This is a genomic window from Serratia sp. CY33802 (genome assembly GCF_052169095.1).
GTDB lineage: Bacteria > Pseudomonadota > Gammaproteobacteria > Enterobacterales > Enterobacteriaceae > Serratia > Serratia bockelmannii.
The window spans coordinates 969,087-1,199,772 of the sequence record NZ_JBJNLL010000001.1 but is presented as its reverse complement, the minus strand read 5'-3'; the positions used below and the strand labels follow the sequence as shown (position 1 = coordinate 1,199,772).

Below are 230,686 nucleotides of genomic sequence, written 5' to 3'. Positions count from 1 at the left end.
TGGCGAGATGCACGCTGACCGCCGGCTGAGAGAAATTGAGCCGCTGCGCCGCGCGCGTAACGTTGTGCTCCGCCAGCAGCGCGTCGAGCGTCACCAGCAGATTGAGATCCAGCCGCCTTAAATTATTCATGGTTATACCTGGGATAACGGTAATTCATTTCTAATATACCTTGTGACGCCCTAACCTGCAGCTCTCACACCAAGGAGAGTTGCTATGAATGTGCTGATTGTTTACGCCCACCCGGAGCCGCAGTCGCTGACCGGCTCACTGAAAAACTTCGCCGTTGAGCGCCTGACGCAGGCCGGTCATCAGGTACAGGTGTCCGATCTGTACGCCATGAAGTGGAAAGCGGCACTTGACGCCAACGACAGCCTGGAAGGTGCATCAGGGCCCCGTTTCGATCCTTCGTTGGATTCCCAGCGCGCGTTTGCCAACGGCGTGCAGAGCGCCGATATCGAACGGGAGCAGCAAAAATTGCGCTGGGCGGACGCGGTGCTGCTACAGTTTCCGCTGTGGTGGTTCTCGATGCCGGCGATTCTGAAAGGCTGGTTCGAGCGTGTCTATGCCTATGGTTTTGCCTATGGCGTCGGTGAGCATTCCGATACGCATTGGGGCGACCGTTACGGCGAGGGTATGTTGGCGGGCAAACGGGCGATGCTGATCGTCAGCGCCGGCGGGTGGGAATCCCATTACGCCCCGCGCGGTGTCAACGGGCCGATCGACGATATCCTGTTTCCGATCCAGCACGGCATACTGCATTACCCGGGATTCGAGGTGTTACCGCCGTTTGTCACCTATCGTGCCGGAAAGACCGACGAGACGCGCTTCGCCGCCCTGTGTGAACAGCTCGGACAGCGGCTCGATAATCTGTGGCACACTGAGCCGATTCCGTTTCGGCGGCAGAACGCCGGTGACTACCTGATCCCGCAGCTGACGCTGAAAGCACATCTCGCGCCGGGGCAAGACGGTTTTAGCATTCACCTGAAATAGCGCGAACCGCTCCTCTTATCGCGGCGCTGACGCAGCGCCGCCCCCGAGGAGGAGTTTGGCGCCCAATCCCATCATGACCAAGCCCGTAAATCTCTGCTGCCACACCAACAACCTAGGATTGCGGGCGAGCCATTGCCCCACGGTGCCGGAGGCCATAGCGACAGAGCCCAGCGAAAGGATCCCGGCCAGCTTCTGAATGGAACCTAAAACGAGCAATTGCAACCAAACCGGCCCGGTTTCAGGGTTAACAAACTGCGGGAGGAAAGCAAACATGAACAGCAGCGACTTAGGGTTGGTCAGGCTGTTAATTGCCCCTTCTTTCACCGCCTGCCACCCGGTCATCATCCGGGGTTTCAGCACGGCATCGGAACGCTGCCGGCTTACCTTCAGCATTTTTATCCCCAGCCAGACCAGATAGGCGGCCCCAACCCAACGCAATACGTCCAACGCCAGCGGATAACTATGCAGCAGCGTGGCGAGGCCGAGCACCAGCATGGAAACCTGCACCATACCGGCGACAAAAACCATGCCGAAAACATTGAGCAGCGCGATGCGACGGCCTTGGCCGATACCCCGGGCCAGCGTGAGCATCATGTCCGGTCCGGGAGAGAGTTCCAGAAGGGTGAGTGCAACAAGAAAAGCAATAAACGTTTCGGCTAAAGGCATGGGGGTTATCACCGGCGAGTCAAAGGATACGGCAATCATATTCCTCCCCGGACATTCGCAACAGCACTATCAGGCGCATCCGGGGAGTGTCGTTAACTCAGGGCGGCGAGAAATGCCTGATAGCCTTGCGCGCTGCTATCCAATTCGTGGGATTGCAGCGGTTCCACCGTCCCGTCCGAAGCGGCTTCCTTGCCGTAAAAGGCAAAGAACGAGGCATAATCAGCCCGCACGTAATCGGCGGTCACTTCAAACGGCCGGAAGATCTCCTCCAGCGAGTAGCGATAACGCCCTTCACGCGCGTAATCTTCTGCGCGCACGCCCGCCGTGACCGCCAGCGCCAGTTTCTTGTTCTGCATCTTATAGCCGCTGCGGGAACCGTAGGCCCAGCCGTAAGTGAGCACGTCGTCCAGCCATTTTTTCAGCAGCGGCGGGCTGCTGAACCAGTAAATCGGGAACTGCAGCACGATGTTGTCATGCGCTTCAATCAACTGCTGTTCTTTGGCGACGTCGATCTGCCAGTCCGGATAGGCCTGATGCAATTCGTGCACGGTATACCGCTCCGGATAGCGACGCAGTTCCTCCAGCCAACGTTTGTTAACCACCGAGTTCGCCATATCGGGATGGGCCACGATCACCAAGGTTTTCATACTGATTTCTCCAGTCAGGTGTTTCGACGCATCTTAGGGTATGCTGACAGAATGTAAAATACGCACACTCACGATACATACTTACCTTGGAGAAAGTATAAAATGACCGCCGAATCTCACTGCAGCCCAACGGGCATCAGTCTCGAAGACACCGGCTATGGCTACACCCTGTCGGTGATCAACGGCAAATATAAAATGATAATTCTCTACTGGCTGGCGCTGTATAAGCCGGTATTGCGGTTCAACGAACTGCAGCGCTGCATCGGCACCATTTCGTATAAAACGCTCAGTTCGACGCTGAAAGAGCTGGAAAAAGATCGGCTAGTGGTGAGAAAGGAGTATCCGCAGATCCCGCCCAAGGTGGAGTACAGCCTGTCCGAGCGCGGGCGTTCGCTGATCCCGGTGATCGACATGATGTGCGACTGGGGAGAGCGGCACCGGCCGGAACAGCCGGCGCCGTGAGGGGTTAGTTGTCCGCCGCCGCTGAGGTTGCCGGAGCGGGATCGTCGTGCTCAACCAACGCGTCCGCCGGCCGGCACTGGCGCAGCGTACGTACGCTGAAAGCCACCAGCACGCCGAGCACGGCGGCGAATGCACCAAACGACAGCACGCTCATCAACGGGGTGAACACCCTGCCCAGTACGCCGAGCCCCAGCGCACCGATCGAGTCGCCGGTCACGTCCTGCGCGGTGCCCAGGCTGTTCACCCGCCCAAGCAAATGATCCGGCGTGTTGCTCTGGATCAGCATGAACTGCAGAAGTGAGGCGATAGCGTTGGCGTAGCCGTAGCACACCAGCGCCAGCAGCGCCGGCGCCAGGTGGCTGAACAGCCCCAGTGACGCGATGGCGGTGAACGCGACGATAGCGGCGACCAGGATCAGCACGCCAGGGCGAGCGTATCGCCCCACCCAGCCGCTGGTCAGCGCGCCCAGCATCGCACCGAGCGGCACCGCGGAGTACATCAGGCCGATAGAGGACGCGCCAACGTGGTAAGCGTCCTGCGCCAGCGCCGGGAACAGCACCCTGACGGCGCCGACGATGCTCATCAGCATCCCCAGCAGCACCACCGAGCCGACCACCTTATTGCGCCAGACAAACTGGAAGCCGCTGGCGAGCGCACGCAGCGGGTGTTCCGGCTCCTGCTGCTGCGGCAGCAGCGTCGGCAAGCGCACCAGCGGGACCAAGGTGCCCAGCGTCCCTGCCGCCGCGACGGCGAAGGCGAGACCGACACCCCCGAACACGATGATAATCCCGCCCAGCGCCGGTGCGAGGATCGCGCCGATGCGCACCGTCACCATGCTCAAGGCCCCCGCCGCCGCCAGGTTTTCACGCCCGACCAGCAGCGGGATCACCGCCATCAGCGCCGTCATACCCAGCGCGCCGAAGAAGCCGTCCCAGGCCGCCAGCAGGTAGAGCGCCCACAGCGACGGTGCCGGGGCGAAGGCGTTCAGGCTCAGGGCGACAAAGCCCAGCCCGCAGGTGCCGCGCGCAAACAGGATAAGCTTGCGGCGATCGTAGCGATCGGCCAGCACCCCGCCCAGCATCAGGCCGATAAACATGCCCACCCCGTCCAGCGCCACCGCCACGCCCACCTGCAAGGTGGAGCCAGTCATCGCCTGGATCTGAATCGGCACCCCTACCGCCAACATGCCGAGGGAAAACACCGACAGCATGCGGGCGCAGAAAATCGCGCGAAAATGCGCATTGCTTCTCAGCAAACTGAAATCAAGAAAAAAAGAAGGTCTGGCCATAGTGTCCTGCATAATGTTTTTGTACGGGCCGGGACGCACGTCCCCCGGCCCGGTTGCGTTATACCAACCCGTATTGCCGCGTCAGCAGCTCGTGCAATAGCGGGCCGAGCGTCTCCAGCGAAGCCGGCGACAGAATGTCCGCGTGTTCGCAGCGCTGGTGATGGCAGATCAGCCCATCCAGATACGGCGCCCACACGGCGTCGATATCCATCTCCGGCGGCAGCGTCTGGTCGGCGACAAACAGCGTTGCCGTGCCGTGGAAACGCTGGCTGCGCGCCTGGGACAGAATGCGCACCGCATCGCGGTAGTTGGCGACGATGCTGTCGAACATCGCCGCCTTCTCCGCCATCAGCGCCGGATCGCCATGATCTTCCGCCATAAACTCGGCCTGCTCCTGCGCCACCTCTTTCTGCGCGTCCTCCTCGCTGGGGCCGGTCCAATCCTGGCCTTCCGGCGGATAGGTATCCAGCATGCCGAGGAACGCCACCTCTTCACCCTGCTGCTGCAGGCGCGCGGCCATCGAGTGTGCCAGCGTGCCGCCGAGCGAATAGCCCAGCAGGTAATAAGGTCCCTGCGGCTGCAGGCGGCGCAGATTGGCCAGATGACGATCGACCATCTGCTCAATGTCCTCGCAGGTGGCGATAGCGCCATCCGGCCTTGGCGACTGTAGGCCGATGATCGGGTAGTTCCCCGGCAGATAACGGCTCAGCCCCGAGTACTGCCAGGCGAAACCGGAAGCCGGATGCAGGCAGAACAGCGCGGGGCCTTGACCCGCCCGCAGCTGCAGGCACTCGCCGACGCCACGGCTCTCGGCCGAGTTGGCGGCCTGCGCGTCATCGAGCAGGTGCGCCATCTTCTCTAGGCTACGGGCAAACATGATCTGCCCGACGCTCAGTGGCCGAGGGACGCGCCGACGCAGCTCCGCCGCCAGACGCATCGCCAGCAGCGAATGGCCGCCCAGCGCGAAGAAGTCGTCGTCGGCATACACCGTCTCACGCCCCAGCAGTTCCCCGAACAGCGCTGCCAGCAGGCGCTCGCTGTCGCTCTCCGGCGTGCGGCCGCTCTGGTGGCTCAGCTGCGGCCGTGGCAATGCCTTGCGATCCAGTTTGCCGCTGGCACTGAGCGGGAAGCTGTCGGTCATGACATAGCTGACCGGCATCATGTGCGCCGGCAAACGTTGCTCCAGCGCCTGATGCAGCGCGCCGGTATCCAGCGTCACGCCCGGTTGGGCGATCAGCCAGGCAACCAGCTGGCGCATATCGGCCCCGCCCAGCCCCGTCGCGCCCTCGCCCAGTTCGATGGCGTGCACCGCCGCTTGCGCTACCCCCGGCTGTGCCAGCAGCGCCTGCTCGATTTCGCCCAGCTCGATACGCTGGCCACGGATCTTCAGCTGATCGTCGCTGCGCCCCAAATACTCGACGCTGCCGTCTTCCAGCCAGCGGGCGATATCGCCGGTGCGATACATGCGCGCGCCGTTGCCGGCGGGATCGGCGACAAACCGCTGCGCCGTCAATCCCGGCCGATGCAGATAACCATCGGCCAGCTGAATGCCGCGCAGGTAGAGATCGCCGGCGCAGCCGACGGGTACCGGCCGCAGCATGGCGTCGAGAATGCTCAGTTGGGTGTTCCAGACCGGTTTGCCGATCGGCACGCCGGCGCCGTTCACCGCCGCCAATGCCGCGCCGGACGCCGGTTGATAGGTGACATCGACCGCCGCCTCCGTCGGGCCATACAGGTTGTGCAGCGGTGCGGTAACCAACGCCTGATAGCGGGAAGCCAGTTCACACGACAGCGCTTCGCCGCTGCAGAACACGCGTTTCAGGCTGGCGGCGGCGCGCTGTGGCGCCCGCTCGTTCAAGGCCTCCACCCAGATAGCCAACATGGATGGAACGAAATGCAGCGTGGTCACCCCATAGTCGTCAATCAACGTCGTCAGCGCCTGCGGATCGCGGTGCGCCTCCGGCGGCGCCATCACCAGGCGCGCGCCGACCATCAGCGGCCAGAAGAACTCCCAGACGGAAACGTCGAAGCTGCACGGCGTTTTCTGCAAGACCACGTCCTGCGCATCGAGCGCATACTCGTGCTGCATCCAGAACAGGCGGTTGACGATCGCCCGGTGGTTCACCACCACGCCTTTCGGCCGCCCGGTAGAGCCGGAGGTATACAGCACGTAGGCGGGATAATCGCCGTTCCCCGCCGGTGGGCGCGGCGCCGGTTCGCGCCCGCTGTCGTCCAGCACATCGAACCGCAGCGTCGGCGCCAGTGCGGCAAAGCGGGCGTCCAACGCGCTTTCGGTGATAATCAACCGTGGCTTGGCGTCCTCCACCATGTAGGCCAACCGCTCGTCCGGGTAGCCGGTGTCCAGCGGCAACCAGGCGGCGCCGGTTTGCACAATCGCCGTCAGCGCCAGGCTGAGGCGCACGGAGCGTGGTAACGCCACCGCGACGATATCGCCCGGCTGAATGCCGGCCGCCGTCAACCGTTCGGCCAACAGCGCGGCCTGGCGCTGCATGTCACGGTAGCTGAGGCTGTGCCCGGCATCCTGCAGCGCGATGCGTTCCGGCGTGCGCCGCGCTTGATCGGCGATCGCCTGATGCAAGGTGGTGTTCGCCACCGCCTGCCCGGTGCAGTTGACCGCCGCGATCAGCGTCTGTTCCTGCGGCGTTTGCAATTGCCAGCGTGGCAGCGGCAGATCCGGCTGGGCAATCCACTGTTGCAGCAGCGCCATCAGCCGCGCGGCGAAGCGCTCAGGCTGCGGCACCGAGGCACGGTACTCCATCAGCAGGCGCAGACGGTCTCCCGGCAGCACCAGCAGCGTCAGCGGATAGTGGGTATAGCCTTTGTTGTGGATAGCGTCGCAGCGCAAGGAACCTGCGCCGCCCAGCAGGGCGTCGTTGTCCGGGTAGTTCTCTACCACCAACAGCGTATCGAACAGCGTGCCCGCCCCGGCCAGGTGCTGGATCTCCCCCAACCCCAAATCGTCGTGCTCCAGCAGTTCAATCTGCCGGTGCTGCAGTTCGGTCAGCTGTTCCGTCAACGAACGGTCATGCTGCAGACGAACCCGCACCGGCAGCGTGTTGCTGAACAGGCCTACGTGTTCCTCGACCCCTTCTATCTGGCCAAAGCGGCCGGAAACCGGCGAGCCGAACACCACGTCCTGATGGCCGCAACAGCTGGCCAGCTGCAGCGCCCAAATGCCCTGCATCACGGTATTTAGCGTCAACCCGCGTTCGCGGCACAGGGTCAGCAAGCGCCTTTCCTCGGCCGGCGGCAGCGTCATTTCCAGCTCATGCACGCGATCGTCCTGCGTTTCACCGAACAGCAACGTCGGACGCACATCTTGCAGCGTCTCGCGCCAGATGCGGCGTGAGGCTTCGGCATCCCGCGCGGCCAGGCGGCGCACGATATCGGCGTAGTTCGAACGCAGCGGCGGCAGCGCCTGCTCGCCTTCACGCAAGGCCAGCATCAGATCGTTGAGCACCACCGGCGTCGACCAGCCGTCGACAATCAGGTGGTGCGCGTTAAGGAACAGCGTGTAGCGTTCGCTATCGCCGTGTTTGACCCGCAGCGCATGCAGCATTGCGCCCGGCTGGTTGAACAGATCGCGCTGCAGTTCCTGCTGCTCCAATTGATTCAGCGCCAGCGCTTCTTGTTCGGCGGACAGCGGCGGCAGCCTGTGGCTGTCCAGCGGCCAATGGCTTTCCTGCGGTATCAGCTGCAGCGGCTCACCCTCGCGGTTGAATCGGGCGGCCAGCTGCGGATGGCGGCGGATCACCACATCCAGCGCCTGCTGAAGGCGATGCGCGTCCAGTTCGCCGCAAAGGCTCAGGCGCGTCAGCGAGTTATAGCTGCCGCCCTGCTGCGCGGTCTGCGCATGGAACAGCAGGCCGTGTTGCAACGGCAACAGCGGCAGCGCCGCGGCTAACGGCCCGCACTCCCGCTCCCAGGCGCGCACCGCCTCATCGTCGGCGCCCGGCTGGGCGATCTCGGCCGCTACCAACGTCGCCGCCGCGCGATCGGGATGCCGTTCGGCAAATTCGCACAGTGCACGTACTGCTTGCTCGATGCCGCTGTGCAGCTGCGTAATGTCGCTCTCGCTGAAAATCCCCTCCAGCCAGCTCCAGTTGATCGCCAGGCACGCGCCGTCGCGCCGCTCTTCGACAAAGATATTCACCTCCAGGCCATACGACAGCGCCTGCTGCGCATCCTGCGCCACGGCGAAGGCGTCGCGGAAGCGGGTTTGGCTGCGTTGCGGCGCCCAGTTCCCCTCGTCCTGGCTGAAGCGCCCGAGGTAGTTGAACAAGATCTCCGGCGCATTGCGCTGCGCCAGCGCCGCCAGTTCGTCACGCCGCGGATGCAGATAACGCAGCTGGCCGTAACCGACGCCGCGATCGGCCACCGCACGCGTCGCCCGTTTCACCGCACGCACGGCCTCATTGTGTTCGGCGTCATGCAGTTCGATGCACAGCGGATACTCCGCCGTCAGCCAGCCGACGGTGCGGGCCAGATCGAGGCCGTCGTCCAGTTCGGCGCGGCCGTGCGACTCCAGAGAGAAACGCAGCGAAGCGGCCTGGAAACGGCGGCGGCAGGCCTGAGCCAGCGCGCACAGCATGATCTCTTCAACCTGCGCGCGGTATCCCTGCGGCAAGGTGCCGAGCAGCGCGGCGGTCAGCCGGCTGTCGATCAGCGTGCGCCGTTCGCTCACCGAGGCGAGGCGATCGGTCTGCGGATCCAGCGCGCGCCGCCCCAAACGCGGCACCTCGTCCGCCAGCATCTGCCGCCAGAACGGCAGCTCGGCTTCGCGGCGTTCGACGTCGGCCCGTAAACGCGCGGACCACTCATAGAGCGAAGTTTCTTCCGGCGGCAGCGTGATCGGCTGCCCCTGCATGGCGCCGTCGGCCACTTGACGCAGTTCGTCGAGCAGGATGCGCCAGGAAACGCCGTCGACCACCAAGTGGTGGATCGCCAGCACCAGCCCCAGGCTCTGCTCGTCGCGCTGCAACAGGATGGCTTGCATCATGGCGCCGGCCGCCGGATCGAGAAGGTCAAGTGCGGCATCAAATGCCTGTTCTGCCGCTGATTCCAGCTCACCGGACACGGTATTAACCTGCATCAGTTCACCGGCGGCGGCAGTTTCAACCACCAACTGACCGTCGCGGATCCGCGCGCCCAACGCCGGGTGTGCCGTGCGCAGTTGTTCCAACGCATCACGCAGCTGTTGCGGCTGCAGCTCGGCAGGTACGCGCAGGAAAACGCCGTGCGCGAAGCGGCGATGCATATCGCCCGTCTCGGCAAACCAGTGCAGGATCGGCAGCCCGTCGATCGGGCCTTGCTGCACGCTGCGTGCAGCCTGAGAGTCTACGACCAGCGGCTGCATCGCCTGCGCCATGCGTGCGGGGGTGTGCAGCGCGAAGATCTCGCGCGGCCGCAGCAGATAGCCTTTACGCCGCAGGGCGGTGCCCAACCCCATCGCCGAGATGCTGTCGCCGCCAAGCGCGAAGAAATCGTCGTCGGCGCCGACGCGCTCCATCCCCAGCAGCTGCGCCATGGCGCCGCAAATCAGCCTTTCCTGTTCGGTGGCCGGCTCGCGAATGCTTTGCGCCAGCGTTTCCTGCGGTTTGGGCAGCGCCTGACGGTCAATCTTGCCGTTGACGTTAAGCGGCAGCTCCGGCATCACCACCAGGATCGCCGGCACCATATAATCCGGCAGACGCTGCGCCAATTGCCCCAGCAGCTCGCTTTGCAACGTTGGCGAAGCGCGACGCGCGTCATCCTGCACCGAGCAGTAACCGATCAAACGATAGGTGGCGCCGATCGGCTCGGCGATCACCACCGCCCGCCCCACGTCCGGCAAGGCGGCCAAGGCGCTTTCCACCTCACCCAGCTCGACGCGGAAGCCGCGCACCTTGATTTGGTGATCGGTACGGCCAATGAATACCAGCTGACCCTCCGCGCTCCAGCGCATCAGATCGCCGCTGCGGTACATCACCTCGCCTTCGGCGAACGGGTTGGCGACAAAGCGCGCCGCCGTCAGATCCGGGCGCCGCAGGTAACCGCGCGCGATGCCTTTGCCGGAAATGTACAGCTCGCCCGCCGCGCCGATCGGCACCGGCTGCAGCCGGCTGTCGAGCAGCCAGACGGCGGTATTGGCGAGGGGGCGACCGATCACCGGCTGATCGGCGGCCGTGACCGGCGCGCCCAGGGTATCGACGGTGTATTCGGACGGGCCGTAATAGTTGTGGATCTCCACCTCCGGATGCTGCTGCATCAGGTTCCACAGCGTCGGCGTCGCCGCCTCACCGCCGATCATCACGAACGCCGGCAGCGGGAACTGCCCCTTCAGCAGGCCGCAGTCCACCAGTTGCGAGAAGAATGACGGCGTGATGTCCAGCAGATCGATCGGCGTCTGTTGGGTTTGTTCCAGCAGCGCCCAGGGGTCGCGGCGCAGCTCCTCGTCGAAGATAACCAGTTCGCTGCCCATCATCATGCAGAACAGCGGTTCCCAGGAGGAGTCGAAAGAAAACGAGGCGGTATGGCCGGCACGCAAGCGGCGCGCGTGGCGAGCCTGGAATTTTTCGATCGCCGGGCCGAACAGAGAGGCCTGGTGCGACAGGAACAGGTTCAGCAGCCCGCGATGCGTGGACATGACGCCCTTGGGTTTGCCGGTCGAGCCGGAGGTGTAAATCATGTAGGCGAGATGCGCCTCGCTCAGCGGCATGCGCCGCTCGTCGTCCGTTATCGGCGTGGCCTCGGCAGCCGCGCAGCGCGCCAGGCACGCTGCGTCGTCCAGGCACAATACTTGTGGCAGGTCCGGCATGTTGGTCAGCGTGGCGCGGTGGGTCAGCAACATTACCGGCCGCGCGTCGTCGCACATCAGCGCCAAACGTTCACGCGGATAGTCCAGATCGAGCGGCATATAGGCCGCGCCGCTGGCCAAAACGCCGAACAGCGCGACCAGCGTGTCCACCGAGCGCGGAATGCCGATGGCCACCACGTCTTCGGCGCCGATGCCGCTGTCGATCAGCACGCGCCCCAGCTGCATCACCCGTTCGGAGAGCTGCCGGTAGCTGAGGCGCTCGTCGCCGCAGGCCACCGCCAATGCCTCGGGCTGGTGCTCAACCTGGCGCTGGAATGCATCCATGATTGACACCATGCCCGTTGGCGGCGTCAGATCGGCGCCGCGCCCCCAGGCCGCGAGTTGCCTTAGCTCCCCTTCGCCGATCAGCGCCAGTTGAGCGTTCGGCTGGTGCGGCTGTCGCGCCAACTGCTGCAGCCAATGGCCGATGCGCTCCGCGTGATGATGCAAGGTACGCGGCGAGTATTTGGCCGGGTTGGCCACCAAAGACAGCGTCAGCACGCCGTTGCGAAAGCCGATCTCAAACTCCAAGTCATCGACCGGCCCCATCGCCAGCGTATGGGTAACGGCCGCTTGGCCGTCGAACGACAAGGCGCTGTGGTAGACCTTGACGTTGATCACCGGCCCGTACAGTTCCTGATGGCCACCGACCAGGCCGAGATCGCGCTTGATCTGCTCCGCCTCATAGCGTTGATGGCGGCGCGCCTGTTTGATCTGCGCTACGGTCGCCTGGCAGACGTCCGCCAGCGACAGCTCCGGCGTCACGTTCAGCAGCAGCGGCAGCACGTTGACCACCGGGCCGACCGCCGCCAGCGCCTGCGACCCCATCCGCCGCATGAAAGGAAAACCGACTGAGAAGCGGGTTTCGCCGCTCATGCGCGCCAGATACATCGCCAGCGCCGCCGTGACGATGTCGGCCGGTTGCAGCGCCTGCAACGCGTCGTCGCGCAGCGCTTCGTCAAACAGTGACTCCGGCAGCACCAGCACCTGTTTGAGCGGCCGGGCGCCCGGTTCAACCTCCCGGCTTTCCGTCGATAATGACAGCGGCGACGGCAGTTCGCGCAGATGCTGGCGCCAAAATTCGGCCGCCCGCTCACGTGCGGGCGACGTTTGCCATTGCTGAAACTCTTCCACTACCTTGCCGAACGGGGTAAACGGCGAGGACACCGGCGACAGCCCGTGGCGCAGCGCGCGATAGATATCGGCGATCCGGCGGGTGATGGCTTCGAAACTGAAGCCGTCCAGGGTCAGATGATGAAAGCGCTGGTACCAAAACCAACGATCGGCGCTGACGCGGACTATCGCATGGCGATAAAGCGACCGTTCGCCGTCCGCAGGCAAATCCTGCGCCAGATCGTCGTTCATCAGCGCCAGCGCCGCCTGTTCGGCGTCCGGCTGCGCGCTGAAATCGAACCACTCCGGCGCCTGTACGCGCGCAGGGTCGGCTATCAACGGGAGACGCTGCACCGGCTGGCCGTCCTGCGCCTCAAAGAACCGCGCCTGAACCGTATCCGCTTCGGCCAGCCCCTGACGGATCGCGCGCTCCAGCGCCGAACGATCGATTGCGCCGTGCAATTCGGTGTAGTGCGCCACGGCGAAGCTGTTGCGCCGCAGCGCGATTTGGTCGGCGATCCAGATCCCCGGTTGCGCCGCAACCAGCGGATAATCCCGATACTCGACCTGAGTATCCGGTAAAGAAAGCGTTTCTGACATGGTGTCTGTCCTTTCCCTCAAACGGAATGTATCGATGTGGCTGTGCGGCGATTAACGCGGCGCATCCGCCGCTTTCAGCGCCGCCGGCCGCATGTCCTGCCAGTGCGTTTCGATGTAGTCGATGCATTCGCCGCGCGACGCCGGCCCCATCAGCACGCGCCACCCCTGCGGCGTATCGGCAAACTGCGGCCACAGCGAGTACTGCTGTTGCGTGTTGATCAGCACGGAGAAACGGAGATTTTCGTCATCGAACGGGTTTTGTTGTTCCTGAGTCATTTGCCTTACCTGTCTGTCAAAATGTGGGATTACTTCATTGCGGAAAGCAGTTGGCGCACGCCGTCCACCAGGCCACCGCGCCAGCAGAGCGCATCGTGCCCGCCGGAAAACACGCGGTATTCGGCGCGGTGCCCTGCCGCTGCCAGAGCCTGATGCATCTGGCGATTAACGAATTCGATGTCCGCCTCCCGATCGCCGGCTTGCTGAATCACGGTGAGCTTGGGCGCCGCCGGGTTGCGTTGCCGAACCTGGCGTATCAGCCAGCCTTCTTCCAGCTCGTGGCGTTTTTCGAACTGGGTAACGAATTGCACCGTAGGCCACCAGAAGGAGCCGGACTGGCTCAGCACGTGGCCGAAGCGCTCTGGCCAGTGCAAACCGGCATATAACGCCGCCAGCCCGCCGTAGCTCTGGCCGGCGACGACGGTGCGCGCCCCTGCCTCGCTGAACGGTTCGCGCCGCTGCGCCTGCGGCAACAGTTCGTCGATCACCGCCTGCCAGAATGCGGCGTTGCAAGGCAGCTCGTTTTCCCGGTGTTCGCCATCGATCGCATCGATCAGCAGCCAACATGCAGGCGGCAGGTGCCCTTGTGCGGTTTCGTGCTCGATCACCGGCAACAGCGCGTGCTTTTCGATCCAGTTTTGGCCATCGAGCAGCAGCACCAGCGGGCGATTCGCTTTCATCGCCGCGTCGCCGCTGGCATACAGCCAAACTCGCCGCTGGTTATCCAGCCGTTCGCTCTGCCACTGGAAAAGCTGCAGCCGCGCCTCCTCCAGTGGCCGATCGACGGCCTGCCAGGCGCTTTGATCGTCGGCATCCGGCCCTTGCGCCAGGGATACGGGCCGCGGGCGATGAGACGGTCCCAACGAGAGACGATTCAGCGGATCGGCAATCGCCAACGGGAACAGCGATACCCACCAGGCACGCTGCTGGCGGTCGCGCAACGTTTCGTCGTCGCTGAATGCGGGGGGAAGATCCCGGTCGGTAATGGGGATCAGGCTGTAGCTACCGCGCCAGCGGCGATCGACTACGGCCGAGCCGTACCAAACGTCGGTGCCGGGGAGCCGGGTCAGGCCGCTGGGGGACGTGCTGTGGTGATCGGTAATGCCGTTGATATCGGCGTAAACGCGGCATATCGGCGAGTGCCGTTCATCGCCGGCGGGATCGCGCCATAGCCAGGTCATTTTGACGTGACTGTCATCGTGCGGTTCGACGACAGGCGTGCCCTGAGCGGCAACCTTCTGCCACCACGCGGATTGCCCTGCCGCCTCTTCACGCAGCCACTGCGCCGCCAATCCCTCACGACCGTTTTCTGGCCTCTTTTCCGGCAAAAACTCCATAGCGCCCCTTACATAACATGAGTGTCTTTTACAAAACCTGACAATCGTATTGATACTCATTATCATTTTCAATACTATTTGTCGGATTTTTACCGTCGTGCAAACACGACGTCTCCACGTCGACGGGACAAGACCGCTTGTCGGCATTTCGGGGTTTATCAGGGTGGCATGACACACAAAAGCAGGTATTCAGGAGAGATAATGAAGACTAAAAACAAAGGGATAGAAAACGCGAACGCGGAGGCGATGTCCGCCAAGCGTCTGTTGCTGGGATCGGCGCTGGCCTTATTGCCCTTGGCGCCACACGCGTCCGCCGCAGCGGACGAAACGATTTTGGTGACCGCCGACGCGCAAAACAGCGTGACCGCGCCAGTCAAAGGGATCGTCGCCAAAGAGAGCGCCGCTGGCACCAAGACCGCCACCGCTCTGCGTAAGACGCCGCAGGCCATCTCGGTGGTCACGCGCGAGCAGATGAACGACCAGGAGCCGGCGTCGGTCGCCGACGCATTGAACTACACCAGCGGGGTGATCACCACCTACCGCGGCAACTCCAACCGCAATGACGAAGTGATCAGCCGCGGCTTCCGTTATGCGCCCAAGCTGCTCGACGGCCTGCACTTTGGCCTCTCGAGCCAAAATGGCGGCGCCGGGCAGATCGATCCCTGGCTGTTGGAGCGCGTGGAGATGGTGCACGGCCCGGCCGGCGTGCTGTACGGCCAGGTCAGCCCCGGCGGCGTGGTGGTGATGACCAGTAAACGCCCCACCGCCCAGAGCATTCACGAAGTCAAATTCAGCACCGGCAACCGCCATCTGGCGGAAACGGCGTTTGATTTTGGCGGCAAACTTAACGACGACAACACCCTGTTCTACCGCCTGAACGGTATCGCCCGAACCGAACATGAGTTTGTCAAAGACAGCAAGCAGCAACGGGTGGCCATCGCCCCGGCCTTCACCTGGCTGCCGAACGAAGACACCAGCTTTACGCTGTTGACCAGCTACCAGAACGATCCGAAAGCCGGATCGCGCAACTTCCTGCCGCGCGCCGGCACGCTGTTCCCGACCAGCGCGGGCTATGTACCCTATGACTTCAACATCAGCGAGCCCAGCTTCAACAAGTCGCGGCGCGAACAGGCGTCGATCGGCTACAGCCTCGAGCATAACTTCAGCGATGCGCTGTCGTTTACCCAGAACCTGCGCTTCACCCACCGTGATGAAGACTATAAATATCTGGTTTACAACATAAACTCGACGGTCAACGACCACACCGTCACCCGCATGGCGCAGCATGAAACGCAGATGACCAACGAGTTTGGCGTGGATAACCAGCTGAAGGGGTTGTTCGACACCGGCGAGGTGAAGCACACGGTGCTGGGCGGGTTGGATTACCGCTACAGCCATATCGATTCGAAGATGTATCGCGATCGCGGTAACGATTACCCGATCGACTGGGCCAACCCGGTTCGCCCCAGCATCGATGGCAGCACGTTGGCGCTGGCTTCCAGCGATTTGAAGACGCTGAATCAGGTCGGGGTGTATCTGCAGGACCAGTTGGAGTGGAATAACTGGAACCTGCTGCTGTCCGGCCGTCAGGACTGGTCGCAGGTCAACACCCGCGATCGCACCAGCGGCGGCAAAGAGCAGACCTATAACGATGCCCAGTTCACCGGCCGCGCGGGCCTGCTCTACGCCTTCGACAACGGCATTTCACCGTATGTCAGCTACAGTACCTCGTTCGATCCTAACCTGTACCCAAGTGCCGCGGGCGCCGATCCGCTCAAGCCGACCACCGGCAAACAAACCGAGGTGGGCGTGAAGTACCAGATCCCGGGCGGCAACACCCTGCTGACCCTCTCCTGGTTCGACATCACCCAACGCAATGTGGCGTCTTACAACCGTCTCACCTCCGCCTACGAGCAGATCGGTGAGGTGAAATCCAAAGGGATTGAGGCGGAAGTGCACGCTCAGCCTACGCCGGAGATCACGCTGACCGCCGCTTATACCTACACCGACGTAGTGACCAAAGACTCCAACTCGGCGGATGAAATTGGCCACAGCCCGGCGGGCATCCCGCGCCACGCGGCCTCCGCCTGGGGCAGCTACAGCGTCCTGAGCGGTGCGCTGAACGGCCTGACCGTCGGCAGCGGCGTGCGTTACATCGGCGATGCGCCGGCCGACGCCACCGGCCAGTACGACGTGCCGCACTACACGCTGTACGATGCCATGGTGAAATATGACCTCGGCCAGGCTTCGTCGGCGCTGCGCGGTGCGGCGCTCCAGCTCAACGTGCAGAACCTGACGGACAAGAAATACGTCTCATCCTGCAGCGGCGAGTACGCCTGCTTCTACGGCAGCGGCCGCAGCATCATCGCTTCGGTCAACTACCGCTGGTAACAAAAAGGGGTGGCCAACATCGTAATGTTTGTCAGTTAGCGTTTTTCTGAAGGTATTGATGACGTTTTCGGGCGATAAATGAAAATGAGCAAGGGGCCGTAAGATGCTGCCCCTTGCAACCCACGCCTTTGTCCAATCCCCATGCCGCACGCGGGTTAACTCGTGCGGCATGGTCATCAGGCGTTACGCCCCGCCATCACGCCGCCATCGATATCCCAGATAGCGCCGGTCACCCAGCCAGTCTTGTCAGAAAGCAGGAAAGTGATGGTTTCCGCGATGTCGACCGGTGAACCCACGCGTCCGATCGGATGAAAGCTGTCGAAGCTGTTCATCACATCCTTCACGTCGTCTTTCGGAATGAAGCCCTCATAAATCGGCGTGTGAACGACAGCTGGAGAAACCGCATTCACACGGATCCCTTTTTCACCCAGTTCAATAGCCAGGTTTTTGGTCAGCGCGTGCAGACCGGCTTTGGCCATTGAGTAGGCTGAAGACGGTGTGGCACCGATGGCCTGTCGTGCCCACATAGAGCCAATATTGACGATAGCGCCTTTGATATCGGCCTCGACCATATTGCGCACTACGTCGCGGGTGATAAAAAACGTGGCGCGGTTAATGCTCATGTACATGTCATAGTCTGACGCTTCATGTTCTGTAAACGGTTTCGGGAAGAACACGCCAGCCGCATTGACCAGCAGGCTGATATCTTTGTGTTCGGCGTTAATGATGTTCACTACATGCTGCAGACCTTCTTTTTTCATAAGGTCTGCAACGATGACGGAAACCTGGCCGTCTGCAGCCAGTGCCTGACGGGCCTGCTCGGCTTTGTCCTGACGATGGCCAACAAGCACCACGCTGCCGCCGCTTTTCAGGACCCGCTTCGCCGTTTCGAAGCCCATACCGCTTGTACCGCCGACCACTAACAGTTTTTTGCCAGCAAAAGATGTATTCATCGCTAACCTCTTTACATTCATCTGGTTGTCATTAATAAGAAGCCTGGCTTCTCATCGTGTGAAACCAGATTGCCACCCTGAAAACCGATTGACGACTGAGAAGAAATTGCGACACAGGAAAGAAAATCTTTCTCGCCGGCGTATACTGAGGAAAAGAATGAATCAGGATGATCACAATGCGATCGTTAAACCGACTTAAATGGCTGCACGCTTTTGAAGCCACCGCCAGGCATGGCAGTTTTACCGGCGCGGCACAGGAGCTGGGTGTCACACCCGCCGCCGTAGGTCAGTTGGTCCGTTCGCTGGAAGACTGGGTCGGACACCCGCTTCTTCACCGCACCCGTTCCGGCAAGGAGCGACTGACGCTGGTAGACGAAGCGCAGGAGGCCCTACAAGATATCACTCAGGGGCTCGATAAACTGGAAATCGGTTTAAGTAAGCTTCGTGGTCGCCGGTCACGCTCGGTGGTCGTGGTGACGGCATCCCAGGTACTGATGATGAACTGGCTGATGGACCGCCTGAACCGGTTTGCGGAAACGCATGAGAATATCGATCTGCGGCTTAACGTCACGGAAAAGCTGATGGACGTGTCGTATGGCGAGGCAGATATCGGCATTCGCTGTGGACAGGGAGAGTGGCCCGGCGTGAGTAAAACCTGGCTAATGGATGAGGAAGCCGTGCTGGTCTGCAGTCCACGCCTGGCTCCCCCCGAGAAAATGGCCTGCAGTGAATGGCTCGCCACGCAAAAACTCATTCACGATGACACGCCGCATCCTGGTGCGGATTTTCCATCATGGGGTGATGTACTGAGAGCGGTCGGTGCGCCCGAAACGCGGGAAAGCGGGCTGCATATCAATTCTACTTCAGCAGTGATCCTGTCGGCGCTGAGCGGCAGGGGCGTGGCCATCGTTCGAAACGCTCTGGTAAAGCAGCTTATCGAGACCGGGCAGTTGGTTCATCTCCATCCCGACCATCGCTGGCCACTTAGATGGTCCTACTATCTGGTCACCCCGCAGCAACATGTCATGCGTGATGAAGTGAAAATTTTCCACGACTGGCTTCTTCAGGACGTCGTCTCAGACCGTTCATAAACGATCATCGCAGCTATTGCGCTACCTCGGCATTCGCCCTGGGGCGTCGTGCCCTTTCCCGCCGCCTTTACTCCTGCTTCAATTCCCGCAAGTGCTTGTACACCGTGGCGCGCCCCATCGACAGCACGTTGGCGATGTAGTCCGCGGCGCTTTTGGCCTTGAACGCGCCCTGATGGTAGAGATCGCTGACCAGTCGCCGTTTTTGTTCGCGGCTCAGCGCGCCGAGCGCGGCGTTTTCGCGCCGCAGCCAATCGTGCAGGAAGGTGTTGATCTTCTCCTGCCAGTCGTCTTTGAACAGCTCTTGTGGCTGAGGTTGCAATCGCGTGACCGACAGGAACATGTCCAGCGCGTTGCGGGCGTCCTCGAACATCGCGGTGCTCAGGTTGATGCACAGCAGATAGCTGGGCTTGCCCTGTTCGTCGCGTGCGGCAATGCTCACCGAACGCATCTTTTTGCCGTCCCAGTTCAGCTTCTCATAGGGGCCGGTCACGCCGGCGCCGCCATCGAGCTCGAAGTCTTCCAGCCCGGCGTCGTCGCCCGGTTTGCGCTTCGACAGGTTGTTCGCCAGATAGGCAATCTTGTTGGTGGCCAGATCGTGGATCACCACTTCCGCATTCGGGAAAAACAGCGCCGCGATGCCGTCAGCGACCGAGCGCAAAAGTTCGAGTTGAGAAGAAGAGTTCGGCACGCTGGGGGTCTCCGTATGGCCCGGTTTGGTTTGCTGTTCAGCCGCTTAGCATACCGCAGTTGCCGCCGCTTGCCGAGTGGAGCGGCGGCAAGCGGCGTATCCTTCGCCGGTTATTCCGCCTCGGCGCCACGCCGATAAAACACGTAGCTCTCGTGCGCCACGCTGTCGCGGACCCGATAGCGCCAGATCAGCCCGAGCGTGGTAAACCACAGCGGCATGCTGCACAGCGCGATCAGCGTATCGCTATCGAACACCATCAGTACCAGCGTAAAGGCGAAAAATGCCAGCGTCAGCCAGGCCATCGCGACCCCGCCTGGCATTTTGAAATTGGAATCGGCGTGCAGATCCGGTCGCTTCTGGCGATACACCAGGTAGGCGACCAAAATCATGCCCCAGCTGTAAACCACCAGGATCGCCGCCACGGTAGAGACGATGGTGAACAGCGTCATGACGTTCGGCACCAGTATCAGCAGCAAGGTGCCGGCCACCATGCAGAAGCAGGAAAACAGCAGGCTGCGGATCGGAATGGCCGTGGTGCGAGACAGAATGCGGAATTGACCGTGGGCGTGCTTTTCCATCGACAGGCTGTACAGCATGCGGGTGCTGGAATACACCCCGCTGTTGGCCGAGGACATCGCCGAAGTCAGCACCACGAAGTTGATCACCGCGGCGGCAGCCGGCAGCCCCGCCCGATCGAACAGCATCACGAACGGGCTGCTGTCCGGCGAGATGTGGCTCCACGAGGTGACGGCGATAATGGTCAGCATCGAGCACACGTAGAAGACGATGATGCGCGCCGGGATCGCGTTGATCGCCTTCGGCAACACCTTCTGCGGGTTTTTGGTCTCCGCCGACATCGTGCCCAACAGCTCGATGCCGGTACAGGAGAAAATGGCGATCTGGAACCCGGCGAAAAAGCCGAAGATGCCGTGCGGCATGAAAATGGCGGGATCGGTGACGTTATGCAGCGAAGCGGTCACGCCGTCCGGCGAGGTCCATCCGCTGAACACCATCCAGGCGCCGGTGGCGATCAACGCGACGATCGCCACCACCTTGATCATCGCAAACCAGAATTCGGCTTCGCCGAACATCTTGACCGACAGCATGTTGAACAGACACAGAAACCCCAGCGTCAGCAGCGCCGGCAGCCAGGGCGAGACGTTAGGCAGCCAATACTGCACGTAGCCGCCGCACACCACCACGTCGGCAATGCAGGTCACGACCCAGCTCAGCCAGTAGGACCAGCCGAGAAAAAAGCTGGCGCGCGGCCCCAGGTATTCGGAGACGAAATCGGCGAACGAACGGTAATCGAGCCGCGTGAGCAGCAACTCCCCCATCGCCCTCATGACCATGAACATGAAAAAGCCGACGATGGCGTAAGTCAGTACGATGGAGGTGCCCGACAGCGCGAGGGTTTTCCCGGCGCCCATAAACAGCCCGGTGCCGATGGCGCCGCCGATCGAAATCAGTTGAATGTGGCGCGCGCTCAGCCCGCGCTGCAAGGTTTGGGCACAGTTTGGCCCCTCGGCTGAACCTGGGTTCAGCCGATCACAGTGATTTTTTGTCATGGTGTTACCTGTCCGTCATTAAGGCGATTAAGCAACCGATATGCGGCTGCAGCAGGAGTGAAACGCCCGTGGGCGTTCTAACCGGCAAAAAAGTGAGACCGAACGCTGCCCGCCCTGTTGTGACAGGGAGGTAATAATAATGGGTACCGAGAAAATGCTCTCGTGAGCCGTCGTATCGCCCACGTTTGGCGAACATAGCCTGAGCGTGGTGGGTAAACACTACAATATCAAATGGTTATACTTTCCCTTGTGCAACAAAAAAACGACGCCGGAGTCGTTTTAACATTAATTTAACTCTGGCGAGGGGAAATGCCATTGTCAACATGGCAGTTAAATAAAATGAAACTTTTTGATCACATTCAAGCTTCTGAAAAATAGATAAAAAGGGTTTTTATGCGCTTTATATGCATAAAATATGCATGAGCTCGCTCATCGTCGACAAAAAGTAATTAACTATTCATTTGCCGCCCTGCAGGCGGCGAAAAACCGTCCGCTGGCCCGATGAGAGGGGGGCTAACAACCGGCATAATTAGTGGTAAATTTAGCGTCGCAAAGTGTTATGCGCTTGCTAATCCACGGTTAAACGAAATAAATACCTCTAAAATATAAAGGTTGGTTATGGAAAAGCTATCCTACGCTTCAGACAGCAGCACCACCGCTTGGGCTACATATCTGCAACAAATCGATCGCGTCGCCCCTTACCTCGGCGACCTCTCACGCTGGGTTGATACGCTGCGTCACCCTAAACGCGCTTTGATTGTTGATATCCCGCTGCAGATGGACGATGGCACCATCCGTCACTTCGAAGGTTTCCGCGTACAGCACAACCTGTCGCGCGGGCCGGGTAAAGGCGGTATCCGCTTCCACCCTGACGTCGATCTGAACGAAGTGATGGCCCTGTCCGCCTGGATGACCATCAAGTGTGCCGCAGTCAACCTGCCGTACGGCGGCGCCAAGGGCGGCATCCGCGTCGATCCGTTCAAACTGTCTGAAGGTGAACTGGAGCGACTGACCCGCCGCTACACCAGCGAAATCGGCTTCATCATCGGGCCACAGAAAGACATCCCTGCGCCGGACGTCGGCACCAACGCCAAAGTGATGGCCTGGATGATGGATACCTACTCCATGAACCACGGCACCACCATCACCGGCGTAGTGACAGGCAAGCCAATCCACCTCGGCGGTTCCCTGGGCCGTGAGAAAGCGACCGGCCGCGGCGTGTTCGTCACCGGCAGCGAAGTGGCCAAGCGTCTGGGCGTGCAGATCGAAGGCGCCAAAGTGGCGGTACAAGGCTTCGGTAACGTGGGCAGCGAAGCGGCCCGTCTGTTCGTCGGCGTCGGCGCTCGCGTCGTCACCATCCAGGACCACTCCGCTACCCTGTTCAACGCCAACGGTATCGATCTGGTCGCGCTGACCGAATACCAGGCCAAGCACAAGCAGATCGCCGGCTTCCCGGGTGCCAGCGAGATCGAGAGCGAAGCGTTCTGGTCGGTTGACATGGACATCCTGATCCCTGCGGCGCTGGAAGGCCAGATCACCCGCCAGCGCGCCGAAATCCTCAGCGCCAAGCTGGTGCTGGAAGGGGCTAACGGCCCAACCTTCCCAGAAGCGGACGACATTCTGCGCTCCCGTAACATCACCGTAGTTCCGGACGTTATCTGTAACGCCGGCGGCGTAACGGTCAGTTACTTCGAGTGGGTGCAGGATATGGCGAGCTACTTCTGGAGCGAGTCCGAGATCAACGAGCGTATGGACAAGATCATGACCGACGCGATGGTCCACGTCTGGAACAAGGCCGCAGAGAAAGAGTGCAGCCTGCGCACCGCGGCTTACATCGTGGCCTGTGAGCGCATCCTGACCGCACGTAAAGAGCGCGGCATCTACCCAGGTTGATGCCGGCTTATTTGGCCTGCGAGCGGGCCATTGTTTCAGGGGGCGAAAGCCCCCTTTTTCGTTTCACCTATTTTTGAAACAAGGCCACGATTTCTGGCGAATACAGGTCGGGATATTTTTCTGCCGACCCGAGTATATTCTGACGAACCGTTTTACCTTTTACGCTTGGATCTGCTGCCACATACTCTGCCGGGAAAGCCAGCGCATCTTTATCGGCACCCGCAGCCAACAACGCCTTGACGCAGTCAGGATTATTGCTGGTCAGGCTTTCCAGCAGTGGTGTGCCAACAGGCCAGGCCTGTTGCTGGGGCGGTTGAGCATCGATAGAGGTTCCGGGTTTATGCAACAAGGCGATACGCTGTGCCGCTTGCGGGTCCGGCTGGCCGTCCTGGGAAGAGTCCCGCGTGCAAACAAAGTGCAAAGGCGTTGATCCTACCTTGCTGACGCCATAAGGGTCTGTTCCGGCGGCTACCAGCAGTTTGATGACCTCCAGATTAGCCGCCCCTTCCCCCATTATCGGTGAGAATCCTTGCGGGGTAACCTGCTTGGCATCCGCACCAAATTGCAGCAACAGTTTCACCAGCGCGGGCGCGGCTTCTTGGCTTTGGGCGGCGGCAATAAGTGGTGTATTAGTCCCCCCTTGTGCAATGACATTGGTATTGGCACCTGCTTTTAGCAAGCTCTGTAAAATGTGAAGGTCATCATCGGATAATTCAGACTTGTCGGTATTTCCCAACGCTGACAACAATACGGTTTCTCCATTGTCACTGATGGCTTGATTCACATTCACCGACATATCAAGAAAACGATCGAGCAGCGCCGGCTGTTTGTAATAGGCGGCATACCATAACGTTTGAATAGTAGGGTGAGCGCCATTTTTTATCAGTTCATTAATGGTGTCCATATCGCTACTGCTCTTAGAGTAAGCATACGTCATTACCGACTCATCCAGTTTTTGGGTGAGTTCCTCTTGTTCCCCAGCGTGTGCTGCAACCGAGCTCCCCAGCAGGCTCAGCGCCAGTGCGCAGGCTGTAGCACAGCGATTTAAAATAGGCATTTTTTGTTCCTTCAAAATAATAAAAAAATTAAACAAGTGCTTTCCATTATTACGCAATGGTAATGATCACAGAGTTCTGATGTATTCGTATGAAGCGTGCTAACAGATTTCCTTTCCATTTTAGTGGGGAACCGTTTTTCTATCATAGGAAACAAACGAAAATCAAATTCATTACTGATCAGACCGCCAGGATAATTACGGCCTTTATTCTTACCACGAAAGTCAACTCAATTTTTACGCTTTTTTATCGTGTATTCCACAGCACTTTGCGGTTCGCGTTCCCAGGGGGGCTGGGCTATACCTTAGGCATTCCCCCTCCTGCAGGAGTTGTGATCATGAGCAAGAAAAAGATCCTGATGCTGGTCGGCGACTACGCCGAAGATTACGAAACCATGGTGCCGTTTCAGGCATTGCAAATGCTTGGCCATTGGGTGGACGCCGTGTGCCCCGGCAAAGCCGTCGGCGACTACATTCAGACCGCAATCCACGACTTCGACGGCGCGCAGACCTACAGCGAGAAGCCCGGCCACCGTTTCACCCTGAACGCCGACTTCGCCGCCGCCAAAGAAGAGCACTACGATGCGCTCTTGATCCCCGGCGGTCGGGCGCCCGAATACCTGCGTCTGAACCCCGAGGTGATCGCGCTGGTGCAGGCGTTTGACGCCGCGAAAAAACCGATCGCCGCCGTTTGCCACGGCCCGCAGCTGCTGGCAGCGGCCGGGGTGTTGAAGGGCCGCACCTGCAGCGCCTACCCGGCTTGCGCCCCGGAGGTGCGACTCGGCGGCGGCCATTATGCGGAGATCGGCATCGATCAGGCCCACGTCGACGGCAATCTGGTCACCGCCCCGGCCTGGCCGGCGCATCCGCAGTGGCTGGCGAAATTCGCCGAGGTATTGGAGCAGTAAACGCGCAACCTCGTACCGCTCTTGCGGCACGAGGTTATTGTCACTCGTCATGCGGGTATCAGTGCCCCCGCCCTAAATCGCTTGACCTTGCCAACGTTGGAAGCCGGATAACGCAGGATGAGCTGCTGCTACGCAGTAAATTCCACAGTCGACGTCGGTAGAAAAGGTCAAATGATGAAAGCCAAAACTCTCCTCTCGACGGCAGCGGCGGTAAGCATCGCTTTCGCCGTTGCCGGATGCAACGACAGCGCACCGTCCGCCACCGCACTGCCGCCACCCGCCGTACCGGTGGCCGAGGTGCTGGTGCGTCCGGTCACCCCTTTTATCGAATTCAGCGGTTCCCTGACCGCCGTCCAGCGCGTTGAGCTGCGGCCGCGGGTCGCCGGGTACATACAGGCCGTGAACGTCCCTGAAGGGCGCGTCATTGAAAAAGGCCATCCGCTCTTTCGTATCGATCCGCGGCCCTTCCAGGCGGCGCTGGACGCCGCAGCGGCGCGGCTGCAAGAGGCTGAAGCCACCGCTATGCTCGCCCAGGCCGACTTTGCGCGCGCCCGAACGCTGTTCAACCAAAAAGTCATCGCCCGCGAGCGTTTTGATGCCGCCACTGCCGCGATGAATGTGAGTAAAGCGCAGGTCAACGCGGCAAAGGCGGCGTTGACGGCGGCGCAACTGGACATGACCTTTACGCGCGTCACCGCGCCAATCACCGGGCGAGTCGGGCGGACGCTCATCACCGAAGGCAACTATGTCGCCAGCGGCGTCACGGCGCTCACCACCATCGTTTCCGTCACCCCACTCCACATCTACTTTGACGTCGATGAACGCACCTATTTGCAATCGCTGGCCGCCTGGCGCGACAAGACGGCAACGCATGAGATCAAGGTCATGACGGCGTTGATCGGCGACAAAACATACTCACGTCCCGGCCGCGTCGACTTTATCGCCAATGCTGCTGAACGGACGACCGGCACGGTACGCCTGCGCGCGGTGATCGATAACCCCGATGGACGGCTGTCCCCGGGGCTGTTCGCCAAGATCAAGCTGGAAACCGGCGCGCCACAGGCCAAGGTGTTGATCGCCGATCTGTCGATTGGCACCGATCAAAGCCGTCGTTATGTCCTGGTCGTCGATAAAAACAACCAGACCGAATACCGCCCGGTAGAACTTGGCCCGGTTGTTGATGGAATGCGCGTGATAGAGCGAGGGCTGCAACCGGGAGAACGCATCGTGGTGAAAGGGCTGGTGCGCCCCGGCATGGCGGTCACACCCCGCCCTTCGATGATTGACGGCACGCCTGCAACACAACCGAACACGATGGGAGATGCGACATGACGTTTCCCCGCTTCTTCATCAAACGCCCGATCTTCGCCATTGTTCTTTCCATCTTGACGTTGATCGCCGGCATCGTGGCGCTGTTCCAATTGCCGCTGAGCGAATATCCGGCGGTCACGCCGCCCACCGTCCAAGTGACCGCCTCTTACCCCGGCGCCAATCCCAATGTGATCGCGGAAACGGTGGCCGCGCCGCTGGAGCAAGCCATCACCGGCGTCGAAGGTATGCTTTATATGTCTTCACAGGCGGCGACCGACGGCCGAATGACGTTGACCGTCACGTTTGCGCAAGGAACGAATGCCGACATGGCGCAGATCCAGGTGCAAAACCGGGTGGCGCGCGCGTTACCCCGGTTGCCTGCAGAGGTGCAGCATCAGGGCGTGGTGACGCAGAAAACCTCACCGGACATCCTGATGGTGGTGCATCTTCTGTCGCCCGACCAACGCTACGATCCGCTGTATATCTCGAATTACGCTTACCTGCAGGTTCGTGATGAGCTGTCCCGTATTCCGGGCGTCAGCGATGTCCAGGTTTGGGGAGCCGGCGAATACAGCATGCGGCTCTGGCTGGATCCGGATCTGATCGCCGCACGCGGGCTAACCGCCGGTGATGTGATCGCTGCGGTGCGCGAGCAAAACGTGCAGGTGGCGGCCGGTTCCGTCGGTCAGGCGCCCGATTCCAATGCCGCATTTCAGGTTACGGTCAATACCCTGGGGCGGCTGGCCGATGAGAAACAGTTTGGCGATATCATCATCCGCACCGGCAGCGACGGCCAGGTGACCCGCTTGCGCGACGTCGCCCGTATAGACATGGGCGCCGATGCGTATGCGCTGCGCAGCCTGCTCGACGGCGAGCCGGCCGTCGCGCTGCAAATCATTCAGAGCCCGGGCGCCAACGCGCTGGACGTCGCTCAGGCGGTCAGAGCGACCGTCAAACGCCTGGAAGGCGACTTCCCAGCCGGGCTCAGCTCACGAATCGCCTATGATCCCACGGTTTTCGTGCGGGCATCGCTCGAGTCGGTGGTGACGACCCTGTTGGAAGCGATCCTGCTGGTGGTGATCGTGGTGGTGGTGTTCCTGCGTAGCTGGCGAGCCTCACTCATTCCGCTGCTCGCGGTGCCGGTCTCGCTGGTCGGCACGTTCGCCATCATGCATTTGATGGGCTTCTCTCTCAATACGCTGTCTCTGTTCGGTTTGGTATTGTCTATCGGCATCGTCGTCGATGACGCGATCGTGGTGGTGGAAAACGTCGAACGGCACATCGAAAACGGTAAAACGCCGCAGCAAGCCGCACGGCTCGCCATGGATGAAGTCACCGGGCCGATCGTCGCCATCACCTCGGTGTTGGCCGCTGTGTTCATCCCAACGGCGTTCCTGAGCGGTTTACAAGGGGAATTTTACCGGCAGTTCGCACTGACTATCGCCATTTCTTCCCTGCTGTCGGCGCTCAATTCCCTGACGCTCAGCCCGGCGCTGGCCGGCTTGCTGCTGCGGCCGCACCCGGCGGAACATCGCGCTCCCGGCCGCATTCAGCGTATCTTGCAAGCCGCCGTCCGGCCTTTCCAACGCGCGCCGGACGCGTATGCCAATGCCGTACGTAAAACGGTGCGCGTCAGCGGCGTGGCGCTGGCCATTTACGGCGGGCTGCTCGTTCTGACGTTTTTCGGCTTCCAGGCCGTACCGCCGGGCTTCGTGCCCATGCAGGATAAGTACTATCTCGTCGGCATCGCCCAACTGCCCAACTCGGCCTCGCTGGATCGCACCGATGCGGTCGTTAAACAGATGTCGAAGATCGCGCTGGCGGAACCCGGCGTGGAAAGCGTCGTGGCCTTTCCGGGGCTGTCTATCAACGGCTTCGTCAATGTGCCGAACGCCGCCGTGATGTTCGTTATGCTCGATCCGTTTAAAGAGCGCGCCACGCCCGATCTGGCCGCGTCAGCCATAGCGGGTCGGCTGCAGGCGAAGTTCGCCGACATTCCCGATGGTTTCCTCGGCGTATTTCCGCCACCGCCCGTCCCCGGTCTCGGCGCCACCGGCGGATTCAAGATGCAGGTGGAAGATCGCGGCGGCGTGGGGCTTGAGTCTCTGGTTGAGCACACGCGGCTCCTGATGGTGAAAGCCACCGAATCGGGACAGGTCGCCGGTCTGATGACCAGCCTGGACATCAATGCGCCGCAACTTGATGTGGTTATCGACCGTACGCAGGCGAAAAGTCAGGGTGTCAGCCTGGCGGATGTGTTCGAGTCGCTTCAAATTTACCTCGGCTCGCTTTACATCAACGACTTCAACCGATTTGGCCGCACTTACAAGGTGACCGCCCAGGCCGATGCCGACCATCGCATGCAGGCGGAAGCCATCGGCCGACTGCAGGTGCGCAACGCGGCCGGTGACATGCTGCCGCTGTCTTCCTTTGTTACCGTGACGCCCGGCTCCGGCCCGGATCGCATCATCCGTTACAACGGCTACCCATCGGCTGATATCTCGGGCGGCGCGGCGATAGGTGTCAGTTCCGGTCAAGCGGTGGCCTTGATGGAGCAACTGGCAAAAGAGACGCTGCCGGAAGGCATGACCGTCGAATGGACCGATCTCACCTATCAGCAAAAGCTCGCGGGCAACGCGGCGCTGTTCATTTTCCCACTGTGCGTACTGCTCGCTTATCTCATTCTGGCCACGCAATACAACAGCTGGCTGCTGCCTCTGGCCGTACTGCTGATCGTGCCGATGTGTCTGTTGAGCGCCATGATTGGCGTCTGGCTGTTGGGGGGCGACAACAACGTTTTCGTGCAAATAGGCCTCATTGTGCTGGTCGGTTTGGCCGCTAAAAACGCCATCCTGATCGTCGAGTTTGCCCGCGGTCTGGAGGATGAAGGTGCTAACACGCTCGAGGCTGTGATTAAGGCTTGCCGGCTGCGGTTAAGACCGATCGTGATGACTTCGATCGCGTTTATTGCCGGCGTCATTCCGTTGATCTTCGCCAGCGGCGCGGGTGCGGAAATGCGCCATGCCATGGGGGTTGCGGTATTCGCCGGCATGCTGGGCGTGACCTTGTTCGGCCTGTTCCTGACACCGGTGTTTTATGTGGTGATTCGCGGCCTGACGGCGCGATTCGAGCAATACCGTACCAAAGGCAAAGCCAGCGTAAGGAGCGAGTCTGATGAGAAATCTTCGTAGAACCTTTTTATTGCCGCTGAGTGCGATCGCCTTGTTAGCCGGGTGTGCAGCGGTCGGTCCAGATTACTCGCCGCCCGCCCCCCGGGCTCTCTCCGGCTTCGGCCCATCGCCGGTGGGACTCGGCGCCGGCGATGTCGAGATCGCATGGTGGCGCATCTTCGACGATCCGGCGCTCACCGAATTGATTCGGCGCGCGTTGGCGGCGAACCATGATGTCGGCATCGCCGTCGCCCGGTTAGACGAAGCCAAGGCCCTGTTGCGTGAACAACGGCAGGATTTCCTGCCGCGCGGCGACGTCGCGTTGAGTTATGAGACGCGTCGACGGGGGGAGGCAGAAAAAATGGCCGCCCAGCCGCGCCATGCGGAAACCTACCGCGGCGCGCTTGACGCCGCATGGGAAATCGACCTCTTTGGGCGCGTTCGGCGCTCGGTTGAACTCGCTCAGGCGCAAGCAGGGAGCCGTGAAGCAGTGCTGCGGGGCGTTCAGGCGGGCGTCGCCGCCGAAGTGGCCGCCACCTGGTTCGAACTGCGCGGTTTTGAGGCCGAACTTAAGGTGGTCGCCGACATCAACCAAAGCCAGCGTGAAAGCCTGGCGCAGGTTGAAAGACAAATGCGCGCCGGCGTCGCCAGCGAAGTTGACCGATTGCGCGCCGAGGCGCTCTTGCTCAGCGTCGAGGCGACGACGCCGGAACTGGAACGCCGCCGATCCGCCGCCGTCAACGTATTGGCGACGCTGCTTGGCGAAACGCCCCAAACATTCCGTCCTCCGGCCACCGAACGGGGGAGTCAGCTGCCTGCGCTGCGGACTATCGCCGTGGGTACGCCCGGCGCCCTGCTTGCCCGACGCGCCGACATTGCGACGGCGGAGCGGGAGCTGGCCGCGGCCACCGCCCGGATTGGCGTTGAAACAGCAGATCTCTACCCGCATGTTGAGGCACGAGGCTCGATCGGGCTGGTCGCCGGCAATCTCGATGCGATAAATGGCGCCGGCGTGCTGTCTGGCTTCATCGCGCCAATCATTCGTTGGTCATTTCTTGATATCGGCCGCGTGCGCGCCAGGATCGCCGCCAGCGAGGCGCAGGCGCGACAGGCGTTATTGATTTATGACCAGACGGTGCTGCGTGCGCTGCGTGAAACGGATGATGCCTTCAAAGCCTACGCCGAAGCGGCCGACCTGCTTGCTCTGCGGTTGCTCGAAGCGGCGGCGAACCGCGAAGCGGCAAGGCTCTCACGGCTGCGCTTTGCGGCGGGACAGGGCATTTACCTGGAGGTGCTCGAAGCCGAACGGGCCGACTTCAGCAGTCGGCGGGCTGTGGCGCTCGCACACACCCGGCAGCGGCTTGCCGTGGTGAGCATCTATAAAGCGCTCGGCGGTGGCTGGGAAGTGTGCGCAACGGCGATGAGCGACTGCCGCGGCGCAGGCAATTCGGCCATAGCGAAAAAAGTTGGCGGTAAACCTTGACCTTCCCGCGATGGGAAGCTCTAGCCTTTTGATATCCGTTACTCTTTTAAGGGCACGTAACATGAACTCATCCCATACCCACTTACCTGAGCCTTCGTCCGCGCGTCTGAGCCTGCCGGTTGAAGGCATGACGTGCGCCTCATGCGTCGGGCGCGTCGAGCGTGCCTTGACCGCGATTCAAGGCGTACAGGCGGCAACGGTTAATCTCGCGACCGAACGCGCCGACATCACGTTCAACGGTCAGGCCAATCCGCAGGCAGCCGTTCGCGCTATTGAAGGCGCCGGCTATACGGTGCGAGAGGAAACCGCCGAACTGGCGATCGAAAACATGACCTGCGCCTCCTGTGTCGGCCGGGTGGAGAAAGCGTTGGCCCAGGTTGCCGGCGTGATCGAGGCCAATGTCAACCTGGCGACCGAACGCGCGCGGGTGCGCTACCTGGCCGGCACCGTATCCGCAGGCGATCTGGAAGCCGCCGTCACCCGTGCCGGTTATACGTCTCGTCGCTTGACGGCGGATAGCGCCAGCGCGGGCGACCAGGCCGCCGAACAGCGCGAAAACGAGGCGCGCGCGTTGCGGCGCGCCCTGTTCGGTGCCGCCCTGTTTACCCTGCCGGTATTCCTGTTGGAAATGGGCTCGCACCTCATTCCCGCCATACATGAGTGGGTCATGCAGGTGTTGGGCGCGCAGACGAGCTGGTACATCCAGTTTGTCCTCACCACCTTGGTTTTATTTGGCCCCGGCCTGCGCTTCTTCCGCAAAGGCGTTCCGGCGCTGCTGCGCGGCGCCCCCGATATGAATTCGCTGGTTGCGGTCGGCACGGCGGCGGCTTACGGCTATTCGCTGGTCGCCACCTTCGCCCCCGAGGTGTTGCCGCAGGGCACCGCCAACGTTTATTTCGAAGCCGCCGCCGTCATCATCACTCTGATCCTGCTCGGACGCGTGCTGGAGGCGCGCGCCAAGGGGCGTACCTCGCAGGCCATCAAACGGCTCGTCGGCCTTCAACCCAAGGTCGCGCGCGTCCAGCGGCATGGCGAAACGGTCGAAATCCCACTCGAGCAGGTGGTTGCCGGCGATGTGGTGTTCGTCCGGCCGGGGGAGAAAATCGCGGTGGATGGCGAGGTCATCGAAGGCGCGTCTTATGTCGATGAAAGCATGATCAGCGGTGAACCGGTGCCGGTCGAGAAAATCGTGGGGGCCGACGTGGTCGGCGGCACCATCAACAAAACCGGCGCGTTCAGTTTCCGGGCGACAAAAGTCGGCGCGAATACCGTCCTGGCGCAAATCATCCGACTGGTGGAAGAAGCGCAGGGGTCCAAGCTGCCGATTCAGGCGCTGGTCGATAAGGTCACCATGTGGTTCGTTCCTGCGGTGATGGCCGCTGCGGCGCTGACGTTCCTGATCTGGCTGGTCCTCGGCCCCACCCCGGCGCTGACGTTCGCACTGGTCAATGCGGTCGCGGTGCTGATCATCGCCTGCCCTTGCGCCATGGGCCTGGCGACGCCAACCTCGATCATGGTCGGCACCGGGCGCGCCGCCGAACTGGGCGTATTGTTCCGCAAAGGTGAGGCTCTGCAGGCGCTGCGCGATGTCAGCGTTATCGCTCTCGATAAAACCGGCACGCTGACCAAAGGCCGCCCGGAGCTGACCGACCTCGAACCCGCAGAGGGCTTCGACTATGACGAGGTGTTGGCCCTGGTTGCCGCGGTCGAGACGCGATCCGAACACCCCATCGCGGAAGCGATCGTCGCGGCGGCAAAACAGCGTGATCTCACGCTCGCCATCGTCGACAGTTTTGATGCCGTACCGGGTTTCGGCGTCTCGGCCAGCCTCGGCGGCCGGGCGGTTTCCGTCGGTGCGGATCGCTTCATGACACGGCTCGGGCTTGATGTGACAAGTTTTCAGTCCGTCGCCGAACGCCTCGGCGCCCAAGGTAAAAGCCCGCTTTATGCCGCCATCGACGGCCGTTTGGCTGCGGTGATCGCCGTTGCCGATCCGATTAAGGAAACAACGCCGGAAGCCATCGCGGCATTGCATGCGCTCGGGCTCAAGGTTGCGATGATCACCGGCGACAACGCCGCAACGGCGGCGGCGATCGCCCGGCAACTGGGGATTGATGAAATCGCGGCCGAAGTGCTCCCCGAGGGCAAGGTGACAGCGTTGAAATCCTTCCGCAGTCGCGGCGCGAAAGTCGCCTTCGTCGGCGACGGCATCAACGATGCGCCGGCGCTGGCGGAAGCGGACGTTGGGTTGGCTATCGGCACAGGCACCGATGTGGCGATAGAAGCGGCCGACGTGGTGTTGATGTCGGGCGATCTGCGCGGCGTAGCGAACGCCATTGCGCTCAGCCAGGCGACGATCCGCAACATTCAGCAGAACCTGTTTTGGGCCTTCGCCTACAACGCCATACTGATCCCGGTGGCGGCGGGCCTGCTCTATCCGTTGAACGGCACGTTGCTTTCACCGATCTTCGCCGCCGCCGCGATGGCACTTTCCAGCGTGTTCGTCCTTGGCAATGCGCTGCGGCTAAAACGTTTCCACGCGCCGATGGCCGTCGAGAGCCGCGCAGCAGCGGTGGCAGAAACAGCTCCCCCCACCGGGATATCGGCATCATCGTAGCAGGAGGACAGGATGAATATCGGACAAGCCGCCAAATTATCCGGCGTTTCGGCGAAGATGATTCGCTATTACGAGCAAATAGGCCTGATCCCGAGAGAGGCTCGCTCCGATGCGGGATATCGCCACTACGGTATGCCTGAGGTGCATAGCCTGCGCTTTATCCGGCGCTCACGCGACCTGGGTTTTTCCGTTGAGCAGATATCTGCATTGCTGCTGCTGTGGCACGACCGCGAACGTGCCAGCGCTGATGTTAAAGCCGTCGCGCTGTCACATATCGCGGTGCTGAAAACCAAGATTGTTGAACTGCAGGCGATGGCGCAAACGCTGGAACGCCTTGCCGGCCATTGCCGCGGCAATGCGCGCCCCGACTGCCCTATTCTGGCCGATTTGGCGGAGCCGGAAGCCGCCGCCATACCGCGCCAAACGCCGCGTTTCGGGCTGATGCGCGAGCCGAAACCAAGGCGGCTGCGTGAATCGCCGTAAAAAGAGTTTGACCCTGCCATGCTGGCAAGCTTTACCGTTATCAAACACCGTAATCGACGAGGAGAGTAAAATGATTCGTTTTCATATTCCCGCCATGACCTGCGGCGGCTGCGCTAAATCCGTCACCCAGACGCTGCTGAGCGTTGACCCGCAGGCGCGCATTCAAACCGAGCCGGCCAAACGGGAAGTGCTCATCGAGAGTCTGTTACACAGCGATACCTTCATCGCCGCGCTGGACGAAGCCGGTTTTCCTCCGGCCGAGGCGGATTAAGCGCCGCATCAGGCTTAGCGCAATTGCTCGATCAGGAAATGGATGTCGTACAGCCAGCGTTTGGCGCGTGCGGAGCGTACCAGCATCGACACGCACAGCGGCCGGGGGTGTTCTTTGCAGGCGGAGGGGGAAAACCAGCGCCCGGTGTTGGCCGGCGGCTGGAAATACAGCTCGTGGTTGTAATTGCTGCTGTCGACGCCGAAGGTATCGAAGTAGCGGCGCATCAGCGTGTTGGAGTCGCTGAACGACAGACTGAGCGCGGTGTTGATCTCGGTTTCCGGGGTGATGACCACGCCCTTCTTCTGCCGCCCAGGCGCGTTGAATGCGGCGATAAGCGCGATGACCTGTTGCTGAATGTCTTCTGCCATGACGACCTCAAGCCGGTATGAATAAAGATGAATGCGGTTCTCTGTCTGACTCTGCTCACTGCAGCGAGTTCGGGATGCCGGCCGGGTTTTCTGTTTCTTTACACTTTCCATAAAAAACCGCGCGCAGCCACACTTCTGGCGCGTGCGGTCGATGGTTAGCGGCTTAGCGTCGTCTTGTCGGCGATGACGCCGTCCCCCTGCCGCTCGGCGGCAATGCCGCCGCCCAACACTTTATACAGGGTGGCCTGATTGTCGTACGCGGTCTGCTGCGCGGCGATCAGCGACTGCTGCGCCGTGTACAGCGTGCGCTGCGCGTCCAGCAGCGTCAGGTAGCTGTCCACGCCCTGGCGGTAACGCAACTCGGCCAGGCGATAATATTGCTGCGCCGCCGCCACATAGCCGGTTTGCGCCGCCAGCTGTTCCTGCAGAGTCGCTTTACGCGCCAACGCGTCGGCGGTTTCCTGAAATGCCGTCTGCACCGCTTTCTCATAGGTGGCGACATACAGATCTCTCTGCGCTTTGCTGTAGTTCAGTTGCGACGTGTTATAGCCACCGCTGAAGATCGGCAGGCTGATGCTCGGGGCGAACGACCAGACGCCCGCGCCGTGGCTGAACAGCGACGAGAGTTCACCGCTGCCCACGCCGCCGCTGGCGGTCAGGCTGATCGACGGGAAAAACGCCGCCCGCGCCGAGCCGATGTTGGCGTTGGCGGATTTCAGGTTATGCTCAGCCTGCAGCACGTCCGGCCGCGTCAGCAGCACCTGCGAAGACACCCCAGCCGGCAGATTGCGCATGATTTCGCCGAGCCCATCGATACCGCTCGGCAGCAGATTTTCCGGCACGCTTTGCCCCACCGCCAAATCCAGCGCGTTTTTCGCCTGCGCGGCGCTGGTCGCATAGCTGGCGGCGTCCGATCGCGCCTGTTGATAAACGGTCTCCGCCGACGCCACGTCAACCAGCGACGCAATGCCGTGCTGCTGGTTCTTACGCGTCACGTCCAGCGAACGTTTGGCGCTTTCCATCGTCTGCTGCGCCACCGCCAGATTGCTGCGCTCGGCCGCCACCGCCACCCAGTCGGTGACGATATCGGCGATCAGCGTCAGGCGAGTACTTTTCGCCGCCTCCGAATTGGCCAGATAGGTTTCGAACGCCGCGCGCGACAGGCTGGCGTTTTTGCCGAACAGATCCAGCTCGAACGCGCTGACGCCGGCCTGCGCTTCATAACTCTGACTGATGGCGGTGGCATTGCCGCTACCGGTCAGCGAACGCCCGCGGCTGCCGTCGGCGGTGGCGTTGATCGTCGGGAACAGCGCCGAGCGCTGCTCACCGTACAGGGCGCGCGCCGAGGCGATATTGGCGATCGCCTCGCGCAGATCGCGGCTGCTGTCCAGCCCCAGCGCCACCACCTGCCGCAGCCTGGCGTCCTGCACATAGTCGCGCCAGGCGACGTCCGGGTAGCTCAACGCCTGCTTGCCGGCGGCCTCGCCCTGCGGCAGGTTGGCGGGCACCGGCGCCGCTGGGCGCTGGTAGTGTGGATCCAGCGACAGACACCCGCTCAGCAGCAGCGGTAAAGTTAACATCATGACTCGTTGCAACACGTTATTCTCCTGCCTGAGACGGCGAGTTGGTGGGCCGGCGGGTAAACATGCGGCGCACCAACACATAAAACAGCGGTACGAAAAAGATGGCCAATGCGGTGGCGGTGATCGTACCGCCGATAATGCCGGTACCGATGGCGATTCGGCTGTTGGCGCCGGCGCCGCTGGATACCGCCAGCGGCAGCACCCCGGCGGTGAACGCCAGCGAGGTCATCAGGATCGGCCGCAGGCGCATGCGTGCCGCGTGGACCGCCGCGCCAATCAGCGTTTCCCCCCGCTGGTGCATCTCCTCGGCGAACTCGACGATCAAAATGGCGTTCTTCGCCGACAGGCCGATGATGGTGAGCAGCGCCACTTGGAAGTAGATGTCGTTTTCCAGCCCGCGCAGCGTGATCGCCAGCAGCGAGCCCACCACACCCATCGGCACCACCAACATCACCGCGAATGGAATCGACCAGCTCTCATACAGCGCCGCCAGGCACAGGAACACCACGATGAGCGAAATGGCGTACAGCGACGACGCCTGGCCGCTGGTCAGCCGTTCCTGATAGGACAGCCCGCTCCAGGAATAGCTGCTGCCGGCGGAGTATTTCGCCGCCAGTTTCTCCATCTCGCTCATCGCCGTACCGGAGCTGACGCCGGCGGCGCCCTGCCCGGTGATCTCGAACGACGACAGCCCGTTATAGCGCGACAGGTTTTCCGGCCCGTAGATCCAGTGCGAAGACGCAAAGGCGGAGAACGGCGTCATGCTGCTGGCGCCCGACGCATTGGTGCCGCGCACAAACCAGCGGTCGAGGTCTTCCGGCTTGGCGCGATACTCTACGTCGCCCTGCATATAGACCTTTTTCACTCGGTTGCGGTCGATAAAGTCGTTGACGTAGGTGCTGCCGAACGCGCTGCTGAGTGTGCTGTTGACGTCGCCGGCGCTCAAGCCGAGCGCCTGCAGCTTGCCGTTGTCGATCTCCACCTGCAGCTGCGGGGTATCTGGCAAGGTGTTGGCGCGCACTGCCAGCAATGCCGGATTGTTGCCGGCGGCGGCGACGATCTGGTCGCGCATCGCCTGCAGCTCGGCGCGGGTGGTCGCCCCTTTGGCCTGCAGCTCGAAGGTGAAGCCGTCGGACTGACCGAAACCGTCGATCGCCGGTGGGCTCATGGAGAACACCTGGGCGTCGCGCAGCGAAGCGAAGTGCGCCATGGCGCGTTTGGCGATGGCGTCGGCGCTGTTCTCGCTGCCGCTGCGCTGGCTCCAGTCTTTGAGGCTGACGAACGCCATGCCGGCGTTTTGCCCGCTGCCGCTGAAACCGAAACCGTTGATGGTGAAAATGGTGCTGACGTTGGTCTTTTCCTGATCGAGGAAATAGGCGGTCACCGCCTCGCTCACCGCCGAGGTGCGCGCGTTGGTGGCGCCGGCCGGCAAGGTGTACTGCACCATCACCGAACCCTGATCCTCGTTGGGCAGAAAGCCGGTCGGCAAACGCAGATACATCACGGCCGCGGCGATCAGCAGCAGACCGTACAGCAGCAGATAGCGCGTTGGCCGGTGGATCACTGCGCCGACCTTGTCGGCGTACTTCTCCTGCAGCCGGTTATAACCGCGGTTGAATCTACCCAGCAGCCCTTTGTCGGTCTGTTCTTCATGCGTCGATTTCAGCAATGTGGCGCACAGCGCCGGCGCCAGCGTCAACGCCAGCACCACCGACAGCACCATCGAGGAGACGACGGTGATTGAAAACTGACGGTAGATCACCCCGGTGGAGCCGCCGAAGAATGCCATCGGCAGAAACACCGCCGACAGCACCAGCGCGATGCCGACCAGCGCGCCGGTGATCTCGCGCATCGATTTCTCCGTCGCCTCGCGTGGCGGCAACTTATCCTCACGCATCACGCGTTCGACGTTTTCCACCACCACGATGGCATCGTCCACCAACAGCCCGATCGCAAGCACCATGCCGAACAGCGTCAAGGTATTGATCGAATAGCCGAACGCCGCCAAGACGCCGAAGGTGCCCAGCAACACCACCGGTACGGTGATGGTCGGGATCAGCGTGGTGCGCAGGTTTTGCAGGAACACGAACATCACCACCACCACTAACACCACCGCTTCGAACAGCGTTTTCACCACCTCTTCGATCGAGATGTTGATGAAGTCGGTGCTGTCTTTCGGGTAGGCCACCTTGTAGCCCTGCGGCATCGCGCTTTGGTATTCCGCCACCTTGGCCTTAACCAGTTTGGCGGTGCTCAGGGCGTTGGCGCCCGCCGCCAGCTTGACCGCGATCCCCGCCGCCGGGTGGCCATTGAGGTGCGCGCTGGCGGAGTAGTCTTCGTTGCCCAGCTCAACCCGCGCCACGTCACCCAGCCGCACCAGCGCGCCGCTGCTGTCGCTTTTCAGGATGATATTGCGAAACTGTTCCGGCGTTTGCAGCCGCGACTGCGCCTTTACCGTGGCGGTCAGCTGCTGATCGGCGGCGGCCGGTAGATCGCCGATCTTGCCGGCAGACACCTGGGTGTTTTGTGCCTCGATCGCCGTCTGCACGTCGGAAGGCATCAGCGCATAGCTCGCCAGCTTGGTCGGATCCAGCCAGATACGCATCGCATATTCCGAGCCGAACACCTGCACGTCCCCCACGCCCTCGATGCGCGACAGCGGATCCTGCAGGTTGCTGACCAGATAGTCGGAGATATCGGCCATTGTCGCCTTGTCGCTTTCGTCATACAGCCCGACGATCAGCAGGAAGCTGCTCTGGGATTTCTTGACCGTCACGCCCTGCGCAGTGACCGCGCTCGGCAAACGGCTTTCCGCCTGCTGCACCTTGTTTTGCACCTGCACCTGAGCGATATCCGGATCGGTGCCCTGATCAAAGGTGACGTTGATGCTGACCGAGCCGCTGGAGCTGCTGGTCGAAGAGAAATACAGCAGGCCGTCCAGGCCGGTGAGCTGCTGCTCAATCACCTGCGTGACGCTGTTTTCCAGCGTTTCCGCGTCCGCGCCCGGGTAAGTGGCGGAGATGGAAATCTGCGGCGGTGAGACATCCGGGTACTGCGAGACGGGCAATGAATTGATCGACATCAGGCCGCACAGCATGATGATGATGGCAATCACCCAGGCGAATACCGGCCGCCGGATAAAGAACTGCGCCATATCACTGCTCCCCGCGTTGGGTTTTGTCGACTGAAACCTCAACCGGCTTCACCGCGGCGCCGATCGTGACCTTGCCGGTGCCTTCGACGATCAGGCGATCGCCTTCGTTCAGCCCGCTGCCGATCAGCCAGTTGCTGCCCACCACCCGTTCGGCGCTGACGGTGCGCTGCGCCACGTTGTTTTGCTCGTCCACCACCAACGCGGTGGCTTCCCCTTTGGCGTTGCGGGTGATGCCCTGCTGCGGCGCCAGAATGGCTTTGGGATCGACGCCGTTATCCACCGTGGCGTGGACGTACATGCCGGGCAGCAGCTCATGCTCGGGGTTGGGGAACACCGCACGCAGCGTGACCGAACCGGTGGCCTCATCCACCGCCACCTCGGTCAACTCCAGCTTGCCGGCGTGGGCATAAGGCGTGCCGTCCTCCAGCTTGATGGCGACCGGCGTGACCGCACCGCGCTGCAAAGCGGCCTGCTGACGGCGCAGTTTAAGCAACTGGGCGCTGGACTGGGTCAGATCGACATAGATCGGATCCAACGCGCGGATGGTGGCCAACGCATCGGTCTGGCTGGCGGTGACCAGCGCGCCCGGCGTCACCGATGAGATGCCGATGCGGCCGGCGATCGGTGCCCGCACCTGGGTATAGGCGAGGTTGATGCGCGCCGTCTCCAGCGCTGCCTGATACTGGGCCACCGACGCCACGGCCGCCAAATAGGCGGCTTTGGCATCGTCCGCATCCTGCTGAGAAACGCCGTTCTCTTTCACCAGCGCCGCATAGCGCTGTGATTTGAGCCGGGTGGATTGCACCGTGGCCTGGGCGTTTTTCAGCTGGGCGGCGGCCTGATCGTAGCTGGCCTGATAGCTGGCGGGGTCAATTTGGTACAATACCTGCCCGGCTTTCACCTCGGCCCCTTCGGTAAACAGCCGCTGCTTGATGATGCCGTCGACCTGCGGCCGCACGTCGGAAGTCATGGTGGCGTTGACCCGGCCGGTCAACTCGCTGCTCAGGGTCACTGACTGGCCGCGCAGCGTGACGACGCCGACCTCCTGCTCACCGCCTGCGCCCGTCGGCGCACCGGCGTTTTGCCCATCGCAGGCAGCCAGCAACAGCGACAGCCCAAGCACCAAAAGCGTTTTTCTCTGCATTGCAATACGATCCCATTGAGAATGACTATTCTCAATATATCGAATGCAGACATTCGCTTCTGAAAGGGTTGCGTAAGGATTCGGTAAAAGTCCGTCGGGCTGAGCCGGCCGGAGCGGCCGGTATCGGGATTATTTGTGCCGCAGCGGCACATCTTTCAAGAGCCAGGTCAGCGCAAAAGCCAGCGCCATCACCCCGGCGGCAATTTGATACACCGAATGGATCGCCCCGCCGAAGGCCTGCAGGTAATCCTGCTGCAGCGCCGCCGGCAAATGGTGCACCGCTTCTGCGCCGAGCGCGCGCGGCAGCTGCGCGCCTTCCGGCAACAGCGCCGCCAAACGGGTGTGCAACACCTGCGTGAAAATTGCCCCGAACACCGCCACGCCTATCGAACCGCCGATAGAGCGGAACAGCGTGGCGCTGGACGTCGCGACCCCGATATGTCGGGGCTCCACGCTGTTTTGCGCCGCCAAAATCATCACTTGCATCACCATGCCAAGCCCCAATCCCAGCAGGCAAAGGTACAGATACAGTTGTTGCACCGGCGTGTTATTGGTCAGGGTGCCGAGCAGCGTCATCGCCCCCAGCGCACACAGGGTACCGACGATCGGGAACAGGCGATATTTACCGCGTTTGCTGATGATCCGCCCGCTGATGATCGAGCTGACCATAAGGCCGCCCATCAACGGCAGCAGCTGCATCCCGGCCTGCGATGGCGTCGAGCCTTTTACCACCTGCAGATACAGCGGCAGGAAAGTTACGGAGCCGAACAGCGACATGCCGACGATAAAGCCGATCAGGCCGCACAGCACGAAGGTGCGGTTGCGAAACAGCCCGAGGGGAATGATCGGTTCACCGGCCAGACGTTCCTCATAGATAAAGCCGCCCAGCGACACCAGGCCAAAGGCCAGAATGCACCACAGCTGGCCGTCCGACCAGGCCATTACCGTGCCGCCCTGGCTGGTGAACAGGATGATACAGGTGAGCGCCATCGCCAGGTAACCGGCGCCGAGGAAGTCGATTTCATGTCGCACTCGATTAACCTGCGACTGAAATACCGCGCCAATCACCAGCAGGGCGAACAGGCCCAGCGGCAGATTGATGTAGAAAATCCAGCGCCAGGAAAAATGCTGCACCAGTAAGCCGCCGATCAACGGCCCCACCACCGTGGCCAGGCCGAATACCCCACCGAACAGCCCCTGATAACGGCCGCGTTCCGCCGGCGGGATCACGTCGCCGACCACCGCCAAAGTGACCACCAACAGCCCGCCGCCGCCCAACCCTTGCAGCGCGCGCATCATAATCAGCTGTGTCATGTTTTGCGCTAGCCCACACAGTACCGACCCAAGCAAAAACAGCAAAATAGCGATTTGCAGCACAATCTTGCGGCCGAAAAGATCGCCGAATTTGCCGTACAGCGGCACCACGATAGTGGAAGACAGCAGATAGGCTGTCACCACCCAGGACAGTTTCTCAAGACCACCAAACTCGCCGACGATGGTCGGCAGCGCGGTGGAGACAATGGTTTGATCCAGCGCCGCCAGTAGCATCACCAGCAGCAACGCGGAAAACAGCAACGGGAGCGAAGGCGCCTTGGCAGGCGCCCCGCCGTGATCGGGCCGGATTGTCGGGTTTTCAATCGTCATCGGAGTCAGTTCACTTGTAATTAATTAATCACATAATTAATATATGAGTCATCCTTTTTTCCGGTCAATGGATCTTATCGCGATGACAGCACGAAACGTTCAAACTCCCGCCAAGCCTCGCCGCCCCGGCCGGCCGAGCGGCGGTGCCAAAGGGGCGGACAAACGCGAGCATTTGCTTGATACCGCGCTGAACCTGTTTGCCCGCCAGGGGATCGTAGACACCTCATTGAATGCCATTGCGCGCGAAGCAAACGTCACCCCGGCCATGCTGCACTACTACTTTCATAACCGGGAACAGTTGCTGGACGTGCTGATCGAAGAGCGCTTTCTGCCAGTGCGCAAGATGGCCGGCGAGGTGTTCGACGCCAACGCGGACGATCCCGTCACCGCGTTCACCCAGCTAGCGCAACGTTTTATCGACATCGCGTTGGAACACCCTTGGTTCGCCCCGCTGTGGCTGCGGGAGGTCATGAGTGAAAGTGGCGTATTGAAACAGAGAATGGATGAACGATTCGGTAATGAACGCCATCAGATCGCGTTGCAAGCCATCGCACGCTGGCAGGCGCAGGGTAAACTCAATCCCGATCTCGAGCCTGCCCTGCTGTTCTTTACGCTGTTCGGCATCACGCTGCTGCCGCTGGCCACCGCACCCAAATGGCGGCGCGAACGGGATAAAGGCCAGCTAAACGCCGAGGATATCGCCCGCCACGCCATTGCCCTGCTGCGCTACGGCATCGGCCCGGCGCGTTAACTCACCGGCACTGGGGGTTTAACCAGTCTAAACACCGTTTTGGTGTGCCAATAGTAGTCGATCGCCGCCGCGATATTCGGCATCCAGCCGTCCGGCTCATAGGGCACGAAGCCGGAAAAGCCCAGCCGGCGGGCAGAGACCTGGAATCCCGCGGCGGAGAAAATGCGCGCATAGTCGTCCAGAGCGCGATCCTGCACCACGGTATGCGTCTGTTCAGCCACCCTTTCACGCCATTGCGGCCACAGCGGGTTGTCGGTGTGGCAACCGGTCACCGCATAATAAACGCCACCCGGCTTCAGCACCCGCAGCATATCGGCGGCATGCTGCGCGATATCTTCGATCAGGTAGATGACCTCATGGCTGAAGGCGATATCGAAGTGGTTCTCATAACCCGTCAACCGCGTGTCGGTTTGATAACCGATCGGCAGGTTTCCTTTCAGGCGGTTGGCGTGTTCGACGGATTGGCGGGCGATATCAACGCCGAGCCCTTCACGAAATGGCCGGATTTGGTGCAACAGACGCAGAAAACCGCCCTGATTGCAGCCGAAGTCCAGCACCTTGACGCCGGACAATTCGTGTTCCGGCACCAGGCTCAGCAGATGCCGCCAGATGGGCGCATGGCCTTCGGCCATGGCCTGTTCTGCGTGCGGATCGCGATACCAGGTGGGAATGCTCAAGGGTGAGTCGTTCATTATGGCCTCCTTATGTTTCCACTCAGCCAATCACACCCTATGGCGACAAACAACCGCGTGCGCATTTTTTGAACATTCACTGGTCTGGCTTGCCATGCACCGGCAATTGGCTGGTCACGCAGTGAATGCCGCCGCCGCCGGCGGCGATGGCGTCGATCTCCAGCTGCACCACCTTGCGCTGCGGATAGAGCGCCGACAGCAGTTCAAACGCCGCCTTGTCCGCCTGCAGGTCGCCAAACTCCGGGGCGATCACCGCGCCGTTGATGACGAAATAGTTGATGTAGCCCGCCGCGAAATCGGGGTTGCGGCGACTGAATCGGCTTTCGCGCGGTGCCCGCGGCGGCGAAAGCGTATGTACCTGCAGCGTGCGGCCGTCGGCGTCGGTCGCTGCTTTGAGGATCGCCAGATGCGCTTGGGTAACCGCATGATCATAAGAGGCCGGATCGGTATCCAGGTTGGCCACCACCACGCCAGGCCGCACGAAACGGGCATAAAAATCGACGTGGGCATCGGTGATGTCCCGGCCTTTAATGCCCGGCAGCCAGATAATTTTGCGCAGGCCGAGCATCGCCTTCAGCTCTTGCTCAACCCGGTCTCGGCTCCAGCCCGGGTTGCGGTTCGTATTCACCCAACTGCTCTCGGTCATGATGCCGGTGCCGTGCCCATCCACCTCGATGCCGCCGCCTTCGCCTACCAGCGCGCTGCAGCGCGGTTGAGCGACGCCGTATCGCCTGGCGACAAACCCTGCCAGACGCGCATCCCTGGCATGTTGCTGCTTATCTCCCCAGCCGTTGAAGTTGAAATCCACCGCGCCCAGTTCGCCGGCGTCATTGACGACGAAATTGGCGCCGATGTCGCGCATCCAGATATCATCCAGCTCAGTGACAACATAGCTGACGTTGTGACTGCCGCAGGTGGCCTCAGCCAATTGCCGTTCATTGCCGCGGCAAAAAACCGTCAACGGCTGAAAGTCGGCGATGGCGCGGGCGATGCGCCCCTGCGCTGCCTGCACGTCCGCGGTGAACCCGCCCCAAATCGCACGCTGCGCGCCGAAAGCGAGAAACGCCCGCTGTTGCGGTTCCCCTTCGTCGGGCATCCGCCAGGCCGGATTAAGCGCAGCTTTCGCGTGACCGCGTAACGGGATGCCCAATGATGCCGTCAAGCTCACACCGGCCACCGCCGAAAGCTGCTTGATAAAGGTGCGACGCGTTGACATAAATAGCCTCTTTAAATTGATTTAAATTCAAACTGTTAGCCGGTTTTTTTACGCTCCAGCGCTTGAATCCCATGCTAGTCTTCCCCTGCCACCGCGACAAACGATATATTTAGCGGATATCTGATTAGACAGGCTTATCGATAATGTTAAAACACTGGCCCCCCTTGAGCGCCCTGCGCGGTTTCGAAGCGGCGGCGCGCCTGGGCAGTTTTCATCAGGCTGCCGAAGAGCTGCACCTGACTCAGTCGGCGATCAGCCAGCAAATCCGCAGCCTCGAGGCGTTTCTGGAGCAACCGCTGTTCTTCCGCACCGGCCGCAGCGTGGCGCTGACCGACGCCGGCCACGATCTGTTCAGCACCGCACAGGTGATGCTGCAACAGCTGGCCGTCGGCATTCGCCGTTTGGATCAGTACCGCAAACCCAACCAACTGATCGTTAACACCACCCCGGCCTTTGCCCGCCACTGGCTGACGCCGCGGCTGGGCGATTTCAATCGGCAGCATCCGCAGATCGATCTGTGGCTGTTCACCAGCTTTGAACCGCCGGATATGGCGACGGACAGCATCGATCTGGCGATCCGTGACGATCTCAGCGCGCAGGCGGACTGCACCTTTAACGTTCTCTGTACCGACCGACTCTACCCCGCCTGCCACCCCAGCCTGCTGGCGTTGACGCCGGAGCAGCGCGTGACCTTGCACGGCGAACACGAGATGGATTGGAGCCACTGGGCGGTGGCGGGCGGCGCGCACGTCGGCCAGCGAGACAGCGGGCTGAACTTCTCCGATCCTGGTCTGCTGCTGGACGCCGCCTGCAACGGCCTCGGCATCGCGTTGGTCAGCCAACTGCTGGCGCAACACGCGCGCGACGCCGGGCTGCTGCAACCGTTAACCGAGCAACGCGTGCGCGGCGCCAACTGGGCGTGGCTGCTGCACCGCGACAGCGAACACAATCCGCTCGTCCGGCACTTCTGCCAATGGCTGCAGTCGGCGCTGCCCGCCGGCGCATAACGCGCCACGTCACGATTTGCTACTCTGGTCAGGCGGCCCCGCCTGCCCGCTGCTACTTTCAATAAAGCGTCGCAACAGCCCGAAGAAAACGCGCTAACCTGCTGTTTCAAAATAATTAGTTGAATTCACCTGATAACTGAACATCGCTAAAAGGATCTTCTATGTCTGCCGGTTTATTGAAAACGATAGCTCTGAGCGTGGCCCTTGCCTGCACCGTTCCCGCTGCCTTTGCCGCCGAACTGACCGCCGGCGCGGTCGCCGCCCCGGATCAGTATGGCGCCAAGGTCGCCGCGCACATTCTGCAGGCCGGCGGCAATGCGGTCGATGCGGCGGTCGCCACCGCCTTTACCCTGGCCGTTACCTACCCTGAAGCCGGCAATATCGGCGGCGGCGGCTTTATGACGCTGTACGTCGACGGCAAACCCTATTTCCTCGACTACCGCGAAGTGGCGCCCAAGGCCGCCGGCAAAACTATGTATCTGAACGAGAAAGGCGAAGTGATCGAGAATCTCAGCCTGGTGGGCAGCCGCGCCGCCGGCGTGCCGGGCACCGTGCTGGGATTGTGGGAAGCGCATAAACGCTTCGGCAAGTTGCCCTGGGCCGAGCTGCTGACGCCGGCGATCGGTTACGCCCGGCAAGGTTTCACCGTGGCGGATCAGCAGTATCAGTACCGTGAAGACGCCAACAAGCTGTTCGCCGGTAAAACCAACTTCGGCGACTATTTCGGCGCCATGAAGCCCGGCACGGTGTTCAAGCAGCCGGAGCTGGCCGCCACCCTTGAGCGCATCGCCAAATCGGGCGCCGACGATTTTTATCACGGCGAAACCGCTCGCCTGCTGGTGGCGCAAATGCAGCGCGACAACGGGCTGATCGGCGCGGCGGATTTGGCCGACTATCGGGTGAAATGGCGTGAACCGATGCGCATCAGCTGGCGCGGCAACACCGTGTATACCGCCCCGCTGCCCAGCTCCGGCGGCATCGCGCTGGCGCAGCTGCTGGGGATCAAAGAAGATCGCGCCGCCGACTTCAAGGGCGTGCCGCTGAACTCGGCGCGCTACATCCACCTGCTGGCGGAAATCGAAAAACGCGTGTTCGCCGATCGCGCCGACTACCTCGGCGATCCGGACTTCACCCAGGTGCCGGAAGCGCAGCTGATCGCCCCCGACTACCTGAAAAAACGCGCCGCCGAGATCAACCCGACGGCGATCTCGCCGACCGAAAAGGTGCGGCCGGGGCTGGAAACCCACCAAACCACCCACTTCTCGATCGTCGATGCCGCCGGCAACGCGGTCAGCAACACCTATACGCTCAACTGGGACTTCGGCAGCGGCGTGGTGGTCAAAGGCGCCGGCTTCCTGCTTAACGACGAGATGGACGACTTCAGCGCCAAACCCGGCGTCGCCAACGCCTTCGGCGTGGTGGGCAGCGACGCCAACGCCATCGAGCCGGGCAAGCGCATGCTCTCCTCGATGAGCCCGACCATCATCACCCGCGACGGCGACGTCACTCTGGTGATCGGCACCCCGGGCGGTTCACGCATCTTCACCTCGATCTTCCAGGTGATCAACAACCTCTACGATTACCACCTGCCGCTGGCGCAGGCGGTGGCCGCCCAGCGCGTGCACCATCAGCTGTTGCCGAAGGACACCGTCTACTATGACAGCTTTGCGCCGCTGACCGGCAAACCGGCAGACGAGCTGAAGGCCGTGGGTTACACCCTCGAAGACCAGGGCTGGAACATGGGGGATATTCAGGCTATCCGCATCGATGGCCGCACGCCGGAAACCGCATCAGATCCGCGCGGCCGCGGCGTCGGACTGGTGGTGAAAAAGTAACGCGCCGGCGGCCCGCTTCAGCCACGCCGGGCCGCCGTTCTCCCCGCACAGACTGACGTTGCTCCCTTTTTCACTCATCTATACTGAATCGACAGGCTCGCGTTTAACGGCGACGGCGCTTGCGTTCCATCTTGGACGATAAAAATAATATTTTCAGTAAATCAATCACCTGCATTTATCGTAAGCGATGTCGGAGGCAATCAACAATGGCGAAAAGACGAGCAGTACCCGGGGTGCATCCCTACGATGGGCCCGCCGGCGGTTGGGGCGCACTAAAAGCGACGGCCATCGCCGTGCGCACGCAGATGGACACCTTAGAAGCGCCGGTGACGCTGATGCGCACCAATCAACCCGACGGTTTTGATTGTCCGGGGTGCGCATGGCCGGATAAAGAACATCGATCTACCTTCCAGTTCTGTGAAAACGGCGCCAAAGCCGTGACCTGGGAAGCGACCAGCAAGCGCGTGACGCCCGAATTTCTGGCGCAGAACACCGTAACGTCGCTGCTGCAGAAAACCGATTACCAGTTGGAAGACTATGGCCGCCTGACAACCCCTCTGTGCTATGACGCCGGGACGGACACCTTGCGCCCGCTGGCCTGGGATGAGGCGTTTCAACGCATCGCCGCCGTTTTGCAAACGCTGCCGCCGGAGCAGGTGGAGTTTTATACCTCCGGCCGGGCGTCCAATGAGGCGGCCTATCTGTTCCAGCTGTTTGCGCGGGAGTTCGGCAGCAATAACTTCCCCGACTGTTCCAATATGTGCCATGAGCCGACCAGCGTTGGCCTGCCCCAGTCGATCGGCATCGGTAAAGGCACCGTGTCGCTGGACGACTTTGACAGCGCGGAGCTGATTATCTCCATCGGGCACAATCCGGGCACCAATCACCCGCGCATGATGGGCACGCTGCATGAACTGGCGCGTAAAAAGGTGCCGATTATCGTGTTTAACCCGCTGCGCGAGCGGGCGCTCGAGCGTTTCACCGATCCGCAAAACGTCATCGAAATGGCGACCTACAGTTCGACCCCTATCGCGTCCACCTACTATCAGGTCAAGGCCGGCGGCGACGCCGCAGCGCTCAAAGGCATCGCCAAAGCGCTGCTGCAGCTGGATGAAACACAAGGCAACGCCGTGGATCACGCCTTTATTGCCGAGCACACGCAAGGCTTTGCCGCTTTCGCCGCCGATCTGGCGGCCACCCATTGGGAGGCTATCGAAGCGGAGAGCGGCCTGGCGCGCCAGGACCTGGAACGGGTCGCCACCGCCTACGCAAAATCCAACGCCACCATCGTGACCTACGGCATGGGCATTACGCAGCACAATAAAGGGACGGCCAATGTGCGCCTGATCGCCGATCTGCTGCTGCTACGCGGCAACATCGGCAAACCGGGCGCCGGCATCTGCCCGCTGCGCGGCCACTCCAATGTGCAGGGCAACCGCACCGTCGGCATCACCGAAAAACCGTCGGCCGATTTTTTGGCAAAGCTGGAAACGGTGTTTGGCTTCACGCCGCCCAAAGCCCATGGTCACGATGCCGTGAAATGCATGCAGGCGATGATCGATGGTGCCTCGAAGGCGTTGATCTGCCTGGGCGGCAACTTCGCCGTAGCATTGCCGGACCCCGAGCAGAGCTTCCCGGCGATGAAAGCCCTGGAGTTAAGCGTGCATATCGGCACCAAACTCAACCGCAGCCATCTGTTGGTGGCAAAAGAAACCCTCATTCTGCCCTGCCTGGGCCGCACCGAACTGGACATGCAGGCCGGCGGGCGGCAATCGGTGACGGTGGAGGATTCGATGTCGATGGTGCATGCGTCATCCGGCAAATTAAAACCGGCGTCGGAACTGCTGCGTTCGGAACCCGCCATTGTGGCCGGCATGGCCAAAGCGGTGATGCCCGCCAGCAAGGTGCCCTGGGATGAACTGATCGAAGATTACGACGTGATCCGCGAGCTGATCGAAAAAACCATCCCCGGCTTCGACGATTACAACGTGCGCATTCGTCAACCCGGCGGTTTCCGCATGCCGCTGCCGCCGACCGAACGCCAGTGGCCGACGGCGACGGGCAAAGCGATGTTTTCCGTGTTCAGCGGGCTGCATGAGGACGAGATAACGACAGACAAAGACACGCTGCGGCTCATAACGCTGCGCAGCCACGATCAGTACAACACCACCATCTATGCCCTGGATGACCGTTACCGCGGGGTCTTCGGCCGGCGCGACGTGCTGTTCATGAATGACAGCGATCTGCAACGTTTGGGGCTGGAACATGGCGACGTGGTCGATCTGGAAACGGCGCTGCCCGGCAGCACCCAGCGCCTGGAAGGCATCACGGTGATCGCCTACAACATCTCAGCCGGTTCGGTCGGCGCCTACTACCCGGAGGCCAACGTGCTGGTGCCGCTGCATTACATCGATGAGGAGAGCGGCACGCCTTCGTATAAATCGGTGCCGATCCGCGTGAAGTTGAGATCCAAAGAGGTGCGCGCGGTTAAGATCGCTTAGTGGGAACGCTACGGCCCCCACTGGTATCTGAGTGGGGGCCATTTTTATCCGACTACGGGGCCGCGGCTTATTTGCCGTGGGCCAATTCGCCGTACACCACCTGGCCGCGGAAACCGCGCCGCACCTGCTGGAACAGCTCGCGGAACGCCGGGTAATCCTGCGCCTGGCACAGCGCTTCCTTGCCGCGAATGGCGTTCACCTGCAGGTGGTGATTGACGATCACCTGCTGCCCGTCGCGCCGCCACGCCACGCGATAGTCGCCCGCCGCATTGCGGAACTGTCTGTCTTGCGGAATGGCAATGATCGGCACGTTGGCCGGCAGCTGCAGACGGTAGGTTTCGTCGTAGCGCTGCGCGCTGCAGTAGAACGGCGTTTCGTTGTCCGGTGCCGCCGTGGTGGTATACAGCGTGCGGAACGATTTGCCACCGGGCGGATTAGGTAGCGTCATGCCGCCCACCACGCCGAAATCGACGTAGTCGTCCGCCTTGAAGCGGAAACGGTAACCGAACTGTTTTTTGAGATCCAGCGGATCGCTGTTCATCGCCACTTCGCCGCTGCCGTCGATACCGGAGGCGGACATGATCGACGCTTCGGCCTGCGCCCGGTTCTGCCGGTTGATCTGCGAGAAATAGCCCCGCAGGTCAATTTCTTCCACTTCGCTCAGCCGACGCTCGGTTTGTCCGTGCAGATTGCCCGCTTTGTCAAACACGAAATCGACGCTCAGCGCGCTCTTGACCGGCTGCTCATCGCTGCCCGGCGTGCGCGCCAGCTTGGCGTCGCGCGTCAGCAGCACCGGCGCCCCCAGATCGCCTTGCGGCAGTTGCCCGAACCGCGCCCAGGGATTGGTGGAGTCCAGGTACAGTTTGAACTCCGGCACATAGGTGATGGCGTGATTAAAGCGGCTGAGCAGCGGCACTTTAGGCAGTAACGGGCCTTCATCCATACCGATCAGCACCGGTGAGCTTTCAATACCCTTGGCAGCGAGCAGCGCCTCCAGGATCACCACGTGGTCCTTACAGTCGCCGTAGTGGTTGTCGAGAATGCTCTGCGCCGAATTCGGCTCCAGCCCACCGTTGCCAAGATACACCGCCACGTAGCGAATGTTTTGCGCCACCCAGCGATAGAGGGCCTCCGCCTGCTCGCGCCGATCGCTGATGCCGGCGGTGATGTTGTCTGCCAGTGCCTGGATGCCCGGCGTCACCTTCGCCGCCGCACCGGCCTTCAGCTGATAGGCCTTGGCCAACTGCGGCCACTCGCGGTAGGTGCTCGCCATGATGGTCGGGCTGAAGGTCCAGCTGTCCGCTGCCCAGTTTTGTGATTTCATCGGCGCGCTGCGCGAATAATGCCAGCGCCAGTGCGCTTGGCCGTTGCGGATCTGCGGCTTGTCCCCGCCTTCCACGCCACGCGTGAAGATATGCATCGGCAGCTTGGCCGGTGCCTGCAGGGTCACTTCGGCGTCGTCGAACTGATCGAAAACGCTGAACGTCTCCCACAGGCCGAAATAGTCGGGGAAATACGGGGTGTTTTGCGTGCGGCGCAGCTCATACACCACCCGCGAGCCCGGCGCCAGGTTGGAGAACACGATGACGCGCACTTTGCGGTCGGCATACAGCGGGGCCGTGGCGCTGGTGTAACTCTCCTGGGTATAGATGCGATCGGGCGCCACGTCGTGCCGCTGGCCGTCGGCAGTCAGCGTGTAGGCGGCGACCACCTCCAGCGTTTCCATTTTTTCGCTGTAGCTCAGGCGGATCTGGCTGAATTTTTCGACCGCCGCCTTGGTCTTCAGCAGCACTTCGTAGCTTTCCGTCTTCACGTTGGTGGCGTTGGCGTTGACGCGGTAATCCGCGCGATAGCGCACGAAGCTGAAATCGTTGTTGGCCGTGTCGTTCTGGCCCTGATCCGCCGCGACGGGCGGTGTAGCGGCCAACACGGTGGCCGGGTGCGTTGCCGTCAAACCGGCGAATAACAGCAGGGAAGGAATAGCGATTTTCATCTTCGGTCCTTGAAGGGCAATAAACGGCGACGCCGGGCTACGCGCCTGCCCCGGCGTCAAAACAGGCGGGCACACTAATATAATTGAGAATCATTTTCAATAAACGGACCTTCAACGCCCGGGCTAACCCTGTTCTATCAACATCACGGCGGTGGTCTCCGGCTCCAGCGCTTCGAAAACGTGCTCGCGATCGGCGGAGTAGCTGATGTAATCGCCGGCGCTCAGCTCCAGCGGCTGCTCCGCCGGCCCGAGGCGCGCTCGCCCGCTGCTGATGATCACATGCTCGACGGTGCCGGGGGGATGTGGCCGGGAAAGTTTCGCCTCTCCGGGTTGCACCCGCAGCCGGTAAATGTCGCGCTGCGCGCCCGGCGGGCAGGTGGCCAGCAGCGTGGCGGCGTAGTTGCCCTGCTCCGACAGCGCCGGCGTTCCCTCATGGGCGCGGATCACTTGCACCGGCCTGCTGGGTTGCGAAATCAGTCGGCTGACCGGCACGTCCAGCGCCATCGCCAACGCCCACAGCGTTTCCAGGCTGGGATTACCGCTGCCGGCTTCGAGCTGCGACAGCGTGGACTTGGCGATGCCCGCGCGCTTCGCCAGCTCGGTCACCGACAGGTTCAATCGCTCACGCTCGCGGCGGATCGCCGCCGACAAGAGGCCGATCGGCGTAATGTTCTGCATCAGGTTATTGCTCATCGTTCGCTATATCATCCGATTGTTCGACTTGACGAACGGCTGCATGCGTGTTCATCATAATGTCCAATTGTTCATTTTAATGATTAAGCGGCTTCACCACAAGTACGGTCAGGCAGCGAGGGCAACAACATGAAAACAAAGACGCGCGGCGCAGTGCAAATGATCCTCGCCATGACCATCTCAGGCACCGTCGGTTGGCCGGTACTCGTTTTAGGGCAGCCGCCCACAACGGTGGTGTTTTGGCGCTGCGCGTTCGGCGCGCTGGCCATGCTGGCGACCTGCGCCGCGCTTGGGCAGTTGAAACCCGGCGCAATCAACCGGCGGCAGCTGGCTGTCGCCATCCTCGGGGGTATCGCGCTGGTGCTCAACTGGACGCTATTGTTTGCTGCCTATCAGCATGCTTCGATCGCTGTCGCCACCGTGACCTACCATGTTCAGCCGTTTATGTTGGTGGCGCTGGGGGCGCTGCTGTTCGGCGAAAAACTAACGGCTAACCGGCTGGGCTGGCTTCTGCTGGCGTTCGCGGGGATGGTGTTGATCGTCGCCGGCCGGCAAAGCGGCGGCAGCGGCGATGACTACCTGCTCGGCGTGGTACTGGCGCTCGGTGCGGCCCTGATGTACGCCATTGCGGCGGCGATCGTCAAACGGCTGGCCGCGTTGCCGCCGCAGCTCATCGTGTTGATTCAACTGACCGTTGGCACGTTGGCACTGGCACCGTTCGCCGGCCTGGCCACGCCGCCTGCGGCCCCCATCGACTGGCTGCTGCTGGCAACCCTCGGCCTGGTGCATACCGGTTTGATGTCCACGTTGCTCTATGGCGCCATTCAGAAGATCCCCGCGGCCCTGGTCGGCGCCCTGTCGTTCATCTACCCGGCGGTGGCGATCGTGGTGGACTGGGCAGTGTTCGGGCACCGTCTCAGCCTGCTGCAGTTGCTGGGCACGTTGGCCATTCTCGGCGCGGCAGCGGGCATGAACTTCGGCTGGCGATGGACGCTCGCCGCGCACCGGGCCGGTAAAATCGGTTAATCCCGCCCGACGGGCAAGCTATGCACAATAAGGCATTCGCCTTGTGTCCGGCGCGGTGCTATTTATTTAAACCGTGTAGGGTAGAAGGAGTTTTCTATGTGGCATCACCGCCTGCAACGGCGCATCCGTTTCAGCTACTGGAACGAACTGTGCGTCACCAAAAAATAAGGGAAGGCGCAAGCCTTCCCTTTTGTCATTCACCGCTCAGATCAGAAACGGTCGGTTTTCACCACGTCGTCGAACGGCAGTTTGCCGATGCGCGGATAAGGCTGCCCCGCCGCCTTGCCGATGGCGACCATCAGCGCGATCTGATAGTGCGCCGGCTTATTGATAATCTCACCCACCGCGTCGAAATCAAATCCGTCCATCGGGCAAGAGTCGTAGCCCTGCGCCTTGGCCGCCAGCATCAGCGTCTGGGCGAAGATGCCGCTGCTGCGCATCACTTCGTCGCGCTGCACCTGCGGCTTACCGCGATAATACTGATCGACGGCCGGGATCATGAACTGCTGTACCGGCTCCGCCGCCTCGGCCCAGACGTTTTTAACCTGTGACTCCCAGCTCGACAGATCGCCGCACAGCACGACCAGCATCGATGCGTCGGTCACCTGCGCCTGCCCCCACGCCGCTTCGCGAATTTTCTCGCGCTGCGCGCGATCTTCGATCAGCAGCGGGCGCCAGTGCTGCAGGTTAAACGCGCTGGGTGCGCCCTGCAGCGCAATGTTCAACAGCGCTTTTTTCTCTTCGAGCGTCATCACGTACTGCGTATCGAACTGCTTGGTGGCGCGGCGTTGGCGGATCGCGTCTAACGTATTCATTTTACTGCCTCTGTCCATGTGAAAAGGTCTATTGTCGTCACCGCGGCGCGGCTGTCCAGCCCCAGGCGGCTATTTCTGCGCGGTTTCGGCGCGCAAACGGCTGACCTGCGCCGCCAAGTCCGGCCACGGCGCCTGACCGGCGTAATGTTGCCGCAGGTAGTTGAGCAGAATGGCGATCTGCGCGTCATTCAGGTTATGGCGAAAACCCGGCATATAGCCCAGCTCGGCGTTCGCCGGCCGCTGTATGCCGTCCAGCACCACACGAATGGCGTTGTCCGGCGCATCGGCGAACAGGTTGGTGTTCAGCGCCAGAGACGGTCGCACCCCCGCCATCTGCGCGCCTTTTTCCTGCGCATGGCATGCCATGCAGGCGCCGGAAAACAGCCGTGCCCCTTCCGAACTCAGAGGCTCCACCTGCCGTTCCGCCTGAGCGTTTAACGTGGCCGCCGTAGCGCCCGCCGCCGTTTCAGGATGATAGCTGCGCAGATAGACGGCGATCGCCTGCAGATCGGCCTGCGGCAAGCGCGACAGCCCTTCTTCGATCACCGGCGCCATCGGGCCGGCGGCGACGCCGTGGTTGGCCGAGTAGCCGGTGCGCATGAAATCGACCAGATCCTGCTGCGTCCAGGCGAGCGGCGCGGGTGAGCGGCCGGTCAACGCTGGCGCCGTCCAGCCTTCCGCCACGCCGCCGGCCAGGTGCTCGTCACCGGTTTTCTCGCCGAACAGTACGTTGCGCGGCGAATGGCAGGCGCTGCAGTGCCCCAGCCCTTCGACCAGGTACGCGCCGCGGTTCCAGTCGGCGCTTTGGGCCGCCTGTTCCGGCATCGCGCCCGGCGTCAGGAACAGCCGGTTCCAGGCAAAGATGCCCTGGCGAATATTGAACGGAAAGTGCAAATCGGTGGCCGGCGGCCGGTACTTGACCGGCGGCTGCGACATCAGGTAGGCGTACAGCGCCTGCAGATCCTCGTCGCGAGTGCGGGTAAAGGCGGTATAGGGAAACGCCGGATAGAGATAGCGGCCCTGGCGATCGACGCCGTGGCGCATGGCGCGTTCGAACGCCGCGTAACTCCAGCTTCCGATGCCGGTTTCCACGTCCGGCGTGATGTTGGTGGTGTAAATGGTGCCGAAGGGGATCTCCATCGCCAGCCCGCCGGTGTTGCGCTCGCCGCCCGCACGGGTGTGGCACACGGCGCAGTCGCCGAGGTCGGCCAGCGTTTTGCCGCGCGCGATCTGCGCCTCGCTGAAACGGTGGGTCGCATCGGCGGCGAGCGGCGCGATTTCCGGCTGCCAACTGGCGACCACGCCGGCCACCACAACGGCGATCACCGTGACGCCGCCCCACCCGACGATTTTTTTCATCTTACTCATCTTTGCTGTCCTTGTTCGTTACGGGGGATTAATGGCCGGCCTGGGCGCGCAGCGCGGCGAGCACCCGTGCCGGCGTAAACGGCACCTCGCGCAGACGCACGCCGAGCGCGTCAAACAGCGCGTTGCCGATCGCCGCCGCACTCGGTACCGAGGCGGACTCGCCGGCACCCATCGGCGCTTCGTCCGGGCGGTCAATCAGCTGGATATCGATCTGCGGCAATTCGTCGAAGCGCAGGATCGGATAGCCGCCCCAGTCCAATGACGTCACCCCCGTCTCGTTAAAGGTCACAAACTCTTTCAGTACCCGGCTGGCGGATTGGATAATGTTGCCGTGCACCTGATGGCGCACCCCGGCCGGGTTGATCATGCGCCCGCAGTCATGCGCCACGAAGATTTTATCGAGCGTGATCTGCCCGGAAAGGCGGTTGACGCTGAGATCGCACACCCAGGCCGCCCAGGCGGCGCCAAAGCCGGGGAATTTGCTGTGGAAGTAGCGGGCATAGGCAAAGCCGCGGCCGCTCACCACTTCGGCGCCGGCGGCGTGCGACCGGTACGCCGGGCCGTCTTGCCAGTTGGCTTGCCGCTTCAGGGCCTCAATCAAGGCCACCGCGCGCGGATCGCTCAGGTAACGCAGGCGAAACGCGATCGGGTCCTCGCCGGCGTGCCAGGCCAGTTCGTCGATCCAGGATTCATGGGCGAACACGTTGGGCAGCGCCGAAACGCCGCGCATCCACGACGCCCGCACGATCGGCGCGGCGTCCTGACAGATCACCCGCATGTGCGGATACGCGTATTGCGGAATGGCGGTGCGATCGCCCATCTGTTGCACATCGGCCCGGTTGGCCACCTTGCCGGTCAACACCAGCGGCAAGGTCACCGCATTGTTGGAGGGATAGCTGGTTTTCAATTCGTAGGCCGCCACCCGGTTTTGCGCGTCGAGGCCGCCGCGCACCCGGATCAGCTGGCCGGTGCCCTTCGGCTCCCAGCCGGATTCCTGTTCGCGCATCAGCTGCACCCGCACCGGGCGGCCGGTGGCCCGTGCCAACAGCGCCGCGTCCGCCGAGACGTCGTCGGCGCAGTTGCGGCCATAGCAGCCGGAGGCCTCCATGCGGATGATGTGCACCTGCTCAGGCGGCAATTCCAGCAGCGTGGCGATGTCTTTGCGCAGATCGTGCGGGTTTTGCGTGCCGGACCACACCTGCGCCCGCCCGTCTTTAACCTCCGCCACCGCGCAGGAAGGGCCGATCGAGGCGTGCTGATGGTAGGGCCAGACATAGTCGGCCTGCACTGCGGTATGCAGCGCCGCCAGCGCGGCGTCCGTGCCCGCATCGTCGCGCAGGACGCGGTCGGTTTTCGGGTTGGCTTCCAGCGCGGCGGGCAGCGCTTCCGGCGACAGATCCGGCAACCCGGCCCAGGGTTTCCATTTGGTTTTCAGCTGGCGCATGGCGGCGATCGCCTGCTCCTCGCGCTCGGCCACGATGCCGATGAAATCGTTGATCACTACCAGTTTCACGATGCCCGGCAGGTGCGCGATCGAATTTTCATCCACCGACAGCAGGCCGCCGCCCAGCGGGGCGCTGCTGTCGGCGCCTACGTAAGGCGGGCGCACCACCCGGCCATGCAGCATGCCGGGCAAGCGCAGGTCGTGCACGTAGGTCAGCCCACCGCTCACTTTGGCCGGAATGTCGACCCGGGCAACGGCGCGGCCGACGTAGCGATTCTGGTGTTCGCTGTTCAACTGAACGTTTTTATCCAGCATCACGTGCAGATTCTGCCCACTCGCCAGCTGCGCATAGCTCAGTGAGCGCCCCGGGTTTTTGGTCACAAATACCTGCCCCGCCGCCGCAGTCAGCTGTTCGGCCGGCAGTTCGAAGGCTTTGGCCGCCAACGCCGTCAGCATGTGCCGCACCTGCGCCGCCGCCTGTCGCAGCGGCACCGACGTGACCTGAATGGTGGCGCTGGCGATGGTCGGCCCCTGATCCGGCGTGCGCTGCGTATCGCCAAGGATCATCGTGACGTGCTCGAACGGCACGCAAATTTCTTCGGCGACGATCTGCGCCAGCGCGGTGCGAATGCCGGTACCCAGATCGACGTGACCATTGAAGGCCGTTACCCGGCCGTCGGCGGTGAGGCTGATAAAGCTGTCCACCCGATCCAGCGGCAGATCGGCAGGCGCTACAACCGCCTCGGCGGCGAAGGCGTTAAACGGCGCGGGCAGCAGGCTGCTGACCATCACCACCCCGCCGGCCTGCAACAACTGGCGGCGAGTCAGTTCGAGGCGGCTCATGCTTGCCTCCGTGCTGCCAACAGGTCGCGGGCGCGCTCGGCGGCGTGCAAGATCTCAAGGTGAGTGCCGCAGCGGCACAGGTTGTAGGCCAGCGCTTTCTTGATCGTTTGCTCGTCCGCCTCCGGCTCGCGTTCGAACAACGCGACCAGCGTCATGATCATGCCGTTGATGCAGTAACCGCACTGCGCCGCCTGCTCATCGACAAACCCCTGCTGCACTGGATGCAGCGCGTCCGGTGTGCCTAAGCCTTCCAGGGTAGTGACGGATTTGCTTCCTACGGCGGACAGCGGCATTGAACAAGAGCGCGCGGCGACGCCGTCGATCAGCACCGTGCAGGCGCCGCATTCCCCCAGGCCGCAGCCGTATTTGGGGCCATTCAATTGCAGATCGTTGCGTAAAACGTACAGCAGCGGCGTGTCGGGCGCGAGATTGCCGAGTGGAACCACCCGGCCATTAACATTGATTTCCATGGTGAAACTATCCCTTAAACAAACGGATTTAATCCGTAACATCACTGCGAAGAACAATTGAGCAGCGTGCTAATAATTATCATCAAAAGACATGATAATGTTAAGGGAATGTAGCCGCCATGGCTTTAACGAAAAGTGGGTATTTCCTATAAATTTCCTATAGATAAGCCCGGTTTTATGATTGCTGGCCGTGATTATTGTCGATCGTCAATTCGGCCTCGGCGCCGTCAACCAACAGCCGCACGCTGGCTTCGAACAGCGCGTCTGCCCCCTTATCCTGCAATGTTTCCCAGCCTTCGCACAGCAGCGGGTAACGCCGGCGATCGGCGTCATTCAGCGCATCGTCCGACTGCATTTGTTGCTCTTCCAGCACCCAGCCCACCACGAAACGTCCGACGGCGAACAGCAGATTAACGGCGCGTTCCGGCGTCAACCCCGCCCGACACAGCAGCGCCACCTTGGCCTCAATGATGGCGAATTGCGGTTCCTGCGGCCGGGTGCCGGCATGCAGACGCGCGCCGTCGCGGTAAGCCAGCAGCGCCCGACGGAAATGGCTCGCATTGGTAACGACCCAATCCTGCCAGGGCATGTCGGCGGGCACCTCTTCACGGTGATCCAACATGATGGTTTCCGCCATCGCCTTCAGCAGTTCGGCCTTGTTCTTGAAATGCCAATAGAGCGTGGGAGATTGCACCCCCAAATGTTGTGCCAGGCGACGGGTGCTCAGGGCATCGATGCCGATGTCATTCAACAACGCTAGCGCCCCGCGCAGGACGGTCTCTCGCGTTAAACGCGTCGCGGTATTTTTTTCGCTCATCTCTCTATCACTGATAGGGTTACTATGGAATACTCAATACTCTATCACTGTTAGAGTCGCAATTTTGAAAAAACCTATGCTGGTTATTTTGTTGACGGTATTGCTGGATGCGGTAGGCATCGGCCTGATCATGCCTATCCTGCCGGCGCTGTTGCGCTCACTGGGCGGCCTCGACGCCGGCAGCGTGCATTACGGCGCGCTGCTGGCGGCGTATGCGTTGATGCAATTCCTGTTTTCACCGATCCTCGGTGCACTGAGCGATCGTTTCGGCCGGCGTCCGGTGCTGTTGATTTCGCTCGCCGGCGCGGCGGCCGACTATCTGCTGATGGCGTTCGCGCCGACGCTGGCCTGGCTCTATCTGGGCCGGTTGCTGGCGGGCATCACCGGCGCCAACATGGCGGTCGCCACCGCTTACGTCACCGATATTACCCCCGCCGGCCAGCGCGCGCGGCGTTTTGGCCTGGTGGGCGCGGTGTTCGGCGTCGGTTTTATCGTCGGTCCGCTGCTCGGTGGATCGCTGGGCGAATGGCATCTGCATGCCCCCTTCCTGGCGGCGGCGGCGATGAATGCCCTCAACCTGATCATGGCGTTTTTCCTGCTGCCGGAATCGCGTAAACCCCGCGCCCGCGCCGCCGAGAAAATCCGCCTTAATCCATTTTCGTCATTGCGTCGGCTGCACGGCAAACCGGGCCTGCTGCCGCTGGCCGGTATTTACCTGATCATGGCGCTGGTTTCACAGGCGCCGGCCACGCTGTGGATTTTATACGGTCAGGATCGTTTCGGCTGGAGCATGATGGTGGCGGGCCTGTCGCTGGCCGGTTACGGCGCCTGCCACGCGCTGTCGCAGGCCTTCGCCATCGGCCCGCTGGTCGCACGGCTCGGCGAGCGCAAGGCACTGCTGATCGGCCTGGCGGCCGACGCGCTGGGTCTGGTGCTGTTATCGATCGCCACCCGCGGCTGGGCGCCCTTTGCGCTGCTGCCGTTCTTCGCCGCGGGCGGTATGGCGCTGCCGGCGCTGCAGGCGTTGATGGCGCACAAGGTGGACGACGATCATCAGGGCGAGCTGCAAGGGACGCTGGCCAGCATGGGCAGCCTGATCGGCGTCGCGGGACCGCTGGTCGCGACGGCGCTGTACGCCGCCACGCGCGATGTCTGGCCCGGCCTGGTCTGGGCGTTGGCCGCCGCCCTGTATCTGTTGGTTCCGCTGTTACTGGCGCGTTCGCGTGAGCGTGACGCGGCGTAGCGTCGAGCTCACCCTCTCCCGATTAAGCTCATTTATGGCTAAGCAAGGCATTATTCAGCATAAGCGGGCGCTTTACACGCCACTGCGCCGCTCATTATCATCGCCCTTATCCCGCCGCAGGAAAATTTAAATGCCGTTTCATGGCGTTACGCCCAGCGCGTCATCGCTACCGTTCACTTCGCCTATCGGAAGATCATGATGAGAAAACTCACAACGCCGCTGATCGCCGCCCTGCTGCTCGGCCTGTTTAGCCTGCCGGCCGGCGCGCAGGAGAAACCGCAGCAAATCACCATCGGTTACCAGAAAGCCAACATTTTTGCGCTGCTGAAATACCGCGGTACGCTGGAAAAAACCCTGGAGCCGCAGGGTATCAAGGTTCGCTGGATAGAATTCCCCGCCGGCCCACAGATGTTGGAAGGGTTGAACGTCGGCAGCATCGATCTGGCGGCGACCGGCGACGCTCCGCCGGCCTTCGCGCAAGCCGCCAAGGCCGATCTGGTTTATTTGGCGCATTCGCCGCCCAGCCCGAAAACCGAAGCCATCGTGGTGCCGCAGGATTCGGCGATCCGCTCCGTGGCCGATCTGAAAGGGAAACGCGTGGCGTTGAACAAAGGGTCTGACGTCAATTACCTGCTGGTGAGCGCGCTGGAACAGGCCGGCTTGAGCTACAAGGACATCACGCCGGTCTATCTGCCGCCGAGCGATGCCCGCGCCGCCTTCCAGCGCGGCAGCGTCGACGCCTGGGTGATTTGGGATCCCTACTACGCCGAGGTGGAAACCCATGCCAACGCCCGCCTGCTGAAAGACGCGGAAGGCCTCGTGCCGCACTACACCTTCTATCTCGCCAGCCGCCGCTTTGCCGAAACCTACCCGGACAGCGCCAAGCAGGTGATTCAACAGCTCGGCGTGCTGAGCGACTGGGCCAACGGCCATCCGCAGGAAGCGGCGGCGATCCTCGCTCAGAGCACCGGCCTGGATCAGGCCATTTGGGCCAGAGCCATCGCCCGCATGCCGTTCGGCAGCCAGCGCATGTCGCCGGAGGTGTTCAGGCAGCAACAGCAGTTGGCGGATAAATTCACCGCCATCGGGCTGCTGCCGGTTAAGGTGGACGTCAACGCCGCCCGCTGGTCCGAAGATAAACCCGAGACGCCATAGCCTTTGCCGCGCTTTGGCTTTAGAAAGCAGAAACCGGCATTTTGCCACCGGAATAAGCTGACCTATGCTAACCCTGTGTGATGAAACGCGTTTTCATGGCATGTCTTCCGGAACGTTTTGCTTTAATTTGTTCGTCGTGAACCCTGGGCCGCGCCTGACTGGTGCGGCTTTTCTTTTTGCCCGGCAGTGCCAGCGGCGGTGAATTTTGCTATGTTAACCCGCAGATAAGCTTCCCGTTTTCAGCCGCCGGACCGACTCATGTTTACCCATAAAGCAATCGCCGAGCTCAACGCCCTGGAGCTGATGGTTTATACCTACGTCAGCAAACACAAGAATCAAGTGATGTACATGACCATCCGCGAGCTGGCCGAGGCCGCCGGCGTCTCCACCACCACCGTGCTGCGGTTTTGCAAGAAAATGGGCTGTGACGGCTATTCGGAATTTCGCATCCGTTTCAAGCTGTATCTGGAACAAACCGATGCGCCACCGGTCGATTCTGGCATCGGCGAAATCCTCAGCTTTTTTAAAAGCGTCAGCAACGAAGAATTTAATCAGCTGATCGATCAGGCGGTGCAACATATCGCCGCCGCCGAGCGAATTATTTTCGTCGGCATCAGTACGTCGGGCGCATTGGGGAAATATGGCGCGCGTTTCTTTTCCAACGTCGGGAAATTCAGCACCCATATCGACGATCCTTATTATCCCGTCAACAGCGATATGTATAAAAACGCGGTGGCGATCATGCTGTCGGTCTCTGGCGAGACCGAAGAGATCCTGCGTTTGGCCAGCCAGTTCAGCCTGCACCACTGCAAGATCATCAGCATCACCAACAACGAAACCTCTTCGCTGGCGCGGCTGGCGGACTTCAACCTCTCCTACCACGTTCCGCAGCATTTGATCGGCGGGCATCACAATATTACCACGCAGATCCCCGTACTTTACATTATTGAAACCATCGGAAAACGGCTCGGGCATATTAATTCGGAAAAATAAAACAGGCTGTTTTTTTATTGTAACAAATCACTTTTCACGGTGATTTGTTATATCGTGACATTTCTTTCGGTCTTGCTACTCTGTTCTCAACGCAGCGTTATTACCCTTCATTAAATAAACCGATGAGACATTGACGATGAAACAGTTGCCGAAGGATTTTCTGTGGGGGGGCGCGGTCGCCGCGCACCAGGTTGAAGGCGGTTGGGATCGGGGCGGCAAAGGGCCAAGCATCGCCGACGTGCTGTCCGGCGGCTCACACGGCGTGGATCGCGTGATGACCGACGGCGTGCTTGACGGCTATCGTTACCCCAACCACGAAGCGGTGGACTTCTACGGCCGCTACAAGCAGGACGTGGCACTGTTCGCCGAGATGGGCTTCAAGTGTTTTCGCACCTCGATCGCCTGGACGCGCATTTTCCCGAACGGCGACGAAGCGACGCCGAACGAGGCCGGCCTGCAGTTTTACGACGACCTGTTCGACGAACTGCTGAAATACGGCATCCAGCCGGTGATCACCCTGTCCCACTTCGAAATGCCTTACCACTTGGTGAAAGCTTACGGCGGCTGGAAAAATCGCCGGGTGGTGGAGTTCTTCGTGCGCTTTAGCGAGGTGGTGATGCGTCGCTACCGCGAAAAAGTGAAGTACTGGATGACCTTCAACGAGATCAACAACCAGAGCAACTACCGCTACCCGCTGTTCGGCTACTGCTGTTCCGGCGTGGATTACACCCAGGAAGACAATCCGGAACAGGCGCTGTACCAGGTGTTGCACCACCAGTTCGTCGCCAGCGCGCAGGTGGTCAAACTCGGCCATCAGATCAACCCGGAATTCAAAATCGGCTGCATGCTGGCCTGCGTGCCGTTCTATCCTTATTCCTGTAAACCGGACGACGTGATGTACGCCGTGGAAGCGATGCACCAGCGCTATCTGTATACCGACGTGCAGATGCGCGGCTACTACCCAAGCTACCTGCTGCGCGATTGGGAACGCAAAGGGCTGAAGATCGAGATGCAGCCGCAGGACGCGCAGATCCTGCGCGAGGGCTGCACCGACTACATCGGTTTCAGCTACTACATGAGCAATGCGCTGCAGGCCAACGCGGTGGACGGCAGCGACGGCATGTTCGGCTTCCCGGGCAACGTGCCGAACCCGCACGTCAAGGCCTCCGACTGGGGCTGGCAGATCGATCCGGTCGGGCTGCGCTATTCGCTGAACGTGCTGTATGAACGTTACCAGAAGCCGCTGTTTATCGTGGAAAACGGCTTCGGCGCCTTCGACAAGGTGGAGGCGGACGGCCAGATCAACGATGACTATCGCATCGACTATCTGCGCGCCCATATCGAAGAGATGAAGAAAGCGGTGATTGAAGACGGTGTAGATCTGATCGGCTACACGCCGTGGGGCTGCATCGACTGCGTGTCGTTCACCACCGGTGAGTACAGCAAACGCTACGGCTTTATCTACGTCGACAAACACGACGACGGCACCGGCACGCTCGAACGTTCGCGCAAGAAAAGCTTCGACTGGTATCGCCAGGTGATCGCCAGCAACGGCGAACAGCTGTAACCGCACGACAGACAATCAGGGGCGATTTTCGCCCCTTTTTACTGTGCCTTACTCCGCCGCCTGCCCGGCGGCGAGGTACGTCGCCATTTCCGCCGACGGCACCATGCCGCCGCCGGTCGCCCACACCAGATGCGTCGCCTGCGCCAGGTGCTCGGCGCTGATGCCTTGCTCGCTGAGCGCCTTCGCATGGGCGGCAACGCGCCACGGTCCGGCCATGCCCGCCAACGCGGACGGCTCCAGTTGGATATGCTCGTACCGGTCCAACAACCCGAGCAGCGCAAACATCTCTTCATCGCTGAGAGTGTAAAACGCGTTCAGCAGACGTTCCATCGCCCGGCCGACAAAGCCGGAGGCGCGCCCCACCGCCAGCCCGTCCGCCGCCGTGCGGTTGTCGATGCCGAGATCTTGCACCGCAATGCCGTCATGCAACCCGCTGTAGACGCCGAGCAGCATGCAGGGCGAATGGGTCGGTTCGGCAAAAATGCAGTGAACGTGATCGCCGAACGCCAGCTTGAGGCCAAAGGCCACACCGCCCGGCCCGCCGCCAACGCCGCACGGCAGATACACGAACAGCGGATGCTGCGCGTCCACCACAATGCCCTGTTCGGCAAATTGCCGCTTCAGGCGACCGCCGGCCACCGCGTAGCCGAGGAACAGGGTTTGCGAGTTTTCATCATCGATAAAGAAGCAACTCGGATCGTCCGCCGCCTGTTTGCGCCCTTGTTCGACCGCCACGCCGTAATCGTCGGCGTACTCCACCACCGTCACGCCATTTTCGCGCAGCTTCTGTTTTTTCCACTCTCGCGCATCCGCCGACATGTGCACGCTGACGTCAAACCCCAACCGGGCGCTGATGATGCCGATGGATAATCCCAGATTGCCGGTCGATCCGACGGCGATGCGGTACTGGCTGAAGAATTGACGGAACTCGTCGGAAAACAGCCGGGCGTAGTCGTCGCCGATCTGCAGCAGCCCCGCCTCCAGCGCCAGCTTTTCCGCGTGCGTCAGCACCTCATAGATGCCGCCGCGCGCCTTGATTGAACCGGAAATCGGCAGATGGCTGTCCTTTTTCAACAGCAGACGTCCGCCCAACGTCTGCCCATAGCGCCGATCCAACGCGAGCTGCATGGCAGGGATCGCCACCAGCTCGGATTCGATGATCCCCTTTGTGGGTTGGGTTTCCGGGAAGGCCGCGGCGAGATAAGGCGCGAAGCGCGCCAGGCGCTGCTCCGCGTCGGCGACGTCGGCGGCGGTCAACCCGACGTGGGGCAAGCCTGCGGCCAGCGTTGTCGCGCGTGGATTGAACCAGGTGATCGGCTCTAGCGCGACCATGCGTTGCAACAGCGGATGCTGGGCGACCCACGATAGGATCTGTGATTTCTGCATAAGTGTCCCTGACTGAGGTTGGCGTTGCCGTCACCTTGCCGCGAACGCCGGCGGCTGACAAATGATAAATTCTGAGCTTGAGGTGCAATAGATTGATGCAAGTGCGACGTTAGCCGGCCGTAACGCCAAACAGCAGGCCGACGCCGGAAGAAACTGCCATCGCCAGTGCGCTCCAGATGAGGATGCGCGCCACGCCTGGCAAGATCGGCGCCCCGCCGGTTTTCGCGGCGATGCCGCCGAGAACGCCGAGGGAAATCAGCGCCGACGCCACCAGCGCCGGCCGCGTCCAGGCGACCGGTACCCACAGCGCCACCAGCAGCGGCAACAGCGCGCCGAGAGAGAAACTCAGGGCCGACGCCAACGCGGCCTGCAGCGGCCGGGCGCGGGTGGCAGAGGAAATGCCCAGCTCGTCGCGCGCGTGGGCCTCCAGCGCATCATGCGCCATCAGCTTTTCCGCCACCTGCCGGGCCAACGCCGGATCCAGACCGCGATGCACGTAGATTGACGTCAGTTCGCGAAACTCCCCCGGGTAGTCTTCAAGCAGTTCCGCCTGTTCCTCCGCCAGCGCGGCCTTTTCGGTATCCGCCTGAGATGAGACCGACACATACTCGCCGGTGGCCATCGACATTGCGCCGGCCACCCACCCGGCGACACCGGCGATCATCAGCGCGGAATGCGAGGCGCTGGCCGCCGCGACGCCCAGCAGCAGGCTGGCCGTTGAAACGATGCCGTCGTTGGCGCCGAGCACCGCCGCCCGCAGCCAGCCGATGCGTTCAATACTGTGCCGTTCTCGGTGCATCCGTTCTCTCCCTCAGTGAGCGTTGCACTACTCGCGCGCCGCCGCTTCCAACCCGGCGATGTCGATTTTGCCCATCAACAGCATCGCTTCCGTGACACGCCGCACGCGGGCGGCGTCGGGATCGTTCATCAACTCCGTCAGGCGCCGCGGCACGATCTGCCAGCACAGCCCCCAGCGATCGCGCAGCCAGCCGCACTGCTCCGCCTCGCCGCCCTCGCTCAGCGCGCCCCACAGCCTGTCGACCTCCGCCTGATCGTCACATTCCACCATCACGGAGAAGCTGTGATTGAACGGATCCAACGGCCCGGCTTCGATCGCCGCATAGCGCTGGTCGCCCAACGTGAAGGAAGCCAGCTTCACGCTGCCGGCCGGGCCGCTCGGCGTATCCGCCGGCAGCTCGGAAAACCAGTTCACGGACGAACCGGGGATCAACGCGACATAGCAATTCAGCGCCGCTTCCATGTCTTTTTCAAACCACAGATGTTGCGTAATTCTGGCCATCTGTGCCTCCTTTACGCATCGAGGATCGGCGCGAAACCGCCGAAGATCATGCGTTTGCCGTCGAACGGCATCTCGCCCAGCGCTTTCATGCGCGGGTCGTTCATCATTTTTTCGTTGGCGGCGTCGCGTACCGCCTTGGAGGGGTACTCTATCCAACTGAACACCACCACTTCGTCTTCCTGGGCTTTCACCGCGCCGCGAAAGTCGGTAAGTTTGCCGTCGGGCACGTCATCGCCCCAACATTCCACGATGCGCGTGGCACCAAACTCTTTGAACAGCGGCGCCGCTGCGGCCGCCAACCGGTGATAGGCCTCCTTATTGGCGGCCGGTACCGCCACCACAAACCCGTCTACGTATTTCATTCTGGCATCCTCTTGTCTGATTAAGGACAGTCGGTTCGGCGCAGGCGGAAATGCCCGCGCCCCCTACCAGTTTAGACGGCCGGGGCAGAGCGCGGATCGGAAGTTCAGCGGCCATGAGCAGCCGGCGGAGACGATTCCGGTGTGGCAACCCGGTTACGGCCGGCGTTTTTCGCTTTGTACACCGCCAGATCCGCCAGCTTCAGCAGATCCGCCAGGCTTTGGCCGGCGCCGCCCGGGCAGGTCACCATGCCGATGCTGACGGTGATCTGCAGCGGATGCCCGGCCGGCATGAGGATAGACTCCGTTTCGATGCGTTGCCGCAGGCGTTCGGCCAATTGCCATCCTTGCTGCGGCTGGCCGAGCGTCGAAACGATGGCGAACTCTTCGCCCCCCATGCGGCCGAACAGGTCACCGACGCTCAGATCGGCGGCGATCGCGCGGGTAAAGGCCATCAGTGCCTGATCGCCGCCGGCATGGCCAAAACGGTCATTAATCGATTTGAAATAGTCGATATCGAGCATCATGACGCACACCAGCTCGCCCTTTTGGTCTATCAACCGTTCGCCGCGCTGCATAAACGCATTGCGCGTCAGCACGTGCGTTAACGCATCGTGATTCGCCACGTGCTCCAGCGTGCGCAGCAGCGCATTACGCGCATAGTTCATGCTGGCCACGGCGATGGGCCCCAGCGCCAGCAGCGCGATGCCCAAACGCATCGATACCGCGTTTTGCAACACCTTCATGTCGAGCGTCGTGCTAAGCAACCCGAAATCGATCGCCAGATGGCACCACAGCACATAAATCAGCACCGCAATCATGGTGCAGAACAATGAGAAGGACATCGCCAGCCATAGCAGCACCGGCATGGGAAAGATCACCGCCCCGGGGCCGCCGATCAGCACGCTGCACACCGCCGCCAGCAACAGCAGCGCCAATACCGTGAGTTTTCGCCCCGCGCGCGGCCAGTGGCTGCGCTGGGTGAACAGGGCGCCGGCCGCCGCAAGGCGACGTCGCCAATCGGCGGGAAACGCCAGAATAAACGGCATCAGCGTGACGTAGTTGGTGAATTCGGACGAGAACCACAGCGCCAGCGAGGTCAGATACGGTCTGCCGAACAGCCACTGCGAAGTTGCGGCGCCCACCGCGCCGGTCGCGGCGGCGGCAGCCAGGCAGATACCGAACAGGTACATGCTGGACGTGCCGCGCTGCAACGTGCGCGCCGGCAGCGACAGCCGCATGAACAACAGATACCCCACCACGACGCCGGTCAGATTGGCGACGTTCAGCAGCAGCGTCTTTTGCAGCGAACTGCCGGTCAACAGATCCGCCGCCAGATAGCCCAGCACCGCCATGCCCCAGCCGGCCCGCGTAGCCCACTGTGGCCGCCGCACCAAAACGGCCAGCAGTACGGCGTTCACCGGCCAGAATATCGCCAGAAAGCTGCCGGGGCGACTCACGATGCCCAGCAGACACAGGGTGAACACCAGCAAAAAAATGATGAGCGCGGGCCAGATTTTCCGGGTATCGGACAACGAGGTGGTTTGCATCTTGGATCCAGAGACTTCCGCTAGCATAAAGTGACAGTCTGTTCGCGTCACAACCGTCGGCGATGAGGCGAAGATAAACGGCCGACCCGCCTATTATTGCCAGTTTTGCCTGCCCGGACACCTGTTTATTCATCAAGGGAAAATATATTTGTGTATCAATATATTGACAGGAATCCCCCTTCCGGCGAACAAACTGCCGTGCCCCTCCCGTCACTACGATCGTTATTGCCACCCAGCCGATTTTTTACCGGCAAAATGGCCGTCTTTTACCGTAAAGACAAAATTAAATCGCGCAGTGAAGGGATACAGGCATTCCCCACTATTCAAAACGGATAAATGATAATTATAATGATAATCGTTACTATTTATTATTTTTTACGGAATTATATGCGCCAGTCAGTTCTTCGCCACCCCAACAAAAACAAAAAAAATCACGTTTTTCGCTCGCTGCCCCTGTTCGCCGGCCTGTTCCCCGCCCTGGCGATCGCCGCCGCACCCGGCGCAAAAACGGAGGAATCCATTACGGTGACCGCCGCGGCCCAGCCTTCTGGCAGCTATAGCGCCGACACCGCCTCGACCGCCGGCAAGAGCGCAGCGCCGATCGACGAGGTGCCACAATCAGTCAGCGTCGTCACCTCTCAGGTCATTGACGACTTCCAGGTCAAAAGCGTCAATGACGCGATGAAGTTCGTCAGCGGCGTCACCCAGGGCAACACGCTCGGCGGCACGGAGGATGGCTTCGTCAAACGCGGGTTCGGGGTTAACTCCGACGGCTCGGTCTTCATCGACGGCGTGCGCAGCAACCAGGGGTTGAGCATGGACGCCACCACCGATCGCGTTGAGGTCCTGAAAGGTTCCGCTTCGCTGCTGTATGGCATCCTCAGCCCCGGCGGCGTCATCAATCTGATCAGCAAAAAACCGCAATATGACTGGAACACCCGCATCAGCGGCGCCACCAACAGTGTTGGCGGCGGCAGCGGCAGCGTCGATGTGACCGGCCCGCTGGGCGGCGGCTTCGCCTTTCGCCTGATCGCCGAACGCCAGCACGCAGATTACTGGCGCAATTTCGGCAGCGACGAACACACGCTGATCGCCCCCTCGCTCAGTTGGTTCGGCGACCAGGCTTCCTTTAACATCGCCTACAGCGAATACAAGTACGACATTCCTTACGATCGCGGCACCGCATTTATCGACGGCAAACCGGTCGATGTGCCCTATGACCGCCGCTTGGATGACTACGCTAACCATGCCTGGGGCAAGAACAAACGTCTGAACGCCCATTATGAGTACGCGCTGGATCCGATCTGGACGACCCGCTTCAACTACGCCTGGCTGCAACGCCGTTACGACAGCAACGAAGTGCGCGCCACCGCGGTCGACACCACGACCGGCATCGTCTCGCGCCGCGCCGACGCCAATCGCGGTTTCAATCATCAAACCCACTATTACTCCTGGGATCTGACCGGTTCGCCGCAGCTGTTCGGCATGCAGCACGACCTGCTGCTGGGCGTGGACTACGAGAAAAATCAGACCTACAAGGCCTATTCCTACCGCGGCAAGGTCTCGAAGACCTTCAACATGTACGATCCGGTGTATGGCGAAACGCCGGTCACCGACAGCACCACTTACAGTGACGCGTCAAGCAACCTGCGCGCCACGCTGTTCAGCCGTTCCCTGTACGCCAAGGACAGCATTCATCTCACCGATCAATGGATCGCGGTGCTGGGCGCGCGCTATCAGTCGTATTACCAGAACAACAGCAACGGTTTCCAGAAACCGAAAAATACGCTCAATGACAAAGACGACCAGTTTTTGCCGCAGGCAGGGTTGGTGTATAAGCTGACGCCGAGCCTGTCGCTATACGGCAATTACAGCCGTTCGTTCACGCCGTCCACCGCCATCGACGACAATGGCGACGTCGCCACGCCGGAAACCGGCACCACCTATGAGGTGGGCGGAAAATGGCAGATCACCCCGGCGTTCGACGCCACGCTGGCGCTCTATCGCATCGATGAAAGCAATATGTCGATCTTTATCAACGGCGTGACCCGCAGCATTCCCAAAGCGCGCTCCACCGGTGCGGAATTGGAGTTGAACGGCGAAGTGGCGCCCAACTGGGATCTCACCGCCAACTACAGCTACGACAAAACCGAGATCGTCGAAGACAACCTCAATCCGACCAACGTCGGCAATCGGCTGGTCAACGCCCCGACCAACATGGGCGGCCTGTACCTCAGCCACCGCATGACGCTGCCGGTGGTGCCCGGCGAGGTGCGCATTGGCGGCGGCGCGCGCTACGTCGGTCGCCGCGCCGGCGATCCGGAGAACAGTTTCACCATGCCGGCCTATACCGTGGCGGATGCCTTTGTCGCCTGGGACAGCAAGCTGCTGGGGAAACATACTCAGCTGAAACTGAATGTGAAAAACCTGTTCAACCGCGAATACTATGCTTCCAGCGCCGGTAATTTACGCGTGATTGAGGGTGAGCCGCGCAGCCTGAGCCTGCAGGCGACGGTCGATTTCTAACCTGTCACGCCTTGGGCGCCGTTTGGCGCCCGTTTTCTTTGCGGCGGCCCTCAAAACGCCTTGCGACACATCACATCGGCGAGAAAATCCAACAGCGCGCGGTTGAACACCGCCGGCCGCTGCAGCGGCGCGAAGTGGCTGACACCCGGCAGCATCACCAGACGGGCGCCAGGGATGCTGTCGCTCAGGTAGGCGGCATGCTCGACGCGGATAAACTCATCGTGCTCGCTATGAACGATCGTCACCGGCACGCGAATGGCTGCCAATTCCTGTACGCGGTAGTCTGGCTGGCTGCTCATCATCAGGCTCACGGCAGCGACGAACGCGTCGAACTCCTCCGGCGTCGACGACAAGGCGGCATAGTCCTGCGCATGACGCGCAAAACAGCGCTCCACGATGGGGTTGGACGCGGGCGGTTTAACGCCGCTGGCGTCCATATTGCAACCGAAGAAAAAAACGCCGTCCACCCGCTGCGGCGCCCGATGGGCAGCGATAAGCGCAACACAGGCGCCATCGCTCCAGCCCGCCAGCGCGGCGTGCGGGATCCGCAACGCGTCCATCACCGCCAACAGATCATCGGCCATGCGAGCGTAACGATACGGCCGGGCGTCGCGAGTGCTGCGCCCGTGCCCGCGGCTGTCGATGACCAGCACGCCGTACCCGGCGGCCAGCAGCGTCGGCAGCTGATACCCCCAGTTGCCGCTGTGGCCCAGGCCGCCGTGCAGCAGGATCACCGTCGGATCCGCGCCATAGGCCGCATACCAGATGCGCGCGCCGTCATGTTCGACATCACCCTGCTTGGTAAAGGGCGGCAACGGCGGCGCACCCTGCGCGGCAAAGTGGGTCAAATCGTCGTCGGTTTGCATCTTTCCCTCCTCGTTCGCCGCCGTTGTGCGCCGAAAAGTTATCATAGGAGTATAGATTGCACCGGTGAGCGGTGCCGTTCGCTTTCCCGACATATACTTAAGGGAGGAATCGCAATGGAGGACGGTGAGATGAAGAAGATAATTCTCGTGTTTTTGATGCTGATGCTGAGCGGTTGTATCGGCGGAGGCGGCGGCCCATCGAATGCGCCTTCGGCATCGCCGAATGAACCTTACACCTGCACCAAATCCAGCGCCAACAGCGACTGCTCGCAATCGGTGGAGCCGTCGATGTACTAGCCACGTTCGGCGGGCCGTCACTTAACGGCCCGCCGCCTCAGGGCTGGATTAGGAGGAATGTTCCTCTTCGTTGGCCTGATACCGCGTCGCCTGCTGTTTCATAAACACCACTTCTTGCGGGCTGGACAGGCTCACTTCCTGCGCGCGCAGCAGCTTGAGGATATTGAACAGCAGTTCGCTCTTGGTGGCGCCGACCATGCGCGGGCTCGGCACGTAGCCAGTCACGCTCAGGATAATACCGTCCGGCCCCAGCTGGCTAAAGCGCACATAAGGTGCCGGCGTCTCCAGAATGGTTTCGTACTCGTTATAGGCGCTGAGCAAGATATTGCGCACCTGCTCCGGATCGATCGAGGTCGGGAACGTCAGCGCGATGGTCACTACCCCTTGCGCGTTGCCCATGGTGGCGTTGCGCACGTTCTGCGAGATCAGCTGCGAGTTCGGTACGATCATGGTGGAACGGTCGCTGAGCTGGATTTCGGTGGCGCGCACGTTGATGCGCCGCACGTCGCCTTCCACGCCGCCGATGCCGATCATATCCCCGACCTTCACCGGGCGCTCGGTTAGCAGGATCAGGCCGGAAATAAAGTTCTTCACGATCTCCTGTAAACCGAAACCGATACCGACCGACAAGGCGCTGACGATCCACGCCAGGTTGCTCCACTGGATGCCGAGCGCCGCCAGGGTGATCAGAATCACCAGCACATAACCGATATTGCTGAACAGCGTCACCAGCGAGGCCCGGATGCCGACGTCCGAAATGGTTTTCGGCAGCAGCTCAGAGCCCAGCCAGCGCCGCACCGCGCGCAGAATGTAGATACCGATCGCCAGACAGATCACGGCGTTGAGCAGGTTGCCGGGCACGATGTTGAAACGCTGCAAGCCTTCGCCGGTCAGGATCGAGACGATTTTCTCCATCAGCGAGCCTGGCGTGGTGCTGCCGAACGAGCCGTTGAACAACGCGACGATCATCAACAGCAACAGCGAACATTTGGCCAGCGCGGTGGTGATGATCGCCACCTGTTCGAGATGGCGATCCTTGAAGCTGAGCGTTTTCTTCAGCATCTTGCCGCTGACGGTCTGCGGCGAAAACAGCGCGGCGCACAGGTCAGTGGCGAACAACACCATGAAGTAGAACGCCATCAGCACCAGCACCACCCAGATCAGCTGGTAGGTCAGGAAGCGGGCGAAGGCGATGTAACCCACAAGCAAGGAAAGCAGGATCACCACCGAACACACCAGGGTGACGATGTGCACCAGCCCGCCGACCAGCGTGCGTTTTTCCAGGTGCGCGCCCTGCTGCTCCAGACGGCGACGAATGCGCTGGCCGCGCAGCGGCGCCGCCAGCAGCACCATGCCGATCAGCCCCGCTACCAGGCCGTTGCCGAAGATGGTGGTGGCCAATGAGGCGCTGACGACGTTGTTGATCAGCTCAACGGTGCCGAACGCCAGCGCCAGACCGGCCAGCAGCGGCGAGAAGTAACGCAGCCCGGCGGCCACTTCATTGTCCAGCGAAGCCAAACGCCACGACGGACGATTCAGCGACAGCGCCGCACGCCCCAGCCCGGCGATCAGCGCGCAGAAAATCCCCAGACGGTTAAAGCCTTCGGCGAAGTCTTCCAGCATCACCGGCAGCGGCTGCACGCGGATAAAAACGTAATACAGCAAATTCAGCGCGATCGAGGTAGTGAACACCGTCACGGCCACGGTGATGATCGCCATAAAGCTGCGGCGCAGGCGCCCGTCCGGCAGGAAGCGAATGCTGACCCAGGCGAGGAAACGCTCGGACAAATAGCGCCCCCAGGACCAGACGATCACCGCCAGCGCCAGCAACGCCAGCGTGCCGTACCGCCATTCGTCCTGCCAACTGGCGTCCCAGGCCGCTTTCATCTCGGCGTTGAACTGGTCCAGCCGCTGCACGTCATCCGCTGACGGCTGCACCACCGGCGTCCAGAACTTGACGCCCAAAATGCTGCCGGTGTTCAGCGCCAGCTGGGTTTTAAACGCTACCCGGCGCAGATCGCTGATCTGCTGCCCAAGGTCGAAAGCGCTGGTCTTGATGGCCTGCGCGCGTTTTACCGCATCGTCCAGCTGCTTCTTGCTGCTGTTCAGCGCATTACGCTGCTGGGCGACAGCCGGGGTTTCCGGCAGCGCGCCGGCCGCCGGGGCCGGCCCCAACACGTCCAACTGCGCCTGCAGCTTTTCCTGCAGCGGCTGCAGATCGGCAGACAATTTATCCATGCTGGCGACCAGATCGTCGGTCGCCAGCCGCAGCTTGCTGAGCTGGGTGTCGGTGGTAGCCTTTGAAACCAGCTGCTTCATGCTGTCCAACTGCTTTTGCGCGGCTTTCAGCTGCGTAGCGGGATCGGGCGCGCTTTCGGCGGTGGGATCATCCTGGGGGGCGGCGACGGCGCCGAGCGGCGTCAGCTGCAAACCCAACAGCAATAACAACAACAGCAGGAACGAACGGGGCTTTAACATAAATTCAGTGCTCAGCATCATTATCTGATAGACAGACGAAAAGGCGGCGGATGAACCGTCGCTTAACCATAAACGCTAATTATAATAGCTGCTTAATGTCGGCCGAAATACAGTAATTATTCCCATTGTGTGCCACGCGCCCGTGCTCGCCTTAGCCTGCTGATTATTCAGGCGCTTTTACACTGGCGATACGGCATAAAGCGCTCTATACTCCAGCCACCGATTAACCTGCAACGAATAAAAGGAGACTTACTATGCTGACGTGTGAATTGGTTTTTCACTCACACTTCTTTGGTAATCGTCGCCGCTCAAGCATTACCGGTATCGTGCTGCGATAACCCAGCTTGAGCGAAGCTTACTAAAATCCAGGATCTTCCCTCCGGCTTACCGGGTTGTCGTCAGCGATGTTTGACGATAGGCATTGTCATGCCTGTAACTCTTGAGTAAGCAATGAGCACATTACTGTCTGCACAATCTGTCGGTTACGACAACGCGTTCGGCGTCCTGCTGAGCGAGATATCCTTCAGCCTGAAAAAAGGCGATCGCATCGGTTTGATCGGCGATAACGGCTGCGGCAAAAGCACCCTGCTGCAAATTCTCAGCGGCGACCTACCTGCGCACACCGGTTCAGTGACATTGTCACACCAATGTCTGATGGCGCGCATCGAGCAGCACCTGCCGCCGGAGCTGCACACCTGCACCCTGCTGGATGCGGTGCTGGCGCGGCTGCCTGTGGGCCAACACCTCAGTGAACGCTGGCGCTGTGAAGCGTTACTGGCCGAGCTGGGGTTTGAACCGGCGAGCTGGACGTTGACCGCCAGCACCCTCAGCGGCGGCCAGCATACGCGGCTGCTGTTGGCGCGCGCGTTGATCCGCCAACCCGATCTGCTGTTGCTCGACGAACCCAGCAACCACCTGGACCTGCCCACGCTGCTGTGGCTGGAACAGTTCTTGCGCAGCTGGGCCGGCAGCTTCGTGCTGGTGTCGCACGATCGCTACCTGCTCGATCAGGTGACTAACTGCACCTGGATCCTGCGCGACAAAACGCTGCAGTTCTTCCGTTTGCCCTGCTCTGCGGCGCGCACCGCGCTGGCGGAACAGGACGCCGCGGACGAACAGCGGCGCTACGCCGAGCAGAAAGAGATAGACCGGGTGGAAAAAAGCGCCAAACGCCTGGCGACCTGGGGCAAGGTCTACGACAACGAAGATCTGGCGCGCAAGGCCAAGCAAATGGAGAAGCGCGTCGATCGGTTGAAGGAAGAACAGACCACCCTGACCGCCGGCAGCCCGTGGCGGTTGCGGCTGCAGGGAGAAGCGCTGGATGCCGATCGCCTGCTGGCGCTGCCGCACTGGGCGGTGCGCCCGGCGCCGGATGCGCCGGTGCTGTTCAGCCTCGAACATCTGCGCGTGAAAAGCGGCGATCGCATCGCCATCGTCGGGCGCAACGGCTGCGGTAAATCGTCGCTGCTGCGCCTGTTGTGGCGTGAGTATCAGCAACAAACGCAGCGCCCGGCGCTGTTCCATCCGCGCGTGCGCATCGGCTATTACGATCAGAGCCTGCAACAGCTGCGCGATGAAGACACGTTGAGCGACGCGTTGGCGCAGTTTGCACCGCTGACCGAGGAACAGCGGAAAATGGCGCTGATCGGCGCCGGTTTTCCTTACCTGCGCCACCATCAGCAGATCCGTTCGCTGAGCGGTGGCGAGCGTTCGCGGCTGCTGTTCGTCGGTCTGACGCTGGCCAACCATTCGCTGCTGCTGCTGGACGAGCCCACCAACCACCTGGACATGGCGGGCAAAGAGGAGCTGGCGGAAACGCTGCGCCAGTTCCCCGGCGCCGTCATGCTGGTTACCCACGACAGGATGCTGATCGAACAGAGCTGCAACCGCTTTTGGCTGATCGACCAGCAAAAACTGGAGGAGTGGCACGATCTGGCGCCGGTGTATCAGCGCCTGGCGGGCGAAGCGCCGGTACTGCCGACGGCGGACAGGGCTAATGCTGATGGCCCGACGCCGGACGATCGATTGGAAGGCGAAGAAGCGCTGTTGACCGCTCTGTTTGCCCTCGAAAGCAAATTGGAGGCCGACCTGGCGCGCAAGCCGAAGCATCAGAAACCGGAGCTTCAGGCGCGCTGGCGCCGCGAGATTGCCGACATCACCGCCCGGTTGCATCTGGGCTAACCTTGACAGGCCGCCATCCGGCGGCCTGTTTTTTGATGGAGTGCGACATGGCATTTTCCCTTGAGCAAGCCTCACTCTCGCAGCGGCCACTGCTGGCGGCCATGCTGTCCGATTGCCTTCGCGAGTTGGGCGCCGATGGAGATTACCCCTATCTGCCGCTCTACTGGCGCGAGGTCGGCCGCTACCCTTATTTGATGTTGAGCGATCGGCAAACCGCCGGTTTCGCGTTGGTCAGGCGTCTGGATAGCGCCACCGTCGAAATGGCGGAGTTCTACATCAAACCCGAATGGCGACGCAACGGGCTGGGACAACGGGCCGCTCATTCCTTGTTCGCGCAGCATCCCGGCGGTTGGTCGCTGTCGGTCAGCCAGGATAATCCGCGCGGGCTGGCGTTTTGGCGCTCGATAATACCGGCCGAGGCCAAGACCGAACCGCTTTCAGCCCACGACGCCCTGATACTGCTACGTTTTTATTATCCGCCGCGTTGAACGACACATTACGTTCATTCTTTTATGGCAGAGTAAATCGATTCGTTCTTTGCTATCGAGCCTGCCATGACTTCACTTTCCCCACGGGACATCGAGGCGCGCTACCGCTTCGCGCGTGAGATCGCCCGCGCCGCCGCCGATCTCGCTTTCAGCTTTTATCAACGGCGGCAAAGCCTGGCGGTCGACTTTAAACAGGGGCTGCAGGACGTGGTCAGCGAAGCCGACCGCCGCGTCGAAGCGCTGATCCGCCGCATGATCAATCGCCGGTTTCCCCAGGATGGCTTTCTCGGCGAAAAGAGCGGCAGCAGCGGCGAGCACGCCGCCTGCGTTTGGGTCGTCGATCCTATCGATGGCACCGCCTGCTTCCTGAACGGATTGCATACCTGGTGTATCGCGATAGGCGTGGTGATCGACGGCGAGCCGACGATCGGTGTGGTCTACGATCCCAACCACCGCGAGATGTTCCGCGCCTGCCGCGGCGGCGGCGCCTTCCTCAACGGGGAACCGATAGGCGTGCATGCCGGGCGCAGCGTTGCGGATGGCGTGATGGGCGTCGGGATATCACCGCGCGCCTCGGCGGCGGAATTCAGCGGCTTTCTCTGTCGCCTGCTGCAGGCGGGAGGAATGTTTGTGCGCAGCGGCTCCGGCGCGTTGATGACCGCCCAGGTGGCCGCCGGACGGCTGCTGGGCTATTACGAACCGCACATGAATGCCTGGGACAGTCTGCCTGGACTGGTGCTGACGCGCGAAGCCGGCGGCGTGGCGAATGACTTTATGCACAACAACGGGCTGCGGCGCGGCAACCCGCTGCTGCTGGCCAACGCGGTGCTCTACCCGCAGTTGGCCGCGCTGATTCAAATGCCGGGCTTGATCGGCTCGACGTGCCCTATCGCGCGCGTGATGGCCGGATAAAGCGCGCGCAGCCGCCGCTCGACCCGATCGACCGCATCGTGCGCGGCGGCGATGGTTACCACCGGCGACACGCGGCAGTGGAAGTTGACGATGATGCCGCCGTCGGTCTTGCGCGCACGGATGTTGTGTACGTCTTGCACATTCTCCCCCTGCTCCAGCGCCGATTGCAGGATGCGGCGAATAGCGGCCAGCTCCACCGCATCGACATCCTCGCTGGTCAGCCAGTGCGGCGTCTGCGGCTCCAGGTGCGTCTCTATTTCAGTGTCTTCGCCGATCGCCTGGCGCAGGATCCCTTCTATTTCCGTGGCGATGTCATGCGCCTGCGCCACGCTGACGTGGGCCGGCACCGCCAAATCCATGCCGATCGCCATACGCGTCGGCAACTGCTGCAAGGTCACATTCTGCACCTGCGCGCCGTGGTTGGCGGCAATCGCCCGAATGCGCGTCGCCATGTCTTCGTCGCTGCGGGTCTGCGGCACCGCGATGACGGTGAATTCCGCCCTGGCGTACTGCTCCCGCAGCCGTTCGATGATTTCTCGCTTCAACGTATCGATGCGCTCCAGCGGCAAGGTGCGGCACACCGCCACCGTGATCTCGACAAACATTACGGCGCCGGCGTTGCGAATGCGCACGCTGTCGCAGGCCAGCACCGCCGGAAAGCTGTCCAGCGTGGCGCGAATCGCTTCGGTGGCTCCGGCGGGCGCAGTATCCATCAACGAGTCGAAGGAGCGTTTACCGAGCTTGATTGCGGCGACAAAGATAAAACCGGCGACGATCAGCGCGGCGATGGCGTCCGCACGGCCAAAGCCTAGCAGCACAAACACCATGCCCAGCAGCACCACGCCGGATGAAAGCATGTCGGAGAAGAAATGCAGCGCATCCGCCTCCAGCGCCGCGCTGTCGGTGGCTTTGGCGACGCGGTTGAGCGCCCGCACGCGGAAGAAATCGACGCAGATGGAGATCAGCAACACCGCGATCACCACCGGCGCCGCGACAATCTCATGCGGTTGCCCGAGCAGGCTGCTGCCCGCCTCATAGACAATCCAACCGGCGGCGCCCAGCAACAACAGCACTTCGAACAGCGCCGCCAGGTTTTCCACTTTGCCGTGGCCGAAGTGGTGATCGTCATCGGCGGGTTTATCGCTGATGCGCACCGCCAGCCAGGTGATGCTGGTGGCGATAAAATCGGTGAAAGAGTGGATCCCTTCGGATATCAGGCCAATACTGCCGGTAAAAATGCCGGCGACGAATTTGCCCGTGGCCAGCACCCCGCTGGCAATCATCGAGTTTCTGGCCACGGCCTGTTTTTCATTCTGCATGATGCTGCTCACATTCAGACGGTGATTTATTTTTTTACTTTAGCGGATAATTGCCAGACAAAGGCGATCAGCAGCATACTGCCAGAGAATGTCAGCATGAGGCTAGTAAGAAAATTGGATTTTCCGGTGGAATAAAAATAAATCTCATTAACGCCCACCGAGATCATTAAAATGGCGTAGAGCAATCCCAAAATAAGAATCGTCATTATTATCAACTCCCGTATCAGGCCGCGCGTTCAGCGCGCCACTAAATCCTCCCCATAATAAATAGCGGTTACGGGGAGGATGCATCTAGGCGGATCTTTAGCGTTCATCAATCATCCCATTTGGTGCTCATATAGGCCGCCAACAGGCCCAGCGAGCTGATCATTGCCAGGAATCCCATAAAAATAGTCATGTTTCCCATTATTTTGTCCTCAGGTTAAATGTTATCGATAAAAGCCCCTTGCGTTAAATATCGGGGTTGGTCGGTATCCATGGTTTTTTAACGTCCTCCTCTTTTTGGCAACATTCCCGCGCTTTCAAGCGCGGGACCCGTTTAAATTCCCAGGACGTGCTGGGCGATTTTGAAATAAATAATCAGGCCGGTGCCGTCGATAAAGGTGGCGATAAACGGCGCCGACACCACCGCTGGATCGATACCGAGCCGTTTCAGCAGCATCGGGATGATCGACGAAACAATGGCGCTCCATACGGTGATCGCCACCAGCGACAGGCTGACCACCAGCGTCACCTCCATGCCGACGCCCATGATCCAGGCGCGCACCCAGGCCGCCAGACCGATGGTGACGGCGATCAGCAGCGAGGTCGTGACCTCTTTGCGGATCACTGCGCCCAGATTGCGCAGGCTGACCTCGCCCAGCGCCATAGCACGCACCAGCGTCGAGGTGATCTGAGTGCCGCTGTTGCCGCCGGTGCCGATCAGCAACGGGATGAAGAACGCCAGCGCAATCGCCGCTTCGAGCTGATCTTCAAACGCTTTCAGCACGTTGCCGGTGTAAGCTTCGGCCACGAACAACATCAGCAGCCACACCGAGCGTTTGCGCCACAGCGCCCACGGGCTGGTCTCCAGATAAGGCTTGTCCAGCGGCAGGCTCGCGCCCTGACGCTGCGCGTCTTCGGTGTTTTCATCTTCGACCAGCCGAGCGATCTCGCGCTCGCCCAGCACGCCGACCAGCGTGTTGTTCGCCACGACCGGCACCACGTCCAAACCGCCTTTGCCCAGCAGATGCGCCACGTCATTGCGATCGTCGTCGGGTGAAACCTGGAAATAGCTGTAATCCATCATTACGCCGACCGCTTTATCCTCATCGTCGCACTGCAGCAGTTTTTTCACCGACAGCGTGCCGCGCAAATGATAGTCGTCCGCGGTAATAAAGACCCGGGTGGGAATTTCGTCCGTTTTTAGCTGCGAGAGTAAATATTCCCGGGCATGCGTGACCGTCATCGTCGCGGGAACGGTAATAAAATCGGCGTTCATATAACCGGCAACTGAAGTTTCATCGAGAGTTTCAGTCGCGCGCAGCGCCGGAGAAGAAGAGTATTGATGTGACTTGATCATTTTGTCAGTCCCTATTTCTGTTGTGAACTTCAACAGCGAATCGCATAGGGGCGTAACCACAGAGGGAGTGCAGACTGCCTATCTCCGCGTCCAGGTTTTAGCACTATACAACGTATCCGAATTGTTGCTCGGAAGTTACTTTGGGCTGAACCTTAATCCGATAAAGCCTGTCTTAACCTTGGGCATCTCTCGATGTCGTCAGATCAGTAACCTGTGTTTGTATAGGAGCCTCGCCAAACGAGATACTGCATATAAACTACCGGCGCAGTATAGGCGTTGTTTTATCCGGCGGGAAGAAAAGATTGCCCGTCGTTTATGGAGTATTTAGGATAATTTTATTAAATGTGAATCTATAAAAACGGCTGATATAAATCAGCCGTTTTTTTATTTCTCAGTGCGCGAGAATGTAGACGTTTTTATCGTATAGCGCGCCCTGACGGGTAAAGTCGATCCCCTTCACGTAAGGTTTGACCAGCGTGGCGTTGGCTTCGTAGTACACCGGCGCGACCGGCGTATCGACGGCCAGCACCGCCTCGGCCTGCTGGAAATACTGCTGCACCTGCTGCGGTGTCGGCGCCGCCGTCGCCTGATGCAGAATGCGGTCGTACTCCGGATTGCGGTATTTGGGGCTGTTTTCGCTGCTGTCGGAACGGAACACGTTCAGGAAAGTAGACGGATCGTTGTAATCCGCCAGCCATCGAGTAAAGGCCACGCCGTACTGCCCGCGGTTGATATTATCCAGCGTCACTTTACGCTCCTGGCTTTGCAAGGTGGCCTCTACCCCGAGGTTCTTTTTCCACATGGCGGCGGCGGCGATGACGATCTTCTTGATGGTGGCGTCGTTACTGTACAGCACGGTAAAGCGCAGCGGATGCTCGGCGTTGAAACCGGCCTGCGCCAGCAGTTGCTTCGCCTGGGCGTGCCGTTGTTCCGGCGTCCAGCCGGCCGCGGCGCCGGGCTGCAGGCGATAGCCGCCCGCCCCCGTTGGGGTAAAGGTCCAGGCCGGCTGCTGGCCATATCCCAGCACCTTGCCGGCGATGATCTCTTTATCCAGCGCCAGATTCAGCGCCTGACGCACCCGCACGTCGTTGAACGGCGCCTGGCGGTTGTTGAAGGCGAAATAGCTGGTGGAGAGCAGCGGATAGGTCACCAGCTGTTGCTCACCGAGCGTTTTTTTCAGCTGCTGATACAGCTCCGGCGGCGTGGTATACCCCAATTCCACCTCGCCGGCGCGAAAACGCGCCACTTCCGGGAATCCCTGTATCGGCAAGAACGTCACCTTGTTGAGCACGGTGTTGGCGTTGTCCCAATACTGCGGATTGCGTTCCACCACCACCTTTTCGTTCACCACCCACTGGCTGAGGCGGAACGCGCCGTTGCCGACAAAATGCGCCGGTTGAGTCCAGTTTTTGCCGTACTGCTCCACCACCTTGCGGTTAACCGGCAAGACCGGAAAATGCACCAGTTGTTTGAGCAGATAGGAGTTGGGCTCCGACAGCGTCACCTGCAGGGTGTGCGCATCCAGCGCCTTGACGCCCAGCTCGCTCGGTGGCTTGCTGCCGGCGTTGATCGCCGCCGCGTTCAGCACGTAGGCCGAAGCCAGATAGCTGCCGTACGGCGACGCGGTTTTCGGATCGGTGAGGCGCTGCCAACTGTAGACGAAATCGTCGGCGGTGACCGGATCGCCGTTCGACCACTTGGCCTGCGGCCGCAGATGGAAAGTCCAGACGTTGCCCTGGTGCTCCCACTTCTGTGCCAGCGCCGGGATCACTTCGCCGTCTTTTCCGACGCGCAGCAAGCCTTCGAACAGATCGTTGAAGATGTAGAACTCCACATTGCTCTCGGCCAGGTTTGGATCCAGCGTCGCCGGTTCATACCCGTTGGCGCGCACCAGTTCTTGCGCCGCCGCCAGTTTAGCGCCCGCCGGCACCTCGGCCGCCTGTGCGACCGTCGCGTTAAAAGCCAGGATGATTAAACCAACCAATTTCTTGCTATTGAATGAATATTTCACGTCGATATCCCTGATGAGTGTTTTATCGCGTTCAATATGCAATGAGGCAGTGGAATAAATTAAATCATTAATCGCTATGAGTCATAACCAAAAGCGGTGTTGAATTTCTTTCATTATCAAAGGAGTACTGGTGACGGAACGATAAAGAACACGAGGATAAACGCGGAGACCGGCATTGCCGCCGGGAACGCCGTGAATCGGCGGTGACATAAATTCAGGCAATCAATATAGATTATTCCAGCCGAAGCTTAACGTATCCTTAGGGCAATTCATTTTGTGAGCGATCGTCAAAAATAATTTAATACGAATCGTTTTCACTATCATTATTGATGTTCTTGGCTAAAATCGGCCTGCTTGCGCTTGCCAGGCGATATTCATTTTCTTCATTCGAACGCTAAAAAGGATAACTGCATGAAGCTGCGTATTTCATCTCTCGGCCCCGTCGCCCTGCTCGCCTCCTCGATGATGCTGGCCTTTGGCGCTCAGGCGGCCTCCGCCGACCAGGGCATCGTTATTTACAACGCCCAGCATGAAAATCTGGTGAAATCCTGGGTCGACGGGTTTACCAAAGACACCGGCATCAAAGTCACGCTGCGCAACGGCGGCGACAGCGAGCTGGGCAATCAGCTGGTGCAGGAAGGCAGCGCCTCGCCTGCCGACGTGTTCCTGACGGAAAACTCCCCGGCGATGGTGTTGGTGGATAACGCCAAGCTGTTCGCCCCGCTGGACGCCGCGACGTTGGCCCAGGTAGAGCCGCAATATCGCCCCAGCCACGGCCGCTGGACCGGCATCGCCGCCCGTTCTACCGTGTTCGTCTACAACCCGGCCAAACTGACCGACGCGCAGTTGCCGAAGTCGCTGCTGGATCTGGCCAAGCCGGAATGGAAAGGCCGCTGGGCCGCTTCGCCATCGGGCGCCGATTTCCAGGCGATCGTCAGCGCGCTGCTGGCGCTGAAAGGCGAGAAAGCCACGCTGGAGTGGCTGAAAGCGATGAAAACCAACTTTACCGCCTATAAAGGCAACAGCACGGTGATGAAAGCGGTCAATGCCGGCCAGATCGACAGCGGCGTGATCTATCATTACTACCCGTTCGTCGACGGCGCTAAAACCGGCGAGAACAGCAACAACATCAAGCTGTATTACTTCAAACATCAGGATCCGGGCGCATTCGTCAGCATCTCCGGCGGCGGCGTGCTGGCTTCCAGCAAGCATCAGCAGCAGGCGCAGGCCTTCATCAAGTGGATCACCGGCAAACAGGGCCAGGAGATCCTGCGCACCAACAATGCCTTCGAATACGCCGTCGGCGTCGGTGCGGCCTCCAACCCGAAACTGGTGCCGCTGAAAGATCTGGACGCACCGAAAGTAGACGCCGCGCAGCTGAACAGTAAAAAAGTGGTCGAACTGATGACCGAGGCCGGCCTGCTGTAAGGCCCGCCGGCAAACCGAGAGTTTTTGATCGTTATGTCAAACCTGAGTACCCACGCCGCGCAGACCGCGCGGCGTTATTCTGTTGTCCCCCTTCATCCGCGGCCAGGGGCGATCGTGATGGCCAGCGCTGTGTTACTGTCGCTGCTGGCGCTGTTGCCGCTGGGATTCGTTATCGGCGTGGCGTTTGAAACCGGCTGGCAAACGGTCAAAGCACTGGTTTTCCGCCCACGCGTGGCGGAACTGCTGTTGAATACTCTGCTGTTGGTGGTGTTAACGCTGCCGATCTGCGCCGTGCTGGGCGTGGCCCTGGCCTGGTTGACCGAACGCACCACGCTGCCGGGCCGCCGTCTCTGGGCGGTATTGGCCACCGCGCCGTTGGCGGTGCCGGCCTTTGTGCAAAGCTATGCCTGGATCAGCCTGGTGCCGTCGATGCACGGCCTGGGCGCCGGCGTTTTCATCTCGGTGCTCGCCTATTTCCCGTTCATTTACCTACCGGCCGCCGCGGTCTTGCGCCGTCTGGATCCCGGTATCGAAGACGTCGCTACCTCACTCGGCTCGCGGCCGCCGGCGGTGTTTTTCCGCGTGGTGCTGCCGCAGCTGAAGCTGGCGGTCTGGGGCGGTTCGTTGCTGATCGCGCTGCACCTGCTGGCGGAGTATGGCCTGTACGCCATGATCCGTTTCGATACCTTTACCACCGCGATCTTCGATCAGTTCCAGTCGACCTTCAACGGCCCGGCGGCCAACATGCTGGCCGGCGTGTTGGTGCTGTGCTGCCTGGGGTTACTGTTGCTTGAGGCGATAAGCCGCGGCCGCGCGCGCTATGCCCGCGTCGGTTCCGGCAGCGCCCGCAGCCAAACGCCGCGTCGCCTGTCAGCGCCGTTCGCCGCACTGGCGCTGCTGCTGCCGATCGCGCTGACCGCGTTGGCGCTGGGCGTGCCTTTCATCACCCTGGCCCGCTGGCTTTGGCTGGGTGGATTCGAGGTGTGGCGTAACGCCGAGCTGTGGCCCGCGCTGTGGCAAACGCTGTCGCTGTCCGCCGCTGGCGCATTGTTGATTACGCTGTGCGCCATTCCGATGGCCTGGCTGTCGGTACGCTATCCGGCCCGGCTGTATCGGGTGCTGGAAGGCTGCAACTACGTGACCAGCTCGCTGCCTGGTATCGTGGTGGCGCTGGCGCTGGTGACCATCACCATTCACAGCTTCCGGCCGATTTACCAGACCGAAATCACCCTGCTGCTGGCATATCTGCTGATGTTTATGCCGCGGGCGCTGATCAATCTGCGCGCCGGTATCGCACAGGCGCCGGTGGAATTGGAAAACGTGGCGCGCAGCCTCGGCAAATCGCCGGCGCAGGCGCTGTGGAGCACCACGCTGCGGCTGGCGGCGCCGGGCGCCGCTGCGGGCGCCGCGCTGGTGTTTCTGGCGATCGCCAATGAACTGACCGCCACGCTGCTGCTGGCGCCGAACGGCACCCGCACGCTGGCCACCGGATTTTGGGCGCTGACCAGCGAGATAGACTATGTCGCCGCCGCGCCTTATGCGCTGATTATGGTGGCGCTGTCGCTGCCGCTCACCTGGCTTCTTTACTCTCAATCTAAACGTACGGCGGGACTATGAGCACGCTCGAACTGCACGGTATCGGAAAATCTTACAATGCCATCAGGGTGCTGGAACACATCGACCTGCAGGTTGCCGCCGGCAGCCGCACGGCGATCGTCGGCCCTTCCGGCTCCGGCAAAACCACCCTGCTGCGCATCATCGCCGGCTTTGAAATCCCCGACGGCGGCCAGATCCTGCTGCAAGGGCAAGCCATGGGCAACGGCGGCGGCTGGGTGCCGGCGCATCTGCGCGGCATCGGCTTCGTCCCGCAGGATGGCGCACTGTTCCCGCACTTTACCGTTGCCGGCAACATCGGTTTTGGCCTTAAAGGAAGCAAACGCGAGAAACAGCACCGTATTGAGGCGCTGATGGAAATGGTAGCGCTGGATCGCCGCCTGGCCGCGCTGTGGCCGCACGAGTTGTCCGGCGGACAGCAGTAGCGGGTCGCGCTGGCGCGCGCTTTGTCGCAACAACCTCGGCTGATGTTGCTGGATGAGCCGTTCTCGGCGTTGGATACCGGCCTGCGCGCCGCCACCCGCAAAGCGGTGGCCGAACTGCTGACGGAGGCCAAAGTGGCGTCGATTCTGGTTACGCACGATCAGAGCGAGGCGCTGTCGTTCGCCGATCAGGTGGCGGTGATGCGCAACGGCCGGCTGGCGCAGGTGGGCGCGCCGCAAGATCTCTATCTGCGCCCGGTCGATGAACCGACCGCCAGTTTCCTTGGCGAAACGCTGGTGCTGACCGCCGAACTGGCGCAGGGCTGGGCAGACTGCGCATTGGGGCGCATCGCCGTCGACGATCGCCAACGCAGCGGCTCAGCGCGCATCATGCTGCGCCCGGAGCAGATTCAAATCGGTTTATCCGATCCGGCGCAGCGCGGCCAGGCGGTGATCACCGGCATCGATTTCGCCGGCTTCGTCTCCACCCTCAATCTGCAAATGGCGGCCACCGGCGCACAGCTCGAGATCAAAACCGTCAGCCGCGAAGGCCTGCGGCCCGGTGCACAGGTCAATCTCAACGTGATGGGCCAGGCGCATATTTTCGCCGGCTGACTCTCTTGTGGCCGGGCTGCCCCGGCCTCCTCAGCGGCAAACCTTGTCGCGGCGCGGCTTTTTCGGCGCAAGCAGATACTCCACCACGCTTTCGTCAACGCAGCTGTCGATGCCGTTCAGCGCCAGCGTATGTCCGTCGCGTTCGCGGGTGATCAGCGGGCTTTTAAAGGCGGCGGCCATCACCTGGGCGTTGCGGTACGGCGTGGTCGGATCGTAGCGCTGGGCGACGAACAGCAGCGGCGGCAGCGCGGCGGACGCCACCGGGGTGTGCGGCCGATCTTTGCCGCGGTACGGCCATAGATCGCACATTTCCAGCGGATACTCGTGTAGCGGCAGGTAGTGAGCGTACAAAGCGGCGGTATTGATCTCCTGCCGCTGCCTGCGCAACTGCTGCGGATCGGCCGTCGGGTTGGCGACGTCGGCGCAGGTGATGACGTTCAGGGCATCATCGGCATCCGGCGAATAGCTTTCGTCAATCAGATCGGAAACCTGCTGCCCGGCGATGCCGGCATCGAGTTGACGCAGCACGGTCGCCAGCTCATGCCAGCGCTCCGGCCACAGCAGCAGCGAACGCGTGACCGTCAGCACATCGTCGGCGGAGATTTCATAGCCCGCCGCAGTGACGAACGGTTGATCGTGCAGCTTGCGCAGTAAGGCATGATAGCGCTGCAGCGCCTGATTAGCGCCGCCGCCCAGCTGGCAGCTGTCGGTTTTGCCGCAGTAGGCGGCGAAGCGCAGGAAGCTTTGCTGGAAGCCCCGCTCCTGGTTCATGCGCTGGGTGAAGTCGTCCTCCGCCAGATCCACCACCCCGTCCAGCACCAGCGCGCGCGTCTTCTTCGGAAAACGTTCGGCATACAGCGCCGCCACCTTGGTGCCGTAAGAGTATGCCACCGCCGTCAGCCCCGGTTCGCCCAGCGCGTGGCGGATCGCGTTCAGATCGTTGACCGCCTCGTCGGTGCCGATGTGTTGCAACACGTCCGCGCCGGTCTGTTTGATGCAGGCGGCAATCAGGGTGCGCGTCTGATTCTCCGCGCCGGCAACGTCGTTATCGTCCGGCGTCGGGGTTTCGTCGCCTTCGGCCAGCTGACAAGAAATTTTCGGCGTCGACTGACCGACGCCGCGCGGATCGTAACCGATGATATCGTAGGATTTTCGCAGTCTGGCGACGTGGGCGTCGTTGCCCAGATAGGGGTTGATGCCCGGCAGGCCTGGGCCCCCGCTGATCATTACTACGCTGCCCTTTTTCGGCCCGGTAGCGGGCTGCAGGGTCAGTGCCAGACGCACGGTCTGTTCGCCCGCCTGCGCCGCATGGGCGGGCGGCGTGGCGTAGGCTAACGGCACCTCGAGGTAACCGCAGCGCAGCCCCGGCGGTGGCGCCTCATCGAACCAGCGCTGAAAACCGCTGTTGAGACAAGATTGCCAACGAATGCCGTTCTCGACCGCCATGCCGTGAGCCGCCGGCTTGGCCAGGGCGGGCAACGCGGCGGCGGTCGCGGCGAACAGCGCCAGAATACGCAGTACTGACATGGGGAGTCCTTTCAACTCAACGAATCGGTCAAAGGGTAAAGATACTCGGTTAAACCGCTAGCCAATAGAACATAAAAAAACGCGCGGGTGAAGCCGACGCCGTGCGTATGGAAAGACTTTTCTTTGCTCAGATTGATCTTATAACGCACAGAATGCTGCAAAAAATGCCATTCACCTGCTAGGCTTAGTGTTCGTTAACCCACAAGGAACAGGAGAGCAGCATGTTTGGTAAAGCGGAAGACAAAGCCAATGAAGCCGCAGGCGCGGTACAAGAAGCGTTCGGCAAAGCCGTTGATTCGCCGGAGCATCAGGTGCGCGGCGCGGCGCGCAAATACGCCTCCCAGGCCAGCTATGCCGCCCGTGACGCAGCGGACAGCGTAAGAACGCAGGTGGAAGCCAACCCGCTGGCCGGCGTAGCCGTTGCAGCAGCGGTCGGCATCGTTTTCGGCTTCCTGCTGGGACGCAAATAAGCGGCGAATGCGCCCTACGACAACAGGCCCGTTACGGGCCTTTTTTTTCGCCCTTTTCTGCACCGGCGCCGTTATGCGCGCAAACTTTCATCTATCACAGCCATCGCTTAAAAAAACCAACGCCTTCAACTACGATTAGTTTGTGACCAGAGCGAGGCTCTGCAATCCGGCGGATAACCCTATGAGGATTATCATCATTATCCATGCTGTTTAAGCCGCTCTCCTTCATGCGGCTAAGAAAGGTTAATTATGGCTCGCACCACCCCTATCGAACGTTACCGCAATATCGGCATCTCCGCGCATATCGATGCCGGCAAGACCACCACCACCGAGCGGATTCTGTTTTACACCGGGGTCAGCCACAAGCTGGGTGAAGTGCATGACGGCGCGGCGACCATGGACTGGATGGCGCAGGAACAGGAGCGCGGCATCACCATCACCTCGGCGGCCACCACCTGCTTCTGGAACGGCATGCAGCATAATTATCCGCAGCACCGCATCAATATCATCGACACCCCCGGGCACGTCGATTTCACCATTGAAGTGGAGCGTTCGATGCGCGTGCTGGACGGCGCCGTGATGGTCTATGACTCGGTGGGCGGCGTGCAGCCGCAGTCGGAAACCGTCTGGCGCCAGGCCAACAAGTACAAAGTGCCGCGGCTGGCGTTCGTCAACAAGATGGACCGCATCGGCGCGGATTTTTTCCGCGTGCGCAAAATGATGATCGAGCGCCTGAAAGCCAACCCGGTGCCGATCGTTATCCCTATCGGCGCCGAAGATCACTTCAGCGGCGTGGTGGATCTGGTGCGGATGAAAGCCATTCTGTGGGACGAGGCCTCGCAGGGCATGAACTTCAGCTTCGAAGAGATCCCGGCAGAGCTGCGCGACTCGGCGCAGGAGTGGCGTGAAAACATGATTGAGGCCGCCGCCGAAGCGTCGGAAGAACTGATGGAGAAATACCTCAACCAGGTGCCGCTGAGCGAAGAGGAGATCGTTCACGGGCTGCGGGTGCGCACCGTCGCCGGCGAAATCCAGCCGATGCTGTGCGGGTCGGCGTTCCGCAACAAAGGGGTGCAGCGCATGCTGGATGCGGTGATCGAGCTGATGCCCTCGCCGCTCGACGTGCCGCCGATGGAAGGCCACGGTGAACACGATGAAATCATCACTCGCAAAGCCGACGACAACGAAAAATTCTCGGCGCTGGCGTTCAAGCTGATGACCGATCCGTTCGTCGGCCAACTCACCTTCGTGCGCGTCTACTCCGGGGTGCTGGCCAAAGGCAGCAGCGTTTACAACCCAATCAAGGGCAAAAAGGAGCGTATCGGCCGCATCGTGCAGATGCACGCCAACGATCGTAAGGACATCGACGAACTACACGCCGGCGACATCGCCGCCTGCGTCGGCCTGAAGGACGTCACCACCGGCGATACGCTGTGCGACCCTGGCGCCATCATCACGCTGGAGCGCATGACCTTCCCCGAGCCGGTGATCGCCCAAGCGATCGAGCCGAAGACCAAGGGCGACCAGGAGAAAATGGGCATCGCGCTGCAGCGGCTCTCTTCGGAAGATCCGTCGTTCCGCGTGCGCACCGATGAAGAATCCGGCCAAACCATTATCTACGGCATGGGCGAGCTGCACCTGGAGATCATCGTCGATCGCATGCGCCGCGAGTTCGGTGTGGAGACCACCACCGGCAAACCGCAGGTGTCTTACCGCGAAACCATCCGCAAACGGGTGGCCGACGTGGAAGGCAAGTTCGTGCGCCAATCCGGCGGTAAAGGGCAATACGGCCACGTGGTGCTGACCGTCGAGCCGAACGAACCCGGCAAAGGCTTCGAGTTTTTCGATGAGATCAAGGGCGGCGTCATTCCGGGCGAGTTTATCCCGGCGGTGAAAAAAGGCGTGCTTGAGGCGCTGAATAACGGCGTGCTGGCCGGTTATCAGGTGGTGGACGTCAAGGTACACCTGACCTTCGGTTCTTACCATGATGTCGACTCGTCGGAACAGGCGTTCCGCATGGCGGCGATCTTCGGCTTCAAGGACGCCTGCCGCCTGGCGGACCCGGTGATCCTTGAGCCGATCATGTCGGTAGAAGTGGAAACGCCGGAGGATTATGCCGGCAACGTGATGGGCGACCTCTCCTCACGCCGCGGTCTGGTACAGGGTATGGAAGAGATCCCGGGCGGCGGCGGCAAGGAAATTCGCGCCAAGGTGCCGCTGTCCGAGATGTTCGGTTACTCGACCACCCTGCGTTCGATGTCGCAGGGCCGCGCCACCTACACCATGGAATTTAGCCACTACGCCGAAGCGCCGCGCAACGTGGCCGAAGAAATCATTCACCACAGCAAGCGTTAACCCTCGCGCCCGCCTTCGCGGCGGGCGTCACCTCGGCTTGTCCTCCAACGCCACCACCACCGGCTGCGGCTTGATACGCATGGCGTACACCACGCCGGCGATCAGGCAAACGATGCCGGCCAATGTCAGCAGCGGCGGCCAGGCCTGGCGCAGCAGAAAGGTATAGGCCAACCCCGCCAGAATTTCGAACACGATAAGCGGCCCCACCAACACCGTCGGCAGCCGCTGGCTGGCTTCGTTCCAGCACAGCGCCCCCAGCCAGGAGCAGAACACGCCAATAACCAGCATCAGGGGGATAAACACCTCAGGGCGCGGGCCGAACGGCAAGGCAAACGCCGGTTCGCTCAGCGCCAATTGGCCGCAGACCGCCAGATAGCCCAGCAGCGCCAGCGGCAGCGTCACCAGCCCCTGCGCCGTGGCCCAGGTGGCCGGCCGCTGCGTCGGGTTCTCCCGCAGCCAACGCGAATTGCGCAGCGGGAACCAGGTCCAGCAGGCCACCGCCAACGCGGCCAGCCCAAGGCCGCTGAGATAGCGCCAGCCGTCGATCGGCACCGCATTGCCGCGCAGTTCGGCGATGTTTACGCACGCTAACCCGCAGACGATCAGCAGCAGCGCCGGCGCCAGCTTGCTCCAGGCCAGCCGCCCGTCGTGCCTGCCGTAAAACAGATTGGCGCAGATGGCGATCACCACCGGCAAGGTGCCGATGATCATGGTCGATACCGGTGCGCCGGTACGCTGAATGGCGCTGGCCAGGCACAGGTAGTACAGTAGATTGCCGATGGCCGTCAGTTTGAGCGCTTCCAGCCAATCCTGGCGCCGCAGCTTGCGCAGGCGGCGGCGATCGAACCACGCCAGCGGCAAGGTGATCAGCCCGAAGGCCAGATAGCGCCCGGTGGACTGCAGCGCGGCGGGATAATCCGGCACCAGCAGCGGGCCGACGAAAATCAGTCCCCACATCAGCCCGGCGGCCAGGGCAAACACAACGCCAATGAACATAACGACTCCGACAAACGGCCGGCGCGGCCAACCCGCCCGACAAGACAGCGGCAGAGTAACGAAAACGCGGGGAGGAATTATTGTAGCAGGTTGCTGTTTTAGCCCAATTTCACCTGTTTCTGGAAACGCACTGGCGTGACGCCGTAACGGTTGGCGAAGGCGCGCGTCAGGTGAGCCTGATCGGTCAGCCCCGCCGCCGCCGCCACCTGTGCAGCGGGCATGCCGCGCTCCAGCATGCGTTTGGCCTGCGACAGCCGGATCGCCATCAGCATCTGCTGCGGCGAGACGTGGTATTCGGCCTTGAACTTGCGCAGGAAATGGTACGGGCTGAGCGATACCAGATCGGCCAGCTGGTTGAGGGTCACGGCCTCGGCGAAGTTATCGTGCAGGTAGCTTTTCACCACCTCGAAACGGTGCGCCGCCTCGGCTTTCTCTCGCCGCCCGGTGCGGATGTGCGGGTGCAACACCTCGACCGCCTCCAACAGCAGGCCGTCGAGCGTGAGCGGATCGTCGGTTTGCCACAGCGTGGCGAGAATGGCGGACAGGCGCTGCGCCGCCCGCGGATCGTGGCGCACCGCATCGGTAAACCACTGGCACCGATCGCCGGACAACTGCTCCAGCGCCTCGGGCGCCAGGTAGAGCATGCGATAACACCAGCCGCCCGGCGTTTCGGCTTCGCCGGTGTGCAGCTCGTCCGGGTTCATCAGCACCAGCGCGCCCGGCGCCGCCAGGTGCTGCGCCCCGCGATAGCGAAAACGCTCCGCCCCGGTGTCCACGGTGCCGATGGCGAAGGCGTCGTGGGTATGCGGCTCGAAGGCATAGCGTTCGATATGCGCCTGATAGAGTTCGACGCCGGGCAGATGCGACAAATGCCGGAACTGCGCGCAGTCCTTCTCGAACGGAAACTGTTGTGGAACCCCTTGCACCCGACCTCCTCATCCGTGCTGACAATCTGCTCAGCATAGCCAAAACATCGCCGGTTGAGTAGCCGCCCTGCTCCTTTCGTGCCCCTCGCCTGGACGATCGCCGCCATTCGGCGTAGGGTTAAGGTCCCTGTCCCTTTCAGACGGGCCGCATCGCGAAGCTCATCGGCCCCTGACACTCCGCAAACAAGAGGCAACAATGTATCCGGATACTCAACTGTATATCGATGGACAATGGCGCAGCGCACTGGCCGGAAAAACCCTGCCGGTCACCAATCCCGCTACCGACGAGATAATCGGTCAAGTGGCGCATGCCGCCACAGAGGATCTCGATCTGGCGCTGGCCGCCACCGAGCGCGGGTTTAACGTTTGGCGCGACACCGCCGCGCACCAGCGCGCCAACCTGATGCGCAAAGCCGCGGCGCTGCTGCGCGAACGCGCCAACGCCATCGCCGCCGTCATGACGCAGGAACAGGGCAAACCGGTGGCGCAGGCCAAAGTCGAAATTCTCAACGCCGCCGACGTTATCGACTGGTTCGCCGGCGAAGCCACCCGCACCTACGGGCAGATCATTCCTTCCCGCGCCCGCGATGTACAGCAGCAAACCCTCAAGCTGCCGGTCGGCCCGGTGGCCGCCTTCACGCCGTGGAACTTCCCGATCAACCAGATCGTGCGCAAGCTGTCCGCCGCGCTGGCGGCGGGCTGTTCCATCATCGTCAAAGGCCCGGAAGAAACGCCGGCCTCACCGGCTGAACTGATCAAAGCCTTCGCCGACGCCGGTATTCCGGCCGGGGTGATCGCGCTGGTGTATGGCACCCCGGCGGACATTTCGGAATACCTGATCCCCCATCCGACCATTCGCAAGATCTCCTTCACCGGCTCCACTCGCGTGGGCAAGCATTTGGCGGCGCTGGCCGGCCAGCATATGAAAAAGGCCACCATGGAGCTGGGCGGCCACGCGCCGGTGCTGATCTTCGACGATGCCGATCTCGACGCGGCGGCCAAAGAGCTGGCGCAGTCCAAGTTCCGCAACGCCGGCCAGGTCTGTATCGCCCCGACCCGCTTCCTGATCCAACAAGGCGTTTATGAGGCCTTCGTGGAGAAATTCACCGCCGCGGTGCGTGAGCTCAAGCTCGGCAACGGGCTGGAAGACGGCGTGACGATGGGCCCGATGGTGCTGGGCCGCAGCGTCGACAATATCGAGGCGCTGGTGCAGGATGCCGTCGCCCACGGGGCGAAGGCCAGCACCGGCGGCAAACGCGTGGCGGGCAAAGGCAACTTCTTCGAGCCGACGGTGCTACGCGACGTGCCGCTGAGCGCGCGCGCCATGTCGGAAGAGCCGTTTGGCCCGGTCGCCCTGCTGCGCCCGTTCGCTACCTATGACGAGGCGATCGCCGAAGCCAACCGCCTGCCGTACGGGCTGGCCGCCTACGCTTACAGCCGCAACATCGCCACCGTCAATGCGCTGGGGCGTGACGTGGAGAGCGGCATGCTGAGCATCAACCACATCGGTTTCGGCCTGCCGGAAACGCCGTTTGGTGGCGTGAAAGACTCCGGCCACGGCACCGAAGGCGGCAGCGAAGCGATCGAATCCTACCTGGAAACGCGCTTTGTCACCGTCGCCGGCCGATAATCGCCCGGCGGATGAATAGCCAGAAGCCCCGCAATGCGGGGCTTTTTTTTACTCACCGGCCAGTTCGAACAGCTGCCGCGCCGCCGGGGTCAGCCCCAGCATGTGAATACAGGCATGCACCATGCCCGGCAACCGTTCGCAGCGCACCGGCACGCCCGCCTCGCGTAGCCGCTGCGCATACTGCTCGGCCTCATCGCGCAGCGGATCGTATTCGCAGCTCAGGATGGTGGCCGGCGGTAACCCGCGCAGCGTGGCGGCATACAACGGTTCCGCGCCGGGATCGCGCCGCTGGCCCAGATACTGCTGCCAACAAAACCCCATCGCGTCGCGCGTCAGAAAGTGCCCCTCGGCAAACTCGTGATAGCTCATCGTCGTCATCTCGCGGCTGAGCGCCGGGTAGAGCAGCAGTTGACGTTCGATGTACGGGCCGCTGCGATCCCGCGCCAACAGTGCGACCGCCGCCGCCAGATTGCCCCCTGCGCTATCACCGCCCACTGCCAGGCGCTGCGCGTCAATCCCCAACTGCGGCGCCCGTTGTGCCACCCAGCAGAGCGCCTGATAGACATCTTCCAGCGGCTGTGGAAACGGGTATTCCGGCGCCAGACGATAGTCAACCGACAGGATCACCCGGCCGGTGGCGTTAGCCAACGCCTGACAGGGCCGATCGTACAACGCCAGTGAGCCGAGGCACCAGCCGCCGCCGTGGGCGAACAGCATCGCCGGCTGCGCGGTCGTGCCGTTTTCCCCCGCCGGTAGATAGGCGCGCAGTGCAATCCGGTGTCCATCGGCGGCGACCACCGTATGGTCCCTGACGCCGCCGCTCGGTTCCGCCTCGCCCTGCAGCTGGCGTAAACCGGTTTCCGTGGCCGCGCGCATTGCCGCCAGCGAAGCGGGCGGTGGCACGTCGGCCGATGCCGTCAAAAAGGCGGCGATGCGTTCATCAAGCGGCATACGGCTCTCCCGCCAGGAACGGCGTAATCAGTGCAATAAATTCCTCATGACACTCCTCGGTGATGAAATGGCCGCAGCCGGCGACGGTTTCGCCCCGCAGATCGTGCGCATTGCCCTGTAGCGTCGTCAGCGGCGCGTCGCCGGTGGCGTGCTCCGCTCCCACCGTCAACACCGGCATCGTCAAGGGCGTGGCGGCGCGCAGCCGGTTCTGCCGCACGGTCTCCGGGATCGCCCGGTAATAGTCGAATCCGGCGCGCAGGCCGCCCGGTGCCGAATAGGCGGCGATATACACCTCCGCCGCCACCCGATCGCGCCGATAGGACCAGCGGTTGAAGATATAGCCAAGATACTCCCGTTCGCGCCCCTGGGTCAGGGTCTCCGGCAAATCCGCCAGTTGATTGAACATGAAATGCCACAGGAAGATGTTCTCCTCCGGCGCAACGAAAATCGGCGGCGGCGGCGCCAGCCCGGGGATCACGGCCTCCGTCAGCACCAGACGCTCCACCGCCTGCGGGAAATCGCTCGCCATGGCGTAACCGATCCACATGCCGATGTCGTGGCCAACCAGTTGGTAACGTCCATGGCCCAGTTGCGCCATCATTGTGTGCAACACCGCGCCGATGCTGCCGGTGTCGTAGCCGCCAGCGGGCTTGTCAGAATCGCCGATGCCCGGCGGATCGACGGCGATCGCCTGAAAACCGGCCGCCGCCAGCGCTTGCATCACATGGCGCCAGGTGTACCAGGTTTGCGGCCAGCCGGGGATCAGCAGCACCGGCCGCCCTTCACCGGCCACCACGCAGTGAAGGCGCCGGCCGTTCACCTGGAGATAGACGTGTTCCGCCGCGAGATCCGCCAACGGGACCTCGTTCTGTAGATATTGCATGGGTGACTCCCTGAAAAGTTGGGCTCAGCGAATGCCGAGCAAGGCGTTGATCTGCTGCGGGCTGACCGGCGCACCGGCGAAGTCATCGAACACTTTGTCGGTGACGCGGATAATGCGATCGCGAATGAAGGCTGCGCCTTCGCGCGCGCCGTCCTGCGGGTCTTTCAGGCAACATTCCCACTCCAATGCCGCCCAGCCCGAATAGCCGTACTGCGTCAGGCGCGAAAAGATGCCGTTGAAATCAACCTGGCCGTCGCCCAGCGAGCGGAAGCGGCCGGCGCGATCGATCCAGGATTGATAGCCGCCGTAAATGCCCTGGCGACCGGTCGGATTGAACTCGGCGTCCTTGACGTGGAACATGCCGATAACGTCCTTATAGATATCGATAAACTCCAGATAGTTAAGCTGCTGCAGCACCATATGGCTCGGATCGAACAGCACCCGACAACGCGGGTGGTTACCGACGCGCTCAAGAAACCTCTCGAACGTCACGCCGTCGTGCAGATCCTCACTCGGGTGAATTTCATAACACAGGTTGATGCCCTGTTCTTCGCAGGCGTCGAGCACCGGCAGCCAGCGTTTGGCGAGTTCGTCGAACGCGGTGTCGATCAATCCTTCCGGGCGCTGTGGGAACGGGAACAGATAGGGCCAGGCCAGCGAACCGGAAAAGGTGCCCAGCTCGCTGAGCCCGAGCCGCGCCGACGCCTTCACCGCCAGCAGCATTTGCTGCCGCGCCCACTCGCCGCGCGCCTGCGGATTGCCCTGCAGCGCCGGCGGCGCGAAGCTGTCAAACAGCGTATCGTAAGCCGGGTGTACCGCCATCAGCTGGCCGAAGATATGGCTGGTCAATTCACTGACCACCAACCCCTGCTCCGCCAACATCCCGGTCAGATCGTCGCAGTATGTTTGGCTTTCCGCGGCGGTGGCCACGTCGAATAAACGCCGATCCCAGGCCGGGATCTGCAAGGCGGTAAAACCGGTTTGCGTCGCCCACTCGGCGATGGCCGGCAGGCTGTTGAACGGCACTGTCTCATCGCTGAACTGCGCGAGATGCAGGCTTGGACCTTTGAGGGTTTTCATCGTAAACTCCTATTAGTTGTCGATTGACAAACAATAGGAGCAAAGCGAGTTCACCGCAAGCGAAATTTATAAAGACATTGGTATTCCCGCCGATTTAAGCGATCCTATGTCGCTGAATGGCAGGTAAATTGGAGCAGAGAATGGCTGGCAGACCGCGTGAGTTCGACCGCGAACAGGCGCTCTTGAAGGCGCGAAACTTATTTTGGCGGCAAGGTTACGAAGGCACCTCGATGTCGGATCTGGTGGCGGAATTGGGCATTGCTTCCGCACGCATCTACAAGGCGTTCGGCTCCAAAGAGCAGCTGTTCCGCGAGGCAATCGCCAGTTACGAAACCGAGGAAGGCGGCTTCGCCGATCGCGCCTTCGCGCAGGAAAGCGGCATTCGCCCGGCGATCCAACGTATGCTGGAAGATGCCGTGCGCCTCTACAGCCGGCCAGATCTGCCGCAGGGCTGCATGGTGGTCTCCGCCGCCGCCAGTGTCAGTGCGGAAAACGATGGGCTCAAAACCTGGCTGGCAGAGCATCGGTTGCAGCGTACGCAGCAGATCGTCGAACGGCTGCGGCAGGCGGTGCAAACCGGCGAATTGCCGGCCGATACCGACGCCGACAGCCTGGGTGACTATTTCGCCGTCTTCCTGCACGGCCTGTCGATTCAGGCACGTGACGGCGTCACTGAAGAGCGGCTATTGGCAGCGGTAAAGGTGGCGCTGGCGGTCCTGGGCGCCGCTTAATCCTCCGGCAGATCGACAATCACCAGCGTGCCTTCGCTGCCCGGCAACACGCGATGCGGCACGCCGGCCGCGGCCTGATACAGCTGGCCGGCGCGCACCACCACCACTTCCCCCGCCACCTGCAGCCGCAGGTGGCCGCTGATCACCAGCAATCCTTCGCTGTAATCATGCACTTCATCCGCAATGCTGCGCGCGTCCATGCGCAGCACTTTGATATTGGCCGCACCGACGCGGCCCAGCACGGCAGAACGCCAGGCCTCGGGCAGTTCGTCCGCCTGCTGGTTTAAATCGAACAGCATCGTCATACCTTATCGCGACACAGGAACCCGCACTCTACTGCAAGCCGCCAGGTGCTGAAAGACGCGTTGGTTGTAGATTATTCCCCGACGTTCTGAGCCGCCGCCTCACGCCGCAGCCACTGCCGCAGATTTTCGCCTTCCTGCGACAGCTCGCTATCCAGTCGAGCGCACAGGTAATAATCGCGGCCGTCGTCGATCGGCAGATCGAACATTTTGATCAACTCACCGCTCTCAAGGTACTGGGCGATTAACGGTTCACGCATCAACGCGCACCCTAGCCCCGCCTGCACCGCCGCCAGTGTCAACAATCCGTCTTCAAACATCGGCCCGATGCTGCGCAGCGGGCGTTTAACGCCGGCCAGCTGAAACCATTGCATCCAGGTATTGCGCTCCTCGTCGTGCAGCAGCGGCAGCGTCGCCAGCTGATCCGGCGTATCCAGCAAACCGTGCAGTTTACTGAATGCCCGGCTGCACACCGGCACCATTTGGCCAGACATCAGCTTTTCGCTGCGATAGCCGGTCCACTGCCCAACCCCGAAGCGGATCGACAGATCGGCGGCGTCGCTCAGGTAATTGCGGTGGTTGGCGTAAACCACATTGATGTCGATATCCGGATTTTCGCGCAAAAAGCCACGCAGCCGCGGAATGAACCAGCCCATGCCGAACAGCGGGATCAGGCTGATGGTGACCTGCCGCGATGCGGACTGCTCGCGCACGTGTTCGGTCGCCTGGCGCAGCACGTTGAACGCCGAGCGAATCGAACGGTAATACTCCCGCCCCTCGCTGCGCAGCACCAGGTTACGCCCCTGCCGTTCGGTCAACGGCATCTGCAAAAATGCCTCCAGCGTTTTGAGTTGATGACTGACCGCCGAAGGCGAAATCATCAGCTCGTTAGCCGCCGCGCTGATGCCACCCAGGCGCGCGATGGCTTCGAACGCCCGCACGGCGCGCAGCGGCGGATCGTTCGGCAGCATCGGCAATGGCTCATCGTACTGTTCTGTTTTTTTCATATATTGACTGTTTTTGGGAGATCGACACTGAAGGGATGGGTTCAATATACATAAAAATCAACGTATTAAAATCACTCGTTTTTTGTATAAGAAAGTATTTTTCCGTATTTTACAATTTTTTTAAATTCTCTACTGTGAGCCTCCTGACTCATTATCTCCGGACTCTCCTTATGGATACGCTGGTACAGCAAACCGTCAACGGTTTGATGCTCGGCAGCATCTATGCGCTGATCGCGCTCGGTTACACCATGGTGTACGGCATCCTGCGCATCATCAATTTCGCGCACGGCGACGTGCTGATGGTCGGTGCCCTGAGCGCGTTGTCGGCGATCGGCGTGTTGCAACACCACTTTCCCGCGTTATCGCCGTACGCCACGCTGCTGCTGGCGGCCCTGTTCGCCATGGCGGTCTGCGCCATTACCTCGATGGCGATCGAGCGTTTCGCCTACCGCCGGTTGCGCACTGCGCCGCGCCTGGCTCCGCTGATCAGCGGCATCGGCGTCTCGCTGCTGCTGCAAACCCTGGCGATGCTGATCTGGTCACGTAATCCCCTGATGTTTCCGCAGCTGCTGCCAATGACCCCCATCGCCCTGACCGCAGGCAGCGGCGGGCATGCGCCGGCGGTGATCACCGGCACGGCGATCGTCACGCTGGCGGTGGCCGTGGCGGTCATGGCCGGCCTCTGGCTGCTGGTCGAACACAGCCGTTTCGGCCGCGCCATGCGCGCTACGGCGGAAAACCCGCAGGTCGCCGGCCTGATGGGCATCAGTCCTGACCGCATCATCGTTCTGACCTTTGCGCTCGGCGGCGCGCTGGCGGCGGTGGCCGGCATCATGATGGCCAGCAACTACGGCAACGCCGGTTTCTCGATGGGCTTTCTGCCGGGCATCAAGGCGTTTACCGCCGCCGTGCTCGGCGGCATCGGCAACCTGCGCGGCGCGATGCTCGGCGGATTGCTGCTGGGCCTGTTCGAATCGCTAGGCACCGGCTATCTCGGCGAGCTGACCGGCGGCGTGTTCGGCAGCAACTACCAGGACGTGTTCGCGTTTCTGGTGCTGATCGCCGTGCTGGTCTTCCGCCCCTCCGGGCTCTTGGGCGAACGCATCGCCACGCGCGCATAAGGACATCACCATGACCGTTTTGACTCCCCCCGTTCCTCTGGCCACGCCGCGTCGCGCCAGGCTGGGGCTGACGCTGTTCATTCTCACGCTGCTGCTGGCGCCCTGGGTGGCGGGCGCCGCCGGCGGCAACTACTGGGTGCGGGTCGTCGACTTCGCCCTGCTGTACCTGATGCTGGCGCTCGGGCTGAACATCGTGGTGGGCATGACCGGGTTGCTGGACATGGGTTTTATCGCCTTTTACGCCGTCGGCGCCTATTTGGCCGCGCTGCTGTCATCACCGCATCTGACGCAGCAATTCCCGCTGCTGCTGCAGTGGTTCCCCGACGGGCTGCACCTGTCGATGCTGTGGCTGATCCCGCTGGCGGCGCTGCTGGCGGCGGCGTGCGGCATCCTGCTTGGCGCGCCGACGCTGCGGCTGCGCGGCGACTATCTGGCGATCGTCACGCTCGGTTTCGGCGAGATCGTGCGCATTCTGATGCGTAACCTCGATCGCCCGGTCAACCTCACCAACGGCCCTAAAGGCATTTCCGGCATCGACCCGGTCAGCCTGTTCGGCCTGAAGTTTTCCGGCATGCATGAGTGGTTCGGCGTGCGTTTCTCCGGGCTGTATCTCTATTACTACCTGTTCGCCGCGCTGCTGCTGGCGATCCTGTTTATCAGCCTGCGGCTGCAAAACTCGCGCATTGGCCGCGCATGGACAGCGATCCGCGAAGACGAGGACGCCGCGCGGGCGATGGGCATCAATACCCGCAACTTCAAGCTGCTGGCCTTCGCCATCGGCGCCACCTTTGGCGGTGTGGCCGGCGCGTTGTTTGCCGCGTTTCAGGGCTTCGTGTCGCCGGAATCGTTCACTCTGCAGGAATCGATCGCCGTACTGGCGATGGTGGTGCTCGGCGGCATGGGGCACATCCCCGGCGTGATCCTGGGCGCGCTGCTGCTGGCCGCCCTGCCGGAGCTGCTGCGCAGCAGCATGGGGCCGCTGCAGCAGGCGCTGTTCGGCCAGGTGCTGATCGACCCGGAAATCATTCGCCAACTGTTTTACGGCCTGGCGCTGATCCTGGTGATGCTGTATCGCCCGGCGGGCCTGTGGCCGGCTCGCCATGCTGGGAGGACCGCCGCATGACGCCGCTGCTCGCTTTACACCATATCAGCAAACGCTTCGGCGGCCTGACGGCGGTGGATGACGTCAGCATGAGCATCCGCCAGGGGGAAATCCACGGCCTGATCGGGCCGAACGGCGCCGGTAAGACCACCTGCTTCAACCTGATCACCGGCCTGTATCGCGCCGACGCGGGCGAGTTCCGCCTGGCGGGCCAGCGCTATAAGCCCCAGGCGATCGACAAAGTGGCGCAGGCCGGCATTGCCCGCACCTTCCAAAACCTGCGGTTGTTCAATGAAATGAGCGTGCTGGAAAACGTGATGGTCGGCTGCCACGTGCGCACCCGCAACGGCCTGTGGGCGGCGATCGCCCGGCACCGTCGCGCCAGGGAGGAGGAACAGGCGGTGCGCGATAAATCTCATGCGCTGCTGGAGTACGTCGGCATCAGCCAATTCGCTCATTACCGCGCCGGCGATCTCGCCTACGGCCATCAGCGGCGGCTGGAGATTGCCCGCGCGCTGGCGACCGAGCCCCGGTTGCTGGCGCTGGACGAACCGGCGGCCGGCATGAACGCCGGAGAAAAAGTGGCGCTGCGCGAACTGCTGCTGCGCATCCGCGACAGCGGCAAAACGCTGCTGCTGATTGAACATGACGTCAAGCTGGTGATGGGCCTGTGCGATCGGCTGACGGTGCTGGATTACGGTAAAGCGATCGCCGAAGGCGAACCGGCGCAGGTGCGGCGCGAACCGGCGGTCATTCAGGCCTATCTGGGAGGTGGCGCGCATGTCTGAAGCCCTGCTGAGCGTTAAACGACTCAAAGTGTCTTATGGCGGCATTCATGCGGTCAAAGGCATCGATTTCACGGTGAACGCCGGCGAACAGGTGACGCTGATCGGCGCCAATGGCGCGGGAAAAACCTCGAGCCTGCGGGCGCTGACCGGCCTGCAGCCGTTTGAGGGCGACATCCTGTTCGACGGCCGTTCGATTCGCGGCATGCCGCCGCACCGCTTGCTGCAACAAGGGCTGGTGATGGTGCCGGAGGGACGCGGCATTTTCACCCGCCTGACGGTGCGAGAAAACCTGCAGCTGGGTGCCTATGCGCGGCGTGACGCATCGGCGGTGCGGCAAGATTTCGAACGCGTGTGCGCCACCTTCCCACGGCTGAGCGAGCGCCTGCATCAACCGGCCGGGTTGCTTTCCGGCGGTGAACAACAGATGGTGGCGATGGGCCGCGCGCTGCTCAGCCGCCCGCGGCTGCTGATATTGGACGAACCGTCGATGGGGCTGGCGCCGATTGTGGTGGAGGCCATTTTCTCGGTCATCAAGCAGTTAGCCCGTGACGGTGTCACGCTGCTGTTGGTCGAGCAGAACGCCCGCCTGGCGCTGGCGTCCACCGATCGCGCCTACGTATTGGACAGCGGCAGCCTGAGCCACAGCGGCCGCTCCGCCGACATGCTGGACGATGAAAAAATCAAACAGATCTATTTGGGTGAATAACCGTTGTTACCTTTAACCGCACCAGGAGTATGACATGCAGCAGAACATTCGCATCAAGCCGTTGGCGCTGGCCGCCATGACAATGATCCTGAGCCTCCCGGCGCTGGCGGACGACACCGTGCTGATCGGCCTGGCCGGGCCGCTGACCGGCCCTTCCGCGCGCATCGGCAAAGATCTCGAAAACGGCGCACGGCTGGCGATCGCCGACGCTAACGCACAGAAACCGACGCTGAACGGCAAACCGGTCACCTTCAAATTACTGTCCGAGGACGATCAGTCCGACCCGCGCACCGCCGTGGCCGTGGCGCAGCGCTTGGTCGACGAAGGCGTCGCCGGCGTGGTCGGCCACTGGAACACCGGCACCAGCATCCCGGCGGCGCGCATCTACCACGACGCCGGCATCGCTCAGGTGGCGCCGGTGGCGACCGGTCACGGCTACACGCAGCAAGGCTTTGACACCAGCTTCCGCGTGATGGGCCACGACGACGACGGCGGCAACTACGCCGGGCAATATGCGGTGAAAACGCTGAAAGCCAAGCGTATCGCGGTAATCGACGATCGCACCGCTTTCGGCCAGGGGCTGGCGGACGAGTTTATCAAATCGCTGCAGGCCCAGGGCGTGCAGCCGGTCACCCGCGAGTATGTAGATGACAAGACCGTCGATTTCAGCGCCGTGCTGACCACCGTGCGCAGTAAAAACGCCGATCTGATTTTCTTCGGCGGCGTGGATTCTCAAGCGGCGCCGTTGGCGCGCAAGCTGAAACAGCTGGGCATGAACGCGCAGCTGATGGGCGCCGGCGGCTTTGTCAGCCAAACCTTCCTGACGTTGGCGCAGCGGGAAGGCGAAGGCGTCGTCGCGCTGGAGCCGGGGCTGCCGCTGGAACAGATGCCGGGCGGCAAGGCGTTTGAACAAGCCTACCGCGATCGTTATCACACCCACATCGAACTGCATGCGCCCTTCGCCTACGATGCCACCCGGGTGCTGATCGCCGCCATCGAACAAGCCGGCTCGGCCAATCCGGCCGATTACCTGCCGAAACTGCGCGCCATACATTACCAGGGCGTGACCGGCGACATCGCCTTCGATGCGCAAGGCAACCTGCAACAGCCGAGCTTCACCCTGTACCGGGTGGTTGACGGCAAATGGCAGCCGCAAACCGTGTTGGGCGGCGCCAAGTCACAATAAATCAAGAGGAGCAAGGCGATGAGCTGTGCAAAAAACGAATTGGGCATTTTGGCCCGCAGAAAGATCGAGGCGGAGATCATCAAGCCGATCTACCAGATCCTGGTGCGTGAAATCGGCAAGACGCGTGCTCAGGCGGTGATCGGCGAAGCCATCGAGAATGCCGCCATCGAGGCGGGCAAACAGTTCGCCGCCCAGGAACCGAACGGCGCGGATCTGCGCAGCTTCGCCGCCTTGCAGTACCTGTGGGAAAAAGACGATGCGCTGCGCGTCGAGGTGATCAATCAGGACGCGCAGCACTTCGACTATAACGTCACCCGCTGCCGCTACGCCGAGATGTATCACGAGATGGGGCTGGGGGAGATCGGCCACCTGCTCTCCTGCGCCCGCGACAGCCAGTTCATCGTCGGCTATGCCCCAGAGGTTGACCTGCAGCGCAGCCAAACCATCATGTCCGGCGCTCCCTGCTGCGATTTTCGCTACACCGCCAAAACGTCGGGAGAAGAACAATGACGTATCGGGTCAACGGCGAGCGCCTGTGGCAAAGCCTGCACGCGATGGCGCAGTTCGGCGCCATCGCCGATAACGGCGTCACCCGGCTGGCGCTGAGTGAAGAAGATCGCCAAGCGCGCGAGCAGCTGCGCGCCTGGGCGCTGGAGGCAGGTTGTAACGTGCGCGTCGATCGGATGGGCAACATGTTCCTGCGCCGTGAAGGCGCGCGCCCCGAATTGCCGCCGGTCGTCACCGGTTCTCACGGCGACTCGCAGCCCCGCGGCGGCCGTTTCGACGGCATCTACGGCGTGCTGGCCGGATTGGAGGTTATTCGTACCCTTAACGATCGGCAGATCGTCACCGAACGCCCGATTGAAGTGATCAACTGGACTAACGAAGAAGGCGCACGCTTTGCGCCGGCGATGATCGCCTCCGGGGTGTTCGCCGGGGTATTCGACCTGGAATACGGCCTGACGCGCCGCGACGAGCACGGCGTCAGCCTTGGCGACGCACTGGAACGCATTGGTTACGCCGGCGAGCACCCGGTGGGCGGCACGCCGATCCACGCGGCCTTCGAACTGCACATCGAACAGGGGCCGATTCTGGAAGCGGAACATCTCGACATCGGCGTGGTGACCGCCGCACAAGGGCAGCGCTGGTATGAGCTGGAGGTCGTCGGCTTCAGCGCCCATGCCGGCACCACGCCAATGGATCGGCGCCGCGATGCCCTGCTGGGCTTTACGGCGCTGGTCACGGCGGTCAACCGCATCGGTTGGGATTTTGCGCCCGATGCGCGCGCCACGGTGGGCATGGCGCAAATTACCCCCAATTCACGCAACGTGGTGCCGGGACGCGTCTTTTTCAGCGTCGAATTCCGCCATCCGCAAGAGTCTACCCTGGAGCAGATGGAGCAGCGTCTGCTGACGGCGGTAAACCACGTCAACGGCGACGGTCTGACCGCCCGCGCCGACCGCATCTTCCAGTATCCCCCTATCGCTTTTGATCGGGGCTGCATCGACAGCGTACGCCACGCCGCGCAAGCATTGGGCTATCGCCATCGCGACATGATTTCCGGCGCCGGCCACGATGCCTGTTACCTTAACCGCGTCGCCCCGACCGCCATGATTTTCATTCCCTGCGTGGACGGCATCAGCCACAACGAGCGGGAAGATATCACCCCCGCCTGGGCAGCCGCAGGCGCCGACGTGTTGCTCAACGCCCTGCTGGCGCACACCTACGCCTGATCCTCGCCCCGGTTTCTCGCCGGGGCAAAAAAATATTCAACAAAACGGTTGAATATTAGCCCACCTGTTCTATATTCAACCATATGGTTGAATTATCTTCCTCACAGCTGGACGCCATTTTTCATGCGCTGGCCGACCCGACCCGCCGTTCGATGTTACGCGTGCTGGCCGGCGGTGAGCGCAGCATCGGCGAACTGGCCGCGCCGTTGCAGATGTCGTTCGCCGGCGCCTCCAAGCACGTGAAAGCACTGGAACATGCGGGCCTGGTGCAACGCACCGTGCAAGGAAGAAACCATATCTGCCGGCTCGAACCCGAGCCTATGGCGCAGGCCATGCACTGGCTGCAAACCTATGAACATTTCTGGACTGAACGGCTGGATGCGCTCGAACAGGCGCTGCTACAGCCCGAACAGCTTCCTCCCAAGGAGTGAACCATGAATGATTACGGCATGATTATCGAACCCGGCACGCTGCGCATCCAGCGCTTGCTGCCTGGGCCCATCGAGCGGGTGTGGGCTTACCTGACCGAATCCGACAAGCGCGCCACCTGGCTGGCGTCCGGCGCCATGAAGTTGGAAAACGGCGCGCCGCTGGAGCTGGAGTTTCGCAACTCCGATCTGGCCGGCGAGCACGAGCAACCGCCGGCCAAGTACAAACAGCACGGCGGCTGTGTCAGCAACCGCGGCCACATCACCTGCCTGTTCCCGCCGCGCCTGCTGAGCTTTACCTGGGCCGAACAGGATCAGGGGCGCCCTTCCGAAGTGACCTTCGAACTGACGGAGCAGGGAAACGCGGTGCTGCTGACGGTCACCCACCGGCGCTTGGCCAACCGCGACGAGATGCTCAGCGTCGCCGGCGGCTGGCACACTCATCTGGATATCCTGCTGGATCGCCTGCACGACCGGGCGCCGCAGCCGTTCTGGAGCACCCATGCCCGGCTGGAAGAAGAGTACCGCGCCCGCCTGTAATTACGTCTCGTCCCTGCGCCTGAACGCCAAATAACCGGCGATCAGCGTAAAACTGCCGACCAGCAACACCAGCAGGATAAAACCGTGGTGATTGCTGGCCAGCGGGATCCCCCCCACGTTCATGCCAAAGAAACCGGCGACGATATTGATCGGCAATGCCAGCACGGTGATCACCGTCAGCGTATAGAGCGTGCGGTTATTCTGCTCCATCAGCTTGGCGCTCAGCTCCTCCTGCAGCAGCCGAATGCGTTCGGTCAAACTGGCCAGATCGTTCAACACCACGGTGAACTCTTCGGTAAACTGCCGCAGATCCTGCACCACCTCACGGCTCAGCCAGCTCGGCGGCCGGTTCAACAGGCGAAACAGCGCGGCCGGCTCAGGCGCCAACAGGCGCTGAAAGCGCAATAGCATGCGGCGCATGCGCCCCAGCTCGGCGCGGTTGCGTTTAACGCGGCTCGTCAGCAGACGATCCTCGATGGCATCGACATACTGGTTGGCCTGCCGCACCACCTGCTCCAGCACGTCCTCCTGCTCTTCCAGCAGGTGCGCCAGCAGCTCGGTAGACGACGCCAGCTGCAGCGCCGTCAGGCGGCCGAGCAGCCGTTCAATCAGTCGCACCGGTTTGTGACGCACGGTGACCACCAGCCCACGGCAGCAATAGAGCCACAGCGTCGCCGTTTCCGGGTTACTGTCCTCGGGGTGGAAAATCACGTCGTTGAGTACGGCGAACAGATCGTCGCCCTGGCGCTCGATGCGCGTGGTGTGGGAGCCGTGGCGGATCTCGTGAAAGAAAAAATCGGAAATGGCGAAATGGTTTTTCAACCACTTCTCCGCCGCCGCGTGGTTGAGATTGAGGTGCAGCCAGACAAAACCGTCGCCGGGCGGCAACGCTTGGTAGGCCTGACAAACCTGCTGCGAGTTCAGGCGCGCCGGCGCCTCACCGGAGCGGAACACATGGCCGTAGATCAGCCCGGTCACCTCATCATCAAAATCCAGCTTGTGCATCTTTTCCGCTAACCGTTGCACCATAACGCCATATCCTGCCTGTTGCCGTTAACCCAAGACCTTCCCCGCTGTTATAACAATCTTTATTTATCGGCGTTAATGATTTTCGCCGTTCCCGATGATTAATATTTTCGTCATAAAAAGGCCACATTCATTCAGAATACTTTTCAGGCGACAGCTACCGCATTCAATCCTTTCAGGAAGGTCATTATGAGCGATAACAGCGCCGTTCAAACGGGTGTGCCGGCCGCATCCAGCCTGCCCAAGCTGCATCAAAAGAACAGTCGACTCACTGTTCTTTTTTTTGTTTTCTTATTAATTCTGGGGATCGCGTTTGCCGGAGTGAACTTATTTAACGACGTCAGCGATGCCGGCGCCGTCTATACCAGTTACATTCCGTTTTTATTATTGGGGCTGGCGCTGCTGATCGCGCTGGGCTTTGAATTCGTCAACGGCTTCCACGATACCGCCAATGCGGTCGCGACGGTGATTTACACCCACTCGCTGTCGCCGATGGTCGCCGTGGTGTGGTCCGGTTTCTTCAACTTTCTCGGCGTGTTGCTCTCCAGCGGCGTGGTGGCCTTCGGCATCATTTCACTGCTGCCGGTCGAGCTGATCCTGCAAGCCGGCACCGGCAACGGTTTCGCCATGGTGTACGCCCTGCTGTTCTCCGCCATCATCTGGAACCTCGGCACCTGGTGGCTCGGGCTGCCCGCCTCGTCGTCGCATACGCTCATCGGCTCGATTATCGGCGTCGGCGTGGCCAATGCCCTGATCCACGGCCGCACCGGCACCAGCGGCGTGGACTGGGGCCAGGCGATCAAGGTGGGCTATGCGCTGCTGCTGTCGCCGGTGATCGGCTTCGTGTTCGCCGGCCTGCTGCTGCTGGCGCTAAAGCTGTTCGTCAAGAACCGCCAGTTGTACAGCGCGCCTAAAGGCAATACCCCGCCGCCGCTGTGGATCCGCGGGCTGCTGATCCTCACCTGCACCGGCGTTTCCTTTGCCCACGGCTCCAACGACGGGCAGAAAGGCATGGGCCTTATCATGCTGATCCTGGTGGGCACCATGCCGATCGCCTACGCCCTGAACCGTTCGATGCCGCCGGAGCAGATCCCCCGGGTGGCGGCGCTGGCGGAGGTGACCAAAAACGAGCTGCTGCGCCAGTTCCCGGCCGGCGGCCAAACCCCGCCGCGTGAGGTGTTGACCGGCTATGTGCGCACCAGCGAACTGACGCCGGAAGTCGTACCGGCGCTGGCGCAGCTGGCCGGCGCGATCGGCGATCAAATCCGTCAGTACGGCTCGGTCGACAAGATCCCGGCGCAGGCGGTGTCGAACACCCGCAACGACATGTACCTGGCGTCCGAGACCATCAAGCACCTCAAAGCAGAGCGTCAGCTGCAGATCAATCCCGATGCGCAGCGCAACCTCGACGCGCTGAAGGGTGAACTCGATAATGCCACCCGCTTCATTCCCTTCTGGGTGAAAGTGGTGGTGGCGATTGCACTGGGGCTCGGCACCATGGTCGGCTGGCGCCGTATCGTGGTGACGGTGGGCGAAAAGATCGGTAAATCGCACCTGACCTACGCCCAGGGCGCCAGCGCCGAACTGGTGGCGATGACCACCATCGGCGCGGCCGACGCCTTCGGTTTGCCGGTTTCGACCACTCACGTACTCTCGTCCGGCATCGCCGGCACCATGGCCGCCAACCGCTCCGGCCTACAGATGGCCACCCTGCGTAATCTACTGATGGCCTGGGTGCTGACGCTGCCGGCCTCGGTGCTGCTGTCGGCGGTGCTGTACTGGATCTTCAACCATTTCTAACACCGGGCTGATACGGAGAAAATCTGATGACCATGCATGAATTCAACCGCGATGACGGTTTCAACCAGCGCCTGCTGCAAGAATTTTACGACAGCTACGATGAAGAGCTGGAAATGGAGCTGGACGACCTGCGCTTCGACGCGGCAGAAGTCGACAGCGACGCGAAAAAAGCCTGGCGCAAACAATACTTCCGCGAACTGCTGCGCCTGCAGGGCGAACTGGTGAAGCTGCAGGATTGGGTGATGCGCACCGGCCACCGGCTGGTGATCATCTTCGAAGGCCGCGACGCCGCCGGCAAGGGTGGCGTGATCAAACGCATCACCCAGCGCCTCAACCCGCGCACTTGCCGCGTGGCGGCGCTGCCGGCGCCAAACGATCGCGAACGCACCCAGTGGTATTTTCAGCGTTACATCGCGCATCTGCCCGCCGCCGGCGAAATAGTGCTGTTCGACCGCAGCTGGTATAACCGCGCCGGCGTGGAACGCGTGATGGGCTTTTGCAACGACGAAGAGTATGAGGAGTTTTTCCGCAGCGTGCCGGAATTCGAAAAAATGCTGACGCGCAGCGGCATCCAAATCGTCAAATATTGGTTTTCGATCACCGATGACGAGCAGGAGCTGCGGTTCCTCAGCCGCATTCACGATCCGCTCAAACAGTGGAAGCTCAGCCCGATGGATCTGGAAAGCCGCCGCCGCTCGGAAGACTACACCGAAGCCAAAGAGATCATGTTAGCGCGCACTAACATTGCCGAGGCACCCTGGTGGGTAGTTCAGGGCGTCGACAAGAAAAAGGCCCGCTTGAACTGCATCACTCACCTGCTGCAGCAGGTGTCTTATGAGGAGGCCGAAGGCAACGTCATCACGCTGCCGCAGCGCAAACGCAGCCCGGAATACCACCGTAGCCCGGTGCCGGACAACATGGTGGTGCCGGAAATCTACTGACCTTAGCGCAGAGAAGCGGTTGCCGCTTCTCTGTACGAGGACAACGCTTTGATTTCTCTCACGCTACTGTGCCAAACCCCATGTTAAAGTGGTTGTTTTCCATTTTGACAGGAGTCTTCCATGCGCCAACGCATCATTGTTTGCCCGCTGATTGAAAACGATAACGCCTTCCTGCTGTGCAAAATGGCGGCGCACAAGGGCGTGTTTCCCGGCCAGTGGGCGCTGTCCGGCGGCGGCGTCGAGCCGGGTGAACGAATAGAACAGGCGCTGCGGCGCGAAGTGCGCGAAGAGCTGGGCGCCGCGCTGATCCTCGACAACATCACGCCCTGGACCTTCCGCGACGACGTGCGTATGAAAACCTACGCCGACGGCCGCCAGGAGCAAATCTACATGATTTACCTGATTTTCGACTGCCATGCCGCCAACCGCGACGTAACGATCAACGACGAGTTCGACGACTACGCCTGGGTGCCGCGCGAGCGCCTGGGGGACTACGATTTGAACGAGGCTACCCGCTTCACGCTGCAGCAAAAGGGATTGTTGTAACAGTTTGAGCGATTATCGCCCTATTTCCTTCACATTTGCCGGGCAGACTCTTTTGATATTTTTTAATCACTTAGGGTCACTATTTCCGCCGTTATGCTTTTATCTCACGCTTTTCTCCGTCTGCCTGTCCGGCGCTTCGGCGCCGCCCTTCTGTTCAGCCTGCTGTTCGTTTTGGCGCCCGTGTATGCCGCTGCGCCACCGCTGGTGCTGAATGCCAAATCGGTGCTGGTCGTCAATCAACGCACCGGAAAGACCCTCTATCAGAAGCAGCCGAACCGCGTACTGCCGATCGCCTCACTCACCAAGCTGATGACCGCCATGGTCGCCCTGGACAGCAAACGTCCGATGGGCGGCAAGCTCAAAGTCACCGCCGCCGATCGCGATCTGCTGAAGAAAACCCATTCGCGGCTGACCATCGGCTCGGTGCTCAGCCGCCGCGACATGCTGCACATCGCCCTGATGTCTTCGGAGAACCGCGCCGCCGCGGCGCTGAGCCGCAGCTATCCCGGCGGGCGCAAGGCCTTCGTGGCGAAAATGAATCAGAAAGCGCGCGCCATCGGCATGAAACGCGCCCGCTTCTACGATCCGACCGGGCTAACGCCGCGCAACGTGGCGAGCGCCAACGATCTGCTGAAGATGGTCAATCACGCCTATCGCTATCAGTCGATCCGCCGCTTCAGCACCGACAAGCAGCAGATCGTACGCCCCGGCCGCGGCCAACTGGTCTACCGCAGCTCCAATGGCTTAATCAATAACCCGGCCTGGAAGATCCAGCTGCAGAAAACCGGCTTTACCGACGAGGCCGGTCACTGCCTGGTGATGCGCACCACCATCAAAGGCCAACCGGTGGTGATGATCCTGCTCGGCGCGCAGCCGCGCTACGGCCACTACCGTGACGCCATTCGCCTGAAGGCCTGGCTCGAGGGGTAACACCGTGGCGCTTTACCGTCCCACGCATATCCAAATCCGTTTTGGATCAATGGAATATCCTATCGCCAATCAGTATTAAGCCTCACGCCGCCCGCATGGTATTTGTCAGGCATATCTGATGATCAAAGGAGCGGGAAAATGGCTTATGCCTTGAGCATATTGGAAAAAAGTCCGATCGCCGACGGGGAAAGCGCCGCGCAGGCGTTGGCACGCACGCTGCATCTGGCGCAACAGGCGGAACGCTGGGGCTATCGGCGTTTCTGGCTGGCGGAACACCACAACACGCCGCAGCTCGCCTGCCCGTCGCCGGAAATACTGATCGGCTACCTGCTCGGCCAGACGTCGCGCATTCGCATCGGCTCTGGCGGCGTGATGCTGCAACACTACAGCGCCTACAAGGTAGCCGAAAACTTTAACCTGCTGGCGGCGCTGGCGCCGGGGCGCGTCGATCTCGGGGTAGGCAAAGCGCCCGGCGGGCTGCCGCTCGCCACCCAGGCGCTGCAGGCCGCCCATGACCGACAAAACAAACCGGCATTCCCGCAGCAGCTGTCGCAGCTGACCGCCTACCTGAACGACGACGCCGAACCGGGCCTGAGCGCCACACCGCTGCCGCCGCACGCCGCCCAGCGCTTTCTGCTCGGCGCCAGTAAAGAGAGCGCGACGCTGGCGGCCGAATCCGGCTGGGCCTTCGTGTTTGCCGCGCATCTGAACGGCAATCCGCAAGATATCCGCGAGGCGCTGGCGCACTACACCGCACTGAGCGGCGGCCGCAAGGCGCTGCTGGCGGTGGCGGCGATCGTGGCGCAGAGCCCGGAGCAGGCCGCGACGCTGGCGGCGGATATTCAGCAATACCGCGTGCACGTCGCCGGTGAGCAGAGCGTGACCGTCGGTAGCCTGGCGCAGGCAGAGAGTTTCGTGCAGCAGGCCGGCGCGACCGACTACCGCATCGAGCCGCGGGAAAGCCATATCCTGCTTGGTACCGCGCCGCAGGTACATCAGCAACTGGCGCAGCTGCAGCAGCGGTACGACGTGGACGAGTTCATCATCGACACGCCGATCGGCGAACCGAGCGCCCGGCTCACTTCGCTACAGCTGCTGGCGGAGGAGAGCCTGACGCCGGCCTAGTTGATCGCCGCGCTGGCCCGCATGGCGTCGGTCAGATCCTGCGCCAGCGGCGCCAACTGCGCCGGCGTGACGTTAGCCAGGCTGACGCGGAGCGCCGGGCCGCCCTTCAGGCGGAAAGGTTCACCGCCCTGCACCAACCACCCCCGCTGCGCCATCAGCTGCGCGGCGGCGGTTTCTGATCTCACCGGCAACCACAGATGCAGCCCTTCACCCGCCGCCAGCGCCGTGTGATTCAACGTATTGAGCCGCTGTACCAGTTCATCCCTTCTGGCCTGATACGCCTGTTGAGCCCGCTGCAGTTGCCCTTCCTGCAACGCCTGTCCCCACAGTCTGGCGGCGATCTGCTGCAAGATATGGCTGACCCAGCGTTCGCTGATGTACTGATCGGCGCGCATCGCCTGCAGCAACGTCGGGTCGCCGCAGGCCAGCGCGATACGCAGATCCGGGCTGAGAAACTTGCTCAGCGACAGCACGTACAGGCCGCGATCGCCGTCGAACGGCAGATGCAGCGGCTGCTGCGACAGCGGCCCCCAGAAATCGTCGACGATCGCCAGACACTGCGGGTTGTCGTGCAGAAAACGCCGCCACTGCTGCGCGCGTTGCGCAGAGAGCGAGGCGCCGGTCGGATTGTGGGCGCGCGGCGTCAGGATCACCGCAGCGGCCGCCCCGCTTTCCGGCAACCGACAGCCCTGTTCATCTACCGCCAGCGGCAGCGGCCGCAGGCGCAGGTGGCGCAACAGCGTCAATAGCGGCGGCCAGCAGGGATCTTCCACCCACACCGCCGCGCCCGGCTGCACATGGCAGCGCAGCGCCTTTTCCATCGCATCCAGCGCGCCGGAGAACACCGCCGGCTCCCCCAGCGCGACGCCCTGGCGGCCGAGCCACTCGCGACCCAGACCGGTCAATATCGGCAGATCACCGCTGATGTCATAGCCGTTTTGCTGCGGGAACACCTCCGCCGTGCCAAGCGCCAGCACCGGCAACAATGCGGCATCCAGGTTACCGCTGGCCAGATCGCACATCCCTGCAGGCACCTGACGCGGCACATAGGCCGCACTCACCGCCGCCAGCGGCGGCTCCAGCACCACCGTTCCGGCCCGCCCGCGCGTCGCCACCAGACCGGCGTCGCGCAATCGGGCGTAAGCGCTGGCGACGGTATTCGGATTGACCTCCAGCTCCGCCGCCAGTTGGCGTACCGGCGGCAACAGCTCACCTGGCCGCAGCGCGCCGTCTTTGATGCGTGCGGCGATCTGCTCGGCAATCTGGACAGCGCCGCCGCCTTTTGCATACAATGAATTCATACATAAATCCTTTTGTACTAGTTCAAAATAGATTACCCGTTTCCGCGGCCAAAAGTAAGGGGTTCCATGGATAAACATTACGTGCTCGACATTCAGTATGCAGGAAAAGCCTTTGCCCGCCTGCAGATGTTCACTCCCTGGGCAGCCGATCAGCTGGAACAGGCGTGCGCGCTGTTCCCGGCCGCTCAGGGTTATCAGGTGCAGCTCAGCCAGGTCAGCGAACGTCGCATCGTCTACCAGAGCGGTGCGCAAGGCATCACTGTGCTGGGCGAGTCGCTGGCGCTGACCCCTTTCACTCACGCTAGCGAGGTTGAACAATGAAAAAAGCCGTCGCCATTCGACACGTCAATTTTGAAAACCTGGGTATCCTCGGTTCTCTGCTCTCGCTGCGCGGCTATCAGATCGACTATTACGATGCCGGCCGCGATGATATTCGTGCTATCAATAATGAAGAGACCGATCTGTTGGTAGTGCTCGGCGGGCCGATCAGCGCCGCCCAACACTTTTCCGGTGAGCAGCGCTATGATTTTCTCGACCATGAATTAGCGCTGGTCAAACAGCGCCTGGCGCAGCGGCGACCGACCCTCGGGGTTTGTCTCGGCGCGCAGGTGATCGCCCAGGCACTGGGCGCCGACGTGATCTCGCTCGGCGTCAAAGAGATCGGCTTCGCCCCGCTGAGCACGCTCGCGGCGGAAGACGACTCGGTGCTGGCCCCGCTGGCCGATACGCCGGTGCTGCATTGGCACGGCGATATGTTCATGATCCCGGACGGTGCCCGCTGCCTGGCCGGCACGGCGATTTGCCCACATCAGGCTTTCGACTATCAGGGGTTCGCGCTCGGCCTGCAGTTCCATCTGGAGGCGGATCATCGCGATATCGAACGCTGGCTGATTGGCCATGCCTGCGAGCTGGAACTGGCCGGCGTTGCGCCACAGAGCCTGCGCGAACAGGCGGCGTGCCACGGCGCACAGCTGGAACAACGCGCGCGGCAGGTGTTCGCACGCTGGCTGGATAATAACGAACCAAGGATGTAACTCATGCAACAGTCTTCACCCTTGCGGTCACCGTCCATCGACGTGATCAGCATTCAATCTCAGGTGGTTTACGGCAGCGTCGGCAACGGCATCGCCTACCGCGCCCTGCTGAAAAAGGGGCTGGAAGCGCTGCAGGTGCCGAGCGTGCTGTTCGGCTGCCCGCCCTATTACGGCAAGCCGCACGGCGGCGTCATTTCCGGCGAGTGGTTCGGCGGCTTTCTCGACGATCTGATTGCCCGCGGCGTGATGAAGCGCACCCGGGCGGTGATTGTCGGCTACCTGGGCGATGTGATGCAGTGCCATATTCTGGCCAACTGGCTGCAGCGGGTGCGCTCGCTCAATCCTCAGATAAAAATCTATATCGATCCGGTGATGGGCGATTACGGTGAAGGGATCTACGTGGATGAGCGCATCGTCAACTGCTATCGATCGCCGTTCCTGCGGCTGGCCAACGGCCTGACGCCGAACGGCTTTGAACTGGAACAGCTGTGCGGCCGACAACTGAGCAGCCGGGAGCAGACGCAGCACGCCGCGCAGGCGCTGTTGAACGACACCACCGAATGGGTGCTGGTCACCAGCGCACCGGGCGTCACGCAGCACGAAGACGAGGTGGGATTGATGCTGGTCACCCGGCAGGAAACACAGTGCTTTACCCATCCGAAGGTTAAATCGGCGGTCAAAGGCACCGGCGATCTGTTCGCCGCATTGCTGGTCAGCCATCTGCTGCACGGCGCTGCGCTCGACGCGGCCGTGGTCGCCGCCGGGGGTGAAGTGTGCGACGTGCTGGCCGAAGCGGCACATTTCGGTTGGGAAGAAATCGGCAGCCTGCGGGCGTTAAAGCCGTAAGGCCGGTGGAGAGTCAGGGGCAGCGTGCCGCCCCTGATCACTATCAGCGTTTTTTCTTTTTGTTGAAATCCAGCTCGAAGGCGAACACGGCGCTCTGAATTTTGCGCTCCATCGCCAACCCCAGCTTGAGGAAACGGCATGACAGGCGCGAGAAGTGCACCACCTGATCGTTATCGTCGGTTTCCTGATCGTCGTTGACCACCACCAGCTCCATGTTGACCTTGAAGCTGCCGTAGCTGCCCAGATCCAACTCCGCTTTCTTGAACTGCAGGCCCGGCTGGAAGAAATCCGGTAGCGGCCCGTCGAAGCGCAAACCGACGCCGCCGGCAGACAGATCGTGGATCCGCAGCTCATAAGGCGTGCCGTCCGGGTATTCGCCGGTACAGAAGAATTGGCGCCAGTGTGGCGTGGTGATGCGGAACTGACGGCGGCGCTGGATGTAGACCAACTCCTGCGGCAGCCGGGTCGAGCAGGCCTGGACGCCTTGATGTTCGGTCAGTTCCGCCTGGCCGACGGAAAACTCGATTTTGGCGTCGTTGCTTTCAATCACGATGGTGCAGGCGCCGTCGATGGCATTTTCCGCTTCCTCACCGCTAAACACGATATTGTCCGGCCCGACGCTCAATAACAGACTTTGAAACCGGTGCTGCTGATTTTCTACGCGCAGCGGCGTGCGTTGTTTGCAAATTTCACGCAGAATCGCCAGAACTTCAAAACGCTCCCGTTTGATAAACAGTCCGTTATCGCTGTGCTCCACACGTCTCTCCTGACTTTTTTTCTAATGACGTATTACGTATTCCTTACGGTTATCATCTCTGGGAATATTCCTAAAGTCAAATTTGCCAACGCTGCCAGGCCTGCGGCAGCAGGCGTGCGAAACGTTTCGCCCACGCCTGCTGCCCGCGTTCATCGGCGATCAGATCCTGGCGGATTTCGATGCCGACATAAGGCAAACCGCGACGTTCCGCATGCACCGGCAACGTGTAGTCGGTGGCGTCGGTCATCGCATAGGGTTCGTTGATCCCCACCTGCAAATCCCCCTCTTCGCGCAGCAGTTCGGCCAGCAGCAGCGCAAATTCCGGGTAGCGGTTAAACAGCAGGCCCACCTGCCAGGGGCGCGATTCGCCCTTGAACACCGGCGTGAAGCTGTGCATGGCGATCACCGCCGTCGGCAGTTCGCGCAGTTGGCGTTGCCCCAGATGATCGTCGATGGCGTGGTGATACGGCAAAAATACCTCACGCTCGCGCGCCAGCGCGTGTTCGCCGTCGATGCCGATATTGCCGGGGATGGGCGTCAGTTCGGACAAAGGCGGGATCGAGCTGGCGATGCCGGGCGCCCGGTTGCAGTCGATCACCAGCCGTGAGTAACGCTGATGGATCAGCGTGGCGTCCAGTTGGCGGCTCAGATGGCGCGACACGCTCAGCGCGCCGATATCCCAGCCGATGTGGCGTTCAATCTCCCCCGGCGGCAAACCGAGGTCGCCAAGGGACTGCGGTATCGCCTTGCCGGCGTGATCGCACAGCAGCAAAAAAGGCGCTTTGCCGCGCGGGATTTCAACGGCAGCTGCGGGCGGTTCATCGGCGGACAATAACGGCGGGATAAACGAATGGGGCATGACGGGCTCCGGCGGTGGAAAGCAAAACGTTTATCGTAGCGCTATCCCGTCGCCGGCCCCAAGGTCGTGCTTAGATCAAAAAGGCATGAGTCAGACTGTAGTCATGCCGTCTCGGCTGGCTGTGGCTGGTGCACCGCGATATAACGCTGATAGCGCGACGGCTTGAGCCGCGTGGTATCCACCAGCACCAGTCCGTCGATACAGTTGTTGAACGCCGGATCGGTGCCGAAGTCGATGAACTGCACCCCACCCGGTTCGCACAGTTCGGTGTATTGCTTGTACAGCGTCGGGATCGAGCAGCCGATGTTGCTGAGCAGGCTCTTCAGCCGTACCAGATCTTCCTGGTAGTTGTCCCCGGCAAACTGCGCCAACACCTGCGGCAGCGACGCCGGATAAGGCCGGCGCGACTGCGCGAAGGCGTGATCCGGCGAGAAATAGAGCCGGTAGAAGGCGATCAGCAAATCGCGCGCCGCCAGCGGCATGCCGCCGGAGATCGACACCGGGCCGAACAGATAGCGATATTGCGGGTATTTCGACAGATAGGCGCCGATGCCCAGCCACAAATAGTCCAGCCCGCGCTTGCCCCAATAGGCCGGCTGAATGAAGCTGCGCCCCAGTTCGATGCCCTGCGCCAGGATCGGTTCCATATCGCGGTCATAGTGGAACAGGCTGTTGCTGTAGATGCTCTCCAGGCCCTTACGCGCGATTTGTTCGGCGGTGGGAATAAAACGATAGGCGCCGACGATCTCCAGCTCCTCCTCATCCCACAGCACCAGGTGGTAGTAATCGTCGTCGTAGCTGTCCAGATCGCGGCGGCGGCCGGATCCTTCCCCCACCGCGCGGAAGGCGATCTCGCGCAGGCGCCCCAGCTCGCGCAGGATTGGCGTACGCGCTTCGTCACGGCGGCGATAGAGGTAGATGGTTTTACCGTCCGGCGTTACCCCCAACCGTTCGCAGTTTGCCAACGCCTTTTTCAGCTCCAGACGCTCTTCCGGCAGTGCGATCGGCGATTCGCTGGCGAACAGCCCCGGTTTGCCCTGGCCCAGGCGATAGACGTGGCGGCGAAAGCGCTCCGCCAGATCCTTGGCGCTGGTGTGGCCGTCGTGCCAGCTGGCGAACGGCACACGGCCGCCGACGCGGATCTTGATGCGCCCGCCCCGCTGCTGGAACATTTCACGCACCAGCAGCAGCGTCGACAGCGGCCGATAAACCAGCGAGGTAAAGTAGAACAAGTTGCTGTTGCGCGCGCTGATGTGGATCGGCACGATCGGCGCGCGCGCCTTGGCGGCCAGGCGCAGAAAGCCGGTATGCCAGTGGCCATCGCGGATGCCTTTCGGGCTCATGCGCGACACTTCGCCAGCCGGGAACAGGATCAGCGCGCCCTGATTGTCCAGTTGCTGCTGCATCCCTTCAATCTGTTTGCGGCTGGTTTTATAAGCGACGTTATCCACCGGCACGAACAGGTTGCGCAGCGGTTCGATATAGGTCAGCAGCTGGCTGGCCACCACTTTCACATCCGGGCGCACCGCCGCGACGGCGCGCAGCAGCACCAGGCCGTCGAGCGAGCCGATCGGGTGATTGGCGACGAGCACCACCGGCCCCTGGCTCGGGATGTTTTCCAGATCGCCGTCCACCAGCTCGCAGCTGAGGTTGAAGTAGTCCACCACCTGCTCGATCAGATCGAGCCCTTTCAGGTGGGGATAGTCGGCAGCGAACTGTTTGAATTCTTTTTCGAAGAGAAGGGTTCTTAGCAGGCTGCGCTGCCAGGCAGGGGTATTGCGGTGTGGAAATGCATCTTGCAACAGAGAATCCAGGCTGAACATCGCGTTATCTCCTGACGTAGTCGCTGCAAACTTAAGCCAGAGCCGTGACTCTGACGTGTCAGTTACATGACAATAAAATGAATCCATCGACTATCAGGTATAGCAAAGTAATGACGAATTGGGAGCGAAAGACGCATTTTCGCCCCCACTTGCCCTCACATCGGCGCCAGCAGCGCTTCGATGCGGCGGTTCACCGCTTCGCGCAAGCGCAGCAGCGGCCCGGCCTGGTGCGGATAACGTTTGAAGGTAATGCGCATGCCCAGCTCGCGTTCGATCAGCGCCTCAACCGTTGCCCGGTCGGTCAGACTCTCCAGCAGCTGCAGCGCGCGCATGTCCTGCAGCCCCTGATGCAGCACCCGCAGGCGCAGCGACTCCAGCGGCTGCAGATCCTCGCCCGGATAGACCACGAACGGATCGCCGGAGGGAAACGCATGGCCGCTGTCGGTCACGGCGTAAGGGTTGATGCGCTCGCGCGAATGAGCGCTGTTATAGAAGTTGAATCCCCAATGCAGGAAGCCGGCGATGCGGTACAGATAGAGCTGCACGCCCAATATGCGGTTGCGCGCCGAAGGCTGGGCGAAGAACCGGTTGGCGACCTCGGTCTTCTGTACGCAGCAATAATAGGCCCACAGGCCAGGCACCCGGTGTTCGATAAAGGGTTCGATATGATCGGTGGCAGCGACCGGGATTTCCACCAGTCCTCGCTGATAGAAAGCGAAATCCGACAGCGCATCGAAGGTGCGAAAGCCATCCAGCAATGGGCGTAGCGCGGCGCTGGCGCGCTGGTAGGCCGCCAGGTTGTCCAGCGTCGGCTCATCGGAAACATGGAACCACACCTGCCGTTCCAGCCCCCGTTCGCGGAACCAGGCGGTCAACGCCGGCAGCAGCGCCTGCAGAAAACGCTGGTACGCTTCGCCCTGCGCATCGGTGTGCCAGCCGAAAAGCGGTCGCGCCTCGCCCTGCTCCTCCACCACGATCTTCGGCGCATGTGCCGCGCCCCATTGGGTAAACAGCGGCGCGATTTCGAAGTGCTCGATGCCCTCTTCCTGCGCCAACGCTATCCACTGCGCCAGGAGACTGAAATCGAAGTCATACCCCTGCGCCGAACGCGACACCCTCACCAACTGCACCGTGGTGCGTTCACCGCCGACGGCGGTATCCAGCGGCGGCGTAAACAGCGGCGTCAGCAGCATATTAACCCCGGCCTGAACCGCACAGCGCACAAAGTTGCGCACCGCGCGCCAGTAATCCGGGCTGAACACCGCCAGACGGTAGTAATCCGCCAGGCAGTCGGTGTGCAACCACTCGGTGTGCAACAGCGTTTGCGGCGGCAACGCCGCCGGCACCAGATGCAGCGTCAGCGTGGCCTCGGCCAGCGCCTCGCCGCTCTGGGCATCCCGCAGCCGCAGGGTCAACGGAAAGTCACCAGCCAGTTGCGCGTCGGCCGGCGGCGTCAAGGTCAGCCACAGGCTGCCATAATAGCGGCAGGCGGCAAAAAAACGCCGTTGCGGCAGCGGCATCAGCGGATCGGGAAATAAGCCCGGCTCGGTCGTCAGGTAATTCTCATCGGTCTCGCGATAACAGGGAAAACCGCTCGGTACCGATTGCACCTGGCGCACGCTGATATACGCCGCCAGCGGTCCGTCAAGTTGATAACTGAGCTCATGGCGAGTCTCGTTGCCCGGGGTTTGCAAACAGTACACCGCCTGCCAGGAAAGCACCTCGTTATTTAACCCGCTCAGCCGATTTTCTACGGCAACGGGCGGCATATTTTGGCAATGAAATACTTTCTCCAGGCAATGCGTAAATACCAGAGACAGGCGCATGATAATCGGGCCTCTTTATTTTGGATAAGTCAATATTGTGAAATTCAGGCTAACGTCTTTTATCGCCACAGACAATAGCCGGCAATAAAAAACGTTCCTGCACCTTCCTCTGACAGCCACAGCAAGATTTTTTTTGTTTATTTGCATCACAAAAATGAAAGAAGCAGAAGCTTGCACAATAAAAATGTTTTTAATCCCCATTATGGTGCAAGGGTTATCAGTTATTCCTATGCCTGCGAAGGCCGCTAAATGCCGCGCCACCGGGGAAAAAACCCGTCAAAAGGTTAACGAATTGTGAATAAACACACCTTTCACTTGGCCGTCAAAGCCTTTCGATTTTAACAACAATGAAACATCAACGCCCCATTTTTGGGCGTTTGGGGGTGTATTGACACATTGAAAGTTAAGGGATAGAAAGAATTTACGTTGCGAAAAACGCTATTCGTCGCTCACCGAGGGGAAAGCAATGTCACCGATAAAAAATACCGGCCGCCTGCTGGCGCACTCTATTCTTGCCAGCGCATTATTATTGCCCACACTGCTCCACGCCGCAGATAAAATAACATTGCGCTATGCCGTTTGGGACAGAAATCAATTATCATCCGAACAGGAGATTGCTAAGCGATTTGAGCAGGCCAACCCGGATATAAAAATAGAAATAGAATTAACCCCCTCGGCGCAATATTTCGTTAAATTAGATTCCGCAGCCGCCGGCGGCGTGGCGCCGGATATATTCTGGATCAATATGCCTTATTTTGTGCAGTACGCCAAAAACGGCATTATGGAGCCGCTGGCACCCTATATTAAAGACAGCGGCCTTAAGCTGGACGACGTGGTCGCCAGCTCGGTGAAAGCCTACCAGTACGACGGCCAGCAGATGGCCATCCCGCGCGACGTCGATTCCATCGCCGTGTGGTACAACAAAAAACTGTTCGATCAGGCCGGCGTCAGCTACCCCACCAGCGACTGGAACTGGGACGATCTGAAAAGCAAGGCTACCGCGCTGAAAAACGGGCTGAAAGGCACGGCCTTCCCGCTGGTGATGGATCTCAGCATCGACGGCCAGGACAGTTACATGAACCTGCTGTTCCAAAACGGCAATCACATCGTGCCGAAAGACGGCCAGCCCACCGACATCGCCAACGACAAATCCCTCTGGGTCTACCAGCAGCTGCAGGGCATGATGAAAGACGGCCTGATGCCAAGCGCCCAGCAGATGAGCGAAGTCAAAACCGAGAACATCTTCCAGTCCAACCGCGCGGCGATGGTCTATGCCGGTTCCTGGCTGGCGGCACCGTTCGCCAATAACCCGCTGATCAACGACCACATCGGCGTGGTGATGATGCCCAAAATTGAACGCCAGTCCGGCGTGGCGCACAGCCTGGCCTTCGCCATGTCGGCCAAAAGCGCCCATAAGCAGGCCGCCTGGAAATATATTGCCTTCATGAGCAGCGAAGCCTCACAGGCTGAGCTGGCCAAGGTGGTGATCCCGGCCAACAAGACGGCGGCCAAGGTCTGGGCGCAGCAGATTCAGAAAGTCGACGTTTCGCCTTATATCCAGACCCTTGAAGTGACCCAGGCTTACCCCACCGCCGGCACCAATACGCCGAAGTGGCAGAACATGTGGATCGCCAGCCTGAAGAAGATCTTTATGGGCGCGGACGCTAAGCAGGAAATGGACAAATCGGTCAAGAAGATCGCGCGCGTCATGGAGCAGTAATCGCCCCGCCGCGGCGCGCAGCCCCGAGCGCGCGCCGCGGTGGACCCACGCTGAACGTCATAGGTGAGGAATGGCAACATGTCGCTGGCAGAAACGGCTACGGTCACCCTGAAACCATCCCGGCGCACCGCCCGCCCCGCGCTCAATCGGCTCGAACGCGCCGAACGCTTCTGGGGCTGGGTGATGATCCTGCCGCTGTTGTTGGGGGTGACGGTGTTTTACCTGATCCCCTTTTTGCAAAACATTTTTTACAGCTTTACCGATCTGAACCAGTTCATGCGCTGGAGCAGCATCAGCGTCGATAACTATCTCAACCTGTTCGAAGACGACGACTTCTACACCGCCGCCGCCAACACCTTGTTCTACGTGGTGGTGTGCGTGCCGATCAGCCTGAGCCTGTCGCTGCTGCTGGCGATCGGCCTCAATCAGAACATCCGTGGCAAAGGCCTGCTGCGCACCCTGCTGTTCCTGCCGGCGGTCACCATGCCTGCGGCGGTGGCCATGGTGTGGCAATGGCTGTTCAACAAGGATTTCGGCCTGATCAACCAGGCGCTGGGCCTGCTGCACATTGCGCCGGTCGCCTGGCTGTCCGATCCGGACGTGGTGCGCATCAGCGTGTCCATCATCATCATCTGGTCGTCGCTGGCGCTGAAGATCATCATTTTGCTGGCCGGGCTGCAGAGCATTCCGCGCCAGCTATACGAGGCGGCGGATATCGACGGCATCGGCACCCTGCGCCGCTTCTTCTGTATCACGTTGCCGATGATGATGCCGACGCTGTTTTTCGTGTCGGTGATGAGCTTTATCGAGATCCTGCAAATCTTCGACGTGGTGTTCCTGATGTTCGACCGCGCGCTGGTGGAAAACGACGTGATGACCGTCACCAACCTGTTCTACAAGTACGCGTTTTACCTGCAGGAAAAAGGCTACGCTTCCGCCATCACCGTGGTGCTGTTCGCCGTCACGCTGGTGATCACCCTGATTCAAATGGCGATCGGCAAGCGCCTGAAAGTCAGCTGAGGAGCTGCACATGAACGCAAGCAAGAAAACGCTGGTGTACCTGTTTATGGGGCTGGCGGCGCTGGCCTCGGTGCTGCCCTTTATCTGGATGCTGGTGACCTCGCTGAAAACCCAGGCCGAGAGCATTCAGATCCCGCTGACGCTGCTGCCGGCGCACCCTAGCCTGCAGGCCTACGGTCGGGTGATGCACGAAATCCCGTTCGCCGGCTTTTACCTCAACTCGCTGCTGGCGACTTTCTTCACCGTCACCCTGCAGATGGCGATCGCTACCCTGGCCGCCTATGGCTTCTCGCGCCTGCATTTTCGCGGCCGCGACGCGGTGTTTCTGGTATGCGTGTCGATCCTGATGGTGCCCGGTCAGGCATTTCTGATCCCGCAATTCCTGGTGGTACAGAAGCTGGGGCTGGTCAACAGCATCACCGGGTTGGTGCTGCCGGGCATTTTCAGCGTTTACGCCACCTTCCTGCTGCGCCAGTTCTTCCTGGCGGTACCGAAGGAAATGGAAGAAGCGGCTTTGATCGACGGCTACAGCTACTTCGCCATCTTCTGGCGCATCATGCTGCCGCTGATCCGGCCAGGCATTATCGCCTGCGTCATCATCAATGGCCTGTGGAGCTGGAACAACCTGATGTGGCCGCTGATCGTCAATACCACCACCGAGAAGCTGACGCTGCCGGTTGGCCTCGCCTCGCTCTCCAGCCGCGCCGGGGTGGAATACCCGTTGCTGATGGCCGGGGCGCTGATGGCGGTGATCCCGATGTTGATGCTGTTCATTATTTTCCAACGCTATTTCATCCAGGGCATCGCCAGCGCCGGGGTGAAAGGCTAACGCGCAGACAAGGTAAACGACATGGCCGGAATTCAGTTAAACAGCGTTAAAAAAGTCTACCCCAACGGTTTCCACGCGCTGCACGGCGTCGATCTGGAAATTGAAGACGGGGAATTTATGGTGTTCGTCGGCCCGTCCGGCTGCGCTAAGTCTACCCTGCTGCGGATGATCGCCGGGCTGGAGAGCGTCAGCGAGGGGCAGATCCTGATCCACGATCGCTGCGTCAACGACAGCATGCCGAAGGATCGCGGCATCGCCATGGTGTTCCAGAACTATGCGCTGTACCCGCACATGACGGTGTACAAGAACATGGCGTTCGGCCTGATCGGCAAAGAGAGCAAGGCCGAGATCGACCGCCGGGTGCGCGACGCGGCGGAAAAACTGGAGATCACCAACCTGCTGCAGCGCAAGCCGGGCCAGCTTTCCGGCGGCCAGTGCCAGCGGGTGGCGGTCGGCCGAGCCATCGTGCGCAAGCCCAAGGTGTTCCTGTTCGATGAGCCGCTGTCCAACCTCGACGCCAAGCTGCGAGTGTCGATGCGCGTACAGCTGATCGAACTGCACAACCAGCTGAAGCAGGAAGGCGCCGCCGCCACCATGGTGTACGTCACCCACGATCAGGTCGAAGCGATGACCATGGGCGATCGCATTTGCGTGATGAATCGCGGCGCCATCATGCAGGTGGATAAACCGATCAATCTGTACCACCACCCCGCCAACCGTTTCGTCGCCGAGTTTATCGGCAGCCCGTCGATGAATTTGCACGATCTGGCGATCGTGCGCGACGGCCAAACGGTGCGGCTGCGTATCGGCCTGCAGCACCAGCTCGATCTGCCGCCGGCGCTGCAACGGCAGTTGGCCGACTACCCGCATGCGCGGGTGTGTCTCGGCATCCGGCCGGAGTCCCTGCGGCTGTGTGCGCCCGGCAGCGCCAACTGTTTCCCGGCGCAGATCGTCACCATCGAGCGCATGGGCAACGAAGAGTTGCTGCACTGCGAACTGGCTGACCTGCGCTTCGTGCTGCGCATGGCGTCGCTGCCGGACTGGGAGCCGCGCCTCGGCGAAAGCATTCATCTGGCATTCGATCTGACGCGCGCGCATTTGTTCGACGAGCTCAGCGGCCAAAACCTCAAATAACAACAGCGGAGTATCAGCAATGTCGTCAACACAACCCAACAACGTTGCCCAGCGCCCGGTGCGGGTGCTGGTCGTCGGCGCCGGTGCGCGCGGTGAAATCTACTCGCGCTATGCGCTGGCGCACCCCGATTTGATGCAGGTGGTGGCGGTGGCGGAACCGCGCGATGCCTACCGCGAGCCGTTCGTGGTGCAGCACGCCATCGCGCCGGAAAACGTCTTCACCGACTGGCGCCAGGCCGCCGACGCCGGCAAGCTGGCCGACGCGGTGCTGATCTGCACTCAGGATCAGATGCACCTAGAGCCGGCGCTGGCCTTCGCCCGTCAGGGCTACGCCATGCTGCTGGAAAAACCGCTGTCGCCGGACGCCGACGAGTGCCGGGCCATCGTCGCCGAGGTCGTGCGCCAAAAGCTGATCTTCTCAGTCGGCCACGTGCTGCGCTATACCCGCTATACCCAAAAGCTCAAACAGCTGCTGCGCGACGGCGCGATCGGCGACATCGTCAGCCTGCAACACTTAGAACCGGTTGGCTACTGGCATCAGGCGCACTCCTTCGTGCGCGGCAACTGGCGCAACGATCAACAGGCCGCGTTTATGCTGTTGCAGAAATCCTGCCACGACATCGACTGGATCCGCTACGTGATGGAACAGCCCTGCGAACAGGTCAGCTCCTTCGGCAACCTGCACCACTTCCGCCGGGAAAACCAACCGGCCGGCGCGGCGGACAACTGCCTGGATTGCGCAGTGGAGGCAGCCTGTCCCTATTCCGCCAAACGCATCTATCTGGGCGACGATCACAAGGCCACGCCCGGTTTTCTGCGGGTGCTGACGCCGGAACCCGACCAGACGACGCTGCGGGCGGCGCTGCGCGACGGGCCCTACGGCCGCTGCGTCTACCGCTGCGACAATAACGTGGTCGACCATCAGGTGGTCAACATGCAGTTCGCCGGCGGCCGCACTGCGTCGTTCACCATGACGGCCTTCACTCGCCACGAAGATCGCCACACCCGCATCTTCGGCAGCCGCGGCTGCCTGGAAGGCGACGGCCGCCATATCCGCATCACCTCGTTCCTCGACGACGGCGAAACGCATTACGACACCGACGCCGGCCAGGATCTGCACGCGATGGGCGGCCACGGCGGCGGCGACTACTACCTGATGCAGCACTTTATCGCGGCCATTCGCGCCAACGATCCGAGCCAGGTGCTGGCCGGCCCGGCCGAAGCGCTGGAGAGCCACCTGATGGTGTTCGCCGCCGAACGCGCACGCCGTGAAGCGGCGGTGATCGCCCTGAACGGAGCCTGAAGCATGGCCACGACAGAGATGCGTTACGGCTTCGACATCGGCGGCACCAAGATTGAAATGGCCGCTTACGATCGCCGGCTCAATCAGGTGCTGATCCAGCGGGTGCGCACCCCTACCAGAGATTACGGCGAATTCGTGGCCTGCATCGCCGGGCTGGTCGAGCAGGCGGATCGCGAACTGCATACGCGCGGCAGCATCGGCATCGGTTTACCGGGGATCACCGATCCCGTCAGCCGCCGCCAGCTGGCGGTCAACGTGCCCTGCCTGACCGGGCATTGCCTGGCGGATGATTTAACGCGGGCGCTGGCGCGGCCGATCGCCATCGAGAACGATTGCCGCTGTTTCGCGCTGTCGGAAGCCAGTACGCCGCAAACCGCACACCTGCCGCTGGTGTTCGGCGCCATCATCGGCACCGGCGCCGGCGGTGGCCTGGTGGTGAACCGGCAACTGCATAAGGGACGCAGCGGCGTGGCGGGTGAATGGGGCCATATGCCGATCTCGGCCCAGTTGGCGCAGCGTTACGATCTGCCGCTGTTCGGCTGCAACTGTGGGCTGACCGGCTGCTTTGAGCGCTACGTCTCCGGCAGCGGACTGCTGGCGCTGAGCCGCCATTTCGCCCATCCGGCCGCCGACGTGCCAGCGCTGGTCGCCAGCTATCGTGCCGGTGATGCGCTCGCGCATCGGCTGATGACGATTTACGTCGACATTCTGGCCAGCGCGCTGGCCGGCTTACAGCTGCTGCTGGATGTTGATGCCTTCGTGCTGGGCGGTGGCTTGTCCAACGTCGGCGAGCTTTACCGGCTGTTGCCGCCGGCGATGCGGCGCTGGCTGCTGCCGGGCGTGGAACCGGCGGCGGTGTTCCCGCCGGTGCACGGTGACAGCAGCGGAGTACGCGGCGCGGCGCTTTTACGCGCGCCGGCATAAAAAAACAGTGAAAGCCTGGCGGTTGTCGAGCGATCGTTGCGGCTTTCGGCCTCGACGGGCTGAATAATTAAATGCCGGGAATTGGCGACTGAAAAATAACGAATTTGCCGTTTTCACTTTGCGTTAACACCGCTTTCGGTTGGCATTAAACTGAAAGCAAAATTAAATATAACCATCTGATAGATATAGATATTTTAAAATTAATCGATTGCATTTCAGTGTTTCGTTTGCTGTAATTCGCCACGAACTACTGAAAGCGCTCCGGTCGGTATCGCTGCGGCTTATTAAGCCGCGGTCGGGCACGGCTACAGGTAAATCAGGAGTCTGCGTTAATGATCAATACCGCAAAACGCCGGGAATTAATTATCGACCAGCTGTGCCGCGAGGGCACGGTGCGCGTGGAGCAGCTCAGCCAGCAGTTTTCGGTGTCCAGCGTCACCATCCGCAGCGATCTGCGCCAGCTGGAAAAACACGGCTGCGCGGTGCGCGCCTACGGCGGCGCCATGTTGAACAAACAGTTCGCCTTCGACCGCCCATTGCAGGACAAGGGCCGCCTCAATCGCGACGTAAAACACGTCATCGCCTGCGCGGCCGCGGCGCTGATTGAAGACGGCGATGCCGTCATCCTCGACTCCGGCTCCACCACCAGCCAGATGGCGCCGCAGTTGGCGGGGAAAAAGGATCTGGTGGTGATGACCAACGCGCTCAACATCGCCTTCGAATTAGCCAGCAACGAGCAGATCGATCTGATGGTGGTCGGGGGCAGCGTGCGCCGCAAAGCCTGGTCGCTTTACGGCCCTGCCGCCGAACAGCAGCTGCGCCAATACCGGTTCGACAAGCTGTTTCTCGGCGTCGACGGTTTCGATCTCACGAGCGGCATCACCACGCCGGATCCGGGCGAAGCGCAGCTGAACCGCGTGATGTGCGAGGTGGCGCGTGAAGTGATCGCCATCGCCGACGCCAGCAAATTCGGCCGCACCAGTTTTTGCATGATCCGCGAAATCGGCCAGATCCACCGTCTGGTCACCGACAGCCGCATTCCGGCGCACTACCTGCAGGCGCTGCACCATTTAGGGATCGACGTGATTATCGCCGACCGTTAACCGAGGCTTTTTAAGGAGCTGTCATCATGAACGCGTATTTCTCTTACGAGGCGGATTGGCTGAAGCAGCGCAACGCCTGGCACACCGCCGCAGAAATTTGGCAACAGCCGGATCTGTGGGCAGCGCTGCACCGGCAGCTGCAGGATCAACAGGCGCAGTGGCAGCCGTTCCTGGCGCCGCTGCTGGCCAATCCGCGCCTGCAGATCGTCCTGTGCGGCGCCGGCAGTTCGGCATTTGCCGGCCGTGCCCTGGCGCCCTGGCTGCGCGAACGCACCGGCCGCGACGTGGTAGCCTACGGCACCACCGATATCGTCGCCAACCCGCTGCAGTATCTCGACCCTGATCGGCCGACGCTGCTGGTCTCTTTCGCCCGCTCGGGCAACAGCCCGGAAAGCGTGGCGACGGTGGAGCTGGCCGACCAGCTGCTGCCGGAAAGCTATCACCTAATGCTAGTGTGCAACCCGGACAGCCGGCTGGCGCAGTACGCGCATCGGCGTGACAACGTCTGTTCGCTGGTGATGCCGCAAGGTTCCAACGATCAGAGCTTCGCCATGACCTCCAGCTTCAGCTGCATGATGCTGAGCGCCGCGCTGCTGCTCGGCCCAACGTCGCTCGAGGCCGCCCAGGCACCGCTGAGTGCCATGGTGCAGCGCTGCCGAGAACTGCGTGAAACGCTGCAGGCGCAGGTGAAAGCGCTGGCCGCCAGCGGTTTCCGCCGCTACATCACCCTCGGCGGCAGCTGCTTTACCGGCCTCGCCGAAGAGGCCTCGCTCAAGATGCTGGAGCTGACCGCCGGCCGCATCGTTACACGCTACGACTCGCCGCTCGGCCTGCGCCACGGCCCGAAATTCATGGTCGACGGCCAGACGTTGGTGGTGCTGATGTTCTCCCACGACGACTACGCCCGCCAGTATGACCGCGATCTGTGGAACGAGCTGCAGCGCGACGGGCTGGCGATGCAGTTGGTCGGATTGACCGGCGAACGCCAATCCCTGTCCGACGCTCTGCTGAATATGCACGACGCGGCTGACGATATCTGGCTGCTGTTCCCGTATCTGCTGTTCACCCAGATGCTGGCCTTCGAGAGTTCGCTGGCGCTGGGGCTGACCCCGGACAACCCTTGCCCGACCGGCGAGGTCAACCGGGTGGTGAAAGGCGTGACGATTTACCGTTTTCCCTCCCCTGAGTTGTAAGGAGCTCCCATGTATCTGATAGCCAATCGAGAAATGCTGCTCAAGGCACAGCGCCAGGGTTACGCCGTTCCGGCGTTTAACGTCCACAATCTGGAAACCGTGCAGGTGGTGGCGGAGACCGCCGCCGAGCTGCGCTCACCGGTGATCATGGCCGGCACGCCCGGCACCTTCAGCTACGCCGGCACCGACTACCTGATCGGCATTTGCCAATCGGCCGCGCACCGCTACGATTTGCCGCTGGCGCTGCATCTGGATCATCACGAAGAGCTGGACGACATCGAGCACAAGGTGAAAAGCGGTATCCGCTCGGTGATGATCGACGGTTCCCATCTGCCGTTCGAGCAGAACATCGCCAAGGTGGCCGCCGCAGTGGCCCTGTGCCACCGCTATGGCGCCAGCGTGGAGGCGGAGCTGGGCCGCCTGGGCGGGCAGGAAGACGATCTGATCGTCGATACCGCGGACAGCTTCTATACCGACCCGATGGCGGCACGCGAGTTTGTCGCCGCCACCGGCATCGATTCGCTGGCGGTGGCGATCGGTTCCGCCCACGGCCTGTATCACGGCGAGCCGAAGCTGGACTTCGAGCGCCTGGCGCTGATCCGCGAACAGGTGGACGTGCCCCTGGTGCTGCACGGCGCCTCCGGCATTCCGGAAGCGATGGTCAAGCGCGCGATTTCGCTCGGCGTCTGCAAGGTCAACGTCGCTACCGAACTGAAAATCGCCTTCGCCGATGCGGTAAAAAGCTACTTTTCGCAGCACCCGGATGCTAACGATCCGCGCAAATACATCGTCCCCGGCAAGCTGGCGATGAAAGAAGTGGTAGCGGAAAAGATCCGCATCTGCGGCAGCAGCGGCATGCTGTAAGCCCGCTCTCGCCCCCGGTTCCTGCCGTTACACCACGGGGGCGAAAACATCCCGCCATTCCCCGCTTTCCTGAGAGAACGATCACAGCCTTTTACCCTGCCCGCACCGGAAACCATTAACCGGTCTTCACTATGATCCAAATCATGGTTTTGCTCACCCTACCTCCCTATTATCAAACCCATTGGATGAAGGCAGTAGGAATTTTGCCCATTCGTTTTTATTTCGCCACACGAAATAGCTTATTTAATGAAAACAAGCATGCTTGTTTTTAATTGGCGGCATTCTTTACTCTAAGAGGAACAGCGTATGAACCATTACTTAGCCGTATTAAGCGCATTGGTCATTCTGCCCTTCGCTCTGCAAGCAAAACCGCTTTCCGGAAGCCAGGTCGCCTCCGGCGTCGTGCGCTTCACCGGCGCCATTACTACGCCAACCTGCGCCATCACACATCAGGATGAACAGCTTATCTCCAACTGTTTCGGCAAAGTGACGGAATATCAGAACGGGTATATTTCTTCTTCGTTAAAAGAGATGCCAAAAGAATTAGTCTCTGCCGTCACCAGTGAAATGGTGAATAACAATCCCTATTTAAAGCGTGTGACCATCAGCTATAAGTAACCCCAATGTGTCAATGCTTGATGAAATAATAAACAAGAAACAACTTGTCTTGATAACTTATAAATTTATTTTATAAATTCGTCGAACAATGACTCCCTGGCTTCCCCTGAGCCGCCTATTTGGGTAACCCTGCGGTTGCCCATCAACATGTCCGAATTCCGCCATCGTCTCCCTCCGTTTCATGCGATAATCCCCACACTAAACCGAGGAGTGATCCAGATGCAGACTTTTTTGATTGATCGTACCGCTACGCCGGTAGGTGAACTGGTGCTGATTGCCGATGAACAGGGGCGCCTGCGGGCGATTGACTGGACCGATCACGAAGCGCGCCTCATGAAGCTGCTGAATACCCACTACCGCGCCGATCGCTTCACCCTGCGCGAACAGCGCGATCCCAGCGGGCTGACCGACGCCATGCAGCGCTATTTCGCCGGTGAACTGAGCATTATCGATCGGTTGCCGGTGATGACTGCCGGCACCGAGTTCCAACGCACCGTGTGGCAACATCTGCGCCAAATCCCCTGCGGCGAGATCCTGACCTACGGCCAACTGGCGCAACGCATCGGCCGTCCGACCGCCTCGCGCGCGGTCGGCATGGCCAACGGTTCAAATCCGATCAGCATCGTGGTGCCCTGCCACCGAGTGATCGGTTCGCAGGGCGCGCTGACCGGCTATGCCGGCGGCGTACAACGCAAGCAGTGGCTGCTGCAGCACGAAGGCTACCTGCCGAAAAATTTGCTGTAGCCACCTATCCAGCGCCATTGTTTGGCGCTGCTTAATAAAACACATTGCTCTACGCCGCGCGCGTGACCACTTGGGTACTATTAATAGCTTGTGTGAATAAAACGCATAAGTCACAAATAATACTCATAACTTCAGTCCCATACAGAATAATCGGCGGCATGTGTGCGCAAAATTCGCACACAATACCCCTATTCATGCTAATGCCACCCTTATCAGCTGCAGCAAAAGATGTTAAAATTGACTCATATCAATTATTGAATGAGCGTAATCTATGATCCCGGAAAAACGCGTGATTCGTCGTATCCAGTCTGGTGGTTGTGCGATCCATTGCCAGGACTGCAGCATCAGCCAGCTGTGCATTCCTTTCACCCTTAATGCTCACGAGCTGGACCAGCTCGACAACATTATCGAGAGGAAAAAGCCCATCCAGAAAGGCCAGACCCTGTTCAAGGCCGGCGACGAGCTGAAATCGCTGTACGCGATCCGTTCCGGGACCATCAAAAGCTACACCATCACCGAGCAAGGCGACGAGCAAATCACCGGTTTCCACCTGGCGGGTGACCTGGTGGGCTTCGATGCCATCGGCGGCCTGAAGCACCCGAGCTTCGCCCAGGCGCTGGAAACCTCGATGGTGTGCGAGATCCCGTTCGAGACCCTCGACGATCTGTCCGGCAAAATGCCGAACCTGCGTCAGCAGATCATGCGGCTGATGAGCGGCGAGATCAAAGGCGACCAGGACATGATCCTGCTGCTGTCGAAGAAAAATGCCGAAGAGCGCCTGGCGGCGTTCGTTTACAACCTGTCGCGTCGCTTCGCGGAACGTGGCTTCTCACCGCGCGAGTTCCGGTTGACCATGACCCGTGGCGACATCGGCAACTACCTCGGCCTGACGGTGGAAACCATCAGCCGCCTGCTGGGCCGCTTCCAGAAAAGCGAAATTCTCAGCGTGAAAGGCAAATACATCACCATCGAAAATGCCGACGCCCTGTCGGTGCTGGCCGGAACGCCACGTATCAACGTGACCGTCAACGCCTGATCCCCCTGCCGGATCAACATTTCCCCGAAATTGTTGATCCGGCACGCTTCTGTTGTTGTTCTGTTTTTCAATGTTGGGTTACTCTGTAAATTAACAGACTGTTGATTTCAGCTGTAAGGAGGCCCTATGGCGAAGTATCAGAATCTTCTGGTGGCTATTGACCCCAATCAGGACGATCAGCCGGCATTGCGCCGCGCCGTGTACCTGGTAAAACGGAACGGCGGGCGCATCAAAGCCTTCCTGCCCATTTACGACTTCTCTTACGAAATGACGACCCTGCTCTCCCCGGACGAAAGAACGGCGATGCGGCAAGGTGTGATCAGCCAACGCGCCGCCTGGATCAATGAACAGTGCCGCTTCTACCTCAACGACGGCGTGCCGATCGAAATCAAAGTGGTCTGGCATAACCGCCCCTTCGAAGCCATCATTCAGGAAGTGCTTTCTGGCCAACATGACCTGCTGCTGAAAATGGCGCACCAGCACGACCGGTTGGAGTCGGTGATCTTTACCCCCACCGACTGGCACCTGCTGCGCAAATGCCCTTGCCCGGTGTGGATGGTGAAAGACCAGCCCTGGCCGGAAGGCGGCAAAGCGCTGGTGGCGGTCAACCTGGCCAGCGAAGAACCCTATCACGACCCGCTCAATATCAAACTGGTGCAAGAAACCGTCGAACTGGCGCAAAACGTCAACCAGACCGAGGTTCACCTGGTCGGCGCCTATCCCGTCACGCCGATCAACATCGCCATCGAACTGCCCGACTTCGACCCGAGCGTCTACAACGACGCCATTCGCGGCCAGCACCTGATCGCCATGAAGGCGCTGCGGCAGAAATTCTGCATTAAGGAAGAGTTCACCCACGTAGAAAAAGGCCTGCCGGAAGAGGTGATCCCCGATCTGGCCGAACACCTGCAGGCCGGCGTGGTGGTGCTGGGCACCCTGGGCCGCACAGGCATTTCAGCCGCCTTTATCGGCAACACCGCGGAACATGTGATCGATCATCTGAAATGCGACCTGCTGGTGATTAAACCGGAAAACTTCAACTGCCCGATCGAAGCGGATGAAGACGACGAACACGACGACGAAGATTAAGCTTCGCGCATAAAAAACGGGCCGCTAAGCGGCCCGTTTTTCTTTGGTTGCCCAATTTTACTTCTGCAACGCCCGCAGAATCGCTTCCACGCTGTCTTTGGCGTCGCCAAACAGCATCTGAGTGTTCTCCTTGAAGAACAGCGGGTTTTGCACGCCGGCGTAGCCGGTGTTCATCGACCGTTTGAACGCGATCACGTTCTGCGCTTTCCACACTTCCAGTACCGGCATGCCAGCGATCGGGCTGCGCGGATCTTCCAGCGCCGCCGGGTTCACCGTGTCGTTGGCGCCGATCACCAGCACGGTGTCGGTATCCGGGAAATCTTCGTTGATTTCATCCATCTCCAGCACCACATCGTACGGCACCTTCGCCTCCGCCAGCAGCACGTTCATGTGGCCCGGCAAGCGCCCGGCGACCGGGTGAATACCGAAACGGACCTTCACGCCGCGCGCCCGCAGTTTCTCGGTGATTTCCGCCACCGGATATTGCGCCTGTGCCACCGCCATGCCGTAACCCGGGGTGATGATCACCGAGGTGGAGTTCTTCAACTGCTCGGCCACCTCTTCCGCCGTGGTTTCACGGTATTCGCCCATCTCTTCGGCATCGCCGGTGGATGAACCGTCACTGCCGAAACCGCCGGCGATCACGCTGATAAACGAACGGTTCATCGCCTTACACATGATGTAAGACAGGATCGCCCCCGAAGAGCCCACCAACGCGCCGGTGACGATCAGCAGATCGTTGCTCAGCATGAAGCCCGCTGCGGCCGCCGCCCACCCCGAGTAGGAGTTGAGCATCGACACCACCACCGGCATGTCGGCGCCGCCGATCGAGGCGACCAGATGCCAGCCGAACGCCAGCGCGATCGCCGTCATCAGCAGCAGCGTCACCACCTGCCAGCCCACGCTGTCGGTGCGCACGAACGCCACCAGCAGCAGGAACGAGATCACCAGCGCCGCCAGGTTCAGCTTGTGGCGATTCGGCAGCATCAACGGCTTGGAAGAAATGATGCCGCGCAGCTTGCCGAAGGCGACGATCGACCCGGTGAAGGTCACCGCACCGATAAAGATGCCGAGGAACACTTCGGTCAGATGGATATTCGCCATCACCGGCTCCATCGGCGCGCCGTGATCCAGGTAGCTGTTGAAACCGACCAGCACCGCGGCCAGGCCAACGAAGCTGTGCAGCACCGCCACCAGTTCCGGCATTTCGGTCATCTCGACCTTCTTCGCCAGATAGACGCCGATCGAACCGCCGATGATCATGGCGATGATGATCCAGCCGACGTTGCCGGAATCCGGCCCCAGAATGGTGGCGATCAGCGCGATCGCCATACCGGCGACGCCGAACAGGTTGCCCTGCTTCGACGTTTCATGACGCGACAGGCCCGCCAGGCTGAAAATAAACAAAATAGCGGCAACAATGTATGCAGCTGTAACCAATCCTCCAGACATTTGTTACCCCTTAGTTCTTGCGGAACATCTTCAGCATGCGCTGAGTGACGGTGAATCCACCAAAAATGTTGATGCTGGCGATCAGCACGGCGATAAAGGAGAGGAAACTCACCCAGCCGCCGTGGCCAATTTGCAGCAGCGCACCGACCACGATAATCCCTGATATCGCGTTGGTGACCGACATCAACGGAGTATGCAGCGCATGGCTGACGTTCCAGACCACGTAGTAACCGACCACGCAGGCCAGCGCGAACACGGTAAAGTGCGACAAGAACTCTTTCGGCGCCGCGTCCGCCAGCCAGCCGAACAGCAGGATCGCCAGGGCCATCAGGCCGTACTTCAGCCACGGCGAGGTCGGTTTGGCTTCGGGTTTGGCGACCGGTGCAGCGGCAGGTGCCGCTTTCGGCTGGGCGGAGACCTGGATTGGCGGCGCTGGCCAGGTGACTTCACCGCTGCGCACCACGGTAACGCCGCGGATCACCGTATCGTCGAAATCGATGTCGATCTCGCCGTTTTTCTCTTTCGATAGCAGCTTCAACAGGTTGACCAGGTTGGTGCCGTACAGCTGCGAAGATTGGGTCGGCAAGCGGCTCGGCAGGTCGGTATAGCCGATGATTTTCACGCCGTTGTCGGTCACGGTAATGGTGTCGGCCACGGTCAGTTCGCAGTTGCCGCCGGTTTGCGCCGCCAGATCGACGATCACGCTGCCCGGCTTCATCGACGCCACCATCTCTTTGGTGATGAGCTTCGGCGCCGGTTTGCCTGGGATCAGCGCGGTGGTGACGATGATATCAACCTCCGCCGCCTGTGCGGCAAACAGCGCCATCTCGGCCTTGATAAAGGCTTCGGACATCACTTTGGCGTAACCGTCGCCGCTGCCCGCTTCCTCTTCAAAATCCAGCTCGAGGAATTCCGCGCCCATGCTCTGCACCTGCTCTTTCACTTCCGGGCGGGTGTCGAAGGCGCGCACGATGGCGCCGAGGCTGCCCGCAGCGCCGATCGCCGCCAGGCCGGCCACGCCGGCGCCGATGATCATCACCTTAGCCGGCGGCACTTTGCCGGCGGCGGTGATCTGGCCGGTGAAGAAGCGGCCGAACTCATGCGCCGCTTCGACGATCGCGCGGTAGCCGGCGATGTTGGCCATCGAGCTCAGCGCATCCATCGACTGGGCGCGCGAGATGCGTGGCACCGAATCCATCGCCAGCGCGGTGACGTTGCGCGCCGCCAGCTTGGCCATCAGCTCGGGGTTTTGCGCCGGCCAGATAAAGCTGACCAGCGTGCTGCCTTCGCGCATCAAGGCGATCTCGTCGTCTTGCGGCGCGTTGACTTTCAGGATCAGATCCGACTGCCACACTTCGTTTTCGTCGACCAGCGCCGCACCGGCGGCTTCGTAGGCGACGTCGTCAAAACTGGCCAGTTTGCCCGCCCCGCGTTCAATCGCGACGGTAAAACCCAGCTTCAGCAGTTGTTCCACCGTTTTCGGCGTGGCTGCGACCCGGGCTTCATTGGCCAACCGCTCTCTTGGTACACCAATACGCATAATGTTCCCTTCTCACCTGTCTTGGATGATGTTTATTATTTTCCTGCCCATAGCACGACGCCACCGGCGAGCAAGGCGTTAACTTGCCCGCACTGATTTCAGACGCCAACTATAACCTACTGAAAATAAGGTCGATGATCCATAATTGCTTACGCATTCAGCTCTGTTTTTACATAAAAATGCCGCGCGTGATATGACAAATCGCAATTTACTGTGAAAAAATCCATACAGAACAGCGTATTCTGCGTGGCAAGAGGTTTACGCCCGGCGTAACGAATTATGGCCATGCGCGGCGGAAAAGCATAAAAGTTATCATTTTGTGAATAATTAACATTAATGACACCCAAGCCGTTATTATGGAAACTTATGACGGTGGCGCCATCCGTGCGACACGCGTCACCGTCACCGATTTGTCGCACGGGATAACATAAAATGCTGAGACAGTTTTCAGAATTACATGTAATAATCGACGGCTGAATTACACTTAAACAGTTCAGTACGTTATAAACGTTAATGCGCTAGGCGAAAGGATTTTTTATGAAGCTGAAGACCACGATCATCGCGTCAGCCTTGTTATCACTCACCGCGCTGTCTGCTCATGCGGCGCAAGAGTTAACTCCTGAGAAAGCAGCGGCGCTGAAGCCGTTTGATCGCATCACGATTACCGGCCGCTTCAATGCCATCAATGAAGCCGTCGACGCCGTATCCCGCCGTGCAGACAAACTGGGTGCCGATTCCTTCTATATCCAGGACAGCAACAACAGCAACAACGGCGGCAACTGGCGCGTCACCGCAGACCTTTATCATAAAGATGCGCCAGAAGTGAGCAAAACACCAAAATACCGCGTATTTAACGGCGTGAATGAACTGCCTAAAGAGGAAGCCTACCTGCTGGAGCCTTACGATACCGTGAGCGTCAGCGGTTTCTACCGCAGCCAGCCGGACATCAACGACGCCATCTCCAAAGAAGCGCAGAAAAAAGGCGCCGCCTCGTTCTTCATCGTGCGCCAGGTTGACGCCAACTCCGGCGGCAACCAGTTCGTCACCGCGTACATCTATAAGGCCGATGCGCCGAAACGCCGCGTGCAGAGCCCGGACGCTATCCCGGCTGATTCTGACGCCGGCCGCGCCGCACTGGCCGCCGGTGGTGCCGCAGCCGCGAAAGTCGAAATCCCTGGCGTCGCGTCTTCCGGTTCGCCAAGCCGCGAAGTGGGCCGTTTCTTCGAAACGCAGTCCTCTACCGGCCAGCGCTATACCGTCACGCTGCCTAACGGCACCAAGATCCAGGAAGTGAACAACGTGACCGCCGCGCAGATGGTGCCGTTCGATTCCGTCACCTTCACCGGCCACTTCAACAGCATGACCGACGTGTCCACCGAAGTGGCGAAACGCGCGGCCGAGAAAGGCGCCAAGTACTATCACGTCACTCGCCAATGGCAGAACAAGAGCGGCGGCAACCTGACCGTCAGCGCCGATCTGTTCAAATAAAACCCGCTTTTCGGTTTACCATCGGGCAGCCCTTGAGCTGCCCGTTTTTATTGCCGTTCTTTTCGCCACTCGTTGAATAGTTTTTTGTAAATTCCGCATATTCAATCATTGCATCTCTAATCATCCCTCCGTAGAATTTGCGCCAATTTTTAGGGCTATTGTCTATTCGCGCAGTGGTTGTTAACACATTGTTGCCGCCAAGCAGTTCCCTTCCAGTTGTTTATTCTGCGTTCAGGATCCGTCATTGGAAAAAAAACTCGGTCTTACCGCGCTAACCGCTTTGGTGCTCAGCTCGATGCTGGGCGCCGGCGTGTTCAGTCTGCCGCAAAACATGGCGCAGGTCGCCAGCCCCGCCGCGTTGCTGCTGGGTTGGGGGATCACCGGCGTCGGCATTCTGTTTTTGGCGTTCGCCATGCTGTTGCTTACGCGTCTGCGCCCGGATCTGGACGGCGGCATCTTCACCTACGCCAAAGAAGGATTCGGCGAGCTGATGGGCTTCTGCTCCGCCTGGGGTTACTGGCTGTGCGCCGTGATCGCCAACGTCTCGTATCTGGTGATCGTGTTTGCGGCGCTGAGTATTTTCACCGATCGCGGCGGCAACGTGATTCTCGGTGACGGCAATACCTGGCAGGCGCTGATCGCCGAGTCCGCCCTGCTGTGGATCGTGCACGCGTTGGTACTGCGCGGCGTGCAAACTGCCGCCAGCATTAACCTGGCGGCCACCCTCGCCAAGCTGCTGCCATTGGGGATGTTCGCCGTTTTGGCGGCGATCTCCTTCAAAATGGACGTGTTCACGCTGGATTTCAAAGGTATCGCCCTCGGCAAGCCGGTGTGGGAGCAGGTCAAGGACACCATGCTGATCACCCTGTGGGTGTTTATCGGCGTGGAAGGCGCCGTGGTGGTTTCTGCTCGCGCCCGCAATAAGAAAGACGTGGGCCGCGCCACCATGCTGGCAGTGCTGTCGGCGCTGGCGGTGTACCTGATGGTCACCTTGCTGTCGCTGGGCGTGGTGCCACGCAGCGAACTGGCCGACATGCGCAATCCGTCGATGGCGGTGCTGATGGTGGAACTGATTGGCCCGTGGGGAGACGTGATCATCGCCGCTGGACTTATCATCTCCGTGTGCGGCGCCTACCTCAGCTGGACCATCATGGCGGCGGAAGTGCCGCTGCTGGCCGCACAGCACGGCGCGTTTCCGCGCGTGTTCGGCAAGCAGAACCGCCATCACGCCCCAGCGTCTTCGCTGTGGCTGACCAACATCGCGGTGCAGCTGGCGCTGGTGCTGATCTGGCTGACCGGTAGCAACTACAACTCGCTGTTGACCATCGCGTCGGAAATGATCCTGGTGCCTTACTTCTTGGTCGGCGCATTTCTGTTTAAGGTGGCTTACCGCCGCCGCGACAAACGCCTGATCTTCGCCGCCACCGGCGCCTGCGTCTATGGTTTGTGGCTGCTGTACGCTTCCGGTCTGATGCACCTGCTGATGTCGGTGCTGCTGTATGCGCCGGGCCTGTTGGTGTTCATGTACGCCCGTCGCGGCCATCAGGATATCAATCTGCTGAATCGCCTGGAAAAAGGCAGTATCTTACTGCTGCTGGTGGCCACGCTGCCCGCCGGCTGGTTTATGCTGCACTAAAGTGCCCCGTCAATGCGGCTGCCCGTCAGCCGCATTTTGCTTCCTCTTTTCCCCTGCTACCACGCTTACCCTCCCTTTGCACAGTCAGCCATGCGCCACGCTTGCGATCTCAAATGCAATTAATTATCATTATCATTTATTGATTAATGGTAAGACGCGAGTGCCCCTGGCGAGAGGCGTCAGGCGGCGGATGAAGACAGGCTAAAATGGAAGGCATTTCATGGCTGAGAAACTGCTGCACGCATTACCTTTGTTTGCCGCCTGGGAGGCGCTGATCGCCGAGGGCAACACGGCGTTTAATCAGCGGCACGATCGCCAGGCGATGACCAGCTATCAACAGGCGCTGGAGGGGGCTCAGGCGATCATCGCCGAGAAGCCTTGGCTGAATGCGGACTATACCGCCAGATTTGAAGCGCTGAATATTTTCGAGTCTGCCCTTGCCGCGCTGATCGTCACGTTCAACAACATCACCCATCTGCGCCTGCGGCAGAAGCCTCTGCGCGGCGTCGAGCTGCATGTTCATCAGGCCCGAGTCGCTATCGAGCAACTCTTAGCCGATTCGTCGCTGTGCGAACAGATGCAGCAGATCGCTGAGCGGCACCTGCTGCGCTTCAGGATTGAAACCCTGCACTTACTGCGCGAGCACCGTCTGCCGGAAACCAGCATCTGCGCGCCCGCTACCCACCATTCCGCCACCGTGCATTAACAGTGACACATCAACCTGAGGGGTAATCTGCCCATGAATGAATTGAATGACGAGATGAAGAAGATGCTGGCTAAACAGCTGCCAGTGCAGGCAACCAGCAGCCCGAGCGGCGTGCCCGATATCGGCCCCAAGCGTTCTCTGCGCCTCTATGATGACCGTACACTGATTTACAACGAAAATACCGGTGGCCAAACGCTGCAAAACATCAAGGAAGGCTCGAAAATGGCCGTTGTGGTCATCGACCGCGAGGCACTGGACGGCTACCGCTTCGTTGGTACACCCGAACTGTTTCTGACGGGCAAACCGTTTGACGAGGCGCTGGCATTTGCAGAAAAAAACGGGATGAATCCGCCGAAATACGCGGTGTTAATACATATAGACAGTATTTACACCCTGCGTTCCGGTCCCAATGCCGGGACCCGACTTTAGACAGCACGCGTCACGCGGCGTGAGATTTCACGTTCATGGTTAGGCGATCGCAGCAGGTCAATTGCCTAACCATGAACGGGCGGCCGGGTTGATTCCCGGTCAGCTTTTAGGGGGAATGGTGACGGTCATACGCTCACCCACCAGGGCGATCGCAATGCCTTCCGCGCACTCTTTTTGAATGGCCGCCAGCTGTTGCGCCTCCAGCGCATAGGGCAGCTGAATATCAAATACCGTCAGGCCCTGCTGCTGCGCCAGGTCAATCAGGCGCACGATATTGGTTTCATCGCTAACCTGCGTTGACACCACCTGCAACGCCAGCTCTTTCAACTGCTCTTTGCGCGTTTGTGACGTGGTCACGCGCGATTTCAACACCATGCCGAAGATCGGCATCACACCATAAATAGCATCAACAAAGCGCCAGTGCTTCCTGCACGATGCGGACAGAAAATCCATGTAGTCAAAACAGATTTTCTCACTGCGCGCGATGGATGCAAGGTGATTGCTGTTCATCCCCTCATTCCTCTCATGGCCAGTGTTAACCCGTGGTCTTTCAAGCCGCCGCCGGACGGCAACCTGAAATGCATTGGGGATCTTACATCCAGAAATGGATAATCATGCGAAGCTTTAACGACTTTCCGCCGTATGATGGCATAATTCCCCTATTGTTTGCCAGTCTGTCCAGGAGCTTTAATCAATGGAACACCCCAACTCTGCCCCGGTGCTGATTACCGGCGGCGCGCGGCGCATAGGGCTGGCGCTCGCCAGAGCGTTTCTCCAGCGCGGCGTTCCGGTCATTATCGCCTATCGCAGCGAATATCCGGCGATGGCCGAGTTGCAGGCCTTGGGCGCCCGCTGCATTCAGGGCGACTTTGCCACACATGAAGGTATCTACCGTTTCGCCGACCAGGTGCGGCAAGTGGCGCCCAAGCTGCGCGCGATGATCCACAACGCCAGCGCCTGGCAGGCCGAGTCACCGGAGGTGCCGCCGGAACAGGTAATGGCAGCAATGCTGCAAATTCACGTTTACACGCCCTATTTGCTCAACCAGCTGCTCGAATCCTGTCTGACCGGCCAGGGCCAGGCTGGCGCCGACATTATCCATCTCACCGACTACGTGGTGGAAAAAGGCAGCGACAAGCATATCGCCTACGCCGCCAGCAAGGCTGCGCTGGACAATATGACTCGTTCGTTTGCCCGCAAGCTGGCGCCGGAGGTCAAGGTCAACGCCATCGCGCCGGCGCTGATCATCTTCAATCCGGGCGACGACGAAGCCTATCGCCAGCAGGCGCTGGCGAAATCGCTGATGAAGGTCGCGCCCGGCGAAAGTGAAGTGGTCAATCTGGTGAACTACCTGCTGGAAAGCCGCTACGTCACCGGCCGCACCCACGGCGTCGACGGCGGCCGGCCGCTGCGCTGACGCCAAGATCCGCATGGCGCAACGTCGCGGGCCGCGCTATGCTCAAATCCGCTTTTTATATTAAAACACGGGCATATGCATAAAATTGTTTTTGTGGAAGACGATCCTGAAGTCGGCAAACTGATCGCCGCCTATCTGGGCAAACATGACATCGAGGTGCTGATCGAACCGCGTGGCGACAGCGCGCAGGCGCGCATCGAGCGCGAGCAACCCGATTTGGTGCTGCTGGACATCATGCTGCCCGGCAAAGACGGCATGACGCTGTGCCGCGATCTGCGCCCTACCTTCCCCGGCCCGATCGTGCTGCTCACTTCGCTCGACAGCGACATGAACCATATCCTGTCGCTGGAGATGGGCGCCAACGACTATATCCTGAAAACCACGCCACCGGCGGTGTTGCTGGCGCGCCTGCGTTTGCACCTGCGCCAACACAGCCAACAGCCGAAAGAAGAGTCGGTTCAGTCGCTCACCCAGCATAACGCGCTGCATTTCGGGCTGCTGTGCATCGATCCGGTCAACCGTCAGGTTACGCTGGGCGAAGAAACCATCACCCTGTCCACCTCGGATTTCGATCTGCTGTGGGAGCTGGCGACCCACGCCGGGCAGATCATGGATCGCGAGGCGTTGTTGCAAAACCTGCGCGGCGTAAGCTACGACGGTATGGATCGCAGCATCGACGTGGCGATCTCCCGCCTGCGTCGTAAGCTGTACGACAATGCGCTGGAGCCTTTCCGTATCAAGACGGTGCGCAACAAGGGCTATCTGTTCGCCCCTAACGCCTGGGCTTCGGTGCAACAATGAGAAAACTTTTCGTCCAGTTCTTCCTGTTGCTATTCGTCTGTTTTCTGGTGATGGCGATGCTGGTCGGCCTGGTGTACAAGGTGACAGCCGAGCGCGCCGGCCGCCAGTCGATGGACGATCTGATGAAAAGCTCGCTGTACCTGATGCGCAGCGAGCTGCGCGAAATCCCGCTGAAGGACTGGAACAAGACTATCGCCACGCTGGATCTCAATCTGTCGTTCAAGCTGCATATCGAACCGCTCGGCAAACAGGAACTGAGCGAGGATCTGAAAAAGCGGCTGCGGCTGGGTGAAATCATCGCCCTCGACGATCAGTACACCTTTATGCAGCGCATTCCGCGCAGCCACTATGTATTGGTGGTCGGCCCCATTCCTTATCTGTTCTATCTGCACCAGATGCGCCTGCTGGATCTGGTGTTGCTGGTGTTTATCGGCATGTCGCTGGCGCTGCCGGTGTTTCTGTGGATGCGGCCGCACTGGCAAGACCTGCTCAAACTGGAAAACGCCGCCCAGCGGCTCGGCGCCGGGCATCTGGATGAACGCACCCACTTCGATCCCACTTCCAGCCTGAGCCGGCTCGGCGTGGCGTTCAACCAGATGGCCGACAACGTCAACACCCTGATCGCCAGCAAGAAACAGCTGATCGACGGCATCGCGCACGAGCTGCGCACGCCGCTGGTGCGCCTGCGCTATCGGCTCGAGATGAGCGATAACCTGTCCGAAGGCGAACAGCAGGCGCTGAACCGCGATATCGGCCAGTTGGAGTCGCTGATCGACGAGCTGCTGACCTATGCCCGCCTGGACCGGCCGCAGGTTGCGCTAAACATTGAACCCATCGATCTGCCAAAGTGGCTGGAGGACAAGATCGACGATATCCGTCTTATTCATCAGGAACGCGACATCCAGCTCGATATCCCGCACGTCGGCGACTTTGGCGGCGTCGATCTGCGCCTGATGGAACGCGTGCTCGATAACCTGGTCAATAACGCGCTGCGCTATTCCGAGCAGCGTCTGCGCGTGGGTCTGTGGTTCGACGGCGACCTCGCCTGTTTGCAGGTCGAAGATGACGGGCCGGGTATCCCGCCGGAAGAGCGCGAGCGGGTATTCGAGCCTTTCGTTCGCCTCGATCCCAGCCGCGATCGCGCCACCGGCGGCTGCGGACTGGGGCTGGCCATCGTCCATTCCATCGCCGTCGCCTACCAGGGACAGGTGTTCGTCGAGAGCAGTTCGCTCGGCGGCGCCAGTTTCCGTTTCTGTTGGCCGGTGAAGCCGACATTCAGTTTAAAAGCCGATCTGGCGTAATACCGCCGGACCCTTCTCATTGGAGTCGAATAATAATGACATCTGCACATTCCAACACGTCTGCTTACGATCACCTGCGCGCGCTTTTTAGCCGTCTGTCGCGTTTCGGCCACCTGTCCGCCATCGCCGGTTGGGACATGCAAACCATGATGCCGCCGGGCGGCAGCAAGGCGCGCTCCGAAGCACTGGCCGAGCTGAGCGTGCTGCAGCACCAGCTTTTAACAGCGGAAAGCACCGGCGCGCTGTTGGATCGCGCGCAGCAAGAGACGCTGGACGAGATCGACCGCGCCAACCTGCGCGAAATGCGCCGCCAGTATGAAGACGCGGTGCTGCTACCGGCGTCGCTGGTCGAAGCCAAATCGCTCGCCGGCGCGCGCTGCGAACACGCCTGGCGCGCCCAGCGCCCGGCCAACGACTGGGACGGCTTCGCCGAGAACCTGCGCGAAGTGGTCAAACTCAGCCGGGAAGAGGCGCAGATCCGTGCGCAGGCGGCCGGCACCAGCCGTTACGACGCCCTGCTCAATCTGTATGAACCGGGCATGCGCAGCAGCGATCTCGACCGCATCTTCGGCGATCTGAAAACCTGGCTGCCGGATCTGCTGCAGCGCGTGGTGGCCAAACAGGCTAATGAGCCCTGCCAGGCGCCACAAGGCCCGTTCAATGTGGACACCCAGCGTCAGCTGAGCCTGAGCGTCATGAAACTGCTCGGTTTCAATTTCGACAACGGCCGTGTCGACGTCAGCGCCCACCCGTTCTGCGGCGGCGTGCCGGAAGATGTACGCATCACCACGCGCTACAACGAGAAAGAGTTTTTGACCGCGCTGCTCGGTATCGTGCACGAAACCGGCCACGCCCGTTACGAACAGAACCTGCCGCGCGATCTGCTCGGCCAGCCGGTCGCCCTGGCCCGCTCTACCGCCATCCACGAATCGCAGAGCCTGCTGTTCGAAATGCAGCTGGCGCGCGGCAATGAATTCCTGAAAATCTTGCGTCCGCTGGTCACCGCGCAATTTGGCGAACAGCCGGCGCTGGAAGAAGCCAACTTCATTCGCCTCAACCAGCGCGTTAAACCGGGCCTGATCCGCGTCGACGCCGACGAGGTGAGCTATCCTGCCCACGTCATCCTGCGCTACGAAATTGAAAAAGCGTTGATCGAAGGCGAGGTCGAAGTGGAAGACATTCCGGCATTGTGGAATGAAAAGATGCACGCTTACCTCGGCCTCGACACCATCGGCAACTATCGCAACGGCTGCATGCAGGATATCCACTGGACAGACGGCGCGTTCGGCTACTTCCCGACTTACACCCTCGGCGCGATGTACGCCGCGCAGCTGTTCCACAGCGTGCGCCAGGCCCTGCCTTCGCTGAGCGAGGATATCGCCGCCGGCAATCTGCAGCCGCTGTTCCACTGGCTGCAGCACAACATCTGGCGCCACGGTAGCCGCTTCCCGACCGAGACGCTGATCGCCAACGCGACCGGCGAAGCGCTCAACCCACGCTACTTCCGTCAGCATTTGGAAAACCGCTACCTGTAATCTCTCCTGGCGCGGCCCTGCCGCGCCCTTTTTTCCTCTGGTTGACCTGACACTGTTCCATAGTGCACTTTCCTGCGGGTAACGCCTTGGCTACAGAGTGGCGGGTGGCCACCCACCATTAGTATGTTGTAACTAAAAAAGCAAAAATACCGAACCAACCGGCCTCTCATCCCAATGCATGGCGGGCGATCATCGCCGCCAGCTGCGGCCTCAACGCGGCGGGCAGGTCATGCCCCATGCCCGGCATAATCTGCAATCTGGCGTTGGCGACGGCCCGAGCGATCGCCACCCCGCCGGCCTTGCGCACCAGCCGATCGCGATCGCCGTGAATCACCAGCGTCGGCGCGGCGATGCGCCGGCTGTAACGCCGCAGATCGCCGCTGCCGAGCAACGCGGAAAGTTGCCGCTGCATGCCTGCCGGATCCACACCCCGCTTCAGCAACCGCGTCACCAGGGCATCCAGCTCCGCCTCCTCCGGTGGATAAGTCGCGGTGCCAAGCGCGCGCAGAAAGGCCTTCATCCCTTCCTGGCGCTGCTGCAGCGTCATATCGGCGGCAGGCCGGCGCACCAGCAACCACAGCAGCGAAGGCGCCGGCGGCGGCAACAGCGGCTGATTGGTGCTGGAAAACAAGATGCATAACGAGGCGACGCGCTGCGGGTATTCGGCGGCCAGCACCTGGGCGATCATCCCCCCCATCGAAGCGCCCAGTACGTGAGCCTGCGGAATGCGTAAATGATCGAGCAGATGCGCCGCGTCCGTTGCCATGTCCGCCAGGGTATAAGGCACCGGCGTTTGCCAGCCAAGCTGGGCGCGCAACATCAGCAGCCACAATGGCTGTGAGCGTTGTGCCTGCGTTTTTCCTGAAAGGCCGACGTCGCGGTTGTCATAACGGATCACCCGAAACCCCATGGACACCAGGGCGCGGCAGAAGTCGTCAGGCCACAACAGGAGCTGCGCGCCGATGCCCATGATGAGCAACAACGGCGGGTGCGTCTCATCGCCCCAGTCCTCATAGGCCAGCGGCACCTCGCCCTGTTCAGTCACGCCACAACGAATCGTTATCTCGTTAATTTTAAATCCCTTTTTCCTTGTCTGGCGGTCATTATAGCAGCAATCCCCCTCGCCACCGCCGCCCTGTACATTAGGTTACATGCCGAAACCAATCACTCACGGAAAGCCGGACGCCGTTTGCCTACTATCATCTCAACGGCCCCGCAGTGGGGTTGGTACCCAAAAGTCATGTTGAGGATTCTGCGATGAAAAAAGTATTAGCTCTGGTTGTTGCCGCTGCAATGGGTCTGTCTTCCGTGGCTTTCGCTGCCGAGGCTGCCACCACCGCACCTGCGGCTACCGCAACCACCGCCACCGCTGCGCCGACTAAAGCTCAGGTGAAACACCACGGCAAGAAAGCCCCGGTTCAGAAAGCTCAGGCGGCCAAAAAGCATCACAAAAAAGCCGGCAAGAAAGCCCCGGCGCAAAAAGCCCAGGCGGCTAAAAAGCACCACAAGAAAGCCAGCCACAAAAAAGCGTAATGTCGTGAGGGTCCCCTCACCGTTTCAGGCTTGACGTGTACGACACCCGGTTCACCGGGTGTTTTTTCATCGGGGGGTTCTCATTGATGCTGCGCCGCTACCTGTTCGAGATCGTTCTGACCGCCCTGATCCTTTGCGGACTGATCGCCGTCTTTTTTTACCTGTAGCCTGCCGCATCGCCGGCGGGAAATTATTGAAAAATCAATTATTGCCCATCCACATGGCTGCTAAATCAGTCTATAGTTAGCATTCAGTGTGTTTATGGATGATCCGTATTTGTCAGGCAAGAGATCTATGCGCATATCCGTTTTACTGTTGCTGTGTTCACTCCCGCTCATCGCTTCTCAGGCGGCACGCGCAGACGGCCCGTCCAAGGCCGAGCAAACGCGTCTGTTTTTCGGCAAAGATGAACGAATCAAGGTCACGGATACCGCCGCCAAGCCGTGGCAGGCCATCGGCCAGGTCGAAACCGCCAGCGGCAATCTGTGTACCGCCACGCTGATCTCCCCACACCTGGCGTTGACCGCCGGCCACTGCGTGCTGGCACCGCCGGGGCAATTGGATAAAGCCATCGCTCTGCGCTTCGTGGCGGGTGATAAGTCGTGGCAGTATCAAACCGACAATATCGAGACCCTGGTCGACAGCAAACTGGGCAAAAAGCTGAAGCCGGACGGTGATGGCTGGATCGTCCCGCCCGCCGCGGCCGCTTATGACTTTGCGCTGATCCGTCTGAAAGACAAAAAACCGCTGCCGATCGCACCCTTGCCGCTGTGGCAAGGCGACAGCAAGGCGCTGACTCAGGCCCTGAAACAGGCCAAACGGCTGATAACTCAAGCGGGCTACCCGGAGGATCATCTGGATGACCTCTACAGCCACCAAAACTGCAAGGTCACCGGCTGGGCCCAGCAAAGCGTACTGTCGCACCAGTGCGATACTCTGCCCGGCGACAGCGGTTCGCCGTTGCTGTTGAAAACCGCCGACGGCTGGCAACTGATCGCCATCCAAAGCTCGGCACCGGCGGCGAAAGATCGCTATCGCGCCGATAACCGTGCCCTGGCGGTGCCCGGTATCCGCGAAGCGCTGGACGCGCTGGCGGCAGGCAAATAATCCTCTCTCAACGGCGCATTATGCGCCGTTGCTGTTTCTCTGCTCTGCGAATTTCAACTTGCGCTGCGCCGGCCGCTTGCCGGCCGGTGCGGCTGAGCTTAGCTCGAAAGCTGCTCGATAGTTTGCAAAATGCGCTTATCGGAGATCGGGTAAGGCGTGCCCAACTGTTGCGCGAACAGGCTGACGCGCAGCTCTTCTATCATCCAGCGCACCGCTTTTACTTCTTCCTCCTGCTGTCGCTTCGGCGGCAGCTTGTTCAGCCACTGCTGCCACGCCTGCTGCACCTGCTCCACCCGCAACATCTGCGCGCGATCGCGGTGCGGATCAATAGCCAGTTTTTCCAACCGCCGCTCGATCGCCTGCAGGTAGCGCAGCGTATCCGGCAGGCGCTTCCATCCGTTGCCAGTCACGAAGCCGCGGTAAACCAGCCCGCCGAGCTGGGTCTTGATGTCCGACAGCGCCAGCGCCAACGACATGTCCACCCGGCCTTTCAGCCGTTTGTTGATGTTGAAGACCGCCGTCAGGATCTGTTCAACCTGCTTGGCCACCTCGACGACCGTGTCGTTCAGCTCGGCGCGGATCTGCTCCTGCAGCCGTGCAAAGTCTGCTTCTTGCCAGACCGGGCCGCCGTGTTCGGCGATCAGCTTGTCGATGCCGCACGATATGCAGTCGTCGATCAGCTCCAGCACCTTGCCGTACGGGTTGAAATAGAGCCCCAGCTTGGCTTTGTTCGGCAGTTTCTCATGCAGGTATTTGATCGGTGAAGGAATATTCAACAACAGCAGGCGACGCGTGCCCTGCCACATCGCCTGTTGCTGCTCGCTTTCGCTGTCGAACAGGCGGATCGCCACGCTGTCCTTTTCATCCACCAGCGCCGGGTATGCCTTCATCGAATAGCCGCCGCGCTTCTGCTCGTAAAACGCCGGCAATTGGCCAAAGCTCCAGACATGCAGATTGCTCTGCTCCAGTCCGTCATCGGCCACCGCCGACAGCGTCTCCTGCACCTTCTCTTTCAACTGCAGGCGCAAGGCGGCCAGATCTTTGCCTTCGCGCAGCGTCTGGTTTTTCTCGCCCACCACGCGGAAGGTCATCTTCAGATGATCGGGCACCTGATCCCACTGCCAGTCATCACGTGACACGGTCACGCCAGTCATGCGCCGCAGCTCGCGCTCCAGCGCGTCCAGCAGCGGCAATTCCAGCGCCGTTACGCGGCCAAGGAACGCCTCGGCGTAGTTCGGTGCCGGCACGAAGTTGCGACGCACCGGTTTCGGCAGCGACTTGATCAGCGCAATCACCAGTTCACGGCGGATGCCGGGGATCTGCCATTCGAAGCCCTGCTCTTCCACCTGGTTGAGGATCGGCAGCGGGATGTGCACCGTCACGCCGTCAGCATCGGTGCCTGGTTCAAACTGGTAGCTCAGCCGCAGCTTGAGGTTGCCCTGATGCCAGAAGTTCGGGTAATCCAGCGCGCTGATCTTGTTGGCGCCGTCTTTGATCAGCATCTCTTTTTCGAAGTTCAGCAGATCCGGCTGCTGCTTGGCCGCGCTCTTCCACCAGCTGTCGAAATGACGGCCGGACACCACGTCGTTGGGGATGCGGCGATCGTAGAAGCCGAACAGCATTTCGTCATCCACCAGAATGTCGCGGCGGCGCGATTTATGCTCCAGTTCTTCCACCTCGGCGCGCAGCTTTTGGTTTTCGCGGAAGAAGGCGTGGCGCGTCTGCCAGTCTCCCTCTACCAGCGCATGGCGGATAAACAGCTCACGGCACAGCAGCGGATCGATGGCGCCGTAGTTGACCTGGCGCGCCGCAACGATCGGCAGACCAAACAGCGTGACCTTTTCGCTGGCCATCACCGCCCCCTGCGACTTCGACCAGTGCGGTTCGCTGTAGCTGTGTTTCACCAAGTGCTGAGCCAGCGGCTCGATCCATTCCGGTTCGATGCGCGCGGCGATGCGTCCCCACAGGCGGCTGGTTTCCACCAGTTCGGCCACCATGGTCCACTTCGGTGGCTTCTTGAACAGGCCGGAGCCGGGGAAGATCGAGAAGCGGGCGTTGCGCGCGCCGGTAAATTCCTGCTTGTCCGTATCCTTCTGGCCGATGTGCGACAGCAGGCCGGTCAGCAGCGCGGTGTGGACGCTGCGATAATCGGAAGGCGTGCTGTTGATCGGCAGCCCCAGTTCTTTCACCACCTGGCGCAGTTGGGTATAGATATCCTGCCACTCGCGCACCCGCAGGTAGTTAAGAAAATCGTTGCGGCACAGCCGGCGGAACTGACTGGAAGAGTTCGCCTTTTGCTGCTCCTGCAGATAGTCCCACAGGTTGACGAACGCCAGGAAGTCCGAGTCTTTGTCGGCAAAACGGCGGTGTTTTTCATCCGAGGCCTGCTGCTTATCCATTGGGCGCTCGCGCGGATCCTGAATCGACAGCGCGGCGGTAATGATCATCACCTCGCGCACGCTGCCGCTCTTCTGCGCTTCCAGCACCATGCGCGCCAGACGCGGGTCGATCGGCAACTGCGCCAGCTGCCGGCCCTGCGGCGTCAGCTGATAGTGGCCGTTATCGGCAGTGGTGATCGCCCCCAGCTCTTCCAGCAGACGCACGCCATCCTGAATGTTGCGCTTGTCCGGCGCCTCGACAAACGGAAACGCGGCGATGTCGCCCAGCCCCAGCGAGGTCATCTGCAGAATGACCGACGCCAGGTTGGTGCGCAGAATTTCCGGATCGGTAAACGCCGGCCGCGAGAGGAAATCCTGTTCAGAGTACAGACGGATGCACACGCCCTCCGACACGCGGCCACAGCGCCCTTTACGCTGGTTGGCGGAGGCCTGCGACACCGGCTCGATCGGCAGGCGCTGCACCTTGGTGCGGAAGCTGTAGCGGCTGATGCGCGCGGTGCCCGGATCGATGACGTATTTGATGCCCGGCACCGTCAGCGAGGTTTCCGCCACGTTGGTGGCCAGCACGATGCGACGGCCGTGGTGCGACTGGAAAACCCGGTTCTGCTCGCTGTTCGACAGGCGCGCATACAGCGGCAGCACCTCGGTGTGAGGCAAATTGAGGCGGTTCAAAGCGTCGGCGGTATCGCGGATCTCGCGCTCGCCGCTCATGAAGATCAGAATGTCACCCGGCCCTTCGCGCCCAAGCTCGTCCACCGCATCGAAAATCGCCTGCAGCTGGTCGCGGTCGGTATCATCGCCGTCGTCCACCACCGGGCGGTAACGCACCTCCACCGGGTAGGTGCGGCCGGAAACCTCGATGATCGGCGCATTGTTGAAGTGGCGCGAGAAACGCTGCGGATCGATGGTCGCCGAGGTGATGATCACCTTGAGATCCGGGCGCTTCGGCAGCAGTTCGCGCAGGTAGCCGAGAATAAAGTCGATATTCAGGCTGCGCTCGTGCGCTTCATCGATGATCAACGTGTCGTACTGCATCAGCAGGCGATCCTGCTGAATCTCCGCCAGCAAGATACCGTCAGTCATCAGCTTGACCAGGGTGTTTTCCCCCACCTGATCGTTGAAGCGCACCTTGTAGCCCACGCTGCCGCCGAGCGGGGTTTCCAGCTCGTCGGCGATGCGGTTGGCGACGGTGCGCGCCGCCAGGCGGCGCGGCTGGGTATGGCCGATCAGCCCTTTCACCCCACGCCCCAGCTCCAGACAGATCTTCGGCAACTGGGTGGTTTTTCCCGAGCCGGTCTCCCCGGCGACGATCACCACCTGGTGGTCGCGGACAGCGTTTAAGATGTCCTGCTTTTTTTGGCTGACCGGCAGGCTTTCCGGATAGGTAATGCGCGGGCAAGACGCGGCGCGCGCCTGCACTTTTTGCCGCGCCGTCGCGATGTCGCTTTCCACGTCGGCGGCGACCGCCAGCTGGGCATCGGGATTTTTGATTTTTCGTGCGCCCTGCAGGCGACGACGCAGGCGTTGTTGATCGCGGAGCATCAGCTCGCCCAGTTGGGCCGGCAGTGCCTCGAGCGGAGATTTCACGTTCGGTGTTCCTTGTTTCTTCGCCGCCAAGGCCAGGCTTGGCAACGGTTTAATGTTTTTTTAGCGATTTTTTTGCTTTAGCCGCACAGCCTATCACAAACGGCTTTCTCCCCCTACTTCCGCGAGTAAAGCGTCGCCATGTCATTCAATAAAATTGAACGGAGATCTCGAAATATTGCGCTATCACTGTTGGGGGAATGTGAATAGCATGTACTTCATGCAAGGGACGCTGAGTCCTGATGTCACTGTCACAACGTAAGGAATTATCGATGAGCAACGTATTGGTTCTGAAATCAAGCATCCTGGCGACCTACTCTCAGTCTAACCAACTGGCCGATTTCTTCGTAGAGCAATGGAGCAACGCCCACAGCGGCGACACCATCACCGTGCGCGATCTGGCCGCACAGCCAATCCCGGTGCTGGACGGTGAACTGGTCGGCGCGCTGCGTCCTTCCGATGCTCCGTTGACTCCACGTCAACAAGAAGCGCTGGCCCTGTCGGACGAGCTGATCGCCGAGCTGCAGGCCAATGACGTCATCGTGATTGCCGCACCGATGTACAACTTCAACATTCCGACCCAGCTGAAAAACTATTTCGACCTGGTTGCCCGCGCCGGCGTGACCTTCCGTTACACCGAAAACGGTCCGGAAGGCCTGGTGAAAAACAAACGCGCCGTGATCCTGACCAGCCGCGGCGGCATCCATAAAGGCACCCCGACCGACCTGGTAGAACCTTACCTGCGTCTGTTCCTGGGCTTCATCGGCATCACCGACGTGGAGTTCGTCTTCGCGGAAGGCATCGCCTATGGCCCGGAAGTGGCGACCAAAGCACAGGAAGACGCCAAGGCGGCCCTGTCTCAGGTGGTTGCTGCCTAAGACCCTGCGCAGGGGCGCCGAGCCCCTGCCGGACAAGAGGAAAGTCCTGTCAAACCTGCACTACCCTCATAATAATCATCTATCCGTATCTTTTGGCGCGCCAGACGGCGCGCTTTTTTTATTTCTTCAGCCACTGCCCGTTGATGCCGCGCACATACTCGCCGCTCTGCGCCCGCGTCACCAGCTTCTGCCCGGCCATGCGCGCCACTTCGTCGACGGCGATATGGTTGCCGTTCGCCACTTCCTGATACTTCTCGGCGCGGCCGGCGTTGATGCGTTTCACCAGCGCCAGGGTTTCCGCGTCCTGCTTCACCGGCGCGATGTAGCCGCTCAGGGTTTCACCTACCCGCCCTTGCTGCTTCGCCTCATCCAGCGTCAACGCCATCGCCATGCCACTGAACAACCAGGCGGCGCCGGCCAGCCACAAATAACGTTTTTTCATGTCGGCTCCTAGAACAGACCGCTTTGGGTTTTCAGCAGGTTTTCGACGTCCTTATCCACCTTGATATGAATTTCATGCTCGATCTTGACGTTCATATTGATGGTGATCGGATCCTTCGGCGTCGCCACCTCGATGCGCGGCACGCAGCCGCTCAGCAGCGAAACGCACAGCACCGCTGCCAGCGTCGACACACTCATGATTTTCATTGTTGCTCCCCAGGTTGTGAGAGGGCCTGCTCCAGCCACTCCTGTAAATTGTCGCCGAAGCGCAAACTGCGCCACAGCTGAAACACGTTTTCCTGATGGCGATAGTTCAGGATCACCTCGCGCTTGGCGCTTTTCTGCGGGTTGATGCCGTCGATGCGCGCGCTTAGCGTCAACTCGCCCAGGTTGTTGAGATCGACCCGGGCATGCGAACGGTTGATTTCCATGTAGCGCAGCCAGTCGATCGCCGCGCCGGTCGCCAGGTTATTGCTGCCGATGGCGTCGGCCATGTCTTTGTCCAGGCGCAGCGTCAACGTGCCGGCGTTGGCGATCCAGCCGTTTTGCACCAACCACTTCGGATGGTTCAGGAACAGCGGCAGCTCGCCGTCGACCCGGCCGGACATGGCGAACTGCTTCGGTTTCAGGGCGGTAAACAGCGCGCTGAGATCGACCTTATCCAGCTTCAGTACCGCGGCGTCATGCTGCGGCAACCGCAGCGCCGACAGGCTGATATGCCCGTTGAGCATGTCCACGCCGACGTTGCTCAACGTCAGTGGCTGCCCTTCGCTATAAGGATAGGTGCCCTGCAGATCGGCGGAAATGTTCTGCATCTCGAACAGGTTGGTGAAAGACTTGATGCGCAGCGATACCGGCTGTTTAGCTCCCAATTGCCAGTGATGCTGCTTGAAACGGTACGACAGGATGAAATCCAGGCCGCTCATTTCGCCGTCTTTCAGCCACATGCCGCCGTTTTTCACCACCCAGTGGCCACCGGCCTCGAACCCTTGTTCACGGGCGGCGGAAAACGCCGACTGCGCGTAAAACTCGCCGTCGCGCAGCGTGAGATTGAGATCCGGTGCCAACAGCGGTTGGAAGACCTTCAGCGACTGTTTCGGCCACCAGCCTTCGCCGCGCAGACGTTCGCCGTCCCAACGGCCGCGCAGCGCGATCGGCCCGATCTGTTGCGCCTGCAGCTTGCCCTGCAGCTGGAAACTGTCCGGCGAACGGCCGTTCACCTGCAGCGCCAGCACCGGCGCCGGCAGATAGCCACCGTCGCTGAAGCTGACCTTATCCGCCGCCAGCTGGAATTCGCCGTTGAACTGCGGGCTTTGTTCATCACGCTGCCAGCGCAGCGGCTGGTTGAGGCTCAAGCGCGGCGCGGCGACCGTCACCAGACCGTACTTCAATTTGTCGAAACCGGTGGAGAGCTTGTCGAGCACCAGCTCGCTGTCCTGCCAACGACCGCTGCCGGCGACGTCCCAGGCGGCCTGCAGCGGCGGCAACCGGCCGTTGCCCCAGTAACGCCACTGCCAGTCGCCCTTGTCCGGCCAGAAATCCTGCGCCTGGCCGTCCAGGTGGAGCTTGAAACGCCCCCAATAACTGTCGCTGGCGCTCAAAATCGCCTGCAGGCGGCCGGTGATGCCGGCGGCGGTCACCTTCACGCCGGCCAGCGGTAGACGCGCCTCTTCCAACGTCATTTCCGGCGTCGCTTTGCCCCACAGACGCAGCAGCGAACCGGGCTGCAGAACCAGCGTCGGGTTAAGAATGCTGCCGCCGATCACGCCCGGGATCGACGCGGTGGTGGAGAAATCGGCCAGATTGGCCTGCCCGGTCAGTTGGAAGCGCAGATCGCTGTCGGTCAACCCCACCTTGCCCGGCCCGAGGGTGAGCACCGCATTACCCTTGCCGTTGTGGCCGGCGGTGATCACGTTCAGCCGCGCGCTGATCTCCGTTTCATCCAATCCCTTGCTCCAATCGTGCAGCGCGATGCTGAGGCCGCCGTTCAACGGCTGTCCGCTGTAGGGCCAACGCCACTCGCCCTGCTTGATGCTGACCCGCTGCGGGGTCACTTCCCACGGCAGCACCGCCAGCGGCCGATCGTCGCCTTTCTCGCTCACCGTCAACACGCCCTGCTGGTGTTGCCAGCGCATATCCAGCAAAACCGGTTTTTCCAGATAGGCCGTCTGCATTTCACCCTGCAACGCGCCCTGCTTCGGCAGGCTGGCCAGATCCAGCGGGAGAGTTATCTTACCGGCTAGGTGCAGCGGTTGCGCGCTGTTGGGCGGGACGACGGTCAGACTCTGCAACGTCAGCTGCTGTTTTTCATCCAGCCGCGCCTCGGCGCTGAGATTCGGTCCCCGATAATGCAGACGTTGCCCGTCGGGGCCGGAGGAAATCTGTAGCTTGCCGGCATAGCGCTGCCAGGGAATAAGCGTCAGATCATTAATGGTGAGATCCAGCGCCGGCAGTTGCCGCTGCAATTGATCGAGCGCGAGCGGCGCGCTGTTGGCGTCGCCGCCCGGCAGTTTTGACAAACAGGCGCTATCGACGCTGACCTTATCGCTCGACAGCTGCCAGCGGCCTTGGCGGTAAGCCAGCCGCGTCGGACCGACGTTGGCCAGCAGGCAATCTTGCGCGGTGAAACGTGCCCCCGGCAACGCCAGGCCGCCTTGGCGCCAATGCAACTTGCCCTGTAACTCAAGTCGGCTTCCCGCCGGCAACCAATGCGATAACACCCCCGGCAGCCAGCGCGGCAAAGTTTGCCATAACGCCAGCACCAGAATTGCACAGCCCGCCACGGTCCCTATGAATACTTTCAATCGCCTGGTCATTAAATGATTGCTTCGTTCCTGAGTTAGGCATTGGTTAAGTCTATGCCTGAATTGACAATAATGATGGCACGAATTTGACATAGGGTGAAGCTGAGCGGGGTCGCAAAGGCGACTTGCACCTTTTTAGCGCAAACGTGTGCGAAGTTGTAGATTTTCGTTACATATACATCACATAAATAGGACGGTTTTCAGACTTTTGTTATTGTCGTTACCGTTGATGATTAATAGTCTTGCAACCATTCTAATAAAAGTTTAGCTGCTAGCTAACTGTGTACTAGAGAAGCCATTCCCCACACCCCCGTGGGGATTTTTTTGCCGCTAATTTCAAATCACGGCCTCAATAAAAGCCTGTACTATGCGGCTGTCGCTCGCTTTACGCCAGATAGCATAAATATTGCTGCGCATTTCATTCCCGCACTCGGTATACGCAACCTCCCGCTGTCGCGCCAGGCTCTCAGGGACAAACGCATACCCCAACCCCGCGCTTACGCAGGCGAATATCACGTCATAGCATTCCACCTCCAGCAGCGCGGCGGGGATCACTTGCTGCTTTTGCAGCCAGGCGTCCACCAGATGGCGATAGTGACATTGACGCGAATAAACATAGAGATCGCTTTTTGCCAACAACGCTGGCTGATACGCCCCGCCAATGAAGACCAAACGCTCCTGAAAAGCACGCCGGCTCTGCAGCTGCGGATGTTCTATCGGCCCATCTGAAAACACCACGTCCAGAGTTCCTTTTTGCAATTGAAACTCCAGATCCAGCGAATAGCCCTGCACCACACTCAACTGAACGCGGCGGTTCTGCGCACGGTAATGCGCCAACTTTTGCGGCAGATGATGACTCAAGGCGATATCCAGCGCGCCAAGCTTCAGTTCACCCTGCACCGGATCCTGTTCAAGCTGCGCTCGCGCCCGCTCTTCGATAGCCAAAAAGCGCTTGGCTTTATGGTAAAGCGCCCGACCTTCCGGTGTGAGCGACAGTCGATTGCGCTCACGATCAAATAGCGTAACGCCACACGCCATTTCCAACTCTTTTAATTTCTTGGTCACGTTAGAGGGCACGCAAAACAGCCTCTCAGCCGCTGCCGTGAGACTCTCTGACTCAACCACCATGCAAAAAGTCACCAACTGAGCACGTTTCAACATCACAAACCTTCACCAAAAATGAATAGCAACGGAACTTTATTTCACTTTTAGTCAACCATCAAGTCCGTAGAATCCTCGCGGTCAGCACATTGCTGCCACCTGGAAATTCCAGTTTCATTATCGACTGAGGAAATAAACCATGATCACGCTCAATGTCTTTTTTCAGGTCAATCCGGCCAAACGCCCCGCGTTTCTCAGCCTGCTCAACACCATGGTGCAGGAATCCAATAAAGAAACCGGCTGCTCTTTTTACCAGCTTTGGCAATGCCAGAACGATGAAAACAGCTACGCGCTGATCGAAAACTGGGACGATAAGGCGGCGCTTTCGGCACACCAGAAAACCCCGCATTGGGTCGCCTTTAACGATGCCGTCAACGGGTACTTGACCCATGACTACGATGAGCATCATTACACGGAAATCGCTCGCTAACATCGCGTGAACCGGCCCTATGGGGCCGGTTTCATCCTCTTGGTTGACCGAACAAACCCCACGCTGGCCAAACCGCTAACCAATTGTCGAATTTACTAAAATCTGTTAAATTGATCACAAAATCACGGTGGAGAAACCACGATGAAATTGGCGATATACAGTACCAAACAGTATGACCGTAAATATCTCGAACTGGTGAATCAGCAGTTTGGCTATGAGCTGGAATTCTTCGACTTTTTACTCAGCAAAAAAACCGCCAAAACGGCCGCCGGTTGCAAGGCGGTGTGTATCTTCGTCAACGACGACGGCAGCCGTGAAGTGCTCGAAGAACTGGCGGCACTGGGCGTCGAGATCCTCGCCCTGCGCTGCGCCGGTTTTAATAACGTCGATCTGGACGCCGCCAAAGAACTGGGCATCAAGGTGGTGCGCGTGCCGGCCTACTCGCCGGAGGCCGTGGCAGAACACGCGGTAGGCATGATGATGTGCCTGAACCGCCGTATTCACCGCGCTTATCAACGCACTCGCGACGCCAACTTCTCGCTGGAAGGGCTGATCGGTTTTAACATGCACAACCGCACCGCCGGCGTGATCGGCACCGGTAAAATCGGCGTGGCGACGATGCGCATTTTGAAAGGCTTCGGCATGAAGCTGCTGGCATACGATCCGTTCCCGAGCGAACAGGCGCTGGCGCTGGGCGCGGAGTATGTCGACCTGAAAACGCTGTACGCGCAATCCGACGTGATTACCCTGCACTGCCCGTTGACGCCGGAAAACCACCATCTGCTGAATGCCGACGCCTTCGCGATGATGAAAAACGGCGTAATGGTGATCAACACCAGCCGCGGCGCGCTGATCGACTCTACCGCCGCCATCGACGCGTTGAAGCAGCAAAAAATCGGCGCGCTCGGGATGGACGTCTACGAGAACGAACGCGATCTATTCTTTGAAGACAAGTCTAACGACGTGATTCAGGATGACGTGTTCCGCCGCCTGTCGGCCTGCCACAACGTGCTGTTCACCGGCCATCAGGCTTTCCTGACCGAAGAGGCGCTGACCAGCATTTCGCAAACCACGCTGCAGAACATCAGCCTGTTGGATCGCGGCGAAGCCTGCCCGAACCAGCTGAACGCCTGAGCGTAACTTCGGGGCGCCCTTGCGGCGCCCTGTTTATTTGAGAGAACGCAATGAGAAAAACCACGGTGGCCGCCCTTGCGACGCTGGTCCTAGGGGGATGCAGCATGAAACCACAGTCTACCGTCACACCCGGCGATCTGTTGCATCACAACTTCGTGTTGCAGAGCGTAGATGGTGAAGCGGCACAATCACGAACGGATGGCGGCCTGCTCAATTTGGAATTTGGCGAGAACCTGCATGTCTCCGGCGCGATGTGCAACCGCTTCTTCGGCCAGGGGCAGTTACGCGACGGCGTGCTGACGGTAAAACCGTTGGCCTCGACGCGCAAGCAGTGCCCTGATGAGCAGCGCAACCGCTGGGATCGGGTGATCGGCACCGTGCTCGAAAACGGCGCCGACGTGATGCTGAACGCGCAGCAACTGACGCTCAACGGCAGCGGCCACACGCTGGTTTATACCCTGCGCGACTGGGTGTATTGATCCGGGCCTGTCGCTGCGGGCTTACCCGGCGCAGCTGCCCAGGCCCAGCGTGCGTTCTTCGCACTGCTTGCCATTCGGCATTTGGCACATGCGCAGCGCTTCACCGTTCAGGTTATGCGCGATGGTAGTAACGCCACCGACCGCCGCGCAACCGGCGCTGGTCTGCAACGTATTGATTCTGGCACTGTTGCCCTGCTGTACTGGCTCTTCGTTATTGCTGCTGCAGGCGGCTAAAAGCAGCACGGCGCTGGCAAGCAACCATTTTGATGTCGTCATTATCCCACTCCTGAACCCGGAACTGCGCTGTGTAAAATCGCCATTGCTGATAACGCGCGTCACTTAGCGGACACGTTTCGCTATCTTTGATGCAAACTTGTTTAATCTAGCTCGATATATAAATAATGAAAATATATTCCAGCCATTATTTGTCATTTTTTTGCACCGGCCGGACATTTATTTTGTTTGCAGAATATTTCCGCCCCGGCGCGATACGCCAAACGTGACAGCGCCACCCTGTGCCTGGCCCCGGCCGCACGCAGAAAGTGATAACGTCACCGCTGCTGACGAAGAGATTTCTCCCGCGACATCGGTATTCATTATCTTCACGTGCTTTCAGTGAGACGACGCATTTTTTGCTACCGGAGAGGACGATATTTACGTCTATGCTGGCGGCGCTAAGTAATTAGCATTCCACTATTTTCAGTGAATGATGGCTGAATTCTTCAACCGGCGCGACTTGCTGTCACGCCGGCCTTTTTTCACATTAAAATAACACTCAGTGCACCGAGGCTTTAGACAGTAAATTAATCACCAGCACGCCGGCAATAATTAATCCCATGCCGACAATCGCTGGCCAATCCAATTTTTGCTGGTAAACGAATACCGCGGCGATCGACACCAGCACGATGCCCATACCCGACCAAATCGCATACACGATGCCCAGCGGCATGCTCTTGACCACCATCGACAGCCCCCAAAAGGCCACGCCGTAACCCAGCACCACCAGCAGCGACGGCCACAGGCGGGTAAAGCCCTCGGAGGCTTTCAACATGGTGGTGGCGATCACTTCCGCGACTATCGCCATCGTCAAATACATAAATGCGCTCATGATTTTCTTCTGTCAGTTTGCCGATGCGCAATTATGACGCGCCGGAAATAAATTGTCTTTAAACGGTCAAAACAATTTATTGCCACTGCATCTCATTCGGCGAGGAAATACGCCATTGACGATTTATCACCCGCCACACAAACGCGATAAAGCCACGTTCAAACCCTCTGTTAGACTTTTTCCCATTACTGCGAAAGTGTGCTTTCGCGGCTTTGTGAGCAATGAAAAGGTAATGTCGATGATAACTACAGATGGTAATAACGCAGTCGCTTCCGTGGCCTATCGCACCAACGAAGTGATTGCCATCTACCCTATCACGCCAAGTTCCACCATGGCGGAGCAAGCAGACGCTTGGTCCGGCGATGGCCGGCAAAACATCTGGGGCGATACTCCGCGGGTGGTGGAAATGCAGTCTGAGGGCGGCGCGATCGCCACCGTGCACGGCGCCTTGCAAACCGGCGCACTGTCGACTTCGTTCACTTCATCGCAGGGTCTGCTGCTGATGATCCCGACGCTGTACAAACTGGCCGGAGAGCTGACGCCGTTCGTGCTGCACGTCGCCGCCCGCACCGTAGCCACACACGCGCTGTCGATCTTCGGCGACCATTCGGACGTGATGGCGGTGCGCCAAACCGGCTGCGCCATGCTGTGCGCCAGCAACGTGCAGGAGGCGCAGGACTTCGCGCTGATCTCACAGACCGCCACTCTCAACGCGCGCGTGCCGTTTATCCACTTCTTCGACGGGTTCCGCACCTCGCACGAAATCAACAAGATCGTGCCGCTCAGCGACGATACGCTGCGGCAAATGCTGCCTCAGGCGGCGATCGACGCTCACCGCAGCCGGGCGCTGTCGCCCGATCATCCGGTGGTGCGCGGCACTTCCGCCAACCCGGACACCTATTTCCAGTCGCGCGAAGCCACCAACCCGTGGTATGACGCCACCGGCCAACACGTGATCGACGCCATGGCGGCCTTCGCCGCCCTCACCGGCCGCCACTATCGGCCGTTCGACTACTACGGCCACCCGCAGGCCGAGCGCGTGGTGGTGGTGATGGGATCCGCCGCCGGCACCTGCGAAGAGGTGATTGACACCCTGCTGGCCCGCGGCGAGAAAGTCGGCGTGCTGAAAGTCCGGTTGTTCCGGCCGTTCTCCGCCAAATACCTGCTCGGCGCGCTGCCGGACAGCGTGCGCAACGTCGCGGTGCTCGATCGCACCAAAGAACCGGGCGCGCTGGCCGAACCGCTGTATCTGGACGTGATGACCGCGCTGGCGGAGGCCTACAGCCGGGGTGAGCGCGCCACGCTGCCGCGGGTGATCGGCGGCCGTTACGGCCTGTCGTCGAAAGAGTTCGGCCCGGACTGTGCGCTGGCGGTGTTTCGCGAGCTGGCCCAGCCGCAGCCGCGCCCGCGCTTTACCGTCGGCATCTTCGATGATGTCACCGGGCTTTCACTGCCGCTGAGCGACGAAATCCTGCCGCAGCGCGCCTCGCTGGAAGCGCTGTTCTACGGTTTGGGCAGCGACGGTTCGGTCTCGGCCACCAAGAACAACATCAAAATCATCGGCAACGCCACGCCGCTGTATGCGCAGGGCTATTTCGTCTACGACTCCAAAAAGGCCGGCGGCCTGACGGTGTCGCATCTGCGCGTCAGCGAGCAGCCGATCAATTCGGCCTATCTGGTCAGCCAGGCGGATTTCGTCGGCTGCCACCAGCTGCAGTTTATCGATAAGTATCAGATGGTTGAACGTCTCAAACCCGGCGGTACCTTCCTGCTCAATACCCCTTACGGCGCCGACGAGGTCTGGTCACGCTTGCCGCAGGAGGTACAGGCGCTGCTGCATCAACGCCAGGCGCGTTTCTATATCATCAACGCCGCCAAGCTGGCGCGCGAATGCCGGCTCGGCGCGCGCATCAACACCGTAATGCAGATGGCGTTCTTCCACCTGACGCAGATCCTGCCGAGCGACGTGGCGCTGCAACAGCTGCAGGATGCCATCGCGCGCAGCTACAGCAACAAGGGCCAGGAGATCGTCGAGCGCAACTGGCAGGCGCTGGGCGCCACCCGTGGCGCACTGATTGAAATTCCACTGCAGCCGGTCGACGACAGCAGCCCGATGCGCCCACCGGTGGTCTCGGACGCCGCGCCGGACTTCGTCAAAACCGTTACCGCCGCGATGCTGGCCGGGCTGGGCGATGCGCTGCCGGTTTCCGCCTTCCCGCCGGACGGCACCTGGCCGGTGGGCACCACCCAGTGGGAAAAGCGCAACATCGCCGAAGAGATCCCGGTCTGGCAGCCCGATCTGTGCACCCAGTGCAACCACTGCGTCGCCGCCTGCCCGCACTCCGCCATTCGCGCCAAAGTGGTTCAGCCGTCGGAGATGGAACACGCCCCCGCTTCCCTGCAGTCTCTGGATGTCAAATCACGCGATATGCGCGGCCAGAAATACGTACTGCAAGTGGCGCCGGAAGATTGCACCGGCTGTAACCTGTGCGTCGAGGTCTGCCCGGCGAAAGATCGCCAGAACCCAGAGATCAAGGCCATCAACATGGCTTCGCGCCTCGATAATCTGACGGCGGAAAAAGACAACTACGACTTCTTCCTACAGCTGCCGGAAATCGATCCAGCGCAGCTGGAGCGCATCGACATTCGCACCTCGCAGCTGATCACGCCGCTGTTCGAATACTCCGGCGCCTGCTCCGGCTGCGGCGAAACGCCGTACATCAAGCTGCTGACCCAGCTCTATGGCGACCGTTTGCTGATCGCCAACGCCACCGGCTGTTCGTCGATCTACGGCGGCAACCTGCCGACCACGCCGTACACCACCAACGCCGAAGGGCGCGGGCCGGCGTGGGCCAACTCGCTGTTCGAAGACAACGCCGAATTCGGCCTGGGCTTCCGTCTGACGGTCGATCAACATCGCGCACGGGTGCTGCGCCTGCTGAATTCGCTGGCGACGCAGCTGCCGGAGCAGTTGGTCAATGCCCTGCAGATGGAAGATGTGGCGCCGGAGCCGCGCCGTAAGCAAATCGCCGAACTGCGCACGCTGCTGGCGAGTATTGAAGGTGAAGACGCACGCCAGCTGGCGGCCGACGCCGATTACCTGGTCGATAAATCCATCTGGCTGATCGGCGGGGACGGCTGGGCCTACGACATCGGCTTCGGCGGGTTGGATCACGTCCTCAGCCTGACGGAGAACGTCAACGTGCTGGTGCTCGACACCCAATGCTACTCCAACACCGGCGGCCAGCAGTCGAAAGCCACGCCGCTCGGCGCGGTGACCAAGTTCGGCGAGCACGGCAAGCGGAAGGCGCGCAAGGATCTGGGCGTCAGCATGATGATGTACGGCCATGTCTACGTCGCGCAGATCTCGCTGGGGGCGCAGCTTAACCAAACGGTGAAAGCGATTCAGGAGGCCGAGGCCTATCCGGGCCCGTCGCTGATCATCGCCTACAGCCCGTGCGAAGAACACGGCTACGATCTGGCGCTCAGCCACGATCAGATGAAACAGCTGACCGCCACCGGCTTCTGGCCGCTGTACCGCTTCGATCCGCGCCGTAGCGCCGAGGGCAAGGCCGCGTTAGCGTTGGATTCGCGGCCGCCAAACAGCAACCTGTCGGAAACGCTGCTGAAAGAACAGCGCTTCCGCCGCCTGAACGCGCAGCAGCCGGAGGTGGCCAGCGCGCTGTATCAGGCCGCCGAGAAAGAGCTGAAGGAGAAATACGATTTCCTCAGCCTGCTGGCCGGTAAGGCGGAAAAGTCCGCTGCTGAGTAACCTCCCTCAGGGCGCGAACGATTCGCGCCCTGTTTTTCACATACCGTTTGAATCAGCGGTGGGCCTCAATGCTCAGGGGTTTCACACTTAGCGAGCCGCACTTTTTTCTTTTATCCATTGGGCCATGACGCGTGCTGAGAACGGCTTATCCGTTTTAATCTCCGCTAAAGCGCAAACCTTGTCTTTGAACGTGGCGCCCAGCGAGAATAATTTCCCGTCATAATAACAATAAAGTGCATCTCCCTTATCCTTGCCATCAAGACGCTCTTTTTGCTCGCGCGGTACCAGTACCACGGTTTCGGTCGGTTCGCTCAGACCAACAGGTATCGTGTCAAACGCCAGTGCGTTTTCTGCGTAGGCAAAAAACGATGCGTAAAATCCAACAACAGCGATTCCTTTCATGCTCTCAGTGCCTCTCGAAGTAAGTTCTGTCTGAGATGAGACCTGCACCGCGAAACAACGTTCCCTCAAGGCCTTCGTTCAAATGACGGCGAAGGCTTTTAAGGGAAACCGATAAAGCGGCGAGCTGAAAAACCTGCTGGTATTCATCGCTACAATCCGTACCATACAGACCTCGCGTCGGGTGCGTGGCGGCTGGATGATGAATAATGATCAAAATCGGCCGGTTGAATGGTAAACTCGCGGTCTACAACGCCATGCCCCTAGTGCCCCCTATTGAGAATGAGCACGATTTAAATGTCAGAAAAGCAATCCGTTAGCCAAAAAGAGCAGTACAACCTGAACAAATTGCAAAAGCGCCTGCGCCGCAACGTGGGCGAAGCGATCGCCGATTTCAATATGATTGAAGAAGGCGACCGCATCATGGTCTGCCTGTCCGGCGGTAAAGACAGCTACACCATGCTGGAGATCCTGCGTAACCTGCAGCAGAGCGCGCCGATCAACTTCTCGCTGATCGCGGTGAATCTCGATCAGAAACAGCCCGGCTTCCCTGAGCATATTTTGCCTGCCTACCTGGAAAGCCTGGGGGTGGAATACAAGATCGTCGAAGAGAACACCTACAGCATCGTCAAAGACAAGATCCCGGAAGGCAAAACCACCTGTTCACTGTGCTCGCGCCTGCGCCGCGGCATTCTGTACCGCACCGCCACCGAACTGGGTGCCACCAAGATCGCGCTGGGCCATCACCGTGACGACATTCTGCAGACGCTGTTCCTCAACATGTTCTACGGCGGCAAGATGAAAGGCATGCCGCCCAAACTGATGAGCGACGACGGCAAGCACGTGGTCATTCGCCCGCTGGCCTATTGCCGCGAGAAAGACATCGAGCGTTTCTCGATCGCCAAAGCGTTCCCGATCATTCCATGCAACCTGTGCGGCTCGCAGCCTAACCTGCAGCGCCAGGTGATCGGCGATATGCTGCGTGACTGGGACAAACGTTATCCTGGCCGGCTGGAAACCATGTTCAGCGCCATGCAAAACGTGGTGCCTTCGCACCTGAGCGATATCAATCTGTTCGATTTCAAGGGCATTCACCACGGGAGCGCCGTGGTAGACGGCGGCGATTTGGCCTTCGATCGCGAAGACATCCCGATGCAGCCGGTCGGCTGGCAGCCGGAAGACTCGGACGACGCGATACCTGCGCCAGAACGTTTGAACGTGCTGGAAATCAAATAAGCCCCCTCGCCGCTTGCCATCCTGCGAGCGGCGACATTTCCCTTTCTCGACGATCTCGATCCTGTTCACAGTTTGCGCAAAATTTACTGGGCAGTGCCGTTTTTACCCTATACTGTTTATTTATACAGTTACATGGAGATCGCGCAATGAATATTACCCCCTGCCTGTCCCACATCTCGCTGGGCTCCAACGATTTCGAGGCCGCCGCCGCCTTTTACGATCGTGCGCTGGCCGCCTTGGGATGCCGACGGGTGCTGGAGCATCCCGGCGCCATCGGTTACGGCCGCGACTACCCGGAGTTTTGGCTGCAGGTGCCGATCGACGGCCGCCCGGCCTCACCCGGCAACGGTACGCACGTCGGTTTTTTCGCCACCAGTAAGCAACAGGTGGATGAATTCCATCGCCAGGCGCTGCTGGCCGGTGCCGTCGATGAAGGCGCGCCCGGTTCGCGGCCGCATTACGGTGAGGCTTACTACGGCTGCTTTGTCCGGGATTTGGATGGGCACAAGATTGAAGCCAGCTTCTGGGATGAAAGCGCGGCCTGAAGAAGAAGGGAAGCCGAATAAAAAAATGCCGGTGATTAAACCGGCATTGTACGAATCAAATGTGCTATGCAGTAATTCAAAAATAAGAAAGTAAGACAATTATGGAGCGCAACGCCCATCGCTTGACGTTGCATTCACCTGCGAGAGAGATCATGCCCCATTTCCCCCGGCTAAATGTTGATTTTGCTCAATGTTAACCGGGTTTTCGTCATTTTCACCTACAGCCAGCGGCTGCGCTTCAGCCACCAGGCGACGCCAAGCACCAACCCGACCAACATCAGGCAAAATGCCGCGAAACCGAAGGGGTTACCGCCGCCCGGTATGCCGCCAAGGTTGACGCCAAACAGCCCGGTCAGGAAGGTGGTAGGTAAAAAGACCATCGCTAACAATGACATGGTGTAAGTGCGGCGGTTCATCGCGTCGGCCATCACCGTGGTGATTTCGTCGGACAAGATAGCGGTGCGCGCGATGCTGCCGTCCAGATCGTCCAACCCGCGCCCCAGGCGATCGGCGATGTCCTGCATGCGGCGGCGATCGTCGTCGCTCATCCACGGCAGGCGGTCGCTGGCCAGCCGTGCGAAAACGTCACGCTGCGGCGCCATGTAACGGCGCAGCACGATAAGCTGTTTACGGATCAACGCCAGCTGACCACGCTCCGGCACCTGCTGTTCCAGCAAGGCGTCCTCCAGATCGATAATCTTGTCGTGCAGATCCTCAATGAATTCGCTGGTGTGATCGGTCAATGCATCGGAAATCTCCACCAGCCAGTTGCCGCTGTTGGTCGGCCCGGCGCCGCTTTGCAAATCGTTCACCACCTGATCGATGGAATACACCTTGCGGTGCCGCGTGGAGATAATCAGTTTATCGGTGATGTACACACGGATGGTGACCAACTGGTCCGGCCGTGAGTTGGCGTTGAAGTTGATGCTGCGCAGGGTGATCATGGTGCCTTCGCCCTGGCGGCTGACGCGTGGCCGAGAGCTTTCGCCGGAGAGCGCTTCGCGCACCGAGTCCGGCAGCAGCGGCGTGGTGCTCAGCCATTCGGCGCTGGCCGGGTGCGCGTAATCAAGATGCAGCCAGCACGGCGCGTCGCAGGTGATCTTGTCATCTTGCTCGATCGGCGTGACGCCGCCCTTGCCGTCCATCTGGTAGGCGTAAACCGCATCGGCGATCTGCAGCTCGCTCCCCTCAATCACATCCATTCATTTATCCCCTCAGTCTTACTTATGTTGCTGAGTCTAGCCTTAACGCCTTGGAGATCAAAGGCCAAGCTGTAACGCCAGTTTTCACGCCAGGTGAAAAACGTGCTCTATACTTCTGGCCTTAGGGAACACATCGCAACGACAGGAAGCCCCCATGTTTGAGATCAGCGCCGCAGATATTCTCAAAGTCAGTTTGACCGTTATCACCCTGTTTATCGCCGTTGTTAAAACACCATTTCGTATTCGGCGGGAAAACCATGACAAGCTGCTCAAGCTACTCGAATCCGTCGAGAAGCCCCACAGTGAGCGCATGCAGCTCTTACTGTTTAGGGATTACATCGGTAGCAAAACCGTCGGGCTGGCGGAGTTGCAGCAATTGCTGGCACTGCCGGACGGCGTAACGGCACTGGAGCGCTACAGACCTACTGGCGGCCGACAGCAGATCCTGCGCACCACGTCCGAGGGTTTCGTTTTGCAACGACGCGCCAACAGTGCGTTAAAACGCTCGCTGCTTTCCTGTCGCTATCTGTTGAAATACCTGCTATTCGTCACTCTGTTGGTGCTAATGCCTGTGCTGGCGCAATGGGGCTTGCGGCAGCTTGGCGTGCTGGTTATCGCGCCGTCGCTGGTGTTTATGTCCGGTGCGCGCATCACCGACGGCTGGCAGCTGCTGTTCCCCGGCTTTATATTTATTATCATCATGCTCAGTCTGACATACTTAATCTTCAGGCAACTGGCGCTGGCGGGTAACCTCAGTTCGGAACGCGCCTTTTATCGCTACTATCAACGAGCGCGTGAGGAACAACGATGCCGGGAAGTCCTGAGACAACTGCGCACTGCGCTGCGCCGAACCTGACGAGGATGCGCCGCCTGCGCTACATCGCAATGGCCGCCCTGCTGCTGTTCGGCCAATCGGTTCGTGCAGAGCCGGTATTAGAACGCCTCGCCACGCCCTATCACGCGCCGACGGCGGCGGGTTCACTGCCTTATTTTGTCGCTCACGCTCACTCCCGCCAGCCGCGCACCGCACTGGTGGTGATGCACGGCCGCCCGCGCGATGTCGCCAAGACGTTGCAAGCGGCGATCGATGCCGCGCAGGGAGCGGGAGACAATGGCTTATTGGTCGCCCCGCTGTTCCAGGTGCCGGAGAAACTTGCCGTTCATTGCCATTCCGCCGGGCTCCCGTCACCGCAAGACGGCGATGCCCTGTGGCGCTGCGGCTCCTGGATCGCAGGCGATTTGGATAATAGCGGGAACACCGGTTCGTTCAACGCCCTGGATAACCTGCTGGCCGATCTGAAACGGCGCTGGCCATCGCTGCAGTCGATCACCGTGGCCGGTTTTTCCGCCGGCGCCCAGTTCGTGCAGCACTATGTCGGCTTTGCCCATCCGCCAAACGGAGTGCGTTTGCGCTATGTGGTGGCCGATCCCGGCAGCTGGCTCTACTTTGATCGCCTGCGCCCTCAGCCCACAAGCTGGGGAGGCTGCGGCGGTGAAACAACCTGCCGCTTCCGCTGGCAAACGCTGGACGCCGGCCAGTGTCCACGGGCCAACCAGTGGAAATACGGCCTGGAAGCGCTTCCCGTTCATCTACAGCGCCCCGCAGACACGGCGCGCCGGCGTTACGCCGCCGCCGATATCACCTATCTGGCTGCCGCCGAGGATACCGGCACCGCGCCGGGCGCCTACTATCGGATACTCGACAAATCCTGCGCCGCCCAGCTGCAGGGCCCCTACCGGTTGCAGCGCGCCCTGGCCTATGCCGACTATGACCGGCGTTACCTGGCGCCGAAGAAGCCGCATCGGTTAACGATCGTTCCCGGCTGCGGGCACAACGTCGCCTGCGTCTTTCCCGCCCCGGCGGCCAGGCAGGCGCTTTTCCCGATTAATGCAGACTAATAATAACGGTAATGAAATAAACCATTGCCGATAAATCGGGCAATATCGCCGATAAAGCACTGGTAATGCCGTTATTATTATGACTTAACATATTACTATCACTTTTAATTCAAAATGATAATAATAAATCAACATAAAGCTGTTTCAGCGCAAATTTTAGGGGCATATACTTTTCTCACTACGAGGAGGTAGTTATGTTACGCGACCATTTAAAAATAAACGCCAGCGATACGCTGGAAAAAATCAGCAATATCCATTTGCAAAACCAGGGGCAGGAAGAGATCAGTGAATTCGTGGTAAAAAACGCCGCTGGCCTGCAGATTGGCAAGGTCTCCGTCCACGATCGTTTCAGCACTCGCCGCTCTTATCCCACCAGCTATCGCATCACCCAAACCGACATGAGCGGCCGTGTGGTGGTGGATGCCATGCGGGACTGTCTATAAGCGTAACCGCTCTCTGAAATAGCAAAAAAATAATGTGATGATGGCAACCCTGTTTATTATTAAACGGGGTTTATCGCGTGGATAAATTAATTACCTTCTTCATTTAACCGTCAATAAAAATAAATCCCCCGCGTTATGCGGGGGTGAAAAATAAGCCCAATCAGTGTTTGATAATATACATCGTTTGGCTATAGGCCACGTCTTCCGGATTGGTGATCGGGTAGCCTTTTACCCACGGTTTGATCAGGCGGCCGTTGGTGTACTGGTAAATCGGCGCGATCGGTGCCTGATCGGCAATGATTTGCTCCATCTTGTTGTAATCGGCGGTCACCGCCGCCGGGTTGGTTTCCCGCCCCGCCTGCGCCAGCAGCTTGTCGTAGTCCGCGTTCTTGAACTTGGCAATGTTGCCGCTGTGGGTAGAGGTCAACAGCGACAGGAAGGTCGACGCCTCGTTATAGTCACCTACCCAGGAGGCGCGGATCACGTCGAAATTACCGGTATTACGGCTGTCGATATAGGTTTTCCACTCCTGGTTTTGCAGCTTGACGTCAATGCCGAGCTTTTTCTTCCACATTGAGGCCACGGCGATGGCGATCTTCTGGTGGCTTTCCGAGGTGTTATACAACAGCGTCAGCTTCAGCGGGTTGTTCGGGCCGTAACCGGCCGCCTGCAACAACGCCTTGGCCTGCGCATCCAGCTCCGCCTGCGATTGCTGTTGCAGCAAACTCGCCTCCGGTTTGAACCCGGCAGTCACGTCCGGCGTGAAGTGATAGGCCGGTTTTTCGCCGGTGCCCAGCACTTTTTCCGCGATAATCTTGCGATCGATGGCGTAGGACAAGGCCTGGCGCACCCGCACGTCGTTGGTCGGCGCGCGCTGGGTGTTGAACGCGTAGTAATAGGTGCCGAGCTGATCCGGCGTGTACACCTGCCCCGGAATATCTTTCAGCAGCTTCTGATACATGTTTTTCGGGAAGGATTCGGTGATGTCGATATCGCCCGCCAGGTAACGCTTGGTGGCGTTGGATTCCTGATTGATCGGCACGAAGGTCACTTTGGTCAGCACGGTTTGCGCATGATCCCAGTAATGATCGTTAGGCGTCAGCACCAGCTTCTCGTTCACCACCCGCTCTTGCAGTTTGAACGCGCCGTTGCCCACCAGATTGCCGACCTTGGTCCAGTCGTTGCCGTATTTTTCCACCACCGCCTTATTCACCGGGAACAGGCTGAAGTTAGCCGTCAGGCTGACGAAGTACGGCACCGGCTTGTCCAGCTGTACTTTAAGCGTATAGTCGTCCGGCGCCGACACGCCCAAGCGATCGGCCGGCAGTTTGCCGCTGATGATCTGCTCGGCGTTCTGGATCCCCGCTAACTGCGCGAACCAGGCAAACGGCGACAGGTTCTTCGGTTCGACCAGCCGCTGCCAGCTGTAGACGAAGTCTTTTGCCGTGACAGGGTCACCGTTTGACCACCGCGCATCTTTGCGCAGATGGAAAATATAAGTCTGGTTATCGCTGGTCTGCCAGCGCGTGGCGACGCCGGGGATCACTTTCCCATTGGCGTCCTGATTGACCAGCCCTTCGAACAGGTCGCGCGCCAGCTGGGCCTCCGGCAGGCCTACCGCTTTAATCGGATCGAGCGAGGCCGGTTCGTCTTTAATGTGGCGCACGATTTCCTGTTTGGCCGCCAACGCGGTGCCCGGGGGAACCTGCGCCGCCATAGCGCTGCTCATACAGGCGCCGATCGCCGCCGCGCAAAGCGCCAAACGAAAACCCCGTTGCATTTTTCTTCCCGTCATTATGATTTACCCCCGTTAACCCTCTGAATTTTTTATCATATAGCACAAGATCCGTCCGGCCTAGCGCTCACGGCCGAGAAGTTGCAAAAAGTGCGATTCAGGCAATAAAAAACCCGTGCGGCGCAGGGCGGCACGGGCGGTGTTTGCAGCGGCGACCGTCAGTCGTACAGGTGGATGCTGTTGATGCGGTAGCTGAACTCTTCACCCTCTTCTTCATCGAACACGGTGAAAAAGCCTTTCTCGGCCAGCGGACGGGCCGAGATATCGGTTTTTTGCAGCTGGCGCGCGTCGGCGTCGTCGTAGCCGTAGTCGAGGTAGAAGACATTTTTTTGGTAATCGATATGCAGGGTGAACGGATAGTTCGATTCGTCCCCGCGCCCGTCGTCATTTTTCACCACGCCGAACCATTCCCCCTGACGGATCTGGTTTTCAGCATCCACGCCGCACAGCAGCGTGATGGTGTCATTTTCATTTTCGCTATAGCTGGCGATGATTCTGGCTACTGGCATGTTAAATCCTCTTGCGGGTGATTGGCTTAGCTCTGCCGTTAGTATAACAACAGCGTCAGGCCAGGTGCGGTTTAATTGGCGTTTTCACCGCCGCGGCGTCACAGATTGCGCAAACGTCGCACAATTGCGATGGGAAAGATGCCTCAAAGCGTAATACACTGAATAAAATGACAATGACTCTCGACCTTTAATCCAGGGACAACACCATGACCGAACATCGACCACGCAGTGAACGTGGCCAGTTGGCCATCGCAGGAGAGAACTACGGCAGCTCGCTGCTGGGCGCGCCGCTGCTCTATTTCCCGGCGGCGATCAGCGGCCCGGAGACCGGGCTTATCATCGCCGGCACCCACGGCGATGAGAGCGCCGCCATCGTGACCCTGTCTTGCGCGCTGCGCAGCATCGCCCCCGAACGACTGCGTCACCACGTGGTGCTGGCGGTCAACCCCGACGGCTGTCAGCTGGGGCTGCGCGCCAATGCCAACGGCGTCGATCTGAATCGCAACTTCCCGGCCGCCAACTGGCGCTCCGGCGATACCGTCTACCGCTGGAACAGCGCGGCGCCGGTGCGCGACGTCAAGCTCTCCACCGGTGGGCGCCCCGGTTCCGAACCGGAAACCCAGGCGCTGTGTCATCTGATCCATCGTCTGAAGCCGCACTGGGTGGTGTCGTTCCACGAACCGCTGGCCTGCATCGAAGATCCCGCCAGCTCGCGGCTCGGCGTTTGGCTGTCGCACAAGTTCGAACTGCCGCTGGTGACCAGCGTCGGCTATGAAACGCCCGGTTCGTTCGGCAGCTGGTGCGCAGATCTGTCGCTACCGTGCATCACCGCCGAATTCCCGCCGATCTCCGCCGATGCCGCCAGCGAGCGCTACATCGACGCGATGATCGAGCTGCTGACCTACCCGAATTAATCCCTACGGGGCGATATCGACGATCGCCCCGCATTCGAACGCCAGACCCGGTTCGACGTCCCGCGCCAGCCAGGTCGGGCCGTCCAGATCGACGAAGCGCGCCGCCGGCGCCAGCGGCAAGGCGGCGGATATCGCCCGTGACGTGCACAACATGCAGCCGAGCATGATGGCGAACCCTTGTTCGCGCGCGGCCTGCGCCAGCGCCAGCGCCTCGGTCAAGCCGCCGGTTTTGTCCAGTTTGATATTGACCATCTGATAGCGTTGCGCCAGCCGCGGCAGATCGGCACGGGTGTGGCAGCTCTCATCGGCGCAGATCGGCAGCGGATGGATAAAGTGCTCCAACGCAGCGTCGTCACCGGCCGGCAGCGGCTGCTCCAGCATCGCCACGCCGAGATCGGCCAGTAGCTGGCAGCGCGCCGCCAGCCCTTCCGCCTGCCAGGACTCATTGGCGTCGACGATGAGCGTCGCCTGCGGTACCGCGGCGCGGATCGCTACCAATCGTTCGCTGATATAGTGATCGTCGAGTTTGATCTTCAGCAGCGTGGCGCCCTGCTGCTCCAGTTCACGCGCGGCGAAGGCCATCGCTTCCGGCGTGCCGATGCTGACGGTCTGCGCCATACGGATATGCGCCGGGGCCGTCACACCGCTGCGCTGCCACAGGCTCTGCCCGTGCAGGCGGCACTCCAGATCCCACAGCGCCGAATCCAGCGCGTTGCGGGCGGCGCCCGCCGGCATCTGCACCAGCAGCTGTTCGCGGGTCATGCCTTGTGCGATCGCCGGCGCCATCTCTGCCAGCTGTGCCATCACCGATTCCTCGCTCTCGCCGTAACGCGGGTACGGCGTACATTCACCGGTGCCGCGCACGCCCTGCTGTTCGATTTCGACCACCACCACCCGGGCTTCGGTGCGGCTGCCGCGCGCAATCACGAAGGCAGTATGCAGCGGCCAGGCTTCCGGGTAAAAACGCATGTCTCTCATAACGGCTCCTGAGCGAAAACTGCGCATTCAGCCAGGCTGATGCGCCGGTGATGTTTTATAGAACAGCCTAATATATACAACTATTTAGCAAACTTTGATATCCAATCCGCCCCGGTTGTCATAAACTGGCGCCAGGGTGTGAACCTGATGTTAAATGCCGTTGCCGGCGCGCCGTTTCATCAGGTTCATACCCTTTGTATAAACACCTGTAAAAGGAATCTAGCAATGACTCAGACAGTACATTTTCAAGGCAATCCGGTCAGCGTAGCAGGCAAACTGCCACAGCAGGGCGAACAGGCCAAGGCCTTCTCGCTGGTTGCCAAAGACCTGTCAGACGTGACGCTGAGCAGCTTCGCGGGTAAACGCAAAGTCCTGAACATCTTCCCAAGCATCGATACCGGCGTCTGCGCGACGTCGGTGCGTAAATTCAACCAGCTGGCCAGCGGCCTGGATAACACCGTGGTGCTGTGCATCTCCGCCGATCTGCCGTTCGCGCAGTCTCGCTTCTGCGGCGCGGAAGGCCTGAGCAACGTGGTTACCCTGTCTACCCTGCGCGGCGCCGAGTTCAAGCAGGCGTACGGCGTCGAAATCGCCGAAGGCCCGTTGGCAGGCCTGACCGCGCGTGCGGTCGTGGTGCTGGATGGCCAGGACAACGTGCTGTACAGCGAGCTGGTGAACGAAATCACCACCGAGCCTGACTACGACGCGGCGCTGGCTGCGCTGAAATAACAAAGCCGGCGAACGCCGGCTTTGGATACCCATTAAAGGCGCCGCAAGGCGCCTTTCTTATTCTTCGCCCTCAGCGCCGCCTTTGCGGCTGCTCAGGCCATACTCGCGCAGCTTGTTGGCGATGGCGGTATGGGAAACGCCCAGCCGCTTCGCCAGCTTGCGGGTGCTGGGATAGGTGCGATACAGGCGCGTCAGCACCGAGCGTTCGAAACGCTTGCTGATGTCGTCCAGCGAACCGTCCAGCACCTCGTCGCCCAGCGACATCTCCACCTCAAACTCCGGCAACACGATATCCTGTGGCCGCAGTTCGTAGCCTTCGGTTTGCGTCAGCGCGCGGTAGATAGCGTTTTTCAGCTGACGCACGTTGCCCGGCCAGCCGTACTTGCTGAGGAAGCCGCCCAGATCGTTCGCCAGCTTGGGCCGCGCCACCCCCTGCTCATCGGCGAAGCGCGCCACGAACAGCTCGGTCAACGGCATGATGTCCTGCGGACGTTCGCGCAGCGGCGGGATGGTGATGGTCAGTACGTTGAGGCGATAATAGAGATCTTCGCGGAATTCGCCGCGCTGCACCAGCTCGGTAAGGTTTTTCTGGGTGGCGCAGATCACGCGCACGTCGACGTGCACCTCATGCTCTTCGCCAACGCGGCGGAACGTGCCGTCGTTGAGGAAACGCAGCAGCTTGGTCTGCATACGCGGCGACATTTCGCCGATCTCATCCAGCAGCACCGAACCGCCGTTGGCCTGCTCGAAGAAGCCCTTCTTGCCTTCCAGCGCGTTGGGATAAGCGCCCGGCGCATGGCCGAACAGTTCGCTCTCCACCACGTCATCCGGCAGCGCGGCGCAGTTCAGCGCCAGGAACGGCTGTTTGCCACGCGGGCTGCGCAAATGGCAGGCGCGGGCCAGAATATCCTTGCCGGTACCGGTATCGCCGACGATCAGCAGCGGCGCATCGAGCATCGCCAGCTTGCGCGCCTGCTCCAGCACGTGACGCATCTTGGCGCTCACCGCCACGATGTGGTCGAATTCGGTATCGTCGTTCACCGATAGATTTTGCAACTGGCGGCCCATGCGCGCGGTGGACTTCAGCATCACCACCGCGCCGACCGCGGCCGCCTGCTGCTGTTCGTCTTCCAGATAGATGGGCGTGATGTCCATCAGGAAGTCCTGGCTGCGGATCACCACCCGCTCGGCGTGCGGCGCCGTATGCTCGCTCTCCAGCCAACGGCTGAAGTTATAGCCGCCGATCAGCGCCCCGGCGGTCTGGTTGCGGATCTTGTCTTCGTTCAGGCTGAACAGCGCCTGCGCCGCCGGGTTGGCCAGCTCGACCTTGCCCTTCATGTCGATAGAGAACACCGGTTCCGGCATCGATTCCAGCAGCGCACGCAGCGCGCGATGTTCGCGTTCGGAAGGCATAAAGCTGACGGTGCGCACGTCTGTCACGCCGGCGATGCGGCGGATCTCCGCCATCAGCGCGCGGAAAGTATCGAAATCCAGCTGGGAGAAATTGAGGTAAATGCGGCCGATGGGATCGATTTCGATGCCACGTAAGTCAATGCTGCGCGATACCAAAAGATCGAGTAATTCTCGAGTGAGACCGAGGCGGTCTTCGCAAAATACTTCCAAACGCATCAGTGTTGGCCTTATCTCTGCAGGTGCGGGGATCGTTGACGATGATGATACTCCCTCGCACCGGGCGGTAGAAGCGATCTGTCAGCAAAAGTTGACAGAACTCTGATTTATTGCCGTGGTTGCTGATTTTAAACGCAAGCGGATAACAGTATCGGCGTCATTTTAGCCTACAAACAGAGAGTTATCACAACCAGAATTAATTTTGCAGAGATTTATCACGCAATCACAGGGGGATCGACTGTCGTCAAGTCTCGATTACGTCCGGCGTCGGTGCCGTTGAGAAAACGGCGCTCCTGGGAGCGCCGTCGCGGGGTTATTTGGCCTTGCCGTCGCTCTTTTTCAGCGTGTCTTTCAACTGGCCGATCAGCTGGCTGCGGAAATCGCCAAGCTTCGGTTTTTCCCCTTCCAGCCACGGCAGCGGGCGACACAGCTCCATCGCCTTGATGCCCAACCGCGCGGTCAACAACCCCGCGCCGATGCCCTGCGCCGCGCGCGCCGACAGCCGCGCCGCCAGATCCTGCGACATCCAGTCCATGCCCACTTCACGCACCAGTTCAGAGGCGCCGGCGAAGGCGATGTTGAGCAGCACCAGCCGGAACAGACGAATGCGGCTGAAGTAACCCAGTTCGATGCCGTACAGCGCCGCGATGCGGTTAATCAAACGGATGTTGCGCCAGGCGATAAACGCCATATCCACCAGCGCCAACGGGCTGACGGCAATCATCAGCGTCGATTCGGCGGCGGAGCGGCTGATTTCGCGCCGCGCCTGGTTGTCGAGCACTGGCTGTACCAGCTTGGTGTACAGCTCCACCACTTCACGGTCATTTTGGGTTTCATGCAACGAGGCCTGCCAGCGCTGCAACGCCGGATGCCCCTGATCCAGCCCGGCCTGACGCGCCAGCTTCTCGCAGAATTCGCGCCCTTGCCCCAGCCCGTGGCTGTGCAACAGCTCGCGCGCCACGTCGCGCTCTTCCGCGCGCTGGCGCAGCCGATACAAACGCCGCCATTCGGTGACCACCGAACCGACGCCGGCGAACACGATCAGGCCGCCGGCCACGCCGCCGCCCATGGCGATCCAGTCCTGTTGCACCCAAGCGGTATGCACCCACTGCACGCCCTGCGCCACCACGCTGACGCCGAACAGCGCCAGCCCGGCAGTGACCATTTTGCGCCACAGGCTGCGTTTAGGTTTCAGCGCGGCGTTGATGATGCCTTCGGCGCGCCCTTCTTCCTCTTCCTGCTGCAGTTCCGGCGCCGCCGGGAAAAAGCTTTCTGCCTGTTCGGCATCGAAAGCGACGCCGGCGCGCAACGCCGGCTCCTGCGGCGGCTGCAGCGGCTCGTCAAAATCGATACGCGGTTTGATCGGCTCGCTCATCGCAATTTGTCTCCCAATAAAAACTCCATCACCGCATCCAGGCGGATGTGCGGCAACGGGCTGTCCACGCTCATGGCGCGCGGACGAAACTCATCGAAGTGGAACCCCTGGTTCTGCCAGAACGCCGGTCCCGGCAGGCGGGCGGGCACTTCGCCGGGGAACACCGTCAGCGGTGCGCCGTCGCTCAGGCGGTTGCCCTTCAATGCCGGAATGCGTTGCCCCTGGTGATCGACGATGCCGCTCTCGGTCGCCTGCACCGAGGCCAGGCCGACGCAATCCATGCTAATGCCCTCGAACGCCGCGTTCTGCCACGCCTCTTGCACCAGCTGCTGCAGCAATGACACCAGATTGGCGTGCTGATCGGCGGTGATATGGTCCGCCTTGGTGGCGGCGAACATCAGTTTGTCGATGGTCGGCGAGAACAAGCGGCGAAACAGCGTGCGCTTGCCGTAATGGAAGCTCTGCATCAGTTGGGTCAGCGCCAGGCGCATGTCGTTGAACGCCTGCGGGCCGCTGTTGAGCGGCTGCAGGCAGTCAACCAGCACGATTTGCCGATCGAAACGAACGAAGTGTTCTTTGTAGAAGTTTTTGACGATCGACTGGCAGTAATAGTTGAAGCGAGCGCGCAACATGCCGATGTTGGTGTGTTTGTCGGCCTGCGCCAGCTTCGATTCGCCGATCGCGGCCACGTCGGGCCACGGGAAAAACTGCAGCGCCGGCGCGCCGGCCATGTCACCCGGCAGCACGAAACGGCCTGGCTGAATGAAGTGCAGCCCTTCGCTTTTGCAGCGCAACAGATAATCGGTGTAGGCCTGGGCGATCGCCGCCAGCCGGTTTTCGTCGGCCGGAGCCAGCGGATCGCAGGCCTTGCACAGTTCAAGCCAGGGCTTGGCCCATTCGGCGCGTTCGCCCTGCAGCAGCCCGGTCATCTGGCGCGACCAGGCCAGGTAATCCTGTTCGAGCATCGGCAGATCCAGCAACCATTCGCCCGGATAATCGACGATCTCCAGGTACAGCGTGGAAGTGTCTTTGAAGTGCCGCAGCAGCGAGTCGTTGGAGCGGTAACGCAGCGCCAGCCGGATTTCGCTGACGCCGCGCGTCGGCGTCGGCCAGGCCGGCGGCGTGCCGTACAGCTGCGCCAGCCCTTCGTCATAGGTGAAACGCTGGATGCCGAGATCGCGTTGCGGGATGCGTTTGACGCCCAGCAGGCGCTCTTCGCGCACCGGTGAAAACAGCGGCATGCGCGCGCCGCTGTGCACATGCAGCAGTTGGTTGACGAAGGCGGTGATAAAGGCGGTTTTGCCGCTGCGGCTCAGGCCGGTCACCGCCAGGCGCAGATGGCGATCCATTCCGCGGTTGACCAGCGAGGTTAACTCATTTTGCAGTCGTTTCATTGCTCTCCTTGACGTAACGCCCGAATGCCTTGTTCAGGCCTTTACGGAACAGCGGTTCCAGCACCAGTGCCAGCACGACGCGCACCGGTTTACGGCCGACGGTTTTCAGCAGCCAGCCGGCGGCGCCCGCCGGGCCATAGTTCAATAACGCTATGATGATGACTTTAGCCAATGTCTTCAACATTGCCGCCGCTCCTCGTTTAAATCCACCCGTTCTGGCGGTGTTTGCAACATCGATTTTATTCATGACAATGCCCTCCGGCACAAGAGATTAAGGTTACATTCAACGGGATAACGGCGGCGAAGATACCCGGCCTGCGCAGGCCGGGTATCGCAAGAAGGGTTACAGCTTGCGGAAACGGCTCTGTACGCCGAAGGTATCGGACGTCACGTAGCGCTCGACCTGACGCAGCTGCTGCTCGCCGCTGCCCAACTCATACTCCAGCTGATCGAGCAGCTGGCGCGGCGTCTTCTGATGCTCGCCTTCGAAACGGCTGGCCGGCGCTTCATCCAACACGAACACCAGCGCGATATAGGCCACCAGCGTGAAGAAGAACAGCCCGAAGAACAGCGACAGCACCACCATCACGCGGATCAGTCGCACCGGTACGTCGAAATAGTGCGCCAAACCGGCGCAGACGCCTTTCACCATGCCTTCTTCGGGAACGCGATAAAGCTTTTTACTGCCCAGCGTCGTGCTCATCAGGACTGTCTCCAGTTCGGGTGTTCCGCATCGAGGATCTCTTCCAGCGCCTGAATGCGTTCACGCATGCGTTTGGCATCTTCCGCCAGCTGCGCCAGGCGCTGCATTTCTTGCTGACTCAGCTGGATGCCGGTCTGTTGCCGATTGCTGTAATGCAGCCAAAGCCAAATCGGCGCGACAAACAGCACGAAAATTGTCAGCGGAATGGCAAGTAATAAAGCACTCATTGTTGTTCCTTCTTATCGGATCCTGGATAGGCGGCCACCTCCGGCGTGTGGCCGCGGCTCGCCTTACTCGGAGCGGTTCATTTTGGCTTTCAGCGCCGCCAGCTGCTCACTGATGGCGTCGTCGGCTTTCAGCTCGGCAAACTCCTGGTCCAGCGACTTCTTTTTACCAATGCTGATGCTTTCCGCTTCGGCTTCCATATGGTCGATGCGACGTTCGAACTGTTCGAAACGCGCCATCGCCTCATCCAGCTTGCCGCTGTCGAGCTGGCGGCGCACGTCACGAGAAGAAGATGCGGCCTGATGACGCAGCGCCAACGCCTGCTGCCGCGCACGGGTTTCGGTCAGTTTGTTTTCCAGCTCGCCGATTTCGCTCTTCATGCGCGCCAGCGTTTCTTCTACGGTCGCCACTTCCTGCGTCAGCGTAGCGATCAGATCGGCCACTTTTTGTTTTTCGATCAGCGCCGCACGGGCCAAGTCTTCTTTATCTTTGCGCAGCGCCAGTTCGGCTTTTTCCTGCCAGTCACTGACCTGGTTTTCACCCTGCTCGATGCGACGCAGCAGCTGCTTTTTCTCCGCCAGCGCACGCGCCGACGTAGAGCGAACTTCAACCAGCGTGTCTTCCATCTCTTGGATCATCAACCGCACCAGCTTCTGCGGATCTTCCGCCTTGTCCAGCAGGGTGTTGATGTTGGCGTTCACGATGTCGGCAAAACGAGAAAAAATACCCATAATTCACTTCCTCTTGGTTCTGATGGCGTCTGAAGCGCCGCGTTAAGTCGTACAGCTTGCCCAAAGAGATAATCAAAACCCGTGCCAACTTTTAAATTATTGAAAAACAACAACTCTTTATTTTTGACTCTCTGCGCGCTTGCTGTAGAGTGATTATTTTCACCAAACATTGGCGAATTTCATCATGAACGAACAGCCAGAGAATTTGTTGGGCGAAGCAAACGCCTTTGTCGAAGTCTTGGAGCAAGTCTCCCAGGTGGCAAAGCTGAACAAGCCGGTGCTGGTGATCGGCGAACGCGGCACCGGCAAGGAGTTGATCGCCCACCGTCTGCACTACCTCTCCAACCGTTGGCAAGGGCCGTTCATCTCGCTTAACTGCGCGGCGCTGAATGAAAACCTGCTGGATTCCGAACTGTTCGGCCACGAGGCCGGCGCGTTTACCGGCGCCCAAAAGCGCCATCTGGGCCGCTTCGAACGCGCCGACGGCGGTACGCTGTTCCTCGATGAGCTGGCAACCGCACCGATGCTGGTGCAGGAGAAATTGCTGCGGGTGATCGAATACGGTCAGTTGGAGCGCGTGGGCGGCAGCCAGCCGCTGCGGGTGGATGTGCGCCTGGTGTGCGCCACCAACGACGATCTGCCGGCGCTGGCGGCGGCGGGCAAGTTCCGCGCCGATCTGCTAGATCGGCTGGCGTTCGACGTGGTGCAACTGCCGCCACTGCGCCAACGGCGGCCCGATATCATGCTGTTGGCCGAGCATTTCGCCATTCAAATGTGCCGCGAGCTGGCGCTGCCGCTGTTTCCCGGCTTTACCGAACGTGCCAGGCAAACGTTGCTCGAGTATGGCTGGCCGGGCAACGTGCGCGAACTGAAAAACGTGGTGGAGCGTTCGGTCTATCGCCACGGCGACAGCGACAGCCCGCTGGATGAGATCGTCATCAACCCGTTTGCGCCACGCGAGGCCACGCCGGTCGCGCCCATTCCTGAAGACGCCGGCGCGTTACCGCCGTTGCCGTTGGATTTGAAACTCTGGCAGCTGGAGCAGGAGAAGGCATTGATCGAGGCGGCGCTGCAGCAGGGGCGGTTCAATCAGCGCAAGGCGGCGCAGCTGCTGGGGCTCACCTATCATCAGCTGCGCGGTATGCTGAAAAAGCATGCGCTGCTGCAAAACGGCGAAGCGGACGAGGAATAACAGGCAAAAAAAAAGCCAGCACCCGAGCTGGCTTAAAAAACACTGGAAGCAATGTGAGCAATGTCGTGCCTTCCACATCAGAGCCGCAAACTGTGGCCTTCCGTGAACTGCCAGGCGATGATAATAGTTATCAGTATCGTCTGTAAAGCACTTTGTTGAGAATTTTTCTCATTTCCACACGAAGATTGCGCAATTACCACTCAGGGAACGGGTCTGCCATGTCCAGCCAATAGTCCACGCCGGCGGCCATTTCATCGTCGCTCAACAGGCAGTCGTCCAGCAGACGCACGATCGTCGCCTGCTGCAAATGCTGGCCGATAAACACTAGCTCCTGGCGCATGTCGCCGAACGGTTCCACCCATTTCTCCTGAATATGCGCCCGCGTTTCGGGATCCTGTGGCCAGTTATCTTGCGGGATGGCGCGCCAAAAGGTGCCCGCGAGGCCATAATGGGCGATGCCGCCCGCCTGGCTCCACTGCCCGGCCTGCCGCGGCCGCGTCGCCAGCCAGAAGAAGCCCTTCGACCGCAGCAGCTTGCCGCCTCCCCAGTCACCGTTGATCACGCGGTAGAACTTGTCTGGCGCAAACGGCCGCCGCGCCTGATAGACAAAGCTACTGATGCCGTAGCTTTCCGTTTCCGGCACGTGTTCGCCACGCAGCTCTTTCAGCCAGCCGGGTGCCTGCTGAGCCTTTTCAAAGCTGAAGCTGCCAGTATTCAGCACTACCTCCAGCGGCAGTTTGCCCGGCGCGATCGGCACAATGCGGGCGTCGGGGTTCAGGCTGGCCAGCAGCGCCATCACTTCGCCCTGCTGGGTTGGCGTCAATAGATCGGTTTTGCTGATCAGGATCACGTCGCAGAATTCGATCTGCTCAATCAACAGGTCCGCCACGCTGCGCAGATCGTCCTCGCCCAGGCTTTGACCGGCCTCCTGCAGGCTTTGCGCCTGCTGATATTGCTGGATGAAATTCACCCCGTCGACCACCGTCACCAGGGTATCCAGCCGGGCGAACTGCGACAGGCTTTCCCCTTCTTCATCCTCGAAAGTAAAGGTTTCCGCCACCGGCAGCGGTTCGGAGATGCCGCTCGATTCGATCAGCAGATAATCGAAGCGCCCGTCCTGCGCCAGCTCGCGCACCGACACCAGCAGGTCTTCGCGCAGCGTACAGCAGATGCAGCCGTTGCTCATCTCCACCAGCTTTTCCTGCTGGCGATCGAGGTGCACTTCATTCTCCACCAGCGCGGCGTCGATATTCACCTCGCTCATGTCGTTGACGATCACCGCCACGCGCATGCCCTGCCGGTTGTTCAGGATGTGGTTCAGCACCGTGGTCTTGCCGGCGCCGAGAAAGCCGGAAAGCACGGTCACGGGAAGTTGTTTCATGAGAGCCTCACTAAAATTCATTGCGTAATGCCTGGTAACCGCGCACCAGCTCGACGTTGGTGGCGGCCACTTCTTCCGAAAACTGCAGCGCGCCGCGGTCGACCTGGCGATAGCGCGACAAATCACTGTCCGGCCCCACGCGCTCGGTCGAGGGGATATAGCGGTTTTCCGGCAGCGTCACGCCATCCACCACCGCGTTATAACGCACCACGCAGCCGGACTGGATGTGGCAGTTGAACAGCACGCTGTTGAAACCGATAAACACCCGATCGTCGATGCGACACGGGCCGTGAACGATGGCGCGGTGGGCGATAGAGCTGTAACGGCCAATGGTGACCGCCGCCCCGCTCTTGGAATGGATCACCACACCGTCCTGAATATTGGAGTGCGAGCCGATGACGATAGGTTCCATGTCGCCGGCAGCGTTCAACTCGTCGGCGCGAATTACCGCATACGGCCCGACGTAGACGAAATCTTCGACGATCACCCGGCCGCAAATAATGGCGGTGGGATCGATGTAGGCCAGCGGCGAGACCTGCGGCAGATGGCCGCTGGGATTTTTACGCAGCATGGTGTTCTCCCCGCCAGCTCAGCTCCGCCACCGCATTGTGGGCATGCAGGCTCTCCTGATGCTCGACGCGCAGCGAAAAAGCGCGGTAGTCGCACTGGCTGCGCAGCATGCCATACAGACGGCGCGCCGCGTCCTCACAAAACATCAGGTTCTGACCGTTGGCCAATGCGAAAGCCTGTTCGTCGCGGCGTTTCACCAGCGTTTGTACCGGCGTGCCCAGCGCGTGTTCGATGCGGTCAATCAGTTTCACCGGTTCGAACGCCCGTTCATTCTCGGGCGTCACGGTGATCCAGGCCCAGCTGCGTTGGCTGTGGGGCGTGGCCGGCATACCTTGCTCCAGCAGCCACTCGCTCACCTGGCGTTGGCTGACCCGCTCCGCCGCCTGTTCAAAATCAAACTGAAACTGTTGCTGCGCCAACTGACGGCTGAGCGCCGCCGAACTCGGGCAGGTAGAGGAGTAAGGCACGCCGACGGTCAGCGCCAGCGCCAGCGTGTCTGCCAGGGTGGCCTCGATGCGCAGCGGGTAAGCCTTCCAGCCACGCTGTGGCGACAGCAGCGCCGGACGTGACAGCAACAGCTCGCCGCCGATCGACAAGCTGGCGCGATCGCTGTGTTCTGGCTGCGAATCCAGAAAGGCCTGCAGCGTCCGGCCGATGCGCTGCGGCGTCAGCTCGCCCTGCGTCAATTCGTCCAGCGCCAGATACAGCCGCGACATGTGAATACCGCGTTCGCCCGCCGCTTCGGCGCGCAGGTTGATGCCGGCGTCGACCTTCGCCATCAATGGCTTGCCAGCCAGTTCCAGCGGCAGCGCGATCCCTTGCATCCCGACCCAATCGAGCCCGACATCACTCATTTCGCCGCGCCATGCCTGAGCGTCCGGCAGCGAACGGCGTGGTGGAAGTGCAACTTCGTTCATACATCCCCTTGCGTTATTGTGACTTTGCCGGGGAACGGTAACACGGTTTTGTTATATTATAACATAACATGAAAAACTTTTTTCTTGCCGCTGAACAGCCTGATTAATCAAGTCGCAGAAAACTCAGCGATTTTGTTCAATGGATTGGGCTGCTGGTCAGAGTACGATACACTAACGCTATTGCTGATTAACCCATGAGCCTCTATGCGTGGTTTACCCTTTTGGATACTGTCGTTGTGCCTGACGGGCTCTGCCCTGGCCGCGACAACACCGCCCGCGCCCAGCGCGGCGCCGCTGCCGGACATTCGCCAGAGCGGCTTTGTTTATTGCGTCAGCGGCATACTGAATACCTTCAACCCGCAAATGGCCAGCAGCGGCCTGACGGTGGATACCCTGGCCGCCCAGCTGTACGATCGCCTGCTGGACGTCGACCCGTACACCTACCGGCTGATCCCCGAACTGGCGCAAAGCTGGGAGGTGCTGGACAACGGCGCCACCTACCGCTTCCATCTGCGCAAGGACGTACCGTTCCAGACCACCGCCTGGTTTACGCCCACCCGCAAGATGAACGCCGACGACGTGGTGTTCAGCTTCGCGCGCGTATTTGACCAAAAACACCCGTATCACGACGTCAACGGTGGCGAATACCCCTATTTCGACAGCCTGCAGTTCGGCGATTCGGTGCAGAGCGTGAGAAAGCTCGACGACTACACGGTGGAGATTCGCCTGCAGTCACCGGACGCCTCGTTCCTGTGGCACCTGGCGACCCACTACGCGCCGGTGCTGTCCGCCGAATACGCCGACACGCTGACGCGCCAAGGCCATCAGGAGCTGATCGACCGCGAGCCGGTCGGCAGCGGCCCGTTCCTGCTCAACGAATACCGCTCGGGGCAATATATTCGCCTGGCGCGCAACGCCGCCTACTGGAAAGGCCTGCCGCGCATGCCGCAGGTGGTGATCGATCTGGGCGCCGGCGGCACCGGCCGCCTCTCCAAGCTGCTGACCGGCGAGTGCGACGTACTGGCTTATCCGGCGGCCAGCCAGCTGTCGATCCTGCGCGACGATCCGCGCCTGCGCCTGACGCTGCGTCCGGGGATGAACATCGCCTATCTGGCGTTCAACACCCGCAAACCGCCGCTCGACAACCTCAATGTGCGCCAGGCGATTTCGCTGGCGATCAACAACCAACGATTGATGCAGTCGATCTATTACGGCACGGCGGAAACCGCCGCCTCAATCTTGCCGCGCGCCTCCTGGGCCTATGACAACGACGCGCACGTCACCGAGTACGATCCGGCCAAATCGCGCGAGATGCTGCGGCAGGCCGGCGTCGGCCAGCTGAACCTGAAGCTGTGGGTGCCGACCGCCTCGCAGTCTTACAACCCGAGCCCGCTGAAAACCGCCGAGCTGATCCAGGCCGATCTCGGCCAGGTGGGCATCAACGTCACCATCGTGCCGGTAGAAGGCCGTTTCCAAGAGGCGCGCCTGATGGAAATGAACCACGATCTGACCCTGACCGGCTGGGCCACCGACAGCAACGACCCGGACAGCTTCTTCCGGCCGCTGCTGAGCTGCGCGGCAATCCGTTCGCAAACCAACTATGCTCACTGGTGTGACCCAGGCTTCGACGAGGTGCTGCAGAACGCGCTGTTGTCGCAGCAGCTGTCTCAGCGCATCGACAACTACCGCAAGGCGCAGAAAATCCTCGAGCAGCAACTGCCGGTGCTGCCGCTGGCCTCTTCTTTGCGTCTGCAGGCCTACCGCTACGACATCAAGGGATTGGTGCTGAGCCCGTTCGGCAACGCCTCGTTCGCCGGGGTGTACCGTGAATCCGCGCCGGAGGTGAACAAGTGATTATCTTTACCCTGCGCCGCATTCTGCTGTTGTTGATCACGCTGTTCTTCCTGACGCTGGTCAGCTTCAGCCTGAGCTATTTCACGCCGCGCGCGCCGCTGAACGGCGCCGCCCTGCTGGACGCCTATCAGTTCTACTTCGTCAGCCTGCTCCATTGGGACTTCGGCGTCTCCAGCATCAACGGCCAGGCGATCAGCGAACAGCTGCGCGAAGTATTCCCGGCCACCATGGAACTGTGCCTGCTGGCGTTCGCCCTGGCGCTGTTTATCGGCATTCCGATGGGCATCATCGCCGGCGTGCTGCGCGGCAAGTGGCAGGACACCGCCATCAGCACCTTCGCGCTGCTGGGCTTTTCAATGCCGGTGTTCTGGCTGGCGCTGCTGCTGATGCTGTTCTTCTCGCTGCATCTCGGCTGGCTGCCGGTTTCCGGCCGTTTCGATCTGCTGTATCAGGTGAAGCCTATCACCGGTTTCGCGCTGATCGACGCCTGGCTGTCGGACTCGCCGTATCGTGCCGAGATGATCGGCAGCGCCCTGCGTCACATGATCCTGCCGATCGCCGCGCTGGCGGTGGCGCCCACCACCGAAGTGGTGCGCCTGATGCGCATCAGCACCGACGATGTGCTGAGCCAAAACTACATCAAGGCCGCCGCTACCCGCGGCCTGTCGCGCTTCACTATCATTCGCCGCCACGTGTTGCACAATGCGCTGCCGCCAATTGTGCCCAAGCTGGGGCTGCAGTTCTCCACCATGCTCACGCTGGCAATGATCACCGAAGTGGTGTTCAGTTGGCCGGGCCTCGGCCGGTGGCTGATCAACGCCATTCGCCAGCAGGACTATGCGGCAATTTCCGCCGGCGTCATGGTGGTCGGCACGCTGGTGATCACCATTAACGTCCTGGCCGACATTCTGGGTGCGGCAACCAACCCGCTGAAACATAAGGAATGGTATGCCCTTCGATAACGTATACCGCGAGAAAAAGATGCCGAGCCCGCTGCGCTACACCTGGCGGATTTTCTATGGCGACGCGCTGGCGATGATCGGTTTTTACGGGGTGATCGCCCTGCTGCTACTGTCGCTGTTCGGCAGCCTGCTGGCGCCCTACGCGCTGGATCAGCAGTTCCTTGGTTATCAGCTGCTGCCGCCGTCGTGGTCGCGCTATGGCAACGTGTCGTTTTTCCTCGGCACCGACGATCTCGGGCGCGACATCCTTAGTCGCCTATTGACCGGCACCGCCGCCACCTTCGGCTCCGCGCTGGCGGTGACGCTGGCCGCGGCGTTCTGCGGGGTGATCCTCGGCGTGTTCGCCGGCGTCACCCACGGGCTGCGCTCTGCGGTGCTCAACCACATCCTCGATACCCTGCTGTCGATTCCCTCGCTGCTGCTGGCGATCGTGGTGGTGGCGTTTATCGGCCCCAAACTTGAACACGCCATGCTGGCGGTGTGGCTCGCCTTGTTGCCGCGCATGGTGCGCACTATCTACAGCGCGGTGCACGACGAACTGGAGAAAGAGTACGTGGTGGCGGCCCGGCTTGACGGCGCTTCCACGCTGCAGATCTTGTGGTACGCGGTCATGCCGAACATCGCGGCGGTGTTGGTGACCGAGTTCACCCGCGCGCTGTCGATGGCCATTTTGGATATCGCCGCACTCGGCTTCCTCGATCTCGGCGCGCAGCTGCCTTCGCCGGAATGGGGAGCGATGCTCGGCGATTCGCTCGAGCTGGTGTATGTTGCGCCCTGGACGGTGATGCTGCCCGGCGCGGCCATTCTCGTCAGCGTGCTGCTGGTTAACCTGTTAGGCGACGGTATGCGCCGCGCAATCAATGCCGGGGTGGAATAATGCCGTTACTCGATATCCGCAATCTGACGATTGAATTTATGACCGCCGAAGGGCCGGTCAAGGCGGTCGATCGCGTCAGCATGACGCTGACCGAGGGCGAGGTGCGCGGCCTGGTGGGTGAATCGGGCTCCGGCAAGAGCCTGATCGCCAAGGCCATCTGCGGCGTGACCAAAGACAACTGGCGCGTTACCGCCGATCGCTTTCGCTTCGACGACATCGACCTGCTGCAGCTAAGTCCGCGCGAGCGGCGCAGGCTGGTGGGCCACAACGTCTCGATGATCTTCCAGGAGCCGCAGTCCTGTCTCGATCCTTCCGAAAGCATCGGCCGCCAGCTGGCGCAGGCCATACCGGGCTGGACCTACAAGGGCCGCTGGTGGCAACGCTTCAACTGGCGCAAACGCCGCGCCATCGAACTGCTGCACCGCGTCGGCATCAAGGATCACGACGACATCATGGGCAGCTTCCCGTACGAGCTGACCGAGGGCGAGTGCCAGAAAGTGATGATCGCCATCGCGCTGGCCAACCAGCCGCGCCTGCTGATCGCCGATGAGCCGACCAACGCCATGGAGCCGACCACCCAGGCGCAGATTTTCCGCCTGTTGGCGCGTCTCAATCAGAACAACAACACCACCATTCTGCTGATCAGTCACGACCTGCAGATGATGAGCAAGTGGGCCGACCGGGTGAACGTCTTGTACTGCGGGCAAACGGTGGAGAGCGCCCAGTGCGAAGAGCTGCTGGCGGCGCCGCACCACCCTTATACCCAGGCGCTGATCCGCGCCATGCCGGACTTCGGCCGCTCGCTGCCGCACAAAAGCCGGTTGAACACGCTACCGGGCGCCATTCCTTCGCTGGAACACCTGCCGATCGGCTGCCGCCTGGGGCCGCGCTGCCCTTACGCGCAGAAGAAGTGCATCGAAACGCCGCGCCTGCGCCCGGTCAAAAACCACTTCTTCGCCTGCCACTTCCCGCTGAACATGGAGGAGCAATAACATGGAAACGCTGTTGGAAGTGCGCAACCTGAGCAAAACCTACCGCTACCGCACCGGGCTGTTCCGCCGTCAGCACGTCGAGGCGGTGAAATCCGTCAGCTTTACCCTGCGTGAAGGTCAGACGCTGGCGGTGATCGGTGAGAACGGCTCTGGCAAATCCACGTTGGCGAAAATGCTCTCCGGCATGGTGGAACCGACCGCCGGCGAACTGCTGATCGACGATCATCCGCTGGCGTTCGGTGATTATCGCTACCGCAGCCAGCGCATTCGCATGATTTTTCAGGATCCGAGCACCTCGCTCAACCCGCGTCAGCGCATCGGCCAGCTGCTGGATGCGCCGCTGCGGTTGAACACCGATCTGGAACCCGCCGAGCGCGAGCAGCGTATCAACCAAACGCTGCGCCAGGTCGGCATGCTGCCGGATCACGCTTACTACTATCCGCACATGCTGGCTTCCGGGCAAAAACAGCGCGTCGCGCTGGCCCGTGCGCTGATCCTGCAGCCGAAGGTGATCGTCGCCGATGAGGCGCTGGCCTCGCTGGACATGTCGATGCGCTCGCAAATCATCAACCTGATGCTGGAACTGCAGGAAAAACACGGCATTTCCTATATCTACGTCACCCAGCACCTCGGCATGATGAAGCATATCAGCGACCAGGTGCTGGTGATGCACGAAGGGGAAATCGTCGAACGCGGCAGCACCGCCGAGGTGTTGGCGGCGCCGCTGCACGAATTGACCAAGCGTCTTATCGCCAGCCACTTCGGCGAGGCGCTGACCGCCGACGCCTGGCGACGCGACGGCGGCCGTTTCTGAGCCCCGTCCTGGCCTGCAACAAACCCGCTGCGGCGGGTTTTTTATTGCTGCGCGCCTCGGTCGCTTAGCGAGAAAATGCACATACAAATTACATTCTTGTTATATATCCTTATATTTTATTCCTTTCAGTTATTGATTAGTCCGTAACATTATTTTATCTCGCCAGGGCGATCGGTGAGGATATCCCCTACGTTGAGCCTCTCATACGACAGGATATCGCACTGATGAACAGCCTTCGCCATCGCCGCCTCGCGCAGTTTCTGCTCACGCTGGCCACCGGTTTCTCTGTTTACGGCCACGCGCTGTACTGCGATGAGCTGCGCTAAATCCGCCTTTCGCCCCGCCTGCGGGCATGTTGCCTCTTTGTCCAGCCACCGCTGCCGTACGCAGCGGTGGCTGTTGATCATGATTAAGGATTGACCCTATGGAACGACTCCGTCGACAACATAATGCCCAGTGGTATCACGAAACCCAAAGCAGCGTGCGGGGCGATACGCCGTTGGAGCCGCAGGCGGCTACCCTGCGCGATCGTTTTCTGCTGGGGCTGGGTGCCTTCGCCGATGAAGCGTTAAACAGCGCGCTCGGTGCCCGCGCCGGGGTATTCAACGCCTCACTGGCCGGTTACCACGCCCTGTTTCCCGACCAGGTGTCGCTATCACGATACGTGACATTGTCACCCTACGATCGCCTCAGCACCGCACTGACCGTCGCTCAGGTGACCGGCGTGCAGTCCCTCTGTAGCCACTATGCCGCCCGCCTCGCCCCGCTGCACAGCCCGGACGCCTCCCGGGAAAGCAATATCCGGCTCGCCCAGATCACCCAATATGCCCGCCAGCTTGCCAGCCAACCCACGCTGATTTGCCGCAAGGCGCTGCAACAGCTTGTCGACGTCGGGCTGAGCCCTGCGGATATCGTCACCTTTTCGCAAATCATCGGTTTTGTCAGCTATCAGGCGCGTGTGGTAGCTGGCATCGCGGCGTTAGCCGGCCGACCGGCGGTAGTGGTGCCCGGCTTCCCGAATGTCGAAGACGCCGATGGCGTCGCTTTCAGTACCGAAGAATTGAGCTGGACTGCGCGGCTGTCGCCGATCGACACGGAAACCGCCGCCGCCGAACAGCTTGACGTGTTGGATCAGAGCCACCCGCAGGCGCGCGCCGAATCTTATTATCTGCTGTTAGCGCACGATGCCGCCGCACTGCGCGAACGCAACGGCGTGTTCAATGGCATCAATGCCGAAGGGTATGGGTTATCGAGCCGCCTGAAGGCGCTGGCGACGCTGGTGGTCTCGCGCATCAACGGCAGCCGTTACTGCGCGGCCACGGTGGCGCATGAAATGCAGGATGACGGATTGGTACAGGCGCTGTTCACCGGGCTGCCTCAGGGATTGGCCTCTACCGAGGATACGGTCAAACGCGCGGTGATCCACACCGCCGCCGAGCTGACGCGCGCACCGGAGAAATTTACCCCGCAGAGCGTGCAGCCGTTGTTCAACAGCGGTCTGAATCAGGCGCAGGCGCTGGAAGTGATCCTCACCGCCGCACTCTACGCCTGGGAAAATCGCCTGCGCCAAACGTTGGGCGATGCAACATCTTCCATCACCGCCGACTGAATACCGCTATGCGGCCTTATTACCGGCCGCAATACGGCGCGTTTTAGACATTCTGCTGACGCAGCCACTCGCTGGCGGCATCGAAGAACTTTTGCGCCAACGGCGTAGCGCGCTCCGCCATATCGACGACCACCGCCGCATGACGCGGCATAGCGCCGATGGCCACCGGACGCCGCTGCAACGCCGGCATCAACGGCGATTGCAGCTGGCCGCGCGGGAACAGTCCGCAGCCCAAACCGACGAAAATACCTTCGAGCAGTTGGAAGATCGACGCGGTCTCAAGCCGCGTGTGCAGCGTCAACCCGGCGTCGCGAAAGTGTTGATCGAGATAGCGGCGGAAATAACGCGTCGGCTCGGCGAGACACAACGGCAAGGCGGCCACCGCCTCCAGCGGCAACGGCGTATCGCCCACCAGCTTCGGGAAATGTTGCGGATGAAATACCAGCTCGACGCCGGTTTCCACCAGCGGTTGCGATTGGAAATGCAGCTCCTTCAAGGTCGACAGCTCGAAAAAGCCGATGCCGATGTCGACGGTGTGCGCCGTCAGCGCCTCCAGCAGCTGATCAGCGCTCAGCACCGCCAGCCGGTAATCGAGATGCGGGTAACGTTCGCTGACCGCCTTGAGCATTTCCGATACCGAGATACTGCACTGCGGCACCACGCCGAGGCGCAGCGTGCCGTGCAAACCGTGCTTGAGCGACTCCACTTCCAGCTTCAGCCCCTGATAAACCGAGACGATCTCACGCGCCCACGCCAACACCCGCTCGCCTTCGGCGGTAAAACCGCCGAAATGGTTGCCGCGGTTAATCAGCGAAACGCCCAGCTCTTTTTCCAGATTTTTCAATCGCATGGATAGCGTCGGCTGGCTGACGAAGCTGGCCTCCGCCGCCCGGCCGAAGTGGCGCTCTCGTTCCAGATTGCACAAATAAATCAGTTGTTTAATATCCATAGCGCAGCTCAATGATCGGCATTCGCACCAGTATACCACCGGGGGCCGCCGCCCGCCCGACGAGTCAGAGCCTCAGCTTCACGTAATCCACCAGGCGCGAGAACACGCCGCCCTGCGGTACCGCCTGCAGCGCCACCAGCGGTAGGGTTTTCACTACCTGGCCATTGTCGCTGATGCGGATCTCGCCGACGGTTTGCCCTTTACCAATCGGCGCTTCCAGCCGCGCGGTATTGATCACGTACTGCGCCTTCAGCTTGTCCGCTTCGTTTTTTGGCAGGCTGAGCGACTGCTCTTGCACGCTGCCGACCGGTAACCGGTGATTCTCGCCGTACCAGACTGGCTCTTCCCCCAGGCTCTGGCCGGCGCTGAACAGGTGTACCGTGGTAAAGTCGCGCAGCCCCCAGCTCAGCAGCTTGCGCGCCTGTTCCTCGCGGCCTTTGGAACTTTTGCCGCCCATCACCACGGCAATCAGGCGGCGATCCCCTTCGGTGGCGGAGGCGATGATGTTGAAGCCGGCAGAGGCGGTGTGCCCAGTTTTCAACCCATCGACGTGCAGCGTCTTATCCCACAGCAGGCCGTTGCGGTTCTGCTGCGTGATACCGTTCCAGGTCAGCGATTTCTCGCTGTACATGTGGTATTCCGCCGGCTCACTCATGATGATGGCGCGCGCAATCACCGCCAGATCGCCGGCGGTGGTGAATTGCCCCGGTGCATCCAGCCCGTGTACCGTTTCGAAATGGGTGTTCTGCAGGCCCAGCTGCGCGCTCTTCTCGTTCATCAGCTTGACGAAGTTGGCCTGGCTGCCCGCCACATAGTCCGCCATCGCCACGCAGGCGTCGTTACCGGAATCGATGATGATACCGCGGCTGAGATCGCGAACCGTGACCCTGTCACCAGGCTTCAGGAACATCAACGAAGAGCCTTTGAACACCGGGTTGCCCTGCGCCCAGGCGTCTTTCCCCACGGTGACGACATCGTCGAGGCCAATCTTGTGCTGATCGAGCGCGTGGTCGATCACCAACCCGGTCATGAGTTTGGTCAAGCTGGCCGGGTTGCGCCGTTCGTCGGCATTGCCGGCCGCCAGTACCTGGCCGGTGGTGTAATCCATCAAAACGTAAGAGGCGGCGTCTATCGCCGGTGGGGTCATGGTGGGAAAATGGGGCGTCGTTTCCGCCGCCTGCGCCGCTAAAGGCAGTAATATACCGCCGATCACCACTGATACTGAACGCTTCACGCTGTGTTCCTCAGGCCCGCAGGCTGAATAAAATGCCAATATAATCCGCGAGATAGACTGCATGAATTCACTTTCAGACGAAACCATTACTCTTTTGCAGCGGGTGTCTTTATGCAACCATTTGTTTAGGTCAGCGTCCGCCTGCGATAGATACGCTCTATGCCGCCATTGCCCCATTCGATTAGACGCCTGCCTGCCACGCCCCTAAACTTGTGACATAAATACGCAAGACGCATAAAAAAGCGTTTACTTTTTAGCTACAACCACCTGCGAAGTGTCACCATGAAATTCAAACCGTCAATCAAGCCTTATACCGGCCCAGCGGGCGGCTGGGGTTCGCTTGAAGCCACCACCCGCTTTGTCCTCGACAGTAAACAAACGCTAAAAAACATGCGCAACCTGATGCGCGTCAACAAGGCACGCGGCTTCGACTGCCCCGGTTGCGCCTGGGGCGACGACAACCACAGCACCTTCAGCTTCTGCGAAAACGGCGCCAAAGCGGTCAGTTGGGAAGCGACGCGCAGCGCCGTGGAGCCTGAGTTCTTCGCCGCCCACAGCGTCAGCACCCTGCAGCAGCAGAGCGACTATTTCCTCGAATACCAGGGTCGCCTCACCCATCCGATGCGCTACAACGCCGAAACCGACCACTATGAGCCTATCCATTGGCCGGACGCGCTGGCGCTGATCGCCAAGCACATCAACGGTATGGACAACCCGAACCAGATCGAGCTGTATACCTCGGGCCGCGCCAGCAACGAAGCGTCGTACCTTTATCAGCTGTTCGGCCGCATGCTCGGCACCAGCAATTTCCCCGACTGCTCCAACATGTGTCACGAAGCGAGCGGCGTCGGGCTGAAGCAGAGCATCGGCGTTGGCAAAGGCACCATCCGCATCGATGACTTCGAAAAGGCCGACGCTATCTTCGTGTTCGGTCAAAACCCCGGCACCAACCACCCGCGCATGTTGCACAGCCTGAAAAACGCCGCCCGACGCGGCGCGCGTATCGTCAGTTTCAACACCCTGCGCGAACGTGGGCTGGAAAGGTTCGCCGATCCGCAGGATCCGGTACAGATGCTGACGCCAAAATCCTCGCCGATCAGCTCTTCCTATTACCAGCCAAATCTGGGCGGCGATATGGCAGCGGTGCGCGGCATGGTGAAAGCGCTGCTGGAAACTCACCGCCAGCGTATGGCCGCCGGTGAACCCGCCCTGTTCGACCTGGCATTTATCGAACAGCACAGCGTCGGCGTGGAGGCTTACCTGGCGCAGGTGGACGCGACCGAGTGGCAGACCATTACCGCGCAATCGGGCCTGAGCGAAGCGCAATTGCGCCAGGCGGCGGCCACCTACCAGGGTGCCGAACGGGTGATCTGCACCTGGGCGATGGGCGTGACTCAGCATAAACACTCTATTGCGACGGTGCGTGAAATCACCAACCTGCAGCTGCTGTTCGGGCAACTGGGCAAACCGGGCGCCGGTCTGTGCCCGGTGCGCGGCCACAGCAACGTCCAGGGTAACCGCACCATGGGGATTGATGAGAAGTCGCCGAAGGCACTGCTCGACAGCCTGGAACGCCACTTTAACTTCACCGCCAATCGCGCGGTGGGGCACAACACGGTGGAAGCGATCGAAGCGATGCTGCGCGGCGAAGTGAAAGTGCTGATCGCGCTGGGCGGCAACCTGGCCGCCGCAGCGCCGGACACCGAGCGCACCGCCCGCGCCCTGCGCAACTGCGATTTGACGGTGCATATCAGCACCAAGCTTAACCGCAGCCACCTGGTGACCGGCAAAGACGCGCTGATCCTGCCGACGCTCGGCCGCACCGAACTGGACGTGCAGGCCAGCGGCTCGCAGTACATCACGGTCGAGGATTCATTCAGCATGGTTCACGCTTCGGAAGGCATCGGCAAACCGCTGGCGGATACTCAACGTTCAGAGACGGCGATCGTCTGCGGTATCGCCGACGCCGTGCTGGGTACGCAACAGCTGGACTGGCTGGAACTGGCCGACGACTATTCGCTGATCCGCGATCATATCGCCGCCACCATTCCCGGCTTCGAGGATTTCAACCGGCGCTGCGACCAGCCCGGCGGTTTCTACCTGGGCAATGCCGCCGCCGAACTGCGCTTCGCCACGCCGAGCGGCAAGGCGGAATTCAGCGCCGCCGCGCTGCCGACCACCCTGTTCCCGCAGCTGGGCGACGAGCAAGCGCCGTTTACCCTGCAGACGCTGCGCTCGCACGATCAGTACAACACCACCATCTATGGTCTGGATGACCGCTATCGCGGCGTTTACGGCCAGCGCGAAGTGTTGTTCATCCATCCGGAGGATCTGGCGGCACTGGGCCTACAGGATGGCGAACGGGTAGAGATAGAAACCCTGTGGAACGATGGCGTGGTGCGTAAAGTGGACGGGTTCAAGCTGGTGAGTTACGACATTCCGCGTGGCAACCTGGCGGCCTACTATCCGGAAACCAACCCGCTGGTGCCGCTGGCCAGCTTCGGCGACGGTACCGGCACCCCGACCTCGAAGTCGATCCCGGTGGTGATTCGCCGCAGCGAGCAGCAACCCTCGCTGCGTATTGCCTGAACATGCGCGCCCGGTTCACGCCGGGCGCGCCAATATTTCCAGGATAGTCTGCAACTCGTCGGACAGCTGATGCCGTCGCCAGACGAAGTACAGATCGCTCACGCCCTCCTCACCCATTTCCACCACCTTCAACCCTGGTGCCGGCAAGATCAGCGGCAGCAACGAACCGGGCACGCAGGCCACGCCGCAACCGGCCTGCACGCAGGCCGCCATCGCGGCATAAGACTCCATTTCCAGCGTCATGCGCGGTTTCAGCCCGCGCGAGGCCAGCCAGTGATCCACCTTCAGGCGAAACGAACATTCGCGGCTGAACGTGTAAAACTCCAGCGGCACCAGCGTGGCGGCGTCGGGTTCCCCGACATCGGCCGGCATCAGCAATACCAGCCGTTCATCGAATGCCTTTTGGCTGGCCAGTAACGGATGCTCAATCGGGCCGTCGGTGATCGCCAGGTCGAGATCGCTGTCGATCAGCATGCGTTCCAGCACCAGCGAGTCGCGGCTCAGTACGTTGATGTGCAGATGAGGCTGTAAACGGCGTAGCCGGGCAATACGCGCCGGTAAATGGCTGACCAGCGAGAAATCCAGCGCCCCGAGGTTCAGCAGCCCATGCTGATGCTCGCCGGCGAACAGCTGCTTGCTGCGCTCCGCCTGCGCCACGATGTCGCGCGCCTGCTGGTAGAACAGCCGCCCTTTGGGATTGACGTACAGCCGGTTCTTGTCGCGGAAAAACAGCTCGCCGCCCAGCGACTCCTCTAGTTCGCGCAGCCGCAGCGTGACGTTGGAAGGCACGCAGTGCAGCTCGCGGGCGGCGGCGGCGATGGTTTTGTGTTCCACCACGGTGCAGAAATACTTCAGCTGGCTCAGCTTCATCTATCATTCACTTTTAGTTAGTGTTTTAGTTAAAAACAATTACTTTAGATTAGCATCGATTTCACCTACAGTCTGCCGACACCCTGAGGAGGATCACTGATGCCACTGAATGATTTACTGACGCTGCCCGGCGTGGCGGCCCAACCGGACGCGGTTACCGACGGTTACGTGTTCAACCACACCATGATCCGCGTGAAGGATCTGGCCAAAGCGCTGGATTTCTATACGCGCGTGCTGGGCTTTACCCCGGTCTATCTGGAAGAGTTCAAAGAAGCCGCTTTCACCATCTGCTACCTGACGCGCAGCCCGCGCGAGCAGATCCCGCAGGATGACGACGAACGCAAACGCTGGGCGCTGAGCCAGCCGGGTATTCTCGAGCTGACCCATAACCACGGCACCGAAAATCAGGCGGATTTCCACTACCACAACGGCAACAGCGAACCGCGCGGCTTTGGCCACCTGTGCGTCACGGTGCCGGACGTGCACGCCGCCTGCGAGCGGTTTGAGCGCCTGGGCGTCACCTTCCAGAAACGCCTGCATGAAGGCCGCATGAACTACGTGGCGTTCATTCGCGATCCGGACGATTACTGGATTGAAATCCTGCAGCCGACGCCGCTGCGGGACTGATTGTCCCACGCCCTTCACCCCGGCCTGCGCGCCGGGGTTTTTCATCGTTCGCCCTTCGATTGACCATTCTTGCGCAAAATCGCGCGGCAACGCGGGGTTCCGTGACGTTAGGCTTGCTCGCAGCGGGTGATTCGCGTAAAACTGTCAGCCGCAAATCTTGCCACTCACAACCCATTCACTGGACGATATGTTTCAAGATAACCCGCTGCTGGCGCAGCTTAAACAGCAACTTCACTCTCAGACCCCGCGCGTTGAAGGCGTCGTGAAAGGGACCGAGAAAGGCTTTGGCTTTCTTGAAGTAGACGGTCAAAAAAGCTACTTCATTCCACCGCCGTACATGAAGAAAGTCATGCACGGGGATCGCATTATCGCCACCCTGCACACCGAGAAAGAGCGCGAAATCGCCGAGCCGGAAACCCTGGTCGAGCCGTTCCTGTCGCGCTTTGTCGGCCGCGTGCAAAAGCGCGACGATCGCCTGTCCATCGTGCCCGATCATCCGTTGCTGAAAGATGCGATTCCGTGCCGCCCGGTGCGTGAACTGACCCACAACTTCCAGGCCGGCGACTGGGCGGTGGCGGAAATGCGCCGCCATCCGCTGAAAGGCGATCGCGGCTTCAACGCCGACCTGACCCACTTTATCACCGAAGGCGAAGACCATTTCGCCCCGTGGTGGGTGACGCTGGCGCGTCACAACCTGGAAAAAGAGGCGCCGGAGATGCAGGCCCTCAGCGAGCCGGACGCTGCGCTGGTGCGTGAAGATCTGACCGCGCTCGAATTCGTCACCATCGACAGCGCCAGCACCGAGGACATGGACGATGCGCTGTACGTGACCGACAACGGTGACGGTTCGCTGCAGTTGACCATCGCCATCGCCGATCCGACTGCTTACGTCGAACAAGGCAGCAAGCTGGACGATATCGCCCGCGTGCGCGCCTTCACCAATTACCTGCCGGGCTTCAACATCCCGATGCTGCCGCGCGATCTGTCGGACAACCTGTGCTCGCTGCGCCCTAACGAGCGCCGCCAGGTGCTGGCTTGCCGCGTGACCATCGCCGCCGACGGCGCGCTAGGCGACGATATTCAGTTCTTCGCCGCCGAGATCGAATCCAAAGCCAAACTGGTGTACGACGAAGTCTCCGACTGGCTGGACGGCATTGCCGGCTGGCAACCGCCGAGCGACGCCATCGCGCAACAAATCACCCTGCTGAAGCGCGTTTGCGATGCGCGCAATGCCTGGCGCCACCAGCATGCGCTGGTGTTCAAAGATCGTCCGGACTACCGCTTCGTGCTGGGTGAAAAAGGCGACGTGCTGGAGATCGTTACCGAGCAGCGCCGCAGCGCCAACCGCATCGTTGAAGAGTGCATGATCGCCGCCAACGTCTGCGCCGCCATCGTGCTGCGCGATCGCCTGGGCTTCGGCGTGTACAACGTGCACACCGGTTTCGATCCTGCGCTGGTTGAACAAGCGGTCACCGTGCTGCAGGCCAACGGCGTGGAAGCCGAAGCCGAGAAGCTGCTGACCCTCGACGGTTTCTGCGAACTGCGCCGCCACCTGGATGCGCAGCCGACCCAGTTCCTCGACAGCCGCATCCGTCGCTTCCAGACCTTCGCCGAGATCAGCACTACGCCGGGGCCACACTTCGGTCTGGGTCTGGAGGCTTACGCCACCTGGACATCGCCGATCCGTAAATACGGCGATATGGTCAACCATCGTCTGCTGAAGGCGATCATCAACCAGCAACCGGCGGAAAAGCCACAGGATGACGTCACGGTGCAGCTGGCGGAGCGCCGCCGCCTGAACCGCATGGCGGAGCGCGACGTCGGCGACTGGCTGTACGCCCGCTTCCTGCAGGACAAGGCCGGTACCGATACCCGCTTCAACGCCGAGATCATCGACGTGACCCGTGGCGGCCTGCGTGTACGCCTGCTGGACAACGGCGCGGTTGCCTTCATCCCGGCACCGTTCATTCACGCGGTGCGTGACGAGATGCAGTGCAGCCAGGAAACCGGCACCGTGCAGATTAAAGGCGAAGTGGTTTACCGCCAGAGCGATACCTTGCAGGTCACCATCGCCGAAGTGCGCATGGAAACCCGCAGCGTGATCGCCCGCCCGGCGGCCTGAACGCCAGCCTGAAACGGTCGCAACGCAAAGCGCCGACGGTGAAAACCGCCGGCGTTTTTTTTCGGCTAGCGCAGCGGCTCTCCGCCGGTTTCACGCAGCAATGGCAGCACCGCCAGCGAAGCCAGCGTAGCCACCATCAGATAGACGGCGGGCGCCAGCAGCGAACCGCTCAGCGCGATCGACTGCGAAGCGATGTACTGGGCGAAGCCGCCGAAGATCGCCACCCCGAGGCTGTAGACCAACGCAAACCCCAGCGCACGAATGCGCTGCGGGAACAGCTCCGAAATCATCAGCATGGTCGGCACCGAACCGAGCGTGGTCAACCCGACCAGCACCGCGACGATCAGCAGCAGCACCGCAGGATGCGGCACCGCGCTCAGCCACCAAAACGCCGGCAGGGCCACGATCAGAATCGCGATCCGCGACCCGCGGATCAGCGGCAGACGGCCGTAACGATCGCACCAGTGCCCGACCAGCAGACTGCCGCCGAAGGTGATGAGCCCCGCCAATAGCATCGCGGCATAACCGTAGGCCTGCGCCATTCCCAGGTATTTCACCGCGTAGGTGCCGAGATAATACATCGAGATGTAAGTGGCGACGGTAGCGCCGATGGTCAGCATCACACCGAGCACTACCGCCCGCGAGTGCTGGCGCAGCTGAGCAGGCGGCTCGTGAGCCCGCGCCACCGACGGCCGATCGCTTTCCAGCCCGAGACGCAGCCAGCAACCGAGCGGCGCCAGCGCCACGCCGATAAAGAATGGAATGCGCCATCCCCACTCGGCCATGGCGTTCGGTTCGCCGGAAAGCACCGGCAAGGCCGCACTGAGCGCCAGCGCGGTGACGCCGCCAACCACGGTGGCGATGCCCTGCGTCGCCAGTGACCAGCTGGAATAGAAACCGCGCCGATTGGGCGGCGCCGACTCCACCAGCAACGACATCGACGCCCCCACCTCGCCGCCCGCCGCTACGCCCTGGATCAGACGCGCGGCCACCAGCGTGGCGGTTCCCCAATAGCCGGCGCTGGCGTAGGTCGGCGCAAAGCCGATCATCGCCGTGCCCAGGCTCATCAAGGAAATCGTCAGGATCATCGCCGGCTTGCGGCCACAGCGATCGGCATAGGCGCCAATCAGAATGCCGCCCAGCGGCCGCATGAAAAAGCTGACGCCGAACGTGGCAAACGCCAACAGCAACGCCAGATGCGGATCGCTAGACGGGGGAAAAAACAATACGCTGATATAAATAACGAAGAAGTTATAAATACCGAAATCGAAAAACTCCAGCGCATTACCGAAGGAGGCGGCGAATATGACCTTTTTGCCACCGACCTTCGGGGCCGATATTATTTCCGTTTGGGTTTCAGCCGTATTTTCACTCATCATTATCTTCCCTGTTATTATTTTTCGCGTTTATTTTAAATACGCTTCCGCCAACGCTCCCCAATACTGGCTGCCGGCCGCCAGACAGCCGTCATTGAAGTCATATCCCGGGTTATGCACCATGCAGCTGCCTTCGCCATCGCCGTTGCCAACGATCAGGTAGCAGCCCTGCGGATGTGCATCGAGCATGAAGGAGAAATCTTCGCTGCCCATCAGCGGCCGGGCACCGTAGTGCGCGCGGGCGGCGCCGAACTGCTGCTCCGCCACACGGTGGGCAAAGCGGGTCATCGCTTCGTCGTTGACCAACACCGGCGTACCGTTAACGTGCTCCACCACCGCGTGGGCACCGAAGCTTGCCGCCTGCGCCTCGATCAGCGCCGGAATGCGTGCCAGCAGGATTGCGCGCGCCTGACGATCCAGAGAGCGTACGCTGAGCTTCATTTCCGCGCTGTCCGGGATCACGTTGGCCGCCTCACCGGCCTTGATGCTGCCGACGGTGATCACGGCCGCCTCCAGCGGATCGATATTACGCGAAACGATGCTCTGTAGGGCGACAGTGATATGCGAGGCCACCAGCACGGGATCGACCGCCAGCTGCGGGATGGCGCCGTGGCCGCCACGCCCCTGCACCCGCACGTTGAACTGATCCATCGAGGCCATAAACGGACCGTGTTGGAAGAAGAACTCGCCGAGCGGCATCCCCGGCATGTTGTGCATGGCGAAGATGGCGTCGCAGGGGAAGCGCTCGAACAGCCCCTGTTCCACCATGCGCGCGCCGCCGTTCAGCATCTCTTCCGCCGGTTGGAAAATCAGGTGCAGCGTGCCGTTGAAGTTGCGCGTTTGCGCCAGATAGCGGGCGGCACCGAGCAACATAGTGGTGTGACCATCATGGCCGCAGGCGTGCATGCGGTTGGCCACGCTGCTGCTCCAGGGCTTGCCGTTGTTCTCTTCGATCGGCAGAGCGTCCATATCGGCACGCAGCCCAAGGCGCTTAACGCCGTCGCCCACCCGCAGCGTGCCCACCACGCCGGTGCCCGCCAGCCCACGGTGTACCTCATAGCCCCACGAACTCAGATAATCCGCCACCAGATCGCTGGTGCGAAACTCTTCGAAACCCAATTCAGGGTGTTGATGAATATCGTGCCGAATGGCCGTGAGCTGCGGTAAATACCCTTCGATGATTTTATTTATCATAATTAAATTCCTTTCGTAGCTTTATTATTTATTTGATGAATGATTAAGCCTGCGGGTGAAAATAAAGGTATAACACGGCATGAATAATTTTATTTCGGCACGCCTCGACAGATAAAATAATAATCCGCCAGACGCCGTGCCCAGATAAAAAACGACGATAATTCGCTGTGCGCGCCGTGAAAATGCAGAATGAATAACTGCTCAGGATGGTGTGGGCGACAGCCTGCGCCAACGCGGTTTCATCACGTTGTTTTTACACTAAAACCCCACCTGCTTCACATTTCTCATCCGACCTGCCGCGGTTCGGCGGCAAAACTTCTACTGTTAAAACGTCATTCCTAATAACAACGTTGATTTTTACCTCTGCACGCCAAGGAGTTGTTTCATGAAAAACATCAGGTCCGGATTTATCTGGCTGCTGGTGGCGTTGGTCGGCGCCTTCGCTTTCGCCATGCTGGCGCTCAGCCGTGGCGAGCACGTCAACGCCGTCTGGCTGGTGGTCGCCGCCGTCGCCTGCTACAGCATCGCCTACCGCTTCTACAGCCGGTTCATTGCCGACAAGGTCTTTGAACTGGATGACCGTAGTCTGACCCCGGCAGAACGTCACAACGACGGCCTGGACTACGTGCCCACCAACAAATGGGTGCTGTTCGGCCACCACTTCGCCGCCATCGCCGGTGCCGGGCCGCTGGTGGGGCCGATCCTGGCCGCGCAGATGGGCTTCCTGCCGGGAACCATCTGGATCCTGATCGGCGTCATGCTGGCCGGCGCGGTGCAGGATTTCCTGGTGCTGTTCATCTCCACACGCCGCGACGGCCGTTCGCTGGGGGAAATGGCCAAGCAAGAGCTGGGCGCATTCGCCGGGGTGATCACCATGCTCGGCGCACTGGGGGTGATGATCATCATCCTGTCGGCGCTGGCGCTGGTGGTGGTAAAAGCGTTGGCCGACAGCCCGTGGGGGCTGTTCACCATCGCCGCCACCATCCCGATCGCCCTGTTCATGGGCATCTACATGCGCTTTATCCGGCCGGGCAAAATCGCTGAAATTTCGGTGATTGGCTTCGTGCTGATGCTGCTGGCGATCGTTTACGGCGGCAACGTCGCGCAAGATCCCTATTGGGGGCCGTTCTTCACGCTGCACGGTACCACCCTGACCTGGGTGCTGGTGATCTACGGCTTCGTCGCCTCGGTGCTGCCGGTGTGGCTGCTGCTGGCGCCGCGCGATTACCTTTCCACCTTTATGAAAATCGGCGTCATCATCGGCCTGGCTATCGGCATCGTCTTCGCCATGCCGGAGATGAAAATGCCGGCGGTCTCGCGCTTCATCGACGGCAGCGGCCCGGTGTTCGCCGGCGCCCTGTTCCCGTTCCTGTTCATCACCATCGCCTGCGGCGCCATTTCCGGCTTCCACGCGCTGGTCTCCAGCGGCACCACGCCCAAGCTGGTGGAACGCGAAAGCCACATTCGCTTTATTGGCTACGGTGCCATGCTGATGGAGTCTTTCGTCGCCATCATGGCGCTGATCTGTGCCTCGGTGCTTGATCCGGGCGTTTACTTCGCCATGAACTCGCCGGCGGCACTGATCGGCACCACGGTGGAAAATGCTTCGCAGGTGATCAACAGCTGGGGCTTTATCGTCACGCCGGAAACGCTGGCGCTGATCGCCAAAGAGGTGGGCGAGAACTCCATCCTGTCGCGCGCCGGCGGCGCCCCGACCTTCGCCGTGGGCATGGCGCACATCATCAGCGAGGTGTTCAACAGCCGGGCGATGATGGCCTTCTGGTACCACTTCGCCATTCTGTTCGAAGCGCTGTTCATCCTGACCGCCGTCGACGCCGGTACCCGCGCCTGTCGCTTTATGGTGCAGGATTTGGTGGGCGTGGCGGTACCGCAGTTGGCCAACAACCGCTCCTGGTTCGGCAACCTGGCGGGCACCACGGTGGCGGTGGCCGGTTGGGGTTTCTTCGTGTATCAGGGCGTGGTCGATCCGCTCGGCGGCATCAATACCCTGTGGCCGCTGTTCGGTATCGGCAACCAGATGCTGGCGTCGATGGCGCTAATCCTCGGCACCGTGGTGCTGTTCAAGATGAAAAAACAGCGCTACGCTTGGGTCACCATTTTACCGACCGCCTGGCTGTTTGTGACCTCCATGACCGCCGGCTGGCAGAAGATCTTCCACGAGAAACCGAGCATCGGTTTCCTGGCGCAGGCGAAGAAGTTCTCCACCGGCATCGAGCAAGGCACGATCATTGCGCCGGCCAAGTCTTTGAAAGACATGGAAACCATCGTGTTCAGCAACCAGATCAACGCCGCGCTGTGCGGGTTCTTTATGCTGGTGGCGGTAACCATGCTGATTGCCGCCTTCTTCGCGATCCGCCGGGCGCTGCGTTCCGAACAGCCGACGACGCACGAGGTCGGCGCCGCGCTGCGAGAGGAGACCGGCCGCGGCTAAACGAACCGAGCATCAAGCAAGGGCGCCGCGGCGCCCTTTTTACTGGCTTTAGCCTAACAGCGTTGAGCCGAAGGCCCCCTGCCAATCCTGCTCGAATTTCTCGACCGCGGCCTGCACCGCCGGCACGCTGAGGAACTGCTCCGCGACGTCCACCGGCAGCGTGATGGCCTGGCAGCCCGCCAGCAGGCATTCCAGCGCCTGGCGCGGTGTTTTGAAGCTGGCGGCCAGCACCTGCGCCGACGGCGCGTGCAGGCTCAGCAGCTGCTGCAGCTCGTGCACCATTTCAATACCGTCGCCGCCCTGCGCGTCAACCCGATTGACGTAAGGCGCCACATATTCCGCCCCGGCCAAGGCGGCCAACAGCCCCTGCCCGGCACCGTACACCGCGGTGCCCAGCGTCGGGATGGACATCGTTTTAAGCTTCTTGATCGCCGCCAATCCCTCCGCGGTTGCCGGGATCTTCACCACCAGCCCCGGTACCCGCTGGCTGAGCAGCGACGCCTCCGCCACCATGCGCTCCGCATCGGCCGCCATCACCTGCGCGAATAGCTTGCCGGTGCCGCCAAGGGCGTCGCGCAGCGCAGGCAGCACTTCCCAGATCGGCTTGCCTTCCTTCGCCACGATGCTCGGGTTGGTGGTGACGCCGTGCAGCGGCAGAATGCGCGCCAGGCGTTTTACCGCGGTCACATCGGCGGTATCGAGATAAAGCTCCATCACGGACTCCTGTGTCATGTTCTGTGGGCGGATTCAAACTCTGATCATCATAGGGCAAAAACCCCGTCAACTTTTGATCAAAATCAATTCAACTTTCATTCGAAAGATCTTTAATGGCGAAAGATTCAGCAACGCCAAACGGGTGATTCATGTTCTTCAATCTGCAGCGCTACTCGACCCATGATGGCCCCGGCATCCGCAGCGTGGTCTTTTTAAAAGGGTGCCCGCTGAGCTGCCGCTGGTGTCAGAACCCGGAAAGCCGCTCGCGCCACGCGGATCTGCTGTTTGACGAGCGCCTGTGTCTGAGCGGCTGTACGCTGTGCACCGAGCGCTGCCCACAAGGCCTGCTACGTGACGAGGGCGCACTGACGCTGCGGCGCGACGTCATCAGCGCAGACGACTACGCGGCGCTGGCCGCCGCCTGCCCAACCGGCGCGCTCAGCCTGTGCGGCAGCGTGGTCAACCCCGACGATATCATGGCCGAGGTGATGCGGGATAAGCCTTTCTACCTGCGCAGCGGCGGCGGTTTAACGCTGTCCGGCGGCGAACCCTTTATGCAGCCGGAGGCCGCGGCGGAGCTGCTGCGGCGCGGTCGCGAAGCCGGCATCCACACCGCCGTCGAATCCTGTCTGCACGTACCGTGGCATTACATCGCCCCTTCGTTGCCCTGGCTGGATCTGCTGTTGGCCGATCTCAAACACACCGATGAAGCGCGTTTTAAAACCTGGACCGGCGGCTCGGCCCGCCGGGTGATGAACAATTTTCGCCGGCTGGCGGCGCACGGCGTGCCAATGACCGTGCGCGTACCGCTGATCCCCGATTTCAATGCCGATCGCCACTCTGTCCGCGCGATTGTCGACTTCGCCGCCGACGAGATCGGCGTATCGGAGATCCACTTTCTGCCGTACCACACGCTGGGCATCAACAAGTATCACCTGCTCGGCGAACCCTACCGCGCCGCCCGCACACCGCTGGACGCGCCCGATCTGCTGGCCTTCGCCGAAACGTACGCCGGCGCCAAAGGCCTGACCGCCATTTTGCGAGGATAACGCCATGACCACATTGGATTTGACCACCCTCAGCGCCCGTATTCAGGCGCATAAGAACGCGCTGATCCACATCGTCAAACCGCCGGTGTGCACCGAACGCGCGCAGCACTATACCGAGGCCTATCAGCAGCATCAGGATCGGCCGTTGCCGGCGCGCCGTGCGCTGGCGCTGGCCAACCACCTGGCGAAGCGCAGCATCTGGATCGCCAACGACGAGCTGATCGTCGGCAACCAGGCCAGCGAGCTGCGCGCCGCGCCGATCTTCCCCGAATACACCGTCGGCTGGATAGAAAACGAGATAGACCAGTTGGCAGACCGGCCGGGCGCCGGCTTCTCGGTCAGCGAAGAGAATAAGGCGATTTTGCACCGTCTGTGCCCATGGTGGCGCGGCCAAACGGTGCAGGATCGCTGCTACGGCATGTTCACCGACGAACAAAAGGCGCTGCTGGCCACCGGCATCATCAAGGCCGAGGGCAACATGACCTCTGGCGACGCCCATCTGGCGGTCAACTTCCCGCTGCTACTGGAACATGGCCTCGACGGCCTGCGCGAAAAAGTGAACGCGCGCCGCAGCCGCCTGCGCCTGACCGAGTGGGAAGATCTGCACAAAGCGCAGTTTCTCAACGCTATCGATATCGTGCTGACGGCGCTGAGTGAGCACATCCTACGCTTCGCACGCCTGGCGCGCGATATGGCGCAACGCGAAACCCGCGACTGGCGTCGCACCGAGCTGCTGGCTATCGCAGACAACTGCGACCTGATCGCCCATCGCCCGCCGCAAACCTTCTGGCAGGCGCTGCAACTGTGCTATTTCATCCAGCTGACGTTGCAGATCGAATCCAACGGCCATTCGGTTTCCTTCGGTCGCCTCGACCAATATCTTTATCCCTGGTATCGGCGCGACGTGGAGCTGGAGCAAAACCTGGCGCGGGAAGACGCCATCGAGCTGCTGCACAGCTGCTGGCTGAAGCTGCTGGAGATCAACAAGATCCGCTCCGGCTCGCACTCCAAGGCCTCCGCCGGCAGCCCGCTGTACCAAAACGTCACCATCGGCGGGCAAAAACGGGTCGATGGGCGGCCGTGTGACGCGGTCAATCCGCTGTCCTACGCCATTCTCGAATCCTGCGGCCGCCTGCGTTCCACCCAGCCCAACCTCAGCGTGCGTTACCACGCCGGGATGAGCGCCGATTTCCTCGACGCCTGCGTACAGGTGATCCGCTGCGGCTTCGGCATGCCGGCATTCAATAACGACGAAATCGTCATTCCCGAGTTCATCAAGCTGGGGGTCGAGCCGCAGGACGCTTACGACTACGCCGCCATCGGCTGTATCGAGACCGCCGTCGGCGGCAAATGGGGTTATCGCTGCACCGGCATGAGCTTCATCAACTTCGCCCGCGTGCTGCTGGCGGCGCTGGAACAAGGCCGCGACGCCACCTCCGGGCAGATCTTCCTGCCGCAGGAACAGGCGCTGTCCAAAGGAAACTTCGCCGATTTCGAACAGGTCTTAACCGCCTGGGATCGGCAAATTCGCTACTACACGCGCAAGTCGATCGAGATCGAGTGCGTGGTGGACAGCGTGCTGGAGGAGAACGCCCACGATATCCTCTGCTCCGCGCTGGTGGATGACTGCATTGAACGCGGCAAAAGCATCAAGCAAGGCGGCGCCAAATACGACTGGGTTTCCGGCCTGCAGGTCGGCATCGCCAACCTGGGCAACAGCCTGGCGGCGGTGCGCAAACTGGTGTTCGACCAAGGGGCAATCGGCCAGCAGCAGCTGGCGGCCGCGCTGGCCGAAGACTTCGCCGGACTGGATGGCGAACAGCTGCGTCAGCGGCTGCTCAACGCCGCGCCCAAATACGGCAACGATGTGGACGAGGTCGATCGGCTGCTGGTGCGCGCCTACCAAACCTACATCGAAGAACTGAAACAGTACCGCAACACCCGCTTCGGCCGCGGGCCGATCGGCGGCGGCTACTACGCCGGCACCTCGTCGATTTCGGCCAACGTGCCCTTCGGCGCCGCCACCCTGGCCACGCCGGATGGGCGCAAGGCGCACCAGCCTCTGGCGGAAGGCGCCAGCCCGGCGTCCGGCACCGACCACCTGGGGCCAACGGCGGTGTTCAATTCGCTCGCCAAGTTGCCAACCGAGGCGATCCTTGGCGGCGTGCTGCTCAATCAAAAGCTGAATCCGGCGACGCTGGACAACCCGCGCGATCGGGAAAAGCTGATGCTGATGTTGCGCACCTTCTTCGAGAGCTATCGCGGTTGGCATGTGCAGTACAACATCGTGTCGCGCGAAACGCTGCTGGCGGCGAAGCAACACCCTGACCAATATCGTGATTTAGTGGTTCGCGTAGCTGGCTATTCCGCTTTCTTTACCGCATTATCCCCTGAGGCGCAGGATGATATTATTGCGCGCACAGAACATACTCTTTAAACCTTTGACTCTTAGCGGCCGCGCCTTGGCGGCCGCATCATCAGGCCGATATGAATTTACGACAACAGACCATATTGCAGTTGGTTAACGATCGCCGGCGGATCAGCGTCAATGAGCTGGCGCGGGCCTCGGGCGTATCGGAAGTCACCATCCGGCAGGATCTCAACCTGCTGGAAAAACGCAGTTATTTGAAGCGCGTACACGGTTCCGCCGTGGCGTTGGAAAGCGACGACGTCGACGCTCGCATGATGTCCAATTTCACCCTCAAACAACGATTGGCACAGTACGCCGCGGCGCAGGTCAACGACGGTGAGACGATCTTCATCGAGAGCGGCAGCGCCAACGCCCTGCTGGCGCGCTACATCGCCGAACGCAAGCGTATTACGCTGATCACCGTCAGCCACTATATCGCCAACCTGCTGAAAGAAACCGACTGCGACGTGATTGTCCTCGGCGGCATGTATCAGAAGAAAAGCGAGACCGTGGTCGGCCCGCTCACACGGCTGTGCATTCAGCAGGTGCATTTCAACAAGGCGTTTATCGGCATTGACGGCTTTCAGGCCGAAACCGGCTTTACCGGCCGCGACATGATGCGCGCCGACGTGGTCAGCGCGGTGCTGGCCAAGGGCGTGGAGAATATCGTGCTGACGGACTCCAGCAAATTCGGCCAGATCCAACCCAACCCGCTGGCGCAGCCGGGGCAAATCAGCCGAGTGATCACCGATTCACGCCTGGCGCTGGAGTATCAGCATCAGCTGAAACGCCAGGGCGTACAGGTGGAGCTGGTCAACGAATAACGCGGGCCGCCACCGCACCTCTCGCGTCGCGCGGGCCACGCCGCGCGCCGTTTCCCTTGTGCAACGGGATTTTAAGACTATTTACCTGTTTATCCTTTCAGAGAAACCTATACTCAGTTTCGGTCACTTTTGGACCGTAACCTGCTAATTATTCGGCCGTTAACAAAAAGTGCCATTTTTTATATCGATACTGTACGGGAATCAACAGCAGGCCTGATTTATGGTTAGCGCCTATACTTAGAGGGCACTTCCATATAGCCAATGCTAAGGAGAAGTCATTATGATGATTATCAATAAACGTTTCGCCACCGCCGCTCTGGCTCTGACTCTGGCGTTTTCACTGAGCGCCTGTTCCAACATGTCCAAACGCGATCGCAACACCGCTATCGGCGCCGGCGCCGGTGCAGTCGGCGGCGCAGTGCTGACAGACGGCAGCGCGTTGGGCACACTGGGTGGGGCTGCGGTAGGGGGCATCATCGGTCACCAGGTTGGCAAATAACCTTTCCGATGTTCCTCTGCCGACAGGCGGGCAAAAGCGCCGAGGCGCTTTGACGTATTAACCAGAATAACGATGATTTCAGGTCTGCTTTACTTTAAGTCTATGGTTCTTTCGCCGTTAACGGGCTAACCCCCGGCAGCAACAGCCTCAAGCCATGCCGCAGCATTGCACTGCGGCATGGCGATTCGCCTCAACCGCCCGCCAGTTTGACCTTCATGCCTTTGGCTTCCAGTAGCTGTTTGAGCAGATCGCGTTTATCGCCCTGGATCTCGATGATCCCGTCTTTCACCGAACCGCCGCAGCCGCATTTCTTTTTCAGTTCGGCCGCCAGTTTGTCGAGCGCAGCGTCATCCAGATCGACGCCGGTAATCAGGCACACGCCCTTCCCCTTGCGGCCGCTAGTCTGACGCTGGATGCGCACGATGCCGTCGCCCTTGGCGCGTTGCGGTTTAACGTCTTCCTGCTTGATGCGGCCGGTGTCCGTGGAATACACCAGGCGGCTGTTATCGTCATTCATCGGCGGTTCCTCAGGCCAAAGAGGCGCGGATCGCGCGCAGCGTCGCGGCCGGATCCGCAGATTGGGTGATCGGACGCCCAATCACCATGTAGTCCACGCCAGCGGCCTGCGCCTGCACTGGCGTCATAATGCGGCGCTGATCGCCCGCCGCGCTGCCTTCAGGGCGGATCCCCGGCGTCACCAGCTGGAAAGCCTGCCCGCAGGCGGCCTTCAGGCGCTGCGCTTCATGAGCCGAACACACCACGCCGTCCAGCCCGCAGTCGCGGGTCAGGCGCGCCAGGCGCTCGGCGTGTTCCGCCGGGCTGGCTTCGATACCAATGCCGCGCAGGTCTTCCGCTTCCATACTGGTGAGCACCGTCACGGCGATCAGCAGCGGCGCATCCGCCCCGAATGACGTCAGCGCTTCTTTAGCGGCGGTCATCATGCGCGCGCCGCCGCTGGCGTGGACGTTGACCATCCAAACGCCCAACTCGGCCGCCGCCGCGACCGCATGCGCGGTGGTATTGGGAATATCGTGGAATTTCAGGTCAAGAAATACGTCGAAGCCACGCCCGTGCAGATCGCGCACCAGCTGCGGCCCGAACAGCGTGAACATTTCTTTGCCCACTTTCAGCCGGCAGTCTTGCGGATCGATACGGTCGGCGAACGCCAGCGCGGCATTCTTATCGGCGTAATCTAACGCCACAACGATTGGAGATGATTTTAAGTCATTGTTATTAGCGTTATTTTCAGACTTCATTTCTTCTACCTTCTGTAAAATAGACATAATCAGGGACTCACCCGCGAAACTGACCGCCGCATTCTACATGCCGGGGGCCAGAAATCCCAGCCGCAGCGCGCACCGGCGCTCTGTCATGCTACCTCTCACCTTTGTCATGGCGCGTCAACGAAAGCGCGCCAGCGATAAACCACGCAGCGTAAAACGCCGTAAAGATGCGTAAATTATCAATCAAATATTTTGAATAAATTACTCAGCATTATCAGATTTTCAATCGGCCAAGATGCTTTATTATTCACCACATCGGAAGCGAATGGCTTCCTTCCTAAATAAACAGACTGGAGTCACCTATGAAAACCATCAAATATTTTGCAGCCGCTGCCGCTATCGCACTGACCTCTTTCGCCACTTTCGCCGCTGAGCCGATCAGCAGCCAGCAGGCCGATAGCCTGACCGCCACCGGCGTCGTTTCCGCAGGTCATGCGACCACCCTCAGCAGCCTGGAGAAAAAACTGGCCGCTAAAGCGGATGCCCAGGGCGCCAGCAGCTACCGCATCATCTCCGCCGGTGGTAACAACATGCTGAGCGGCACCGCGGTCATCTACAAATAATGTTTCCGGTACAGGGCCCGCTCGCTCGGGCCCTGCCTCTGTTTCCCGCCTGAAAAAACCGCATCTTGTTCGCCTTACACTGTTACAAAAATATTAAATTTTTATTACACACTAGACACCCGATCGCCAGTGGCTTAGCTTGAAGGCATCTTCCTGCAGAAAGGCTTTCAAAATGAGCGAGATATCGACACTTACCATTAAAATTCCTCTGGCACTGAAGGAAAAAATCCGCGCCGCCGCCGCTGAAAACGAGTTTTCATTGAGCGTGGAAGTGTGCCAGCGCCTGGAAAGCAGCTTCAGCGCCCCCGCCGCCAAGGCAGAAAAACCGACCAAAAAGGCGGATGAGCTGCACCACGGCGAGATCGACAATCAAAGCACTGAAGAAGAGATTGAACAGCCGCTGAGCCAGAAAGAGCTGAAGAAACTGCGTCAGCTGTTGAAAACCGGCGCCAAAGGCGGCAAGAAAAAGTAAGCGATGAACGTAGAAAAACGGGGCGATGAATCGCCCCGTTTTATTTTGTCGCGCCGCCGCGTTATTGTCCGTCCAGACCGCGGATCGGTTTGACCGATGACCAGGCGCGGCACGACGGACAATGCCAATAGAGCGAGTGTGCGGTAAATCCGCACTTGTGGCAGCGGTAACGCGGCTTGGTGCGAATTTGCTCGCCGACCATATCGCGCAACAACAGCAGACTCTCTTTCGCACGGCCGTCTTCGGCGTCCGCCAGGTGATAATCCATCAGCCGATAAAACACCCGCATAGTGGGATGACGCTGTAGCTGACGGTTGATATAGACCTGCACCACGTCGCGCCCTTCGTGCTGCTCGATGATCTCGGCCAACATCAGATCGGCGGTAGCGCCGGTGTTCTCTTCTACGCAGCGCTTAAGGAATTCAGCCCAGTTGTGCTGTTGTTCCGGCAGATGCGTGTAGCATTCCTGCAGCATCGGCAGCGTTTCGCTGACCAATTCTTTGTCCTGGCTCAGTACGCGCTGCAGCGACTCTACCGCTTTGGCGTAGTCGTTTTGCGCCATGTAGATGCGCCCGAACATGATGGATACTCGTGCACACTGTTTATCGGCCGCGTCCGCACGCTTAAGTAAGCTCATCGCCCGATCGAGATCGTCACTGCCCATCGCCTGCAATGCCAGCTCACAGTAGAAATGCGCAATCTCGACGCGCTGTTTCTCTTTGCCCAGCTTGACCAGCTTTTCCGCCACGTCGATGGCTTTCTGCCAATCGCTGGTGGCCTGATGGATCACCAGCAACTGCTGCAGCGCCGATACGCGGAAATCCGCTTCGTCAGTCAACTGGCTGAACATGTCTTCCGCGCGATCGTACAGCCCGGCCGCCATATAGTCGCGGCCCAGCTGCTGTACCGCCAGCAGGCGCTGTTCGAAGGTCAGGGAAGCGCTTTCCATCAAGGCCTGATGGATGCGGATAGCACGGTCGACTTCGCCGCGCGAGCGGAACAGGTTGCCCAACGTCAGGTGGGCCTCAACGGTGTTGCTGTCCTCTTTCAACATGTCGAGGAACAGATCGACCGCCTTATCCTGCTGGTTGGAAAGCAGAAAGTTCACCCCTGCCACGTATTCACGCGACAGGCGGTTGGCTTCTTGCTGTTTATCCTGCTGAGCGCTTCTGCGCCCCATGTACCAACCGTACGCGGCAGCCACGGGCAGCAACAGAAACAGCAGTTCTAACATAGAGGGTTATTCCTTGCTGACAACGGCCTGAGCCGCCGGTTCAGCGGGCTGCTCAAGCTGCAGCTCCAGCCTTTTGATCTTGCGCTCGGCGCGGCCCAGCGCAATGCGCGTGCGCAGGTAGAACAGGCCGCAAATGATCCAACCGAGAACGAAGCCGGCGCCAAACAGCGTGGCCAACAGGGTCGATACGCGATAATCGCCCTGCGCAACCAGATAGTTAAAATTGACCACCTGATCGTTATGCGCACCCAAAGTGACGGAAATCACGAAGATCACCAGAACCAACAAAAAAATCAGCAAATATTTCACATTCTTTCCCGCGATGCCGAGTGAATCGGATGAACGATGCCAAAACGTGGCGTCCCTAACCCTTAAGTTAGCATTTCCCGCTGCGGCAGGGAAACCCTGCGGCACGATAAAACCACATATCTGCTGGCATATTCGGCAGTAAACGGCTTTAGCGAACAAATTGATGAGAAAGCTTCTCAAAACGTCGAATTTATAAGGATATGGGGGCAACCGTGTGGATTGCAATGGCGGGAAAATGTAAGCGATTGATGCGGCGCCGATCCGACGCCGCGCTTTTTGTGACATCGTCACGTTAAGACATGATTAACCCGCCATCCACATTGATGGTTTGGCCGGTGATATAATCGGCATCATCTGAGGCAAGGAAGGCCACGAGACCCGCCACATCTTCGGGTTGCCCGGCACGCTTGAGCGGAATACCCGCCACCCACTCGGCCATCAACTCCCCTTTGCCGTAAGTTTTTTCCGGGCCGCTGAGAATTTCTCCCCAAACGCGGTCGTTATATTCCCACATCTCGCTTTCAATGATGCCGGGGCAGAATGCATTGACGGTGATGCCATGTGTCGCCAGCTCAAGCGCTAAACTCTGCGTAATGCCGATCACTCCCATTTTGCTGGCGGCGTAATGCGGTGTGTAAATAAACCCGTTACGCCCCTGGCCGGAAGAGGTGTTGATCAGGCGCCCCTTGCGCTGGCCGACCATATATTTAGCCGCCTCCCGGCAACAGAGCCAGACCGCCGTAGTATTTACCGCCAACACTTTCTCAAAATCGCTTTTAGGCATCTGGTCAAAACGATCGATAGTGATCACCCCGGCGTTCTGAATAGAAACGTCGATCGCGCCAAATCGCTCCCAGACCTGACGATAAAAATCAACTACCTGTGCTTCATCGGTAACGTCGAGGATGACCGGCAGCACCGCCACCCGATAACGCTGGCGCAGCGTTTCCGCCGCGGTCAGAATGCGCTCCGCATTCGATGCGATCGCCAGATTGGCACCCAAACTGGCGAAATGCTCGGCGATACCGGCGCCAATGCCGCGGCATGCGCCGGTAATCACCACGGTTTTCCCCGTGAAGTCACGATTCATGATTGTTCTCCTGTTATCAATGAGGCCATCTGCGGCCGCCACAAGGTGCGCTGTACCGCCTGCCGCCACGCGCTGTAGCTTTCCTGCAGCTGGTGGTGGCGCTGCATATCGGGTTTAAACTCATCATGTTGAGGCGACAGTGCCGCCAGTTGCCGATCGGTAGCTCCCCACAGGCTGCGCATCGCCATCAACGCCGCCCCCAGGGCCGACAGTTCCGCCGTGTTGCTGCGCCACACCGGGCAACCCAGCAGATCGGCCTGAAACTGCATCAGCCAGTCATTGCGGCTGGGGCCGCCATCGGCCATCAGCCCCTGCAGCGCAAAACCCGGTTGTTGCCGCAGTACGCCGATCACATCGGCGATTTGATAAGCCACCGATTCAAAAGCGGCCCGCACCAAATGTTCTCGCCGCGTGCCGCGGCTGAGCCCGCAAATCACGCCGCGCGCCTGCTCATCCCACCAGGGTGCGCCGGCACCGGTCAGCGCCGGTACAAAATAGACACCACCGCTATCGGGCACGCGAACAGGCAGTTCACTCAACGGCGCTTCGTCCTTCGACGGCATGGCGGCGATATCCAGCATCCAGGCGATAGCGTCGCCGGTGTGGGGAATATTGCCCTCCAGTGCGTACTGCATGCGTCCACCGTCATGCCAAGCGATGGTCGTTGCCAGAGCGCTCGTATCGCATTGCGCGTCGGCGATTGGCGCCATCACCGATGATCCGGTGCCATAGGTGGCTTTGACCTGCCCAGCCTGACCCAGCGCATGGCCATAAAGCGCCGCATGCGAATCCCCTACCATCGCAGCAATTGGAATGCCGTCGGCAATGCCGTCCAATCCCAACGTCGTACCGAACAGATGGCTGGAGGGATGGATCGTCGGCAGCGCCTGACGGGGAATATTGAACAGCGCCAGCATCTGCTCGTCCCAATCGCCGGAAACAAGGTTCAGCAGCTGAGTGCGAGCGGCGTTGGAGATATCGCAACCGAATGCCTGTCCTCCGCTCAACTGCCACAGCAGCCAGGCATCGATGGTGCCCAGGCACAGCTCGCCGTTCTCCGCCAACCGCTGTCCCTCTTCGCAGTGATCGAGCAACCAACGCATTTTCGACGCCGAGAACAAGGGTGAAAGCGGCAAACCGGTGGCGCGACGCACTGCTTCCTCCTGCCGATCGCGCCGCAGCCGTTCGCAGAAATCGGCGGAACGCGCGCATTGCCAAGTTAAGGCAGGCCCGATAGGCTGGCCGTTGGAACGCCGCCAGCCGATGGCGGTTTCACGCTGGTTGCTGATGGCGATACCGGCAATGCGGGATGATCCGGCTAACGCAATAGCCTCCCGCAATACCGCCAGAGAGGCCGCCAGCAAGGTCTCGCCCCGTTGCTCCACCCAACCGGGCTGCGGCGTCTGCAACGTCAGTGGCCTGCTGGCCCTGGCGACGATCGTACCCTGCGCATCCACCACCACGGCCTTGGCGTTGCTGGTGCCCTCGTCCAACGCGACAATGCAATCCGCTTTAACCATGGCTCACCTCAGCCAGCGGCTGCACCGCTTTTTTTTCCTGGCGCTGCATCAGAATGACCTTGCTCTGCAAACGCTGCTGGAACTGGTCAATCACCACGGCGGTGACGATCACCAGCCCTTTAATCACCATTTGCCAGAACTCGCTGACGCCCATCATCACCAAGCCGTCCGCCAGAAAAACGATCACAAAGGCGCCGATGATCGAACCGAATACCCTGCCGCGACCACCGCTCAGCGCCGTACCGCCCAGCACCGTCGCGCCGATGGCGTCCATTTCGAACATATTGCCGGTCATCGGGTGCGCGGTTTGCAATTGAGAAGCGATGACCAATCCCACCAGCGCCGCACACAGCCCGGAAAACGCATAGACGAACATTTTCACTTTGACAATCGGCACCCCCGACAGCCGCGCCGCCGGCTCATTGCCGCCAATGGCATAGATATAACGGCCCAGCGGCGTTTTCTTGGTGAGATAGATCCCCAACAACACGATGGCCAACATCAGCCAAATCGGGTTGTAAATTCCCAGGAAGGTGCCAGACCCCAGGACAGCGAAACCGGTGTTGCCCAGCGCTTCCATGCCCACCAGATTGGGATAGGTTTTGCCGTCCGCCGTCAGCAACGCCGCCCCACGCGCCACGTACATCGCACCCAGGGTGCAGATGAATGGCGCAACGCCGAGCCGCGTGATCAGCGTGCCGTTGATCAAACCCAACAACACGCCCAACAGCGCCACCGCGCCGATCACTTCAAAAATGTTGAGAAACAGCCGATTGCCCTCCCACAGCGGGATACCGACGGTCAATAGCGCACCGGCAATCATCCCGCACAAACCGGCCACCGCGCCGACCGACAAGTCGATGCCGCCGGTGAGGATCACCAGCGTCATGCCAACCGCCAGCAGCCCGGTAATCGCCACGTGCTGCGTCATGATCAGCAGATTAGAGACGGTCAGAAAATTCGGCACCATGCTGCTGAAGAACAGCACCACCAGCAACAGGGCGATGAAGGTGCGCGCCTGCAGCAAATACATATACAACCGATACTTGGTTTGCATTGCCTTATCCTTATGCATGAGGGGTTGAGGCGCGGATCAGCGTTTCGCGATCGGCCCGTTCACGCGGCAGATCGGCCGTCAGCTGCCCGTCCGCCATCACCATCACCCGGTCGGCCAGTGAGACCACCTCATCCAGCTCCGATGAAGAGAACATCACCGCCAACCCCTGGCGCGCCATCGCGCCAATCAGGTGGTAAACGTCCGTTTTGGCACCGACGTCAATTCCGCGCGTCGGCTCATCAAGAAACACCACCTGCGGCCCGGTCAGCAGCGCCTTGCCCAACACCACTTTCTGCTGATTGCCGCCGCTCAGGCTGGTAATTGGCAGCTCCCGGTCACTGACCTTGATCGCCAGTTTTTCGATCATGCCATCGACCAACGTACACTCCCCGGCCGACGCCAACGGCCGTAGCGCATTACGTCCCAGGCTGGCCAGGGTCATGTTGGCCTTGATCGACATCATCTGCACCAACCCCTCCGCCTGCCTGTCTTCCGGCACCAGCGCCATGCCCAACGCCATGCGTTGACGGAATCCCAGCCGCTCCACGCTTTTGCCGTTGAGCAAAATGCGACCTGCCGTCTGGCGCATCACGCCGTTGAGCACTTTGAACAGTTCGGTACGGCCGGCCCCCAGCAGGCCATAAATGCCGATCACTTCCCCTTTGCGCAGTGAAAAACTGACGTCGTTAAGGCAATAGCCGCCGTTTTCACGCGGCAGCGTCAGCTGTTCGACCTTCAACACTTCATCCCCTTGTTCTGCCGCGCAATAATCAAAGTGCTTGCTCTTTTCCCCCACCATCTTTTCGATGATCCACGGAATGCTGACGTTACTGACCGGTTCGGCGGCAACAAAACGCCCGTCGCGAAACACCGTGATGCGATCGCCAATCTCCATCAGCTCTTCCAGTCGGTGAGAAATGTAGATGATGGTGACGCCGCGTTTTTTCAGATCGGCGATCACCCGAAACAGCGTGCGCACTTCGGCCTGACTCAGCGCCGACGTCGGCTCATCCATGATCAGCACCCGGGTGTCCTTCGCCAGGGCACGGGCAATTTCAACCAGCTGCTGATGACCGATACCGAGGCTGCCCAACGGCGTATGCGGATCGATATCCAACTCCAGCCGCTGCAGCAAGGATTTGGCCAGCTGATACTGGTAGTCCACATTGATACGGCCGCGCTGGAAGAACTCGTTGGCCATAAAAATGTTGTCCATGACCGACATGTTGGGGAACAGGTTCAGCTCCTGAAAAATAATGCTGATCCCGAGCCGCTCCGCCTGCTGCGTGGAGGTTAACGTCACCGCTTTCCCCTCCAGCTCGATAGTGCCGGAGGACGGGGTTTCCACCCCCGCCAGCAGCTTCATCATGGTCGACTTGCCGGCGCCATTCTCGCCGATCAGCACGTTGACCTGGTTGCGAAACACTTGATAACACACGCTATCCAACGCGGTGACGCCCGGATAGAGACGCGAAACGTTGCGCGTTTGAATAATGATCGGATCGCTCATCACGCCCCCTTAAGGTTGAATGCGCACCGGCGTGATCAACAGCGGCTCGGCAGGTGCCTGCCAGCTGCTGAATACACCATACACGGTAATGTGGTCACCCACCTTGGGCTGGGATCCGGCCAGTTCGTCGATCGAAGCCTGGTTAATCGCCCTGGCAAAATCGCCGAACAGCGCTTGGTCATTGAAATCGCTGTAGCTCAGGCCGCGATAGCTGTCGCGTAACGCCGTACCGCGGTAGACCGGCCCGATCTGCACCTCCACGCTGCTGAGCGGCGCATCGGTCAGTGCGAGCGTTAATTTTCCGCTGCGCGAGCGGGTGTTGACCGCCGCAACTTCACCGCTGACCTTAACGTTGAAGTAACAAGGAAACTCCGGTTGAGCACGGTACCCCAGCAGGCCGCAAGCGCTGTCAAAATCCTTGGCCTGGGCGATCCGGGCGATCAGCTCGCCCAGCGGCTGCGCCGTTTTGACCACTTGCGGGGCGATTTTGCTGCGGTAAATCTCCGCTGCCTGCGCCACATGTGGATTCACCGGGGAGCGAAGCTCCGCCAGCTTTTTCTCCGAGACGATACGGCAACCGCTCAACGCCAGGACGACGATGAGGGTCAACGCAATGCGCATCGACATAACAACACCTCCGATCGCACCCCGCCGCCAGGACGGGGTGGTGAAAGACGCCGCTCAGCGCGGGTTACGGTTTGAAGTTGAAGTCACTGACCCGTTGCGCATTGTCTTTGCCGATCAGGATGCCGCGGAACATCACGCGTTCCTTGCCGGTATAGCTGCCGGATTGGAAATAACCGTCGAGGATTTCAACGCCCTGCGCAGCGATAGCCTGCGCCTGCAACATCACGCTGGCGTAGAGGTTGCCGTTAAGAATGGCGTCACGTTCATCGTTGCTGCCGTCGATGCCCACCACGGTGACATCCTGCCGGCCAGCGGCCTTCAGCGCCGCCACTGCGCCCAGCGCCACCGGGCCGTTGCCGCAGATCACGCCCTTGATGTCCGGATGCGCCTGCAAAATGCTGTCCATGATGCGTTTCCCCTCTAGCAGATTACCCTTGGCATCCTGACGCGCCACGCTGACCATCTCAGGATATTGGTCGATCACGTTGTGGAACGACTGCGAACGCGTAACGCAGTTATTGTCCGCCAGGTTGCAGGTCAGCTCGGCGTATTTGCCGGTTTCCCCCATTTTTTCCACAAACTGGTTGGCGACGTCCGAGCCGGCCTGGAAGTTGTTATGGGTGATCTGCGCCAACGCCACGCCATCAACCGGGATCTCGCGGTTGATCAGCACCACTGGAATGCCGGCGTTTTTCGCCTGCTGTACGGCGGCGACGCTGGCCTGGGAATCGGCGTTATCCAAAATGATGCCCTGAACCTTACGGCCGATAACCAGGCTGATGAGCTCTCCCTGGCGCTTAACGTCTTCGCCGTGCGACAGCACCAGCGTCTGATAGCCGAGAGACTTGGCTTTGGCCTCGGCCCCCTTGGCTTCCGCGGAGTAATAAGGGTTGTCCAATGAGTTGACGAGGATGGCGATCGTGCCCTTTTCCGCCGCCATGGCAGAGGTGAAGGCAAAACCGGTGAGCAGGGTAAGGTAAGTGGCTATTTTTCTCATGATGGTGTTCTCTTATCGTTGTGTTGAACATCGTCTGGTGTTGGCGATCGCTGCGGTTGCCGCTTACCAAATGGTAAAACCGCCGTCGATCATCAGGTCCGCGCCGGTAATCATGTCGCTGCCGTTGCTGGCAAAAAACAGGATCGCCGCCGCGATTTCATCGGTATAAGCAAAACGCCCCAGTGGGATCAGCTTTTTCATCGCCTCGCCCTTTTCGCCTCGCCAGGCTTTCTCTCCCATAGGCGTCAGCACCACGGTGGGCGATAACGTATTGACGGTGATGCCGTGCGGCGCCCACTCTTTGGCCATCACCTTGGTCATGCCTAGCAGCCCCGCCTTGGCGGAGGTGTAAGCACAGTGATCGTCAATGGCGATGGAAGCCGCCTGCGACGCGATGTTGATGATTTTCCCGCCGTGGCCGGCGGTTATCGCGCGGCGCGCCAGTTCTTGTGAGCACAGGAAAGGCCCGGTGAGATTGACCGCCAGATGGCGCTGCCACTCCTCGAGCGTGACTTCTGTCGCCGGCTGCAAATTAACGTAGCCGGCGCAGTTGACCAGGATATCGAGCCGGCCAAAGCGCCGCTCAGCCGCGTTGAAGGCGGCAGCCACCGAGTCGGGTTCGGTCACGTCGCACACCTGACAGAACACCTGTTCATCGCCCAACTCTCGCAGCGCTGCCGCGGCCTTGTCTTGTTCAAAGGCCGGATACATCAACACCAGGCGCGCGCCCTTTTCCAACAGCAGGCGATTGGCTGCCATCGCGATGCCGCCCAAACCGCCGGTGATTACCGCAACCTTCCCTGCCAGCGACATCCGGCTATCGACACCGTAGCGTAAATTAACGTCATATTCGTTCCGCTCCATCGCATCCCCCTATTGAGTTAACTGTGCATGCAATCCTGCCGCATCGATGGCGTATTGCCGCCGCAGCGCCGCCCGGCTGCTGCTGTGGGTAAATTCGTAAGCCGGCACGCCCAGCGCGGTAAACGGCCGCGGCAGCTGATGCCGCAGCAACAATTCACCGATGATGGTGCCTAAACCACCGCTGAGCGCATGTTCCTCCATGGTCAGCACCCGGCGGTGCGAGCGCATTAGCGCCACTACCGCCGCCTCATTGAGTGGCCAGAGCGAAGGGAGAGAGACAATGGTCGGGTTATCGCCCAATGCCAGCACCTTCATCGCTTCATGAGCCACCGTGCCCAAACAGAACACCAGGTTATCTTCCCCCTGGTGCAACACCTCCGGCTCTCCCGGACGGAATTGGTAATCCGCGTTCAACACCGGCAACTTGTCGCTGTCCATACGGATATAGGCTGGGCCGGGTTGTGCGATAACATAACGGACAATCTCTGCCGCTTGCCGCGCATCCGCAGGCGCATAGACGCAGAGATTGCCCAGCGTGCGGGCAATGGCGATATCGTTCATGCAATGGTGCGTCGCCCCCAGCGGCCCATAGCCGAATCCGGCATTCAGGCCGAGCATTTTCACGTTGGTCTCCGTGTAGCAAACATCGTTTTTCATCTGTTCGTTAGAACGAGCGAAAAGGAAAGGTGCCGCGTTGGCGGTAAAGACCGTGCGGCCGCTGAGCGCCATGCCGGCGGCCATGCCTACCATGTTCTGCTCGGCGATACCGACGTTCACCACCCGCTCCGGATAAGCCTGCTCAAAGGGCGCGATTTTCGACGTGGACGTGGAATCCGCCACCATCACGCTCAGATCCGCACCCGCCCGTTGCTGTTCGATCAACGCCGTTACCACCGCATCGCGTAAATCCTGCATGTTTACCCCTCCAGTTCCGCCAGCGCCTGCGCCAGCTGTTGTTCGTCCGGTACCGCGTGATGCCAGGCGGCAACGTTAGCCATAAACGACACGCCGTGCCCCTTTTCGGTATTGGCCAAAATCACTCGCGGCTTGTCCTGGCTCGGGCGTTGGATCGCCGCCACCAGCGCCGCCGGATCGTGGCCGTCACATTCCAGAGTTTCAAAGCCGAAAGCGCGCCATTTTTCCGCCAACGGTTCCAGCGGCATGATGGCCTCTGTCTTTCCCGCCAGTTGCAGCCGGTTGCGATCGACGATGGCAATCAGGTTATCCAGCTTAAATTTGCTGGCCGCCATCGCCGCCTCCCAATTGGAACCCTCTGCCAGTTCGCCGTCGCCCAGCAACACGAAAGCGCGGCGATGCGCACGCCCCGCCAGCTTGTTGCCCAGCGCCAGCCCCACGCCGATCGGCAGCCCATGCCCCAAACCGCCAGAGTTAATCTCCACCAGCTCCGGCAGCTTCTGCCGCACCGGATGCCCGGCCAACAAGGTGTCGTCGCCCATGAACTGATCGAGCACCGCAGGATCCAGCAAGCCCATCGCCGCGCAACTGCAGTAGAAACCGCCGGCGCCATGCCCTTTAGACAAAATGAACCGATCCTGATCGGGCCGGGCATTGCTGCGATCCATCACCGCCATATACAAGGTGCAGATGATGTCGATCTCCGACAGATCGGCGCCGGTATGGCCCTTGCCTGCCTTATGGTTCATGGTCACCACATATCGGCGCGCCTGGCGTGCCGTGTTTTTAATCGCCTGAAAGTCCATCGTCACCTCTGCATAAGCGCCCTGATTATCGTTATCGCATCGAAATTGATCCGTTAACTCGCCATTGATTTTCGAATGGAAATCATATGCAGCAAAAACGATAATTAATGTGGGCAAGATCAAATTTCAAGCAAAAGCGCTTACCAGACAATCAAAGAATCAATAAAAACCAATAAATAACAATAATATAAAGTAAAATCACCGAGTTTGATTTAGTTTTTACCGTTGATTTCATTGGACTCCATTGATTTTCGAACAAAAACCAATGCAGTTTATCCGTGGCTTTATCAATAATCGCGAGCTAAAATTCAGCGCATCAATAAGGAGTTGCCGTAGCAAACCGCGTGGCGGGAACTGACAGGTACTGATAGGTGCAGGAGTCTTTCGATTGAAAAGCAAAAGCGAACAGCTGGCGGAAATGCAGCAACGGCGCGAAAAGATCCTCGACATGATCCGCGAAGACGGCTCGGCGACGGTCAAAATGCTTACCGATACCTTCAAGCTGACCGAGGCGACCATTCGTACCGATCTGCGCGTCCTGCAGCAGCAAGGCTATGTGCAGCGCTTCCACGGTGGTGCAACCCTGGTTGATGGCAAGCAAAATACTCATGCCATGCTGCTGGAACGCCAGGTTAACCTGACCGCCAAAGATCGCATCGGCAAGCTCGCCGCCGGTTTTATCGAACCCGGCGACACCATCATTCTTGATTCGGGCACCACCACCACGGCTATCGCCAATCACCTGAATCACATAAAGAAACTGTCCGTTATCACCACCGGCGTCAATATTGCACTGCAGCTGGGCGGCGAACCGGGCGTGAATATTTTGCTGACCGGGGGCTCATTCAAATTCCCTACGCTCTCCACCTCCGGGGACAAAGCCGCCAGCTTCTTCGAAAACGTGCTGGCGCAAAAACTGTTCCTCGCGACGGCCTGCATCTCGCCCCGCCACGGGCTCAGTTTCCCAAGCGAAACCGACATCAAACTGAAAATGGCGATGATCAATGCAGCCAACACGGTGTATGTGGTGGCCGACTCAAGCAAGATCGATAAGGTTTCAATGTTTGCGCTGCCTTGTGACTGGCAGCATATCGACTATTTGATTACCGACAACGGAATTAGCGATTCCGCACTGCAGGCATTTGAAAAGGTAGGCATTAAGGTCTTGGTGGCAGGCGCCTGAACGGCGCCTGTGAAAGAAGTGATTATTCCGGCTTGCGCGCCGCGATTTCCTGCTGCTCTTGCGGCGGCGGCGTCAGCGGACCGAACCAGCGCTGCGCCAGCCAGCAGGTGATCACCACCAGCAACCAACTGATCAACGTGGCCATTGCCAGATCGCGCGGCCAGTGCATGCCCAGCAGCAGACGGCTGCCCATCACACCCGTTGCCCACACCATCAGCAGCGCGACGGTTTTATAATGGCGGCGCGGCCACAGCAGCCCTACGCCCAACAGTGCCCAGGTGGCAGCGAACATGGTGTGCCCGGACGGAAAAGCAAAGCCGGTTTCAAACTGCCAGTGCTTGCGCAGCCAGTTCGGCACCAGCGTCTGATCTTGCAACTGCTCGCGCACCAGCGCGCTGCGCTCTTTGCGCTGCAGCGAGTAGAAATACTTGCCGTCCACACCGTGAGTTTGCTCCAACCACACCACGAAAGGACGCGGTTCTTGCACCCGATCCTTGATCAACGACTTCACGCCCTGCCCAATCAACAGCGCGGCGAAAAGCAGCATCGCCAGACCGATCGCCGGCTTCAGCCGAAAGCGCAGGCACCACAAAAACCAACCGCAAAGGATCGCGCTGGTCAGAATGCCCCACGGCGAGGTCACGGTTTCGGTCACCCAGTACAGCGCTTTGAGCAGCCGATCATTGCCGCCGGGCTGCCAGTGCCAGCCGGATGCCCATACTACCAGCGGCATCAACAGCAGCAGCAGCGCGCCGCCCGCCGTACGTTTCGCTATCTCATACATTCCCGTTTTCCTCTGCGTGAATCAGTCCGCAGTGTAACAAGAGTGCAATATTGATAACACGCGAAAAATTAAACAGATAGGCAACCTATCGCAATAATAGGTGGCCAGAAAACGCCATCTGCTGGTTTGCTGAGCACCGCCCGGCAAGAAGTTGTGGCAAAATAGCCGATAATTAACGAAATAGAGATCGGCGTAGCACGTTTTAGTCTTGGTCAATTCACTGAACCGGACTTAGGATGCGCGACAATGATTGAATCGTAGGTTTTTGTGGAGAATGACATGCAGCTTAAACGGGTGGCAGAGGCTAAACTGCCGACACCTTGGGGCGATTTCCTGATGGTAGGATTCGAAGAACTGGCGACCGGGCATGACCATCTGGCACTGGTATTCGGTGATATTTCCGGCGAAGTGCCGGTACTCGCACGCGTGCATTCCGAATGTCTGACCGGTGACGCCTTATTCAGCCTGCGCTGCGACTGCGGTTTTCAACTCGAAGCCGCACTGGAGCAGATCGCCGAAGAAGGCCGCGGCATCCTGCTTTATCATCGCCAGGAGGGCCGCAATATCGGCCTGTTGAACAAGATCCGCGCCTACGCCCTGCAGGATAAGGGCGCAGACACCGTGGAAGCTAACCATCAGCTCGGCTTCGCCGCCGACGAGCGCGACTTCACCCTGTGCGCCGATATGTTCAAACTGCTGGGCGTCGACGCGGTGCGTTTGCTGACCAACAACCCGAAAAAGGTCGAGATCCTGACCGAAGCCGGTATCAATATCAGCGAGCGCGTGCCGCTGATCGTCGGCCGCAATCCGAAGAACGAACGCTATCTGGCCACCAAGGCCGCCAAAATGGGCCATTTGCTCGACCAGAAGTGATCGCTACCGCGGTGGAAACAATCAGGGCGCCTCGCGGCGCCCTTTTTATTGCTTAATTACAGCATTTTCCTGATCA

202 protein-coding genes, 1 pseudogene and 1 riboswitch (2 of these 204 only partly in view) are annotated in these 230,686 nt (G+C 60.7%); of the genes and pseudogenes, 104 read left to right on the top strand and 99 right to left on the bottom strand.

Annotated elements, in window-relative coordinates; translation table 11 throughout:
* Positions 1-130: the 5' portion of a LysR family transcriptional regulator gene (locus ACJ8HA_RS05595; RefSeq protein ID WP_197812609.1), read on the bottom strand. The gene continues 764 nt to the left of window position 1, outside the view; the window shows 130 of its 894 coding nt (coding positions 1-130); its start codon is at positions 128-130; the stop codon falls past the left edge of the window.
* 84 nt (positions 131-214) lie between these two features.
* Here ACJ8HA_RS05595 and ACJ8HA_RS05590 point away from each other — a divergent pair, with 84 nt between their 5' ends.
* On the top strand, positions 215-991 hold the full coding sequence (locus ACJ8HA_RS05590; protein WP_025302865.1) for an NAD(P)H-dependent oxidoreductase: 777 nt from the start codon (positions 215-217) through the stop codon (positions 989-991).
* A gap of 15 nt (positions 992-1,006) precedes the next feature.
* Here ACJ8HA_RS05590 and ACJ8HA_RS05585 read toward each other — a convergent pair whose 3' ends face one another.
* Positions 1,007-1,657 (bottom strand): LysE family translocator, encoded by a 651-nt coding sequence (locus ACJ8HA_RS05585; RefSeq protein ID WP_075200609.1) that lies wholly within the window; start codon positions 1,655-1,657, stop codon positions 1,007-1,009.
* 92 nt (positions 1,658-1,749) lie between these two features.
* Entirely contained in the window at positions 1,750-2,304 is a 555-nt protein-coding gene (locus ACJ8HA_RS05580; protein WP_043137298.1) for an NAD(P)H-dependent oxidoreductase, read from the bottom strand.
* A gap of 102 nt (positions 2,305-2,406) precedes the next feature.
* Here ACJ8HA_RS05580 and ACJ8HA_RS05575 point away from each other — a divergent pair, with 102 nt between their 5' ends.
* Positions 2,407-2,766: a winged helix-turn-helix transcriptional regulator gene (locus tag ACJ8HA_RS05575; protein ID WP_033643111.1), complete on the top strand. Its 360-nt coding sequence runs from the start codon at positions 2,407-2,409 to the stop codon at positions 2,764-2,766.
* A 4-nt stretch (positions 2,767-2,770) separates the two neighbouring features.
* Here ACJ8HA_RS05575 and entS read toward each other — a convergent pair whose 3' ends face one another.
* Genes entS through fes form a run of 4 tightly spaced genes read right to left on the bottom strand, consistent with a single transcriptional unit; the run spans position 2,771 to position 14,236 of the window.
* Positions 2,771-4,054, bottom strand: a complete 1,284-nt coding sequence (entS, locus tag ACJ8HA_RS05570; protein WP_043137289.1) for an enterobactin transporter EntS — start codon at positions 4,052-4,054, stop codon at positions 2,771-2,773.
* A gap of 58 nt (positions 4,055-4,112) precedes the next feature.
* Positions 4,113-12,623 (bottom strand): amino acid adenylation domain-containing protein, encoded by an 8,511-nt coding sequence (locus ACJ8HA_RS05565; RefSeq protein WP_442515244.1) that lies wholly within the window; start codon positions 12,621-12,623, stop codon positions 4,113-4,115.
* Between the two features lie 51 nt (positions 12,624-12,674).
* The gene (locus ACJ8HA_RS05560; RefSeq protein ID WP_197812604.1) at positions 12,675-12,899 is read right to left on the bottom strand and encodes an MbtH family protein; all 225 of its coding nucleotides are present in this window, start codon (positions 12,897-12,899) and stop codon (positions 12,675-12,677) included.
* A 29-nt stretch (positions 12,900-12,928) separates the two neighbouring features.
* Complete coding sequence (gene fes / locus ACJ8HA_RS05555) at positions 12,929-14,236, bottom strand: enterochelin esterase (protein ID WP_260514854.1); 1,308 nt, start codon at positions 14,234-14,236, stop codon at positions 12,929-12,931.
* Positions 14,237-14,437: 201 nt separating this feature from the next.
* Between fes and ACJ8HA_RS05550 the strand changes: the two genes are divergently transcribed.
* Positions 14,438-16,627, top strand: coding sequence for a TonB-dependent siderophore receptor (locus tag ACJ8HA_RS05550; RefSeq protein WP_442515243.1), 2,190 nt, complete (start codon positions 14,438-14,440; stop codon positions 16,625-16,627).
* Positions 16,628-16,803: 176 nt separating this feature from the next.
* Here the strand turns inward: ACJ8HA_RS05550 and ACJ8HA_RS05545 are convergent, their stop codons facing one another.
* On the bottom strand, positions 16,804-17,580 hold the full coding sequence (locus ACJ8HA_RS05545) for an SDR family NAD(P)-dependent oxidoreductase (RefSeq protein ID WP_049295636.1): 777 nt from the start codon (positions 17,578-17,580) through the stop codon (positions 16,804-16,806).
* 176 nt (positions 17,581-17,756) lie between these two features.
* Between ACJ8HA_RS05545 and ACJ8HA_RS05540 the strand changes: the two genes are divergently transcribed.
* The gene (locus ACJ8HA_RS05540) at positions 17,757-18,671 is read left to right on the top strand and encodes a LysR substrate-binding domain-containing protein (protein ID WP_025302875.1); all 915 of its coding nucleotides are present in this window, start codon (positions 17,757-17,759) and stop codon (positions 18,669-18,671) included.
* A gap of 67 nt (positions 18,672-18,738) precedes the next feature.
* Here the strand turns inward: ACJ8HA_RS05540 and ACJ8HA_RS05535 are convergent, their stop codons facing one another.
* Positions 18,739-19,359: a helix-turn-helix transcriptional regulator gene (locus tag ACJ8HA_RS05535; protein ID WP_016927684.1), complete on the bottom strand. Its 621-nt coding sequence runs from the start codon at positions 19,357-19,359 to the stop codon at positions 18,739-18,741.
* Positions 19,360-19,469: 110 nt separating this feature from the next.
* Positions 19,470-20,927, bottom strand: a complete 1,458-nt coding sequence (locus ACJ8HA_RS05530) for an amino acid permease (RefSeq protein WP_060433098.1) — start codon at positions 20,925-20,927, stop codon at positions 19,470-19,472.
* A gap of 618 nt (positions 20,928-21,545) precedes the next feature.
* Here ACJ8HA_RS05530 and ACJ8HA_RS05525 point away from each other — a divergent pair.
* Positions 21,546-22,820: a Glu/Leu/Phe/Val family dehydrogenase gene (locus ACJ8HA_RS05525; protein WP_043143546.1), complete on the top strand. Its 1,275-nt coding sequence runs from the start codon at positions 21,546-21,548 to the stop codon at positions 22,818-22,820.
* A gap of 67 nt (positions 22,821-22,887) precedes the next feature.
* On the opposite strand, the gene ACJ8HA_RS05520 is transcribed toward ACJ8HA_RS05525, so the two are convergent.
* The gene (locus ACJ8HA_RS05520; protein ID WP_141998096.1) at positions 22,888-23,913 is read right to left on the bottom strand and encodes an ankyrin repeat domain-containing protein; all 1,026 of its coding nucleotides are present in this window, start codon (positions 23,911-23,913) and stop codon (positions 22,888-22,890) included.
* Between the two features lie 299 nt (positions 23,914-24,212).
* On the opposite strand from ACJ8HA_RS05520, the gene ACJ8HA_RS05515 reads away from it, so the two are divergent.
* The 7 genes from ACJ8HA_RS05515 (at position 24,213) to ACJ8HA_RS05485 (ending at position 34,117) form a co-directional block, all read left to right on the top strand.
* Entirely contained in the window at positions 24,213-24,782 is a 570-nt protein-coding gene (locus ACJ8HA_RS05515) for a DJ-1/PfpI family protein (protein ID WP_025302879.1), read from the top strand.
* 171 nt (positions 24,783-24,953) lie between these two features.
* Entirely contained in the window at positions 24,954-26,114 is a 1,161-nt protein-coding gene (locus ACJ8HA_RS05510) for an efflux RND transporter periplasmic adaptor subunit (protein WP_442515242.1), read from the top strand.
* Positions 26,111-29,284: an efflux RND transporter permease subunit gene (locus ACJ8HA_RS05505; protein WP_442515241.1), complete on the top strand. Its 3,174-nt coding sequence runs from the start codon at positions 26,111-26,113 to the stop codon at positions 29,282-29,284. Before ACJ8HA_RS05510 ends, ACJ8HA_RS05505 begins: the two co-directional genes overlap by 4 nt.
* Positions 29,268-30,746, top strand: coding sequence for an efflux transporter outer membrane subunit (locus ACJ8HA_RS05500; protein WP_164099686.1), 1,479 nt, complete (start codon positions 29,268-29,270; stop codon positions 30,744-30,746). The genes ACJ8HA_RS05505 and ACJ8HA_RS05500 overlap by 17 nt, the downstream gene beginning before the upstream one ends.
* 61 nt (positions 30,747-30,807) lie before the next feature.
* Positions 30,808-33,363, top strand: coding sequence for a heavy metal translocating P-type ATPase (locus ACJ8HA_RS05495; RefSeq protein WP_442515240.1), 2,556 nt, complete (start codon positions 30,808-30,810; stop codon positions 33,361-33,363).
* 12 nt (positions 33,364-33,375) lie between these two features.
* The gene (gene cueR, locus ACJ8HA_RS05490; RefSeq protein WP_442515239.1) at positions 33,376-33,846 is read left to right on the top strand and encodes a Cu(I)-responsive transcriptional regulator; all 471 of its coding nucleotides are present in this window, start codon (positions 33,376-33,378) and stop codon (positions 33,844-33,846) included.
* 70 nt (positions 33,847-33,916) lie between these two features.
* Positions 33,917-34,117, top strand: coding sequence for a heavy-metal-associated domain-containing protein (locus ACJ8HA_RS05485; RefSeq protein ID WP_049295648.1), 201 nt, complete (start codon positions 33,917-33,919; stop codon positions 34,115-34,117).
* A gap of 14 nt (positions 34,118-34,131) precedes the next feature.
* On the opposite strand, the gene ACJ8HA_RS05480 is transcribed toward ACJ8HA_RS05485, so the two are convergent.
* The 5 genes from ACJ8HA_RS05480 to ACJ8HA_RS05460 form a co-directional block, all read right to left on the bottom strand.
* Complete coding sequence (locus tag ACJ8HA_RS05480) at positions 34,132-34,485, bottom strand: DUF1493 family protein (protein WP_025302880.1); 354 nt, start codon at positions 34,483-34,485, stop codon at positions 34,132-34,134.
* 155 nt (positions 34,486-34,640) lie between these two features.
* A complete protein-coding gene (locus ACJ8HA_RS05475) occupies positions 34,641-36,083 on the bottom strand; it encodes an efflux transporter outer membrane subunit (RefSeq protein WP_025302881.1) in 1,443 nt (480 codons plus the stop codon).
* A gap of 1 nt (position 36,084) precedes the next feature.
* Positions 36,085-39,222, bottom strand: coding sequence for an efflux RND transporter permease subunit (locus ACJ8HA_RS05470; protein ID WP_442515238.1), 3,138 nt, complete (start codon positions 39,220-39,222; stop codon positions 36,085-36,087).
* Between the two features lies 1 nt (position 39,223).
* Positions 39,224-40,366, bottom strand: coding sequence for an efflux RND transporter periplasmic adaptor subunit (locus ACJ8HA_RS05465; protein WP_043143535.1), 1,143 nt, complete (start codon positions 40,364-40,366; stop codon positions 39,224-39,226).
* Between the two features lie 129 nt (positions 40,367-40,495).
* Entirely contained in the window at positions 40,496-42,010 is a 1,515-nt protein-coding gene (locus tag ACJ8HA_RS05460) for an MDR family MFS transporter (RefSeq protein WP_099817266.1), read from the bottom strand.
* Between the two features lie 82 nt (positions 42,011-42,092).
* Here ACJ8HA_RS05460 and ACJ8HA_RS05455 point away from each other — a divergent pair, with 82 nt between their 5' ends.
* On the top strand, positions 42,093-42,761 hold the full coding sequence (locus ACJ8HA_RS05455) for a TetR/AcrR family transcriptional regulator (RefSeq protein ID WP_225735578.1): 669 nt from the start codon (positions 42,093-42,095) through the stop codon (positions 42,759-42,761).
* Here ACJ8HA_RS05455 and ACJ8HA_RS05450 read toward each other — a convergent pair.
* Together ACJ8HA_RS05450 and ACJ8HA_RS05445 are read right to left on the bottom strand one after the other, a co-directional pair.
* Positions 42,758-43,453, bottom strand: coding sequence for a class I SAM-dependent methyltransferase (locus ACJ8HA_RS05450; RefSeq protein WP_167324322.1), 696 nt, complete (start codon positions 43,451-43,453; stop codon positions 42,758-42,760). The two genes, ACJ8HA_RS05455 and ACJ8HA_RS05450, sit on opposite strands and share 4 nt — an antisense overlap.
* 76 nt (positions 43,454-43,529) lie before the next feature.
* Positions 43,530-44,669, bottom strand: a complete 1,140-nt coding sequence (locus tag ACJ8HA_RS05445; RefSeq protein WP_442515237.1) for an agmatine deiminase family protein — start codon at positions 44,667-44,669, stop codon at positions 43,530-43,532.
* A gap of 143 nt (positions 44,670-44,812) precedes the next feature.
* Between ACJ8HA_RS05445 and ACJ8HA_RS05440 the strand changes: the two genes are divergently transcribed.
* The 3 genes from ACJ8HA_RS05440 (at position 44,813) to ACJ8HA_RS05430 (ending at position 50,012) form a co-directional block, all read left to right on the top strand.
* Positions 44,813-45,676: a LysR substrate-binding domain-containing protein gene (locus ACJ8HA_RS05440; protein WP_442515236.1), complete on the top strand. Its 864-nt coding sequence runs from the start codon at positions 44,813-44,815 to the stop codon at positions 45,674-45,676.
* Positions 45,677-45,837: 161 nt separating this feature from the next.
* Positions 45,838-47,511: a gamma-glutamyltransferase gene (gene ggt, locus ACJ8HA_RS05435; protein WP_442515235.1), complete on the top strand. Its 1,674-nt coding sequence runs from the start codon at positions 45,838-45,840 to the stop codon at positions 47,509-47,511.
* Positions 47,512-47,717: 206 nt separating this feature from the next.
* Positions 47,718-50,012 carry an FdhF/YdeP family oxidoreductase gene (locus ACJ8HA_RS05430; RefSeq protein WP_442515234.1) on the top strand — a complete coding sequence of 765 codons (2,295 nt, stop codon included), beginning with the start codon at positions 47,718-47,720 and terminating at the stop codon, positions 50,010-50,012.
* 67 nt (positions 50,013-50,079) lie between these two features.
* Here the strand turns inward: ACJ8HA_RS05430 and ACJ8HA_RS05425 are convergent, their stop codons facing one another.
* On the bottom strand, positions 50,080-52,005 hold the full coding sequence (locus ACJ8HA_RS05425; RefSeq protein WP_442515233.1) for a DUF3857 domain-containing protein: 1,926 nt from the start codon (positions 52,003-52,005) through the stop codon (positions 50,080-50,082).
* Between the two features lie 123 nt (positions 52,006-52,128).
* Positions 52,129-52,698: a helix-turn-helix domain-containing protein gene (locus ACJ8HA_RS05420; protein ID WP_043143518.1), complete on the bottom strand. Its 570-nt coding sequence runs from the start codon at positions 52,696-52,698 to the stop codon at positions 52,129-52,131.
* 129 nt (positions 52,699-52,827) lie between these two features.
* On the opposite strand from ACJ8HA_RS05420, the gene ACJ8HA_RS05415 reads away from it, so the two are divergent.
* Positions 52,828-53,724 carry a DMT family transporter gene (locus tag ACJ8HA_RS05415; protein ID WP_442515232.1) on the top strand — a complete coding sequence of 299 codons (897 nt, stop codon included), beginning with the start codon at positions 52,828-52,830 and terminating at the stop codon, positions 53,722-53,724.
* Between the two features lie 209 nt (positions 53,725-53,933).
* Here the strand turns inward: ACJ8HA_RS05415 and ACJ8HA_RS05410 are convergent, their stop codons facing one another.
* The 5 genes from ACJ8HA_RS05410 to tetR all read right to left on the bottom strand — a co-directional run bounded on the left by ACJ8HA_RS05410 (position 53,934) and on the right by tetR (position 59,481).
* The gene (locus tag ACJ8HA_RS05410) at positions 53,934-54,539 is read right to left on the bottom strand and encodes a nitroreductase family protein (protein ID WP_025302894.1); all 606 of its coding nucleotides are present in this window, start codon (positions 54,537-54,539) and stop codon (positions 53,934-53,936) included.
* Between the two features lie 69 nt (positions 54,540-54,608).
* On the bottom strand, positions 54,609-55,907 hold the full coding sequence (locus ACJ8HA_RS05405; RefSeq protein ID WP_197812582.1) for a c-type cytochrome: 1,299 nt from the start codon (positions 55,905-55,907) through the stop codon (positions 54,609-54,611).
* Between the two features lie 28 nt (positions 55,908-55,935).
* Positions 55,936-58,194, bottom strand: coding sequence for a xanthine dehydrogenase family protein molybdopterin-binding subunit (locus tag ACJ8HA_RS05400; protein WP_262237138.1), 2,259 nt, complete (start codon positions 58,192-58,194; stop codon positions 55,936-55,938).
* Positions 58,191-58,664 (bottom strand): (2Fe-2S)-binding protein, encoded by a 474-nt coding sequence (locus ACJ8HA_RS05395; RefSeq protein WP_141998134.1) that lies wholly within the window; start codon positions 58,662-58,664, stop codon positions 58,191-58,193. The genes ACJ8HA_RS05400 and ACJ8HA_RS05395 overlap by 4 nt, the downstream gene beginning before the upstream one ends.
* Positions 58,665-58,839: 175 nt before the next feature.
* The gene (tetR, locus tag ACJ8HA_RS05390; RefSeq protein ID WP_043143511.1) at positions 58,840-59,481 is read right to left on the bottom strand and encodes a tetracycline resistance transcriptional repressor TetR; all 642 of its coding nucleotides are present in this window, start codon (positions 59,479-59,481) and stop codon (positions 58,840-58,842) included.
* Here tetR and tet point away from each other — a divergent pair.
* From tet to ACJ8HA_RS05370, 4 genes are all read left to right on the top strand, one after another.
* Positions 59,399-60,724 (top strand): Tet(A)/Tet(B)/Tet(C) family tetracycline efflux MFS transporter, encoded by a 1,326-nt coding sequence (gene tet, locus ACJ8HA_RS05385; RefSeq protein ID WP_306789722.1) that lies wholly within the window; start codon positions 59,399-59,401, stop codon positions 60,722-60,724. The genes tetR and tet overlap by 83 nt on opposite strands.
* A gap of 198 nt (positions 60,725-60,922) precedes the next feature.
* Positions 60,923-61,879, top strand: coding sequence for a sulfonate ABC transporter substrate-binding protein (locus tag ACJ8HA_RS05380; RefSeq protein WP_197769585.1), 957 nt, complete (start codon positions 60,923-60,925; stop codon positions 61,877-61,879).
* 258 nt (positions 61,880-62,137) lie between these two features.
* The gene (locus tag ACJ8HA_RS05375) at positions 62,138-62,872 is read left to right on the top strand and encodes a MurR/RpiR family transcriptional regulator (RefSeq protein WP_025302900.1); all 735 of its coding nucleotides are present in this window, start codon (positions 62,138-62,140) and stop codon (positions 62,870-62,872) included.
* Between the two features lie 130 nt (positions 62,873-63,002).
* Positions 63,003-64,439, top strand: coding sequence for a 6-phospho-beta-glucosidase (locus ACJ8HA_RS05370; protein WP_099817256.1), 1,437 nt, complete (start codon positions 63,003-63,005; stop codon positions 64,437-64,439).
* Positions 64,440-64,487: 48 nt separating this feature from the next.
* On the opposite strand, the gene ACJ8HA_RS05365 is transcribed toward ACJ8HA_RS05370, so the two are convergent.
* From ACJ8HA_RS05365 to ACJ8HA_RS05345, 5 genes are all read right to left on the bottom strand, one after another.
* Positions 64,488-65,825, bottom strand: coding sequence for a D-serine ammonia-lyase (locus tag ACJ8HA_RS05365; RefSeq protein WP_442515231.1), 1,338 nt, complete (start codon positions 65,823-65,825; stop codon positions 64,488-64,490).
* A gap of 109 nt (positions 65,826-65,934) precedes the next feature.
* Positions 65,935-66,624, bottom strand: a complete 690-nt coding sequence (locus ACJ8HA_RS05360; RefSeq protein ID WP_025302903.1) for a VIT1/CCC1 transporter family protein — start codon at positions 66,622-66,624, stop codon at positions 65,935-65,937.
* A 27-nt stretch (positions 66,625-66,651) separates the two neighbouring features.
* Positions 66,652-67,125: a VOC family protein gene (locus ACJ8HA_RS05355; protein ID WP_025302904.1), complete on the bottom strand. Its 474-nt coding sequence runs from the start codon at positions 67,123-67,125 to the stop codon at positions 66,652-66,654.
* 11 nt (positions 67,126-67,136) lie between these two features.
* Entirely contained in the window at positions 67,137-67,487 is a 351-nt protein-coding gene (locus ACJ8HA_RS05350; protein WP_025302905.1) for a DUF1428 domain-containing protein, read from the bottom strand.
* A 104-nt stretch (positions 67,488-67,591) separates the two neighbouring features.
* The gene (locus tag ACJ8HA_RS05345) at positions 67,592-69,034 is read right to left on the bottom strand and encodes a diguanylate cyclase (protein WP_442515230.1); all 1,443 of its coding nucleotides are present in this window, start codon (positions 69,032-69,034) and stop codon (positions 67,592-67,594) included.
* 387 nt (positions 69,035-69,421) lie between these two features.
* On the opposite strand from ACJ8HA_RS05345, the gene ACJ8HA_RS05340 reads away from it, so the two are divergent.
* Positions 69,422-71,560: a TonB-dependent siderophore receptor gene (locus ACJ8HA_RS05340; protein WP_230203360.1), complete on the top strand. Its 2,139-nt coding sequence runs from the start codon at positions 69,422-69,424 to the stop codon at positions 71,558-71,560.
* 50 nt (positions 71,561-71,610) lie between these two features.
* On the opposite strand, the gene ACJ8HA_RS05335 is transcribed toward ACJ8HA_RS05340, so the two are convergent.
* Positions 71,611-72,426 carry an alpha/beta fold hydrolase gene (locus tag ACJ8HA_RS05335; protein ID WP_350430135.1) on the bottom strand — a complete coding sequence of 272 codons (816 nt, stop codon included), beginning with the start codon at positions 72,424-72,426 and terminating at the stop codon, positions 71,611-71,613.
* A gap of 129 nt (positions 72,427-72,555) precedes the next feature.
* On the opposite strand from ACJ8HA_RS05335, the gene ACJ8HA_RS05330 reads away from it, so the two are divergent.
* Positions 72,556-72,723, top strand: coding sequence for a hypothetical protein (locus ACJ8HA_RS05330; protein ID WP_164550866.1), 168 nt, complete (start codon positions 72,556-72,558; stop codon positions 72,721-72,723).
* A 48-nt stretch (positions 72,724-72,771) separates the two neighbouring features.
* Here ACJ8HA_RS05330 and ACJ8HA_RS05325 read toward each other — a convergent pair whose 3' ends face one another.
* Entirely contained in the window at positions 72,772-75,201 is a 2,430-nt protein-coding gene (locus tag ACJ8HA_RS05325) for a DUF3772 domain-containing protein (protein WP_065424061.1), read from the bottom strand.
* A gap of 450 nt (positions 75,202-75,651) precedes the next feature.
* On the opposite strand from ACJ8HA_RS05325, the gene ACJ8HA_RS05320 reads away from it, so the two are divergent.
* The 3 genes from ACJ8HA_RS05320 (at position 75,652) to ACJ8HA_RS05310 (ending at position 78,782) form a co-directional block, all read left to right on the top strand.
* A complete protein-coding gene (locus tag ACJ8HA_RS05320) occupies positions 75,652-77,382 on the top strand; it encodes an ABC-F family ATP-binding cassette domain-containing protein (RefSeq protein ID WP_442515229.1) in 1,731 nt (576 codons plus the stop codon).
* A gap of 47 nt (positions 77,383-77,429) precedes the next feature.
* Entirely contained in the window at positions 77,430-77,870 is a 441-nt protein-coding gene (locus ACJ8HA_RS05315; protein ID WP_043143491.1) for a GNAT family N-acetyltransferase, read from the top strand.
* A 66-nt stretch (positions 77,871-77,936) separates the two neighbouring features.
* Entirely contained in the window at positions 77,937-78,782 is an 846-nt protein-coding gene (locus ACJ8HA_RS05310) for an inositol monophosphatase family protein (protein ID WP_442515228.1), read from the top strand.
* Here ACJ8HA_RS05310 and ACJ8HA_RS05305 read toward each other — a convergent pair.
* The 5 genes from ACJ8HA_RS05305 to ACJ8HA_RS05285 all read right to left on the bottom strand — a co-directional run bounded on the left by ACJ8HA_RS05305 (position 78,725) and on the right by ACJ8HA_RS05285 (position 83,673).
* Entirely contained in the window at positions 78,725-80,101 is a 1,377-nt protein-coding gene (locus ACJ8HA_RS05305; RefSeq protein WP_060433122.1) for a cation diffusion facilitator family transporter, read from the bottom strand. The genes ACJ8HA_RS05310 and ACJ8HA_RS05305 overlap by 58 nt on opposite strands.
* 26 nt (positions 80,102-80,127) lie before the next feature.
* The gene (locus ACJ8HA_RS05300; protein ID WP_025302915.1) at positions 80,128-80,307 is read right to left on the bottom strand and encodes a hypothetical protein; all 180 of its coding nucleotides are present in this window, start codon (positions 80,305-80,307) and stop codon (positions 80,128-80,130) included.
* A 107-nt stretch (positions 80,308-80,414) separates the two neighbouring features.
* On the bottom strand, positions 80,415-80,507 hold the full coding sequence (mgtS, locus tag ACJ8HA_RS05295; RefSeq protein WP_004938109.1) for a protein MgtS: 93 nt from the start codon (positions 80,505-80,507) through the stop codon (positions 80,415-80,417).
* Positions 80,508-80,639: 132 nt separating this feature from the next.
* Complete coding sequence (locus ACJ8HA_RS05290) at positions 80,640-81,662, bottom strand: magnesium transporter (protein ID WP_025302916.1); 1,023 nt, start codon at positions 81,660-81,662, stop codon at positions 80,640-80,642.
* Positions 81,663-81,737: 75 nt separating this feature from the next.
* Positions 81,738-81,911, bottom strand: a riboswitch (M-box (ykoK) riboswitch).
* Between the two features lie 142 nt (positions 81,912-82,053).
* On the bottom strand, positions 82,054-83,673 hold the full coding sequence (locus tag ACJ8HA_RS05285) for an ABC transporter substrate-binding protein (RefSeq protein ID WP_442515227.1): 1,620 nt from the start codon (positions 83,671-83,673) through the stop codon (positions 82,054-82,056).
* 411 nt (positions 83,674-84,084) lie between these two features.
* Between ACJ8HA_RS05285 and ACJ8HA_RS05280 the strand changes: the two genes are divergently transcribed.
* The 3 genes and pseudogenes from ACJ8HA_RS05280 (at position 84,085) to ACJ8HA_RS05270 (ending at position 87,752) form a co-directional block, all read left to right on the top strand.
* Entirely contained in the window at positions 84,085-85,101 is a 1,017-nt protein-coding gene (locus ACJ8HA_RS05280; RefSeq protein ID WP_043143486.1) for an iron ABC transporter substrate-binding protein, read from the top strand.
* Between the two features lie 33 nt (positions 85,102-85,134).
* Positions 85,135-86,718, top strand: a complete 1,584-nt coding sequence (locus ACJ8HA_RS05275) for an ABC transporter permease (protein ID WP_043143484.1) — start codon at positions 85,135-85,137, stop codon at positions 86,716-86,718.
* Positions 86,715-87,752 (top strand): annotated as a pseudogene (locus ACJ8HA_RS05270) (ABC transporter ATP-binding protein). Before ACJ8HA_RS05275 ends, ACJ8HA_RS05270 begins: the two are co-directional and overlap by 4 nt.
* 30 nt (positions 87,753-87,782) lie before the next feature.
* Here the strand turns inward: ACJ8HA_RS05270 and ACJ8HA_RS05265 are convergent.
* Positions 87,783-89,279, bottom strand: coding sequence for an alpha/beta hydrolase (locus ACJ8HA_RS05265; RefSeq protein WP_043143479.1), 1,497 nt, complete (start codon positions 89,277-89,279; stop codon positions 87,783-87,785).
* Positions 89,280-89,500: 221 nt separating this feature from the next.
* On the opposite strand from ACJ8HA_RS05265, the gene ACJ8HA_RS05260 reads away from it, so the two are divergent.
* Together ACJ8HA_RS05260 and fusA are read left to right on the top strand one after the other, a co-directional pair.
* A complete protein-coding gene (locus tag ACJ8HA_RS05260) occupies positions 89,501-89,749 on the top strand; it encodes a CsbD family protein (RefSeq protein ID WP_016927634.1) in 249 nt (82 codons plus the stop codon).
* 249 nt (positions 89,750-89,998) lie between these two features.
* Positions 89,999-92,104 carry an elongation factor G gene (gene fusA / locus ACJ8HA_RS05255; protein ID WP_049205661.1) on the top strand — a complete coding sequence of 702 codons (2,106 nt, stop codon included), beginning with the start codon at positions 89,999-90,001 and terminating at the stop codon, positions 92,102-92,104.
* A 27-nt stretch (positions 92,105-92,131) separates the two neighbouring features.
* On the opposite strand, the gene ACJ8HA_RS05250 is transcribed toward fusA, so the two are convergent.
* The gene (locus tag ACJ8HA_RS05250; RefSeq protein ID WP_089180939.1) at positions 92,132-93,100 is read right to left on the bottom strand and encodes a DMT family transporter; all 969 of its coding nucleotides are present in this window, start codon (positions 93,098-93,100) and stop codon (positions 92,132-92,134) included.
* Between the two features lie 98 nt (positions 93,101-93,198).
* The gene (locus ACJ8HA_RS05245) at positions 93,199-94,026 is read right to left on the bottom strand and encodes an AraC family transcriptional regulator (RefSeq protein ID WP_049205659.1); all 828 of its coding nucleotides are present in this window, start codon (positions 94,024-94,026) and stop codon (positions 93,199-93,201) included.
* A gap of 196 nt (positions 94,027-94,222) precedes the next feature.
* Between ACJ8HA_RS05245 and ACJ8HA_RS05240 the strand changes: the two genes are divergently transcribed.
* Positions 94,223-95,656, top strand: coding sequence for an NAD-dependent succinate-semialdehyde dehydrogenase (locus tag ACJ8HA_RS05240; RefSeq protein ID WP_442515226.1), 1,434 nt, complete (start codon positions 94,223-94,225; stop codon positions 95,654-95,656).
* A gap of 48 nt (positions 95,657-95,704) precedes the next feature.
* On the opposite strand, the gene ACJ8HA_RS05235 is transcribed toward ACJ8HA_RS05240, so the two are convergent.
* The 3 genes from ACJ8HA_RS05235 to ACJ8HA_RS05225 are packed head-to-tail and all read right to left on the bottom strand — an operon-like array spanning position 95,705 to position 98,570.
* Positions 95,705-96,607, bottom strand: a complete 903-nt coding sequence (locus ACJ8HA_RS05235; RefSeq protein ID WP_346420979.1) for an alpha/beta hydrolase — start codon at positions 96,605-96,607, stop codon at positions 95,705-95,707.
* Positions 96,597-97,490: an alpha/beta fold hydrolase gene (locus ACJ8HA_RS05230; protein WP_273830578.1), complete on the bottom strand. Its 894-nt coding sequence runs from the start codon at positions 97,488-97,490 to the stop codon at positions 96,597-96,599. Before ACJ8HA_RS05230 ends, ACJ8HA_RS05235 begins: the two co-directional genes overlap by 11 nt.
* 24 nt (positions 97,491-97,514) lie before the next feature.
* Entirely contained in the window at positions 97,515-98,570 is a 1,056-nt protein-coding gene (locus tag ACJ8HA_RS05225) for a sugar phosphate isomerase/epimerase family protein (RefSeq protein ID WP_442515225.1), read from the bottom strand.
* Between the two features lie 140 nt (positions 98,571-98,710).
* Between ACJ8HA_RS05225 and ACJ8HA_RS05220 the strand changes: the two genes are divergently transcribed.
* Positions 98,711-99,301, top strand: coding sequence for a TetR/AcrR family transcriptional regulator (locus ACJ8HA_RS05220; protein ID WP_049207519.1), 591 nt, complete (start codon positions 98,711-98,713; stop codon positions 99,299-99,301).
* Here ACJ8HA_RS05220 and ACJ8HA_RS05215 read toward each other — a convergent pair.
* Positions 99,298-99,600, bottom strand: a complete 303-nt coding sequence (locus ACJ8HA_RS05215; RefSeq protein WP_025302930.1) for a cupin domain-containing protein — start codon at positions 99,598-99,600, stop codon at positions 99,298-99,300. The genes ACJ8HA_RS05220 and ACJ8HA_RS05215 overlap by 4 nt on opposite strands.
* Positions 99,601-99,677: 77 nt before the next feature.
* Positions 99,678-100,610, bottom strand: coding sequence for a LysR substrate-binding domain-containing protein (locus ACJ8HA_RS05210; RefSeq protein WP_197824035.1), 933 nt, complete (start codon positions 100,608-100,610; stop codon positions 99,678-99,680).
* A gap of 170 nt (positions 100,611-100,780) precedes the next feature.
* On the opposite strand from ACJ8HA_RS05210, the gene ACJ8HA_RS05205 reads away from it, so the two are divergent.
* The 9 genes from ACJ8HA_RS05205 to ACJ8HA_RS05165 all read left to right on the top strand — a co-directional run bounded on the left by ACJ8HA_RS05205 (position 100,781) and on the right by ACJ8HA_RS05165 (position 108,214).
* Positions 100,781-101,731 carry a branched-chain amino acid ABC transporter permease gene (locus tag ACJ8HA_RS05205; RefSeq protein ID WP_442515224.1) on the top strand — a complete coding sequence of 317 codons (951 nt, stop codon included), beginning with the start codon at positions 100,781-100,783 and terminating at the stop codon, positions 101,729-101,731.
* Positions 101,732-101,741: 10 nt separating this feature from the next.
* Positions 101,742-102,854 carry an ABC transporter permease subunit gene (locus tag ACJ8HA_RS05200; protein WP_442515223.1) on the top strand — a complete coding sequence of 371 codons (1,113 nt, stop codon included), beginning with the start codon at positions 101,742-101,744 and terminating at the stop codon, positions 102,852-102,854.
* Positions 102,851-103,621 carry an ABC transporter ATP-binding protein gene (locus ACJ8HA_RS05195; RefSeq protein ID WP_342094436.1) on the top strand — a complete coding sequence of 257 codons (771 nt, stop codon included), beginning with the start codon at positions 102,851-102,853 and terminating at the stop codon, positions 103,619-103,621. Before ACJ8HA_RS05200 ends, ACJ8HA_RS05195 begins: the two co-directional genes overlap by 4 nt.
* Positions 103,614-104,327 (top strand): ABC transporter ATP-binding protein, encoded by a 714-nt coding sequence (locus ACJ8HA_RS05190; RefSeq protein WP_043143459.1) that lies wholly within the window; start codon positions 103,614-103,616, stop codon positions 104,325-104,327. Before ACJ8HA_RS05195 ends, ACJ8HA_RS05190 begins: the two co-directional genes overlap by 8 nt.
* A 76-nt stretch (positions 104,328-104,403) precedes the next feature.
* Positions 104,404-105,513: a branched-chain amino acid ABC transporter substrate-binding protein gene (locus tag ACJ8HA_RS05185; protein ID WP_406894506.1), complete on the top strand. Its 1,110-nt coding sequence runs from the start codon at positions 104,404-104,406 to the stop codon at positions 105,511-105,513.
* An 18-nt stretch (positions 105,514-105,531) separates the two neighbouring features.
* Positions 105,532-106,023 (top strand): L-2-amino-thiazoline-4-carboxylic acid hydrolase, encoded by a 492-nt coding sequence (locus tag ACJ8HA_RS05180; protein WP_089195917.1) that lies wholly within the window; start codon positions 105,532-105,534, stop codon positions 106,021-106,023.
* The gene (locus tag ACJ8HA_RS05175) at positions 106,020-107,246 is read left to right on the top strand and encodes a Zn-dependent hydrolase (protein WP_342096309.1); all 1,227 of its coding nucleotides are present in this window, start codon (positions 106,020-106,022) and stop codon (positions 107,244-107,246) included. The genes ACJ8HA_RS05180 and ACJ8HA_RS05175 overlap by 4 nt, the downstream gene beginning before the upstream one ends.
* 83 nt (positions 107,247-107,329) lie before the next feature.
* Positions 107,330-107,677 carry an ArsR/SmtB family transcription factor gene (locus ACJ8HA_RS05170; RefSeq protein WP_442515222.1) on the top strand — a complete coding sequence of 116 codons (348 nt, stop codon included), beginning with the start codon at positions 107,330-107,332 and terminating at the stop codon, positions 107,675-107,677.
* 3 nt (positions 107,678-107,680) lie between these two features.
* Complete coding sequence (locus ACJ8HA_RS05165) at positions 107,681-108,214, top strand: SRPBCC family protein (RefSeq protein WP_025302939.1); 534 nt, start codon at positions 107,681-107,683, stop codon at positions 108,212-108,214.
* Here ACJ8HA_RS05165 and ACJ8HA_RS05160 read toward each other — a convergent pair whose 3' ends face one another.
* Positions 108,215-109,243, bottom strand: coding sequence for a transporter (locus ACJ8HA_RS05160; RefSeq protein ID WP_049207503.1), 1,029 nt, complete (start codon positions 109,241-109,243; stop codon positions 108,215-108,217).
* 186 nt (positions 109,244-109,429) lie between these two features.
* Between ACJ8HA_RS05160 and ACJ8HA_RS05155 the strand changes: the two genes are divergently transcribed.
* The 5 genes from ACJ8HA_RS05155 to ACJ8HA_RS05135 all read left to right on the top strand — a co-directional run bounded on the left by ACJ8HA_RS05155 (position 109,430) and on the right by ACJ8HA_RS05135 (position 114,582).
* A complete protein-coding gene (locus ACJ8HA_RS05155) occupies positions 109,430-111,040 on the top strand; it encodes an inorganic phosphate transporter (protein ID WP_025302941.1) in 1,611 nt (536 codons plus the stop codon).
* Positions 111,041-111,066: 26 nt separating this feature from the next.
* Positions 111,067-111,981 carry a polyphosphate kinase 2 gene (gene ppk2 / locus ACJ8HA_RS05150; protein ID WP_442515221.1) on the top strand — a complete coding sequence of 305 codons (915 nt, stop codon included), beginning with the start codon at positions 111,067-111,069 and terminating at the stop codon, positions 111,979-111,981.
* 120 nt (positions 111,982-112,101) lie between these two features.
* Entirely contained in the window at positions 112,102-112,527 is a 426-nt protein-coding gene (nudI, locus tag ACJ8HA_RS05145) for a nucleoside triphosphatase NudI (RefSeq protein ID WP_049207497.1), read from the top strand.
* A gap of 93 nt (positions 112,528-112,620) precedes the next feature.
* A complete protein-coding gene (pbpG, locus tag ACJ8HA_RS05140) occupies positions 112,621-113,457 on the top strand; it encodes a D-alanyl-D-alanine endopeptidase (RefSeq protein WP_043143447.1) in 837 nt (278 codons plus the stop codon).
* Between the two features lie 138 nt (positions 113,458-113,595).
* Positions 113,596-114,582 carry an MsnO8 family LLM class oxidoreductase gene (locus ACJ8HA_RS05135; protein WP_043143445.1) on the top strand — a complete coding sequence of 329 codons (987 nt, stop codon included), beginning with the start codon at positions 113,596-113,598 and terminating at the stop codon, positions 114,580-114,582.
* On the opposite strand, the gene ACJ8HA_RS05130 is transcribed toward ACJ8HA_RS05135, so the two are convergent.
* A complete protein-coding gene (locus tag ACJ8HA_RS05130) occupies positions 114,579-115,883 on the bottom strand; it encodes an aminotransferase class I/II-fold pyridoxal phosphate-dependent enzyme (protein ID WP_049205632.1) in 1,305 nt (434 codons plus the stop codon). The two genes, ACJ8HA_RS05135 and ACJ8HA_RS05130, sit on opposite strands and share 4 nt — an antisense overlap.
* Positions 115,884-115,949: 66 nt before the next feature.
* Here ACJ8HA_RS05130 and ACJ8HA_RS05125 point away from each other — a divergent pair, with 66 nt between their 5' ends.
* Genes ACJ8HA_RS05125 through pdxY form a run of 3 tightly spaced genes read left to right on the top strand, consistent with a single transcriptional unit; the run spans position 115,950 to position 117,763 of the window.
* Positions 115,950-116,204: a hypothetical protein gene (locus tag ACJ8HA_RS05125; RefSeq protein ID WP_025302947.1), complete on the top strand. Its 255-nt coding sequence runs from the start codon at positions 115,950-115,952 to the stop codon at positions 116,202-116,204.
* Positions 116,201-116,917: a glutamine amidotransferase gene (locus tag ACJ8HA_RS05120; RefSeq protein ID WP_043143441.1), complete on the top strand. Its 717-nt coding sequence runs from the start codon at positions 116,201-116,203 to the stop codon at positions 116,915-116,917. The genes ACJ8HA_RS05125 and ACJ8HA_RS05120 overlap by 4 nt, the downstream gene beginning before the upstream one ends.
* Before the next feature lie 3 nt (positions 116,918-116,920).
* Entirely contained in the window at positions 116,921-117,763 is an 843-nt protein-coding gene (gene pdxY, locus ACJ8HA_RS05115; protein ID WP_049205630.1) for a pyridoxal kinase, read from the top strand.
* 43 nt (positions 117,764-117,806) lie between these two features.
* Here the strand turns inward: pdxY and ACJ8HA_RS05110 are convergent, their stop codons facing one another.
* From ACJ8HA_RS05110 to ACJ8HA_RS05095, 4 genes are all read right to left on the bottom strand, one after another.
* On the bottom strand, positions 117,807-118,520 hold the full coding sequence (locus ACJ8HA_RS05110; RefSeq protein WP_025302950.1) for a flagellar brake protein: 714 nt from the start codon (positions 118,518-118,520) through the stop codon (positions 117,807-117,809).
* Positions 118,521-118,596: 76 nt separating this feature from the next.
* Positions 118,597-119,379: an N-formylglutamate amidohydrolase gene (locus ACJ8HA_RS05105; RefSeq protein ID WP_025302951.1), complete on the bottom strand. Its 783-nt coding sequence runs from the start codon at positions 119,377-119,379 to the stop codon at positions 118,597-118,599.
* Positions 119,380-119,480: 101 nt separating this feature from the next.
* On the bottom strand, positions 119,481-121,202 hold the full coding sequence (gene olsF / locus ACJ8HA_RS05100; protein WP_049207482.1) for an ornithine lipid synthase OlsF: 1,722 nt from the start codon (positions 121,200-121,202) through the stop codon (positions 119,481-119,483).
* Between the two features lie 155 nt (positions 121,203-121,357).
* Complete coding sequence (locus tag ACJ8HA_RS05095; protein ID WP_197812563.1) at positions 121,358-123,028, bottom strand: DUF4091 domain-containing protein; 1,671 nt, start codon at positions 123,026-123,028, stop codon at positions 121,358-121,360.
* Between the two features lie 466 nt (positions 123,029-123,494).
* On the opposite strand from ACJ8HA_RS05095, the gene ACJ8HA_RS05090 reads away from it, so the two are divergent.
* From ACJ8HA_RS05090 to uspE, 13 genes are all read left to right on the top strand, one after another.
* Positions 123,495-124,748 carry an ABC transporter substrate-binding protein gene (locus ACJ8HA_RS05090; RefSeq protein ID WP_043143430.1) on the top strand — a complete coding sequence of 418 codons (1,254 nt, stop codon included), beginning with the start codon at positions 123,495-123,497 and terminating at the stop codon, positions 124,746-124,748.
* A 78-nt stretch (positions 124,749-124,826) separates the two neighbouring features.
* Positions 124,827-125,768 (top strand): carbohydrate ABC transporter permease, encoded by a 942-nt coding sequence (locus ACJ8HA_RS05085; RefSeq protein WP_197812561.1) that lies wholly within the window; start codon positions 124,827-124,829, stop codon positions 125,766-125,768.
* A gap of 10 nt (positions 125,769-125,778) precedes the next feature.
* A complete protein-coding gene (locus ACJ8HA_RS05080) occupies positions 125,779-126,597 on the top strand; it encodes a carbohydrate ABC transporter permease (RefSeq protein ID WP_442515220.1) in 819 nt (272 codons plus the stop codon).
* 21 nt (positions 126,598-126,618) lie between these two features.
* Complete coding sequence (locus ACJ8HA_RS05075; protein ID WP_025302956.1) at positions 126,619-127,731, top strand: ABC transporter ATP-binding protein; 1,113 nt, start codon at positions 126,619-126,621, stop codon at positions 127,729-127,731.
* Positions 127,732-127,750: 19 nt separating this feature from the next.
* Positions 127,751-129,034, top strand: coding sequence for a Gfo/Idh/MocA family protein (locus ACJ8HA_RS05070; RefSeq protein WP_043143427.1), 1,284 nt, complete (start codon positions 127,751-127,753; stop codon positions 129,032-129,034).
* An 18-nt stretch (positions 129,035-129,052) separates the two neighbouring features.
* On the top strand, positions 129,053-129,958 hold the full coding sequence (locus tag ACJ8HA_RS05065) for an ROK family protein (protein WP_049207688.1): 906 nt from the start codon (positions 129,053-129,055) through the stop codon (positions 129,956-129,958).
* Between the two features lie 332 nt (positions 129,959-130,290).
* Positions 130,291-131,061 (top strand): transcriptional repressor AgaR, encoded by a 771-nt coding sequence (gene agaR / locus ACJ8HA_RS05060; protein WP_025302959.1) that lies wholly within the window; start codon positions 130,291-130,293, stop codon positions 131,059-131,061.
* A 26-nt stretch (positions 131,062-131,087) separates the two neighbouring features.
* Positions 131,088-132,254: an SIS domain-containing protein gene (locus ACJ8HA_RS05055; RefSeq protein WP_099817213.1), complete on the top strand. Its 1,167-nt coding sequence runs from the start codon at positions 131,088-131,090 to the stop codon at positions 132,252-132,254.
* Positions 132,255-132,263: 9 nt separating this feature from the next.
* Complete coding sequence (locus tag ACJ8HA_RS05050; protein ID WP_025302961.1) at positions 132,264-133,118, top strand: tagatose bisphosphate family class II aldolase; 855 nt, start codon at positions 132,264-132,266, stop codon at positions 133,116-133,118.
* Positions 133,119-133,424: 306 nt separating this feature from the next.
* Entirely contained in the window at positions 133,425-133,736 is a 312-nt protein-coding gene (locus ACJ8HA_RS05045) for a hypothetical protein (protein ID WP_173890650.1), read from the top strand.
* 219 nt (positions 133,737-133,955) lie between these two features.
* On the top strand, positions 133,956-134,480 hold the full coding sequence (gene ogt / locus ACJ8HA_RS05040) for a methylated-DNA--[protein]-cysteine S-methyltransferase (RefSeq protein WP_060433145.1): 525 nt from the start codon (positions 133,956-133,958) through the stop codon (positions 134,478-134,480).
* A gap of 271 nt (positions 134,481-134,751) precedes the next feature.
* On the top strand, positions 134,752-135,516 hold the full coding sequence (locus ACJ8HA_RS05035) for an FNR family transcription factor (protein WP_004938278.1): 765 nt from the start codon (positions 134,752-134,754) through the stop codon (positions 135,514-135,516).
* A gap of 126 nt (positions 135,517-135,642) precedes the next feature.
* Positions 135,643-136,605, top strand: coding sequence for a universal stress protein UspE (gene uspE, locus ACJ8HA_RS05030; protein ID WP_004938281.1), 963 nt, complete (start codon positions 135,643-135,645; stop codon positions 136,603-136,605).
* A gap of 57 nt (positions 136,606-136,662) precedes the next feature.
* Here uspE and pntB read toward each other — a convergent pair whose 3' ends face one another.
* Entirely contained in the window at positions 136,663-138,057 is a 1,395-nt protein-coding gene (pntB, locus tag ACJ8HA_RS05025) for a Re/Si-specific NAD(P)(+) transhydrogenase subunit beta (RefSeq protein WP_049198296.1), read from the bottom strand.
* 10 nt (positions 138,058-138,067) lie between these two features.
* Positions 138,068-139,597, bottom strand: a complete 1,530-nt coding sequence (gene pntA, locus ACJ8HA_RS05020) for a Re/Si-specific NAD(P)(+) transhydrogenase subunit alpha (RefSeq protein WP_049207477.1) — start codon at positions 139,595-139,597, stop codon at positions 138,068-138,070.
* Positions 139,598-140,134: 537 nt separating this feature from the next.
* Here pntA and ydgH point away from each other — a divergent pair.
* From ydgH to ACJ8HA_RS05000, 4 genes are all read left to right on the top strand, one after another.
* Positions 140,135-141,085, top strand: coding sequence for a DUF1471 family protein YdgH (gene ydgH, locus ACJ8HA_RS05015; RefSeq protein WP_025302966.1), 951 nt, complete (start codon positions 140,135-140,137; stop codon positions 141,083-141,085).
* Between the two features lie 244 nt (positions 141,086-141,329).
* Complete coding sequence (locus ACJ8HA_RS05010; RefSeq protein WP_261456398.1) at positions 141,330-142,721, top strand: amino acid permease; 1,392 nt, start codon at positions 141,330-141,332, stop codon at positions 142,719-142,721.
* A 220-nt stretch (positions 142,722-142,941) separates the two neighbouring features.
* The gene (locus ACJ8HA_RS05005; protein ID WP_043143614.1) at positions 142,942-143,427 is read left to right on the top strand and encodes a hypothetical protein; all 486 of its coding nucleotides are present in this window, start codon (positions 142,942-142,944) and stop codon (positions 143,425-143,427) included.
* 33 nt (positions 143,428-143,460) lie between these two features.
* A complete protein-coding gene (locus tag ACJ8HA_RS05000) occupies positions 143,461-143,856 on the top strand; it encodes a pyridoxamine 5'-phosphate oxidase family protein (protein WP_025302969.1) in 396 nt (131 codons plus the stop codon).
* A 99-nt stretch (positions 143,857-143,955) separates the two neighbouring features.
* Here the strand turns inward: ACJ8HA_RS05000 and ACJ8HA_RS04995 are convergent, their stop codons facing one another.
* A complete protein-coding gene (locus ACJ8HA_RS04995) occupies positions 143,956-144,366 on the bottom strand; it encodes a hypothetical protein (RefSeq protein WP_025302970.1) in 411 nt (136 codons plus the stop codon).
* A gap of 184 nt (positions 144,367-144,550) precedes the next feature.
* Between ACJ8HA_RS04995 and folM the strand changes: the two genes are divergently transcribed.
* The 4 genes from folM to ACJ8HA_RS04975 all read left to right on the top strand — a co-directional run bounded on the left by folM (position 144,551) and on the right by ACJ8HA_RS04975 (position 148,910).
* Positions 144,551-145,273 (top strand): dihydromonapterin reductase, encoded by a 723-nt coding sequence (gene folM, locus ACJ8HA_RS04990; RefSeq protein ID WP_025302971.1) that lies wholly within the window; start codon positions 144,551-144,553, stop codon positions 145,271-145,273.
* A gap of 75 nt (positions 145,274-145,348) precedes the next feature.
* The gene (gene rstA / locus ACJ8HA_RS04985) at positions 145,349-146,074 is read left to right on the top strand and encodes a two-component system response regulator RstA (protein ID WP_197812559.1); all 726 of its coding nucleotides are present in this window, start codon (positions 145,349-145,351) and stop codon (positions 146,072-146,074) included.
* Positions 146,071-147,375, top strand: a complete 1,305-nt coding sequence (gene rstB / locus ACJ8HA_RS04980; protein WP_164063268.1) for a two-component system sensor histidine kinase RstB — start codon at positions 146,071-146,073, stop codon at positions 147,373-147,375. The genes rstA and rstB overlap by 4 nt, the downstream gene beginning before the upstream one ends.
* A gap of 35 nt (positions 147,376-147,410) precedes the next feature.
* Positions 147,411-148,910, top strand: a complete 1,500-nt coding sequence (locus ACJ8HA_RS04975; RefSeq protein WP_025302973.1) for a carboxypeptidase M32 — start codon at positions 147,411-147,413, stop codon at positions 148,908-148,910.
* Positions 148,911-149,076: 166 nt separating this feature from the next.
* Here ACJ8HA_RS04975 and ACJ8HA_RS04970 read toward each other — a convergent pair whose 3' ends face one another.
* Entirely contained in the window at positions 149,077-149,982 is a 906-nt protein-coding gene (locus ACJ8HA_RS04970) for an alpha/beta fold hydrolase (protein ID WP_049207473.1), read from the bottom strand.
* A gap of 185 nt (positions 149,983-150,167) precedes the next feature.
* On the opposite strand from ACJ8HA_RS04970, the gene asr reads away from it, so the two are divergent.
* Both asr and ACJ8HA_RS04960 read left to right on the top strand, forming a co-directional pair.
* Positions 150,168-150,443: an acid resistance repetitive basic protein Asr gene (gene asr / locus ACJ8HA_RS04965; protein WP_197812557.1), complete on the top strand. Its 276-nt coding sequence runs from the start codon at positions 150,168-150,170 to the stop codon at positions 150,441-150,443.
* Positions 150,444-150,737: 294 nt separating this feature from the next.
* Positions 150,738-151,550: a trypsin-like serine peptidase gene (locus ACJ8HA_RS04960; RefSeq protein ID WP_043143623.1), complete on the top strand. Its 813-nt coding sequence runs from the start codon at positions 150,738-150,740 to the stop codon at positions 151,548-151,550.
* 98 nt (positions 151,551-151,648) lie between these two features.
* On the opposite strand, the gene hrpA is transcribed toward ACJ8HA_RS04960, so the two are convergent.
* Positions 151,649-155,536, bottom strand: a complete 3,888-nt coding sequence (gene hrpA, locus ACJ8HA_RS04955) for an ATP-dependent RNA helicase HrpA (protein WP_072070378.1) — start codon at positions 155,534-155,536, stop codon at positions 151,649-151,651.
* A gap of 269 nt (positions 155,537-155,805) precedes the next feature.
* Between hrpA and azoR the strand changes: the two genes are divergently transcribed.
* Positions 155,806-156,411 carry an FMN-dependent NADH-azoreductase gene (azoR, locus tag ACJ8HA_RS04950; protein WP_015377994.1) on the top strand — a complete coding sequence of 202 codons (606 nt, stop codon included), beginning with the start codon at positions 155,806-155,808 and terminating at the stop codon, positions 156,409-156,411.
* Here the strand turns inward: azoR and ACJ8HA_RS04945 are convergent.
* The 5 genes from ACJ8HA_RS04945 to ACJ8HA_RS04925 form a co-directional block, all read right to left on the bottom strand.
* Positions 156,408-156,545, bottom strand: a complete 138-nt coding sequence (locus ACJ8HA_RS04945; RefSeq protein ID WP_421117533.1) for a hypothetical protein — start codon at positions 156,543-156,545, stop codon at positions 156,408-156,410. The two genes, azoR and ACJ8HA_RS04945, sit on opposite strands and share 4 nt — an antisense overlap.
* Positions 156,530-156,853 carry a YdbL family protein gene (locus tag ACJ8HA_RS04940; RefSeq protein WP_025302978.1) on the bottom strand — a complete coding sequence of 108 codons (324 nt, stop codon included), beginning with the start codon at positions 156,851-156,853 and terminating at the stop codon, positions 156,530-156,532. The genes ACJ8HA_RS04945 and ACJ8HA_RS04940 overlap by 16 nt, the downstream gene beginning before the upstream one ends.
* An 8-nt stretch (positions 156,854-156,861) precedes the next feature.
* Positions 156,862-157,059, bottom strand: coding sequence for a YnbE family lipoprotein (locus tag ACJ8HA_RS04935; RefSeq protein ID WP_025302979.1), 198 nt, complete (start codon positions 157,057-157,059; stop codon positions 156,862-156,864).
* A complete protein-coding gene (locus ACJ8HA_RS04930) occupies positions 157,056-159,668 on the bottom strand; it encodes a YdbH family protein (protein WP_442515219.1) in 2,613 nt (870 codons plus the stop codon). Before ACJ8HA_RS04930 ends, ACJ8HA_RS04935 begins: the two co-directional genes overlap by 4 nt.
* A gap of 324 nt (positions 159,669-159,992) precedes the next feature.
* The gene (locus ACJ8HA_RS04925; protein WP_197812552.1) at positions 159,993-160,817 is read right to left on the bottom strand and encodes a LysR substrate-binding domain-containing protein; all 825 of its coding nucleotides are present in this window, start codon (positions 160,815-160,817) and stop codon (positions 159,993-159,995) included.
* A gap of 139 nt (positions 160,818-160,956) precedes the next feature.
* Between ACJ8HA_RS04925 and ACJ8HA_RS04920 the strand changes: the two genes are divergently transcribed.
* From ACJ8HA_RS04920 to hslJ, 3 genes are all read left to right on the top strand, one after another.
* Positions 160,957-161,247 carry a putative quinol monooxygenase gene (locus ACJ8HA_RS04920; RefSeq protein WP_025302982.1) on the top strand — a complete coding sequence of 97 codons (291 nt, stop codon included), beginning with the start codon at positions 160,957-160,959 and terminating at the stop codon, positions 161,245-161,247.
* A 141-nt stretch (positions 161,248-161,388) separates the two neighbouring features.
* Positions 161,389-162,381: a 2-hydroxyacid dehydrogenase gene (locus tag ACJ8HA_RS04915; RefSeq protein ID WP_025302983.1), complete on the top strand. Its 993-nt coding sequence runs from the start codon at positions 161,389-161,391 to the stop codon at positions 162,379-162,381.
* A 50-nt stretch (positions 162,382-162,431) separates the two neighbouring features.
* Positions 162,432-162,860, top strand: coding sequence for a heat shock protein HslJ (gene hslJ / locus ACJ8HA_RS04910; protein WP_197812550.1), 429 nt, complete (start codon positions 162,432-162,434; stop codon positions 162,858-162,860).
* Between the two features lie 21 nt (positions 162,861-162,881).
* Here the strand turns inward: hslJ and ACJ8HA_RS04905 are convergent, their stop codons facing one another.
* Both ACJ8HA_RS04905 and ssmE read right to left on the bottom strand, forming a co-directional pair.
* Positions 162,882-163,136, bottom strand: coding sequence for a DUF333 domain-containing protein (locus tag ACJ8HA_RS04905; protein ID WP_015377999.1), 255 nt, complete (start codon positions 163,134-163,136; stop codon positions 162,882-162,884).
* A 499-nt stretch (positions 163,137-163,635) separates the two neighbouring features.
* Positions 163,636-163,968 (bottom strand): multidrug efflux SMR transporter SsmE, encoded by a 333-nt coding sequence (gene ssmE, locus ACJ8HA_RS04900; protein ID WP_025302985.1) that lies wholly within the window; start codon positions 163,966-163,968, stop codon positions 163,636-163,638.
* A 238-nt stretch (positions 163,969-164,206) separates the two neighbouring features.
* On the opposite strand from ssmE, the gene nifJ reads away from it, so the two are divergent.
* Positions 164,207-167,740 (top strand): pyruvate:ferredoxin (flavodoxin) oxidoreductase, encoded by a 3,534-nt coding sequence (gene nifJ / locus ACJ8HA_RS04895; RefSeq protein WP_049296066.1) that lies wholly within the window; start codon positions 164,207-164,209, stop codon positions 167,738-167,740.
* A gap of 87 nt (positions 167,741-167,827) precedes the next feature.
* Here the strand turns inward: nifJ and ACJ8HA_RS04890 are convergent, their stop codons facing one another.
* On the bottom strand, positions 167,828-168,142 hold the full coding sequence (locus ACJ8HA_RS04890) for a hypothetical protein (RefSeq protein ID WP_025302987.1): 315 nt from the start codon (positions 168,140-168,142) through the stop codon (positions 167,828-167,830).
* A gap of 294 nt (positions 168,143-168,436) precedes the next feature.
* Between ACJ8HA_RS04890 and ttcA the strand changes: the two genes are divergently transcribed.
* Together ttcA and ACJ8HA_RS04880 are read left to right on the top strand one after the other, a co-directional pair.
* A complete protein-coding gene (ttcA, locus tag ACJ8HA_RS04885; RefSeq protein ID WP_025302988.1) occupies positions 168,437-169,375 on the top strand; it encodes a tRNA 2-thiocytidine(32) synthetase TtcA in 939 nt (312 codons plus the stop codon).
* A 146-nt stretch (positions 169,376-169,521) separates the two neighbouring features.
* A complete protein-coding gene (locus ACJ8HA_RS04880) occupies positions 169,522-169,920 on the top strand; it encodes a VOC family protein (protein WP_025302989.1) in 399 nt (132 codons plus the stop codon).
* Positions 169,921-170,138: 218 nt separating this feature from the next.
* On the opposite strand, the gene zntB is transcribed toward ACJ8HA_RS04880, so the two are convergent.
* Complete coding sequence (zntB, locus tag ACJ8HA_RS04875; RefSeq protein ID WP_197812548.1) at positions 170,139-171,122, bottom strand: zinc transporter ZntB; 984 nt, start codon at positions 171,120-171,122, stop codon at positions 170,139-170,141.
* A 154-nt stretch (positions 171,123-171,276) separates the two neighbouring features.
* Here zntB and ACJ8HA_RS04870 point away from each other — a divergent pair, with 154 nt between their 5' ends.
* The 3 genes from ACJ8HA_RS04870 (at position 171,277) to ACJ8HA_RS04860 (ending at position 173,464) form a co-directional block, all read left to right on the top strand.
* Positions 171,277-171,978 (top strand): hypothetical protein, encoded by a 702-nt coding sequence (locus tag ACJ8HA_RS04870; protein ID WP_049207466.1) that lies wholly within the window; start codon positions 171,277-171,279, stop codon positions 171,976-171,978.
* Complete coding sequence (locus tag ACJ8HA_RS04865) at positions 171,930-173,021, top strand: hypothetical protein (RefSeq protein WP_197812546.1); 1,092 nt, start codon at positions 171,930-171,932, stop codon at positions 173,019-173,021. The genes ACJ8HA_RS04870 and ACJ8HA_RS04865 overlap by 49 nt, the downstream gene beginning before the upstream one ends.
* A gap of 194 nt (positions 173,022-173,215) precedes the next feature.
* Positions 173,216-173,464 carry a hypothetical protein gene (locus tag ACJ8HA_RS04860; RefSeq protein WP_004930507.1) on the top strand — a complete coding sequence of 83 codons (249 nt, stop codon included), beginning with the start codon at positions 173,216-173,218 and terminating at the stop codon, positions 173,462-173,464.
* Between the two features lie 160 nt (positions 173,465-173,624).
* Here the strand turns inward: ACJ8HA_RS04860 and ACJ8HA_RS04855 are convergent, their stop codons facing one another.
* Complete coding sequence (locus ACJ8HA_RS04855; protein WP_049205471.1) at positions 173,625-175,259, bottom strand: peptide ABC transporter substrate-binding protein; 1,635 nt, start codon at positions 175,257-175,259, stop codon at positions 173,625-173,627.
* Positions 175,260-175,417: 158 nt separating this feature from the next.
* A complete protein-coding gene (locus ACJ8HA_RS04850) occupies positions 175,418-175,768 on the bottom strand; it encodes a hypothetical protein (RefSeq protein ID WP_197812544.1) in 351 nt (116 codons plus the stop codon).
* A gap of 206 nt (positions 175,769-175,974) precedes the next feature.
* Between ACJ8HA_RS04850 and mpaA the strand changes: the two genes are divergently transcribed.
* On the top strand, positions 175,975-176,682 hold the full coding sequence (mpaA, locus tag ACJ8HA_RS04845; protein ID WP_043143634.1) for a murein tripeptide amidase MpaA: 708 nt from the start codon (positions 175,975-175,977) through the stop codon (positions 176,680-176,682).
* A 3-nt stretch (positions 176,683-176,685) separates the two neighbouring features.
* Here the strand turns inward: mpaA and ycjG are convergent, their stop codons facing one another.
* Positions 176,686-177,660, bottom strand: a complete 975-nt coding sequence (gene ycjG / locus ACJ8HA_RS04840; protein WP_043143636.1) for an L-Ala-D/L-Glu epimerase — start codon at positions 177,658-177,660, stop codon at positions 176,686-176,688.
* A 225-nt stretch (positions 177,661-177,885) separates the two neighbouring features.
* On the opposite strand from ycjG, the gene tpx reads away from it, so the two are divergent.
* The gene (tpx, locus tag ACJ8HA_RS04835) at positions 177,886-178,389 is read left to right on the top strand and encodes a thiol peroxidase (protein WP_197812542.1); all 504 of its coding nucleotides are present in this window, start codon (positions 177,886-177,888) and stop codon (positions 178,387-178,389) included.
* Between the two features lie 57 nt (positions 178,390-178,446).
* Here tpx and tyrR read toward each other — a convergent pair whose 3' ends face one another.
* The 7 genes from tyrR to pspA all read right to left on the bottom strand — a co-directional run bounded on the left by tyrR (position 178,447) and on the right by pspA (position 184,446).
* The gene (tyrR, locus tag ACJ8HA_RS04830) at positions 178,447-180,018 is read right to left on the bottom strand and encodes a transcriptional regulator TyrR (RefSeq protein ID WP_025302997.1); all 1,572 of its coding nucleotides are present in this window, start codon (positions 180,016-180,018) and stop codon (positions 178,447-178,449) included.
* Positions 180,019-180,331: 313 nt separating this feature from the next.
* On the bottom strand, positions 180,332-181,393 hold the full coding sequence (locus ACJ8HA_RS04825; RefSeq protein WP_151428572.1) for a YcjF family protein: 1,062 nt from the start codon (positions 181,391-181,393) through the stop codon (positions 180,332-180,334).
* Positions 181,390-182,787 (bottom strand): YcjX family protein, encoded by a 1,398-nt coding sequence (locus ACJ8HA_RS04820; protein ID WP_025302998.1) that lies wholly within the window; start codon positions 182,785-182,787, stop codon positions 181,390-181,392. Before ACJ8HA_RS04820 ends, ACJ8HA_RS04825 begins: the two co-directional genes overlap by 4 nt.
* Entirely contained in the window at positions 182,768-183,034 is a 267-nt protein-coding gene (pspD, locus tag ACJ8HA_RS04815; RefSeq protein WP_025302999.1) for a phage shock protein PspD, read from the bottom strand. Before pspD ends, ACJ8HA_RS04820 begins: the two co-directional genes overlap by 20 nt.
* 96 nt (positions 183,035-183,130) lie before the next feature.
* Positions 183,131-183,490: an envelope stress response membrane protein PspC gene (pspC, locus tag ACJ8HA_RS04810; protein WP_004930552.1), complete on the bottom strand. Its 360-nt coding sequence runs from the start codon at positions 183,488-183,490 to the stop codon at positions 183,131-183,133.
* On the bottom strand, positions 183,490-183,717 hold the full coding sequence (gene pspB, locus ACJ8HA_RS04805; protein WP_004930553.1) for an envelope stress response membrane protein PspB: 228 nt from the start codon (positions 183,715-183,717) through the stop codon (positions 183,490-183,492). The genes pspC and pspB overlap by 1 nt, the downstream gene beginning before the upstream one ends.
* A gap of 63 nt (positions 183,718-183,780) precedes the next feature.
* Complete coding sequence (pspA, locus tag ACJ8HA_RS04800) at positions 183,781-184,446, bottom strand: phage shock protein PspA (protein WP_025303000.1); 666 nt, start codon at positions 184,444-184,446, stop codon at positions 183,781-183,783.
* Positions 184,447-184,630: 184 nt separating this feature from the next.
* Between pspA and pspF the strand changes: the two genes are divergently transcribed.
* A complete protein-coding gene (gene pspF / locus ACJ8HA_RS04795) occupies positions 184,631-185,638 on the top strand; it encodes a phage shock protein operon transcriptional activator (protein ID WP_025303001.1) in 1,008 nt (335 codons plus the stop codon).
* Positions 185,639-185,831: 193 nt separating this feature from the next.
* Here the strand turns inward: pspF and zigA are convergent, their stop codons facing one another.
* From zigA to folE2, 3 genes are read right to left on the bottom strand one after another with little or no spacing between them, the layout of a single operon-like run.
* Positions 185,832-187,019 (bottom strand): zinc metallochaperone GTPase ZigA, encoded by a 1,188-nt coding sequence (zigA, locus tag ACJ8HA_RS04790; RefSeq protein ID WP_049295713.1) that lies wholly within the window; start codon positions 187,017-187,019, stop codon positions 185,832-185,834.
* A gap of 10 nt (positions 187,020-187,029) precedes the next feature.
* Complete coding sequence (locus tag ACJ8HA_RS04785) at positions 187,030-187,590, bottom strand: carbonate dehydratase (protein WP_025303003.1); 561 nt, start codon at positions 187,588-187,590, stop codon at positions 187,030-187,032.
* Positions 187,580-188,506 carry a GTP cyclohydrolase FolE2 gene (folE2, locus tag ACJ8HA_RS04780; RefSeq protein ID WP_197812540.1) on the bottom strand — a complete coding sequence of 309 codons (927 nt, stop codon included), beginning with the start codon at positions 188,504-188,506 and terminating at the stop codon, positions 187,580-187,582. Before folE2 ends, ACJ8HA_RS04785 begins: the two co-directional genes overlap by 11 nt.
* Positions 188,507-188,710: 204 nt before the next feature.
* Between folE2 and sapA the strand changes: the two genes are divergently transcribed.
* From sapA to ACJ8HA_RS04750, 6 genes are all read left to right on the top strand, one after another.
* Positions 188,711-190,360 carry an ABC transporter substrate-binding protein SapA gene (gene sapA / locus ACJ8HA_RS04775; protein ID WP_049207454.1) on the top strand — a complete coding sequence of 550 codons (1,650 nt, stop codon included), beginning with the start codon at positions 188,711-188,713 and terminating at the stop codon, positions 190,358-190,360.
* A complete protein-coding gene (gene sapB, locus ACJ8HA_RS04770; RefSeq protein WP_442515218.1) occupies positions 190,357-191,322 on the top strand; it encodes a putrescine export ABC transporter permease SapB in 966 nt (321 codons plus the stop codon). Before sapA ends, sapB begins: the two co-directional genes overlap by 4 nt.
* Positions 191,309-192,199 carry a putrescine export ABC transporter permease SapC gene (gene sapC / locus ACJ8HA_RS04765; protein WP_004930580.1) on the top strand — a complete coding sequence of 297 codons (891 nt, stop codon included), beginning with the start codon at positions 191,309-191,311 and terminating at the stop codon, positions 192,197-192,199. The genes sapB and sapC overlap by 14 nt, the downstream gene beginning before the upstream one ends.
* Positions 192,199-193,191 (top strand): putrescine export ABC transporter ATP-binding protein SapD, encoded by a 993-nt coding sequence (gene sapD, locus ACJ8HA_RS04760; protein ID WP_019452674.1) that lies wholly within the window; start codon positions 192,199-192,201, stop codon positions 193,189-193,191. Before sapC ends, sapD begins: the two co-directional genes overlap by 1 nt.
* Before the next feature lies 1 nt (position 193,192).
* Entirely contained in the window at positions 193,193-194,005 is an 813-nt protein-coding gene (sapF, locus tag ACJ8HA_RS04755) for a putrescine export ABC transporter ATP-binding protein SapF (protein ID WP_016927550.1), read from the top strand.
* Positions 194,006-194,429: 424 nt separating this feature from the next.
* Positions 194,430-195,614 carry a CMD domain-containing protein gene (locus ACJ8HA_RS04750; RefSeq protein ID WP_025303007.1) on the top strand — a complete coding sequence of 395 codons (1,185 nt, stop codon included), beginning with the start codon at positions 194,430-194,432 and terminating at the stop codon, positions 195,612-195,614.
* Between the two features lie 43 nt (positions 195,615-195,657).
* On the opposite strand, the gene ACJ8HA_RS04745 is transcribed toward ACJ8HA_RS04750, so the two are convergent.
* Together ACJ8HA_RS04745 and dacD are read right to left on the bottom strand one after the other, a co-directional pair.
* Positions 195,658-196,563 (bottom strand): LysR family transcriptional regulator, encoded by a 906-nt coding sequence (locus ACJ8HA_RS04745; protein ID WP_025303008.1) that lies wholly within the window; start codon positions 196,561-196,563, stop codon positions 195,658-195,660.
* A 64-nt stretch (positions 196,564-196,627) separates the two neighbouring features.
* Entirely contained in the window at positions 196,628-197,797 is a 1,170-nt protein-coding gene (gene dacD / locus ACJ8HA_RS04740; protein ID WP_049207451.1) for a serine-type D-Ala-D-Ala carboxypeptidase DacD, read from the bottom strand.
* A 282-nt stretch (positions 197,798-198,079) separates the two neighbouring features.
* Between dacD and ACJ8HA_RS04735 the strand changes: the two genes are divergently transcribed.
* On the top strand, positions 198,080-200,386 hold the full coding sequence (locus ACJ8HA_RS04735; protein WP_141998198.1) for an FdhF/YdeP family oxidoreductase: 2,307 nt from the start codon (positions 198,080-198,082) through the stop codon (positions 200,384-200,386).
* Between the two features lie 15 nt (positions 200,387-200,401).
* Here the strand turns inward: ACJ8HA_RS04735 and ACJ8HA_RS04730 are convergent, their stop codons facing one another.
* A complete protein-coding gene (locus ACJ8HA_RS04730; protein ID WP_043140670.1) occupies positions 200,402-201,256 on the bottom strand; it encodes a LysR family transcriptional regulator in 855 nt (284 codons plus the stop codon).
* Positions 201,257-201,355: 99 nt separating this feature from the next.
* On the opposite strand from ACJ8HA_RS04730, the gene gloA reads away from it, so the two are divergent.
* Together gloA and ACJ8HA_RS04720 are read left to right on the top strand one after the other, a co-directional pair.
* Entirely contained in the window at positions 201,356-201,883 is a 528-nt protein-coding gene (gloA, locus tag ACJ8HA_RS04725) for a lactoylglutathione lyase (protein WP_060433164.1), read from the top strand.
* Between the two features lie 187 nt (positions 201,884-202,070).
* Positions 202,071-204,005 carry an exoribonuclease II gene (locus tag ACJ8HA_RS04720; RefSeq protein ID WP_025303013.1) on the top strand — a complete coding sequence of 645 codons (1,935 nt, stop codon included), beginning with the start codon at positions 202,071-202,073 and terminating at the stop codon, positions 204,003-204,005.
* 65 nt (positions 204,006-204,070) lie between these two features.
* Here ACJ8HA_RS04720 and ACJ8HA_RS04715 read toward each other — a convergent pair whose 3' ends face one another.
* Both ACJ8HA_RS04715 and ACJ8HA_RS04710 read right to left on the bottom strand, forming a co-directional pair.
* Positions 204,071-205,381: an MFS transporter gene (locus tag ACJ8HA_RS04715; RefSeq protein ID WP_043140662.1), complete on the bottom strand. Its 1,311-nt coding sequence runs from the start codon at positions 205,379-205,381 to the stop codon at positions 204,071-204,073.
* A 30-nt stretch (positions 205,382-205,411) separates the two neighbouring features.
* Positions 205,412-206,575 carry a M20 aminoacylase family protein gene (locus ACJ8HA_RS04710; protein ID WP_025303015.1) on the bottom strand — a complete coding sequence of 388 codons (1,164 nt, stop codon included), beginning with the start codon at positions 206,573-206,575 and terminating at the stop codon, positions 205,412-205,414.
* A gap of 385 nt (positions 206,576-206,960) precedes the next feature.
* Here ACJ8HA_RS04710 and ACJ8HA_RS04705 point away from each other — a divergent pair, with 385 nt between their 5' ends.
* On the top strand, positions 206,961-209,027 hold the full coding sequence (locus ACJ8HA_RS04705) for a carbon starvation CstA family protein (protein WP_442515217.1): 2,067 nt from the start codon (positions 206,961-206,963) through the stop codon (positions 209,025-209,027).
* 48 nt (positions 209,028-209,075) lie between these two features.
* Here ACJ8HA_RS04705 and fsa read toward each other — a convergent pair whose 3' ends face one another.
* A complete protein-coding gene (gene fsa / locus ACJ8HA_RS04700; protein ID WP_151428577.1) occupies positions 209,076-209,741 on the bottom strand; it encodes a fructose-6-phosphate aldolase in 666 nt (221 codons plus the stop codon).
* Positions 209,742-209,890: 149 nt separating this feature from the next.
* On the opposite strand from fsa, the gene ACJ8HA_RS04695 reads away from it, so the two are divergent.
* The 4 genes from ACJ8HA_RS04695 (at position 209,891) to osmB (ending at position 214,523) form a co-directional block, all read left to right on the top strand.
* Positions 209,891-210,790 (top strand): glycyl-radical enzyme activating protein, encoded by a 900-nt coding sequence (locus tag ACJ8HA_RS04695; RefSeq protein WP_197812536.1) that lies wholly within the window; start codon positions 209,891-209,893, stop codon positions 210,788-210,790.
* Positions 210,791-210,794: 4 nt separating this feature from the next.
* Entirely contained in the window at positions 210,795-213,227 is a 2,433-nt protein-coding gene (locus tag ACJ8HA_RS04690; RefSeq protein WP_197812534.1) for a formate C-acetyltransferase/glycerol dehydratase family glycyl radical enzyme, read from the top strand.
* Positions 213,228-213,277: 50 nt separating this feature from the next.
* Positions 213,278-214,024, top strand: coding sequence for a DeoR/GlpR family DNA-binding transcription regulator (locus ACJ8HA_RS04685; protein WP_004930631.1), 747 nt, complete (start codon positions 213,278-213,280; stop codon positions 214,022-214,024).
* Between the two features lie 280 nt (positions 214,025-214,304).
* The gene (gene osmB / locus ACJ8HA_RS04680; RefSeq protein ID WP_004945176.1) at positions 214,305-214,523 is read left to right on the top strand and encodes an osmotically-inducible lipoprotein OsmB; all 219 of its coding nucleotides are present in this window, start codon (positions 214,305-214,307) and stop codon (positions 214,521-214,523) included.
* 190 nt (positions 214,524-214,713) lie between these two features.
* Here the strand turns inward: osmB and yciH are convergent, their stop codons facing one another.
* Complete coding sequence (gene yciH / locus ACJ8HA_RS04675) at positions 214,714-215,040, bottom strand: stress response translation initiation inhibitor YciH (protein ID WP_025303019.1); 327 nt, start codon at positions 215,038-215,040, stop codon at positions 214,714-214,716.
* 10 nt (positions 215,041-215,050) lie between these two features.
* Complete coding sequence (gene pyrF, locus ACJ8HA_RS04670; RefSeq protein WP_025303020.1) at positions 215,051-215,779, bottom strand: orotidine-5'-phosphate decarboxylase; 729 nt, start codon at positions 215,777-215,779, stop codon at positions 215,051-215,053.
* Between the two features lie 329 nt (positions 215,780-216,108).
* On the opposite strand from pyrF, the gene bhsA reads away from it, so the two are divergent.
* Together bhsA and ACJ8HA_RS04660 are read left to right on the top strand one after the other, a co-directional pair.
* A complete protein-coding gene (bhsA, locus tag ACJ8HA_RS04665) occupies positions 216,109-216,369 on the top strand; it encodes a multiple stress resistance protein BhsA (RefSeq protein ID WP_025303021.1) in 261 nt (86 codons plus the stop codon).
* Positions 216,370-216,541: 172 nt separating this feature from the next.
* A complete protein-coding gene (locus ACJ8HA_RS04660) occupies positions 216,542-216,841 on the top strand; it encodes an Arc family DNA-binding protein (RefSeq protein ID WP_025303022.1) in 300 nt (99 codons plus the stop codon).
* 61 nt (positions 216,842-216,902) lie between these two features.
* On the opposite strand, the gene lapB is transcribed toward ACJ8HA_RS04660, so the two are convergent.
* The 11 genes from lapB to ACJ8HA_RS04605 all read right to left on the bottom strand — a co-directional run bounded on the left by lapB (position 216,903) and on the right by ACJ8HA_RS04605 (position 227,770).
* A complete protein-coding gene (gene lapB, locus ACJ8HA_RS04655; protein ID WP_197812532.1) occupies positions 216,903-218,075 on the bottom strand; it encodes a lipopolysaccharide assembly protein LapB in 1,173 nt (390 codons plus the stop codon).
* A 6-nt stretch (positions 218,076-218,081) separates the two neighbouring features.
* Positions 218,082-218,384, bottom strand: coding sequence for a LapA family protein (locus tag ACJ8HA_RS04650; RefSeq protein WP_025303024.1), 303 nt, complete (start codon positions 218,382-218,384; stop codon positions 218,082-218,084).
* Positions 218,385-218,676: 292 nt separating this feature from the next.
* Entirely contained in the window at positions 218,677-219,474 is a 798-nt protein-coding gene (locus tag ACJ8HA_RS04645) for an SDR family oxidoreductase (RefSeq protein WP_025303025.1), read from the bottom strand.
* The gene (locus tag ACJ8HA_RS04640) at positions 219,471-220,994 is read right to left on the bottom strand and encodes an FGGY family carbohydrate kinase (protein WP_197812530.1); all 1,524 of its coding nucleotides are present in this window, start codon (positions 220,992-220,994) and stop codon (positions 219,471-219,473) included. Before ACJ8HA_RS04640 ends, ACJ8HA_RS04645 begins: the two co-directional genes overlap by 4 nt.
* Positions 220,987-222,051, bottom strand: a complete 1,065-nt coding sequence (locus ACJ8HA_RS04635) for an ABC transporter permease (protein ID WP_025303027.1) — start codon at positions 222,049-222,051, stop codon at positions 220,987-220,989. The genes ACJ8HA_RS04640 and ACJ8HA_RS04635 overlap by 8 nt, the downstream gene beginning before the upstream one ends.
* Before the next feature lie 10 nt (positions 222,052-222,061).
* A complete protein-coding gene (locus ACJ8HA_RS04630) occupies positions 222,062-223,561 on the bottom strand; it encodes a sugar ABC transporter ATP-binding protein (protein WP_099817196.1) in 1,500 nt (499 codons plus the stop codon).
* A 9-nt stretch (positions 223,562-223,570) separates the two neighbouring features.
* On the bottom strand, positions 223,571-224,188 hold the full coding sequence (locus ACJ8HA_RS04625; RefSeq protein ID WP_060447745.1) for a DUF2291 family protein: 618 nt from the start codon (positions 224,186-224,188) through the stop codon (positions 223,571-223,573).
* 64 nt (positions 224,189-224,252) lie between these two features.
* On the bottom strand, positions 224,253-225,185 hold the full coding sequence (locus tag ACJ8HA_RS04620; protein ID WP_025303030.1) for a D-ribose ABC transporter substrate-binding protein: 933 nt from the start codon (positions 225,183-225,185) through the stop codon (positions 224,253-224,255).
* Between the two features lie 63 nt (positions 225,186-225,248).
* A complete protein-coding gene (locus ACJ8HA_RS04615; protein WP_025303031.1) occupies positions 225,249-226,049 on the bottom strand; it encodes a GolD/DthD family dehydrogenase in 801 nt (266 codons plus the stop codon).
* A 9-nt stretch (positions 226,050-226,058) separates the two neighbouring features.
* Complete coding sequence (locus ACJ8HA_RS04610; RefSeq protein WP_089195944.1) at positions 226,059-226,964, bottom strand: transketolase family protein; 906 nt, start codon at positions 226,962-226,964, stop codon at positions 226,059-226,061.
* 2 nt (positions 226,965-226,966) lie between these two features.
* A complete protein-coding gene (locus ACJ8HA_RS04605) occupies positions 226,967-227,770 on the bottom strand; it encodes a transketolase (RefSeq protein WP_043142526.1) in 804 nt (267 codons plus the stop codon).
* A gap of 388 nt (positions 227,771-228,158) precedes the next feature.
* On the opposite strand from ACJ8HA_RS04605, the gene ACJ8HA_RS04600 reads away from it, so the two are divergent.
* Entirely contained in the window at positions 228,159-228,953 is a 795-nt protein-coding gene (locus ACJ8HA_RS04600) for a DeoR/GlpR family DNA-binding transcription regulator (protein WP_089180979.1), read from the top strand.
* A 22-nt stretch (positions 228,954-228,975) separates the two neighbouring features.
* On the opposite strand, the gene pgpB is transcribed toward ACJ8HA_RS04600, so the two are convergent.
* Entirely contained in the window at positions 228,976-229,737 is a 762-nt protein-coding gene (gene pgpB, locus ACJ8HA_RS04595) for a phosphatidylglycerophosphatase B (RefSeq protein WP_043142522.1), read from the bottom strand.
* Positions 229,738-230,016: 279 nt separating this feature from the next.
* Between pgpB and ribA the strand changes: the two genes are divergently transcribed.
* On the top strand, positions 230,017-230,610 hold the full coding sequence (ribA, locus tag ACJ8HA_RS04590) for a GTP cyclohydrolase II (RefSeq protein WP_025303036.1): 594 nt from the start codon (positions 230,017-230,019) through the stop codon (positions 230,608-230,610).
* Between the two features lie 56 nt (positions 230,611-230,666).
* Here the strand turns inward: ribA and acnA are convergent, their stop codons facing one another.
* Positions 230,667-230,686: the final stretch of an aconitate hydratase AcnA gene (gene acnA / locus ACJ8HA_RS04585; protein WP_442515216.1), read on the bottom strand. It continues 2,653 nt past the right edge of the window; only the last 20 of its 2,673 coding nucleotides appear in the window; its start codon lies off the right edge, out of view — the gene reads right to left on this strand; the stop codon is at positions 230,667-230,669.

Bases quoted from the DNA above. Each gene is read 5' to 3' on its own strand.
- ACJ8HA_RS04925 (WP_197812552.1), bottom strand. From the start codon at position 160,817: ATGTTGAAACGTGCTCAGTTGGTGACTTTTTGCATGGTGGTTGAGTCA.
- pspD (WP_025302999.1), bottom strand. From the start codon at position 183,034: ATGAATAAAATCGATGTTGCAAACACCGCCAGAACGGGTGGATTTAAA.
- ACJ8HA_RS04645 (WP_025303025.1), bottom strand. From the start codon at position 219,474: ATGAATCGTGACTTCACGGGGAAAACCGTGGTGATTACCGGCGCATGC.
- ACJ8HA_RS05525 (WP_043143546.1), top strand. From the start codon at position 21,546: ATGGAAAAGCTATCCTACGCTTCAGACAGCAGCACCACCGCTTGGGCT.
- pspB (WP_004930553.1), bottom strand. From the start codon at position 183,717: ATGAGTGCTTTATTACTTGCCATTCCGCTGACAATTTTCGTGCTGTTT.
- ACJ8HA_RS05230 (WP_273830578.1), bottom strand. From the start codon at position 97,490: ATGCAATATCTACAGAACGAGGTCCCGTTGGCGGATCTCGCGGCGGAA.
- ACJ8HA_RS05590 (WP_025302865.1), top strand. From the start codon at position 215: ATGAATGTGCTGATTGTTTACGCCCACCCGGAGCCGCAGTCGCTGACC.
- nudI (WP_049207497.1), top strand. From the start codon at position 112,102: ATGCGCCAACGCATCATTGTTTGCCCGCTGATTGAAAACGATAACGCC.
- ACJ8HA_RS05120 (WP_043143441.1), top strand. From the start codon at position 116,201: ATGAAAAAAGCCGTCGCCATTCGACACGTCAATTTTGAAAACCTGGGT.
- ACJ8HA_RS04820 (WP_025302998.1), bottom strand. From the start codon at position 182,787: ATGAAACGACTGCAAAATGAGTTAACCTCGCTGGTCAACCGCGGAATG.
- ACJ8HA_RS05580 (WP_043137298.1), bottom strand. From the start codon at position 2,304: ATGAAAACCTTGGTGATCGTGGCCCATCCCGATATGGCGAACTCGGTG.
- zigA (WP_049295713.1), bottom strand. From the start codon at position 187,019: ATGAAACAACTTCCCGTGACCGTGCTTTCCGGCTTTCTCGGCGCCGGC.
- ACJ8HA_RS05170 (WP_442515222.1), top strand. From the start codon at position 107,330: ATGGTTGAATTATCTTCCTCACAGCTGGACGCCATTTTTCATGCGCTG.
- ACJ8HA_RS04940 (WP_025302978.1), bottom strand. From the start codon at position 156,853: ATGAAAAAACGTTATTTGTGGCTGGCCGGCGCCGCCTGGTTGTTCAGT.
- ACJ8HA_RS05215 (WP_025302930.1), bottom strand. From the start codon at position 99,600: ATGCTGTTCGATTTAAACCAGCAGGCGGACGAACTGCCCGAGGCCTGG.
- ACJ8HA_RS04890 (WP_025302987.1), bottom strand. From the start codon at position 168,142: ATGAAAGGAATCGCTGTTGTTGGATTTTACGCATCGTTTTTTGCCTAC.
- ACJ8HA_RS05290 (WP_025302916.1), bottom strand. From the start codon at position 81,662: ATGATCAAGTCACATCAATACTCTTCTTCTCCGGCGCTGCGCGCGACT.
- folM (WP_025302971.1), top strand. From the start codon at position 144,551: ATGGAACACCCCAACTCTGCCCCGGTGCTGATTACCGGCGGCGCGCGG.
- ACJ8HA_RS05465 (WP_043143535.1), bottom strand. From the start codon at position 40,366: ATGCAGAGAAAAACGCTTTTGGTGCTTGGGCTGTCGCTGTTGCTGGCT.
- ACJ8HA_RS05410 (WP_025302894.1), bottom strand. From the start codon at position 54,539: ATGAATACGTTAGACGCGATCCGCCAACGCCGCGCCACCAAGCAGTTC.
- ACJ8HA_RS05455 (WP_225735578.1), top strand. From the start codon at position 42,093: ATGACAGCACGAAACGTTCAAACTCCCGCCAAGCCTCGCCGCCCCGGC.
- tpx (WP_197812542.1), top strand. From the start codon at position 177,886: ATGACTCAGACAGTACATTTTCAAGGCAATCCGGTCAGCGTAGCAGGC.
- tyrR (WP_025302997.1), bottom strand. From the start codon at position 180,018: ATGCGTTTGGAAGTATTTTGCGAAGACCGCCTCGGTCTCACTCGAGAA.
- ACJ8HA_RS04850 (WP_197812544.1), bottom strand. From the start codon at position 175,768: ATGCCAGTAGCCAGAATCATCGCCAGCTATAGCGAAAATGAAAATGAC.
- ACJ8HA_RS05275 (WP_043143484.1), top strand. From the start codon at position 85,135: ATGTCAAACCTGAGTACCCACGCCGCGCAGACCGCGCGGCGTTATTCT.
- ACJ8HA_RS04640 (WP_197812530.1), bottom strand. From the start codon at position 220,994: ATGGTTAAAGCGGATTGCATTGTCGCGTTGGACGAGGGCACCAGCAAC.
- ACJ8HA_RS05445 (WP_442515237.1), bottom strand. From the start codon at position 44,669: ATGTCAACGCGTCGCACCTTTATCAAGCAGCTTTCGGCGGTGGCCGGT.
- entS (WP_043137289.1), bottom strand. From the start codon at position 4,054: ATGGCCAGACCTTCTTTTTTTCTTGATTTCAGTTTGCTGAGAAGCAAT.
- ACJ8HA_RS05360 (WP_025302903.1), bottom strand. From the start codon at position 66,624: ATGCACCGAGAACGGCACAGTATTGAACGCATCGGCTGGCTGCGGGCG.
- yciH (WP_025303019.1), bottom strand. From the start codon at position 215,040: ATGAATGACGATAACAGCCGCCTGGTGTATTCCACGGACACCGGCCGC.
- ACJ8HA_RS05000 (WP_025302969.1), top strand. From the start codon at position 143,461: ATGAATGAATTGAATGACGAGATGAAGAAGATGCTGGCTAAACAGCTG.
- ACJ8HA_RS05240 (WP_442515226.1), top strand. From the start codon at position 94,223: ATGTATCCGGATACTCAACTGTATATCGATGGACAATGGCGCAGCGCA.
- ACJ8HA_RS05175 (WP_342096309.1), top strand. From the start codon at position 106,020: ATGACGTATCGGGTCAACGGCGAGCGCCTGTGGCAAAGCCTGCACGCG.
- ACJ8HA_RS05540 (WP_025302875.1), top strand. From the start codon at position 17,757: ATGCGATCGTTAAACCGACTTAAATGGCTGCACGCTTTTGAAGCCACC.
- ACJ8HA_RS04825 (WP_151428572.1), bottom strand. From the start codon at position 181,393: ATGAGCGAGCCGATCAAACCGCGTATCGATTTTGACGAGCCGCTGCAG.
- ACJ8HA_RS05545 (WP_049295636.1), bottom strand. From the start codon at position 17,580: ATGAATACATCTTTTGCTGGCAAAAAACTGTTAGTGGTCGGCGGTACA.
- ACJ8HA_RS04880 (WP_025302989.1), top strand. From the start codon at position 169,522: ATGAATATTACCCCCTGCCTGTCCCACATCTCGCTGGGCTCCAACGAT.
- ACJ8HA_RS05185 (WP_406894506.1), top strand. From the start codon at position 104,404: ATGACAATGATCCTGAGCCTCCCGGCGCTGGCGGACGACACCGTGCTG.
- ACJ8HA_RS05300 (WP_025302915.1), bottom strand. From the start codon at position 80,307: ATGACGATTCTTATTTTGGGATTGCTCTACGCCATTTTAATGATCTCG.
- ACJ8HA_RS05135 (WP_043143445.1), top strand. From the start codon at position 113,596: ATGGCTTATGCCTTGAGCATATTGGAAAAAAGTCCGATCGCCGACGGG.
- ACJ8HA_RS05310 (WP_442515228.1), top strand. From the start codon at position 77,937: ATGACTTCACTTTCCCCACGGGACATCGAGGCGCGCTACCGCTTCGCG.
- ACJ8HA_RS05220 (WP_049207519.1), top strand. From the start codon at position 98,711: ATGGCTGGCAGACCGCGTGAGTTCGACCGCGAACAGGCGCTCTTGAAG.
- zntB (WP_197812548.1), bottom strand. From the start codon at position 171,122: ATGGATGTGATTGAGGGGAGCGAGCTGCAGATCGCCGATGCGGTTTAC.
- ACJ8HA_RS04705 (WP_442515217.1), top strand. From the start codon at position 206,961: ATGAAAAACATCAGGTCCGGATTTATCTGGCTGCTGGTGGCGTTGGTC.
- olsF (WP_049207482.1), bottom strand. From the start codon at position 121,202: ATGTTCAGCCTGGATTCTCTGTTGCAAGATGCATTTCCACACCGCAAT.
- fusA (WP_049205661.1), top strand. From the start codon at position 89,999: ATGGCTCGCACCACCCCTATCGAACGTTACCGCAATATCGGCATCTCC.
- ACJ8HA_RS05130 (WP_049205632.1), bottom strand. From the start codon at position 115,883: ATGAATTCATTGTATGCAAAAGGCGGCGGCGCTGTCCAGATTGCCGAG.
- ACJ8HA_RS05035 (WP_004938278.1), top strand. From the start codon at position 134,752: ATGATCCCGGAAAAACGCGTGATTCGTCGTATCCAGTCTGGTGGTTGT.
- ACJ8HA_RS05515 (WP_025302879.1), top strand. From the start codon at position 24,213: ATGAGCAAGAAAAAGATCCTGATGCTGGTCGGCGACTACGCCGAAGAT.
- pyrF (WP_025303020.1), bottom strand. From the start codon at position 215,779: ATGAAGTCTGAAAATAACGCTAATAACAATGACTTAAAATCATCTCCA.
- ACJ8HA_RS05085 (WP_197812561.1), top strand. From the start codon at position 124,827: ATGTCGCTGGCAGAAACGGCTACGGTCACCCTGAAACCATCCCGGCGC.
- ACJ8HA_RS04690 (WP_197812534.1), top strand. From the start codon at position 210,795: ATGACCACATTGGATTTGACCACCCTCAGCGCCCGTATTCAGGCGCAT.
- ACJ8HA_RS05380 (WP_197769585.1), top strand. From the start codon at position 60,923: ATGAGAAAACTCACAACGCCGCTGATCGCCGCCCTGCTGCTCGGCCTG.
- ACJ8HA_RS05415 (WP_442515232.1), top strand. From the start codon at position 52,828: ATGAAAACAAAGACGCGCGGCGCAGTGCAAATGATCCTCGCCATGACC.
- ppk2 (WP_442515221.1), top strand. From the start codon at position 111,067: ATGACCATGCATGAATTCAACCGCGATGACGGTTTCAACCAGCGCCTG.
- ACJ8HA_RS04935 (WP_025302979.1), bottom strand. From the start codon at position 157,059: ATGAAAATCATGAGTGTGTCGACGCTGGCAGCGGTGCTGTGCGTTTCG.
- ACJ8HA_RS04730 (WP_043140670.1), bottom strand. From the start codon at position 201,256: ATGAAGCTGAGCCAGCTGAAGTATTTCTGCACCGTGGTGGAACACAAA.
- ACJ8HA_RS04660 (WP_025303022.1), top strand. From the start codon at position 216,542: ATGAGCGAGATATCGACACTTACCATTAAAATTCCTCTGGCACTGAAG.
- rstA (WP_197812559.1), top strand. From the start codon at position 145,349: ATGCATAAAATTGTTTTTGTGGAAGACGATCCTGAAGTCGGCAAACTG.
- ACJ8HA_RS05355 (WP_025302904.1), bottom strand. From the start codon at position 67,125: ATGGCCAGAATTACGCAACATCTGTGGTTTGAAAAAGACATGGAAGCG.
- fsa (WP_151428577.1), bottom strand. From the start codon at position 209,741: ATGGAGCTTTATCTCGATACCGCCGATGTGACCGCGGTAAAACGCCTG.
- pspF (WP_025303001.1), top strand. From the start codon at position 184,631: ATGAACGAACAGCCAGAGAATTTGTTGGGCGAAGCAAACGCCTTTGTC.
- ACJ8HA_RS05420 (WP_043143518.1), bottom strand. From the start codon at position 52,698: ATGAGCAATAACCTGATGCAGAACATTACGCCGATCGGCCTCTTGTCG.
- ACJ8HA_RS05350 (WP_025302905.1), bottom strand. From the start codon at position 67,487: ATGAAATACGTAGACGGGTTTGTGGTGGCGGTACCGGCCGCCAATAAG.
- ACJ8HA_RS04735 (WP_141998198.1), top strand. From the start codon at position 198,080: ATGAAATTCAAACCGTCAATCAAGCCTTATACCGGCCCAGCGGGCGGC.
- nifJ (WP_049296066.1), top strand. From the start codon at position 164,207: ATGATAACTACAGATGGTAATAACGCAGTCGCTTCCGTGGCCTATCGC.
- ACJ8HA_RS05065 (WP_049207688.1), top strand. From the start codon at position 129,053: ATGCGTTACGGCTTCGACATCGGCGGCACCAAGATTGAAATGGCCGCT.
- ACJ8HA_RS05505 (WP_442515241.1), top strand. From the start codon at position 26,111: ATGACGTTTCCCCGCTTCTTCATCAAACGCCCGATCTTCGCCATTGTT.
- ACJ8HA_RS05070 (WP_043143427.1), top strand. From the start codon at position 127,751: ATGTCGTCAACACAACCCAACAACGTTGCCCAGCGCCCGGTGCGGGTG.
- ydgH (WP_025302966.1), top strand. From the start codon at position 140,135: ATGAAGCTGAAGACCACGATCATCGCGTCAGCCTTGTTATCACTCACC.
- ACJ8HA_RS05375 (WP_025302900.1), top strand. From the start codon at position 62,138: ATGTTTACCCATAAAGCAATCGCCGAGCTCAACGCCCTGGAGCTGATG.
- ribA (WP_025303036.1), top strand. From the start codon at position 230,017: ATGCAGCTTAAACGGGTGGCAGAGGCTAAACTGCCGACACCTTGGGGC.
- ACJ8HA_RS05400 (WP_262237138.1), bottom strand. From the start codon at position 58,194: ATGAGCCGCCTCGAACTGACTCGCCGCCAGTTGTTGCAGGCCGGCGGG.
- ACJ8HA_RS05325 (WP_065424061.1), bottom strand. From the start codon at position 75,201: ATGTTAAAGCCCCGTTCGTTCCTGCTGTTGTTGTTATTGCTGTTGGGT.
- ACJ8HA_RS04685 (WP_004930631.1), top strand. From the start codon at position 213,278: ATGAATTTACGACAACAGACCATATTGCAGTTGGTTAACGATCGCCGG.
- ACJ8HA_RS05330 (WP_164550866.1), top strand. From the start codon at position 72,556: ATGAAGAAGATAATTCTCGTGTTTTTGATGCTGATGCTGAGCGGTTGT.
- ggt (WP_442515235.1), top strand. From the start codon at position 45,838: ATGTCTGCCGGTTTATTGAAAACGATAGCTCTGAGCGTGGCCCTTGCC.
- ACJ8HA_RS05195 (WP_342094436.1), top strand. From the start codon at position 102,851: ATGACGCCGCTGCTCGCTTTACACCATATCAGCAAACGCTTCGGCGGC.
- ACJ8HA_RS05530 (WP_060433098.1), bottom strand. From the start codon at position 20,927: ATGACAAAAAATCACTGTGATCGGCTGAACCCAGGTTCAGCCGAGGGG.
- ACJ8HA_RS05480 (WP_025302880.1), bottom strand. From the start codon at position 34,485: ATGGCAGAAGACATTCAGCAACAGGTCATCGCGCTTATCGCCGCATTC.
- ssmE (WP_025302985.1), bottom strand. From the start codon at position 163,968: ATGAGCGCATTTATGTATTTGACGATGGCGATAGTCGCGGAAGTGATC.
- ACJ8HA_RS05210 (WP_197824035.1), bottom strand. From the start codon at position 100,610: ATGAAAAAAACAGAACAGTACGATGAGCCATTGCCGATGCTGCCGAAC.
- gloA (WP_060433164.1), top strand. From the start codon at position 201,356: ATGCCACTGAATGATTTACTGACGCTGCCCGGCGTGGCGGCCCAACCG.
- ACJ8HA_RS04870 (WP_049207466.1), top strand. From the start codon at position 171,277: ATGTTTGAGATCAGCGCCGCAGATATTCTCAAAGTCAGTTTGACCGTT.
- uspE (WP_004938281.1), top strand. From the start codon at position 135,643: ATGGCGAAGTATCAGAATCTTCTGGTGGCTATTGACCCCAATCAGGAC.
- pspC (WP_004930552.1), bottom strand. From the start codon at position 183,490: ATGAGCACGACGCTGGGCAGTAAAAAGCTTTATCGCGTTCCCGAAGAA.
- ACJ8HA_RS05055 (WP_099817213.1), top strand. From the start codon at position 131,088: ATGAACGCGTATTTCTCTTACGAGGCGGATTGGCTGAAGCAGCGCAAC.
- ogt (WP_060433145.1), top strand. From the start codon at position 133,956: ATGCAGACTTTTTTGATTGATCGTACCGCTACGCCGGTAGGTGAACTG.
- ACJ8HA_RS05080 (WP_442515220.1), top strand. From the start codon at position 125,779: ATGAACGCAAGCAAGAAAACGCTGGTGTACCTGTTTATGGGGCTGGCG.
- ACJ8HA_RS05560 (WP_197812604.1), bottom strand. From the start codon at position 12,899: ATGACTCAGGAACAACAAAACCCGTTCGATGACGAAAATCTCCGTTTC.
- ACJ8HA_RS05575 (WP_033643111.1), top strand. From the start codon at position 2,407: ATGACCGCCGAATCTCACTGCAGCCCAACGGGCATCAGTCTCGAAGAC.
- ACJ8HA_RS05565 (WP_442515244.1), bottom strand. From the start codon at position 12,623: ATGTCAGAAACGCTTTCTTTACCGGATACTCAGGTCGAGTATCGGGAT.
- pntB (WP_049198296.1), bottom strand. From the start codon at position 138,057: ATGTCTGGAGGATTGGTTACAGCTGCATACATTGTTGCCGCTATTTTG.
- pspA (WP_025303000.1), bottom strand. From the start codon at position 184,446: ATGGGTATTTTTTCTCGTTTTGCCGACATCGTGAACGCCAACATCAAC.
- ACJ8HA_RS05305 (WP_060433122.1), bottom strand. From the start codon at position 80,101: ATGCAGAATGAAAAACAGGCCGTGGCCAGAAACTCGATGATTGCCAGC.
- ACJ8HA_RS05075 (WP_025302956.1), top strand. From the start codon at position 126,619: ATGGCCGGAATTCAGTTAAACAGCGTTAAAAAAGTCTACCCCAACGGT.
- ACJ8HA_RS05200 (WP_442515223.1), top strand. From the start codon at position 101,742: ATGACCGTTTTGACTCCCCCCGTTCCTCTGGCCACGCCGCGTCGCGCC.
- ACJ8HA_RS05510 (WP_442515242.1), top strand. From the start codon at position 24,954: ATGATGAAAGCCAAAACTCTCCTCTCGACGGCAGCGGCGGTAAGCATC.
- sapA (WP_049207454.1), top strand. From the start codon at position 188,711: ATGCGTGGTTTACCCTTTTGGATACTGTCGTTGTGCCTGACGGGCTCT.
- ACJ8HA_RS04920 (WP_025302982.1), top strand. From the start codon at position 160,957: ATGATCACGCTCAATGTCTTTTTTCAGGTCAATCCGGCCAAACGCCCC.
- ACJ8HA_RS04905 (WP_015377999.1), bottom strand. From the start codon at position 163,136: ATGACGACATCAAAATGGTTGCTTGCCAGCGCCGTGCTGCTTTTAGCC.
- osmB (WP_004945176.1), top strand. From the start codon at position 214,305: ATGATGATTATCAATAAACGTTTCGCCACCGCCGCTCTGGCTCTGACT.
- ACJ8HA_RS05235 (WP_346420979.1), bottom strand. From the start codon at position 96,607: ATGCCGCTTGATGAACGCATCGCCGCCTTTTTGACGGCATCGGCCGAC.
- pgpB (WP_043142522.1), bottom strand. From the start codon at position 229,737: ATGTATGAGATAGCGAAACGTACGGCGGGCGGCGCGCTGCTGCTGCTG.
- ACJ8HA_RS05095 (WP_197812563.1), bottom strand. From the start codon at position 123,028: ATGCGCCTGTCTCTGGTATTTACGCATTGCCTGGAGAAAGTATTTCAT.
- mpaA (WP_043143634.1), top strand. From the start codon at position 175,975: ATGACCGAACATCGACCACGCAGTGAACGTGGCCAGTTGGCCATCGCA.
- ACJ8HA_RS05585 (WP_075200609.1), bottom strand. From the start codon at position 1,657: ATGCCTTTAGCCGAAACGTTTATTGCTTTTCTTGTTGCACTCACCCTT.
- cueR (WP_442515239.1), top strand. From the start codon at position 33,376: ATGAATATCGGACAAGCCGCCAAATTATCCGGCGTTTCGGCGAAGATG.
- sapF (WP_016927550.1), top strand. From the start codon at position 193,193: ATGGAAACGCTGTTGGAAGTGCGCAACCTGAGCAAAACCTACCGCTAC.
- ACJ8HA_RS05005 (WP_043143614.1), top strand. From the start codon at position 142,942: ATGGCTGAGAAACTGCTGCACGCATTACCTTTGTTTGCCGCCTGGGAG.
- ACJ8HA_RS04915 (WP_025302983.1), top strand. From the start codon at position 161,389: ATGAAATTGGCGATATACAGTACCAAACAGTATGACCGTAAATATCTC.
- rstB (WP_164063268.1), top strand. From the start codon at position 146,071: ATGAGAAAACTTTTCGTCCAGTTCTTCCTGTTGCTATTCGTCTGTTTT.
- ACJ8HA_RS05430 (WP_442515234.1), top strand. From the start codon at position 47,718: ATGGCGAAAAGACGAGCAGTACCCGGGGTGCATCCCTACGATGGGCCC.
- ACJ8HA_RS05335 (WP_350430135.1), bottom strand. From the start codon at position 72,426: ATGCAAACCGACGACGATTTGACCCACTTTGCCGCGCAGGGTGCGCCG.
- ACJ8HA_RS05340 (WP_230203360.1), top strand. From the start codon at position 69,422: ATGCGCCAGTCAGTTCTTCGCCACCCCAACAAAAACAAAAAAAATCAC.
- ACJ8HA_RS04635 (WP_025303027.1), bottom strand. From the start codon at position 222,051: ATGCAAACCAAGTATCGGTTGTATATGTATTTGCTGCAGGCGCGCACC.
- folE2 (WP_197812540.1), bottom strand. From the start codon at position 188,506: ATGAACGAAGTTGCACTTCCACCACGCCGTTCGCTGCCGGACGCTCAG.
- ACJ8HA_RS05485 (WP_049295648.1), top strand. From the start codon at position 33,917: ATGATTCGTTTTCATATTCCCGCCATGACCTGCGGCGGCTGCGCTAAA.
- ACJ8HA_RS04745 (WP_025303008.1), bottom strand. From the start codon at position 196,563: ATGGATATTAAACAACTGATTTATTTGTGCAATCTGGAACGAGAGCGC.
- ACJ8HA_RS04860 (WP_004930507.1), top strand. From the start codon at position 173,216: ATGTTACGCGACCATTTAAAAATAAACGCCAGCGATACGCTGGAAAAA.
- ACJ8HA_RS04620 (WP_025303030.1), bottom strand. From the start codon at position 225,185: ATGAGAAAAATAGCCACTTACCTTACCCTGCTCACCGGTTTTGCCTTC.
- ACJ8HA_RS05090 (WP_043143430.1), top strand. From the start codon at position 123,495: ATGTCACCGATAAAAAATACCGGCCGCCTGCTGGCGCACTCTATTCTT.
- ACJ8HA_RS05260 (WP_016927634.1), top strand. From the start codon at position 89,501: ATGTTTGGTAAAGCGGAAGACAAAGCCAATGAAGCCGCAGGCGCGGTA.
- ACJ8HA_RS04695 (WP_197812536.1), top strand. From the start codon at position 209,891: ATGTTCTTCAATCTGCAGCGCTACTCGACCCATGATGGCCCCGGCATC.
- ACJ8HA_RS05250 (WP_089180939.1), bottom strand. From the start codon at position 93,100: ATGTTCATTGGCGTTGTGTTTGCCCTGGCCGCCGGGCTGATGTGGGGA.
- ACJ8HA_RS05280 (WP_043143486.1), top strand. From the start codon at position 84,085: ATGAAGCTGCGTATTTCATCTCTCGGCCCCGTCGCCCTGCTCGCCTCC.
- ACJ8HA_RS05320 (WP_442515229.1), top strand. From the start codon at position 75,652: ATGAGCACATTACTGTCTGCACAATCTGTCGGTTACGACAACGCGTTC.
- ycjG (WP_043143636.1), bottom strand. From the start codon at position 177,660: ATGAGAGACATGCGTTTTTACCCGGAAGCCTGGCCGCTGCATACTGCC.
- agaR (WP_025302959.1), top strand. From the start codon at position 130,291: ATGATCAATACCGCAAAACGCCGGGAATTAATTATCGACCAGCTGTGC.
- pbpG (WP_043143447.1), top strand. From the start codon at position 112,621: ATGCTTTTATCTCACGCTTTTCTCCGTCTGCCTGTCCGGCGCTTCGGC.
- sapC (WP_004930580.1), top strand. From the start codon at position 191,309: ATGCCCTTCGATAACGTATACCGCGAGAAAAAGATGCCGAGCCCGCTG.
- ACJ8HA_RS04605 (WP_043142526.1), bottom strand. From the start codon at position 227,770: ATGGACTTTCAGGCGATTAAAAACACGGCACGCCAGGCGCGCCGATAT.
- ACJ8HA_RS05495 (WP_442515240.1), top strand. From the start codon at position 30,808: ATGAACTCATCCCATACCCACTTACCTGAGCCTTCGTCCGCGCGTCTG.
- pntA (WP_049207477.1), bottom strand. From the start codon at position 139,597: ATGCGTATTGGTGTACCAAGAGAGCGGTTGGCCAATGAAGCCCGGGTC.
- ACJ8HA_RS05180 (WP_089195917.1), top strand. From the start codon at position 105,532: ATGAGCTGTGCAAAAAACGAATTGGGCATTTTGGCCCGCAGAAAGATC.
- mgtS (WP_004938109.1), bottom strand. From the start codon at position 80,507: ATGGGAAACATGACTATTTTTATGGGATTCCTGGCAATGATCAGCTCG.
- ACJ8HA_RS04710 (WP_025303015.1), bottom strand. From the start codon at position 206,575: ATGATAAATAAAATCATCGAAGGGTATTTACCGCAGCTCACGGCCATT.
- ACJ8HA_RS05460 (WP_099817266.1), bottom strand. From the start codon at position 42,010: ATGACGATTGAAAACCCGACAATCCGGCCCGATCACGGCGGGGCGCCT.
- ACJ8HA_RS05315 (WP_043143491.1), top strand. From the start codon at position 77,430: ATGGCATTTTCCCTTGAGCAAGCCTCACTCTCGCAGCGGCCACTGCTG.
- ACJ8HA_RS05125 (WP_025302947.1), top strand. From the start codon at position 115,950: ATGGATAAACATTACGTGCTCGACATTCAGTATGCAGGAAAAGCCTTT.
- ACJ8HA_RS05470 (WP_442515238.1), bottom strand. From the start codon at position 39,222: ATGGCGCAGTTCTTTATCCGGCGGCCGGTATTCGCCTGGGTGATTGCC.
- ACJ8HA_RS04960 (WP_043143623.1), top strand. From the start codon at position 150,738: ATGCGCATATCCGTTTTACTGTTGCTGTGTTCACTCCCGCTCATCGCT.
- ttcA (WP_025302988.1), top strand. From the start codon at position 168,437: ATGTCAGAAAAGCAATCCGTTAGCCAAAAAGAGCAGTACAACCTGAAC.
- ACJ8HA_RS05365 (WP_442515231.1), bottom strand. From the start codon at position 65,825: ATGCAGAAATCACAGATCCTATCGTGGGTCGCCCAGCATCCGCTGTTG.
- ACJ8HA_RS05500 (WP_164099686.1), top strand. From the start codon at position 29,268: ATGAGAAATCTTCGTAGAACCTTTTTATTGCCGCTGAGTGCGATCGCC.
- sapD (WP_019452674.1), top strand. From the start codon at position 192,199: ATGCCGTTACTCGATATCCGCAATCTGACGATTGAATTTATGACCGCC.
- tet (WP_306789722.1), top strand. From the start codon at position 59,399: ATGCCGATGTCATTCAACAACGCTAGCGCCCCGCGCAGGACGGTCTCT.
- bhsA (WP_025303021.1), top strand. From the start codon at position 216,109: ATGAAAACCATCAAATATTTTGCAGCCGCTGCCGCTATCGCACTGACC.
- pdxY (WP_049205630.1), top strand. From the start codon at position 116,921: ATGCAACAGTCTTCACCCTTGCGGTCACCGTCCATCGACGTGATCAGC.
- fes (WP_260514854.1), bottom strand. From the start codon at position 14,236: ATGGAGTTTTTGCCGGAAAAGAGGCCAGAAAACGGTCGTGAGGGATTG.
- ACJ8HA_RS05225 (WP_442515225.1), bottom strand. From the start codon at position 98,570: ATGAAAACCCTCAAAGGTCCAAGCCTGCATCTCGCGCAGTTCAGCGAT.
- ACJ8HA_RS05395 (WP_141998134.1), bottom strand. From the start codon at position 58,664: ATGGAAATCAATGTTAATGGCCGGGTGGTTCCACTCGGCAATCTCGCG.
- ACJ8HA_RS05045 (WP_173890650.1), top strand. From the start codon at position 133,425: ATGAACCATTACTTAGCCGTATTAAGCGCATTGGTCATTCTGCCCTTC.
- ACJ8HA_RS05405 (WP_197812582.1), bottom strand. From the start codon at position 55,907: ATGAGTAAGATGAAAAAAATCGTCGGGTGGGGCGGCGTCACGGTGATC.
- lapB (WP_197812532.1), bottom strand. From the start codon at position 218,075: ATGTTAGAACTGCTGTTTCTGTTGCTGCCCGTGGCTGCCGCGTACGGT.
- ACJ8HA_RS04930 (WP_442515219.1), bottom strand. From the start codon at position 159,668: ATGACCAGGCGATTGAAAGTATTCATAGGGACCGTGGCGGGCTGTGCA.
- ACJ8HA_RS04975 (WP_025302973.1), top strand. From the start codon at position 147,411: ATGACATCTGCACATTCCAACACGTCTGCTTACGATCACCTGCGCGCG.
- ACJ8HA_RS04625 (WP_060447745.1), bottom strand. From the start codon at position 224,188: ATGTCGATGCGCATTGCGTTGACCCTCATCGTCGTCCTGGCGTTGAGC.
- ACJ8HA_RS04865 (WP_197812546.1), top strand. From the start codon at position 171,930: ATGCCGGGAAGTCCTGAGACAACTGCGCACTGCGCTGCGCCGAACCTG.
- ACJ8HA_RS04610 (WP_089195944.1), bottom strand. From the start codon at position 226,964: ATGCAGGATTTACGCGATGCGGTGGTAACGGCGTTGATCGAACAGCAA.
- ACJ8HA_RS05160 (WP_049207503.1), bottom strand. From the start codon at position 109,243: ATGGTGCAACGGTTAGCGGAAAAGATGCACAAGCTGGATTTTGATGAT.
- hslJ (WP_197812550.1), top strand. From the start codon at position 162,432: ATGAGAAAAACCACGGTGGCCGCCCTTGCGACGCTGGTCCTAGGGGGA.
- ACJ8HA_RS05440 (WP_442515236.1), top strand. From the start codon at position 44,813: ATGTTAAAACACTGGCCCCCCTTGAGCGCCCTGCGCGGTTTCGAAGCG.
- ACJ8HA_RS04615 (WP_025303031.1), bottom strand. From the start codon at position 226,049: ATGGAGCGGAACGAATATGACGTTAATTTACGCTACGGTGTCGATAGC.
- ACJ8HA_RS04630 (WP_099817196.1), bottom strand. From the start codon at position 223,561: ATGAGCGATCCGATCATTATTCAAACGCGCAACGTTTCGCGTCTCTAT.
- ACJ8HA_RS05450 (WP_167324322.1), bottom strand. From the start codon at position 43,453: ATGAACGACTCACCCTTGAGCATTCCCACCTGGTATCGCGATCCGCAC.
- ACJ8HA_RS05345 (WP_442515230.1), bottom strand. From the start codon at position 69,034: ATGCAAACCACCTCGTTGTCCGATACCCGGAAAATCTGGCCCGCGCTC.
- ACJ8HA_RS05155 (WP_025302941.1), top strand. From the start codon at position 109,430: ATGAGCGATAACAGCGCCGTTCAAACGGGTGTGCCGGCCGCATCCAGC.
- ACJ8HA_RS05265 (WP_043143479.1), bottom strand. From the start codon at position 89,279: ATGTCAGTACTGCGTATTCTGGCGCTGTTCGCCGCGACCGCCGCCGCG.
- ACJ8HA_RS04855 (WP_049205471.1), bottom strand. From the start codon at position 175,259: ATGACGGGAAGAAAAATGCAACGGGGTTTTCGTTTGGCGCTTTGCGCG.
- tetR (WP_043143511.1), bottom strand. From the start codon at position 59,481: ATGAGCGAAAAAAATACCGCGACGCGTTTAACGCGAGAGACCGTCCTG.
- ACJ8HA_RS04995 (WP_025302970.1), bottom strand. From the start codon at position 144,366: ATGAACAGCAATCACCTTGCATCCATCGCGCGCAGTGAGAAAATCTGT.
- ACJ8HA_RS05050 (WP_025302961.1), top strand. From the start codon at position 132,264: ATGTATCTGATAGCCAATCGAGAAATGCTGCTCAAGGCACAGCGCCAG.
- asr (WP_197812557.1), top strand. From the start codon at position 150,168: ATGAAAAAAGTATTAGCTCTGGTTGTTGCCGCTGCAATGGGTCTGTCT.
- ACJ8HA_RS04750 (WP_025303007.1), top strand. From the start codon at position 194,430: ATGGAACGACTCCGTCGACAACATAATGCCCAGTGGTATCACGAAACC.
- ACJ8HA_RS04785 (WP_025303003.1), bottom strand. From the start codon at position 187,590: ATGCTGCGTAAAAATCCCAGCGGCCATCTGCCGCAGGTCTCGCCGCTG.
- ACJ8HA_RS04720 (WP_025303013.1), top strand. From the start codon at position 202,071: ATGTTTCAAGATAACCCGCTGCTGGCGCAGCTTAAACAGCAACTTCAC.
- ACJ8HA_RS05550 (WP_442515243.1), top strand. From the start codon at position 14,438: ATGAAGACTAAAAACAAAGGGATAGAAAACGCGAACGCGGAGGCGATG.
- ACJ8HA_RS05425 (WP_442515233.1), bottom strand. From the start codon at position 52,005: ATGAAAATCGCTATTCCTTCCCTGCTGTTATTCGCCGGTTTGACGGCA.
- ACJ8HA_RS05165 (WP_025302939.1), top strand. From the start codon at position 107,681: ATGAATGATTACGGCATGATTATCGAACCCGGCACGCTGCGCATCCAG.
- ACJ8HA_RS05205 (WP_442515224.1), top strand. From the start codon at position 100,781: ATGGATACGCTGGTACAGCAAACCGTCAACGGTTTGATGCTCGGCAGC.
- ACJ8HA_RS05105 (WP_025302951.1), bottom strand. From the start codon at position 119,379: ATGCCCCATTCGTTTATCCCGCCGTTATTGTCCGCCGATGAACCGCCC.
- azoR (WP_015377994.1), top strand. From the start codon at position 155,806: ATGAGCAACGTATTGGTTCTGAAATCAAGCATCCTGGCGACCTACTCT.
- ACJ8HA_RS04715 (WP_043140662.1), bottom strand. From the start codon at position 205,381: ATGAGTGAAAATACGGCTGAAACCCAAACGGAAATAATATCGGCCCCG.
- ACJ8HA_RS05190 (WP_043143459.1), top strand. From the start codon at position 103,614: ATGTCTGAAGCCCTGCTGAGCGTTAAACGACTCAAAGTGTCTTATGGC.